Consider the following 230,686-nt stretch of genomic DNA (forward strand, 5'->3'; position numbering starts at 1 on the left):
GATAATGCACCTTACTCATATTCATCTCAGGATGTTATTGAATTACTTCTCATTCGTGAACATGTGAATAGCGAACTAAAACTGATTAGACCTTGAAGAAGGTCTTTTTTTATATTTTTTAAACTTACGACTATGTACAGTGTTAATATATTTATTAGTTGAATTTCAACAAAAAAAGAGCCTAAGCTCCTTAAAGAAAAAATTACAAAAGTACATTTTAATATGAACGAACAGGTGAAATAAGATGAAGATAAGATAAATTGTCAATAGGTTCAATTAGGATTGGTCTCATAGAACCGCCAAAACTTATTCTTATCTCTTCTTCCTTTATTGCTTTTAATGCGTCCATTAAAAAACTCCCATCAATTGAAATATTTAAGTTAGTTTCACCTGTAATAGCCTTAATGATCAAAGTTTCTTCTATTCTCCCTATTTCCGACGAGTTTGAGGAAATTTGTATTTTTAAATCATTCATGATTTCTAGATGTACATTATTATTTTTCCATTCACTCGCAAAGAGACAAGCTCTATCTATACTTTTTAATAGTTGATTTGTATTGAGAGTAATTGTTGTTTTCGAACTTTCAGGAAGCAATCCTGAAACATTAGGGTAAATACCATCAATTAATCTAGAAAAAAATGAAAGTGTATTTGATTTACAAATCATATACCGGTCTGTAAAAAAAATATTTAATACACTATGTTCATTATTAATTATTTTAATTAGTTCATTTAAACTTGTACTCGGTACAATGAAAGTTCCATCTACATTTGAGTTTATTGCAACCTCTCTTAAAGCTAAACGTTGAGAATTTGTTGCCACACACTTAAGCCTGCTATCTTTAACTGACATGTTAACTCCTGTTAAGACAGGTCTAGCCTCGCTTTTTGAAACTGCAAAAACAGTTTGTCTAATGGCCTCTATTAGATCCTCACTAGAAATTGTAACATGTTTATTTTCATCTATTTGAGGAAGAGTGGGATATTCTTCTGCATCAAATCCGTATAAGTTGGTTACTATTTCATTGGATTGTATGGTAACTAAATGTTTTTCGTTTACTTTTATATGTATTTTCTCGGGCAATTTCTTAACAATTTCGCTTAAAAACTTTGCTGAAATTACAACACTGCCAGGATTATAAACTTCCAATACTTTCCTTCCATCAATCATTAAAGGAATAACCTTTTCAATAATAAAATCTGAATTGCTACCGACAAGGGTTAAACCATTATTATTTGCAATTATCTTAATACCTGTCAGTATAGGAAAGGTTGTTTTTAAAGATACTGCTCTATTAACATCTGATATTGCCTTATTAAAACATTCATTATCTATTATAAATTCCATAGTTGACCCACCTCTTTTTAATGTAAGTGAAACTAATTCGACAAATTAAACTATAACTCCTGCTTTTGTGATAAACATTTATATATTGAGAAAGAGATGCAGCTTTGCAAGTATTTAATGCGATTAAAGGATGTATAGAGGAAATCGGTCAACTATCTTTGCCTAATCATTCAACAAGACATACACATGCAGTTATGTTACTGGACGCTTGTGCTGATATGAATTTTGGACAGGAACGACTGGGCTATGGATTTATGAAAATTACATCGGATGTTTATGCACATGTTTCTAATAAGATTGCTGCACGTTCAATTGAGAAGTTTGATGAGTAAATGAAAGAAATTGAATAATTTTGAGGTAGAAATGTGTTTGCATTTTAAATTCATACCACGAACCTCTTTTTACAATAAACAAAAAAGCGTTGGAAGCATAGAGCCCCAACGCTTTACTATTAATACATCTTCAAGTATTGCTCACGTTCCCATGAGTGTACAGTTGTACGGATGACATACTGCCTTAATGTATAGAACTATATAGTATTAAAAATGTAGTTAAAACAAGGTTTTCAAGAAATCATTTAACATGTGATTCTACAGCCTAAAAATAAAAATGGGGTATTTATGGGGTGGATTATGGGGTGCGATTCATTATTGAAAAACGTTGATACCACTACATTTTGGTGGTCTTTTCTTATAGGTTTTCTTAGAGATATTGGTTAATTTAAAACCCACATAAAAAATGAGCTGGAAGATGTATCTCCAAGCTCATTTTAATTTGATTTCCTTTTTACTAAAGCGTCCGTTAGTTAAATAAGCTAATACATTTTCCTAAATTCTCATTTCACCAATTTTTTCACACAGAGCTTTAGCTCTTCCAGACAATAGTATCTTCTGATGCAAATATTTAGCTAATTTAGACCTAAGAAACTCATCTGAAAAGTAGAAAAGAAATGAAGATAGCAGAGAAGTAATGAAGAAAAAGTTATCAAATAAACTACTAGTGTCAGAAATTATTAATTCCCTTTCCCATTCTGAAAATAATATTGGAATCATAACAAACAATGCGGCTAGAAATAAGTGAATGAATAACGCAATACTACCTCTAAATAATCCTCTTAGTTTTTTTGTAACAAAATCGGAGAGAATAGATACTGGTACTCCATAAATCAAAAGAATAGGAAATAGATACATACCTATTATGAATACAAAACCAGTCTGTTCTTCTATGAAATAGATTAACATAACCAATACACAAACCATTACTGCTGAAACAAGTTTTCTGATAAATATTTGACTCACCCCATTCAAAATAATCTCCTCCTGAATATACATATTGGTTATTTCACCAATCGTTTTCAGAACTCCTTCTTAAACTAGACTGATGCTTTAATACAACAAGAAACAGGCTTTAATCCTCTGAAAGTAAAGCACCTGTTAGTTCAACAATAAAATATGGTTTAGTCACCAGCAATATGTACCTTATCTATATCAGAGCTGGACAATTGTTTTATAAATTCTTCAAATTCGTTTAGTTTATTTACCGAAATAAATACTTTGTAATTATTAAGGTCTGTTATTAGAGTAGAAAGTCTCTCTCCCGAAAAAGTTTCATTAGTAAGATAAAAATCGCTTAATCTTCTAAGTTCCAAATAGCTACGCCACAGTTTCTTAGAATTAAATATTTCATTATGTAGGCTTTCTCTCATTTCGTAAAATCCAATCTCACTACCTTCTTGATTATATAAGACAAAATCAAATCCCAAATGCGGTTCCCTCCTTAAACAACTATTGCTTAACTTTATAAATATTGATTTCTTATTAAACTAAATTGTACCTTTAGTTTCAGTGTAAAATTTCACAATGCATATTCTGAGATCAACTTAATATATTGCACATAAAAATAGACCATCGAAATGATGGCCATATTTAGCCAAAGCACCTAGTTAGCACAAATATAATAATCAATCATTTGTACTTATATGTCACTGTTCTCTATATCGAGAGAGTAGGATGCTGATATAAAGTATGAAACTTTTCTGGGTGAGTTGAACTTATTATTCCTGCTAAATATAGTAGTTCCAACCTCGCTTACATCAATAAATGTTTCGACCTTTTGAAAATCAAGGTTTTTAAATTCAATAGGTTTATTCCATTGAGTCAATGGAACTAAATCTTCCTCATAAAGCCCTTGTCCGAAGAAAATAAACACGCTTATACCATTCAAAGCTAAATCAACTGATATGTCACAGAATGCTTCCAATGTATCAACAGACTCGATTTTGATAATAAAACCGTTAGAAGAGAATTTATATGAAGGGATATTCCTTTCCGAAATGATACTCTTCCCTTGTTCAAAAATATCATTTTCCAAAACAAAGAAAATAGGAAAGCTAAACATATTTTGAACCAATGGAAAAATAAAATCGGTTCCTACATTTCTAATTCCAATACTAATAGATGTAAACGTTTCTTTTGGGATGACAAAACGATTAATTATACTATCATTGGAGTATTGAACAAAATATTGTGTTTTCAATTCCATCCCCCTATTCAGATTATTTTTCGACATTCAGTAAAACTGCCTCTAAGTAGGCTTTATACCTTATAGAAGTAAAGCACTCGTTAGTTGAACAAGCACCTTTTCATCTAATTCAAGTAATGGGCGAAATGTTCACTAAGACTTTTTTTATATTATTCAATTCACATCAATTTTTATCCAAATTTACTTGTTAGTGGAATTCAGCTTGATACTAAACAGTGTACGAGTTTTCTCGATATATTTTACAGTGCAAGGATAGGTCCCTTGTCTAACATCACTAAAATCATCAAACTCTCCAAAAACAACAAGACCATTAATTTCTACGTGAAGTTGATGGTTAGTTGTTCTACCCGTTGATTCAAATTCTGTTACGACACATTGACCACTCACTGTTTGAAAGTTCTTATTTTTAATGGCAATATAATCCTCTGTATTCCAAATTATAAGAAACAAACATAGGATTCCAAAAAAGGTTACTGTAATAACACTAAAATAAAAATCTTTATGCCCCCGTTTTTTTTTCACAAAAAAGATTACTATAGAGGTGCAAATGATTAGCCCAATTAATGCATAGATTATGTCAAACATATGATTTTTCTCCTTTTCTAATGACAATCGACATAAATCCTTATTCAAATAAACTGCTTCGTTAGTTCAATAAGAAAAAGCTACCATTACAGGCAGCCGCTTGTTTATTTCAAAAATATATATAATATTGCAAAAATAAATTACTTTTGGGGTGATTTGGATGATTGCAAACTATTTGCTAACCAAAAAATAATTGTGAAAACTAGAATTGTAAATATTTTTTTTACATCTATCTCTATACCAATCCACAAGGTGTAAAGCAAAACAATTCCATAAAAAATAATTACGCTACTAATGTTATATTCTTCGAAAAACCTAGTATTTTTTTTCATTTCCAACCTCCTCATTTGATATGCTTTAGAACTCTTCTAAAGCACCCGTTAGTGAAGTAATTAAAGAGTGATAATTTCACCAGAACATTCTCTTAAATGTTCAATAGCTAATCTCACTGCACCTTCCTCCGTCTCAATTAAAGACAATCCATTTTTCATAGAACTCCAATACTCATATCCGCAGTCTTCCTGCCACCTATATACTTCTGTGGTAAAAAGACCGTCCTTACGTTTAATAATTTGAACTTTATATTGATTACTCGGAGACAACATTTCTTTTAGCACTTGTTCCATTGGTTCACCGACTTTACTCGTAATGATGTTTGTAGTATAGCATCTCTTCTTCAACTAAACTGCCCCGTTAGTTTAAGTGTAACATTTCAATGGCGAAGAAGATAAAAATGTTGTTGTTAGAGAAGGAAATGAACCTGTCACAACTAGCAGAATTGAATTGATTGGGACTACTCAACCTAATTTATCCAATAAAATTAAACGAGATAACTTTAGTGAGAAAGAGTTGGTTGAAATTGCTGGAGTATTAAACGTGAAGTTCGAAGCTAATTTTATATTGGAAGACGGAAGAACAATTTAATTACTTACTTATTATATACAGCAGATAATTAACCCTAGTTGTCTGTTTTTCTTTTTCCTATTGTTTGGTACAATTACCCATACCGAAATACTATAGGAGGTAACCAATTGAAAAAACTAATACTTACTATTGCACTTTCATCATTATTAGTTGCATGTGGTGACGATGAAGAAAAAGTTGTAAAAAAAGAAGAACCAGTTGAGGAAGTAGTAACTGAAGAGGTAGCTGAAGAAGCATCTAAATCAATAGCACCGTCTGTGGAAGAATATGAAACGAGATATAAAAATGGATTAAGTATGGCTTTTTCACCTTCCACAGTTGAAGAAGTGGAAAATAATCGTTATAGTATTTCTTTAGATTCAGATATTGTTCTATTAATGGACGTCAATAAGAACAAAGAAGTAATCGAAGTGAACGTTGTGGCATCAACTGACTCGTTTAATGATAAAAAAAGAAAAAATTAAATATGCATTTGTGACATCAGCGAAAACTACCGATAGCGAATTAAGTGATACACAAATTGATAAGTTGTTCGATGATCTAAAAATCACGTGGGACAATGACATGCTAGACCAAACCGAAGTGAAAACGTTGAATGATATTAAATATACCTATAAAGGCGATAATGAAGGCGGCTTCGTTATTTTGCAAACAGAAATGAAATAAAATAAACCACCTTCCTTCACTGGTTGGTGGTTTCATTTTGTTCATGCGCCTCTTCGCTCTCTATTAATTCGCATAATTTGACTGTTGCATCAAATTCTTCAGCTGTCATTTCGCTAATACGTTCTAGAAATGAATTAACCATGCTTTTGGGGTATTTTTCATATAGTTCATTAATTGATTGTTCTAGTTTTAGTAGCTCATCCGTCTTTCTCATACAACTACTCCTTAGTCCATGATAGTTACATCAACTATATCATCCATTTTTATTGCTAATAAATAAAAAGGATCCTGCAGCTGAATCACCCTACGTTTTAAATCCACTTCCTCAATGGTACCTCTGTTATAAATAAACTGGCCATCTTTCCAACGCTTAATTTTAGTATCTGCATATGAGGAAAACGCGAGCTCGATTGACTCTGATAAAAGAACATAGTCATACTCAGTTAACTCTGGTTTAGGTTCTTTTTTTACTTCCTCATGATAATCACGCAGCATTGCCACATGTTCTGTTAACATCATCGATGTACCCCATTTAATATTTCTGCGTGGATCTAGTGGGTACTTGGACTTCTTTATTTCCTCGAAAAAAATATCATGAGAACTCTTATAACATCACGTTCCTTTAGGATAACTGGAACAAATGCTAAAACGTTTTCAATTTTAAAAATCCTCTTAGTACCTCTCAAAAAGCAATAAGCTTGAAAAGAATCGTTTTTTACACTTAATACCTTCACTCTTCTTTTACTGATTTCAACGTATCCCTCCGATTTTAATCAAATAAAAAACCCTCTCGAGAAGGAGAGGGCTACGCTATGCAATTATTTAATTTAAGGTCATGTTGTGAGATATGTAGTGTTCAAAGCATAATAAAAAGCCACACCCAAATGGATATGACTTTAACATATATTTTTGAAGTTTATCTCAACCACTCATGCAGTATTTTTCCACGTTCATCATAATCTGGGTAAATTATATGAAACGTTGGAATTGCAAACTCTCTATCTTTGTTATCCTTGTTTCCTTTCCAAAATATTCCCAACCAATCTTCAAAATTCCGAACAACTTTCACGATAGATTTATTGTCTTGACCAATATAACCTATCCTATATTCGTTATTAGGGATACCCTCTTCACAAATGAATGCCCAATGATCATTTGAACTCTCTCCGCCATCGAACATCGTTAATGTTATAAGACGAGCGGAATCTACCAATTCATTGGTCTCTTCAGTCAAAACTTCTGATGGAAGGTCATAAATTATTCGCTCCGATTTTCGAATAGCTCCACAAGGAGATTTTTCATCTACCCCTCCTATGGGCTCCCATCCTAACAGCAAAATCCCGTTAGAAAAAGTCCTAAGAAACTCTTTAAAGGTTGAAGGAAGTAGAATCCCAATTGATTCTTCAAACGAGGCAATTTCTGCTTCTGTAGCAACTTTGTAAAGCTCCTGTCCAGGATATGTTTTTTTAAATTCACGGACGAAATCGCTTATTTTCATATAACATAACCCCTCCACTATGATTTAATCAAGGTGCATATTGATTAAGTTTAATAAAATCTGATTGGAATTTAAAAATGTAATCACCAGCTTCTCTGTATAGTTGATCATAGATTTCTATACTAACTCTCCTTACTTCAGCTGTAGTATATGTTTCAGCTGATTTACTAAGTCTCGAATTAAATCTACCAGTTATCATATTATGGTTTGTACTGTCAAGAGTAAGACAAAACATATCATTCTCTCTACCTTTTAAATTAAAATTGACAGAAAACTTTTTCGGCATAATATGATGTGCATGTAGACCAGGTCCCGCGATTTCATTTCTCAGCAAAGTATAAGGTCTAATACCATAATCAATTGCTCTTTGCATTTTAGGACTTGATTTAATTGCATTTACAGTTAGACTTCCAACTGCCGGTACAAAAGGTAAGATTTCGGCTCCATCATTAATTATAACAGCAACGCCATTCCATAAGTCTGGTTCCTCATAGAACTCAAATAGTGAGATAACAAAGGCACCTACGTCAAATAGGGTTTCTCCTATTTGAGGTTTAATTATTACTTCAACATTTGGATTAACAACTTCCTTAAACTCAACAAGTACAATATGTTCAGGTTACACTTTTTCAAAATCCTCTTGAGACAATGTACCGTTATTAACTGTAGGAATATCATAATTAAGTTCTTCTCCAGTTAACCTGTCTAATGATTTTTATGTAAATTACAGTTTTCCAACAAAAATCTTGCAATATATAATAAAAAGCCAAGAGCTAATAGATCATGACTCGCTTTTTAAATCTGATTATCAATTTCAATTTCGAAGTGTTTTAATAAATCCTCTAAATTATAATATCTATCATCGGTTTTGCTTCTCTCAACCATAATTTTTGCTTGTTCATTCAATGGAATTCTTCCGATAGTTTTTCTGAATTATTAAACAGTTATTCCTCAATGTATTTATACACATGAATTAACCTCAAGATATCGTTATCTCTATTCATTTTAATAAAATAGTAGTTACCATACTTATCTTTAGCAACATCTAATTTCCTTATTTTCACCATTAATTACACACCAATTTAAACTAATCATAGATTAGAAGGAAACGTATGTCATTAATAGAAAATTGATTTAATAAAAGAGCATCCATACATGAACGCTCTTTTTCAAAAGGAGAAAAGTTTAAATAACTTAATCACGGTTCTTTATACTCCATCTAAAAATCAGTTTTACAAAAGAAAAAAGCCACGTCCTTTTGGATGTGACCTTTTTACATTATTCTTTGAGTGAGTTCAAAGCTTTTCGATAATTTTATTCGTTATATTTTATTTGGATTTACGGTCTTATAGGACAAGGATACTTAGTGCATGTTGGTGGTTTTACCGTACCGCCGCCACCATGACCAGGATCATTCAACGCACTAGCTCCTGAACCAAAAGATAAAGTTAAAAGCATAAGAACTCCAGCAGCAACTGACAATATTGTCTTTTTCTTTTTCATAATCTCCATCCTCCATATCTTTCATATTTTGTGTAACATCTATTATATTCTACTTTATTCGGCAAAATCCTTCTAAATTTTTTGAATTTTTTAAAACTTATAAAAGCACCTAGACAATTAAGTCCAGATGCTTTTCAAAGGGAGAAACTATTAAAGAACTTTTTCGTCGGTTCTTTATACTCTTATATCAAATGGAAAATCAATGGAATCTATTTCTAATTAGTAAGTTACTTTTTTCGATGTAACTTTTTCTACGTAGCGCATCATTCGCATGATATTTGCGTGTTTTATCCGAATGTAATTTGTGTTGTAGTTTAGTTTGTTTGCAATTTCCTCTAGCGGCATGCCTTCCACATGCTTCTTGTAGAGTATTTTGTATTCTAACCCATCAAATGTACTAATGAGTTTTTTTAATTCATGAAGATCATTTAATTTATGAGCTAATTCAAATTCAATAGATTCTAATTTTTCTTCAACATTCGCCCCATGGCTTTCTGGTGTTAGTTTATATTTTGCTAAGTCTCCACCTGTCCATCGTCCTAACTCCTTTTTAGTGCGAGTTAGATTGAAATCAAGATAGGCTATTTCTTCTTCTAGTTTTTTATAGTCTCTCAACCATTCATACATGTGTGCCACCTACCTTTTATGTTTGCTGCTGAGTTGAGACGCTTTATCTACGAACTATGACACATTCTTTACATATTATAAACACACGATTAAGATTAGTAAGTGTTCTTATAAGGAGTGGAAATATGTTTAGAAAAATATGGATTAATTTACATTGGATTGCTTTGTCCATTTTATTATTGCTTGTAATCCCAATTGCCATAATGAATAATTTACATACAATTGACGGTGGGCAACTTGGTCATGACATCATCATAGTTTCATTAAATATTTTTTTTACTTGGCTTCTATTTAGAGATAAAGATGCTAGATATGAAGATGCAAGAAAATAGAGTTGTTGCTCATTATGTTTCTAGTACGTCTTACCGAGGATTAGTAAACTCCAACACCACTTGATAGTTTCCGTAATCCTCTTTGATATCACTTATTTGTTTCCAGCCACGTTCTTTATTTTCAGCTATTGTTTTTTCTAAATCTACGCGAGTATGTGCCTTTTCGATTTTCCGACTTCTGAAAATTTGTTGCATCACTTCTGATGTGTACGCTCATTTATCTAAAAAAATGAATAAGAAAAACACCGAACAAGTCAATGAAAGACTGAACGATGTTTTTAAAGGAATAAGTAAATGATATTTTTTTATAAAAATAATGGGGTGAATATGGGGTGCAATGTATTTCGCTGAACCATTTTATAAAAACACCCCATATCAAAAGCCTCTAAACCCCTATACTACAAGCTTAATACATCTTCAAGTATTGCTCACGTTCCCATGGGTGTACAGTTGTACGGAACATATCCCATTCGATTTCTTTTGCTTCTACGAAGTTAGCGTAGATGTGTTCGCCTAGAGCTCCGCGGATAATCTCATTTTTACCAAGTTCTTGGATAGCTGCGTGTAATGATGGTGGTAAGTTATGAATACCGTTTTCAATACGCTCTTCTTCTGTCATAACATAAATGTTACGGTCTACAGCTGGCGGTGGTGTTAATTTGTTTTTGATACCATCTAATCCAGCTTGAAGAATTACAGCCATAGCTAAGTATGGGTTTGCAGCTGGGTCTACTGAGCGAACCTCGATACGAGTACTTAATCCTCTAGAAGAAGGAATTCGAATCAGTGGACTACGGTTTTGACCAGACCATGCAACGTAGCAAGGCGCTTCGTAACCAGGGACTAAACGTTTATATGAGTTTACAGTCGGGTTTGTAATTGCAGTGAAGCTTTGGACGTGTTTTAATACACCGGCCATGAATTGCATAGATGTTTCGCTCATTTTCATGTCTGCTGACTCATCGAAGAATGCATTTTCTTTACCTTTAAATAATGATACGTTAAAGTGCATTCCTGAACCGTTAACACCGAATAATGGTTTTGGCATGAATGTTGCATGCAATCCGTGTTTACGTGCAATCGTTTTAACTACTAGCTTAAATGTTTGAATGTTGTCACAAGCAGTGATAGCATCCGCATATTTGAAGTCAATTTCATGTTGCCCTGGAGCTACTTCATGGTGAGATGCTTCAATTTCAAAGCCCATTTCCTCTAACTCAAGTACGATATCACGACGGCAGTTTTCTCCAAGATCTACTGGAGCTAAATCGAAATAACCACCATGGTCATTTAAGTCTAGCGTCGGCTCACCTTGAGCATCTAATTTGAATAGGAAAAATTCCGGCTCTGGCCCTAAGTTAAAGCTAGTGAACCCTAATTCTTCCATTTCTTTTAAAATTCTTTTTAAGTTACTACGAGGATCCCCAGCAAATGGAGTTCCGTCTGCTTTATTTACATCACAGATTAAACGAGCCACTTTCCCTTTTCCTGTAATCCAAGGGAATACTACCCACGAATTTAAATCTGGAACTAAGTACATATCAGATTCTTCAATACGAACAAATCCTTCGATAGAAGATCCGTCAAACATCATTTTATTATCAAGAGCTTTGTCGAGCTGACTCACTGGAATTTCCACGTTTTTAATCGTACCTAGTATGTCTGTAAACTGAAGACGAATAAAATTCACCTCATTCTCTTGAACGAACTTTTTGATGTCTTCTTTTGTATACTTACTCATTTTTCCACTCTCCTAAATATTTGATATTTTTTTAAACTCACTTAACGAAAAAAGCGAGATAAGTCCCCCTGCCTCAAAGAAGCTCGCTGCTGTCTTTGTGCCAATCGCATTTCTTCCTTAACAATTTCGCGTAACTCCTGATCAGAGATTACTTGTCGGACGTCCTTGGAGGTTGCAGGATTTTTCTTCATCTCAAAAATTTGTTTAATACCGGCTATGTTCACACCAGATTTCAATAAGTCTTTAATCTCTAGCAGGACATCGATATCGTCTAATGAGAACATGCGTTGCTTACCTTCCGTTCGTGCAGGCTGAACTAATTCTTGCTCTTCATAATATCGAATTTGTCTTGCTGTTAATCCTGTTAGCTGCATGACAATATTCATCGATAGCAGTGGCATGGAACGTCTCCATTCCTTTTCCATCGCTGCACCTCCTATGTAGGTTATAAACATAGTATATGTGATGTTAGCTAACATGTCAACACCATGTCAACAATTCTTACATAAAATTTTCAAAAAAATTAAACCACTCTCTATTTTTAGAAAGTGGTATTTTTTTGTTATTTATATAAAGACTGAACTGCCCCCAAAATCGCATATTTCACATGTTCATATGTCAATCCACCTTGGATAAAAGCAGTATAAGGAGGACGAATCGGTCCATCTGCAGTTAGTTCCATGCTTGAGCCTTGTATAAAGGTTCCAGCAGCCATTATTACATCATCCTCATAGCCTGGCATGTAAGCTGGTTCTGGCGCAAACTGTGCATTAATAGGTGAATGTGCTTGGATTGCCTTGCAGAACTGAATCATTTGATCTGGCGTCTGAAAGGAGACGGATTGTATTAAATCCGTACGCTTCTGTGAATAATGAGGCTCGGTTGTCATGCCTACTTCCTCCAAAACTGCTGAGGTAAAGATAGCTCCTTTTACCGCTTGCGAAACGACATGTGGAGCTAGGAAAAATCCCTGATACATATCTAATAATGTATTCAGTGAAGCACCCGCCTCTGAACCTATACCCGGTGAAGTCATTCTATAAGCGCATTTTGTAACAAATTCTTTTTTTCCTGCAATATAACCACCAGTTTTAGCGATACCGCCACCTGGGTTTTTAATAAGAGAACCAGCCATCAAATCAACTCCGACGTTAGTTGGCTCAAGGGTTTCAACGAACTCTCCATAGCAGTTGTCAACAAAGATAATGACATCCTTTTTGATGCCTCTAATTTTTTCGACCATATCCTTAATTTGATTCACTGTGAAGGAAGGACGGACTGCATAACCTTTAGACCGTTGAATCGCCACTACCTTGGTTTTGTCGTGTATTGCATTTTTTACTGCTTCCCAGTCCACAGCACCATCTTCTAACAGGTCAATGTGCTGATAGTTAATGCCAAAGTCTTTTAGAGATCCAGTGTCCTCTTCTCCACCACTGACAATCGATTGCAATGTATCATAGGGTTTCCCAGTTATATATAATAATTCATCGTCTGGGCGTAAAACTCCAAATAGGCTAATAGAAATCGCATGCGTACCACTGATGATTTGCGGTCGAACAAGCGCCGCCTCTGCTCCAAAAGTCGTTGCATACACTTTTTCTAATGTATCACGTCCTTCATCATCGTAGCCATATCCAGTTGAAGGGTTAAAATGATGGTCACTTACGTGATGCTCCTTAAATGCATGAAGCACTTTCTGTTGATTGTGAAAAGCAATTCCTTCCACTTCTCTATGTTGTTCGACAATCTTAGATTCAGCTGATTCTGCCAATTCTGTTATATTCTTTGATAAAGTAGTTATAAATTCCATGATGCATCTCCTAATTCTATTCGTTGTACTTTGTGTTTTGTTGGATAAAAATATACTTTCATTTATGAAAGCATTACTTCCTTTTGATAAAAGAGAAAAGACTAATTTCAAAAAATGAAATTAGCCCCTTTGTATAGTAGATATTAGAATTGTACTTCGCCGTCCCAGGCCATCATTCCGCCTGTCACATTAGTTACGTCGTAACCATTCTCTTCTAGAATTTCGCAAGCCATTGCACTGCGTCCACCAGCCTTGCAAATTATGTAATGAGGAACGGACGGGTCGATTTGATCCAAGCTTGTTTCCACTTGCCCTAATGCGATATGCTTTGCTCCAGGAATAATACCTGCATCCACTTCCTCTTGTTCACGTACATCAATAATATTTACTTGTTCGCCTGCATCTATTTTTTTTAGAAGCTCATCTGTCGTAATAGTCTTCATATTTAACCTCTCCACTTCATTTAAAGATTCTATCAAATAATAATAGGAGCAAGTGGAACTGTCAATGGATTCGATTTTACTCTTCTGATAATTTAACAGGTTTAGATGGAGCAAACGTAGAAATCGCATGCTTATAAATTAACTGTTGCTTCCCATCTGATTCAAACAATACTGTGAAATTGTCATATGATTTAACTGTTCCTTTTAATTGGAAACCATTTAAAAGAAATACTGTTACAAAAATCTCGTTCTTTCTTAACTGATTTAAATAATTGTCTTGAATATTCATCGGTTTCATCTTAATACCCCCGTTTGCATTTTACGCTAAAATACCCTAACACTTTAACTATTCGCCTTAATTATTTATTCTCCTGCAAAAAGCTATTAATTTCTTCTAAAATTCTTTTATTGTCTTCAAACGGATTAAACCAATGAATATCCATTTTGTTACGGAAATAGGTTAGCTGACGCTTGGCATATCTTCTAGAGTTTTGCTTCAATCTCTCAAGTGCTTCTTCAAGGGTTATCTTCCCATCCAAATATTCATAAATTTCTTTGTATCCAATCGCTTGGATGGATTGCGAGTTCCTAATACCATTGTCATAAAGTCCCTTTACTTCCTGCAACAGCCCCTGCTCCACCATGATATCTACTCGTTTGTTAATGCGCTCATAGAGTACTTCGCGGTCGATATTAAGACCAATAATATAATGGGGATAAACCTTTTCATGTCCTTGTTTTTGTTCAATTTCATCTCGCTGCATTCCAGTAAGCTCTAGCCTCTCAATTGCACGGATTACTCTTTGGACGTTGTTCGGATGGATATCCTTAGCAGCCTCTGGATCTTTTTTTAGAAGTCTTGCATATAATTCTTCCGCTTTAAGGCATTCAAGCTCCTGTATCCTTGTGCTAGCTAGTTTTGGCTGTTCCGTAAAGCGGAAGTCATATAATACCGATTGCACATAAAGACCAGTTCCCCCAACAATAATGGGCACTTTACCTCTAGAAGCTATTTCTTCTATTTTGTCTCGTACAAGTTTTTGGTACTCTGCTACAGAGAAGCCATCTGTCGGATCCTTGATGTCCAACAGATGGTGTGGAACTCCTGCCATTTCATCTTCTGTAATTTTCGCGGTACCGATGTTTAACTCTCGATAAACCTGCATGGAGTCACCATTGATGATTTCCCCATTGTAAGCCTTTGCTAGCTCAATGCTTAACGCCGTTTTACCTACTGCGGTTGGCCCAACAATTGCAATAACAGCTGGTTTTTTATTCATCCTTCATCATCCATTTGTAAATGTAGTCCATTGTTTTATCTTTTCCCTTTTCCTTTAAGAGTTCATGTCTTGCACCTTCCACCACTTGCACGGTTATATCCCTCATGCCTGCTTTTTTCATACCTTCCGCTACTTTAAAAATGTCCTTGCCGTCTTTTCCGACAGGATCCTTCCCACCGCTAATGAGCAGCACTGGCAAATCTTTGCGAATTTTCATGATTTCCGATTCCTTATGAATGGATCTCATCCCACCGAACATATCCACGTACAGCTGGTTAGATGGGATAAATCCACAAAGTGGATCTTCAATATATTTATTTACCTCTACCTTGTCAGTGCTCAACCAGTCAAACTGAGTCTCTGGTTGATCGATTTGCTTGTTGAATCCACCGAAGGCAAGCGAGTTAAGCAATGGGCTTTCCGCTTGCGGTGATTTTATCTTAGAAGCTACTTTACCAATTAACCTTCCCATGTCTCCCATTACGCCAGGGTCAAATGCTGTACCACTTAGAATAACTTTAGACAGGGAGTTACTATATTTTTGCATATATCGACGGGCTACAAACGAGCCCATGCTATGACCAAATAAAATAACAGGAATTTCGCCTATTCCTTCTCGGACGGTTATCAATACCTCTCGTACATCCTCTGTTATTCTCTCGAAGCCTGAATGGTCTGCAAAATAACCTAGCTTACCATTTTTTCCAGCAGTCTTACCATGTCCCCGATGATCATGTCCACTGACGATAAAACCCTTATCGACTAGGAAATGCACAAATGCATCATAACGATCGATATGTTCGGCCAAGCCATGTAAAAGGTGTACATGGCCGATTGGTGTATCATTTGGTACATTTTTCATTACATAAATGAGATGACCATCTGACATCTTCGCTTCTAAAATTTCCTTCACTCGACAACACTACCTTCCGAAAACATAGCATCTAGTAATGCTTCTTCCAATTGTTGCGAATAACTTTCGGTCTCTTCCTTAGAATATTGGAGCAATTGCTTCATAACATTTAATACTTCATCCTTATACATTTTATACTGATCGATATGGAAATAGAGCATACCAGTTCTTCTAACTAAGAAATCCACTGGAGAATATGCCATTTCCTCATGAACTGCATAATACACCTGCGCAAGCAGACCAAGCGGTAAATTTGAAGGGACTGTAGATAGAATATGAGCGTATTGAAATACTTTATCTACATTAGAGCCATAGAGTTTAGCTAATCTTCTACCTTCCTCACGTGACAAACCATAAGAAGGAGCAATTTGTTCTTTTACTGTAACAAAACCTTCAAATTGCTCAGAGCCCCCAGTTTCTCCACCGGATAAATTTAAATGTTTCGTTACACAAGGACCATACTTTTCGTCCCCAAGCTGCTTGGAAATTTTATCTACAATCGTCTCTGCCATTTTGCGATAGCCTGTCAGCTTACCACCCGCTATTGTTAGAAGGCCAGCCTCCGATTGCCAAATCTCATCCTTCCGGGAAATTTCAGAAGGGTCTTTACCATCTTCGTATATTAAAGGTCGTACACCAGCCCATGTGGATTCTACATGCTCTACTCCAACTCTTACATCAGGGAACATATAGTGAATCGCATCTATTAAGTATTCCACATCCTCTAGCGTAGCTACTGGATTTTGAATTTTGCCTTCAAAGAAGGTGTCTGTCGTTCCAACATATGTTTTTCCATCTCTAGGTATAGCAAATACCATTCGCTTATCAGGTGTATCAAAATAAATTGCCTGACGGAGAGGGAAAATAGATTGGTCAATTACTACATGAATACCTTTAGTTAGTCGCAGCTTTTTTTTGTTTTCGATTGCATCAAGTGCTCTCACACCATCAACCCATGGTCCAGTCGCATTAACTACTTTTTTAGCATGGATTGCTATTCTTTTGTTCGTTACCATGTCTACAATTTCAGCACCGACCACTTTGTTTTCGTCGTTATAAAGGAATGATCTAGCTTTAGCATAGTTTAAGCAAACAGCACCCTTTTCAATCGCTTTCTTTACAACTTCAATCGTTAGCCTTGCGTCGTCTGTCACGTACTCTACATAATAGCCTCCACCAAGAAGGTCTTTACTTTTTACTAAAGGTTCTCTTTCTAATGTTTCCTTTGCAGAAAGCATCAAACGACGCTCTTCCTTTTTGACTCCTGCTAGATAATCATAAAGCTTAAGGCCAGCAGAAGTGCTTAAAGGTCCGAATGTCCCTTGCTTATGGAACGGTAGAAGCATACCGGTAGGCTTAGAAACATGAACCGCATTTTCATATACGATTTCTCGTTCTTTTCCGACCTCCGCAACCATTTTTATTTCCATTTGCTTAAGGTAACGCAAACCACCATGGATCAGTTTTGTAGATCTACTAGATGTCCCTGCTGCAAAGTCTTGCATTTCTATCAAGGCTACAGACATACCTCTTGTTACTGCATCTAGGGCAATACCTGCACCAGTAATCCCGCCTCCGATTACTAATACGTCAAATTCGTAAAAGTTTAGTGTGTTAAGTATTTGCTCACGTTCTACTGAAGATTTCACTTAGTCCACTCCTTGTTCTGATATTTTGAATAGTCTTGTTGCTTCTACGGCAAGTTTCCAGCCCTTATATAATCTCTTACGTTTTTCCTCATCCATTTCCGGCTCATACAAGCGCTGGCTTTCTCTCATGTTCGAAAGCTCTTGCTCATCCTTCCAAAATCCCGTTGCCAATCCCGCTAGGAATGCAGCACCAAGTGCTGTTGTCTCATTGAGCTTCGCTAGCTCTACCGGTAAATTTAACAAATCACTTTGGAACTGCATGAGAAATTCGTTACTTACTGCCCCACCGTCTACTCGGAGAACTTCTACCTCCACACCAGAATCCTTCATCATCGTATCTAAAACATCCTTTGATTGATAGGCAAGTGACTCCAGTGTCGCACGTATAAAGTGCTCCTTGGTTGTGCCTCGTGTGAGCCCAAAAATTGAACCTCTTGCATCAGAATCCCAATATGGGGTTCCTAAGCCAACAAAGGCAGGTACGACATAGACACCTTCTGTAGAGTCGACTCGTTTTGCGTAGTTCTCAGATTCACTTGCATGTTTTAGCATACGGAGTCCATCTCGTAGCCATTGTATGGCTGAACCAGCCACAAATACACTTCCCTCTAATGCGTATGTGACTTTACCATCCAAGCCCCAAGCAATTGTCGTTAGTAGACCAGAGTCAGATGTTACGGCTTCCTCCCCGGTATTTAATAGCATGAAGCAACCTGTACCGTAGGTATTTTTCGCCATGCCCTTTTCAAAGCAGCATTGACCGAACAAGGCAGCCTGTTGATCTCCTGCGGCACCAGCTATGTCTACCTCCTTGCCAAAGAAAACAGATGGATCTGTCTTTGCATAAACTTCTGAGGAGGAAGCAACTGTAGGTAGCATGTTCATCGGTATATTTAACTTCTCGCAAATCTCTTGATCCCACTCTTGCTCGAAAATATTATACATCATCGTTCGAGAGGCATTTGAATAATCTGTGACATGTGCTTTTCCATCTGAAAGCTTCCAGATTAACCATGTATCAATGGTCCCAAACAGCAGTTCTCCAGCCTCTGCCTGCTCTCTTGCCCCCTCGACATTATCTAAAATCCACTTGACCTTCGTTGCCGAAAAGTAAGGATCCAGTCTTAAGCCTGTTTTTTCTTGAAAGAAAGATTCTAGATCATCCTTCTTAAGATCATCGATAATAGACTGAGTCTGTCTTGATTGCCAGACAATCGCATTATATACAGGTTTGCCTGTATGCTTGTTCCAGACAACTGTCGTTTCCCGCTGATTGGTTATCCCTATTGCATGGACATCTCCCGGCTGACTTCCACTCTCCGTTAATACGGCCGCCAATACCGAGAGCACAGTTCCCCAAATTTCTTTTGCGTCATGCTCTACCCAGCCTGATTTCGGAAAATGCTGCTTGAATTCCTTTTGAGAAGAATGAACGATGTTACCTTCCTTATCAAACAGAATAGCCCTTGAACTAGTGGTTCCTTGATCAATTGATAAAATATACTTCCCCATATAACCCCTCCTACATTACTCTTTTGAACATCTTTTCAATTTCATACGTAGAAAAATGGACAATGACTGGTCTACCGTGCGGACAAGTCAGTGGATGCTTTGCATTTTTAAGGCTGACTAGCAACTGCTCCATGTCATGTAAAGTTAAATAATGGTTTGCTTTAATCGAGAGCTTACAGCTCATCATGATCGCAGCTTCTTCCCGAAGCTTTTTAATATCTGTTTTTCGGTTCGTCAATACTTGCTCGATCAGTCCTTCGATAATTTTCGTTTCATGCCCCTTAGGAAACCAAGCTGGATGGTCTCTGACAACAAAGCTGGAAGAACCAAATTCCTCTAAGAATATCCCTACTTTGTGTAGCTCCTCCAAAGATTCCTTAATACGATAGTATTCATCTAAAGAGTAGTGGAATGTGAGTGGCAATAAAAGCGCTTGGCGCTCAGTTGCATCGACCTCTCCTACCTTTTCTTTATAATACTCGTATTTGACGCGTTCTTGAGCCGCATGCTGGTCAATCAAGTAAAACCCATCCTCACTTTGCGCCACAATATATGTACCATGGATTTGACCAACCACATGAAGATCTGGAAACGGCTCTTTTTGTTCTGTGATTTCTTCTGGGTATACTTCTTCCGTAAGAGGAGACGATTCCTCATAGACCTTAGGGGTTCCTCCCCAATTGGTGTCTTCAGGGCCTAATGGAGTAGAAGTAGCTATAGGAGTCGTAGTATCTTGCTCCTCATTCTGAGGAGGCTTTACCGACTCGTAGGTTTGTTTAAAAAAGTCAAACTGGTAGCTAGGCTGTGGCTTTGACCTTACGGGTTTTTCTTTAATCTCCGGTGGCTGCTGAGAGCGATGCATAACAGAACGGATGGTCTTCTTCACAAGCTCCATCAGTTCCTTTTCCTTACTCAGCCGGACTTGATGCTTCGCTGGATGAACATTCACATCCGTTAGCATTGGATCTGTTTCTATGTTCAATACGACAATCGGATAACGACCTATTGGGAGTAAGGTATGATACGCCTCTACAATTGCATTGTTCAGCCCGTAATGCTTTACCCAACGGCCATTGACAAGAATCGTCATATAGTTTTTAGATGCTCTCGTAACCTCAGGAAGCGTACCATATCCGGAAATTTTAAAATCAGAGGACTCTGCCTCAAATTTAATCATTTTTCTAGCATTGGACACTCCGTAGATCGAGGCAAGAACCTGTCTCAAATCTCCGCGGCCACTAGTTTGTAGGATCGTTTGGTCGTTGTGTGAAAGCTTAAAAGCTATTTTAGGAAAGCTAAGTGCTAGCCTATTAATAAGATCGATAGTATGACCTAGCTCCGTTTGAATAGTTTTCAAATATTTAAGTCGTGCTGGTGTGTTAAAGAACAACTGCTTCACAACGATATCAGTCCCTCGGCGAATGGGAGCCGGGGTACAAGATTGAATCTTCCCGCCTTCTAATTCCACCTTTGTACCGATGTTTTCCCCATTCGATGTCCATAGAAGGATTTTAGATACAGAGGCAATACTAGCAAGTGCCTCCCCACGAAAACCTAGGGTGCGAATACGAAACAAATCATGCTCAGTCATTATTTTAGAAGTGGCATGTCTGGAAAAGGAACGAAGAGCATCCTCTTCATCCATACCTTTTCCGTTGTCGGTTACTTGTATTTCTGCTAGTCCTGCTTCTTGTAGCATGATTTCAATGGAGGTGCTTTCTGCATCAATGGCATTCTCCACTAATTCCTTCACGACGGAGGCAGGACGCTCCACTACTTCCCCCGCCGCTATTTTATTGGATAAAAGCTCTTCCATTACGACGATCTTCCCCATTGTTGCTCACCACCTATTATGTTTTAATCTAGCTCATTTTGCAGTTCATATAATAATTGAAGAGCCTCTAAAGGTGTAGTACCCGAAATGTTAACCTTCTTAAGCCTTTTTACTATTTTTTCTGTTGTTTCGTTGTCTGATGTTTTCGCTTCCACTATTTTAGTAGCTGTTGATGGAGTAGGCAACTCATCAAAAAATGATAGCTGAGTATTTGCCTCATTCTCCTTTTTTGATTCCTTTTTGTCCTGCTGCTCGAAGGTATCAAGAATTTCCCGAGCTCTGGAGATAATTCCTTCCGGAAGCATCGCAAGCTCTGCCACATGAATACCATAGCTTTTATCTGCTGGCCCATCCTGTAGCTTATGAAGAAATACGACCTTACCATCCTTCTCCGTAGCAGCTACATGAACATTTCGAAGATGGGACAATGTTTGCTCAAGTTCCGTCAGCTCATGATAATGTGTAGAAAATAACGTATTTGCCCCAATATGATTATGAATGTACTCCATCATCGCCTGTGCAAGGCTCATGCCGTCATATGTGGACGTTCCTCGACCAATTTCATCAAATAGAAGAAGACTATTGCTTGTTGCATTGACAATGGCATGTTGCGATTCCATCATTTCAATCATAAAAGTACTTTGACCACCAGCAAGGTCATCTGCAGCTCCGATTCGTGTAAATATTTTATCTACTATCGGCAATTCTGCTGATTTAGCTGGTACATAGCAACCGATTTGTGCCATAATGACAGTTATTGCCACCTGTCTCATAAAGGTACTCTTACCAGACATATTAGGTCCAGTAATTAGCATCATATTTTCTTCTTCAGTGAGCACACAGTCATTAGGGACATATAATTGGTTATTCATCATTTTCTCTACAACTGGATGTCTGCCCTCTTTGATAATCATAGCTTTCGAATTATGAAAGACAGGTCTCGTCAGACGATGTTTTTCAGCAACTTCTGCAAAGGAAATATACACATCTAGCTCACTAATTTGTTTGGCCAGCTTTTGAACAAGCGGAATATAATGTTTAATTTCCTCTCGGAGCTCGGTGAAAAGTTCGTATTCAAGCACTAAGCTTTCGTCCTCCGCAGATAGAATAAGAGATTCCTTTTCTTTCAGCTCGTCCGTTATGTACCGTTCCGCATTTGCCAGTGTCTGTTTCCGGACATATCTAGATTCATCTGCATAATGGATATTCGACTTGGTCAGCTCGATATAATATCCAAACACTCTGTTATAGCCTATTTTTAAATTTTTTGCTCCCGTGATTTCACGCTCTCTTTGCTCGAGCTCTGCTATCCACTTTTTCCCGTTAACAGAAGCATCTCGAAGCTGGTCTAAACGTTCGTTATAGCCGTTTTTAATAACCCCTCCGTCTTTCACGGAAATCGGTGGTTGATCACTAATTGCATCTGCAAGTTTTCTCCATATATCCTGACAATCCTCAATTGCTTCTCCCAAATGCTGTAACGTTTCGTCCTGCGTTTCCAATAACAGCTGTTTAATCTGCGGGATTTTAGAAAGAGACTGTCTTAACTGGGCAAGATCTCTACCCCCTGCACTTCCAAATCCTATTCTTCCGACCAAACGCTCTAAGTCGTATACCTCTTTAAACAGTTCTTTAATTTCCTCTCTAAGCATGAAATCATCTAAGAAGCTTGTGACGATATCAAGTCGAGATTCAATCGCCTGCTTAGTGGCAAGTGGCTGATGAATCCATTGTTTTAATTTTCTTCCACCCATTGCTGTAACTGTCTCATCGAGCAACCATAATAATGTTCCCTTTTGATCTCCATTCCGGATAGAAGATACAAGTTCTAGATTGCGTTTGGAATGGTAATCCATTGCTAGGAATGCTTCTCTTTCTTGGAAAGTTAAGGGCTGAATGTGTAAAAGCGATCTCTTTTGTGTTTTTTGTATGTATTTTAGTAATCTTTTGACGGTACGATGTGTAGTAACCGGATGATCCTTGACATACTTTTCTGCTTCTTCATCTGTCAGCTCCTCCTGCTCGATAGACAGTACAAAATTGTGAATCGAGGATAATTCATTGATTACTAAATACATTTGCTCGCTTACAATCAGTTCCTTTGCTTGCAATGCTAATAGCTGCTGAACTACTTCCTTTTCGTCGCCTTTTATAATAGTAGTAAACCCATCACCAGTAGATACGTCTAGATAAGAGAAGACGATTTCATCTGTAGACAGTAAATCAGCAGATGCAATAAAATAATTCGTTTTATTTTGTAGCGACTTTCCTTCCATTAGAGTGCCTGGAGTCACGAGTTGTACAACCTCTCGTTTTACCACCCCTTTTGCTACTTTCGGATCCTCCACCTGCTCACAGATTGCCACCTTATACCCTTTTGTGATCAAGGTTTCAATATAACTCTGAGCTGCATGGTGTGGCACCCCACACATCGGAATGCCGTCCTTCCTGCTTGTTAAAGTAATTTCCAAAATAGATGCTGCTTTAATCGCATCATCATGAAAGAGTTCATAAAAATCGCCGAGACGAAAAAACAAAAAAGCATCTATGTAGTCTTCTTTAATCTTTAAGTATTGTTGCATCATTGGAGTTATTGTAGTCATTGTTAACCTCTTCTCATTGTTACTAAACCTATTATAACAAATTAAATAAATGAAGCAGACATAATGCGAGCTCTTTTATTTGTTTTATGTTGGAAAAAACACATTACTAAAGAGGCGCATCTGTTTTCCTCTTTCATTGACCTTCCTCAAGTTCGGACTCAACTTCCCGCTATTACGCTCCTAAAAAGTATTAACCTTTGCTATTACAGTTGGATTCCCCTCATTCAAAATGACCTTGAGTATAAAGCCAGAGCTAGACAACAGCTTACACTTTCATATCTCCGTATGTGTCTCTACAACCAATTAGGAAAAAACATATACTATTTTACCCCATAAAAAAAAGCCGGACTGCGCCGGCTTATTAAAGAGAGGACGAATCGTGGAAGTCTTCAGATGAGCTGGAAGAAGAGCTAGAAGAACTAGATGAGCTTTCATCTTCATAGGACCATTCTTCCTCGAAGTCTTCATCATACACTTGTATACAAACAGTTGTTTCTCCAACGACCTCAGCAAGCAATTCTCTCTCTACAGTTACTTGGAATTGACCATTGACAATGATAGCCTCTGTGCAGTTTGGTTGCTGGATAACACGCACATGCACTTCTTCACCAGTAGAGTCTTTATCTCTGAAGCTTAGTTTGATGCGGTCTTTATAGTTCACTGTCTCAGTAAATACCGATGTTTTGGAGTGATCGTGGTGGGCATACCACACATTGATATCAAATTTTCCTGTTACTTCTACAAATTTCCCATGTTTTTTGGATTGATAAGTATGATTGATAACCCAGCATCCTAAAATGCTAGAAGGTGTGTTTGGTGGTCGAAGCGTTTCACAAGATTCCGTTCTCTTCTTACCTTTAGCAACAACTGCCTTCGTCACGATATGTCGCAAATATTTCATGTTCTTCCTCCTTGTATTCAAGTCATAACATCATATGCACCGTTTGCCCAATCGGTTCATCAGTTTTAAGATGTTGTGTAGACAAAAAGGGAAAGAACTACAAATTTTTTCATTTCTCATGAGTATTCGACATTAGTTATACATCGACCTTTGGCCATATAGCTTTCCAGTTTTTATTCATCATACGTCTTTCATAAATCGCTTTAAGGTCGCTGCTTGCATTAAATCTAGGAATTGGTCTTACATGCATCTGGAGGACGTCATACACTCCATGGGGAGCAGTTATAATTAACATATCCCCCTCTAGTTTTACGCCCAGAGCCGTGACCGTTTCTGGAAAATTGGCTATTCCATCTGTCGCAGACTTATAAGGAGGGAGGTTATTAACTTCATGCATTCTCGCCTGATTTTTCACTGACCAAGGGATGTCTGGCATGATAGCGAATAACTTCTGCTCTATCCTTTTCTCCATTTCCTCATCTAGACAACTAGGGTCAAAGTAAATAACATCAATATCTGCTAGTGGAGTTCTTGCGTCATAATTATGCAATGTATCCCATATTTTGGAGCGTACAAATCCAGCACATATCCACCAATCCGGAAGCTTCAAATTCTGTACAACTCTCAATAAATCCATCATCCAAGCATCAGCCTCGATTAAAGCTGTAATTTGTTGCTCTGTTTGAATATCCATTCTATGCATCTACTTTCTGTTTTCTACTATAAAAAGTCAGCTTCCATCCTATGGAAATACTAATTATAAGCACTAAAATGTATAACCACTCGAGGCTAACTATAGTAACTATCATATGAACAAATGCCATAACACCAACTAAAAACATTGACCCAAACACTTTAATCATCGAATTATCCTGAGCTTGCTTCGGTGTATTGGAAAATGGAAAAGGATCTTTGATGAATATCCAGTAGGAAACTATTGTTAGTCCTACTGCAACTAGCAAAGCTATGATTATGTCCAACCATATTCGAAAGGAAAAAATCCAAAGGAAAACTATACTTAAAGGAATTAATATAGGCATAAAATAGTTAATAATAGTAGCCTTCAAGGTTGCACTATATACAGTAGCTCTAGTAGGAATCGGTGCTACGTAAAAAATCCAATGGGCCTTATAGTAGTTAGAAAACTCAAGCATTGGAATTACCGAAGGAACAAAGATTAGCGCAAAATAGATCACCATAAACGAATTTCCACTCGCTACTTCCTCATAACTGCTAAACCTCAAGTTATTGAAAAGCATAATAAATGGGAAAACAACTGCAAAACCTAGCATTGGATAAATTTTTAGCTTCAATTCCCTTTCTTCCTTTAACATAATGGAGGAAAATCTATAAAAAACCTTCTCTTCACTCGTTCTGCACAAAACCTTAGACCAAAAGGTAGTCAATCTTCGAGCCTTTTTCTTTCTTCTATTTGAATCGCTCTGTAATTTGGCTAGGTAGTTTTCAAAGGCAGGCATGAGTCGCACGTAAAGTAAAACAGCAAAAATAGGTATGATAATTGCAAGCACGCTGAAAACAATCGTATAAAAAGCATCATTGCCATTAAAAAACAGCTCCAAAGGTGCAGCATACCAAAAAGGTGGGAGGAACAAATGCCACCATGCAAAGCTATAGCCAATATCTAAATTTACGATGTCAAATATGCGTGCTATTAACTGATAGCTGACAGTCATACCAATCGCTAGGAAAATTTGAACGTAATTAATAACATCCTTTAGGAATTCTCCACTAAAGAAGCGTAGGATAAATAGATAAACAAAAGCTGTAAAAATGACCGTCAAACAACTTATTAAAATAATTTCAAGCAAAAATAAAAGTGCAAACAGTATACCAAACTTAAATATACTAACTACCAATGGAATAGCAACAAAAGAGCCGGTCAATAAAACAATATAAATCAAAATATGCATGGTCTTAGCAGCATTGATCGTTCTATTGCTAATTGGCTTCGGCTGTAAGATATTCTTATCTCGGATATCTAAAAGTACTGCAGAAAAGTCGGAAATCATAGAAGTCATTAAGATAAGAAACAGCGTGCTGAACATAATAGTAAAAGAAAAAAGAAAGCTATTTCCTAAAAAAAGAAATGGGGTCAACAGGATAAGTCCAAAAAGTCCATAAATCCATAAAGATTTTAGAAATTGATTTCCATCTTTTTTTACTTTAGAGCCATTGAAAATAGGAGGCATTCTACGACTATCCATCGTCAGCTTAAGCTGCAAGACCCTTCTCATCATGTCATAATCAATATCCAGCTTGAGAAAAACTGTCCTAAAGCGATCTAGCACTCTTAGCGATGCAAAATCCTTCATAGCCTTTTCCCCTCGCTTACTGTTTGTACAAAACGTTCTGCTATCTCTTCATGCTCAGTAAACCCAGTCAATTGATTAAAAATCCCCTCCAGTGAGCCCTCCTGACTTTGCTGTTTTAGCTCTTCAAAGCTTCCATCTGCTACTACCTCCCCGTTCACCAATAGCACGATTCGATTACTGATTTTTTCTACGACGTCCATAATATGAGAGGAATAGAAAATTGTTTTGCCTTGCTCAGCAAGTTTTGCAAGAATCTCTTTAATAACCATGACACTGTTGGCATCTAAGCCACTAAGTGGCTCATCGTAAAACAAAAGATCAGGGTCATGCAACAGGCTAGAAATGATTAATACCTTCTGCTTCATCCCTTTTGAAAAAGAGGAAAGCCTTTGATGAAAAGCACCTTCTAGACCAAATTCTTTCATGAGAGAAAAGGCTTTTTCCTCGGCTTTCTCGCTCGTTAGTCCATACATTTCACCAGTAAAAATTAGAAACTCAAAGGCTGTCAGGTTTTCATAAAGCTCCGCAGTTTCTGGGACATAGCCAATCCGTTTTTTATATGTATAATCACTTTTGTGTATATTTTCCCCAAAAATCTCAATCATCCCTGAATAACCTTCAATTAAACCAAGTATTAGCTTCACTGTAGTACTTTTACCTGCTCCATTCGGTCCAATATATCCGATGATCTGTCCCTCGTAGACATCTAAGTTTATCCCGCTTAGAACCTGCTTGTTCCCAAAGCTTTTGGAAACATTTACTAATGATAAAATTTTTTGTGGTTCCATCTAACTCCCCCTTTATTTATATATCTATAGTAGTTACGTGATGAAAAGAACTATCTTCTGTATCTATCTATTTCAGTGTTTCCTAGTATAATAGGATGTAATTATTCAAAATATTTACATTTATAGTGTAACATATAGATAATAGTGTTTGACATCCAATTTTCTTACTAATATTTAATTTGTATTACTGTTGAATTTTTCAGTTAAAGAGTGTAGGATTTGCTAGAATGAAAGTACAGAAGGTGTAAGGAGAGAATTCGAATTGTTGACTACTCCAGAATCTAATAAAAAAACAATCGCCCTATTAATCATAGGGATAATTTTTATTTCCTCAACACTGCGGGCACCACTTACTGCAGTTGGTCCAATTATTTCTTATATTAGGGATGGCTTGGACATTTCTAATGTATTAGCAGGGTTTATCACTACTATCCCATTGCTTGCCTTTGCTATCATCTCCCCATTTGCTCCAAGAATAGCACGTCGGTTGGGAATGGAGATGACATTATTTCTTGCCATATTGCTACTGGCCGTAGGAATTGCAATCCGCTCCATCGGCACTCCATTTTTCTTATTATTCGGAACTGCCTTGGTAGGAGTAGCAATTGCATTTGCAAATGTATTGATCCCTAGCTTCATCAAGCTAAAATTTCCATTACAGATTGGGTTACTCACAGGTATTTTCACGGTTTCTATGAATCTATCAGCTGGCATCGGTGCCGGCATTAGCTATCCTATCGCAGAAGGAACTTCGTTTGGATGGCAGGGAGCCCTTGGTTTTTGGTCTATTTTAGCTATCGTTGCCTGTTTAGTTTGGATACCACAAATTAAGAAAAAGCAGCAGCTTGTCACAGAAGGACCGGACACCAATCCAGTGAAGGCTAAATCTATCTTAAAATCTCCACTAACATGGTCAATTACCTTATGTATGGGTTTCCAATCGCTTATTTTTTACACAACTGCTGCATGGATTCCTGAAATATTGCAGACACAAGGAATGGAAGCAGAGAAGTCAGGCTGGATGCTATCTATCATGCAATTCTCACAGCTTCCAATGACCTTTCTCATTCCGATACTCGCAGGTAGAATGAAGGATCAGCGAATTCTAGTAGCAGTGTATACAGTTTGCTATTTAATTGGTTTCACAGGGTTATTATACGGAAGTCTATCACTTGCAATACTCTGGATGGTATTCCTAGGATTAGGTGGCGGGGCATCCTTCGGGCTAGTTATGATGTTCTTCTCTCTTCGATCTAGAACACCAATGGAGGCTGCTGACTTATCCGGTGTTGCCCAGTCAATTGGATATTTACTCGCTGCTATTGGTCCTGTCTTCTTTGGCTTTGTTCACGATACGACAGGAAGCTGGAATACTCCTATGATTTTATTCATCGTGACTGCTATTCTCCTATTTTCTGCCGGAATGCATGCTGGTAGAAATCGATTTGTATCAGAGGCTTAACAAACGAGTATATTGAAGGGCATCATTTCTTAATGGAATGATGCCCTTCAAATTTTTTAATGAAGAAAGTTAAAAATACTTGGGTAACTTATAAAGAAAACCTCGATATATCGCTATATTTATTCGTTAAACCAAGACGTTACATAGAAAATTATTCATTGTTTTTTTCATTATAATTTATTATTTTATAATAAAAATACATAATTGTGACAAGGCCAATACCCAAAAGTATACTCCCAGTAGCTAAAAAATTATTTGTATAGCCCGAGATTCTCATTAAGTATATCTCTGTATCTGCCCCTCCCTCTTTTGAAAGCCAATGATCCGCGAAGGAAGTACCAAAATGCACACTGGAAAATATCATTATTAACCCGAAAATACTTAATAAGGCCCCTAGACTAACAAAGCCCTTCATTTTATCTTTAGTCATATTACTACTCCTATCTATCTTTTAGAATTGTCGTAGCTAATTTTGAAGACTTTGTTATTCACGATCTGCCTTACAATATTAGCTTTCAAATACTTTTCTACAAATTCAACATTGCTCTGAAAATCTGTTTCACATTCCTTCATGAATAATTTTAATGAACCCATCATAAAGTAAAATTTTGTTTATGGTACTTTTCATAATTCCTATTGATTTGAAATCGAACAATCTATAAATAAATTTATTCTTTTCTAATAATATAATTTTCCGCTATAGGCTGAAGCATTCCGTGAGGTGAGCGGAAAACGATCACCGTCGTTTTCGCGAGCATTCTGATGCATTATTACAACCCTCCGCTATAAGGAACAAGTAAGAAACGTTCGTTTTTAATTGGCAAAGTGCTATTTATGAAATTAACTTACCTATAACTACTTATTCAACAGTTGTATCTCATAACCCTCTTCTTTATTTGTTGACACAACAAAATGCCCCCTAATTTCTCCAATAACAAAAGACCATCAATCTTATCATTGATGGTCTTTCCATTCCTGAATAATCCATGATTAATACGGATTTGGCTGATAGGAATAATTCGGTGTTAACTTTTCATTGTTATAGGGCTTATGGAAAATATGTGTAGTAGCAGGTGACATAGGTGGGATAAGCCAAGTCCAGTTTCCGCTGACATCTCTACCTGCATCTCTTTCTATTTCCTCGAACTTTTTAAACTGATGTGCCGCAGTATGATGATCAACAATACTGACCCCATCCTCCTTAAAGGAATATAAAACGGCAGCATTCAACTCAACTAATGCGCGATCCTTCCAAAGTGAAGCGTTTGACTTAGTGTTCAGTCCCATTTTCTCAGCTATCTTAGGTAACATGTTATAACGATAATCATCCGCAAGATTCCGTGCTCCTATTTCTGTACCCATATACCAGCCGTTAAATGGAGCAGCTAAGTAGTTAATTCCACCAATCTCTAGCTTCATGTTGGAAATCATCGGAACGGCATACCATTTTAGCAGTAGGTCTTGAAACCACTCCATTTCTGGATGGCGAATGGAAACCTCTAATATATACGATTCAGGAATGTCAAAAAATCTAGCAGGCTGATCCTTCACTTGAATCACTAGTGGAAGTACATCAAATTTCGTGCCCTTCCCTTTCCACCCAAGCTCCTCACATACTTTCGTAAAAGATAGAGAGTCAGGGTCTCCAATGACCCCTACCTCCGTTTCATATCCTGCATAACGTATCAGCTGATGATTCCAAATACGGACATCACTAGGAGAAAAAATCGAAATTGTCGGCCTGATTCTTCCCTCGTTTGTAGCGTATTGAATATGGTCAAGTAGGCTCTTTAAAATATCTTCTTCTTTATGTAACTCTCGCTTATCTATGACCGTTAGACTTTGCCAAAACAAACGACCTATACATTTATTACTATTGCGCCAAGCTACTTTAGCACCGAAATTCAACTCTTCCGCTGTATGTACGTAAGTACCATCACGATTAATCTCTTCTTCTATTTCTTTCAGGCGAGCAACCAACTCTTGTTCCTCTTTACCTGTTTCTGAATAATAAAGTCTCATAAAATCCTGCGCTTCATTTAACATGATCTTATTCCCTCCCACTATCTCTTACATCTTAGTGGAAGTCAGCAGCCACAAACAAGTACCCCATTTGGTTTATATGTGAGGATTTTATGACACCCATTCAAAAGAACCAGAAAAAAAACTATATACCGCCAACTCTCGAATATGGTAAAATCAATTTAACTTTATAAATTCCGGTCTTGTAGCTCAGTTGGGAGAGCACCACCTCGACAAGGTGGGGGTCGCTGGTTCGAGACCAGTCGGGACCATCCTATTCAAAAGCCTAATTAACGTTGATTTATCAATGTTTATAGGCTTTTTCTTTGTTCAGATTTCCTATACATATGCCTCAAATTTTAAAGTTTGTCCGCAATTTGTCCGCAGGATTTTACTGTATTAGTTTGTTTGACTTTGAATAGTCTGATGAAACGTATCAGCAATGTCATTGTCAGTATTTGGTAATAAATGTGCATAGAATTCTAATGTTATCTTCGGATTTGCATGACCCAATCGCTTAGAAATTTTAACGATATCTATACCGGTAGAAATAAGAATGGATGCATGTGTGTGTCGAATATCGTGGAAACGAATGTTTGGTACCTTGGCGGTCTTGACAATACGTTTCATTACTCGAACAACATTGCGCGGATCTTGTGGGCTCCCTGTACTTGTGCAAATGACTAGGTCTTTATCTGCAAATAAAGTTCCCACCTTTTCCTTCCATTCTTCTATTCGTTTTTTTTGCAAAAATAATTCATTGACAATAAACTCTGGAATAGGGATTTGTCTCTTGGAATTTTTCGTTTTCAATGAGGTGAAAACATAACCCTTTTTAGGGACATGTGCTAATGATCTTTTCACATGAATTACTTTTTGTTCCAAGTCTATATCACTCCAATACAGCCCTAATATCTCTCCTCTCCGCATGCCAGTATAGATGGCAAGTAAAAAAGTTAAATAGTGTCGCTCTTCTTTACACTGACCAAGAAACTCCTGTATATCTTTAAGTGACCATATAGACATTTCTTCGTATTTCACTGATGGCGGATCTGCATCCCCCACTGGATTGAATATTATTTTCTTCCATTTAACTGCTTGGCTGAACGCTTGATATAATAGTTGATGCATTTTCCGAATGTAACTCGTACTATAGTTTTCTTGTAACTTTTGATTATAAAACAAATCAAAATCCGATGTAGTAACTTTAGCTATTTCTTTATTTGCAAACAAATTCTTTTTTAAGAGGTGTTTCTCTAAAATGTACCTACTGTTCATCGCGGATGTTTGTTTAATTCTATTACTGTAATGGTCGTTGAACCATTTTAAAATATAATCTGAAAAGATTTCTTTACTAAGCTCTATATATCGATTTTCATCTAACGATAATTCAATTTTCCTTGCAGCTGCCTCAGCATCTTTCTTTTTAATAAATCCGCCTTTACTTATCTGTTTACGCTTCCCTGTTAAGGGGTCACTACCTATATCAATAGCATAAGAATAGGTTTTGCCTCTTTTTCTAATGTGCGCCAATTATTACTTACCTCCAAATCAATTTTGCACAATAAAAAGTAAACAAGTGGTCTAATACCAACTTGTTCACTTTCTTCTATTTTTATAAGGATTCTTCACCACAAATATTTAATTTTTTTGTTTAGTTTTTAACCAATCAAAAAACGATGTAAATGCTTATGTTTCATCTGGTTTTGTTAGTTTCTTAAACATTTATAACAATATGATTCACAGTTACTAACGCATTCATTTAATACATCAAATGTTTTCTCGATAATTTCATCAATGCGGTTGCCCGCTTCGTATGAATACCCAGCACCAGTACGATATTGCTCGTAATCCTCGTCTGTAGCGGTTACTTTGCTTTCTAATACCTCAAATGCTTCCCTTTGTTTTGCCGTTTTTCCTCGTCTGTACCAGTAGCGAAGTTTGCCGCTGTTCTATAGCGTTGAATGTCTCCGTAAATTTATTCCTCGAATGTTTGTAAGTTTGTCATTTCATAATCCCCTCTATAGTTAGTTTTGGAAATAAAAAAGAACGTCCGTCATGGGCGTTCTTAAATACGTTATTTTGGGTGTGCTCTCTTTTATTTATTAGGCAAGTTTTATTTATTCAACAAATCTTATGTTTTCCTATTTTCTTTTTCAGCCCATTTTATCAATTTCATGATAATCATAATAACAAACAAGAACATCACTAATGAAACTATCAGAGTAATAAAAAATCCGTTTCCCACGGTTGAAAAAAATATAAAGATAATAGCAAAGAGAATAATAAAACCCCACATTTTTTGCTCATCTTTTGACACATTTCTAGTACTTCTCCATCCTGCCATAAGTGTAAGCACGCCCTCAACATTATTTTTAAATATAATTATAGCAGTAGTTATACTAAATATCAGAAAAAATAGTCCAACATTAATGATATTTGATATTCACGTTATTTAGCCGTACCTCTCAGATATTCTTCTACTTCTTCTTCAGTAAGCCAACGTGCAGGCACTCGGTAGCCGATCTCCTACTGCTTTGTAAATGCGTAACCACTTTCATAAAGCACTACATTTATCTTCTTTGTATTAAAATGTCTTTGTTCACTTATAGCTCTAAACTTGCCGATATTGTAGCGAATCAGTAGCCTACGTAGTGTAATTCGATAAGGGAGTCGATTCACTCTTTCTCTTCCGTTTTCTTATTCGGCACCTCCTAGTCAGCGTTAAAGATTCGCTTTTTGTTTTGCGAATTAGGCACTCTCCCGCAAAGTCATAAGGGTTAGTAAGTCATTTGACCTTAAAGTTAAATATAAACATATAAAAAGGACAGCAGGTTTAAATCTACTGTCCTCCACTATTAATCGTAATAGCCCTCTCTAAAAACAATTACACTTTCAACAAGACTATCTTCAGAATCCTCAAGTTCAGGAACAAAAAGTCCAATACCTAGTGTGAAAGATAATAAGCCTGTTTCATCCAATTCAATATCACTATCTTGTGAAACAATAGTTGACTTCAGTTCTCTAAAAGGTCTTCCAATCATGTGTTTATGTGTAAATTTAGGGTCTGCTGGTAGTGCCATTTCAATTGCTTCACACGTATCGTTACTATCGTAATATATGTGTATTCCATGGTCATTAAATGCATCTGTAAAAGTATCAGACATAGGCGTTTTTTTAAATTCTACTACATTTCCTCCTATAACATTTCTAACCTCATCTCTTGTCATGCCAAAACTAATTGGACCTACTCCCTTATTAGGAGTTATTATAAGTTCATTCATTTTTTACCCCACCCCTAGATTTGTTTAATCTTTTAGTATATTCTAACATTTGTCTAATACCTTCATCATATTTATTTCCAAACTTATTTCTTAAATCATTAATGTCCATATTTTGAGCCTCATTTAATTTCCCTTGTTCTATTAAAGATTTTTGCTGTGCTCTATATGCTCTTGCTTCTCTTGAGTTACCCCAACTCGCTGTTTGTCTATGGTCTATGGTTTCCATTCTTACACCAGGACCATTACCTCTACTTATCGGACTAACAGAATTAGCTGGCATATGATGGACTTCTCCACCATTACTAGGAACATCCTTACAATCTAATCATTTTCAATTTGATTCTCACTAATATCAGCTGACTTAATATAAATTAAAGTAAAAAAAACTTGAAAGGCAATTTAGCCCATCAAGGTATATGTTTAAAGTAACGTTTTTATTTTTTTACTATCCCTTTTCCATACACTTTCTCCTTCAGTTAAAAAAACTGCACTTGGCGGATCATCATAAAGTGAAATTTCAACTAATGAACCTTTCTTTTGTATTAACCAATTATATAAACGACTTTCCTCACTAGTAGGATGCGCTAAAATATCATTTACTTGAAATACAGCTGCATCATATTCGGTATAATTTACATCGTCGTCATCTAACCCATTATCTGTTTCAAAAACTGTATCAAGTTCACCAACAATTCTTAATCCATTTTCCCATTCTAGTATCATGTCACTATGTTCATATTTTATTAATGTTCCTATTAAAGAGTCATACCCCATATACATCCTCTTTTCTTTTGTTTTTATGGCAAAGATGGTACTATATGAGCTCCATCTTTGCCATAATGTATCAATCCATTAGTAGTCTCAAGATATTCACCGGTATTTCGATCATAGTAATTCCCAATAGTTTTACCAAAGTCTACTCTTTCTTTTTTACCGTTTGGCAGTAGTTGACCTTTCCCTACAAACTTGTCTTTTTACCTTCGAGTGCTCGAAACGTTCCTGGGGGATTTCCATACCAATCAGCTGTTCCTGTTGTTTTAACCATAAGTCATCTGGATTTAAGTATAATTTTGGGAACAAAGCTGTTCTTATCTCTCTTCTAAACGTAAGGACATCCCATTGGCTCGGCAAGAAGTTTATATCCTTGACCCCTGCTTGAAATAGTCCATAGATTTTCCGTCAACCACGTGTCCATCATCTGCAAACCTTGTTCAATTGGATTCAGTGCGTATGTCTGAGTAGCATCGAATCCATAAAGTTGGTTTAAAGTATCATCACGTTTTCTCTTAGAACTAATGAATCCCTCCTGCATTCCGCTATCATCTAAATGCATTAACAAACTCAGCTGAACTACTTGTATTAGATCCGTGGTGACCTGCCTTTAATACGTCTGCTGAAATATCATCAAACTTGTCCAATAAATACTCTTCTATATTTGAGCCAGCATCAGCCATTAATAGAAAATCTACACCTTTGTATCCTGTTTTAATGACAATAGAAGCATCGTTATTATCCTTTGCTTCTGAATCAACATATAGTGTTTGAAGATAAAAATCAGAAGTTCAGTCACCAATCAAAATGCTTCCGATTTTTGAATTGATGTATTGTATATTTTTGCTATTAACTAATGTTAATAATTTTATTTTGGAAAAGTGGGAGCTTTATTTTACATCTACACTGTAAACCACAAATTCTTACAGTATATATATGGGTTGTCCTCCTAAAATCGTATTGTTTTAACCATAACAAAAAACCTTGAAAGGTTGTTAGACTATCAAGGTAATAGTTAATATTCAAAAAATAATTTTATTCCTAATCTAAATTTAACATTTAGCTTAACTCAAATAATACTTCTTCTCACATATATACTAGTACTTTTAATTAATCTAAAATTTGGTAAATGTGTCTTGAAATATCTATTTCTTCTCCATCTTAAATTATGATAAATTTAAAATTTCTTTTAGTTCTTTTAAGGAAACTTCAACTCTTGTTCGATCTTGAGGTCGTCTTGTTAAATAGTCTTCCCCAGCCTCTGTTAAATATTGAAAAAATACATTTTCATCTACAATAGCATTTTCCTCAACTTCAGCCATAGGGGGTTGTATACTAAAGTTAACACCAGTTTCACCAAAATATCCCTCTTCTCCTGGCTGATATTCATTTGCAAAAATACAACATACTGGATCAATCCCAAAACCTTGTTTGTTTTTGAAATTTTCAATCGCTTGCATAAACTTCCCATCACCTATTATTTTGTAATATAGACGCATCAACTCAACTTTTTCTGAAAATTCTTCAATAATAAAAACTTCCTCATTCATAACAAACACTCCTTTAACATTTAATCTAGAACTGGGAAAAAATTCGAAATCTCACCTGTATTTTTGTCTTTAAAGCCCATAAATTTCAACTGTTTCCCATTTACATTGACATACCCTTCTACCATATCACTTGGTGACCTATCTCCACCTTGAATTATCCTATTATTACTAATACCTTCTTCCATTGCTTCCCTACCCAACTTTAATATCTGTTCATCAGAAAAAACCTTTGGGTCATATACTGTCTTAGGATTCTTATACTCTTTCCACTGTCCAGTAAACTTACCTTTTCCACCATTTTCTTTACTCAATCCATCATAAACAGGAAGCTGATATTTTACCTCATAAATTCCTGAAATATCAGGATGAGACGTTTTAGTAACAGCTTGATTAATATCCTTAACTTGATTACCAAAGTTATCTAAAATAAATTGTTCAAAGTTCTCAAGATTGTGACCACCCTTTATTCCAATATTCGGTTTTGCTTTAAAACCCTCCACTTCGGTTAAATGTGTATCATAACCCTTTTTAAAAGTAACATCTTTTACCGTAGCCTTAGATATTCCTTCACTAGTATTACTTGTACCTTCATTCACATTCTTCCCATCATGTGTTGCTTTACCGTCCACTGCAGCATTCCCAGGTTTCTTAACCGGTGACGGAGTTGCCGCCAATCTAAGTCCAATTAAGCTTCCAACAAACCCAAAACTATTTTGCCAGTGTTCTTTGGAAAATGGATCTTCTGGAAGAATCGCTTCTTTAACCATTCCACTAAAACCAAATGTAGCATAATTTAAAAAATCCAGTTTCGAGTCGAACATCTTAGCACTTCTTTCATTGGCTCCTGACACAATTCCACCAGAAATCCCGAAAGTCCAATAGTTCACAAAATCATAGGGAGAATCTAGTGCCTTTTCACGTCGTATACGTGCCCCATCCCAAAAGTCTTCCGCAATGCCCTTTAAACTATGGAAGGATTTCACAAATATGTTTTGATCAATATCTTCTTGTTCTGTCCCATTACTCTCTGGTCTTGCACATGATAAGGCAAGCATATCTGAACCCACAAAAGGATTGTATATCCCAATCAAACCCCCATAGCCAAATCGTATAGGACCGTTACCAGCTATGAATGCTTCCAGCATAGTCGTCAACTGATTTTCTCTATTCACTATGGAGGAAAGTACAGCAACAGGAGATGTACGAGATGCCAATTCAGTCTTTAAATTATTTTTAGCAGTAAATGCTCCCCAGTTATCTGCTTGGAAATGAACATCCGTTAGCCCACTTTTAAACATTCCTTCTATATCAGAGAGCCATATTCCCATTGTCCGAATATCCTGTTCCATATTGTTTAAAGCAGTCGTCTGTGTTGCATCAAATTCATGCAGTTGCGAAAGGGTATCATCACGCTTTCTCTTAGAACTAATAACCCCCTCCTGCACTGCGCTATCATCTAGGTGGGGCAGTGCTACAATGTCACTCACCTGATCCATGATATTATTTGCTTCGTCAGTTAGACTAGCGGTAAGTTGGCCAATAAGCGTGAGGCCCTGTTCCAGTTCACCTTCTAAGAATTCTTCTAATATGTAACCTGATAGGTCTGGCTCAAGAGAGTTAAGAGCTTTGCCAATTTGATAAAGTACTTGTTGAGAATCGTAGGAAAACAATTGAAAAAACTGAAGAAATGGCAAATGACATTCCTCATAAAAGGAGCGAATGGCACCTCCTCCTTCTCCTTTTAATTGTTCCTCCATCTGAACTAGTCCTTCGACTCCAAGTTGGATTGTTTTTATTTCAGTATTTAATCTTTCTAACATTGTAATGTTGCGCTGTAGCCCATCTTGTAATAAATCTACATCCAATACCTTCATAGCCTTATCCTCATCACATGTTTAGAAAAACTCATTTCACTATATCCTTTAGTATACAATAATGCCCCATAGGTGAACATTCTTCTCCCCCTCTAGCAAACTATCAATAGTTATAATATTCCATTTTCATGCGAAGAGGTAAAGGGATTAACAACAATAACCTTTAAAATAAACCTTACGTATTAATATGCACAAAACCTCCTGATACTCTTTCACTACTGACGAAGAAAAATAATAGTTAAATAGCTAGTGGTGAATATAACATTTCATTACTATTATCTTTACTAAACCTACTTTGATTGAGGGTACTTTCTACTTATAAAATGTTGGAGCCTTAAGAATATATTTATACATAAAAACAAAAATTGTATTTACTAGTATATTTGTATATATAAAGTATAATTATATAAAATTAACTAAGTATAATAAAATATTAGGAGAATACAAAATCCTCTTGTTACGTTTCAATACTATAAACAGAAAAATTATATACAAAAAGAGGAATGACTAAATGAAGAATATAATAAAAGAATTAATTGAAAATGGGTTTGAATCAGACAGTCTAGACTTTAAGGAAAGAATGTATCCTAAAAACGGAACTCCCGATTTATTAAAAGACATTCTATCTATGGCTAATTCAAATTATATTGGTCCGAGATATATTGTCATGGGAGTTAAAGATAGAATTGGAGAAATTCGTTCGATTTCTGGAATATCTTCTGAAGATATAGTGGATTCTTCTAGTTATCAACAGTTTATATTAAATAATATAGAACCTGATGTGAATATCAATCTACATTACATTGATTACCAAGATAATAAAGTTGCCGTAATTGAAATTGATGGCTCCGATGACAAACCTTATTTATTAAAGAAACAATATAAAAACTTAAATCAGGGCCTATGCTTAATAAGAAAAGGTAGCACCAATTCTATAGCCAATAGGACTGATTTCGATAGAATATATGAAAAAAAGACAGGGAAATTTGAAATTAAAATAATTGATGAACATCTGAGAGCCATAAAGCCTGTAGACGGTACCGCACTTTTAGATATTTCCTTAAGAAACCTAAGTACCAATCCTGTAACAATTGTTTCCGGTATATTGTTTGTAAAAGACTACCAAAATAAAGTGAGAACTAAGCATGTCGTTTACGGTTTCGAATCTGAGATGGGAGCAGATTTTAGTTTAGAAATTCCTCCTAAAAGAGAATTAATAGGTGAACTTCATGTTGGTTTTGGTTCTACGGATTGTTTAAAACTTAACCTTGATAAATATGGTTACACTGATGAACGATTTATCTTTGAATTGCATTTCCGAGATTCTTACGATAATGAATATCAAACCTCAGTTAACGAGGGATTTGTATTTGCTAAAGGCGAATTTCTTTGGAAGGTAGCTCAAAAAATGAAAAACGAATGATATGAAGATGTTTTAAAAATGAAGGGAAAATATTTTCAATTTCATTACTAAACTTACTTGAATATAAAAATTGAAGAAACAACTGTTACACACTGTTTTTATAAAAATAGTAATACAGACCACCTGTTTACTCTTTTGTCCGCAATTTGTCCGCATAATTAATTTTCTGTACCGTTTTTATTTTACTGAAATGATTTACACCGTCTCAAACACCTTATTAAACCAGACTTATTTAATCTAATCGAACTCAGCTTATCTAGATTATATAAGTAAGATAAATTCGACAAGGTGGGGGTCGCTGGTTCGAGACCAGTCGGGACCATCAATTAATAGTAGCCACAACCCTTGTTCTTAAAGGGTTTGTGGTTTTTTTATTTTCATTAAGATTATGTCATTTTTTATTGTTGGGGTTAAAACGGGGTTAAAATCTAAGTGAAATAATCATAAATCTTATTAATACATAGGAAATTATTATATATTCCTTTTAAATCTTTGCTTTGGTAATTTCTAATTTAAAGTGCACATAAAAAATGAGCTGGAAGATGTATCTCCAAGCTCATTTTATATTGGTATCTTTTTTACTTGCCTGCTGCCGCTAATATTGCAATGCTCCACATAATCAGAGTAAACGATATTGTAAGCCAAAAAGTATTGACTGTAGTTTTTTCTTCGTGTTTTACCTTTTTCAATATAGAAACCAAATTTAAACAAAATATAACACACAAGATAGGCATTAAAAACCCTCCTATGAGTAGAGAGGCAGTAATCATATATTTTCACTCCTTTGTAGTTGTTTATCATTGTTCAACTAAGCTGCCCATTTAGATCAATAAGAAAAAAGGCGTTACTCCTTCTTGAAGTAAAGCACCTCGTTACTTTAAGTATATTTTCACAAATCTCTTTATTGTAAAGTTAAATCATCAGCAAATACCTCAAGTTCATAACTTTTCATATCACGAGAATCTAAAATGTCTCTAAAGTATTCCTCTGCTTGTTCTTTGTATTGTGTTCTTTCAATTCTAACTGTAAAGACTTTTTCTTCTGGACTTAACCCCATAGCATGCACAGTAAATTTCTCTTGTGCATCATCAAAAATTTGACCAGAAAACATTTCATCAATACTATTTGCATTCTCGTTCCCTATAAATTCATCTTGTACGATAAAGAGGATAAGTCCAGTAGTTATAACTATACATAATCCTATAATTACCTTCTTCAAAAAATTGCCTCCAAATTTATTTATTCGCCATTTATCTATAATTACCTTCTTCAACAAACCTGCCCCTTTAGTTTAAGTGTAACATTTCACAATGCATATTCTGAGATCAACTTATGATTTGGACAAAAAAGTAGACCATCGAAGTGATGGCCATATTTAGCCAAAGCACCTAGTTAGCACAAATATAATAATCAATCATTTATACTTATATGCCACTGTTCTCTATATCGAGAAAGTAGGATGCTGATATAAAGTATGAAACTTTTCTGGGTGAGTTGAACTTATTATTCCTGCTAAATATAGTAGTTCCAACCTCGCTTACATCAATAAATGTTTCGACCTTTTGAAAATCATGGTTTTTAAATTCAATAGGTTTATTCCATTGAGTCAATGGAACTAAATCTTCCTCATAAAGCCCTTGTCCGAAGAAAATAAACACGCTTATACCATTCAAAGCTAAATCAACTGATATGTCACAGATTGCTTCCAATGTATCAACAGACTCGATTTTGATAATAAAACCGTTAGAAGAGAATTTATATGAAGGGATATTCCTTTCCGAAATGATACTCTTCCCTTGTTCAAAAATATCATTTTCCAAACCAAAGAAAATAGGAAAGCTAAACATATTTTGAACCTATGGAAAAATAAAATCGGTTCCTACATTTCTAATTCCAATACTAATAGATGTAAACGTTTCTTTTGGGATGACAAAACGATTAATTATACTATCATTGGAGTATTGAACAAAATATTGTGTTTTCAATTCCATCCCCCTATTCAGATTATTTTTCGACATTCAGTAAAACTGCCTCTAAGTAGGCTTTATACCTTATTGAAGTAAAGCACTCGTTAGTTTAAGTACATTATTTCACAAACTTGTCCTTTTCCCCTTCTTAATCACGGTTAACATAATTTAAATATAATTCCGAAAGATGAAATATAATACTAATAACGATTGCTGAGAAAAGGAGGTATGAGTTTGGGTCTTGTCGTTATGGCGTTTTTCGCCTTGATATTCTTTGTTTTCTGTTTTATCATGGGTTCTATCTACTGGTTTGGCGACAAAGGAAGAAAATTTTAAAGATAAAAAGTGCTGCTTGCAACACTTTTTTTCCTTCGTTTGTGGATAAAGGCTGTCTTACCTGATAGCCCTGTTTTCTAAAGCACCCGCTAGCCATCCATGTAGCGCAAAATCAGCGCTACACCACAGAGATGAAAATGTTTATAGAACGGGTATAGGATACTACGGCTGGGAGAGGAAGGTCGATCAACTATAGTGCCATAGAGCCCATCCGTTAGTCTGACTCCAACGACCACGGTGCATCACAGACTGTCGCTCCCTTACGGGAAGCACTCATGGGAGATTAATCCTACTCTGGTTATTGCACCAGCCTCCAATACTATTTGCCGTAGAAAGGATGATTACAATGGAAGTAATCATTGATCGTGCATGTGGAATGGATGTCCATAAAGACTCCATTACTGCTTGTATTATTACGCCAAAAGGAAAGGAGATTCAAACGTTTTCCACTAAAACTGTATTTCTACTACAGTTAATAGACTGGATTAAGGAGCATGAGTGTACCCATGTAGCAATCGAGAGCACAGGAGTATTTTGGAAGCCCATCGTCAACTTACTGGAAGCCGAAAGTATAGAATTTTTGGTCGTGAATGCCCAACATATGAAGGCAGTGCCTGGTCGCAAGACCGATGTGAAGGATGCAGAATGGATTGCCAAACTCCTTCGTCATGGTCTACTAAAAGCAAGTTACATTCCGGACCGGAATCAACGAGAACTGCGTGAGTTAGTTCGGTACCGCCGTAGTATTATCGAAGAACGTGCAAGACAACATAATCGGATTCAAAAGGTATTGGAAGGTGCAAATATCAAACTAGGTTCTGTTGTTTCCGACATTATGGGTGTGCCTCATCCCTTGATATGCTTCGTGCGATTGCCGATGGCGAAAACGACCCAGAAAAACTGGCAAGCTTTGCCCGTCGAACAATGAAGAAAAAGGATGAACTCGAACTAGCGCTTCGAGGATATATCAATCCACACCAACGACTAATGTTAAAAACCATTCTGACTCATATAGAATTTCTTACTGAACAGATTGACCTGCTAAATCAAGAGGTGGCTACTAGATTATCCTCCCACCAAGAAGATATTGAGAGGTTGGATTCCATTCCCGGTATTGCCACTCGAATGGCTGAACAAATCTTAGCCGAAGTCGGTACGGATGTCGAGAAGCAATTCCCCAGTTCGGCGCACTTATGTTCATGGGCAGGATTAGTACCTGGACATAATGAGAGTGCGGGCAAAAGGAAATCAACCAACATGAGAAAAGGAAACAAGTACTTAAAATCAGCATTAATTGAAGCAGCTCATTCTGTCAGAGGATCTAAAACCTATTTGGGAGCCCTGTATAGGCGTACTGCATCAAGAAAAGGTAAAAAGCGTGCAGGAATATCAGTCGCTCATGCCATTTTAAGAATCAGCTACTATCTCCTAACACGCAAAGAAATGTATATAGACTTAGGTGAAGATTATTTTGATAAGCAAAAAGAACAATCGATTGTACGATATTCTGTTCGAAGACTTGAAAGCTTAGGTTATAACGTTACAATCACTGAACCAAATGCCTCCTAATCCAACCCATAATTTGATTCTTATTTAGGCGCTGCACTTTTTTAAAAAATAATTGAGTTGCGTCAGATTTCGTATTGCCTTTTTCTCTAAATCGAAGATTTTAATTTTCATGGGAGTTGAATAACTATTTTCTACCTTAAAGTTCAAGTTCTTTTCCAGTAATTATTTTATATAAAATTTCTGAGTCCTTTATTGGCAGTTTTATATATTTTGCCTGACCCTCAGCAATTATCTCTAATCTATCTTTATTTGGAGTCACCCATATAGCATAGTTAATTGAACCCAAGCTAAAACGATATTCAGGAGGAAGTTCCATCTCCACCTCAATGTTTTCTTCCCATTTAGCGTTTTCAATTATTTTGACAACAGTCTCTATTTCATCAGATTTAACAACTTCTTTTATACTTTTATACCCTTCACTTTGGCGTTCTTCAACTGTAAAAGGTTTTTTTTCAATATGTTCAGTTTGTGGTTTCTCTGCTTGTATTTCTTTTGGTGTTTTTATTGTTTCTTCTTGATTACAGCCAACTAATGCAAAACACCATACGATAAATAATGTAAAAGTAACTATCCTTTTCATACATAACACCCCTTTTAATTAGACGTTAATTTAAAAATAAAGTCTCAATTCCTTCTTCAACTAAACTGCTGCGTTAGTTAAAGTGTAACATTTCACAATGCATATCTGAGATCAACTTAATGTTTTGGACATAAGAATAGACCATCGAAATGATGGCCATATTTTACTAAAATACACTCGTTAGTTGAAGAGGTGCAAATTCTCATGGGGACAAATGTTTATAATCTAATATATCAATTTTGAATCCATGATTACATATCTGTTTATTAATGCTTTTACTTTCACAGGATGGGGATATTCTTACCTTAACAATATCTTCTTTAGAGTATTCTGCCCATACTCCTTTAATACTCTTTTATCAATAATTGGAAAAATAATATCTAATATAATGTCCTCTGTTGTGACATAGAATCCTTCTACTTCTGAACTGGTTTCTGATTCAACAACAATTGGCGTAAGAGTTATAACAATCAATAAAAACCCTAATAAGACTAAGTATCGCCTAACCATCAAGATTCACCTCAGATTTATGTTTACTCCTTATTCTTCCCATGTTGTTATTTATTATTAATCTAAACTGCTGCGATAGTTCAAAAAAAATGCTTTACCCCTTATCGTAGTAAAGCACCCGTTAGCCATCCATGTAGCGCAAAACCAGCGCTACACCACAGAGAATGAAAATGTGAAAAACAGGTATAGGATACTATGGCTGGCGAAGAAGGTCGATCAACTATGGTGCCATTGAGCCCATCCGTTAGTCTGACTCCAACGACCACGGTGCATCACAGACTGTCGCACTCTACACGAGTAGCACTCATGGGAGATTAATCCTATTCTGGTTACTGCACCAGCCATGCCTTTATTATAAGAAGAATGGAGTTGATTCCTGATTTAACTTTCAACTTAATATAACCACTCTAAAGGCTCAGCCTTTTTTAAAAAAGCTTATTCTGAGTCTCTTTTGTTATACATTTTTTATATTTTGAGAATTTTTTAATTTTCATGGGAGTTTAATATGAACAGCGACGCTTATTAAACAATCGCGTGCGATTTTATTACTATTTATTTTGGATATACCTTTTCAAACCGCTCACGTACAACTAACATTTCTGGCGAGAATTCTTTATCATATTCTTTTAGTGCTTCGGTAAAGAATTTTTCATGTGCTTCCCACCAAAACTGATAATCCCCTTCTCCTTCTGCTAAGGCGAAATCTTCTGTTACCTCATTTATCGGAACAACTTCGACAGATTGAACTTGAATGACTGCGACAGGCTCATCTTGACCATTTAGAACAATATAATATTCGCCTGCTTGGGGTATTGCTTCTTTTTCTAACTCATAAAACACCAAACCCGAAGTTGTCGCTGTCTTCTTTCCCTCGACAACTAAATTAGCTAACCAATCAGCCGAAGCTCCAAATTGAAATGCACCTCTATATTCCGTCCCTTCCTTACTATTTGCTACACAAAAGTCATTCCCAAATTGTTGTACCTTATCCATTAATAATCTCCCTTAAATATAAATTTATTTCTTGTTCTCCAATTTTGGACATAAAAATAGACCATCGAAAGGATGACCATACTTTGCTAAAGTACTCGTTTGTTTAAGTACCTTATTTCACAATCTTATCTATATTAGGAAAGCGTTTCTGCATTATGCAGAAACGCTTCACTTCAGTTTTATTATGTACTAAATAGTGTGCCATTTAGAGCATCAATATAACGAGTTGCAGATTTTTGTACCCTTTGTTTGGCTTCTTCTTTAATGACACGATGAAATGCGTCATATAAACAAGTAAACTTCAACTCTTTTACCCTAATTGAAATCCTTTCTACAGTAGCTTCTGGAAGTGGAATAAAATTTGGATAACTGTACATAAAGCTTACCCATGAACGGTCATCTACGACGCGAATAATATCTCCACTTAGTAGAATCCCACTTTGGTTGCCGCCATTCTTCCATTCTAAAATTGAACCACCTTTATAATGACCGCCAACTCTCTGTATGATGATTCCTTCTTCTAATTCAAGGGACTCACCATCCCAAAAAACTATCCGATCACTTGGTCTTGTGATCCATTCTTTATCGTCTTCATGAATGTAAATGGGAGCATTAAAAGCTTCAGCCCATTCTACTTGACAAGAATAATAATGGGGATGAGACAAAGCTATCGCATCAATCCCACCTAAGGCTTCAATTTCTCTAATGGTATTTTCGTCGATATAAGAAATACAATCCCATAACAAATTAAAGTTCTTATCTTTTATAAAATAGGCAGTTTGTCCAATTCCAAAACTTGGACTAGTGATTATGCTATAAAGTCCTTCTTCTTCGAAATTGATAGTATTTTTAAATGTACCTTCTCTAATCATAGCTTCTAATGTTGTCCATATTTGCCCATTCGAACTTATAAATTGTCTTTCCTCACCGCAAATTTTACATTCCTTTGGTTTCTCAATAGACTTTTCATACTGTACCCCGCACGTCTTACAAATATAGTTATTCAAAATAATCCCTCTCCCCAAAAATTCATCTTAAATTATATTATCTGAAATCTTACGCGATTAATTTTATCATTATAAATGATGGACTACTCTAAGACTTTTGAATGAAATCCCGCAGATTCCCATTCTTCATTTTCACTAAACTACTGAATTAAGTTCAATAAAAAAAGCTTTACTCTTTCTTGAATTAAAGCACCCATTAGTTTAAGTACATTGATTTAGGTCGCCAATGGTATGGTACCGTCGTATTATGAGTAATAGTCCATTCTAAAAAATCATTTACGTTATTAACACCAAACTCTAATACTGCTTGATAAATGAAAACAGAAGAGAAATCTTGTTCTTTTTTCATTAACGCTTCTTTGATTTCCAAAATAATTTCCCTTGTTTCCGTTGTTAAGGTCTCTTTCATAAAAGGAACTATATCTCTTGAAAGTGCACCTTCTCTGTTGTTTGAAAATAGCCACATATCAATAGTCCAATGTACTTCCTGTACCTGATAAACTAACTTAAAATAATGACCGTTAAAATCGGATTTTGAATAATCATGATAATTTAATTCAAGCACATTTGGATTCGCTAGGAGAACAGCTAATTCTTTCATAATTCTTGCAGGGTTTATTTCTTCACAAAATGTTTCTAAATCAATATCAGGTGTAACAATCAAGTCATATGCCGTAGCTCCGACGACAAAACAGTCACCAATTTCATTCCACTTTTCTATTAGTTGTAATTCTCTTAATATGTTCTCTGCTTGTTGTTTTTTATGAAAAGCCCTCTTTAAACTATTCATATATTTCCTTCTTTCTATAATTTGGTGACATTACAGAATACTAAAAATCAAGAAATAATGCAAATTCGTATTACTAAGATAAACAGAAAAGGTAATTATATAAAATAAAAAAGACTTAAAGTTTTGGACATAAAAATAGACCAACAAAAAGATGGCCATATTTTGCTAAAGCTACCTGTTAATTTAAGTACCAACTTTCACAATATCTATAAAGTAATAATACACCTGTTAAGTTTGTTACTTTTTTTCCTTATTTGACAGTATATATAGCCCCACAAATATTACTGCAATGATTGAAGTGATAATAGAATATCTAAAAATATGAAAGATAAACTCTGGATAAGGCGTTACAACAAATGAAGTCATCCCCTCAAAATCAGTTGTGCTATCTTCTCTTTTCATAAAGACAACTAATAAGAAGAAAGATAAAACCAGTGAATATATCCCTGTTTTTACTAAGATTTTTTCCATTTAAAATCCCCCTAAAAGGTAACGTTCTAAGCTCAATAGAGGAAGCTGAACAAAAACATTTGAGTTATTATTTATTTTACCATATTAATCCTAATTTACCTTATTAAACAAAACTACATCGTTAGTTCAATAAGAAAAAAGAGTTGCCTAAGCAACCCCATGATCTTAAACTAAAGCACTCGTTATTTGAATAAGAATCCTTCCCATTCTCTTTTAAAAGTATGTAAGGTAACTCCCAATCAGACACCCAAGCCCAATCAATAAATAAATTGTTTTTGTAAACCAATATGGTAATTTATTTGTCCAACTCGTTATAAATTCAAGAATGACAGAATCACTTGAACCAAAACCTTCTTCGTTGTGAATATTTTTATTGTGTCTAATCCCAAAAGCAATAAATCCTATACCGAAAATTAATAATAAAATACTTTCCATTTAAAATTCCTTTCTAAATTTAAACCCAGCAGTTTTTAAAAATCATGAGTCGGTTCTTCAACTAAACAGCTGCTTAGTTACATAAAAATAGACCATCGAAAGGATGGCCATATTGTGCTAAAGCACCCGTTAGCTTAATAAGGATCCCTTAATTTAAATCCCTGTTTTTTGGCATGCTCATTGATTAGTTTGATTAAATTATCTTTATAAATTGAAATTGTTTGATGAATTTCCCTATGTCCATCCTTTGGGTTAACGTATTCGTCAAAAATAAAAAAATTTATATGGTCCATCTTTTTAATAATAAAGCGATTGCCTTCGTATTCTCCGCACCTAATGTTAAAAGAAACGATAAATTCATAAATCCCATCATAGTATTCTTGGTCAGAAATCTCATCGTCTAAAAATGAATCTAAAAGATTATTCATTTTATTTCTCCCCCTAAAACTTGCACTTCTTTTCTAATATTTCAATTTACATTTGCAAAAATCCTTCTTCAACTAAACTGCCGCGTTAGTTCAATAAGAAAAAGCTCCCCTTACAGGTAGCCACTTGTAAGCTAAAGCACCCGTCCCGTTAGTTTAAGTACAACCATTCACAATCAATTGAATTTAATCTCATTACTAGGATAAACATCTGCAAACCAATTTAAGGCACTATTATGATGATTTATAATTTGTTGTGCTGTTAATTCATGAGAATCCCAGGTACTATGTGTATCTTCAACTAAAGTCACCTTATATCCCAGACTAAATGCCCTTCTACATGTTGTATCTACACAAAGTTCCGTTTGAATCCCAGTAATGTATATATGTTCAATCCCCTTTTTCTTCAATTCTTCATCTAAAGATGTATTAAAAAATGAATCTGGAGTTGCTTTTTGTATTACTATATCTTTATTTTCGGGGGCAATAACAGAATGAATTTCCCACCCCTCTGTTCCCGATTCTAATGGTTTTCCAGCAGGTGCATTATGCTGGATATAAAAAACTGGTGTCTTCGTTAATCGAGCTTCTTTTAATAAATCATTTACTTTTTTTAATAATCTATCACCATTAAAGACAACATTTCCTTCTTGAAACATTCCATTTTGAACATCAATAATAAGTAACGCTTTTTTTGTCATATTCATCCCCCTAATACAGAATATACGTTCTGTTTATATTATAAATATTCGAATATTTTTATTCAACTAACCTGCCCCTTTAGTTTAAGTGAAAACCTTCACAATATTATTCAAATATTAACATAACTATCCAATTTGTTCCTATCTATTTTTAAATAAATTAATAATTGAAAGCTCGGATCTCCTGATATCCTTTTCTCCAACTCGGTTGAAAACTACCCTTTTTCCTTTAATTCATCCTATTTGCTCGATATTTTAGGCGTTAATCCTTCTTGTAGCAACCCCACCGTAGATTAAAAACCTCACTATTCTACATAAATTAAATTGCACTGAACTAAATGGGGTAGACCAACAATATCACTCACTTAATCCATGATTCAAACGAAAACAAACAGCCAATCTCAGGTTTAATACCGTCAATTGCCTGCATGAATAGGGTGTTTTATTCCTGTCTCAAAAAGTATAGTCAGCGCCCTCCACCCAACAAGATTTTTTTATGTCTATTATGATTCAAAAGCTGTTTTATCTGGAAATATACCTTTTTCCCTTACCAGGCAAACTGCCAATCTTTGAGCAGCTCGATCAAAATAAAAATTAGAGGGAATATTTTGATCATATAAACTTTCTAACTCTGAAAACTTCCTGGTAATTTTATTTAACTCAATTTGACCCATAATCTCTGCATTAGGTCCAAAGTTGTAAACTACAGTTTCATCATCTTCATATTCCTTTAATAATAAAACATACGAAGCCATTTTTACTCCTCCTCTTCTGGGTACCACGGACATAACAGAAGTTATAGCTAGTTCAATATATAAGAAATTGATTGAAAATGACGGTTTGTTCGCTTCGATGATATCGAGAAATGGATTAATGCCCAACGAAGCTAAAATTAATATAAAAGCTAAATCAATACCTGTATCTCTTACCCTTTTTTAAACGCTTTTAGTAATTGAGTTTCTCTTTCTTTATAAATAAATTTAAATTCTAAATTGTATAATCCTTTTTAGTTAATCAAATGATTTACCATTATAGAAAAAAAATAGTTTGCTATCTTTAACGTAAATACCAACTAACTGTCCATCATCACTAAATCCTCCGACACCTTGTCTAACCTTCTGTACTTTATTTTTTTCGACTACTGAATATCCACTAGGTTCTAATATAATATACGTCCCTGTCTGAGAATAATTGTTCATTATAATCATAAATTTTCCCTCCTAATGCTCTAGTCCCAAGAGTGTGTTTATTACATCATCTTTTTTCATTGATTTTTGAATTATAATATCCCATACTTGAGCATCTGATTCATAAATTCCTTTATCAATGTACGACTCTTTTATCTTATTAAACATACTCTCAGCTGTTGGCCCTATTGGATTACCATACATTTTAATATTTCTTACCTCTAAACCAGCTCGCTCCTCAGCAGTCATATTTTCCCTTACTGCGTTTTTTTGCTGATTAAGTGTTTCTACTACACGTTCAGCTATATATTCTTTAGAAAATCCTTCAGATGTCATTTTTTCAATATCACTTTCTAATTGTTTAGATGCTTCAAGATAATCTTTTCTTACACTTTGCATTTCTTTTGCCCATTCAACATTTGTAAAGTCATATTCTGTTTTATAATATGCAGTACCCTCATTTGGTAAATATCCATATACTCCATTATCATCAGCATGTAATTGTTTAAGTACATTGGGCTTTACTTTTTCTAGAGGTATTACCTCTCCAGTTTTACCAATACTCTTAGATGTTCCTTCTACTTCTCCATTTTTATTTGTACTTTTACTCGCATTTTTTCCTTCATTTGTTACTTTACCTTCCCCGCAACATTACCAGGTTTCTTGACCGGTGTCGTAGTTGCTGCCCATCTAAGTCCAATTAAGCTTCCAAAAAATCCAAAGCTATTTTGCCAATGTTCTTTTGACAAAGGATCATCTGGAAAGATCGCTTCTTTAACCATTCCACTAAAACCAAATGAAGCATAATTTAAAAAATCCAGTTTTGAGTCGAACATTTTGGCACTTCTTTCATTGGCTCCTGATACAATTCCATCTGAAATTCTGAAAATCCAATAGTTTACAAAATCATAGGGAGAATCTAGTGCCTTTTCACGTCTTATACGTACCTCTCCTTATTGAAGTAAAGCACTCGCCTAATTATTATTCCACTCCACCAAACCAGGCATTAACATGATATTCCGTAATGTGGTACTACCATCTTGAGCTCTCGATTCTTAAACAATTCATTTTTTTATTGTCTCAATCAATTATCAGACGTCTTTAAAAAAAATAAAGTAAAAACCTTGAAAGGCACAAAGCCAATCAAGGTTCTTTCAATTTGGATTTGAAAAGGATACTTCACTTATTCTCTATTAGCCATGTGAGATTCAACAGCCTCATCTAAACTCATTGCTTTTTCAAAATCGTCATCTACAAGTATAAGTAAAGGACCCTCTAAAATATCGCCTTCTGACGTTCTAACTTCAAAAGTGGCGGCCCAATATTTTGGGGAAATTTTAGAAACTTCTACATCAATTAGTTCTAACTTGAAATTGTCATTCTTATCTTTATTTACATATTCAAGTGCAAGTTGTTCTGCTCTTTCTCTAGATAACTTCATTATCGAATACCTCCATATTGTGTTATATACCAGTTTGCATGTAGTTGCTCAGCTTCGTTTAAATAATTCCACCTTTTGGGGTTATTTGATAACATATCATAAACAAATTGCTCAGGAGCATTGAATCTTGTTAAATCAGTTATTGGAACTGATCCGCTTGTACGAGGCAACTTTGAATAAGCCTCTTTCCCAATTTGTTTATATTGGATATAGTGTGACAATTCATGCCAAACTTCATATTGTGTGGGGTTACTTTTCAATACCAATTCCCCAGTATTATAGTTAAAGCCTCCTCCTTTTCCTGGTGGCAAAAACTCATCTCCTACCTTGAGTGTTACTCCTCTTTTTCCAAGATAATTTCCTAAAAGTTTAAGGTCTTTTTCACTATAGTATTTACCACCAAGGCGGCCTGTGTCTTCCACATAATCAATCTTACCCGTACCCTTTGGTAACCCTTCACCAGTTTTCGATGGTGGATTAACAGCTTCTATAATTGACTTCTCATTTACCATCTTCTTTACAGACTTAGCAATAGGTACTGCCATTGATAATAAGGGATCCAATGTAGCACCTGCTCCAATATTAAGACCTAAATCTAAAGCATTTTGCTTCCAGTTAGTGTCTTCTGGATTTAGTAACTCCCGACCTCCAATTTCTCCGATGGACACAATACCACCAATCGATGCACCCTCTTTGGCAAATTGCCCTAAATTGCGTGCAGAGATACCGGTTGTTAGTCCTTTTGCTCCTAAAGATGTACCTCTAATAGCTTTAGCAGCCCCAAGCCCAGGTACTACATAGCCCAGCATATCGGCTACAAGGTCAGTACCACCGCCTTCACCAAACTCACGTGTAGTATAAAATAAATGCTCCTCTCATGTTCCAGCCTTGTGCAATTCTGAAGGTAAACCTAAAAGAGATGTATTAGCTGTCCGATGGGAAAATCGCTGTACCTCGACAAAATCGTCCGTCTGTCTTTGACCAACATCATTCGCTCTTTCTAGCATAGATCGTGATGGCGATGGATGGGCGTGTGAAAAGTGATGGAAAATAAAACATATACTCTTGATCGAATAGAGGATTTTTTTGGTGTATTTTTATTAAAAGGGAATGAATTAGAACGATTGCTCAGTGTCATTTTGATCTGACGCGCACCATTCTTACGTCTTTTGAACTGATAAGCTTTTAGGATAATATCCCGTGAAGCTTCGTCCTTCTTATCCTTCTGTTTTCTTTGTTCTACCACTTCCTCAGAATAATGAGTATAGTAGCCAGAGCGTGATACGCCGGCTATTCCACAGAGATAACTGACCATTCTTTTCAAGTTGTATTTAACGATGACAGACTGGATCAGATTAAATTTGTTTTCAACTGCTAAATTTATTTCTTCTGTTGTCCCCTTTCGGCGAATCGTATCTTTTTTAGAAGTTCATTATCTGCTTTCAACAGAATAATTTGTGCTTCCAGCCTAGAACACTTCTCTTCTGGAGTAAGTTCTCTTTCACGAGGTCGCCCTGATATTAAGCCTAGTATCTTCAAAGCCAAAAATTCCGTCTTTCTTGAATGCTTTTCTCCATCGTCTAGCTGAATTGCGGATACGTGACATCCCTATTACCTCTATATCAAATCCAGATGCTTCAAATATCTCCCTAGGAAACATGCCATTTTCAGATTGATTCATAAAAGATTTCTTAAACTCATTGGAATATGTAATTCCTTTTTCACTAACCGACCTAACATAAGGATTTTTAGATAATAGGCTAATCTCTTTCTCAGTGAATGTCCTTTTACTCCTCCCCAACTCTCCTGTCTCGTTCCTCTTTAACTAATTTTACACAAAAAGACCCTATAGAGTGGACTCTTTTTAAAGTGTCTACTGGGGACTTATTGGAAACTCAAGTCATTGCCATGACCAATGAAGATGTAACAAAGGTTAATGTTGCGATACAAAAGCATTTGGATATTTTCTCAGAAAGGTTTGTCAAAGGTAAATTTAAAGGAATCGAGTTCAAAATGTATGAAGGCTCTAAAGTATTACTCAATGAAAATCAGTATAAAACTTTATTGCCCGATATAGAAGAAGGGGGAGCACCAGTTTACAATGGCAACATTGGAATGGTGAAAAAGATAGCGAAAGACTACATGATTATTGATTTCGCTGGCATTGGTGAAGTTGGGATTGAAAGCGAAAAAGCATTTGGCAGTTCGATCGGCTCGAAAGGCTTTCTAATTTCGTCTAATCGCTGCAAACCTTCTTCAGTGTTATGCCAATAATGTTGTTTAGCGAGATATTGGTCATTTTGATACTTCTGCATTTGTTTGGCTAATTTATTGAATCCATAATTGTTATCAAAACAATCTGCTTCTGGTTCATGTTGTTTCAATTTAGGGTAAGCGACTACGTTTAGCAGTCGCATTACTTTTCTCCTTTGCTATTATTTGAATAATTGTGCCATCTGAGTAGATTTCTACTCCGTTGTCTTTAATCTCAATTGCTTCTACAACTTTTCCGTCTAACATTGCTACTCGTGATACCCCTACATATTTCGTCATTAGATTTTACCTCCGTAGAATAGTGGCAACCATGTTTGACGTTCGGCTGCACTTTTAATTTTCAATTAAATTATTTTCTTTTTTATCTCCCCAAAAGATGCTCACTTTCCTTTTATTCACAAGCTTTATGTATGTATCGTTACTACCTATAGCATTACGAGCTTTGTCATTTTCATTAGTTTGTGTGTTTGGCAGTATCATAAGTCCTCTCGGCATGTAAAATTTCATCTCACCTATTTATCATTATTATTTTCACAAACCAAGCATTAAAACTGAATGCCTAGATGGTACAACCTTTACGAGCTATGATTTAATTTAGACATTTTTATTTTATCCAAAGCATAAATATCACATAAAAAGCACCTAATGTCCTAAAAGGAAATCAAGTGCTTTTAATTAATTTCATCATCACAACTTCGCAAATTACTACTGGGAGTAAGGGTTATAATCTATCTCAACCTTAGTAAGACCATCTAGTACTTTCTCTATCCTATTAGTCAAGTCAGCTATTTCTTCATGTGTGAGTTCACTTGTAGCATCTAAATCTTCAAACATACTTAATCTCTTTGTTATCCCTTCAACATATCCAATAAAGACCTTATTTTTGGATAACAATATTTCACCTATAGCAGTATCAACAATAAAGTCTTCTATCTTTCCAAGATTTATATAATCATTAACAGTTCTTGCTATTGCATATTCATGTCCTCTATTTAATTTTAAATAATCATTGTAGTCTTCATTAATAGCCTCAAATATTTCATTATATTCCCAGTCTTCCAAGATATCACTCCTCTTTTGTTGTTTTAAGTCTTTCACCGTTATTGTGAATAACTTCCAATTCAATATTCTTATATTTATTAGCAAATTCAGCTATTACTTTGCTACAACTGTCACACGTATCTAGTTCTGTGAATAACTTAATTTTACCAGTAGCATGTACATCATCACCCAGTTTTAAAGCAATTTCATTTAAAATCTTATACTCAGTATCAGAATCTCGCATAAATGGTTTTCCATCTTTACCAGGTGCTAGAGATGCCTCAAAAATTGGCTCATTTGGCTTTAATGAAATTTCAGGAACTTTTTCTTCCAAATCCCCTTTAAATTCATCTATTTTACTTGAAGCATAAAACTCCTTTTTATTTAAACTATTAACATCCACCTCTGCAAGAGCAAAATTACCAGACTTCTTATATTTACTAGATAATTTCCCTCTTAGTTCCTTCACTCTATCAATTATATGTGCTTCGGTTATAGAATCGATCGATCTTGTAGGATACACTTTACCCATACCCTTAGGTATCCCTTCACCAGTTTTCGATGGTGGATTAACCGCTTCTACAATTGATTTCTCATTTACCATCTTTTGTACAGACTTAGCAATAGGTACTGCCATTGAAAGTAAGGGGTCAAGTGTAGCACCTGCACCAATATTTAGACCTAACTCTAAAGCATTCTGTTTCCAGTTAGTGTCTTCTGGATTTAGTAACTCCCGACCACCAATTTCTCCCACGGACATTATACTACCAACCGCTGCACCCTCTTTAGCAAATTGCCCTAAATTTCGTGCTGACATCCCAGTTGTCAGTCCTCTCGCACCTAAAGATGTACCTCTAATAGCTTTAACAGCACCAACACCTGGGATTAAATAGCCTAGGGAATCAGCTATAAGATCAGTTCCTCCTCCTTCACCGAACTCACGTTTGGTATCAGAAAAATGCTCCTCTCCTATTCCAGCCTTGTACACTTCTGAAGGTAATCCTAAAAGGGCGGTGTTTGCTGAACGGTGTGTGAATCGCTGTACCTCGACAAAATCATCCGTCTGTCTTTGACTTACATCATTCGCTTTTTCTAGCATAGCTTCACCGAATGACTTATCGTCGAATGGATTTATTGCTGCTACAGATTTTAAAGCACCTATCCCTAACTCATAGAAGTCTTGAAAAATATTGCTGTTCTTTTGGACATTTATTTTTTCTTGTTCCGTCCCATTGCTCTCTGGTCTTGCACAAGATAAGGCAATCATATCTGTACCCACAAAAGGATTGTTTATGTGAATTAAACCACCATAGCCAAATCGTATATGACCATTACCAGCTATAAGTGCCTGGAGCATAGTCGTCAACTGATTTTCTCTATTCACTATGGAGGAAAGTACTGCAACAGGAGATGTACGAGATGCCAATTCTGTCTTCAAATTATTTTTAGCAGTCAATGCTTCCCAGTTATCTGCTTGGAAATGAACATCCGTTAGCCCACTTTTAAACATTCCTTCTATATCAGAGAGCCATGTTTCCATTGTCCGAATATCCTGTTCCATATTGTTTAAAGCAGTCGTCTGTGTTGCATCAAATTCATACAGTTGCGAGAGGGTATCATCACGTTTTCTCTTAGAACTAATAACCCCCTCCTGCACTGCGCTATCATCTAGATGGGGAAGGGCTACAATGTCACTCACCTGATCCATGATGCTATTTGTTTCGTCTGTTAGACGAGCGGTAAGTTGGACAATAAGTGTCAATTCCTGCTCCGCACATATTGCTTTCCTTAAATTTTACTCATTGTTCATACTTTTATTTCGCAACCATATCCTAGCTTTTTCATCCGTTAGAATTATTGGATGTTCTGGGCTTCCTATATTGATACTTTTTATAAAAGCCTCTTCTATTCCACGAATTCCAGTTAATATAGCTCCGTTTAGCAATACGCTTTCAAACGTTGCTAATCGTATATCCGCATTTAATAAAACTGCATTACGAAAATCCGTTTCGTCAAAAAGCCCTGCTACTAAATTAGCGTCTGACAGATTTGCTTTAATAAACACTGTTTTAATACATTCACTATCAGCAAGTCTAGCAGCTTTAATATTGGCATTTGTGAAGTCTGCATACGAGACATTAGATTTACCAAAATCTGCTCCCTCTAAATTTGTAGATATAAAAGTTGATGAACATAGTGAAGATGATGAGAGATCCTTGTTATTTAAATCTATGCCATCAAAGATACAATCTGTTATATTTGCTTGGTCTAGCGGGTAATGGGACAAATTCATACTCCGTAAATCAACCTCATCTATACCCAGTTTCTCTCCTAGTTCCCCAAGAGTTTCAATCCAAATTTGGTGCCATTCTAATTGAATGGTAATTTCTTTTATATCAGGTTTCATGCTTTAGCCTCTCCAGATGATTTCCGACCCACATTCTAAATCCCTATTAATTTGGTTCAAAAGATTTTAAGAAAAAAACTTGAAAATATATAACCACTCAATGTCAATAGTAACTCTACTTGATCCAATATGTAGGTGTTTAGTCGACACTCCTATTATAAAAACCATGAGAAATTTCCCCATGTTTTAAACTTAGTTAAATTTTCTTAAGTTTAGAGCTCCATAAATGATTATAAGTTATGATTTCATTTTAATAAAACCCTCTGCATCTAAGCATTTTTGACATTGAAAGATGGCCATGCTTTGCTAGAGTACCCATTACTTTATAATTTTTTTTTCACAAAGTCGAATGTTAATTGCTAATTTAGAGTGAACAATGGAACAGTATCTAATCTTTATTGAATATATAAAGCACTTCATTCGCTTAATAATTTCTATGCGAAGTTTCTATCCAAAAACAGAAGTAGAAAAATACCTGCACTTTTGCTTAAATCTTCTGTGTTCAATAAAGAAAGCCATTTCTATAAAATTTAACACTTAGGGCACTTATAAAAATATAGTGCTCTTTTATATTTTTACATTAAAACACATGAGTCACTATTTTAGCTCTAAGAACTTACTCACCTACCATACCGTCCCTATCATTATCATGCATATATGGGTATAACCAATGATCACTGGTGATTGGCATACTAAACCCTGCTGCTTTTGCTTCTTTAATGGTTACCTGTCCATTACCGTTTGTATCCACACTGGAAATATCTTCGTTTGTGTTGGAACTGGTTGAACTGGAAGGTTCACTCTCTGTTAAACCAAGGGATGCATTTACTTCATCAGGGTTCACATTGTCAAATGTATCAACGATCTCGTTACCCATTATCGTATAGGTATACTGATAGCTTGAGGGAATCTGCGTTTCTGTATTAGGATATGTGATAATTGCTACAAAATTAGTAGCTCCACCCGCTTTACGAATGGCATCTTCCATATACGCTTGATCACCATGTCGGTTAAGTGTACTTTCTTGTGGGGTAATATTATAAGCATTGGAGACCCCTCCGAGAGAATCAGCAATGATATGTCCTTCATCTAAAAAGTCACTTTCGACACCCGGCACCTTAGCCTCATCAGAGTAGTATCTGCCAGACGATAATACAGGCTCGGCACTATCATCTTGTAGAGTGATTTCTTCAGCAATGACACGTACTAGCTGCCCGTGTTCATTCGTAAATGCCCAATATTCACGTTCCCCGTAACCAATGTCAACGACCACGTTAGATTCACGATGTCCGGACAAATCCCCCCATCAACTTCGATAAGTTTGTATCCTGAAAAAAGATTCTCTTTTGGTTGTGTTGATATTTCTTCAATTACTGGTTCCACAACAGTAGGGGTAGTTTCTTCTTTTTCACTATTTATATTTGATTCTGTGGGTATGTCTTGAGGAATTGTTACATCTGAAATGGCTGCGTCTTCTACGTTTGTACAACCAACCATTAAGATGGCCGTTAAAAGTATAATTAAATATTTCATTTTCTTTTTCACTTTAGGACTCTCCTATTATAGTTTCATATTGTTCATTCTAAAAATTTCGGAACTAGTATAGACTAACATTATTGTTAGCCTATTGATAATAGTAAATTTTAAGATTTACTGTATATCAGCAGGTAGTTTGTCTGAAATGTGCAGAAGCCCATAAGTGAAATAAGGTTTTACTAAGTTCGTAGTCGATATTCGGAGCTTAAACCATAGTACGACGCAAAAACATTAAAGAGTTTCTTACTCAATAAGGTAAGAAACTCTTTAATGTAAGCATATTTTTCTTGGTTTTGGTTTATTCCATTTGATTGTGGCATACTTTCACGTTATTTATTATCATAACGTACTGAGCCGTAGTTTATAAAAATACTGCACAATTGGATGTTTTAACTTCATCTTCTCCGACATGTTTAAAATTCGTTTTTTGCCAAGCCGTCTGTCTACCAAAGCAAGAACATTCAATAATATATCATTACTCTCTATGCTTTCCTCTATAGGAGTGGATAAAAACTTATTAGCTACAATTACAAAATTTGATTTGCTTAATGATGACTGCGCTGACAAAAGCTCCTTTGCATATTCTGATAATTTTCTACCCCTTGCAATTACTTGTAAACGATCTTCTGGAATTATACCATTGCTTTCTTTTTTTACCGCTTCAATTTCCTCAATGTTGATAGGTATTTGGATAGTTGAATCATTTTTAATTTCCTGCTCAGTCAGATACCATTTGATTATGTTAGTTTTATCACTCATATTCAGTACATTCTTTCTATCTACCGTAATATAACAAAGTCCGGATTTATCAGGTAAATAACGGTAGCTGCTTGCACTGTATTCAACCCTTCCATATAATGCAGGACAGAGATAACTCTCCAAGTTTTTCTTCAATTTGCTCCAGCTCATGAGATTCTCCTTAATCTTTAAAATATAAATTTTTATCGAGGCATTAGTTTTAGTATTTATAATACAATAACACCTATTCTACTAATTACAAGGTTTAAGTGTGACTAGAGTTCGTGATGTATCGAAAGTAGTCTATGAGCAAAATATGGATGCTATGTTCATATAATAAAAAAGACATAAATTAGCTGAACTAATCTATGTCTCTTTTAATTTAATTACCCAGAAACTGTATTCTCACAGTCCTCTAATTCTCTGCCTATACGATAAAAGCAAAGTATAAAATGAATAATAAACAAAGTATATACATAATTGGATGAACTTCTTTATAACGCTTTTGTGCTACTAAACAAATTGGATAAAGAACAAAACCCAATCCGATTCCAATTGCCACACTAGAAGTAAGAGGCATCATAATAATTGTTAAAAATGATGGAATGACAACTTCTAATTTAGTCCAGTTTATTTTACTGATCTCCATTGCCATTAATGCGCCTACAATAATTAATGCAGCTGCTGTAACCTCGACTGAAATAACTGCAACTAGTGGTGAAAAGAATAAAGCAATTACAAAACAAGCTGCAATCACGACAGACGTAAAGCCTGTTCTTCCTCCGACAGCAATACCAGCGGAAGATTCAACACTCGTAGCAGGTGTCGATGTACCTAAAATAGCGCCAATTGCACCAGCAGAAGAATCAGCAAGTAGACCTTTTCCGATATTTGGAATCGTGTTACCTTTCATCATTCCTGCTTGACTAGTAAGTGCAATTAATGCGCCAGCTGTATCAAAAAAGGCAACGATTAAAAAAGTGAAAATAACTGTCAGTATTTCTGGTTTAAAAATCTCATCTAAATGATAAAATACAACCCCAAATGTCGGTTTAATGCTCGGTATACTTCCAACGATGGATGAAGGAACATCAATTAATCCAAAAATCATACCAATAATCGTTGTAATGACCATCCCGTAGAAAATTCCGCCCCTTATTCCACGAACTAACATAACAATAGTAAGGATAAGACTAATAATTGCTAGTAGGGTCATAGGTGAAGTTAAATCTCCGATGGAAACAAATGTATCTGGATTGCCAGTAATAATTCCTCCATTTTTTAGCCCAATAAATGTGATGAAGAAACCAATTCCAGAAGCTATTGCATATTTTAAATCCAGTGGAATGATATTGATGATTTTCTCACGGATTTTCATTAAACTCAATAGCATAAAAATGATTCCCGCAACAAAAACACCAGTCAAAGCGACTTGCCATTCTATTCCCATCCCAATACAGACAGAAAAAGTGAAAAATGAATTCAATCCCATACTAGGTGCAATTGCGATTGGATAGTTAGCAAGTAAACCCATAAGTAGTGTTCCGATGATTGCAGTAAGAGCAGTTGCCGTGAATACAGCTCCACTATCCATCCCAGATTGGCTTAGAATAATAGGATTTACGACTAATATATAAGCGATAGATAGGAAGGTCGTTATCCCTGCGAGTGATTCCTGCTTATAGGAAGTGTTCCGTTCTGTAAATTTAAAAAAGTTTCTCATGTTGTAATCTCCTATTTCCTATAATTAAGAATTGAAAGGGAATGACTCTGAATTTAGTTTTCCAACCAAATCATTTTATTATCCTCTTAATATAAAAAAAGCTTTGACCACTAATTGGCCAAAGCTTTTCTACAAAAAATGGAATAAAAAACATCATTAATTTCCCATTCCTTGTAGACAAGCTATTTATTGGTAGCTGGTAGAAACTTTCAAGCCGTATTCTTGAAATTATACAAGGTATATCTATTCTTTTAAAAACATTAGGAGAATGATAACAAGTTTAATTTAAACCGTCAATAGTATAAATTGGAATTATTTTTTAGCAACAGATGTAAAAAAATTCTAAAAAGAGCAAAAGTTTTAGAAGACACTAGATCTACATATATATTTCTCTTTAGCCTGCATCTGACTTTAGCCTACTAAATTCAAAATTATTTAGTCGTTCTTTTTCAATGAATATCATTAATTTATCGCCGTCATGCCAACACCACTCAAGACTTTCATCTGAATCAACTGTTAATAGTGGGATCCATTCTGACCCAGGTGTTGAATCATATGCTAGTGTATAATTTTATTATTAAGCTAATGGCAAGATTATGGAGCATCCTCTAAAGGGAATCAGCGGATATTGAATGGTACATTAAGTAACTTAAAAATATGAGGTGGGATTGGATGGAGAATAATTTTTTTATCTATGTAAATTTTTCAGAAGAAAATGACACGCAAGATTATAAATATTGGTTTTCTTTCATTAAATATTTTATAAAATCTGCAGACTCTATAGAATTTCATTTATGGAACGAAGAAGTCGAAACTATTAAAGAGTTAAGTTTGAAAACGGATCTAAAAAAAATTTGTTTAGACCGTTTAAAAATGGTTAGTTTTGTTGGGGACATAAATCAAAACCTAATTAACTATATTTTAGAAGAAAGTTTAAATAATCACGGAGAAGTAAAATGGTTTTCGATCTTTCTAAAATTTAAGGGCAATTTATTCTTTGAATCTTCACATTGGGGTTCTGAAATTAATATAGAGAATCCTAATGAAAATGAAATTAATATGATTAAAAGTGTGTTGCCAAAGAATGCAACATTTCATCATTTTAATAATAATGAGAGTGGATAGAAATTATTCTGTTTATATCACCAGACCCTATGTCTATTAAAACAATAGATCACCTCTATTTACTCTTGAAGTACAATCATTAACTACTCTAGTGATTTACTTGATGGTTACTTATACTTTTTATTCAACTAACCCATTACTTGAATACTTTTCTTATAATAACTACTTGGATGTCCTTTCAAATTCACCTACCTTCTTGTTGAACTAAACTGTTCCTTCCGTTCAGTAAGAAAATGGGTACTAAGAAATATTCCAATCCAAATAACTTTGTTAAAATTTGCAATAAAATACTTTACATCTATTAAAAAGAGAGATATTATTAACAACAGACGATTGATTAATCATTCATTAAGGAGGAGTATAATGCCTTTATCAGAAAAACAAATACTGAATATGCAGACTAGAAGACAAATAATATTAGATTCCGCTACTTACCTTTTTGCAACGGAAGGATATGAAGGAACAACTATAAAAAAAGTTGCTGAGGCTGCAAAGGTTAGCTTTGGCAGTGTGTTTACTTATTTTAAAGATAAGGAAGAGCTCTTTTATACTGTTGTTGTAGAACCTCTCGAGGAATTATCAAACCAAGTATTAGCATTTAATCCAGATGCAAAAGACCTTTTAAATGAATTAGAAAATATGATAAAAACTCATATTAGACTCTATGCAGGTATCAATAACTATCTTGGATTGGTTGTTCAGGTTGTTGGTCAGTATCAGCGATTCCCTAGAGTATTTGAGAAACTAGATGTCTTTCATGATGAATTTAAAGCAAAAGTCATTCTATTAATCAAAAACGGGCAAAAGAATAATCTATTTATACAACAAGATCCTTATATAGTCGCTACTCTTTACACTAGTCTTTTGATCGGTATTCGTCTAAATACAACAGACAATGAATCTAGCATTATGTGGGATCGCTTTATACCCTCAACAATTCATCTATTTGGAGTTAATTCCAAATAGATTCTTTTTAATAAAATAACGATTGATTAATCAATCAATAATAAAGGAGATAAAAAAATGAGCTTCAATAAATTTCATCCGACAATTCGCATTCGTTTACTTCTATTATTTATTACATCTTTAGCTACCATGGCTGTTATACCTTATTTGATAATTTATCTTTCTCATCAGGTAGGTACCTTGATTACTGGTATATTATTTTTATTTGTTATGCTTGCTAATGTAATTGGTTCACTGTTGGGTGGATTCATTTCCGACAGAATTGGTCGAAAAAAAGTTATTCTTTCTGCTGAACTTATAATTTTTTTAGGATTTATAGGTGTTGCATTTGCCAATTCACCTTGGTATTTATCACCCTACGTCACCTTTGTGTTTTTTCTATTTATTCAATTTAGCTCTGGATCGTCTTTGCCAGTATATCAAGCCTTAATCATCGATATAACCTCTCCTGAAGATCGAAGAACTGTTTATACATATTCATATTGGATTCGTAATACTGCTATTGCTATTGGGAGTTTATTAGGTGCATTTTTATTTTTTGATTATCCATTTTATTTATTTTTGGGAGTAGCACTATGTACTTTAATTTCTGTATTCATCACCTTTTTCTTTATACAGGAAACTTATACCCCAAACATAGAAGCGAACCATGAGAAAACTAATTCTAGTGTTAAAAGAATTATCCATTCTTATAGAATTATATTTTCTCATCGGGCCTTCACGATTTTTTCCATCGCTAGCCTTTTTATAATCTCCGTGGAAGAGCAATTGACAAATTATATAGGCGTTCGACTTACCAAAGAAATTAACGATCCAGTCCCTTTTTTTATTAACCTTTCATGGGAAATTGATGGAGCGAATCTTCTAGGGTTATTAAAAGCAGAAAACACCCTTCTTGTTGTATTTTTGACAGTTATTATCGGTAGAGTCATGCAAAAGTTCAAGGATCGAAGTATTCTCCTCATAGGTCTTCTTTTCTTTTTTGTAGGATATGTTGTGATAAGCTTTAACACAACTCCCTATATACTAATATTAGCAATGCTACTTGCTTCCATTGGTGAAATAATGTATATGCCGATTAAACAAACTCTATTAGCTAATCTTGTACCAAACGAATCACGTAGTACTTATCTGGCATTTTATGAAATATCCTCCATTATCGGGATTAGTACAGCTGGAATCTTTATGATTATTAGTAGTTGGTTACCTGCCATAGTTTTAACTTTAATGATGGGTATCATGGGAATAATAAGTATTACAATATTTTATAAATTGACGAAAGATCAGTAAAAAGTAGAGGATTTAAATGAATGCATGTCTTTTCTTGATGTTCTAGACAATAGATATTTAGCTAAAGCACCAGTTAGTTTAATAAGTTCAACAAACAGGGCAGTATTCTTTTAAAATCAAGGGCAGTGTTAGTACAACAAGATTATTTTTATCTCTTCAACTTTGACTCCAAATTTATCAGGGGCTTCGTTCTTGATATCATTTAATAAGTTCAATACAATCTTCTGATTTTGAGCATCAATCTCTTTTAATGCTTGTCCATATAGTTTCCTATATTCATCATGGTTTAAAATCCTAAAATGCAATATTTCTAACCACCCTCTACATTTTTCAATGTTATCTGGAATGGCATTTATTAGTGATTTTAAACCTTCTTTTGGAGAAAATTCACTTAAATATTCTATTGTGTGTACAAGCCCCCACATTACTTCTTCATGTTCTGTGTCATCCTCTAATACTTCAATCAACTTTGCAATTATATGATAATCATCTGTTTTTCCTATTTCTTCTAATGCTTCTTCAAATAACAGAATTTCATTTTCAGTTTTCATAAAACGATTTAACTTCAAAGTATTAATTTGATTATTTAATTTCATGCTTGACTCCACCTCTTTAGCTCCAAATTTCGATATCTTTTATGTTGTTACAAACTTTCGAATCTATCGAAAAGTCTCTGCCTACTATAATATCATGCATCATGTCTTTATTGTCGGTTATCATATTAGCTTTGAAAGAAAAGTCTTTAACATTAAAAATATTTGCAATTATGCCAACCGTATCTAAGGCTGCTTCGTTGAAAGATACAACCACATCAAACTACAATTCTTCAGCATAGTATACTCAGACTGGTATGTTTGTAGTATTCCCCCTTCCCAAAACGATATCTTGTCATATTGATTGTTGTCCTGTATGACTTCTCTTCACTATAAAGTTTTATGATGAAGTCGCATTCCTCTTTTGTTAATATTGCTGGAAGTTTTGCAAATCCTCGCTTCTCTAATTCATTTTGAATTTAAACACTCTAACCTCATAAATAGAAAAAAATAAGATGTTTAGAATGTAATAGCAAGATAACAAAATTAATAAAAATAGTATGTATAAAGTAAAATTTTTAAATCAAATTCAAAGTTATATAAATAATATTAGTAAAAATGGATCCCGTAATGATTTAGCTATTTGATTCTCCATGTTTTAGCAACGTGCAAAAAAAGGGATACCTTCTTTAAATAAACTACTTCTGTAGTTCAATTAGAAAAAGCATACCCCTTTAAAGTAAAACAATATAATATGCAAGTAAATCTATTTAATAAAAATTTATTAATGTAAGTGATTTACTATTCTAAAATAAATAGACCATGAAATTACAAATTATAATTCATAAAAGATAATCACTAACATTTTTTACTTCGTACAAACTACTCTCTTTTAAAAATTGAGATATCAAATGAACATGAGCAGAACCAATGACTAACAGAGTTTTATCCGAAGGTAACTTTGTAATTTTCGTTAAATTATAATAAATAATTAAATTCCTTTGATACCACCATCTGATCCAATCTATGCCTATATATTCCTCACCCTTACCAATCCTAGCAACTGCCATATACATTTCTTACTGTTTCTCTACATTATGGTTTTGGTTTAATTCTTTAATGACTTCATAAATACTTTTATCTCCAATATTGGTAAGATTATTGGAACAATATTTTTCATCTATAGATTTAAAAAGACTCGGCTGTTCTTTTTTTGCCCATTCAAATACTTGTCCTATCCCTCTGTTTCCAACCGATTCCATCCAATCTACAGCATAGACTTTTTTATGATTGAGTTCTGCTGCAATTCGAAAGCCAAATTGATGTATTTCATCAATCTTTAATTTCATTTCGCCATCTAAAAATTTCTCATATTCATCATTCAATAAATTTTCTTCACTCTTAACAACTTCAAAAGCAAGCTTGGTTGGTTTAAACCTTTTAATTGCATCTACAACCATCATTATTTCATTTTGCCTTTTAATCGAAAATAAGTCATCAAACTCCATACGATATAAATCTGGTGTATATCTCATATGAAACGTTCCTAATATCATAATCGTAGGCTTATCTTGGTTAGAAATGATAAAAACCCCCTTTGTATAACTCTTTTTAGCTTTACAAACTATTTATTTTTTCAATGACTCTCGCAAAAACTCTTCCAAATAACTAACATCCGTAATATTTTTATTACATTCGGTACTATTCACACAAATTAAATTACCAATAGACTTATAATAATCTGGATTGTTGACCTTTTTCGCTTTTGTGATCGTAGAAAAATGTGTGACTTCTCCATGACAATGACAAATCGAGCAAATGTTTTTCTTTGTAGATGGTGAAAATGAACACTCGATTCCAACCAATTGGCTATCTAGCTTATACAATATATATTTTTTATTTGACCGACTATCGTTCCAGCTTAAATACGTTAAGCGATGTAAATCTATATTCGAAAGATCCGGGAGCTTTAATTTTTTACTTTTCGGAAATAGCTTTTTCAATTGTTGCTCGCTAATTGTTGGGAATGCCAATAAATAATTAGGTAATTGCTCCACTGCCTGCTCATATGCTTCTACTGTTTTCAAACCTGAAAAATCCATTAGCTCTTTTTGCTCTGGGGTCAAATCTGTCACACAGTTAGAGATTTTTTCATTGGATAACTCGTAAACTGAGGCTAGTACCCCCGGCGGTAAATGTTGCTTCGTACTATCCTTAATCCAGGCTACTTGCTTTCGAATAAAATTGAACTGCTCATTTTTTATAAATTTTTCTGTCATATTAAATCGCTCCTACAAAGTTGATTATATCTATTTTAAAAGTAAAAAGACTACACTAATAGACCAAGAATCCGTTAGAAACGTTTTATACATACAAACACCCCATGTAATAGCTACATGGGGTATACTTTATTTTTTATGTGAGTAAACAATTTTTTTTATCGTTTCATCGGAAAGATGATATTCCTGAGCTAATTGCTCGATTCGAATACCACTAGCAAAGGCATTTCGAATTGCTGTATTTCGGCTATCCAAACGCTGCCTACTGCCGCTAAGTGTTCCCCATTTTTGATAATCATTTTCCATCTTGGGGATATACAATGTCTCCCCCTGCACATATTTTTGAATTTCTACAATGAGCTTTTCCGGTAAGACCTGTTGTGCATTTACATACTTCAATTTCGCTCGCTCCTTATTATAAATTGGAATAAGGGAGCAAAGCCAATTGATTAGAAAAGCTTAGCGATAAGATGAAATTTCTCGCCCCACGCAAAGTATCGCCTTTCCAACTACTGGCTTTGCATGAGTATATGAAGCATCAGACAATCGTTTTAGATTCTCCAACTATAAGCACCACCTTTTAATTCTAACTAACTGTATTATAACCAAAATTAATTTCAACGCCAAAACAACATTACAGAATAGATGGTAGGAATGAATTTGTACCTAAGACCTTAGCTATCAAATCAAAGAAAAACACTCTCTACAATTTGTAACTTGTTACTCCCCAAGAGCCCACTGTTACAGAAGCAATAATTACCTTGCATTAAAAGATGACTATACAACCCTTCTTCCGTGTATTACCATTATGGTTAATATATACAAGGAGGTTTTTGTTTGAAAAAGTTATTAGTATTATTAACAACATTATTATTAGCTGCTTGTGGTAAAGGAAGTGATGAACCTACTGCTATTGAATCTACTATTGTATCAATTACCAAAGAGGAATATAAAATATATGAAGATGAGGGTATTTACTTAATTAAAATATACGACAAAGATGCTGATGAAGGTTCGAAAAACGCTTTGTTAAAGGATACTGGGGAAATGTTAGCAGGATTATCCAAATTAGATGAAGTGAATACTGTAGAAATTAAATGGTATGCCCGACCCTTTAATGACCAATCCGGCAGTAAACCTTTTGAACAAATATTAGCAATAAGATTTGAAGCTGATACTTTCGCAGAGGTGAATTGGGAAAATTATAAAACCTTAGATTTAGAAACAATTGCAAGCAGGTATGAACAGAATGAAACATTGAAGGATTAATAAAAATAATATAACCACTTTCCATCACTGGTTGGTGTTTTTCAAAAGATTTTGAAAAGGTTGCGGTAAAAAAATTAAAGGAGTTGGAGATATTTGAAGCGAATATTATTACTAATTTTAATGGTTTGCTGCATTTTAACCGGATGCGGGGAGAATAAAGTAACTATTTCAGAAATTAATTTAGAAAACACTAATGACAATGTGAAAAACTTTATTGAGATTGTAGATTATGATGAAAAAGGTACAGGAACTGGTATTTATATATTCAACGATTCTAAAAATAAACGCTTTTTGTATCTTAATCAAGATTTCTTGGATGATGGAAAAGGTTTTGGAGATATAGATATCAAAACGGACGAAAATTCGATAAACATTTACCTGAAAGACAGTTCTATTTCTGAAGAGGAAGCAGGCACATATAAGTTTTACAAATTGAATTTCAAAGGGGACTATGAGTACCTGAAAGTTTTTAAAAATGGTGAGGAAACCCATTTTGAAGGAATGGGTGTTTAGTGGATATTCTGTACTTGGGCATGATTGTTTAATATGAGCAGTTATAATTTAAAAATTCCACACTTCGCGAAGTGGTTATACATCTAGATAAGAGCTATCATGTCCAGTCTATCTTAATTTTTCAATTGAAGTTAAGGAGATTATTTCAGTTAATCCCAATTTATCTGTTTCATTTACTAACTCTGTGAGATTATTTAGGCTTCTCCTACAAATATATATTTAAATTTCATGTCTTTCTCAAATGACATATGAATTAATTCGTATCTATCACTGTATGGACTAGAAATAAAAATAGCTTATATCCATTCCATCTGTACCTATAATAAAATTCGCAATATACATGTAATTTGAAGCCAATTCAATTGGAAATGGTTGATTGTTTTGTGGAACACCAAAATCTATTGCATCATCTTTAATTTCAAATTCAACACTATATTCCCTCTTCAATTCTTCAAATTTGCCTTCTGAGATAAGTCGTATTATATTCCTAGCCTCACGATCAGTTTCCTGTATGGTCGTTCTATAGTCAGTGGGTGGAACTAGTTTATATGTCTAAATCTCGTCTTTCAAATCCTTAATTGCTTTTTGTTGCTCTTGTATTACCTTTTGATTCTCATCAAGCTGTTCTCATATTTATTAGTTAATTGACCTATTTCCTTTTTATCTGAGTATCCTCCAACTACTAATAATTTAATAAATAGTAAGCACAATTTTTTCATTTAAATATCCCTCCTATAATGTTGACACATCAAATGAATTTACTTAATGATTTCATAAATTTTACGAAATACAACTTATTTTAAACAAAACTATAAGACTTCCTACTAGTACACAACTCACTAAATGAATAAAGTACGCCAACTTTTAAAATTAAAAATAGCACTGCTTGGACTTTGTAATTCATTGTCGAAAATAAAGATAAAAGCTTTTTGAAACATAATATCTTATAAAGGATTTAGCATTGTGGATATACAAATTCATCCCAAACGATTGGGCAAGGTTCTGCCGAATCTCTGCAACTTTGGAATCATTTTGTGCAAGGTTTGAACTAATCTCCGCAAGGTTTACGCTCGTCTCCGCAAGGTCTGCAAGTTTCTACGGCTTCTCTGCAACATTGGATTCCTTTTGCGCAAGGTTAGAACCATCTTTGCAAGGTTTATCCTCGTCTCCGCAAGGTTTGAACTCATCTCTGAAAGGTTTACGCAATTCTTCGTTAGTTCACCAATACCTTAGAAGCTAGCAAGTATTGTAATAGTAAAGACGATGTAGGCTAACGATAAACTTACAATTATAGTATTAGTAGAAATACTAACTAAATTTACACATATTATTATCGCGAGTATTGGATTAAAAAAATTCCTAATTCTGCAAAGTGAATCACAACGTTCATTCCCTTCCATTTTCTTAAGGCACTAAAGCATTTTAATATTAATGCTGGTCATACTTAACAAAAGCACATCGATTTTAAGAAACTTCACAACTTTTTATTTAACATCGATATCAAAAACTAAAGTAGTTTCACCATTTTTCCATTTTCCTACTACTTCATATATATAGTAGCCTTCCTCTGTTGGAACCATCAATATATTCTCGTTTAATTTGACTTCCTCAATAAGCCCATTTTCATTCCACTGATGAACGGTGATATGAGATGCTTTATCTTCAAGTAAGATCTCTATTTTACTCTCCTTAGCGACAGCTAAAGTATCAAATTGATCTGCTGCCTCCATTGGAGAAAAAGGGTCCAATTTATTTATTTCTACCTCTTCATCCTTGTAATTATAGTATCCATGTATCAAATTATAGTGTTTATCATCAAATATTATTATTCCTTCTAAATACCTTGAACTTGCTTCATCTACCGCATTTTGAGTACATCCCATAAGAACTACCGACGCTAACAATAACAGAAAAAATCTTCTCATTTGAATTCTCCTAATTATTTATTTTCATTGTAGAAAAACATTTTACCTTCTTCAGCAAACACGACACATTATTTTAAATAGAAAATTATACCATTTATATTATTGTACATGAAAAAGTATATAAAAAAAGCCCCACCCACGTTTCAAGTGAGCAGGACTATTTGTTACTATCATTCTACTTCATTATTTCCGGGCCGAATTTGGACCAATCGTTATAACCTTTCCACTCATACTCTAACAATCCATTTTTGTCTATGCCAATAACATTTATAATAACAACAACTTTGTAAGGTTTTTTATAATACATATATGCTAAACTATCTACTTTTTTTTCACCATTATTAATACAATAATTCAAATATAAACTTACATCACTAAATTTTATCTCCTTACTACTCCCACTCAATTTTATAGTTTCCCCTGGTTTTAAGTCCTTTATTGTTCCTACTTCAATATCGTCAGTATATAAAAAATTAAGTTTAGGCAAAGTCTGATTACTCATATTATTTACCTCTATAGTAACTCCTCTATCATATTTTTTATACTCGTCTGGTGAATCATCATAAAAGAATAATAAATATATAAACATTAAAAATATAGATATTAAAAATATAGATATTACAGACATTATTAGTATTATTAATTTGTGGGATTTCAAAAAAACACCTCTTCTATTAAACACATTATATTATTAGTTTATATAAGTAAGTAAATATTTTACATACTAACTCCATGCACAAATAAACTAATTTATTTACTTTATTTAATAAGATTGGTGGATCGCGACTCTCTTTAAATATTCGTAGTCTGTCTTTGAATTACTTCATTCGCATTTTCTAGCTTTGTTATAGCAGCTAAAGATTTTAATTCTCCTATAAATAAATCAACTAAACCAAACATTTAAGTGACTAATTCATAACAACTAAAAAAGCTTATCAATTAATTAGTCTTACTTCTTTTTCCATTATGGTATAATTTATTTTGTTTATTTCTTACAGAAAGGAAGATTAGATGTCAAAACCTTTAAATGTATATATACGTCCATTTATACTCTCAGATGCTGAAGAATTACTAAATTTAGAAAAGAGAAATCGAGCTTTTCAACAAAACTATTCTGTATCACTTCCAGAAAATTACTGGACTATAGAAACTCAAAAAGAATTAATTGAAAAATGGGAAGAAAATATAAAAAAGGATATCGGATATCAATTTGGTATATTTAAAATCGACGGTGATGTTCTTATTGGATCTATCTCATTATTTCAAGTTTTCCGTGGGCCACGTCAGAGCGCACTTTTGGGCTATTCCTTAGACCAAGAATATAATGGTAGAGGTTACACTACAGAAGCTACTAATCTGGTTATAGAATACGCTTTTGAAAAACTAAACTTACATCGAATAGAAGCTGGTGTAATGCCGGACAACATTGGTTCTATTCGTGTTTTAGAAAAAGCTGGTTTCCACAATGAAGGATTAGCAAAAAAAAGTGTTGAAATAAACGGAAGCTGGGAAGACCATCAAATGTATGCAATATTAAATCCTAAACACTAGCATTTGTTATCTGAGTAAATAAGAGAAGCTCGCCTACGAATTTTTATTTATAATAATATTGAATATTATAAAGTCTCATTGTTTTACTGGACGTGGGGCAGTCTTTTCAGTTATTTCTATTACTTTAGTTTTTGAAGATAGTATTTTATCCTTAATCTAAGTTATTGCTCCAAAGTTTTCTACTGTTCTCTCTTTAGCATTGTCCTAAATTGTACTCCTCATCACCCAGGTGTAAGTCGTTTAGGACTTAATGCGTATTTGCAGTGCCCACCCTGAGATACTGTTACCGCATATTTATTAATGATAGTATAACGAAATTTGCCTTCTAAACAACATAAAAACCCCGAATAGGTTCAGTTTAGAGATTAGTGTATGTGCTAAATATTATTTATAATTCATTCACTAATGAGGTCAAATTTTGTTTCTAATTTTTTACGCATAGATAATGCTAACGAAATAGCAGTTACAACTAAAATAATAATTACTGTCGTATCAAGAATTGCACTGGATCCTCCGCTACCTAGAAATTGAATTAGATTATGAAGGCTATGAAACAGAATTAACGGATAAATATTTCCTGTTCTAATAAATAATTGCGCTAGCACAATACCTATTAATAAAGAATATACCAATTGAAGTCCAGTTTGCCCCATACTCTGTCCAGATAACAAGTTAAGCATGTGTGTGACAGAAAATAAGATACTCGAAGTCAGAATAGCTGGAAGGATACCAAGTGGTAGTAATATTTTAATCATTATTCCTCTGTAAATACTTTCTTCCACAAAGCCAACTAAAATAGCAAAGCCAACATAGAAAATAATTGTTTTAAGAGGTTGAGAACTAAAGCCTTGTAAACATAATACGATCAAAATAACAAGTAGTGGTAAATAGGGTATCCAATTTGTTCTTGTCAGTTCTCGTTTGAAACCAAAATAAGTCCACTTTCTCTTCCATGTAAAATAAATAATTAACACTAGTGCTGTTGGTATAAACGATATTAATATCGGAGAATTGTAACTTAATTGCTTTATTGTTGCGATTGCACCCGCTATAAAAACCACTAGTAAAAAACTGAGCTCAATCAGAATGATACTTTTTATAGGGTGTTTTTTAGAAAAACTTAACTTATTATCCATTGCACATCTTTCCTCCTAATAATATCTTCTTGCCAACCAAATGCAGAACTAAAAATAAATATTATACTTTAAAATTCAATATGATAAACTCTTCAACCTTTTCAAATCAATCCCCTTTTTTTTTTCATTAGATATGAAAATCATATTCGTTAAACTGTCGCAAGTAGTCCAATTACTTAATAATATTTATGATTTCTAAAGTAGTTTTAGTATTTTATGAGCTAACCGCCTAGAAATTTTGACAACTTCTATACTATCAATGACTTCATGTATAATTTTCTGAAGCTCAGCGATTTCCACTAACATTCTACTTCTATACTTTTCCATATTTATCATTGTATTCCCTCCTTGTCTCTAAAAAGAGTAGTAATATGATCAAATTATTAATACTACCTTTCATGGAAATAAAAAAAGCATCATTTCTGATGCCTCGGTTAACTTACTCTTAATGCAAAAAAACCCCAAGTTAGATTTAGATGTCACATAACCAAATTATGGGCTCACTACATCCGCAAAGGTTTTAATTTTTTTAATTAAAATATCGTTTGAATCTTAATTTCTTCTCTTTTATTTTTAAGTAAATCAGCTATACTTTCACCTTTTATTTTTATATCCTCCAACTTACTTACATCTTTCATAGCAAAATACTCACTTAATCTTGTTTTACCACACCATAACGCTCGACCTTCTTTAGCAGAATGAGAAATAAAATACTCTTTATCTTTGTAAATAAATTCGATTTCTCTACCCTCTTCTAAAAAAGCTAAGAGTTTTTCATAACTTATTATATTATTAACCGGATTATCATAATTATCCATTAGCTTCAACCCCATTCATTGCACTTCTAACCCCATTAGTCCAAGTTTATCTATACTCCCGACTTCCGATATCAACCATCAAATACTACCAAATACCCAAATCTCGTTCCTATAGCCTGGAGATAGATAACCTACCCCACTAAACTTCAATTCACATTGAGAAAGTGGGCTTTTATCTAATTTAAATAACATCTTGGTTTGATAGTAGATAAATACTTAGTTAAAAGTTAAAGAAAATTACCACATAAGTATAAATAATACCTCTATAACCTATTCTAAATATGAAGTCTAGAATAGGAGGAGGACAATACACGATATGAAATTTAAACTGTCTTTCTTTAAAAATCTTCCTTCAGTCAAAAAAGGGAAAGAAACAGAATCCACGCAAAAAACTATTTCTGCCTCAAACAGTTTATTTATAAAAGAAATAAGGGAGTTAACAAACAATCCATCAGATTTGATTGTAAGAGACATTACTCCTAATCTCGTTATTATTTATATTGATAATCTTGTGGATGGACAGACCTTAAATGAGCATATCCTGCGAGAGTTGCAACAAAAAAGTTATGATTCTCCAGAGTGCATTAAAGCTAATCTATCCATACCTGAAATAGACTTGTCAGATCTCCTAGATGAAGCAATTCAATCAATGGTAAATGGAACAGTATTGATTCATGTGGAAGGGAACTCTCAAGTTGTTCTAGCAAGCATCTCTAAAAATGAGTCGCGTAGTTTGTCGGCACCGGAAAACGAATCTCAAGTAATTGGCTCTCAGGTTGGGTTCAATGAGAGCATTTCAACAAATATTTCTCTTGTACGTAGATACATAATAAGTCCCGATCTAAGTTTAGAAAAATTCAAAGTTGGCAAACTAACAAACACATCAGTTACTTTATTGTACATGAACGGAATCGCCTCAGAAGAAATAGTCAGCTCGTTAAGACAGAGAATTACGAGCCTCAAACTTGATGCATTGATAGATAGTGCCGCTCTTACACAAATGATTGATGATAACTCTATGTCAATCTTTCCTCAGTTTCTTCTTACTGAGAGACCTGATAGGTTTTGCGATTCCCTATTAAACGGAAAAGTGGGAGTAATTGTTGATGGTAGTTCCATGGCAATCATTTGTCCCCAATCGTTTATAGAATTTTTTCAAAGTAGAGAGGATCAAAATCTTAGATGGCAAATAGCAACCTTTCTTCGATTATTAAGGTTTAGTGCTGTTGTATTATCTATTTTTTTGACACCCATATACGTTGCTGCATTGACTTTTCATTATGAAGTTATACCGCAAGCATTTTTAGTACCACTTAGTGAATCAAGGGCTTTGGTGCCCTTCCCCCAGTATTTGAAGCATTATTGTTAGAAATCATTATTGAATTATTACGAGAGGCCGGCGGTCGATTGCCGACAAAGATCGGCCAAACTATTGGTATCGTTGGAGGTATTGTAATTGGAACTGCAGCTGTGCAAGCGGGAATTACCAGCAATATATTAATAATTATTATTGCTTTAAGTGCATTAGCCTCTTTTACAACTCCTAGTTACATGATGGGAAATGTAATTAGGGTCCTTAGATTTCCAATAATAATTTTAGCAGGATTCTGGGGATTTTTTGGCGTTATGCTTGCTTTTTGTTTTATCCTTATTCATCTTTTAAGACAATCCAGTATGGGGACTCCTTATACCGCTCCATTTTATCCTCCTCGTCTAAAAGACTGGAGTAATAGTATTATCAGAATGCCTTTACCATTAACAAGCAAAAGACCTACCAGTACTAAAGCAAAAAATAAGAAAAAATATGATACAGAGCCTATAAAACCTGAAAAAAGGTGAAATAATGAAAAGTTCCATAAAAATTAGCCAAAATGAAATGCTTAATGCTTTTTTACTTTTCTTTGTGATTCATAGTGCTCAAATAGGTGTTGGGGTACAAGGATTTCAGCGTGTTGTGTATCAAGATGCTAAACATGACGCTTGGATCTCAATAATTATTGCAGGACTTGCCACACATATTGTTGTTTTTTTTATGATAAAAACTTTAGAGTTATACGGTTCCGATGACCTATATGGTATCCATCAAGATGTGTATGGAAAATTGATAGGAAGTTTATTGAATGCTACCTATCTTATATATTGTAGCTTTGCCTTCTTTTCTATATTACGCAACTACATTGAAGTAATCCAAACATGGATATTCCCCGGTTTAAGTACATGGTTTATTTCTTCTTCATTGTTGTTAATCGTGATTTATGCTTTTACAGGTGGGCTCCGTGTAATTGTGGGGGTTTCTTTTTTTAGCGTTATATTGTCTTTGTGGCTACTTCCAATTTTAACAATTCCTCTTGAATATTCAACAGCTGCTAACCTCTTGCCTATTTTAGAAACAAAAATAAGCTCTATTTTAAAAGGAGCTCATTCAATGACTTTCACTATTATTGGCTTCGAAATTCTTTATAGTATTTACCCTTACATAAAGGAAAAAGAAAAGGTGAAGAAGCATGCTCACCTGGCTTTATTAGCTACTACATTGGTTTATCTTTCTATTATGTTGATTTCGATTACTTATTATAGTGAAGGAAAGTTACTTAAAACAGTTTGGGCGACTTTAACCTTATTTAGCTTCATAAGTTTTCCGTTTGTTGAAAGATTTGAATATGTTGCTGTTTGTTACTGGATGCTGATTATTATACCGAACCTATGTTTTTACGTATGGGCAGCTTATAGAGCGACAACACGAATAGTAAAAATTAGCGGGAGTAAATTCGTATGGCTATTCTCCTTTGTTGCTTTAATAGGTACTTTAGTTGTTCAAAGCAGAATTCAAATCAATACCTTTAACAACGAATTTTCCAAATACGCATTTTATATTGTCTTTGTCTACCCTATTTTCTTATACTTAGTCGCTGTGGCGAAAAAGAAATTCACAACTAAAAAGGAGCAGGAAGAATGAAAAAGTTGAGCTTCTATTTAATAACACTTTTTCTATGCATTATTTTGGTCGGGTGTGCAGAGACAAATATTCTTGATAGAATCGGATTAACCACTTTAGTTGGCTATGATATCGGTAGTGAAGAAGAAAATATTAAAACTACAGCAGTTATTCGTGAAGTGAGTCCAGAATTTCAAAGTAATGTGGAGGTTGTCACGGCAGAGGAAGCAACAAGTAAAGGTGCTCGTGTAAAAACAAATCGAAAGCTCTCTAAAAAAATTATGGTGGGACAGATGAGAGTTATTCTTTTCAGCGAAGAGATAGCTAAGGATGATATTCATTACTTTATTGATGCCCATTTAGAAAACGCTAGTGTTAGCAATGGGGTCTACATGGCAGTAGTTGAAGGACCAATGTCATCCTTACTTGAATATAAATATGAAAACATTGAAGATATTGGACAACATATATACAGATTATTAGAACAAAACATTGAATCTGAATACATGATTTCATCAACTCTCCATGTAGTAGCACGTGATTATTACTCAGCTGGCAGAAACATTGTTATGCCAATTATTAAAAGAGAGGAAGAATTTGTTGAAATATCTGGCATTGCCCTTTTCAAAGATGGTAATATGTCAGGCAGGCTTTCCGCAGAAGATAGCTTTTTTGTAAAAATAATCAGAGATAATTATAAACATGGAAACTTTCAAACCAAGCTAAAAGAAGAAGATATCTCCCCTTCATTAATGAAAAATCCTTTTGATGAGATTCCTTTAGCATTTGATACCGTAAAGACCGACAGAAAATTGAAATTAGTCAATTCGACAACTCCTGAATTCGACTTAAACATTACCATTAAGGGAAGGTTATTGGAGCTTCGATCAGACATCGATGTAGGCAACCCCAAAATAGTAGAAGAGCTTGAAAAAGGTATTAGTAAGAACCTAAAAAGAGAAATATCAAGAGTAATTTCTATCGGACAAAAATATGAATCCGATGTTTTTGGATTTGGTGAATCGTATAGAAGCTCAGTAAGAAATTCCAAGCTTACCCCTGAAAAGTGGCATGAGTTGTTTAAAACTATGAAAGTAAATGTAAAAGTTGACTTTAAACTAGTGAGAAATGGCGTATTCGAATAAATGAACAATTTAAATCAAATTGTATTATACTTTTCTTGTTTACCTGACATGATTAAGAGAAAGTGATTAAAAAAGTTTTGATAGTTTAAATCTAGTGCTACGCGATGTTTTCTTTTGTCACTAAAGCTTGTATCCAATATACTTTGTCCTCTTGAAGCAATTTCTAAACGTTTTTCAATTTGTATTGAATACGAGTAAAATGAAAAAAATTCTGGGTGTGTGAATGCCATAAGAGTCAAAACGTCATGTACGGGGCTTCCTTTAAGATGAGGATCTCGCGTCATATAAACCCTGTTATAGAACTTCAAAAGGGGTTTGAGAACTCTGCTTTTATCAAAGTAGTCTATATAATTAATCATTTGTGGCGTTATGATAGCTTTACTAGTCGCGTTTAATGGGAGCAGTGTAGTGTTTTCAGCATTAGAAAGAACGATTTCTACAGCTAAAGGATCAGCATGAAAATTAGCCTCTGCGAAAGATGTTACATTACCCGGAACATAAAATGCGCCCCCCATTATATAGTATTCCTTCACTTTTTTCATTAGGCAATTGTTAAGAATAAACAACGTAGCAAGTGAAGTAAGGCGTCCCATATTAACGATTATTAACTCATTTTCATATTTTTCTATCAAATGCTCTATTTCTAAAAATTGACCTACAGAAATTCCTTCAAATTGATTTGGCGTTATGGGACCAAGACCATGCGGACCGTGTATTTCAGGATAATAAGATGGCTGTTCCCCCGTCAAAGGGAATTCCGCTCCACGAATGATAGGGATATCCTTGGAAAGATTAAAAACTTGAAATAAATACTGACCGTTTATTAACGCTTTTTGTCTGGATACATTACCATAATCTACAACTACACCAATAATTTCAATATCCTTATTTAAATGAGCGTAATATAATGCAATAGAATCATCGATTCCCATATCAGTAAATATTAGTACCTTCTTCATCATTAAAACCCTCCGTATTATTTTTCATTTACTTATATTACGAAGAAAAGAGGGATATGTCACAAACACGATCCAAAAATGCTCAACAGTCATAACTGTGACTGGTGAGCATTTTCTAAAGTAATTCTTCTTAGAGAAGTGAATCGAGGAATTACCATTGCATATTTTTCAAATTCAATACCATTACTTTTTCTCCTTGTACATCAAGTTCTCCATTAAATTTAAAACCAAACTTTTCATACATTTTAATTGCTACAAGATTATTTTCATAAACACTTAAATAAATTCGCTCACATGAATATTTATCGGCTAGAAATGAAATGAGTAACTTGAAGTAATAGCGGCCATAGCCCTTTCCTTGATAATGTTCATCGATAAAAAAGCGGTCAAGCCATACTCTCATACCATCTGGGTATTGAAATGGACCATACATCGCAAATCCTATTGGTACATTTTCTTTATATAAACCGACTGGAATAAACCTCGGATCCTCGTTTGCTTCATTTAAGCATTGAAGTACCGTTACAATAAATCCTTCCTGTTCATCTGCTATGTGTAAACCTAAAATTTCTTGCTTATTTGAATCTGTAATGTCACGAATTTCGGTGAACATAATGTCAAAACCCTTCTTTTATATTACCTTCCCCTTAAACTTAAACTATTCGGTAACCGTATAGTCAAGGAAACTCTTCTATTTTCCACTTAAACAAAAGGTGTCCTGTTGAATTCACAACAAGACACCTGCTAATTTTGTTTTTGTTTTTCTATTAATTGTAAACATATTTTAGTCACCTGCACTTTTTTCTCACCGAAAAATATGCCATCAAATACGTATTCCTCATATGCATTAGACCCTATATCATAGCCATTTTGCTCAGCAGCTTCTTTTAAGCCTGCATAAGTTTCTTCAGCTGTATCACCAATCTGATATCCAATCACATAATAGCCATCTGGTCGTTTATGAATATTGTCCTCTTTTGTATATTCACTCACTTTCATATAGACATGACTATAATGATAAAAATCTTTCTCTAAAATCTGTTGCTTTTGCAAGATTGCGCCTAGAGGGTAGCCCAAATCTAAATGCTTGGATTGTATGTGATGGATAAATTCCGATAATTTTGCAATGAATTTACGTTCACTTAAATTCAGTATATTTTCACTTAACATATAGCGCTCTTCATCAAGGTATTGAATAGTTATACTGACTGAATCTTTTTCAAGCGCTTGCTCTGCAAGATTGATTTTCACTTCCAGCATCTTTTGTAAGTATGTTAGTTGTTTTATTTTGTTCTCAATCTCTATTGATTTATTTTTTAAGACATTAACAGTTTCTTTAGGATTTTTTTGATGTACAAGCTTTTTAATTTCACTAAGTGGAATATCTAATTCCTTAAATAAATTAATTATATGAAATAACTCAAATTGATCATATGAATAATAACGATAACCGTTATTCAATTTCACCTCAGGCGAAAGTAACCCAATGTCATCATAATGAAATAATGTTTGTTTCTTCACATGACAAAGCTTTGCGAATTCTCCTGTTGTAAATAATCGTTTTATTTCTGAATCGGTGTACATATTGATCCCCTATCTCTATACTTATCTTACTCGTATTAACATGTTTGAAGCTGATTTAAGATATACGAAATACTCTTCTTTGATACCCCTTGTTTATATTATAAAATTCTCCATTCCTCATTAAAGGTTATATTTCACGAACTATATAAAAAATAAGTACCAAAACTAACAAACTTATTATCCAACTGATTAGGTGGATAAACAGATTCATACGACATATTAATGTTTGTAGAAATAAAAGAGATGCATATAAACATGAAATAAACCTAAGTATACCTAAGTCCCGGTATTCCTCTATTATTGCATGATTAAAAAAACCATCTAAACAAAAGAAATGTTATTCAAAAAATAATATATAACACTTTCTATTAACTTTCATTTTATGGAACTTTCATTCTTTGTAGAATTCATTTATATTCTCCATCATACCCTAAAAACATATTTGGAATACTAGCATTTAAATAAAAAACACTATTTAAAAATAACTTAAACCTCTGCTACATAGCTATTTTCCAAACTCTACGAATAGATTTTATTAAATTAATCCCTGGATTAAAAGTGTATATTCTTTCTCTAAAAGCTAAGGTTTTTCTAAATACACTTATAAATTTAGGTATTATATCCTGGTTATATCACCAGGATACTTTATACTTAAAAAATTATATTTATTGTAAATATAGTAAATATTATTTTTATATAATATACTTTATAAAGCTTATACATATAATATAAGACTATTTATCAAAATTGGAGAATATTATGAAAAAATTATTATCTATTGTAGTAGCAATTATTATTTTCGCTAGTACACAAGTACCTTTTGCCAATGCGGAAGCTACTTCAGTATCTAAAATTGAATCTTTGTTGAAGACTGCAGAGAAACATGCAGGTGAATTAAAGTGGCAAACTTCATATGAATTTACGAAGGAAATTAAAAATCCAGATATGAAAGTTTTTAACTTAACAAAAAATGCTTACTGGAAAGCTTATTTTGAAATTGAGAAGTATAATGGGAAAGACAAAGAGAAATTTGAAAATCGCTTACACAATAATACTGGTATTCACTTTTCCCGAGCTACTTCATATATTGATGCCATTACTTCTGGAAAGAAAATAGAGCGGTTAACAGATCAATACAACAACCTATATTCTTCAGACCCGACATCTAACGTAACTGTACAAAAATACCATGATTTATCAACGGAAATTCGTAAACAAGCTCAGATTCTGTATCATGTTTACGGAAAATCAACACGAGAGGCGATACTTACAAAATATAAACAGCCAGGTGTAAAAGCTCTTCAAACATCGAAATATGTAATTTCTACAAAGATTCATTTAAATAATTTAGAGAGCTTGATTGCTAATAAAGCTCCTCAATATAAAATAGAGTCAAATGTTGCTACATTTTTCAGCCTGCAGGATATGATAAAAAATGAAGAAATTGCTGGGGACCTTTATACAATTTATTATGAAATAATTAGAAAGGACTCAAACTTCTTATCACAAGAAAAAGAAATAACAGAGTTTTTTAAAACATCTACAGAATATACAAATACAGAAAATGTTGAGCTGCTATTTGGTCTATATAGCAAAGATTATCCTGATTACTTGAATCTCAAAAAAGAAATAGAAAGTACATTCATTGACTTTGACTTACGGTATGAGACGCTATGTATTGAAACTCATTTTATAATTGATGGTATAGCACTTGTCACTCATGATGAAGTTGAAACATACCAAGAGGAAAGCATTGCATATAGTTTTACTTATTTGTTGGAAAAAGATTCAGATGGTAATTGGAAATATCTTGATTTAATAGCAATTGACTAATTTTGGGGGAAAAATAAAAACTACAGCAAACCCTTAAAGCTTGGGGTAGCTGTAGTTTTTTTATTCAACTAACTTGTCTAGTTGAAATTATGAAATTATATGAATTAAAAATATTTTACATATAGTATTCTTTAACTTTTGGGTTGACATGGTTAATAAAAGTTATATTTTTTATTTTTTGTATACAAACCATTGAACTGTTTATGTGTAAATAACCTTCAATTCTTACTTATAAAGTAGGGACCTCATTCGGGTTCATGTGTCATGATAAAAGTCCATTCACCATTCCCACTACATAAATGCCAAAGAAAATTATCCAGCCAGATGTCTTTTTGTTCTTCTATTGAAAGGTGGTTTGCAAAACATTCAACCCATTTCCCCCGTAAATATTTCCCCCACTTAGGTATCTCAGCTTTTTTAATTGTTTATCTCTCATATAACGAAAATCCTCTCTACCTTTCCTTGTCTTTAAAAATGTTGTTCCAACCACAAAGATTCTCATGACAAAATACAAAAGGATATTTATCTCTCTTCAAAATAAAAAGTTTATAAGGCCATGATAAGACCTTTCAACCAATGCATCTTCCTTTAATAGCCCTTATTCCCATGTAATTATAGTACATACTTCAAATTCAAACTGAAAATAATATATAACATTTCTATTTATATCGTGTAACTTGATTCTTTCCCCACTTGTTTTAGGTAAAACAAAACTTATTTTATTCATCTCTTTCAGTAAAAAAAATATAACTGAAAATTCGTTCTCAATGAGGAATTGTTTAATTTCAATATTAAAATTTTGTTTTGTAACTTTTACTAGTTTAAAAGAATTGTTTTCTTCAATAATTTCCAAGTTTTTCAATATCTTTAAAACCGGTATACATGGAATAGATATTATTAATTTGTAATTATTGCTGTATATTAATTCTTCGAATCTATTAAAATCCTTTAAACACATTTCTTCTACTTGTTTAGGAAGTGTATCAATTTCAAAAGTTAAAGAAAATTCATTTTCAAACCTATCATCAAGTTTTCGTAGATCTAAATTAGAATATGTTCTTTTCATACTTCCTCCAAATTCCGTTTTCCCGTCTACTCCAGGAAAGAAATGTACGTACTTTATTATTTGATAATACATCTTGTAGCATTACAAAAATAAAATCTAATTTAGCATTTGTGAGCAGGATATACAGCACTGGGGAGCCTCTCACAAAAAGTAACCTTGACGTACTTTTTGCTAAACAGGGTTCTAATTATTTTGTATAGTAATTATTGTTTACTCAACGTTCTCACAAGCATCATCTAGATAAACGAAATCATTTCTTAGCTAATACCAATATTTACCTTGATTACTAATTAATCGTTCAAGTAAATCTGTAAAGGAAGTTGCAATTATTTGCGACTCCCCCACAAGACCATGACGATCCAAGAAGCTATCGTAGCATCTCCCTAATCTACCTTTTTTTAAGTTTCGTTTGATGTCCTTCAGACCGTACAAAGAGTATTTGACTTCAACTGACGGAACAACTGAATGAAAATTAATTTATGAGATTAGAATACTTTATAGTCATACGTTTTAAAGTTTTACGTACTAAACAATTTGATAATACAATATATAGGGATTATAAGAGTTTTATTCGCCTCGTATAGATAAGCAATTTATTAGGTACCTGGAGTAGATCATAAACCACCTTAAAAGGTTTTTAGCCAATTGAACTGACCTAAAAAAATGAGAAAAATAAAAATACCTTTCGTTTTTGATTCAAAACTCATTTTACTTTTAATCCCAAATATCTAAAAGTAAAAACCTTAAAAGGCAAAAGCCAATCAAGTTTCTTTCTCTGTGCTATATTTCTTGCTAAAATTTCTAAAATCATAAGCAAGTATCAAGATTCAATAGTTGTTCGATCAACAAAATTTTGATTCTCTTTAATAATCATTCTTGAAAGACGTCTTCCTGCTCTCTTAAAGAAGAATTCATCAACGAACTCTTGTGAATCAATTTGCGATAGTTGGTTGATTACTTCATTTTTTTTATCATATTCAATTCGACCCATTAAATCTTCATTCGGTCCATATTGATATACTACCCTCTCTTCATCCTCAAACTCCTTCAACATTAAAATAAAAACTGCCATGAATCTTCACTCCTCATTGTTTTTCTCCCAATTCTATGGCCTTCCAGATTTTATTGTTTGTCCTGAGCTGTTCTATCATTATCTGGAATATACTCTCAAATTTTGATTCGAAAATTTCGTCATGTAATAATTGTATATCAGAATCTACTTGTTTCCCATATATCAATCTTTGCCATACTTGAGCTAGTTCGAAGTCCGGATTAGATCTTCCAACTCCGCCATCCTTTATATGTGAGTTATTAAAAACATGATTTTTAGCACTATCATCACAATGTGGCAAGTCAACGATATCACTGATATTGTCCATCATATTGTTAACCTCACTCGTGAGAGCTTCTGTCAGGTTGCCGATCAGTGTTAGGTCCTGCTCCAGCATCCTTCTAGAAACTCTTACTTTTTGTATCCAGCTAGATCTGGCTCAAGTGAAACAAGCACCCAGTCAAAGTTTAGAATTTTATTTGGAGAACTTTTCTAATAAAAGTGTACAGAAATTTTCATATTCATTTGTCCCATCCTCATCATCTTGCTACCAGTTAATAACGGGACATTCATTTTTGGCTAATCCTGAAGTATCAAGACAATATCGACCAAAATTATAAACATATTATAAAAAAGCCTTACTAGGACAATAAACCCTGCAAGGCATGAAATTACCTGGTTCAATTTTATCATAAGGAAGTTGTAATTAGTTGGATTGTATTAATGTATCCCAAGGGAGTCATTTCTATGGCATATTTTTCAAGCCAAACATTTTTAGTTTTTACTCCTGAATTTTCAAGAACTTTAGGAAATAATTTTGTTTGCAAAATGTTAGCAGTAAAATGCCTGGATAAGTTAGATATACTTCTAACCTGTCCCTGACCATTAATCTTTAGCGTACTTGCCGCTTGAATAAATTCACCTAATCGAACTCAATCAACTGTTGTACTGTGTCATCCGCTTTTGTTGGGATATTCACTAGCATCTAGACCAATTAAGTTAAATTCTGATTTACCTGAGCGAATATATGTTTGAAATTAATTGAATTGTTACTTCAATTTCAACATCATTGGCAGGTAATTTACGTACAATCTCATTCCTCAATATTTATATGCGTCCCCTTATTAGGGTCATAATCTAATCTCCACCTTACTTTTCCGTCAGCAGACTGCCTACCAACAACTTGACCATATGCATCACTTGATTTTATCGTACTTGTATATGGCTGTGAGTTTGGCCCTAAATCTCCAACTAATTCTAGTGCCTTGTTTCTAGCTTGTTCTCCTTTCCTATACTCTTACCATCATTCTTTTCTATCTTTTTCCTATCTTTGAAGCCATCATTAATCTTATCTATTATTTTAATTGGTCTGACAACTGTAAATAACGCTGCCTCCGCAATGGGTCCAGGTGAAGGGTTCTCTACCATGGTGATGATGTCTCCTACTAAAAATTCATCCATCACTGTTATTGCGGGGAATATATCTTCTAACGTTTTGGAATCGCCGAGCTGATCTTCTGGAATGCTGTTTTCTTTGGTAATAAGCATAGAAAACTGAATTCCTTGGAAGTTTGCTTCCTTTGGCTACTTGTACTTGTTGTACTGCCAAGTTATAAAATAAAACGTGCAGCACCCGATTTCCCTGCTTGCTTTTATTATGTTCCTTACCTTTCCGCCAGACCCAAAGTAAACAGCCGCAATCCCCGCAAATCGTGCTAATTTATTTGTATTTAGAAAACGTCTAACCCCCAATCTCTGCAATTAAAGTAGAAGCTGTTACGTGGTTAATGCCATGCATGGAATTTTGTTGAATGTCTAGCAAGGGGCATTAACTCTTTTAATTCCCCTTCCACATAGATCATTTCCTGTTTTTTAAAAGAAATACCATAAATTGAGAAGATTATAGTTATTTAATTAGTTTACTATATGTTAAATTTTATACATGGACTAATATACAAAGGGAAGAATAGACGATGGAAATAGAGGACTTTTTAGTGAGAAGTATTGTACGGGATATGAAAATACGAAAAAGCACTTGTCGCCTGTTATAAGCTATCAAGTGCTTTGAGTTTATATATTTTCTATGTTTATTAATATTTGCAAGCTTTTAAAATTATTTTTATATTGACGGTATGACGTCTTTTTTACCATTTGGCAAGTGTAACGTTTAAACCCGTTAGCTTGTTTAATCTCGTTTGTTTGTTTGTATCTTATGACAACATAAAGTAGTCCTTGTAAGCAAAATGTCATCTCGCCTATTCTCGCTCTAATTGCCGTAATATTAAAATAATGGTATAACCTTCATGAATTTTAATTCAAAATCAATGATATCTTTTTCTGTATAAAAGATAATCTTGAGGTTTCATATCATAACCAAATGTTTATTTCCACGAGCAGGTACAATCTCGTTACTTTACAGTCAATTCCCTGTTATAAGTCCCGCTGCTATATAAAATGTCATCTCGCCTAAGCTCGTACTTCTTTTTCAAGTTTATTATTTCCCGGGATACTCCGGGTTGATACAACCATCGTGAAGTACGTATTTCCAATCACCCTATCATTTTCCTATTCACTTCACATATACTTTATTTTTACATGTTATACTTAAAGCTTATATCCATAAAAATATTTTTGTCCTTTTTCCCAGTTTTCACTTGAAAGTCTGTCTATATAGCCAATAAATTCTTTATAATTGCTCGCATTAATGACAGTATTGTAGTCTCCAGGTACTTTTTCACCAGACCAAATTGATAATAAAGAAGGTATTAACTCCATTTTTAATGGCTCCTCATTATTCGCAGCAATCATAACCCGCTCTATCAACTTTTTAGCTAAGTCGCCAGGAAAAGCTAATTTTTGTTGGAAATAATAACTCTCTGTATCCATTTCCTCACAATAATTAAAATAAAAATTTCCAACTTCATCTATAGTTGCATCTTCACCAATTTCTTCCTCAAAATTAATAAAAAAATCAATAGAATCCCTTATAATAATAGCTGTATCACTGATTTCAGCCCATTCTTCAAGTAAAGCCAATAAATATGGAATTATATCAAGAGAAAGTGATGTTGTGGCTGCTGATGCAAAAGTGTTTACTGTTTCTTCGGTTACCTCACTAAGAAAACGTAGATTATTTGAATCCCTTAAATCATCATGTGACCCAACAGCTAAGAACATCCTAATACATAAATTCAAAACCGATTCATCTCTAGTCTGATTCATTAATTGGAACAATAATGGTTTTTGAGTAAAATCACCTGTTTTAAATAATTCAATTAAATTAAATAAAACTTCCTTTTCTGTTATAGAATTTAAAATTTTTTCTTTAATTTCTGATTTGACTAAAGTTGTTTTTTCTCCAAACCATATACTATTCATAAGATTTCCCGTTACTCCCATAGATGCACCTCCTTTCATTGAATTATCTCTTGCCATTTTCTTTTTGCCATTTCAAAACTTTATTTTGAAAAACAGTAACTTCAGTATGTTGAGGATTATTACCAAATACAATAATCCCCTTCTCATTCTCATGCATTTTCAGTATTTTAGCATTTTCTTTACCATAACCCATTTCATAATAAAAATCCAAATTTAAATCATCAATTTGTTCTCGACGAATAGTCAATTCTCCTGTCTTTTTAATATTTAAACTTACATTCTCTCCACCAAAAGATAAACCTTACTTTTACCTTGATTGGTTAAATGCCTTTCAAGGTTGTTTCTTTAATTTACATTAATATAGCTGATATTTGTGAGAAGCAAATTGAAAATGATTATTATATGAAATACCTAATGACTGGCACAGACAGGATCTGAAATTAGTAAGATTAGAAATGGATAACGATCAAGATTACTATATGTATGTTCCAGTAACAGTTCAATTGAAACATCTCTGTGAAGTAAAAATTACACGAAACTAAGCCAGATTGGTATCCTAACCCTGATGAATCTACGATAGTAAAGGGAAAAGAACTAAAGGAAGCAAGATTAGACTATCAAGCGTTGGTTAGAAGAGGAGAACTCGAAAAAGGTCACCATGTGCCAATGAACTTTTTTCTTGTTTCAATCAATTATATACACTGCCTTCGTTAGTAGAAGGATGGGATAAAATATGATTTACTTGAAATGCAGTTGCATAATATTCTGCGTACTCGGAATCATCCTCATCTAATCCATTGTCTGTCTCAAAAAATGTGTCTGTTTTGCCTTCAATTCTTAATCCACTGTTCCACTCTATTATGATCTCTACACCTTCATACTCTATTAATGTTTTAAATAAAGAATCTGCTTCCATAGACATCCTCTTTCTTATTTTATTCTGATGGTTTTGCTGGTACTATATGAGCACCATCCTTTCTATGGTGTATCATTCTCTATTAGTCTCTATATATTGTCCAGTCACAGTGTCATAGTATTTACCTATTGGCTTACCAAAGTCCACTCTCTCTTTATTTTTGGTGACAGTGGTTCCTTTCCCTGCAAACTTATCAAGTAATTCTTGTGCAGTCTTATTATCGCCAAATTCTGTAATGTAAAACTTCCATCCATTCTCTTGCCCTATCAATAACACTAGGGACAGCTAAAGCGATTAAATATAATCCTTCTTCAATATTTTCTTTATAGAGATGCTCTATGCCATGTACTAATCCGAACATTATTTCATATTGTTCGGTATCATCATCAAATCCCATACATAATCCTGTAATAACTGATATATCTCCTAAACCAATGAGATTACCTAATGCTTCTTCAAATGAGGATACTTCTTTTGGAGATTGTAAAAGTCTATTTGTGTAGACTATCTTTAATTGACGAGATGATATTTTACATGACAGGGTTAGTTATGACATGGAATGGCTAAAAAACTAGAGAATGACAAAGCTCGTGGCGATAAACTTTAAACCTAAGTTACCGTGATACCCTTACTCATGATACATTAGACGCAAGAAGGATATACATGAAGGATGGTGTCTACACTCCTGAAATAAGAGCGGGCTTTTAAATACGATTAGAAAGAATAGAGAATTATATCCTGAATTATTTAATAATTGGGGGTGGAGTGTATGGATGTGAAATCTAATTATCTTACTTGTCACACTATCCTAGTATTAAAACCAAACTTCATGATGTTACAACATTCGTGAGCTCTGATTCTCAATCATATCATTCTCTTATTTACTCACTCAAATATCAGCTGAGTTAATAAATTAAAATAAAAAACCTTGAAAAGCTTTGAGCCAATCAAAGTTGTGAATTCATTTAAGTTATTTAAATTTTTCTCTTCAAGCAATCTTTTGTTATATAAATTTCATTTAGTTGTTACTATCTCTTTCTTAATTCTAAAAATAAATCTTGCAATTCTCCCTCTGTATCAATAGAGTCAAGCAATAATTTAGGTTCTAACGAACAATTGTTTAAAGTTGAGCTTCCATCAATTACTCCTAGCATGTTTGAAATAGTATCAATCATAGTTTGCTCAATTATATTCATTAATATATCTTTATTTTCGTCAGTTAAACTATCGTAAAAACCAATAGCTCTTTTCCAATAATCATCTGTTTTAGAAGTAACAATCGTTGTTTCATACAAGTCTTTGTATAGTTGAAGGTTCTCATTAACGATAGACTCATAAAGTGATTTAACAAAAATATCATTCATTTTATTTCCTCATTTCCGGATACATTTTTTTGTTTAATTCAATAAGTTCTTTTAAAGCAGAATTCGGTATGTCATCATATACTCTTCTAAGTTCGCTAATATCTTTACCAATAACTGTCTGGGATTATCTATTCCTTTTGTACTTCTTGAAACTATTCCATTAGGCCCTTTAATGGTGTGCCCCACCTTTGGAACATTAATTGCAGGTCCAGCATTTAAATCATAATTATCTACTAATTTCTTCATTGCTGCCTTCTGTCCTGCATGATGGGCATCAAGTCCTTCTACTCCTTTAATATCTTTATATGCTCCAACTTGATATTTATCCGTACCCTTACCATCAATCTTTTCTATCTTTTTCCCATCTTTGAAGCCATTATTACTCTTATAATCCATAATACATACGAAACTAAACAGCCAATCGCCGGTTCAATACCGTCAATTGGCTGCATAATAGAGTGTTTTATGTTTTAATACGGCCCCGAAAAGGATAGTCAGTGTCGAATAGGTTCTATACTCAGCACCGTACTAGTTGACCCTAATTTTTCCATTAGTTTTTTCGCCTTACCATATGGAAATCTTTCTACTAATATAAATGGAGGATTTTTTGAGCCCTTAAGCAAATCTCCTGTTGAAATCTCAATTCCTAATACGTTCTTTATTTTTATTAAATCTTTTAAGCCTTCATTTGGAGGTTTTACTAACAAAATATTACAAGTATTAGGAATCTCAATACTTGTTTTCTGTACTATTTCATTTAAATACCCACTATTCACCCATTTGTTAAAATCCGAGGTAACTAAATTAGCATGGCTTGGGTTCATATCCCCAGAATCAATAACTAATACCTCTTTTTCATCCGCATCTTGAAGCATTAGAAAAACATTTCCTCCACCATCGTCACCGATTGCAATAAACCCACTTGCATACTCATCTACTTCCCAAGTTTCATTTCTTTCCACTATATCTTCCGTACCATAAATAACCAACCCACCTCCTATTGAAAACCCATTTGTATATCTTAATAAATCCTTGTATACATTCGGTAATTCTAATTTTAATAGATTTTCTACTTCTTGTATTTCAATATCACTTGCTGCTGTATTTTTTGCCAAGTCTGAAACCTTGGATAAATTAATCATTTGACAAATCCTCCTAAAATATCAAAATATTTGTATGCATCTCCCATTGCTTTACGGGCAGTTTTTGGATCAACTCCTGCCTCAATCATTTCCCTATAGCTCTCATTAAATTCATAACGTAAATCTGTATTAAAGCCCTCAGTTTTTCTCCGTTTCCTCTGCATAGAAGAAATTATTGCATGGGATTGGCCCGAGCTTGAAGGGAGAAGTATTGCGGAAGCTTTCTTTTCGTTATAATCAAATCCTCCCTCTCTAGCCCATCTATTCGCCCATTCATTTTGTATTGGATGGTGAGACTGTATTCGATTATCTGAAGCAATATTTTTATTTCCTGTTGCGCGATTAACCCCAGGACTTAAATAGCCATGTTCATCAACATCTCCATTTAAATATCCCCCTGGCCTTTTAGCATTATCCGTACCCTTATCATCAATCTTTTCTAACTTTTTCCCATCTTTGAAGCCATCATTAATCTTATCTATTATTTTAAGTGGTTTGACAACTGTAAATAACGCTGCCTCCGCAATGGGCCCTGGTGAAGGGTCCTCTACCATGGTGATGATGTCTCCTACTAAAAATTCATCCATCACTTTTATTGCGGGGAATATATCTTCTTCAGATTGAAGGGAACTTGGAAAAGTGCATTTAAGAAAGAAGGAGTGTTAGAAAACGCTTAAGAAAAATCGTTTTCAACACTCCCATGTTAAGATTACTATATTTCATTAATTATTTTTACTTCAAAGAGATGTTTCAATTGAACTGTTACTGGAACATACATATAGTAATCTTGATCCTTATCCATTTCTAATCTTACTAATTTCACATCCTGTCTGTGCCAGTCATTAGGTATTTCATCTAAATAATCTTCTACTTCTTCTTTATAATCAAGCTGTAAAATGTATCCTTGATTCACGAGGGCAAAAACGATTAATGTACCAAGTAAATCTTTTTTGTTATTATCCCGAACAAATTCTTCTTCCTCAAACCAAATATCTTTCAGATTATATTTAATCCAAAATTCTGCAGAGGAAATATTGTTATAGTCATTGATTATTTGTTTGACAATTTGATGATAGTTTTTAGGTATAATTTGTTCTAAATTACGATTAGCTTCAATCCCGAAAGGATAATCTTCTTCTATTAGTGACTCTTCATCTTTTCCTACCTGTTTTAACGGTCCAATATTAAATACAATGTCCTTTTTGTAATGGGCTAAGTCGTACGGATAATGGTTATTTGCTTTTAGTGGACTGTCATCTAACTCCAGAATTTTCGCTAGGGCTGCAGTTTCAAAACTCCAAAAGCCAAGATAACCTGGCTCTTTATGCGAGTTCTTCCAACCATAACTATAGTGTCCTTGAAACCATTCTTTTTCGATATATTTTTCTAGTCTCGTAGATGCTACTACTTTATTTCTGAAACCTAGCTCAATAATTTCTAATGACTTAGCATAAGGGTTTTTCAATTCAAATTGTGTAGATTTTATCTTTCGCTCAATTTTATATGAATATAACAAGAAGTCCAATAGAACATCGTCTACCTGTTCACCATCTGCAATCTTTGCTAACCTATCTATGTTTTCTTTGTCAGTTTCCAGGAGTATTCCTAAAGCAACCATCCAAATAAAATTAATATAACGCACTTTTTTATATCCAATATACTCTAGCAGTATGAGTGATTCTAGATACTCTTCTTCTAAATCAGCACATGCTCTTCCTAATGAGTACTTGGCCCGTATCAATTCAGTATATATCTGAAACAATGAAGATCTTGTATTAAATATAATTTGTTCGTTATCCAATGGGTATTTTTGAATATTTTTTTGTATATCTTGTTTTAATTCTTCTATTTTGATATTTTTTTCTTTAATTACTTTCTCTTTAAAGTCAATTGTTTCCTTTAAATATTCTAAATTACATAGCAAATCCCTCATTAAATTCCACCTCGTATTGTGTTTTCAATTATGGCCAAGTTCCTACAATTTTTCCTTCTGAATCCAAACGAAATGTAATTGTCTCTCCTTTTGAATTAACTTTGGATAAAACTCTTTCAATTTGACCATTTTCTAATGCATTCGAAATTTCTGTAGCTAATTTATCATCTCCATTAACCGCTTTTGATATTCTGCTTTTTCCCGAACCAATACCTAACAACCAATCATTCGACATCTGGTGACCCTCTAGTTTGGTTGTTCCTAATTGTGAAGTACCAAATTTTGCTTCGTCAATAACATACTTTACAACACTTTTAGTATTATTATTTTTATATAATCCATCAATTCGTTTAATAATTCTATCATTCGGTGAAGTTGGTGCTACATTTCCTATACGCTCCAAATCGTAACCGGCTTTTTTCAAGCTCTCATTATTTATAAGATTATCATATGCTTTGTATTCCCCATAATTGCCCTTTTGTTTATTTGAAGCATGATTCACATCTAAATCATCAAATTTTGAGTTTGTATCACTCATTGATTGTATAACTAGAATCAACTCTTATACTGTTCCAAGGACTCTTTTATTTTATTAAAGCAAATTTCTAGACCAAGATTTACTACAATAGAAAGAATAATATCTACATCATCATAGGAATCTGTATTCCATAATCTAGAGAGTGTTCTATCAATATCATTTCGTATATCACTTCTTAATAACTCGTATGTCATAACTTGCATGTCTGTTAGTTGACTAAGGATTAATAAAAAACTATCCTTTTCAATTTCATTATTTCTAAATTGATATAATGCGTTTTGAAACATTGATATTAGTATTCCAGTTGGAATTCTATCAGGTAGATTCATAAATTCATTTATATCCATATTTTATTTACCTTTCACTGGAATATGAACCTCATTTAAAGACTGATTTTTTGTCCATGTTTCGTCTGATTTTAACTGTTTATTTCCGATTTTTATCTGTGCAGTCCATCTTGAACCTGATGCTGAACCTGAATAATTTTGTAAATAGGTATAATACATTAAATAGGTTATACGGTTTATAAGTGTAGTACGTACTTTATAAATTGTTAAAACATTATAAATGGCTTACAAGTATTATCACTTTTCCTCTGAATAAATCGGAGTTATTCGGCACTGGGTAGCTAGCCCCATAAAAAAAAGAAACATTGAAAGCATAATGCCATTCAAGGTTTTAACCATTTACTCAACAGTGCTATTTATCTTTTCTGTCCACAATTCTATTATCTTCTCTAGCTCTAGCTTGCCCTTGAGTTGAGACTCTTATATACCCGACAACCTTCAATTTTTCACCCTCCCGTTACAAAAATCACAATTTATGTAACGCTTTTTAACGAATAGCGAGTATTATAAGACCGTCTCTAGTAAAAATACAACCCAAAATTAATGAGCCAAAGTCAGTAAAAGAACGCTCTTTCACGTTACTTATTGTTTATCGCCACGAGCTTTGTCAATCTCGTTAGTTTATCAGCTCATTCCATATCAAAACTACCCCTCCTATATAAAATGTCATCTCGCCCATTTCTCTTACTTATTTAGTTCCGCCAAGTATCATAACGATACTCCTTGAAGGTACAACCATCATGAGCTTTCGATTTTCAATTAAATCATTTTCTTTTCCTCTATTTAAGAGTAGTTGATTCAAATAAAGTAAAAAACCTTGAAAGGCATTTCATAGCCAATCAAGGTCAATTAGTTTTTACTTCTTCTTCCAATTAAGCCTAATCCTCAATTAAATCTATATAATATTCATTATTATTGAGAAACTTTTTAAAAAAAACCTCTAACGATTCAGCTATTTGAATATCGAAATAATATATTGGATTATTAACTAATTGTAAATCTATTGAAATATAAACACTCTCGTTTACTTCAAAGAAAATAAGTTTATCTTCATCATTAAAAATTTCATCTAAATCTGGGTCAAATTCAAAAAAACCTTCTCTTAATCTAATATCTGCTACAGCCCCTGGTCCCAATATCCTATTTATTGCATTAGCACTTTGACCTTTAATAAAACCATAACCAACTTCTAAATATAACTGTTTTAAATCATTTGGAAAACTGATATCCATTCTTTGTTCAGCTTTTAAAATATCATCTTCAGGTACCTTATAAATTTTATTTTCTAGCTCATTAATAAATTCAAAATCAGCCATTTGCTATTTTACCTCCTTGGAAATAGTTTACCTGATGGAGCTCCCTTTCCATGTATCCCTGCTTGGTGTTCGTTAGGATATTTTGCTGGATGAATATTCCATCACTCATGAGGGCCACCAAAGTTGTTCTCTATGATATGATGGGCATCATACGGTTGACCGATACTCCGAGCAACCTCTCCATTCTTATCAAGCACTTCTTCTGTATATCTTGGCCATTTTTGTTTGGTTTTTTCTTCCCATTCTGCAATCAATTTATCTTTCAAGCTCGAAGTAAATTTGCTTCTATGCTTAGCTGTCTCTTTTGGTGTCAATTTTTCATAGTTTTTGGTTCTCAAGGCTTCTTTTATAAGATGAATCTGCTCTTTATTAACCTTTCGTCCAGTTTTACCCTCTATATCCTTAAGATAAGCTTTTGCTAAATCCTTATTAAGTTCACCCGTACCCTATGTTGTAATCTTAAAATCCGCTAATAAAAAAACAATCTCTCTTAAACCTTATTAAACTACTTCTTCCTCTTTTATTATCGGCAATTCATAGGCTGTTTTGTGCTTCATCATGCCGTATATAATGTTTACAAGCCTTCTCATGATACAAACCAATGCTTGTCCCTTTGTTTTGCCTTCTTTTAGCTTCCGTTGATAGTATGCATGGAATACTGGATTCCTTGGTAGCTTACTTCCTTTTGCCACTTGTACTTGCTGTACGGCTAAGTTGTAAAATAAAGCGTGTAACGCCCGATTTCCCTGCTTGCTTTTTTGTTCCCTTCCTTTCCCACCAGAACCAAAGTAAACCGGCGCAATGCCGTAAATCTTGCTAATTTGTTGGCCTTCGGAAAACGGCGTACATCACCTATTTCTGCAATTAATGCAGAAGCCGTTACGAGTTCAATTCCTGGCATAGAGTCGAGTTGAAAGTCTAGTAAATTCATTAACCCTTTTAATTCTCGTTCTGCATAGCGTATTTCCTGCTTTTTAAAAAAATGTCTCGAACAATGCTTCTCACTAGAAAATCTCGTATTTCTTGGTGTTCTTTTATTGTGTTTCCATCCTCTTTAAACAGCTTTAAAATTTCACTCGCTTTTTTCACCGAACATGTATTGTGACTGGCTTCTAATAAAAAAGTGGTCAATTGCTTAACACTTGCACCCTCTAAACAAGGTGGAGACGGATATCGTTCCCAAAATACCAATGCTGTTTTTCCAACAACCTCTGAGAAAAACTTCTTATAGCTTGGATAGTGGTGGCTTAATTGAATATGTAGTTGGTTTTTTAAAGCACCTTGTGCCTTTACTAATGCATTTCTTCTAGTGACCAGTTGTTGTATCGACCAAAACAAATCCTGCGGTTTAGCGTCTGGTAACTGGTCTAGTTTGTTCACCAAAATTCTGGCTACACATTCTGCATCCCAACTGTCACTTTTTTGTGTCGTCATATGACTTTTTCGTTCAGCATATGAAAGTGCTGGATTTACTTCTTTTACAACCTATCCATGGTCGGTTAAAAACTGTGACAATGCCCTTCCATAGCCCCCAACATCTTCTAAACCAAAAATTGGTGTCAACCCATTTTTAATATGTTTATAAATATCTAGTAAAATCGTTGAAAAAGCAGAAGGTTTATTTTCAAACTTTATTTCATCTAATTAAGACATTTTTTTAAGCATTGGTCACTGTCTCAATTGGCGGAACAGCTCAACTTGGAAGGTCATCGAACAGAGAAAGTCAAAAAGCCTCCGTACAACTATTGCTTTCTCTGTATTCACTTCTAATACTTTTTGCTTTTCTGTACTGTATAACCCAACATGACACCGCCACCTGCATATCCACCTTGTTCAGCTTTTTTCTTTCTACCTCTACTCAACTTTAATGCAATTTCGAGCCTTTGATACTGATCTAACAGCTCTAACATGCCATTCACTAAAAAATCATTTGGTTCATGTGTGTATATGCTGTAATTTGGCTGCTCAATCGCTTTAACATCTACGTTATATTTTTTCAACTCTCGTTGTATCAATACTTTTGCCATATCTGAGCGCCACAAGCGCGACGTATTCAGTACAATTACTTGGCTCACTTGATGGTATTCTATATCTGCTAATAGCTTTTGCAAGCCTTCTCGCTCAATTGTTAATCTATCCTCATCAACTGTCGCTCCGCTGAACCCTCTATCTTCATATATGTGAAGTATTTGGAGCTTATTTTCGTCACAATACCTTTCAATTTCTTCTACTTGATACGCTAAACTATATCCTTTTTCTTCCCCTTGTATGCTAGTACTTATATAAAATTTAACACTTAGAACACTAATTAAATAATTGTAATCTTTTCAATTTACGTATTTAAACATGCCAAAAAGCACTTGTCGCCTGTTATAGACAATCAAGTGCTTTAAGATTATACATTTTCTAAGTTTATTAATATGTGCAAGTTTTATAAGTTATTTTTATATTGACAGTATGACATCTTTATTAACACTTAGCAAGTGTAACGTTTAGACCCGTTAGCTTGTTTAATCTCGTGTGTTTGTTGCTTATGCCATCCAAAAGTGGTCCTTGTAAATAAATTTGTCATCTCGCCTATTCTCGCTTTTATTGCTTTATTGCTTTATTTCTTTATTGTTAAAATAGCACTCCTTGATGGTCTATCCTTCAAGAGTTATTATTTCAAATTCAAGGATATCTTTAACTGTATACAATTTAAAAACTATTATATCCTTGTTTATATCCACGAACTTTGTCATTCTCGTAGTTTATTAGTTATTCCATGTTATACAACCCTTACTACTTAAAATGTCATCTCGCCCAATTTTCGTACTTTTCTCGTTATCCCCGTATTAAAGTAACTAATGGTACAGCCTTCAGGAGCTCTCGATTCTGAAACCTACTATTTCCGTTTAGTCCCAATCAATAATCATTATTCCACTCACTTATGTACCCTCCTTTATCAAATCGAGCTTTGTCATCACATGCGAAAATATAGAGCGAGTATTATGTTTGGTAGTTTTATCTAAATGTCAATTTAACTATTCTTACTATGTTTGTTTACAAAAAACCTTGAAAGCGTATTACCAATCAAGGTTTTTTGTATATATGAATTATGTTTTATTGAACGATGATTAACAATTAAAATAAGCCTTCAAGAACTCAAAAAACGATGACCAAGTTTCCTTTAACTCCCCTTTTAAAAGCATTTCATCTCCACCCTCAAAATTAACTATATAAACTTTATCAGTTACAGTCTCCAGAACTAATACAGCATTAGCTGACATTTCACTTAAAACCAGATACTGCTTCGGAAAACCATGTTCTTTTCTAGAAATAAGTGTGTATGATTCAATATTATTTTCTTCATCTGATATATCTAGTAATTCAAAGGGTACATGCTCTTCCCAAAAAGGTCCTGCATACTGATTATAAAATTCTTGGAAAGTATCTGATACGTCTACACCTAGCCTTATTAAAGCATCCTTCACTAGATTTCTATCATCACGTTTATATATTTCTTCTCCAAGAACTTCATCTAGTCTACCAGGCAAAATACTCATATTATTTTCCTCCTAAAGCTTCTTCTCCTCGTGTTTTCCAATAATTAATAGAATCTACTTTTTGAAACGCTCCTCTATTTGTTTCATCCATTGGATAAAACGGATTTAACTTTCCTATATAAGGATGTAGTGGAGCTCTTTTAGCATTACTGATATTATGGTACCTAGTTGAAGCTTCATATAAAGGTCCAACACCTTTTTGTTGTGAATGATGCAATGTTGCAACACTACCTGCATCATTAAGAATAGGAGCAAGACCGTGTTTCGCAGATGCTTCAGCATTTGTTAACCCGCGACCTTTTTTAGCCCCTTTTGTTCGGACCATATCCCAATCAATATCTCCTCTTTGATATACTTTATAAGTAAATCCTGTGCCATCCTTACCTGCATTATACTCTACACTTCGAGTAAAATATTTATTATTCTTATAGTCCTTTAGATGTTGATAAGTTTCTTTACCCGTACCCTTACCATCAATCTTTTCTATCTTTTTCCCATCTTTGAAGCCATCATTAATCTTATCTATTATTTTAAGTGGTTTGACAATTGTAAATAACGCTGCCTCCGCAATGGGCCCTGGTGAAGGGTTCTCTACCATGGTGATGATGTCTCCTACTAAAAATTCATCCATCACTGTTATTGCGGGGAATATATCTTCTAACGTTTTGGAATCGCCGAGCTGATCTTCCGGAATGCTGTTGACATATTTATACTCGTAGGCTCCTGTCTTCCCATAGTATTGACGCAAGATTCTCCCATCCGGTAATGTATAGTATTTCCCTTGGATGGTGCTCACTTCTGGGAAGCTAACGTAATCGTCAAAGACTTGTTTTTCATCGACTGCTTTACTGATGAGTGTTTCGGCCTCTGTAGCACTAACCAACTGTTCCACGGAAGGAATTAAGATATTCTTCAAATGACTTAAATTAAATTGATTCCCGGTACTCATCCTATTCAGGGCAGGACCTATAAAGACATTTGGACTGGAAATCTGCCCACCAAGTCCAAACGATATGGGAGAAACCCCTTCGAGATAAGTTTGAAGCATACTGGAAAGTTCCTCGGTTAAAGCGTATTTTTTTAGCTTTGGAAGAACAGATTCTCGAGTTGCTAGTTCCCATACCAGTCTTTTCCTTGATGGGTTCACCCTCCACTGAGGCGACTGAAAATGGACATCGGTTAGACCGCTTTGAAACATTCCTTCTATATCCGTTAGCCATGTGTCCATCGTCTGGATATCTTGTTCCACAGGATTTAATGATACTGTCTGAGAGTAATCGAACTCATTCAACTGTTGAACGGTGTCATCCCGCTTCTTTTTGGAAGTAATGACACCCTCTTGGACAGCACTGTCATCGAGATGCGGCAAGGACACGATATCACTGACACTATCCATTATACTGTTAGCCTCATTCGTGAGGGCTTCCGTCAGGTTACCGATAAGTGTTAGACCCTGCTCCAGCTCTCCCTCTAGAAATTCTTGCATTATGTATCCAGCCGAATCTGGCTCCAGTGATTGTAGTGCAGACTCTATTTGTTGTAGCTTCTGTCTGTAGGTTTCTGAAAACAGCTGAAAGAATTGTAGAAAGGGCAGGTGACATTCTGCATAGAAATCGCGGATAGCATAGCCTCCCTCTCCCTTTAACAGTTCGTCCATTTCAACTAAGCCGCTTACTGTTCTTTCTATATTCTCTGTCTCGGTTTTCAGGCGCTCCAGCATAGCCATATTTCGTTTTAGCCCATCTTGAAGTAAGTCTACGTCTAATATTTTCATAGGCAAGCACTCCACATACTGGGCACAAGGAAGGATTGCCTGTTCTCTTTATTATACAATATTTCCCTACCACTAGACATATTTTCTCCTCCTCTAGTAACCTTTCGTTAGTTATAATATTCCATTTATTCCAAAGAAACGTAAAGAGTTAAATTGCCTTTTCTCTTAAAATAATTCAGAAGGAGCATTAGTTTTCTGTACATTTAAATCTTTTGTATTAATCTCACACAAGTCTTTATACTTATTTTTTTGTATAAAAACCTATTCCGATAGCTTAAATAAATACATATGCGCTTAGTTCTTTACAAAGAAAAAAAGAGCAAACAGATCATCTGTTTACTCACTTGCACTCAATTTTAAAAAGTTATATTCATTAAATTTGCAGCAAAAGTTCATCTGCACTGTAAAACTCTACACAGTTTCTACCTTTATGCTTGGCAGCATATAACGCTTGATCGGCTTCTCTTATTAATTGTTGAATGGAGTAACTTTCCTCTCCTACTTCCAAAAGTGCATGGGATACCCCAAAACTTGATGTCACTTGAATTTCCACTTTATTAAAAGTCGTTAAACTTTCTGCAACTGCTTTTCGAATTATATTCGCTCTATTAGTGGCCTCCATTAATGTAGTTTCAGGCATACAAATAATGAACTCCTCTCCACCATAACGACCCATATAGTCTACAGAACGTAATTTTTCCTTTACTATACTTGTGACTCTAGTCAAGACTATATCTCCAGCCTCGTGTCCATATGTGTCATTTACCCTTTTAAAATAATCAATGTCAAACATTACAATAGATATATTCCCTCCATCCAACATTAAATCATCAAATAGCATTTCAGATTTTTTCATAAAAAATGTTCGATTCAACACGTTTGTTAGGCCATCTAGGCTTGCTAATTGTTTTAGTTTCGCTTCCATTTGCACTTTTTCCGTAACATTCATAAAGGTAATAATCTTACCAACCTGTACTCCATTTTTATTCTTCACTTCTGTAAAATTAATCCGAAAGTGAATAGCTCGATCCTCTAGTAAGCTAGTATAATCGAACTCTAATTCCTCATCTAATTTTCCTTTCAGTATAGGGTCATCGATGACATCTGCTATCGATTTACCGATATGATGGTTACTCAACTGAGGGATTAAAAATAATGCAGCCTTATTGTAGTCAACTATCACCTTATTTTGATTTAAAACAATTACTCCTTCCTTTAAACTTTCAAATACACTCTCCCTAGCAATCGGAGCGACATTGAACATTTGTAAGGATATAAGAGCCACGCCTTGAAAAATAAAAGCGATACTCAAAGAAATAGGACCAAGATCAATACCTTTGCTCCAGTCGTTTAAATAAAAATAATTCGCTATTATTGGGGTAATAAAACCTGCAACCATCAATAATATTTGCATACGAAACAAAAATAAAGATTTACGGTATTCTCGTAGCAATACGAAGACAGATAGAGTTAAGCATACAAATAGGAAAACGGCGTGAATATAAAACCAAGGCCCCCATTCTAGCTTTAACAATGGGAATGGTCCTTCATTATTAATGTTCATAGATTTATAATAAAGATGATGAAGGTCATTCGTTTGCATCATAAATATAGTAGTGATGGGAATGATGAAAAGAGCATAGTTCCATGTTTTTATTTTGCGTCCTACATACTCTAAACACATAAAAAGAACATATACAGGTATGAAAGGCATGGCAAGATATTCTACACCAAGCCAAAACTTCATTTCCTTTAAAGAGGTACTTGCTAATTCAAAGGCATAAGCAAAAGTGAAAATCGATGACAGTAATGTAACTAAAATATACGGCTTTACTCCTGGAGCATCCTTAGCTTTGACTCGTATATATAAGCTAAGAAACAAACTTATTGCCCCTGCCATTATTACTACCAGAATGTGTGTCAAGAAATTTTCTCTGTTCCAATTTATCTTTTGTACATATATTATATAGTAGATTAACGTCCAATGACTAGAGACTGTTTTGCTATTTTTTGCCACCAATGTAAAGGGGAAACCACTTTTTTATTCATTGAGATGAGCTCTTTACTCATTAATAAATCCCTATCTGTCTTAACGCTTAAAAACGATAAGAAGGATAGGGATTATTTTCTGCTATAAAACTTACAAAAAAATATGTTATGAAAAAGAATATTTTTGAATGATTTGATTGAATAATTGTTGTAACTCTTCTTTATCTAATCCTATTACATATGCTTCTGCTAAAAGGGATTCAAGATTAGAAGTGATATGATACAGTTTATTTTCTTTTGGAGGACTTGATTTTCCAGTGAAAACAAAAGCTTTAGATTTAGGCTTCACTACTATCAAACCTTTATTCTGAAGTTCTTTGTAGCTTTTATGAACGGTATGTAGGTTAATATTTGCTTGGATTGCCAAGTCTCTAATAGATGGTAATCGATCGCCATTTTTCAAATTTCCTTTAGCCATTTCTAATATGAGTCGCTGAGCAAGCTGTTGATAAAGAGGAATCTTGCTGCTCGGGTCTAAAGTTACATTCATTTCTCTCCTTCCTTTCATATTTAAATAGAGCGCATTACCTTTATAAATGTGAACATTGTAATTGCTACTGTTAAGAGTGCAATGATAATCGCCATTATCCATTGAGAAACATTGAACGCGAGTAAACAGAAATGACAGATGGCAATAAATATTAATATTGGAGAACCGTATACTAAGCTGATTAAAACGTTAGGATTCGATTTTACAGCTTCTGATGGTGTTTTCCAGTTTACTAACGGATGTCGCATATCATGAATAGGAGACAGTAAGTTATAACAAATGATTAAGACTAATGTAATAAATAATAGCAACAAGCTGAGAATATCGACTTTTCCAAACAACAGGTAAATAATATAGCTGATTACAACGGAAACGATACTAATAAACGAGGAAGTTGCAACTTTTGAAAGAAAAACCTTTCGGCGATCTAAAGGAAGTACAATACTAAAAGCATAATTCTTTCCCTCTCTCGAATATGGCGTACCACTAATATTGTCCACACAGCTTACAAACAAAATCATATATCCAAATATATAAAGTTCTTTGTCGATTAGCCACTCCGTCTTCAATAAATCCATCTGAGCTACAATGAGAAAGATAAAGGTGAATAGTGGAGGTAAAATCAAACTTAAAATCACTTGCAATTTAAAATATGGCTCTGATTGAATAATCCACCACTCTCTTTGTAAGTAATATGACCAAATATTTTCCGTTTTGTATATCTTAACCTTAGGCATATTTTCTACACTATTTTCTAGCAACCCATTTTTGTAATAGTTAACTGCTGTATTCTTTACTGTAGAGATGAAAAAGAGCACGCAGATTACCATTAGACTACTGACTATAACGAGAAAATCTATCATGCTAACTTTGGATAAGAGTGGAGTTACTATAACTTTTATAAGTGGCTCTTGAATTGAAAAACTATAGTACATTTTAAGCGAACTTGATAAAGTAGTGATTATGTCGGACATAGATGAGAATTGAAGACTCACTATATCAGTATTTATTATTTCAAAGAAATACATAATTGGGCTTACTCCAATTAGTACGACTAATAATGTATTTGTCACGAAGTACAATAAGGAACTTGAGTATAGTCTTCTAAAGCGGTTCGAAATAGACAATATAAATAAAATAAATAATGCTGTCATTACATTTATAAGAGTTAGAATAATCACCGCTCGGACAATTTCCCATATCTCATATTTATAAAACAATAAAAAATAAATTGGTATTTGTAACGTTCCAACTATAATTATAGGAAAAGCAAGCCCACTTATAATTTTTGCTTTAACTATTTGTTTTGGTGAAATAGGAAGACTAGTTAAGATATTAAAATCACGCTGATTAAATACAACTGAAACGGCAAAATAAGCTGTCAATAGATAAGTTAATGCCATGGAAATAAATAGATTGAAAAACAAATATTCTTTAGAAGTTCCTAAAAAGTAAATCATTATATTAACCCCTAGGTACTGTGAAGCTAAATAAAATATAGCTATGATTAACATAATATATATAGGTAGCTGCTGGGGCTTTGAATAGCTCGAAGCAATAAAAAATCTCACTAGTTGAAAATTAAACTTCATTTGCTTGTATCTCCATAAAAGTAGTTTCTAAATTTCCTTCTAGTAGCAAACTCTCTACAGACTCATGCAATACGATCCTACCCTCTTTTAAAAATGCTATGGATTCGCAGATTTTCTCTGCAACATCCAGTAAATGAGTAGAAAATATCACGGTTCCTCCATTCTCCACATAATCCTTCAAGCAATTTTTAAAGACAAGCACAGCAAAAGGGTCTAAACCATTTAACGGTTCATCCATAATGATAATAGGTGGACTAATCGTGAAAGCTGCTATCAATGCCATTTTGTGAAGCATTCCATAGGAATAAGTTCCCATTGGTTTATAAATACTCTTTTGCATTTCAAATGACTTTATATAGTAATCTAACTTTTCTTCATCTAATTTTTCATAGAGCTTTAAAACAAAATGTATCCAATCGTATGCAGAAATATTTTTAAAGACATGAATTGTATCCGGAATAAAATAAAACTGCTTTTTAAATATTGTTTCATGAGTTTTCGGTATATTATTTATCACTATATTTCCACCGTCTTGCACTTCCAACCCCGTGATACAATGTAATGTAGTTGTCTTCCCAGCACCATTAGCACCAACAAATCCTAAAATTTCTCCTTTTTTCACTTGTAAATCTACGCCTTTTAAAACTTCCTGTTTACCAAACTTTTTGGTTAAATTTAGAATAGTTAGCACTTACGCCTACCTTCCTTCACTGTTGTACTCTCCTGAATTTATTAAAACTTCTTTTTGGCAATCCAGTTGTGCATTATAGTCATCATTACAAAAATGATGAGGAGTGTTGCTATAATATCAATTGTCCAACTAGCATCCAGATTACCTGTTATAAGAATGCTTGTAGCTCGAAGACTCATACTTGCCGGATTAAAAGTATCTATTATTGGGTGTAAACCTGCACATAAACGGCTTATTAAAAGAAAAACAATACTTATCAATGCGATAAACGCAGGGCTAGTAAAAAATGTACTCATCATGACTACAAATGTAATGACAAATAACACCCAAATACTATATAGAACTAACGCTAAAATCATTTGCGAAATAGGAATCGGCGTAAATAAGTAAGCAGTATAACCGTAGGACACGGTGTAACCAATTGCAATACAAAGAACTGCCAACAAATAATGGGTGAATATTTTACTTCCTATATAAGAGGAAATAGAAACTGGTCTCGTCAAAATAAATGCCAGCATTCCATTTGCTTTCTCAGATTGAATCACACTCATTACAGCAACTACCAGAACAATGATCCCTAACTGATCAAACTGTGAGTTAAGTGTCGAAGCAAGTACTTCACTACCCATAGGTTTTGTCATTGTAGGGTCAATAATAATGCCCTCCACTCCACCAAGGGTTTCTAAAATAAGTGGCAAATAATACATCATAATCGGCTGAGTAAGCCCTAACAGGACAAAAACTATTGGTAGCCATATAATTTTATATTCGCTAATCATTTGATTGATTTCCTTTTTACTTAATGCTATAAACGTATTCATACATCCACCACCAATGATAAAAAGATTTCTTCAAGACTCTCTTTCATCCCTATCTCAAATTTTGTAAAACAAACTTTTTCATCCAAACCAAATTGTAATAATTGAGAAGCATTTACTTCTGGTTCATTTACGAATATTTTAAACCCGTCTTCATAGCTGACTATCTTCTTAACATAAGGCAACTGGTCAACTTTTTGTAACCATTTAAAATTTTCTTTTGGAATAGCTATGTATATAGCGCTTTCCTGATTTCGATTTAGTAAATCTGATTTTGTTGCATCTTCAATTTTCTGACCGTTTTTTATGACAACAAATCGTTCACAGATTTCTTCTGCATCTCCCAGGATATGTGTGGATAATAATATTGTCGTATCCTTTTTTATTTCTTTCATCAAATTCAAAACTTCTCTTCTCCCTATTGGGTCGAGTGCAGATACAGGTTCGTCCATGATTATTATTGTTGGCTTATGTAGGAGGGCTTGTGCAATACCTAACCGCTGCTTCATTCCACCTGAAAATATCCCCACCTTAGTTTGAGACTCATTTGCTAGTCCTACCTTTTCTAAAATAAGAGGAATATCTTGTTGCAATATGTTTTTAGCAATACCTGATAATGTCCCCATAAATAGTAAGGTTTCATAAGCAGTCATCCATGAGAAAAAATTAGGATACTGCGGTAAATAACCGATCTGATTTTTTTTCGTAGAGATTTTTTTTCCATCTAGCAAAATATTACCTTCATCAGCATTTAGAATATCTGCAATGATTTGTATTAGGGTAGATTTACCAGCACCGTTTGGACCGATTAGACCTACACATTCGTTTGAATCCATCTCCATTGAAAAATGATGAACAGCTGTTTTATGTTTAAACCTTTTAGTAATATTATTTATTTCTAATCGCATGTTCATTTACGTCCCTTCTGCCAATCACAAAATATAAAATAGGTCCAATAGTATTAAAGAAGATTATTAACAATGTCCAAAGAAACACATTTTGTCTCGTGGATCTATGACGATATAAATCAATTAAGGCAATCATTATTAATAAAAATGTTACAAGAAAAAAAGGAATTATAATTGGCAAAAAGAATCCCCAATCAATTTCTGAAATTTCATTTACTCCAAAGTGTAATTGCATGATTTTTTCACTCCATTCTGTTATCATTATCGATAACGATAACAGAAGAATTAACCAAACTCAATAACTTTTTTCACTGTACATTTCTAAATTTTTGTTTTACATTTTTTGATAATGTTCTCTGTTATAGGAATGAAACTCTCTAAATATTGATAACATCACATCTATCTTGTAGGAGGAACTAATTATGCGTAACAAAGTAGAGGTAATAATGCACCCCGTGAGAATGAAAATATTACAAGCTCTAATGAAAAATAAAGAAGAAGGCGTAAGCACATTAGAAATGATTGCCATTATTAAAGATGTGCCACAAGCAACCTTATATCGCCATATTCAAATTTTATTGGATGAAAGTATCATAAAAATCGTCAAGGAAAGGAAGGTAAGATCCGTCATTGAAAAATTTTATGCTCTTAATGAAGAAGAGGCAGCAGGTATAAATGACGAGGATTGGAAGAGCCTTACAAAGGAACAAAAATTAAATTATATTTCCAACTATCAATTGGTTTTACTATCCCAATATCAAAATTATTTAACTTTACTAGAGGATAAGGAAAACGTTGAAGATACAGCAACATTCTCATTAATAGAATTGGCCTTATCTGATGAGCAATTTACGCTTTTCCAAAATGAACTAAACAATCTAATGATAAAATATTATAAAATGAGTAACTCAAACGAGAAAACAAACAATAAAACCGTTGCAGTTAACATAATTCCTAAGCTTTAGATTTAAGCGATACCTGCATGAGGGATTGCACATGCTTCAAGGGAAGCTCAGGAAAATGCAGACGACAGTGGGATAGCAGAGCATCGACTGTCCCTTCGCCCATTTGAGCATTATTGAAAGTAAGTGCTAAGGTTCCTGGTGACTTATTTTGTAAAAATATAACACAAAACCATCATTTTAACTTTTTTAGATTTTTCACCCTCTTCCCGTGGTATCCTTTATAGAGAAGGATGGAGAAACGTTGCTACTCTTCTACAGACAAAAAAAGGGGGAAAAGATATTACAAAAGCAGATGTGTTACGTACCTACGAGGAGGCGCTTATCCTGTCTTCTACGGAGCGCTGGTTAATCATCGGGGGAGCATTTATCGTACTAGCATTAATATTGATGTGGTTCTTGTTTCGGAACATCAGTCTGTTTGCCTTCATCGGGGTGTTCTTTATAACCCTTCTTGCTACCGTTTTTGGCGGATTCTACCTATGGGTCATCGTGGACTCCTATGAGGAGGAACATATCACAGAGTGGGAGGAACAGGTAGAAGAGTACTATATACTTACATTGCCACTGGTGACCCTAAAGATTGATGAGTACAAGGAAATTAACTCCATGCGTGCTGAGATGGTATCCTTCACCGACCCTCCTCGCAAGCTGTATTCCTATCAGCTGAGCGGTGGGGACATTCCAGATGGGGAAAAGCTTCGTCTTAATGTGGAGCGTGTGCGTGTCGAAGGATTGACCGAACCGTATATAACTTATCAGTACCTGGAGGAAGCCATTGCGCCTGAAGGGACGCTTCACTTCCTAGAAGGCTATTACAACGTGAAGCTGTATATACCGAAAGAGGATTAACAAACACCCCCTATGTGGGGTGTTTTGTCTTCCGAGAAAGCAAATCTTTAGGATGACTATGCCAACAAGTTAATCATATCGGGGATGATTTGGTTTGATAGCGGTCCCCGAGATGTTGGAAGTTACTTTAGTTTATTATTCATTTATTACCTTAATTTTTTTTGCGATTTTCTTTTCATCGATTTCTTCTACCCACAATTCCACTTCTTGTCCAGGTTTTAAATCGGTGATACTATTAGTTTCCCCTATCACATAAGTATCCTTAGAAAAAAATATTACAGGAGTATAATGTTCGTATTCAGGGTTAACTTTAAGAGGGTATAAGGTAAATTGATTACCTTCTAAACCTCTTATTACTCCGTGATAATCTGCTCTGTAAAAAAAGAAAACTATTAACATAATTACAATCATCAGGCTGGATAAAATGATCCAATATATTCTTTTCATGTTAATTTCACTTCCAGAATTAGATTTATAGTTTCGATTATCGAATTAAAACAAAAAAATCAAATTATTTAACTCTAGAAAATACTATTTCTTGATTTCTTGCTTTTTCATATAAACATATAAATACCCTTATTCTTTGGGATTTCGCAGACTATCGAAAACCAAATAATGATCCTTTACTTCTTCTGCTTTACGATTACTATATAACGCCATATCTCTAAACTCATCCCATTCTCCTGCATGTTCATGACTACTGCTAAACATATTTTTATCAAAGGGTTTTAGCCTTATTGATAATATACAAGCGTTTAAATTAAACCTTTTCTTTTTAGAGGAAACAAATTCACTAATTAATTTTCTTTCGTTTTCCGTTTTGATTTGGATATCATTTTGTCTAACCTGTGCCTGAATCATTTCAACTAAATACGACTCCATTTTCTCTTCATCTAAATCGGTGACTAACTCTTTGTCACTTGCTACTTTCCACAAATCATCTGCCTTTTTGACTGCATCTACTATTTGGTGTTGATTTTCAATAATAATATCGGGAACATCCTTAACGACATCGTAAGCCTTTTGTATATGCTCTGGTAAAGGACCTAATTTCCTTTCAATTTGACCAAGAATATTTTTGTAATTTTCATAGTTTCCTAACCTATTTGCAGTAGCCCATTTAGCACCAATATGCACAAATTTCTCTATACAAACATTAAAATTGTTTGCTAATAATGCTTCTTCCTTTATTTCCCCGAAGAAAGGAGTGCTGCCATCATTACGTAAAATCAACTGTTCTGCTGCTGGAGCAAATGTAAAATAGTAATAAAGCTCTCCCTTAAATAAAAATTTAGCCGGAAAAACGTCTGGTTTTTCATTTTCATTATAGTAAGGCTTCAATGCATCCTTAATATTCTCCGGTAAATTGTGCATTCTTATCATGAGGTCATATCTCCCAGTTCTGAAAATCCATTATAAGGTTTAAATGTTATTTTTTTATTTTACCATAAACAATTACTTTGAAAGAAATCTGTAAACTACTATTACCTTTATTTTCAATGAAGATTCTGTACCATTCTTAACATGCTACCAATAGCTTCTATCACTGCTTGAGTTTGGTCGATATGAATTGCATGTCCTGCTTCTTTAACGATAAGATGTTTACTTACAGACGAAAGGTTAGCTAGTTCTTTTTGAAACTTCATCCAAACCTCCATGGATTCTTAAGTATGTTGTGGCTGATTACTACCAGTCATAACAATGAGGGGAATATTGTTAAGGTTCGTTCCTCTTACTTGTTCCAGACTTTCTTCAAATTCATCAAGGGAAGCTTCTACCACAAATTGCCCTAAGTATTCTTCTTGGACCTCCTTTGTGAATAAGGGTACCATTCTCTTGTTTTGATCCTCGTGTACAGAATCTAAAAGTATTATTCCAACTACTTCTTGGGGGTATTTACTTGCATATAATCTTACATTAATTCCTCCGAATGAATGACCAACCATTATATATGGTGGTTTAATATCTAATTTACGAAGAAGACATCTTAAATTTTCTATCATTTGAAAACTATGTTTGGGTTTATTACTTTTCTCACTTTTATATATGCCATCTCTGTCATATATAAAAACGTTAGCAAACTTAGAGACTTTATGCTTTATCGGTAGCCAATTATTACTATCCCATCCATACCCAGACTCGAATACAACCGTGAGATTATCATTAGAACCTTTGATAGATTCACAATAAAACTCCACTTCATTTACATTAATTTTTTGGCAAAGCTGATAGGTAGTCATTAAACCTCTCCAATCTTTAATTACTTTCTATTCAACTATAAAGCTTTATTTCTTATTGCTTAAACTTAAAAAGACGCCTGTTACAATAATACAGGCGTCTTCGATCTATTCTCTTTGATAAAGTAAATTATCTATAATGTACTGGTAACAATTATCTGGAAGAAGATATCTTGGCTCCCCACCCATAGCAAACTCATCTCTTATATAGGAAGAGCTGATTTCCATTGCTAGGCCTTTGTCTATGAGATGAAAGCCTTCATCGTTGTTTCTTAAGATAGGTGATTTGCTGATTACCTTTAGCATATCGATTCCATCTCTTGCCATTACGATAAATTTGTTTTCCTTCACTAGATCTTCTCCTCTTTGCCATTTACCAGCGCCTATGTCTACCAGTAAATCAGCTCCCATTATAAAGAACACTTCATCATTTGGATACTTTTCTTTGAAATGCTTCATCGTTTCATAAGTATTTGCATTCCAAGCTTCCTGGTTCATCTCATAGTCATCCGCTTCAAAATTTTCGTTGTTTTCGATAGCAAGTAATATCATATTCCAACGATGACTATCTGCAACATTCATCTCTTTGTCCCTTCTCTTATGCGAGCAAGGTAAAAAGACTACTTTATCCAAACGACACCTACGTCCCACTGTACTCGCCGTCCATAAATGAACATTCGTGATGGGATCAAAGGATGAACCATAGATTCCAATCCTAGCCATATTGTTTCCTCCTGTAAATCTATTTTTTTTGTTTCATCATTTTATGAGTCTTCTCTTTAATCTCCGCAATTCGAGTCATTTTGTTATCCCAACATTTTTGACTCAAATCAACTGGATATTCTTCCGGGTTAAGTGGGCGCTTATATTCATCCCAAAGCAGCTCCAAGTTTTCGATAACATTTTCTCGAATTTCTTGAATGGAAGGAAGATCGTAAACAAGAATTCCATTTTGAAAGACCGTATGATGCAATTCCCTTGCTTCGAAATTGGTAACAAATTTGCTGATAAATGTATGGACCGGATGGAACATCTTTAATCTTTCCTCATTTTGAGGTTCCTCTGTTTCCAATGCGATATAGTCACCTTCTGATTTTCCATTGTTTCGATTAATGATTCGGTAAACCTTTTTGAGGCCAGGGGTCGAAACCTTTTCTGGGTTCGCACTAATTTTGATAGTGTCCACCATCTCCCCATCTTTTCCTTCTATAGAAACAAGCTTATAAACAGCCCCTAATGCAGGCTGGTCGAAAGCAGTGATTAGCTTTGTTCCAATTCCCCATGTATCTATTTTTGCACCTTGTGCTTTGAGGTTCATAATGGTTTCCTCGTCTAAATCATTAGAGGCAGATATCTTTGTGTTTTTGAACCCAGCTTCGTCCAGCATCTTCCTTGCTTCTTTTGATAAATAGGCCAAGTCGCCACTGTCTAACCGAATACCCTTAAAATTAATCTTGTCCCCCTGCTCTTTTGCTACTCGGATAGCATTCGGCACACCCGACTTCAATGTATCGTACGTATCGACTAAAAATACACAGTCCTTATGACTCTCGGCATACTTGGTGAACGCTAAATATTCATCAATATAAGCCTGAACCAATGAATGAGCGTGGGTACCGGCAATAGGGATCCCAAACAGTTTTCCAGCTCTGACATTAGATGTCCCATTGAAACCTGCAATATAAGCAGCTCTTGTGCCCCAGATAGCCGCATCCATCTCTTGAGCACGACGTGTACCAAATTCTAAAGTTGTATCATCTCCAACTACTTGTTTGATTCGTGCTGCCTTAGTTGCAATAAGCGTTTGAAAATTGATGATGTTTAAAATAGGAGTTTCAATCAGCTGAGCTTCTGCCAATGGAGCCTCTATGCGCAAAATTGGTTCATTCGGAAAAACCAGCTCTCCTTCTTTTAGACTTCTCAAAGTACCAGTGAATCGAAGACCTTTTAAGTAATTCAGGTATTCCTCTTCATAGCCCTGTTCTCTTAAATAATCGATATCTGTATCAGAAAAATGGAAGTTGTTTATAAATTGGATTACTCGCTCTAGACCGGCAAAAATAGCATAGCCGTTACCAAAGGGCAGCTTTCGAAAATAAACTTCGAACACAGATTTTTGATTGTGAAATCCATCTTTCCAATACGTTTGTGCCATATTTATTTGATAAAGGTCCGTATGAAGTGCCAATCTATCGTCATTATATAACCTTTCCATTTAATAAAACCTCCTAGTTTTGAATTCGATTAAATAATTTCTGCTCCTAAAGAGCCTTGGAAATGCCCTAATGCCCAGTCATGTCCCACTTGGTTGAAGCTAGCAACTGCCTCCTTGTGGATGACAATCTTAAAGCCTTTGTTGTAAGCGTCCATAGCAGTATGAAGCACACAAATATCGGTACATACTCCTACTAAATGAACTTCAGTAATCCCTCTTTCACGTAGTTTTATTTCTAAATCTGTCCCAGCGAAAGCAGAGTATCTTGTTTTGTCCATCCAATACACTTGGTTACTACTTTTATGCTTTTCATATACCTCTTGCAGTCCACCGTATAATTTACGACCTTCTGTTCCTTCTAAATTGTGGGCAGGAAATAATTTGGTTTCGGGGTGATAGGGATCTCCCTGCTTGTGTAGATCAATCGCAAACACTACGTAATGATTTTCCTGTAAAAAAGATTCTGTTATACGTATAATTTCTTGCTCAATTTCTTGCCCTGGTTTACCACATGTCAAAGCTCCATCTGTTGCAACAAAATCATTTGTGTAATCAATGTTAATAAGTGCTTTCATTTTAACTTCCTCCTAATAAATATTATTGATAAACAAAATGTTAATCATAATTATTAAAAAAATTAATACCTAGCCGTATAAATTGATTTAATAATATCCATCTCCAAAAATTCGTATAGGGCCGCTGGTGACTTAGAAGTCCTTTGTGTCTTTTTGCCTGGCACTTTTTGAATGAAAGGAAGGGTCTTAATCTTGCGAGCAAATGATTGTTCGCTCAGTATACTTGGTTCATCAGTTACCGTTGCTAGTACCGCTTGCAGCTCTGAATAAGTGAAATTTTTCGGCAAGAAGTTTTTAGCCACCGTCGTTTGCAGCAAATCATTAGTGATTATTCGAATAGCATCCGTAATAATATTCTGGTGATCGAAAGCTAACTTAAGGTTTAATACTTCATCAATGGAATATAACTCAACTTCTGCTGCGTCATCTGCCGCTTTTCTTTTAGAAAGGTAATCCATGGGAACAATCGCATAGTGTGCGTTCGTAATAATCCATCCGCGTGGGTCTCTTCCAGGTTTGTCGTACACACCGAAATGTTTAATCAATACATCAGCTACACCGGTTTCTTCCTCTAACTCTCTTTTAGCAGCTTCCAAAGCTGTTTCATCCTCTTGGACAAACCCTCCAGGAAGCGCCCATTTTCCCGCTTCTATATTTGGATCTCCCTCTGCATTGAGTAACGCTCTCTGAATTAGCATAAGTTTTAGTGACATTTTGGGTGGCTTGTGCTCTTCCTTGTTTTCTGGAATGATGGTGAAAACCGCAATGTCTGATGTATAGCCATCAGGGGTTTTATATTTACTAATATTATATTGCTTTAACGCTTCTTCGTTAGACATATCTACCACTCCTTTCGAAGACGATTTAATTCATTTTTTGATTAACGATTTGTTAATCTTTATTGTATTGTAATATCTGGAATTAAAAAAGTCAACTGAAAAGTCAAACAAAAGAAACAGCTTGGAAAATTTTTAGTGACCAATTCTTGTATACGAATTGCCCACTAAGGATTGTGGGAGACAAACAGAACATGCAGAGACCGAGGAGAACCTTGCGGAGATGGCTTGGAACCTTGCAGAGATGAAACCAAACCTTGCGGGAAAAAGCATAAACCTTGCAGAAAGTCCAAATCCGTCCAAAAAGCTTAGCTCATTAAAATGAACCAAGCCATTAATCTTATATTTCCTATCTATTTACCTAGGTTTATCCTTGAATTTCTTTAATGCTTTTCCCACTTAAAAACGCGTGACCTGATATGTATTTTTCGACTGTTTCAAATCCATATTTTTGGTAGACCTTTTCAATAGCTTCATTTATCGGCAAAACCCAAAGCATTTCTATCCCTTTTTTCTTTATCTCTTGCTGGATATAATCAATGATTTGACCGATTAATCCTTTACCTCTAAAGGCTTCTAATGTAGCAACACTTTCCATTCTAGCTTGATTGCCATCTTCAAAAATACAAGCAGTGGAGCAGGCCATACCATCGTAACGGAGAAGATAATGAGTGAAAGCTGGATGATTAAACTGCTCCTCAAAAACTTTTTCCATTACTTCAATGCCACCGAACTCTTTAATGCTACCTTCTATCTCTAGTGCTTCTTGATAGTTTTCATCTGTAACTATTTCAATCGTCACCATAGGATTAGGTGGAATATTAATATCTCTGTTATTCCATAATTGAACTGGGCTAATCATTTCTTCATATTTAAAATTTCTCAATTTTAATTCGGAAAGTAGATTTTGCTGATTTACTAAATCATAAATATAAAATCTAGGAACAATATTTTTTGATTGATAGAATATTGTTGTCTCTTCAACTACTTTTTGAGGGTCCTCACAAGCAATCATTATCCTTGCATGATTGGCGTCATAGTAATTAGGCTGATTTTCATTATAAAATAGTATTCCCCAAGGCTTATCTATTTTTCTCGAAAATGTTTCACAATATGAAATGTCTAGTGCATGTATATTCTGCATGGTCATTAAATTACTCCTATCTCTTTTAATACAATAAATCTTTTTTCAAGTAATAATGGTTAAAATCCCTACCTACGTTAGGAAGAGTTCCATATACTTCATACCCATGTTTTTTATAAAAGTCTAACGCCTGAAAGCTTAAAGTATCCAATTTGATAAAGTCACATTTTTGTTCCTTAGCAATTTCCTCTGCTTCCATTAACAACTTTGTACCAAATCCTTTATTGCGTAGCGAATCATCCATTATCAAAACATGAATTTCTAGCCAATTCCAGCAGATTTCTCCCAAAATCCCTCCAAGTACATTATCATTTTCATCCTTTAAAAAAATGTTAACCTCTTCATACCTACCTCTTAAATCCTCCGGAAAGTGTGCAAGATTAAAATAATACAATCGTTCATTAATATTTTTTTTAGATTCATTATTATCTTCTCTTATCATTCGTAATTCCATATGTTCTCACCTCTTCTTTAATAAAGTCGATAAATCCTAAAATTGGTAAATTGATTCTTATCTAATTTTAACATGACTACAGAATGATAAATACTTTATTCTTTAAATTTTCCAATTAATTAGAGGATATATTTTAGATAAGCAAAATTGAGTAAGTTGAGTGTATGAATTTGGGATGTATATTACGTAGAATTTAGAAAATAACTATTAGTTATTAGACTGTATGAAGGAGAGAATAAATTGAATATTAAACAAGTTATGGTTGCTGGAAGTGGAGTTTTAGGAAGTCAAATAGCATTTCAAACTGCTTTTAACGGATTTAACGTTTCCGTTTATGATATTAATGATGAGGCTTTAGAGAGAGCCAAGGAAAGACTTACTGGATTGAAAGCAGATTATAAAGAAGACTTAGGGACTACCCAAGAAGCAGTTGATGCTGCTTATGAACGTTTAACTTTGTTTACTGATTTGGCTGAAGCAGTTAAGGATGCTGATTTAGTAATTGAAGCAGTCCCTGAGGTTTTAGACATCAAAAAAGCATTATATGAAAAATTGGCAAAGGTTGCACCTGAAAAAACAATTTTCGCATCTAACTCTTCCACAATGATTCCTAGTCAGCTTGTTGAATTTACAGGTCGGCCTGAAAAATTCCTTCACTTGCACTTCGCTAATAGAATTTGGGTAAACAACACAGCTGAGATTATGAAGCATGATAGAACAGGTGCTAGCGTATTTGAAGAAATTATTGAATTTGCTAAAGCTATAAATATGATTGCTCTTCCTATTTACAAAGAACAACCAGGATATATTTTAAATTCCTTATTAGTACCATTTTTAGACGCTGCTCAAAATTTAGTAGCCAATGGTATTGCAGACCCTGAAACAGTTGATAAGACATGGATGGTTGGCATGGGAGTATCGAGAGGACCCTTCGGCGTTCTAGATATTATTGGGCTTAACACACCTTATAATATAGCAGTTGAAAAAGCCAAATCAGATAATGAGCAAAAGGCTAAAATAGCAGAATACTTTAAAACAGAGCTAATCGATAAAGGCAGACTTGGCATACAAACAGGTAAAGGATTCTATGATTATCCACACCCAAAATATGAAGACCCAAATTTCCTAAAATAAATTCCAAAAGAAGACTGTTCTTCAGTCTTCTTTTTCTTTGATGCTTTGCCATTTCCTCTGATAGGGAAATTAAAGCTTATCTATATGAATTTTCACCTATTCCTCACTATCTAATACATGGGAGTATTACTGGAATCCAAATCCTAAAGACTATTAAGACAATCTAACGCTTGTTTACTACAATGGGGCGCTACTTTACGTCAATTTCTCAATATTTTACTACAATCCATTTCTCGCTCTTGTTTGTGAGGCTGGTTTACGACAATCTAACGCTCGTTTACTACAATCGAGCTCTACTTTACGACAATCCCTCATTATTTTACTACAATCCATTTACACCTCTTGATTGTGAGGCTGATTTACGACAATCTAGTGCTCGTTTACTACAATGAGGCTCTACTTTACGACAATCCACCGATATTTTACTACAATCCATTTCCATCTCTTGATTGTGAGGCAGATTTACGACAATCTAACGCTCGTTTACTACAATGAGGCTCTACTTTACGACAATCCCCCGATATTTTAATACAATCCATTCACCCCTCTTGTTTATGAGGCTGGTTTAGTTATTCGTTGCAATTAAATAATTTCCCCATTAATAATACTCGATTCATATGCCCTCTTCGCCATTTCATAATGGTCACCGTGCCAATTTTTCACCTCATTTAAGTGAAAAAACTTCAGCTCTAAGCTCTCAAATGATTTTTGCATTTTCCCCTCCATAATTTCACAAGCAAAAAGCGGGTGATAGGAAGTATGTGGCTGTCCAAGGTCTCCAGGCTTTCTTGTAAATATATCAATAAGTTCATTAACCTTTACAGTTAAACCCGTTTCCTCTAAAAATTCTCTTTTTAAAGATTCTTGAGGACTTTCGCCAGCTTCGCACCAACCACCAATAATGCCCCATGTTCCATCATCTGCTCGACGCTCTAAAAGAATTTTTCTTTCTTCTGAAAAAATCACACCATTTACTCCGACCTTGGGCGTTACATGTCCAAGCTCTTTTAAAAATTTATCTTTAATAATGCTTTCTTTAATTTCAACAATTTCCGAATATTCTTTGCTTGCTAGGTTGAGTAGCATTTCATATCTATCTCTATCATACGGATCATTAGCATAATGAAGACCATGCTGAGCTATTGATCGAATTTGATCTAATAAAGATAATCGATTTTCCATTTATTATTTCCCTCCTTTATTAGTAAATATTATCGAGATAATCTATTTTTCTCTAAGTCTCTCAATGAAAAAGTTTAAATTATCGTGATACAAGGAGTTCCAAAATTGTCTATTATAATTATCCTCATTTATCTGTACTCTTTCATCTAATTTCATTAATTTATCCTTTAGTTCATTAAAGATGCATTTTAACTTTTCTTCGTTTTCTGTTTCTATTATTAAAAGCCAGTACTTTTTAAAACATTTCAAACAAGAAAACCAGCTATCTAATGAGGAATTTACAAAATATTTTTCTACTCTTTCCGTGATTTCGTGCTCAAGCTCATATATTTCACTTGTAGTCTGGGAGATCGTAATTAAATTTCCGGTATTGCTATTTTCAGCAATAACTAAGTATGGTTGGAACTTTTCTAAGCTAGCTAGAAAGTTTTCTTTGAAATCATTATCTAATGTTGATAAAGACCAATCATTTTTTATAGTCCATTCTTTTACATCTAATAGAAAACCGTTTGAATTAGTAAATAGCTCCACATTTAAACATTCATATTCATTTTCATCAAATCTATAATTATGTATATTTTCGTTTAGTTCCAATTTTGTCTACTCCTTTATGCATTTTTGTTAGCCACCTAGTATAATTCTACAAATTGTTCCTATTTCCTTGTTCTTTATAATGGATAGAATAAAGAGTGGAGTAAACCTTGCAGAAACGAAAGAGAACCTTGCGGAGCTTCCATTCACTTGTTAATAAACAAAAAAAGCCAGAGCGACGTAATTATCACACTGACTTTCTTTATTTATTTAGTGAAGCATTATAGATCCGCCATCAACCATAATTGTTTGGCCAGTGATATATTGAGAATCCTCACTTGCTAAAAATACTGCTACACGACCGATATCTTCTTCAACATCACCAAAGCGACCAAGGGGAATTTTGCTGCGAACGGCTTCATAATATTCTGGTTGTGCTTTCGCCCATGCTTGTACGCCTTCTGAGTTTGCAATAGGGGAAATAAGGTTTACATTAATACCGAAGCGACCCCATTCATTGGCAGCTACTCTGGAAATTCCACGAATCGCTTCTTTGGCAGCAGCGTAAGCACCTTGTGTTTCGTGTCCATTTAAACCTGCTCCAGAAGCAAAGTTAATAACATTTCCCTTAGATTCCTTTAAGTAAGGGAGTGCTGCCTGCATTAGATAGAAGGTTGGGTAAAATCCTGTTCCAAATGACAGGTCAAGATCGGCTTGCGTCGTTTCTTCAATTGTCACCTGTTTAGATGCATGTGCATTATTTACTAAAACATCAATTCTTCCGTATTTTTCTGCTACAGCTGTAACTATAGATGGAAGATTTTCTCTATCCATTAAGTTCGCTTTTAAAAACATAGATTTAGGCGAGATTTCTTGAAGTATTTTTAAACCTGCTTGTCCAGCCTCTTCGTTAACATCCACGATTGCTAATATTGCTCCTTCTCTAGCCATCGCCTTGGACATACCAAGTCCAATACCTCCAGCGCCACCAGTAACAATAATTACCTTATCTTTAAGTTTGTCCATTATATTGCCTCCTTAACTTATCTATTAAATCCTACTACTTTAACAATAAAATCTCCATTAAATCGCTTTTAGAAGTATAAAAGTTATCCGCTAAATTTTGAAAGGAGAATTTATTTGCGTTACTTATTCTCTTTTCCATATATACTTCATCTTCTGGGCTTTTGGCAATGATTGCAGAAGCATATTTAAGTCTCCATTTATAAACTTTCTGACTATATGGTAGTGTCTCCGGAGGCCGCAAACCTAGTTGGTTCACCCTCTTTGGCACCTTCCTATTTTTTGCCTAATTAGTTTAAGTAAATAGTCCATATTATTATATTCTCCCCCCAATTTGCAAATATGCAGACTATGTAGAAAACTAAGGTTTTAATCCTCTAAATAAAAAAGAGTGAATATCCTAGGGACGGATAGACACTCTTAGTTTCTTATTCTTTTCCTGAAATATAAGCCCATTTATAGCTATAGTCACCTGTAAACGGATGAGATATGATTCCGTGCACATATGGTTTTTGTAGCGACATAAGCCCTGATTGATACATGGATGCAATTGGAGCATCTTCTTCCATTATAATTTTCTCTGCTTTAGCTAGTGCTTCCCAACGTGCCTCTGGCTCCAATGCAAGTTCATTTTTTGCTTGGTCAATGAGCTTATCCAGCTCGGGGTTTGAATAGGACATATTGTTTTGTGGTGAGCCCGTGACAAACAATTCTAGGAAGGTAATTGGATCCTGGAAGTCAGGTGCCCAGCCTGTACTTTGAATGTCGTAATCCTGTGCTGCGTCTTTATCTAATTTTACATTGAAAGTGACTGGTATAAGCTTGACAGTCAATCCTTTAAGATTACCTTCCATCTGAGCTTTTAAATATTCATCCATATTTTGAGCTAGCTCACCATCATTACCGACCAATTCTAATTCTAATTCCGTCAATCCTTCCTCGGCCATTCCCTCTGCAAATAGTTTAGTAGCTTCTTCTGGATTGTACTTAGCCATATCCCCGTTAATTTCACGGAAATCCTGTTGATTTTCATCAAAAGTTAATCCTTTGGGAACTAGGAAATCTCCTGGAATAGAGCCGTTAGCTAATATCACAGATGCCAAATCCTCTTTATTGAAGGACATTGCGATTGCTTTACGGATTTTCACATTTGAAAGAGCAGTCTTTTGTCCATCACGCTCTTGGTTCAGCTTCAAATAGAATATTGTCGGTTTTAGCTCTTGTAGCACCTCTTCATGATCGGCATATTGAAGAGCAAACTCACCGGATAAACCAACACGATCTTTTTCACCATTCTCGTATAGGTTAACAGATGTAGCAGTTTCTTTAATTACGTCCACGTTAATTTTGTCTAACTGAACAACTTCCGCATCCCAATAATTTGGATTTTTCTCTAGTGACCAAGATAAGCCTGTCCCATCCCATTCAGTCAATACGAATGGTCCGTTGTATATAAGACTATCAGAATTAGAAGAATATGAACTTCCCATCTCTGTTACATACTCTTCATTTTGAGGATAAAAAGTTCCAAATGCCATTAACGAACTAAAATAAGGCACTGGTCTTTCTAGAGTTACCTTCAATGTTTTCTCATCTATTGCTTCCACACCTAATTCTTCCTTGCTCATCTCACCCATTGAAATTTGCGTTGCATTTTTTATTAATCCCTGCATCATATAAGGTCCATATGAGCTGCCTGTGTCTGGGTCAATCGCTCTTCTCCAAGCAAACACAAAATCATTTGCAGTAACTGAAGTACCATTTGACCATTTTGCATCTCGTAATTTAAACGTATAGGTCAATCCATCCTCTGAAACTTCTGGTTCTCCCTCAGCCATAGCAGGCACTGCAATGTTCTCTTGATTTAATCGGTAAAGACCTTCCATAACATTGTTTAAGTAATTGAATGAAACTGCATCGTCCGCTAAAACAGAATCCATCGATGGAATTTCAGCACCTGCAACTAAATTTAACTCTTGTGCCTCATCAAGCTCACCAGAATCCTTTCCCTCAGTAGTTTCAGGCTCTTTTGGTGTACTACTTTCTGTTTTTTCTTCTTGATTGCATGCAACTAACAAAATACTTAAGACAAGTAAAAACACACATAATAACTTTCTATTAATCTTCCTCACATAATTTTCCCCCTTTTGTACTGTAACTATATTAATATATTTTAAAAATTCTAAAAAATCAATACTTTTTCAGATTTCACTCATTCTTTCAGCTTAATTCCTTAGTAAAGAAGAAGCTAGCAAACATTCGTTTACTAGCTTCTCTATTTCACCGTTATAATTTATAATTCCCTAGCCATTTCCTTTACAATTTCATCTATTGCAGTCACTGCACCGGATTTGTTTTGTACTAATACGCTGAATATATATTGTTGACCGCTACTGCCTTCTAAATAACCACTAAGTGTACTAACTCCAGTTAAAGATCCAGTTTTGGCAAAAACCTTACCTGAAGTGAGCGAATCCTTCAATCGATTTCTTAATGTACCTCCTACCATTCTTTCAGGATGTGCAGCTATAGGAAGACTATTAAAATAAGTATTGAACCAATCTTCCCCTTGCACTTTATATAGCAAGTCACTAATAGCAAAGCTAGAGACCGAGTTTGCATGAGACATTCCGGACCCGTCCTCAAACTTCCAGTCATTCATATTTAATTGGATGGACTTGCCGTATTGCTCAATTACCTTTAAACCTGCCTTCGTGCTTCCATGATGTCCCTCTACTTTACCCATCGTTTTTACTAAAATGTCAGCAATTCCATTATTACTTAGCTTCATAAAAGGAATAAGTAATTCCTTCAATGGCATAGATTCTTTCACCGAGATGAGAGTAGCACTTTTAGGAGTTGCTGCTCTAAAAAGTTTTTCTTTTTTGTACTCTATACCTTCTTCTTCTAGTATTTCTTGAAACATTGTGAGCGTATGAGTAGTAGGGTGAAGCATCGTTACCCATTCTCTTTTGGTTTTATCAATCGGTAGGTTACCATTTATGATGATTTGATTTGTTCTATAAGATCTCTCAATGGTAATGGTGTTGCTTTGACCCGCCGCAACGGTTTGAGCTTGATTGACTATTTCTAAATCTCCAAGATAAGGAGTTGCTTTTACTAAAGGAGCATTTCCGATAGCCGAACCACTTACATCTATGATAATTGTTCCAGAATCATAGTCAGCATTTGGTGATGTAGTCAATGCAGAAATTGGAGCTGCATAGTAATACGATTCATCACCTTCCCATATACCTGGAGTTAACAAATCATCATCGAACCATTTGTCATCACCAACAATTCTTCCATCAATAGATTGAATACCTTTTGCTTTTAAAGCTTGCGCAAATTGTCTTAAGTCTTCCTCCATAAGAGTAGGATCTCCTTGCCCCTGAAGATATACATCCCCTTTGAGAACTCCGTTAGACAGCTTACCACTAGTATATAAGCTTGTTTTAAAACGATAATCTTCTCCAAGAATGTCTAGTGCTGCTGCAGTGGTGATTAGTTTCATATTCGAAGCTGGTTTGACAGGAGTTTGACCATTATAGTCATACACAGCCTCACCAGTCATCCGATCGATAACCGCGATACTCACCTCTCCACCTGTCAGTTTTTCATCAATAATTTTTGAAATAGACTCATCCAAAGTCAAAACGAGCTGTTCTTCTGCTTGAGCAACCTGTCCCATTCCAAGTAAACTTACAAATAATACCCAAGCCATCATTAGGCTTGTCCACTTTTTCCTCATAACCTTCCCCCTATTCTAATTTTCATTGGTAGATAAGGGTCATATTCCTCATAAAGAAAAAATTTCCTTCAATGGAATAAAAAACAGGCTTTTCGATTGAGTTTAATGTAGCCTCACTCATTCGATAAGCCTATATACACTTTCTAAATAACGCGCCTTTTGTATTAGTGGTGATTTTTTCACTTTTAATAGAAGTAGTTACGTTTGCTGCACGATAAAAATGTAGATTTTTAGTAATTCGTTTTGTTATGACCGTATAAAATTTTTTTTGACCGTTCAAGCAAGTTTTATGACCGGATAGAAAATTTTATGACCGTTCAAGTAAGTTTTATGACCGCATAAATTTATTTATGACCGTTCACCTTAATGTAATTAAATGATTCGAAAAGTAGTTGAAAGCAGTTGATGAATCTTTTCGGTGTTTAATGATGTATCAAAGGAAAGATAAGGAGATTCATCCTGTGAGACCGTCAGCGGAAGAAAGAGTGGGCTATCCAAGCCCAGCTGCTCTAAACGTTTTTTGTAAAAGGAATAATAGCTATCCTTCTTTAACGGCCCAGCATGTAATATTCCCGTCACATCATTTTTAGCTAGTTCTAAAATAGCATAAGATAAGTCATCCACATTCACAAAGGATCTAAAAACATTTGCCCACGCATGGAATGGTTTATCTTCTTTAATGTTCTTTATTATTTGGTCTGTTCGATTGTCTAATTTATTGAAATCGCCATACAAAGGACCTGTTCGAATTATTACATGATTTGGATGAGAATTCATAACATAGCTTTCTCCCGCATGTTTTGCATTTACATATACAGCTAGCCTGGCTTCTTTAGGCAACAAACCGGTAGGATCCAATTCCTTATAGCTGCCTTTCCCTTCCACAAATACTGCATCGGTAGATACGAAGATTAGCTTGGTGGTACTTTCTAATTCTTCTAGGACATTTTTCAATCCCACGTGAATTAGTTGATCCTCTGCCTCCAGACTCATAAGACACCATATTACTACATCCGGCATACTCTTCTTAATAGCTTCTACAATGGAAGGCTTGTCTGTTACATCTACTTGCATTAAATTTATTTCATTTTTCAGCAATCGAGAGGTTCCTACAACGGTTAGCAAGTCATCTTCTAAAGCCCTTCGATATAGGGTGGAACCTAAAAATCCTGTAGCACCTAATATAAGTATTTTCATCATATCTTTCCTTTGTTTTTAGATTTGGTTATTATAAGGTTTTCTATAGATTCTTGTATTGAATTTCTTCCATTCTTCTTTAAGTTTAGTCCATTCTACTATTTTCCAAGGGTTAAAGAAGGTTTGACCATTTTTATTGAAGAAGAGCTTATCACCTATACAGTAAGAGGCATGTTGAATAACTCCTTCTGTATTAATCCAAGTAATAATGTCAGTATCTTCAACATCTCCTTCATGAATTAAGTACCCTGCCTTTTTAATCCCTTCTAAAAATGTTTGTGGATGCACCCATTCATGTATCATCCATTCATGCTGCGTGGCAGCGAATAATGTTGCGGATAAACAATTACTTCCCGCCTTATAAGGAAAAGTATTTGCAAACTGTTTTAAATGTATTGGAGCTTTTTCTGGCAACTCCGAACAAGACCAACTATCCCATTTCTTTGCATATTCCAGAAGCATCTCTACTTTTAACTGATAAGAGAGAGAGTTCCACATTTTACTTTGAATTACTATGTATGTTTTACTATTTTTGAATACCAAATGTTCATCTGAAATATTACTGCTTGTATTATTTAAAGGTAAAACTAATCCTCTATTTATTTCTACTTGCCTTTTATTTAACATATTTTTTTGATCTTTCGGTAGTTTGTTAAACCATTCAGATTTCGCTACTATAATATATTGAACATCATTTGCTATACTCCAAAACTCGTAGCTATTCACAATTTGAATATCATTATAAGAAGTGTGCTTGAAAAATTCATTCTTCGGTATAATTAGCACTTCAAAAAGATACTTATCCAGTTCTAGTAAGTCCGATTCTTTAATAAAAAAGAAATCTAGTTCTGGTACATATTGTTGTATCCAACTATTTATGTGTTCATTTGATGGTGCGATATTCATTTCAATAAACCTCTCAGCCATTCTTCTTTTGTTATCGTATAATGCTCATGTTGTTCAGAATCTATTTGGATAGTCCCTTTAAAGCCAAAACCACATTTATGAATAACTTTGAGCGATCCAAGATTGCGAGGAAGGACTACCGTATTTAATAGTTGAACATTTGTATATGTAAATAAATAACGGACTAATCCCTTTACAGCCTCTGAAGCATAACCACGCTTTCGATAATGCCTGGATATTGCATAAGCTATTTCTCGATTTTGTTCGGGAAGCTCCTCCTTCAAACCTGTATTACAAAAACCGATAAGTTTTCCGCTTTTCTTTAAAATAATCCCTAACTTTAAATAGTTTTGATCATCAATATTTGGCACTGCTGACAAAAAAGATTGGTTTGATGGAATTTCATAGTTTGTAACCCAGCTTGCTCGTTGTTCTTTTGTAGAACGCCAATCAGGTAAAAATTCATAAACCTCTGGTTGTGATGTTATTTCATAAATAGCACCGACATCTTCAATTGAAAACTCTCTTAATAATATTTCACCACAATCTATTGTAAATAAATGATCCATATTAAAATCCTCAGCTTCCATAAAAAAATTTATCTCAACAAATACTCTGTTACAATTTCGCAATATTGCTCTGGTGTTTCAAAATGTGGGGAATGTCCGCAGTTTTCTATTAAAACCACTTCACCCTGTCGTAAATCTTTGTTAAAAACTTCTATTTGAATAGGACAAGTCACTACATCATGCTCTCCCAAAATTAATAAACAAGGTATATTTATTTCTTTAAGCAAGTGTAAGGCTGATTTAAAAATACTTCCTTCTTCTCTCAAACGATTAAAATGAACTTCTGATTTATCATAAAATATTTCCCATTGGTTCTCTGTATAGACAGTCGAATCGGTAGAATTATCAAAGTTAGATGTATATATTTCCATTCTTTTATCATTTAAAAAAGAGCTAAGCTCCGCATATCCTTCAACAAGCAATCTGGGCGAATAAGAGCTATTAGCCAATTCCATGCACTGTTCTTGAAGATGTGGCTGTCCATATTTTTCAAATAAATCCGCCGTCTTACGGAGGAGTGCCTTTCCTGTCAGTTCAAAGTCAAAAGTTGGAGCTTCAAAAATAACTTTTTCAATTGAATTGGGGTAGCGGTGAGCATAAAGTGCAGCTAGATAACCTCCAAAAGAATGACCAATAATAGACCACTCCTGTATTTCCAAATGTTTTCGAAGCTCCTCACAATCTTCTATTAAATCATCTAGACAAAAAGATTCTTCTATTTTAATAGCCTCCGACCTACAAACACCACGTTGATCTAAAGTAATTAATCTAAAGCGACTGCCTAACCTACTTGTCTGGTGATAAGAAAAATCAAAGCAGCTCTCTCCTGGTCCGCCATGAAGAAATAAGACTGCTTTGTCACAGGTCTTACTTTCTTCTATGTAAAGTTCTTTTCCATTGATTTGTATCAACTGTCCATCGTTCATAAATTGCCCCCTTTTATCAAATTTTACAGTCCTGAACAATGTTACTATTACAATATGTTTCGTAAATTAATTTCAAAGCTTCTGCTATTTTCTCATCCGCCAATTGATTAATATTTCGATTTGGCAAATTTTTGGCTCCTAAAACGAATAAAATTGGAGTTTTCGTAAATTCACCGATTATCCCAATATCTATTACTACATTATCTAATCCACCTGTCATATGATTTACTAAGTGGCTTGGAATTCCTTTGATTTCTCCTCTTTGCCTAACTAGTCCATTGACAAGAGGAGCCCATACTTCTGGCTCTGAATCATAGCCTTGAATACTACATTTTAAAAGTTCTAAGATTTGAGCTAACTCGCCCTCGCTACTTAAATCCTTTGGATTTTGCTTTATATTAATTTTCTTAAAATAGGTTCGAATCTTTTGATTAAAATAGTCCCAGGTTCCACAAAATTGAACTATGCTATTTGCTACATGACTATCATGGCAGGCAATCATCACCTCTACCGCTTCACAAAGCATCAGGCTGGACCTATTTTGATAATGAGGATAAAGGACATCGCTATCCTCATCAGGGTTAAATTTTATATTTTGTATTTTATCCGTCCACTTATATTTCTGCTCTTCCACCAATTTTACAACGCAAAAAGCAATTGCTATCTTTGCTGCAGAAGCTAATGGCACTATTAAATCCTTATTTAAAGTAAGTAAAATCTTATCTTCTGTCGTTGAGTAAAGCGTGATTCCAATTTCCCCCTGCTTAATTTCCTTTAATTTTTCTGATATGTTTTCCATTAAATCCCACCTAGCAAAAAAGAATATTATATAATGTTATACCTAGACTACAAGAATAGGCTTTATCTTTATCATAACACACTAATAAATGGCAAATATGTTAAAAGTGAATTTTCTGATACTTATATGTAATAAAGACTGTGCTTCACTCTAGTTGTCTAATTGAACGCATATAAAATTATCCATCCCTCCAAATTATAAATCTCTGTTCGTATAAGAAAAACGTCTTCAATGAATACTTTGAAGACGTTTAATGTTTTTTATATTAAATTAATATTTTTCTAAAGGAATAGCACCATTTGTCATATTCTAATTTTTCTTCATAAAACCGATGTGCATCTATTCGTTGAATACCTGATTCTAGTGCTACATATTCTGCACCGTTTTCTTTAGCATAATCCTGTATGTATTTTAATAACTTCTTGCCGTAGCCACCTGAACGCTGGGACGCATCGGTTACTAAATCGTAGACAAATATATGACGCTTACTGTAAAAATTTGTTCTCCAGCTAAAACCGACTAATGAAGCTATTTTCCCTTGAAAGTATAAGGCGTAAAGCTTGTAACCATCCTTCTGCATTTCTTGTAATAAATCTATGTACGCTTCCAAGGTCAAATCAGTTCTCAGCTGCTTCATTATAGGATAAGCTTCTATCCACTGATCCTTTGTAGTTAACTCACTTATTATTTCTAACGTGGAATTTACAGACATATTGTTTCCTCATATTCTATAATTTTATAAATGAAACTCAGATTTAATTATTTTTGCTACCTCGTCTGGACTTAAAAAAGTATTATCTATTCTTAAATAGTTTCCCCGTTTAATTTCCTCAGGAAACGAATTCAACCTATTGCTTTGCAATGTACTTAGTAAATGCTGTTCTGATTGCTCCACGTTTCTTTTTGTTGGTTTACATTCCAAACGGTGTGGATCCTTATTTCGCTTTAATCTTTCCTCTACTTGTGCTTCTAACTCAACAAAGTAAATAGAGACCCCATTAGAAGACATCAACTGACATATACTTTCAACATCATCCCAATCCTCTTTTTTATCAAAATACCAAACCTTTGTAAAAATCATTCCGCAATGATTACTTTGAGTAAATGATTGAAATATTTCCTCTCGAAATTGATGAGTGAGCCGCCACATTTCATCACTAAAGCCAAAGAGCGGCTCTAGTAGATCAATTGTCATATGATTATGAAATAGCTTTAGACCCGTCAATTTTGCGAGCTCCTGTCCAACTGACATCTTACCAACTGCTTGAGGACCAAATATAAACACAAACTTCTCCATTTTCATTTTCCTCCGTTATCTTAAAAACAAGCTTTATTGATCCTCTATCACTAACATATTGTTTTCATCAAACTCCCAGTCTTCAGCATAAGCTATTTCCCAATAGTAGCCATCTAGGTCAGTAAAGTAGCCTCCATAGCCTCCCCAATCAGTTGCTTTCGGTGCTTTCTGAATAGTTGCCCCTGCTAAATTAGCCTTTTCCATTAACTCATCCACTTCTTCTTTGGTTTTTGCGTTGTAAGCTAATGTAATTCCTGGGAATCCACTTGATAAGACTGGGGGATTCTCTTTATTTGTATCCTTTGCAAGCTCCATAATTGGATACAATGCTATTTTCGTTCCTTCATTTTTAAAGAAAATAATATGCGGATTTGATTCTGTTCCTCTAATAGATGTGGCAAATCCAAGCTGTTTATAAAAATGGTGAGCACTGACTATATCCCTTGTACCTAGTGTAATAATATTAATTCGATTCATTGACTTTCCTCCTCCATTTTATTCCTTAGGCATCTTATAACGTGGGAAAAATTGATACACCATAAATACGCCGAACGATAGACACACCAAATAAATTTTTCATTTTAAAACCCATTATTTAGCTTGTAATACCTATTAATTTATATATTTGTATAAGTTTAAATGCTCTTGTAAAACCTTTTAAAAAGGAGTGATACAAATTGAAATAGCAAGAGAACTATCTAAAAAATTCTCATAAAAAACAGAAGTTAACACTTGCCTTTCCCAATGGCAAAAATGTGCCTGGGAACTCTGTTGATGAACATAAGGCGCTTGAGGAAGCAAACATAATTCTGACTGGCGATGAAATAAAACAACAAAATGAAAACTTATAAATTCAGCCTCTCAAATACTAGAAATGTATATCCCTCTAGTATTTGAGTATGTATCATGCATAAATACTAAGAATTACCTCTTTTCAAAACCTCGGAACTCATTAGACTATCGCATCCAGACCCTCTCGAACCCCAACCCCATATGTAATAAAAACTTAATGCAAAAAAATCTCAATTTATATAAATACGCCAAAAGTTCTTCATTTCCTTCTTTAGTGATCGCCACTTTTGGATTTATTAATGGTCTCAGTTTGTTAAATTTACAAATACCTTTAGGCATAGCTCATTCAAACTATTATTTAGTTACCATCTATTAATTTACTAAGCAGTTATTTGGTAAAAGAGTTAAAAGTATACTATAATCAAAATATAAGACTTAAGACTTAGTTCATAAGACTCTTATTACATTATTTTATTAGAAGATGGGAGAGAATAAAGATGAGTATCTATGATTTTGATTTTAAAGTGCCAGACATCAGCGGTAACTTAGTTTCGTTAGAGAAATTTAAAGGGAATGTAGTATTAATTGTCAATACTGCTAGTAAGTGTGGCTTTACATATCAATATGAGGATCTTCAGAAATTATACGATCGATATAAGAATAAAGGATTTGTTGTATTAGGATTCCCCACTAATCACTTTGATAACCAGGAGCCTGGGACGAATGAAGATATAAACCAATTTTGTAAGTTAAATTATGGTGTTCAATTCCCTATGTTTTCTAAGGTAAAAGTAAGAGACGAGGGAGCTGAACCTCTTTTCAACTATCTAACTGCGGTTAAGCCCTTTAAAGGATTCAACAATTTTCATCCATCATCGCGAATCTTAAGTTCGCTCATTAATGAAAAGGTTCCACATTATATGCACGGTAACTCTATTAAATGGAACTTTACCAAGTTTTTATTAGACCGTAATGGCAATGTTCTTCATCGCTTTGAACCTACTACTGATACAGTAGATATGGAAAAGGATATTGAAGCAATATTATAGTTCCGGTTGAATTCTCAAAATACGATTCTTGTGAATTTGCAAAAATCGTGTTTTGTGACGTTTTTTTTGATGTAAAGACTCTGTTGCCTTTTTTGTACTTTTTAGAGTAGCTACATTATTTTAAGAATCTCTTTTTAGTATTATCTGAAAATACATCTTAGTTAATATTCATAACTTCTTATTTTTAAACGGAGGCTGATGAGGATGCAGCTTCGTCAGCCTTCACACAATCAATTGCGATAACAAGCGAAATAATAATAGTTTCCATTTCTTCTTTTAGAATTTGAACCTTGTAGCTATCTCCTCAAGTGAACCACTCCTTGTTCACATTACCTACCACTTCCCCATGCTCTAACACCTGAAAGTTCATATCCCACCAGTTGCCATGTACCTCAATGCCTGCCGCGTCAATAGAATAGCGCGCTTTCAAGAAGGACCATTCTTTCTTAATCGTTAACACCTCTCTACCATTCACCTCTACAAAAAACTTTGGTAAGAAGCTGAACATTTTCTTTGTAATGAGCGCGACTTCATCTCTTGATGTATTCATAATGGAGAAAGTTTTTGGAATCTGCATAAAGCTGCCCTCCACGAAGTAAACATCGTTCTCCTGCTGATTCTTTACAGTAAACTTGCCACTTAGACTCAATACCTTTTGCTTTATATAAAGTTCCTTCATTTACTTTTCCTCCATTGTATATAGTAAATTTTGTTTTAATTTACTTTCATTTATTTTCGCTTAAAATATCGATCCTTCTTCCAATGAAGTGAGCTTGAATAGGCGCTAAATTTAGTTCTCTTGCCCAAACTGAAAGTTGTCCTATATGATGTATTTCGTGTGCGACAATATGGTGTAAAATTTCATCAATTGTATACTTTGCTTTATCCCAAGGTACACTCACCATCTTATTCATATCAAAGTTTGAGTATAAAAATTTTGCATTTTCATCTCTCAGTTCATCTGAGATTAGTTGTACTTTTTCCAAGGTTTCGTAATTACAAAATTCAAATTGGATATCTTCTTTTCCCTGAATCCCTCGCAACCAGCTGTATTCTACTTCTGTAATATGAAAAAGGGTATGTAAAATACTTTCTACTCCACCGCATCGTTTCTTATTTAACTCCTCTTTTGATAATTGCTTACACCATTCAAACCAATCATCTCTTACGTGCCAATTGTACTCAAAGAACTTTCTCATTTTCAAGACTCCCTTCCAAGTATTTAGAAACCTTTATAAAAGTCCCTGACTTAAAAGCCAATGTTGTTTGAAAGTCATTAATGAAGTTTTACTTTGTATCGGTCAATAGATTTAGGAATTCCTTTTATATATAAAGAGCCATTATAAATTAACTGTCTTATTCTATATTCTAAAAAGAACAAATTGATTTTAGCTTCTGAAGAAATTAACATCTCTCTAATCACTTCTCCAACAGGGATGAAATCTTTTTCCGTTTGCTTGGCATGTAGTCCTTCTAGTGTTTCCAGGATGAGAGAATCAAAAAAGCTCTCTGGGACGCCTAATATTTCCCCATCATTCCAAATGCGCAATACTTCCATTCTTTCGATTAATTTTAACCATTCCTCCGAGTAATAAGAACGTTCTTCTAGGGATAGTTGGCGGCTTTCTTTATTTCGCTCAAATAAGGATTTTATTTGTTTTGAATCCATTTGACTCGTAAAAGAAATATCAGCTTTTTTCTCTTCTATCTGATCTCCTAATAGATAGATAGTATTTTTCTTTTTTCTCAATAAATACAACATAAATCGAAGTCCTATTTGTTCAGCTGCATTGTTCCCACACCATAAATAAATAGGTACTGACTCTGAAATATCCTCGATTTGGCGTAATGAATTACTGAATTTACATGTATAAATTCCTTCTTCAAGCTCGTCATTTATATTTTCATATAGCCATTCTTCACGTATTTTTCTGTCTTCTTTTTTATCTAATTTCCCTAAAGGACCATACGATAAGTTATCCGGAATTGCGATTACCGTCTTTGGCCTTGGAAGTCCCACATTAAGCGAACCGGCAGTAGATTCAAAGCAAACTATATGATAAGGGCCCTCAGGTTTTTGGAAATTCTTGCGAAGATAATCTTGTATTACTAGGTTGATCTCTTCTACTATTTCAACCATTAGATCCACATTGATGAAGTAGCTATAAGAAATAGCTGGTTCATAATTTTCATGATGGAAATATTCAAAGTCAATTGCTGCATTAATTTTATAAATATCGCAATCATGCTTTCTTAAATCATAAACAGTTAAATATATTTGAGTTTCTATTTTATAAACAATGACTGTATTCGGCTCGAAGAAAAAATAAATGAATGGGTGATGAATCTTTTTTTTAATGATAACTCCTCTTTTCATTAGCATTTTGTTCTAGCATTTGGCGTAAGTAATCATCTGATTTACCTTTTGGTATACTTAAGTTTTTCCATTCCTTATTTTTAATAAGCTTACCAATATAGACTATTTGACCGACATGATAGGATTGGTGTGCTAACTGTCTTTCAATCGCCTCGATAACGGAGTGATCTTCACCACGAATATAAACTATTTTCAATAAATCCTCCTCTTTTAGTTCATTTAGTGCCTTCATTAATACATGCCATCCATTCTCCCACATAGACTGGAGATTCCTTTTGGTTATGTTATTATCTTCAAATTCACTATCTCGATTTCGATTCAGCTTTTCACCGTCAGAGGTTAAAAAGTCAGTCCATCTTGATATCATATTACCGCTCATATGCTTCCCTATAATTGCAATACTGTTTGACTCTTCATTTAAAGTCCAATGTATATCCTCTTCTGATAATTGATTAAAGGTTTTGTCCCCTAGTGCTTTCATACTTTCAAATCTTTTTTTAACTGCCAATAAATATTCTGATTCAATACTCAAAACTCCACCTCGCTTACGAATTTTTTCATTATTACATATATTGTACTTTATAGAACAAAATAAAACAGCTGTTTTCAAATTCAAAATCAGCTGCTTCTTTATTATATTCCTTGTACAAATTTTACCTCATCGTAACCGCAGTTATTACACATAATAAGATGTGGACAGGTGTCATCTTTGTATGTGTCTGGATAACCGTCTCCCATCTTTATAGTATTTAAATCGTTATAATGAGCATAGGGATCAAAAAAATCACTTTCCTTACCAGCATCTTCTAAAGGATTGGTACACTTTGGACAGTATTGCTCTAAATGATTAAATGCGTTACATAGAGGACACTCGGACATTTAGGAATCTCCTTTTTGCTTTAGTATCCTTCATTTGTTGAGAAATATGTAAAAAGCACCCCTTCACAAAGTTTCTCTTTATGAAGGGGTGCTATTTTATTAGGAGTGAATAATTACTTCTTTTCCTTCTTTACGATCTTTCGCATATTCTGCCGTTGCTGTGAACAATACATCAGAAGAAGAGTTTAGCGCTGTTTCACATGAATCTTGAATAACTCCAATGATGAATCCGACACCAACAACCTGCATTGCTATTTCGTTAGGAATCCCAAATAGACTACAAGCTAATGGAATAAGTAAAAGAGATCCGCCAGCTACTCCTGAAGCACCTGCAGCTGAAACGGCAGCTAGTACACTTAGGATTATTGCAGTAGCTATATCTACTTCTATATCTAAAGTGTGAACGGCAGCAAGTGTCAATACAGAAATAGTTACTGCTGCTCCAGCCATATTAATAGTAGCACCTAATGGAATTGAAACAGAGTAAGTATCCTTGTCCAATTCTAGCTTTTCACAAAGCCCCATATTTACTGGGATATTAGCAGCCGAGCTACGTGTGAAGAAAGCAGTTATACCACTTTCTCTTAACGTTCGGAATACTAATGGATAAGGATTTTTGCGTACATATATGTATACAATGAGCGGATTAATAACCAACGCCACAAATAACATACATCCTAATAATATGATAATTAATTGGCCATATTCCTTTAGAGCAGAAAGACCATTTGTAGCTATTGCCTCAAAAACAAGTCCTAAAATACCGAGTGGAGCTAATTTAATAACCCATTTAACTAATTGAGAGATAGCATCAGAAAAGTTTGCAATGGCATTCTTTGTTGTTTCTGCAGCATTCTTTAAAGTTAGACCTAGTAAGATAGCCCAAGTCAAAATTCCGATATAATTGGCATTTAAAATTGCATTTACTGGATTATCAACAACGTTGAACAAAAGAGTTTTCAATACCTCTACAATATCACTAGGAGGAGTTACATCCTCAGCTCCTGTGGTGAGGGTAAGAGTAACCGGAAATATAAAGCTAGCAACTACACCAACTAGTGCTGCAAGGAAAGTTCCAATTCCATAAAGTATAAGAATTGACTTCATATTAGTCTGCTGGCCACTTTTGTGAGAAGAGATAGCATGCATAACTAAGAATAAAACTAATATTGGTGCAACAGCCTTCAAAGCACCTACAAATAAAGTTCCGAAAATAGTTACCCAGTTTGCAGCGTCAGGTATAGTTACAGCTAGAACCACACCTATTACAATCCCTAGTAAAATTTGTTTAACTAGGCTTACTTGGTTCCACTTATGTATAAGATTTTTCATGTTTTTCCCCCCGATATTTAACATAATAGCATAATCTAAGATGTAATGACTCTTCATTACATCAAATTTTTGTGTTATCTAAGTATAAATGATAGTTTAACACGAAGATTAAGAATTGGTAAACAATTATTGCAAGATAATATTTGCTAATTGTTACAGGTGCCAGGCACCTGTAACAATTCTTGGAAGCTGTAATAATCTTTCTTTTAGGAAACTGTTAAAGAAATGTGGGCGTCTTATTAAGAAAAGAAAGTTACAATAGATTATAGTTATAGTAGGAATTCATTAAAAGGAGAAGTGATAGATGGAAACGAAAGAATATTTATATTCTCGAAAACAGGAAATTGAAGATTGGGAGAAAGACCAAAAGGGTTTATGGTTTTGGGAGAAGATAGGGCGCCTTCCTTTTAAGGTTCTTGACAAGTTAACTCCCGCTTTCATCCAAGAGAAAATTGGCGTACTTGTTTCTGAAATAGGTAGTTATATTCAAACGGGTGGAAAATACTTAATTAATGAACAAGCAATGATTAAAAAAATACAATCTTCCACTAAATATGAACCTATAGAATCTATTGAGGATATTAGGAACATCCCTTTAGAAGATATGATTATATTGAGTGAAAATCTCCAAAAGGAACGAGTGAAATTTGCCACACTGCAAGGTGCAACAACTGGGATCGGGGGTATTTTTACTTTAGCGATTGATATTCCTTTGATCCTAGGTACAGCACTTAAAACTTTGCAAGAAATTGCGATTATTCATGGTTATGATCCAAATGATAAGCAAGAGCGTGTTTTTATCGTTAAGTGCCTACAGTTTGCTTCGGCTGATATTGTGGGAAAGGAATCCATTTTAAATGAATTATCTGCTCTACATCAAAACAAGCAATCATCTGAAAATATGTTGTCTCAGTTAAAAGGATGGCAGGAGGTATTTTTCACTTATCGTGATCAATTCGGATGGAAAAAGCTCTTACAAATGGTGCCAATCGCTGGAATCATCTTCGGAGCATTTGCAAACAAAGGAATGATCCAAGACATCGCAGAGACTGGAACTATGCTTTACAGAAAAAGAAGAATTTATGAAAAGCTACAGGATATAAAAAGTGATTCAGTTTAAAAGAAAAATGCCTCACAAAGTGAATTTCCCCGTAACAGTTAGACATATTTAAACTGTTATGGGGAATTATTTGTTCAAAAAATTAATCGGTCGATTCTATCATTATTACTCTATTCTCTAGAAGTTCAAGTTTGCCGTTTCTATTGTTCTATATTCCTGTCTTTTTCATAAAATATAGAGATTCTACTATTGGAATTAATTTATTGGAAAAAGGGGAAAAGCACATGTTCGCGGTACATTTTCATGAAAATAATACAATCGTATTAACTCAAGCCTTAAGAACTATTCCTGCAGTGGACGAAGATCTAAAAATCAAAGGACGAAAGTGTAAGGTTCTAGATGTCACTTATAATGACAATAATCATGTGCATGTTCAAGTAGAGTTCGAAAAAATAGTCGAGAAAAATAAAGCTACTTTAGAGCTCGGAAGAAAGAAAAAGAGATAAATAGTGAAAGGAGGAAAGTGAACATTCACTTCCTCCTTTTTAAAAACCTTCATTTATCGTTAGAATTACAATTTTCAGTATATTAATTTATTGATTGGATAGATATGTCTTAAAAATGTCGCTATTTTAGTTGATATATAATACCTATCAGAAACGCATGATACTAAATACCTTTAACTTACCAATAAAATCCTTTTACAAAATTGAAGATATGATTAAGCATATAAACGAAGTAATTACTGCATATCAAACCAAAAAACCTACAAACAAAATACTTGTTTGTAGGCTTCAATAAGAAATTAATTTAGAATTACTAGGTGACTAATGCTGCTTTCTCATCTTTAGCATTTGCTTAAAGGAAGGAAATACAGTCTTTTATTATCATGTACCACAGTAGGTTTGGTATCCGCCGCTAGTTTTCGGAGGTAGTTCTGTATATTCCAGGTTATCAGCTGAATAATCGTAAGGATTTTTAAGCGCTGCTAGTAGCTTTTCCATCACATGATAGTCTTCTTTTTCAACTGCTGCATTTAGGGCCTCCTCTACGCGATGATTTCTTGGAATTATTGTTGGATTATGTTGTTTCATCAGTTCTATAGATTCATGCTTCGATTCTTGTTGATTTTCTAATCTTTCTGACCACTTCGTTTGCCACTGAGCAAATTTATCGGATTTGAAAAGTTCATTTTCCTCTAGTTTCTCCATAGTAAGAGCACGGAAGGTGTTCGTAAAGTCTGCATTATATTTCTCCATTAGTTCTAGAAGCTCATGAATAAGAGATAAATCCTCTTCTTTTTTATTAAATAATCCTAATTTTACTCTCATACCATTTAAATAATTTGTTTGGAAATATTCTGGATATGCGGATAGTACTTCCTGTGCTTGCCTAATAGCTTCCTCCTGCTCCTCGTGTATAAGGGACAGTAAGCTTTCAGCAAGTCTAGCCAAGTTCCAACCACCAATACCTGGTTGGTTTCCGTATGCGTAGCGACCTTGAGTATCAATCGAGCTAAAAACTGTTTTCATATCATACGTATCCATGAAAGCACATGGTCCGTAGTCTATTGTTTCCCCGCTGATGCTCATATTATCTGTATTCATCACGCCGTGTATAAAACCAACTAGCTGCCATTGAGAAATAAGGGTTGCTTGACGTTTTACTACCTCCTCAAGTAGCAATAAATATTTATTTTCTTTATCCTTCAATTCAGGATAATGCCTGTTAATCGTGTAGTCAGCTAATGCCTGCAAATCCTCATACTCTCCCATATTTGCAGCAAATTGGAAAGTACCAACTCGAATATGACTGCTGGCAATTCTCGCCATAACTGCCCCTGGCTGTTTAGTCTCTCTAACAATAGCTTCACCAGTAGTTACAACAGATAGGCTGCGCGTTGTCGGTATACCAAGACCATGCATTGCTTCACTAATAATATATTCTCTTAGCATTGGGCCTAGTCCCGCTCTTCCATCTCCTCCACGGGAATAAGGTGTTCTCCCTGAACCTTTTAGCTGAATATCTAAACGCACTCCGTTTGGAGTTATCTGTTCCCCATACAATAATGCACGTCCATCACCTAGCATAGTAAAATTGCCGAATTGGTGTCCTGCGTATGCCTGAGCAAGAGGCTCGCTACCTTTAGGTGCTTTGTTACCTGCAAGGATTTGTAAACTTTGTTCACTTTTCATAAGATTTGCATCTAATCCTAACTCAGCTACAAGCGATTCATTCAAGATAGCTAGCTTTGGTGACCTAACAGGATTAGGTTCTATTATTGTATAAAATATTGGTGGAAGACTTGCATAACTGTTGTCTAAATTCCATCCAGCTCGTTTTCTCTGTTCTGACATCCTATCTTCCTTTCCTCTCTAGCATTTAATAGTTATCTTCTACTTATTGTTCTCATTATACCCTTCATTGTAGGGTAATACGCTAGTTAATGACTTACCTTTATTTGATCGGTGTTTTACATATGTATAATTTATATGAAGAACAGAAAAGAGTATGAAGCAAAATTCAATTCAGTTATAGATAGACATTTTTTAGCAATGTGAGCAATAAGGAAGGCCAAATCGCTGGAGCTCCGAGTGACAAATGATCCCTAATTAGTTATAAAGACCAAACTATTTTAATGGATAGTTCAGATTTCGGATTGTCGTAAAATTTGAAATTCTTGTCGTCAACGACGCGTTGATTGTAGTAAAAATAAAGGAGGGTGTAGTAAATCGTATGGAATAGGGGAGTTGAGCATGAATTATAAAAAGGAGCTGGCACACGCCGCTCCTTCTTGTTATTTTTCATTTATTCTCTATTAAACAAATACCGATTCCTGTTGGGTCAACAAGATAAGCAAGATAGAAATCATCAAATTCCATTTTTTCTCTCAGTACCATAGCTCCATTTGCAACAGCTTTGGATAAAGAGTGATCTATCGAATTTACTTCAATTTGAACTCTAGTGCCATGTGGATAATCATGAGGTCCTTTACTGATACCACCTTGCAGATGATTACTTTCAGTGTTTTCATCTGTAGTGACCGGCCAATAATCCCAGCTTGGTTCATGTACCTTCCATCCAAATACTTCTGCGTAAAATTTCGAAGCCTTTTCTGGTTCCTGACTGTTCATCTCAAAGCCTACAACTTTACCCATCTTTTACCCACTTTCTATTGTTTTATCGATTTTTCAATCCAATTGCTCTTCAGATTTAAGTACTATAAAATCCCATGGATATTGCTCTAGACAAACTCATATCAATATTTTCATTAGCTTCTTCATCGCATTCTCATTGCATTTGTTTTCAAAATGAGCAATCAAAAACTCTATAGCTTCCCTTTTACTAAGTTCTAGATTCTTTATACTGTTTCTTTCTGTCCATGCTTCATAGGTTTCAAATGCAGTACTATTCCACCCATTTTTCTCTCCATGCTCATCTTTTTTTTCTTGAATTCCTGCTATAACTATATCCATCGTTCCTTGGAGTTCTAATAAAGCATTCTCAAATATTTTCTTCTGATCCTTATGTGAAAGTCCCGCCCTTTTCCTTAAAACTCTAGTATCTATACCCTGTTCGTCTTCAATTAACTGAAAGATTGCTAATGCCTCTCTTGATAATTTTCCATCTGCAAAACGTTTTTCAATTGATGCTACCTCTCCTAGTACCTTTTTAAAATATGGGAGAAGCTCACGAGAAATTAGCACAGATTTTTTCTTAATAAACTTTCCGTATCCTGCTACTCCATCCGTTGAAAATTTTGTTCGCCATATCCATGGATCGAATGCCGTATCAGAATGCCAGCTATCTTTAGGTGTTACACTACTAAGTGAAGGATAATCGGGTATTAAGGGGGCAAGGGGTAATAACCCTATTTCTTCTATTATCAGAACAGCTTCTTCATATGATTTAATCTGTTTTTCCATACATTTAACCCTCCTATAAAATCCTCTTACTTATATGTTTTGTTTAAACATCTATAAAATTGTATGCAGCAGATGTTCAACAGGAAGCTGTATTAGATTCTTATTGATCATAATCACCGTATACATTGAAGTTCAGTTACTTTTCCTTAATAGGTACATAAAGATCTACCTTAGCATATCTTTTTGAGTCTTCTGCAGGGTTATTTCGGCTAAATTCCAAATTGGATCGGTTAAAATCTGGTTCGAAATCACTTGCTGGAAGCCACTGACCGTATACTTGATCATAAGCAATATGTAGATTTTGAGGTTCTCCGTAATAGGAACATAAGGCAAATAATCCACCTTCTAACGTTTGGTACTTTATTTCCTTATGTTCTCCTTTTTTAAAATTGCTAGGTAAAGTTACGCAAGCATCATGTCTGCAATTGTCTGGGGTTACTAGGCTGGGGTTGTCTAATGAGATTCCTATGAAATCTTGCGCAGGCGGAAAAAGACCTTCGGAGAACGACCATTCCATTAGTCTTCCCCAGTGTGTATTAGGTTCAAGATAACTGCCAAAACGTCTTATATATGCTACTTCATAATTAGGCAATTCCACTATAGTTATATTCATTTTTCAACCTACTCTCCTTGTTTAAGTGCTAGAATGACTGATAGATGTATATTTTCCTTAAAAGTATTAGTTGGTTCTATTGCCAATAACTCCTTCTTTAAATGTTCTTCAAATAAATGAACATTGTCACCTAAAAAGTGTTTTGCTCCATAGGATGTAGAATATATATTGCCAATAATAGAATCTATGCTCCACCTTTGTTCATAGGGTGGAAGCTCCACTTTGTCCAATTTAAATTTAGAACGTTCAATTAGCTGCTCATAATTCTCACTAGGAGATTGGTAAATTGTATTTCCTGCCCTTCGCTCTGAACCATACCAATGCTTGATAACCTCATCCACTTTGTTTTGCCATAAAGAACGTTCATTTTTTTTAGAACATGGGTCGATAATTGCAATCCCTCCCCCTAGTGAAGACATGTCAAATAACATTTCAAGCGTTTTTTCTCGTTCCATCCAGTGAAAAGCTTTTGCAATAGTTATCATCTTAAACGTTTTTTTTTGCTGAGCGTTAAATTTTTCAAGATTACCTGTAAACCATTCAATATTGTCATGTCTAGATTCTTTCTGTAGATATCTAGCTTCTTCAATCATCTCTGGTTCTTGATCTACCCCTACTATCGTTTCAAACCAATCGACAAATCTTAATGCCAATCTTCCATCACCGCAACCTAAATCCAACATCTGTCCTGTACCATCTAAAGCAAGTTTATGTATTAAAAATCTGATAAGAGTATCAGGGTAAAGTGGTCGATAAAGTGAATAATATCTAGCTGTTCCTGAAAACAAATCATTTCCATAGCTTCTCATATACTCATGCCCTTCCTTCATTGAAAATAAATCATTTAACGATTGATACTAAACTAAATTTCTTTCGTTTATAAAACTTCATAAATAGTTTGAATAAATAACTCTTTTTCTTCTAAATATGGATAGTGATTACTCTGTTCAAATATATGGAGGGATGCGTGCGGCAATAGCTCTTTCATCTCTATAGAAAGTTCTACAGGACATTGAACATCATGTCGTCCACAAAGAATATGTACAGGAGTTTCAACTTTATCAAGCTGGCGAGTCACATCATAGATTAAAACCTCTCTTCCAAAGAAGTTTAATCTGTTTGCAGATATTTTCTTATGTATATTACATGAAAACAATTCATCATAGCTTTCGGGGTGGTACAAAGAAAATTGTGTCCTCTCTTTTGAGAGTTGAAGTCTTACTTCTTTAGTAAGATCAGGTTTTTTTAACAGCTCCATTAAGGCTTGCATTCTTTTATAATTTGGGTGTTCCTCATTATAGATACATTTAGGAGAGGTGGAGCTATACTCCCTTGCAGAGGATCCAACTACTACAAGAGATTTCAAATAGTAGGAAAAATGAATGCCATATATTAAACCCAGCATCCCTCCTGTTGAATGTCCTGCAAAGGTCCACTTGTCATATCCAAATGCCTGACGGATTGCTTCTAAATCAAGAACTGCATCTATCATGCTTAATTCGTGTGGAAATTTAGGCTTGTCCGAGCTACCCACATCTCTCAGGTTCACAAGAAATACTTTGTTTGTATTTGTGAAAACATCTGCAAAATAGTCACCACTATCATTGAACTCTGAGTAAAGATGAGTAACGCAAACTGGTTCCCCTTCTCCTTTAATAAACACTTCAAAAACCCCTCGACTAGTTGTTACCATTTGTCTTAACCATTTAGACATTGAAACTTCTCCTTACTCTATATCACTTTAATGCTCAAAAATTTACTTACCAACTATCTCTTTTGAAAAATTGCCGTCATAAAACCAGCCAGGCCTAGTACTGACTGATCACTTTCTTTCATTTGTCTTATCTCTATTTCCTCAAAGTCTTTAAAGATAGCTCTTAATTTCTCTTCATCATAGCCAAGCCCTCCCTTTAAACTTTGAGTTCGATAAACTTCTATGTCTGAAATTGTAGACCCGCCATACTCACCATTTGGTGCAAAGCATGTGATAGCAAAATAACCACCTGTTTTTAAAGCTTTCTTTATTAATTGGATATAACTTATTCGTCGATGGGGTGCAATATGGTGAAAACAGCCAGAATCATACACGATATCATAGCTTCCTTCCTGAAAATTCAGTTCAAAAATATTTTGACAATTAAAATTGATATCTACTTGTTCTATTTTAGCTCGCTCGATAGCCCAGTTTATAGTTTCCCTCGAAAGATCAACGGCATCTACTACATATCCTTTTTTGGCAAGATAAATAGCATTTCGCCCCGGGCCACAGCCTAGCTCTAATACTCTCCCCGGCTTAAATATACCGCAATCTATATAATCGACTAAATTTTCATCGGGTACGTTACTAAAGAAAGGAATATCTTTTTTTCGATCACTATAAAACCCATTCCAAAATAATTTTGGCTCTCTTAATAGACTATCTAACAATAGATATAAATCTTCTGGTTCAGTAACTAACCTCCGCATTATTAGACCCCGTCTCGTTTAATCAATAAAGTAAGGATAATAAGTAAATGCTGTGACACAAAAGCTCACTACAATAAAAAGTAATAGACCAATAATTACTGGAGAACTCTTAAACTGAAACGGAGTAATCGCTCCCCCGTTCTGCCCATTCCAGCCTTTCAGATGTGCATTTTCAGCATTGCTTTGTCTATTTGAATTAAGTTGAAAAAACCAAATCAGTCCAAATAAAGCTAATCCTCCAAGGAAGATTATATCAACCATCTTCCAATTTAATAAGATAGAAACACCCCAGATTAATGCAGTTTCCACAAGTAAAGTAGCAACTATTACGTATAAATTTTTCAACCTTAGACCCCCTTTTATGAGAACTGTAAATAGGCTTTCTACTAAATTATACACCAAAATTTGTAAATATAATAATAGATTTTTAATTATTCTGTATTTTATTTTAAGAGGTATTTTACAATTATTATCGAATACTTTTAAAAACGAAAGAGGAAATTTCATGCTAAATTTTATCGATACTCTACCAACCGATAAACAAATTGCTGGGGTTCATTGTATCCCCATAAATGAGCAAGGTATGATTATGCTTGCTTGGGACAAAGATGAACAGCTAATCACCACTATTGGTGGTCGAGTTGAAAATAGCGAGACCTTAGAGGAAGCTTTGGTTCGAGAAGTAATGGAGGAAGTAGGTATTACATTAATGGAGGAAAAGATACCATTTGCCTCCTGGTACTGGTCTTCTACAGATACATATACAGTTTGGTACCTTTCTAAAGTAAAAACACTTGGAAAATATGACTTTCAAAACGAAAAAACCGGTTATCTTATAAGTAATTTCTTAACTTTCGAGCTGCTTATCACACAACTTGAAAACAAATATGCCCCTAGACTTCAAATTTTACAACTAGCAAAGAAAAAAGCGGTGGACATGCAATGGATCACTAGGTGAAATTGTAAATTATTAATTCATTTTATTATCAAACAGAATTTGACACTTCAAATTTGTATTAGTAATACATGGATTCCAATAGCTCTAAAGAAAGTCAGCCTTTTTTTGTCTTTATATAGACCTCCTTTTAACTGATTTACTGATAATCCATTGAGGAATACAGTTTAAGAGGAAGCTTATAAAAAATACAGTATAGGGACGGAATGGTTTAAAATAATATCCCCAGTCTACAGTCGTATTCATCATATGAATAAAATATAAAGAACTGATAATTGACAATATATTTCCTATTAACAGGACTGAAATAAAGAGAAACGACTTACATATGTAGGCAAGAACTATTGTCCCTATAATCATAATTAGGTATCCAATCATCGTTCCTTTCGTAAAGTCTAAATACATTGCATAATATCCAAATGGGAAACAATAAAACATAAGAACTAAAATAATAAAAGCTACGTTTTGTTTTTTCCACTTATATTGGGCATAGTTACTTGCCAGAATGACTAAATATATTAGAGAAACGATCAACGAAAAACTCCCATAGCTCAAATTCAATAATTTGTTTAGTCCAAACAACGGAATAACGAAAAACATATACAGTGGATATTGTATATTCGCAATTACGTCTAAAAAGGAAAAATGCAAAAATTGATTTTCCAAACTATTTATACCGAATACAGTCAATGATGCTCCAAAAGCTATTAATATCCAAATCCTCAACATCTTTTTGCCAGTGTAAATTAATAACCCTACCAAAAGACATATAGAAATAACTAAATGATAAAAGTTTAAATTGCCATCTGGAAATTTAATAGCAGGCATGAAATTAAACACCAACGCAACTAAATACAAAAGTATCAGGATATATTTTTTTATTTCCCTCATAACTAAACCTCCCTTTTAGTGTAATATTACACTAAAAGGGAGGTTTGAACAACATTATATTTTTTGACTAATAATACTCCATTTTTCTCTAGCTACCAATTCATCAAAGGTGCTAAGTATACGGTAATTTTCTTCATCCACTATTCGAAAGTGCTTGCTGAGCACATTTTGTTGAAGACGAAAACCATTTTTCTCCTCTACATTTTTCCACCATATATAGCCGCCAAGCGTTTTATCCTTTGGTCTTATAATTACATCATGGGCAGTGAGCTCAATGACCTCCATTGGATCTCCCCCAATTTGATTTTGTAGCGTAGGACTATCACGGAACAAAGCGCATATTGCGATAGTAGTCGTCCAATTTGCAAAAGTCCTTTCCTTTTCTATCTGAACCAAAGTTTTCTTTGAGATGCCTAAGAGTTCGGCCATTTTATCTTGTGTATAGTCATTTTCTACTCTAATAAGCTTAAGACTTTGAGAAGTTATATGTATTAAGAAATCACGATCCATGGGCTCACCTCGTGTAATTTTACACTAATTATAACTGAAATATACTAAATAAAATACCAAAAGCTCAGTCGGATAACTGAGCTTCTTAAACGAAAAATTAATGCTCTTTTTACTCGTTCTTAAATAAACAATCGTTTGTGCCGCAAAACTATTAAGCTTACTAGTAGTATTAGTGCACCTGAAATAATAAACACGACTCTTACACCGACCAAATCAACAGCAACACCTACTGCTAAGGAAGATATACCAAACAATCCAGTACCCACCGTCCCAAGAGATGTATAAACAGTTACTAATTTTTCTAAGGGCACACTTCTTTGAATAACAGTTTGCTGTGGTATGTTTTTTAATTGACCAAACAGACCGATTCCTATTGATAGGACAAGAGCAAGTAAAGGATAGCTTGTAGAGCCGAACAAAATAGTAAGCACACCGCTCAACAAAGCACCAAAACCGATAAAATAGTGCTTATAGGTATCTGCTAAGTGAGAATATTTTATACAAATAATGCTACCTAAAAGTAATCCTACAAAAAACGCTCCATTGATAAACCCCCACCAATGCTCTCCTTCTTTCAGTGCCTGCTCCACATATATATAGAGAATAGCTGCTATCCACACAGTCCCAGCGATTGTCTCCAAAATATCAATTAGTATAATTTTTCTAAGAACTGGTGTATCCATTATACTTATCCAGCCTACTGATAGCTGTGTGAAAAGAGACTCTTCCTTTTTTTCTACGTGATTCACATGGTCTAAAAGGTAAGTCAAAATACTTGAAACTAAAAACAAGCCACTTACTATTATGATCAACCAAAAAGGATTAAATAAAAGAAGTAACAATCCTCCAAACAACCAAGCACCAATTTGTATTATCTGGTTAACCGTTTCCACAGTGCTATTAGCTTTTACAAGCTTATCATCTGCAACATAATGAGGTAGAAAAGCCCGCATTATAGGATTAGCACATCCATCAAGAAGTGCTATCCCTGCGATGAGCATAAAAATAATCCAATAATTGGTTGATTGCATAAACATAAACAGAAAAATCCCTAGTATTATTAATAGTACAGTTTTTCCCATTTGTGACCAAACGAGCAATGTCTTCAATTTGTATTTCCCAAGAAATAAAGGTGTAAATAAACTCGATACAAACATTGCTGAAGTAATAGTAAAAGGCACAATTGATGAGATTGTTGCAGAGCCAGTTAAATTATATAAGACACTAATTACACTAACTATATAAAATACGTCCCCTAGATTCGCGAACGATTGACCAGTCAGTAACAATAGAAAATTTTTATTTTTTTTCATTTCAATCCCCCATATTAAATTTCGTTCTATTTAATAAGGTTATGGATTAAATTGGACAAGACATAAATTGTAGCCTCCTTTTGATGTGCTGATCGGAGAAGTTCTGGGGATTACAAACTTTTCCTTTCATTGAGCACTATTTTAAATTGATTGAGTTAATTTCATATTAACACTTTACCTTTAAAATAAAAACATCTATTATTCTGTAAATTTAAGCAGGACGCGTAAAAGCTAGATTGAAGTTAGATAAGCCATCACAATCAGATGAATTCGACTGTGATGGCTTTATCGATCATAGGCTATAAAGCAACCGAGTAGAGCGAAAATGAATCATCGTCAATCTACCATTTGTTTTTTATAAACGACAGCTGTAATAATATAGATTACTACTGACCATAAAGCGATTATACCTAAATGACTCCATATTTCTCCAAATCCAGCTCCAGCATCTACTTTCGTTGCCATTTCAAGCAGCTGAAGGTTGGGTATATATTCGATTACACTAAAAATCGGATACTTTTCGCTAAAGCTAAGGATTCCTGATCCCGTGGAGAACAAAAAGATAACTGGTAATACAATTACTGATGATTCCATTACGGATTTAGCTATTAACCCTAATAACGTTCCTAAGCCTATAAAGAATATTGCACATAGGGCTAATCCTAATCCCAAAACGGGTATGTTGGCTGGAGTATACCCAGCAAGCATAACACTAGCCACAGCTACAACCATTGTTAAAACGAATGATAATGCACTTTTTCCACCAAGAATTTCATAGGTATTTGCAGGAGATAGCATTAATCCACGCAGTGTATTTTTTTCTTTTTCTTCTGCGATTAAACAACATTGAACGTACGAGCCTACCATAGTAAAAGCAAAGCCTATTGTGAAATTACTATTGACTATTGGATCCATTCCCATTCTGCTAAAAATAGCGGCCATTAAAACAGGTAAGTATATAACCATTGAGACTGCTATGTTTCTAGTAAATTCTTTAAAATCCTTTTGAAAGATTGCGTTTACGCGTTTCCATGAAAATGTCATATTAATTCTCCTCCAGTCACTTTAACAAAAATATCACCTAATGATGGTTCATTGGAATGTACAGTTGAAATACGATTCTCCTTCATCAATTGGAACATCTTATCTGCTCCAGCTTCATCTCTTTTGAGTATTACCGTTTCATTATTAGTTAGCTCTATTGTCATCGTTCCATCCGAAAACTGTTTCTTCAGCTCACTAGGTTTATCCAGTAATTGAATTTTCCCTTCATTTAAAAAAGCAACTCGGTCACAAAGCGTATCTGCTTCTTGCATATCATGGGTTGTTAAGAAGATGGTTGTTCCTTTTTTATTCAAAGCACGTAATCCGTTATAAATATGCAATGTGTTTACTGGGTCTAGAGCAGAGGTTGGTTCATCTAAGAACAATAGCTCCGGTTCATGAAGAATGGCTCTCGCAAGTACTACTCGCTGAATCATCCCTTTAGATAGTTCAGATATTTTTTTCTTGCGTGCCTCCGTTAGGTTTACAAAATTTAGTGCCTCATCTACCTTGGAAATTGGCAAATCATATAGCTCGCAATATAGCTTTAAATTTTCGAAAATAGACAATCTACTATATAGTCCACTATTATCAGTAAGGACACCGAACCGCTTTCTTTCATTAGGGTTCTTGAAGTTGGATACTTTTTCACCAAAAACAAGCGCTTCCCCCTCTGTTGGGTCTAACTGACCCGTTAGTATTTTAATAGTAGTTGTTTTCCCTGAACCACTTGGGCCAAGAAATCCAAAAATCTCACCTTTTCTTACTTGAAAGTTAACATCCTCTACTGCCTTAAAATTTGAAAAATATTTGGCTAGACCTTTTACTTCAATTACATTTTCCATTTGAAAACCTCCTAATTGTTTGGTTGAACATTTCGTATCTACAACCTAAGATTATGAGATATTTAAATGGAAAACATTATATTTCCGGTGAAAGGAGTCAAATTTAGGGTGAGTGGACTCTTATTTTAGTTGAATGGAGCTTATTTAAGTCCTAACATTCCCTTTAAATCCGCCATTTTAGTCTTAGAAAGTGGAACAGATGATTTTTCTGTATCATCTAGTACCAAGCTGTAGCTATTTCGTGTCCAAGTAATAACTTCCCTCACTTTTTGTAAATTCACGATATATGAACGATGGCATCGGAAGAAACCAAAGGCTAATAATCTTTCTTCTAGATCATTTAATGTAAAGGAACAAGCAAACCTTTCTCCTTTTATATGTAAATAAGTTTGTCCTTCTGTGCTTTCAATGTAATCTATCTCTGGAGGATCAAACAATACAATTTTTTCATTTACTTTAGTTGGTATTTTTTCAAAGCGAATAGGCTGAATTAATTTCTCTTCCACTGATTCATCGGTTGTTGTAATCTTAGCGGTAGGTGACTCTATTTCTTTCACTTCCTCACTGTCTTCTTCCTTTGTGTGAATTGGATGAAGTCCTTTTTCATTTAATCGGTAAACGTTATCCGAGCAAGCAACCCCACTCTCCACTTGACCTGTTAATACTAATATAATTTTTTGCGCTAGACGAAGCTCTCTTAAAATGGATAAAAGAATACGTTTCGATTCAATATCTAAATTTTGATCAGGCTCTTCCATTATGTAAATGTCTGGACTGTGAATAAGTAACCATGCTAGCTGAACGCGCTTTCTTTCAGAATACGTTAAATTCATTAATTTTTTATTTTTTTGGGCACCAAGTTGTACGGCGTGCATGATTTTGTCTATTTGTTCAGGAGAGTTATATAGTTTTTTATAAAATTTTAAGTTTTCCAAGACCGTCAGTCGTTCATATCCTCCCTCATGCAAAAAGAAAAACCCAATTTTGTTTTCAGGAATATAATCAATTTTTCCATTAGATAATCTTGTTTTTCCTAACAAAGTATTTAACAGCTGCTCCTTCACATTAACAGTAGAAACAATGGCGGTAACCTCTCCTTGTATTATGTCTAAATTGAATTCAGGAAAGAGCACCATATCATTTGTATGTTTTTCTGCTTGTATAAATTTCAAAGTCATTAATAAATCCTCTATTCTATGTATTCTAATAACTATATTATACCAATATATTCATGTTTTTCTATATACAAACAAAAACCATGAGCCGTTTTAGGCCCATGGTTTTCCTTATAGTGTAACTACCTTTTTATTGTCTTTTTCTCGAGTAGCAAGTTGAATTGCTAACAGAATACCGAATAAAGCTAAGCCAGCCATATCTGAATAGCCTTCTGGGTAAATAAGCAATAGTCCTGCGAGAATTGCAAACAACCTTTCAACAGGATTCACTTTACGGTACCAATAACCAATCATACCAGCACTAATCGCTAGCATTCCAATGATGGCAGTAAAGGTCACCCATAACACTTGCCATAATGTTGTATCTATCATCAACAGGGTTGGCGAGAATACAATCATATACGGAATGATAAATGCGGCAATTGCCAGCTTGGAGGATTGAATCCCCGTTTTAATTGGGTCACCACCCGATATTCCTGATGCAGCAAAGGCGGCTAAGGCAACCGGCGGTGTTATATCTGCGACTATCCCAAAATAAAATACGAAGAAATGTGCAGATAGTAAAACAACAATCGGAATTGCATTTTGCGCTGTATCTGGTGCTAGTAACGCAATGATTGCAGGCGCTGCAATAGTCGATGTGATAACATAGTTGGCAGTTGTTGGAGCTCCCATCCCTAGAATCAGGGAGGCAATCATTACAAAGAATAATGTAAGAATAATACTACCACCTGCAAGTTTAACAAGACTAGTTGCCAGACTTAGACCAAGACCTGTCTTTACAACAACTCCTACAATAATACCTGCACAAGCCGTAGCCGCAACTACACTAAGTGCTGTACGAGCTCCATCCACTAATGCATCCATTATTTCTTTAGGACCAAGGCGCGTGTCCTTATTAATCCAGCCGACTACGATACATGCCAGAATACCATATAATGCTGAATGAATTACAGGAACACCAACCATCATTAAAATTATGATTAAGAAAATAGGCAAGATTAAATAAATCTTCTTAAAAATCTCTTTACGATCCGGCATCTGTTCATCTGTCAACCCGCGCAAACCTAAACGCTTTGCTTCAAAGTGAGTCATAATCCAAATCCCAGTAAAGTATAGAAGTGCTGGTATAGCTGCTGCTTTGGCAATATCCCAGTATGTCACTCCACGTCCGATGAATTCAACCATCAAGAAAGCAGCAGCCCCCATGATTGGTGGCATTAATTGTCCACCAGTTGAAGAGGAGGCCTCAACTGCTCCAGCAAATTCTTTCTTGTATCCTAGAGATTTCATCATCGGAATCGTATACGCCCCTGATGTAACTACGTTTGCAACGGAGCTTCCTGAAATAGTCCCTTGTAGTGCAGATGAGAAAATCGCTACTTTTGCTGGACCACCAATGAGTTTTCCGGCTACTGCAACTGACAGATCATTAAAATATTGTCCAACCCCAGTTTTAACTAAAAAGGCTCCAAATAACAGGAACGCAAAAATATAAGTAGAGGAAACCGCTAAAGGTGTTCCTAAAATACCATCTGTAGAGAAAAACATTAAATTAACGATATTATCCAAACTTTGACCTCGATGAGCCATGAAGGCTGGGAAGTACTCCCCCAGATATGCATAAAGTAAAAATAATGCTGCTATAATAGTTATTGGTAAACCTACTGCTCGACGTGCAGCCTCTAAAACTAATATGATAGCAATTAAACCTACTATAAAATCTAACGTACCCAAACTTCCTAGGCTTTGGACAAGTCTTTCATAGTTTATAACCCAATAGCTCCCAACAAAAATCGCTCCCGCCCCTAATATGAAGTCATAAAAGGGAATTTTCGTTTTAGATAGTTTCTTTCGTGCAGGAAATAAAAGAAATACAAATAATAAACCAAATCCTAAATGGACAGTACGCTGAATTTGTGCAGGAAATTGCCCAAATATAGCAGTGTAAAGCTGAAATAATGAAAATGCCAACAAGCCTATATAAATAAGGTATTTCAAGTTGCCACCTATACTACGCGTATTGGATTCTGGATCATATTTTTCTAAAAGAGCTTTTTGCTCCTCTATTGATAGCTCCTGAAAATTACTGGACTCAGTGTTTTGCTTCGTTTTGTCATCATGGTTTTCTTTCATTCAGGTTAACTCCTTTCATTACTTCTACTAAGGAAAGCTTTTTCACTTCGACTTTATAAGATTTCCCTTTTTTTAATTTTTCTTTTAAATCATATTTTTTTAATCCATATTTAAAATACAATTTATCCTTCACATCTCCGATAAACAAAGTAAAATGAGGCAAAACAACTGGTTCATCATTTGACAAAGTATATGTACCTTCTTTATAAATCAGAGTTTGCCCTTTTTCTGCATAACTTGGCATCCCAATTGCTACATCACTATACTCCATTGACTGTATTAGAATCTCACTGTCCATTATTTGATAGTTTTCAATCACATCTGTTTTATGTATGGTGTGAGTAAATACAATCTGAAAGTTATTTTCTTCGTTTATCAATAGATAATATGAAACTGGCGAATCTGTACGAGTTTCTGTAAACGAAAATGCAGGTATGAACGGTATAAAAATAAATATGACCGCTATCAGTATAAAGACAAATATTACTTTATTTTTCACAAAGTTTGAAACCTCACTTAACTAGAAAAGAGACTCGAAGCTGTACGCATCAGAGCCTCTTTTCACTAAACGTTACTTGTTCACTTCATCAAAGTATTTTTGTGCACCTGGATGAACATCTATACCAATACCATCAAGAGCTGTTTCTGCTTTGATAAACTCACCTTTTGCGTGACTGATCTTATCTGTGTTTCCATAAATGCCTTTAGTTATTTTGTAGACTAAATCTTCCGAAAGGTCTTTTTTAACTGCTAGCATCGCTAATACGGATACTGCTGGTACCTCATCTGCAAGACCATAAGTTCCTTTAGGCACTGCATCTACTGCATAATATGGATATTTTTCAATAAGTTCTTTTGCTTTGTCTTCACTTACTGGGATAATGTTAACTTTGTTTGTAGCATTTAAAGCCTCAACTGCTGATGTTGGATAACCAGCTGTAATAAAAGCTGCTTGAATTTGACCAGTCGATAAACCATCGGTAGATTCTCCAAAGTCCAAGTTTTGAGCTTGAATGTCATCTTCTATAGATAGACCATGAATTTCTAAAAGCTGCTCAGCGTTTGCGTAAGTCCCTGAACCAGGAGCCCCTACAGAAACCTTCTTACCTTTTAAATCCTCAAAAGAATTAATGCCTGAGTCTGCTAAGGTAACTAATTGTACAGTTTCTGGGTATAGAGCGCCAAGAGCCACTACTGTATCTAACTTGTTTCCTTCGAACATTTCTGTGCCTTCAGTTCCATAATAAGCTATGTCAGTTTGTACGAAGGCAATATCTCCTTCTTCTTCCTGTAAAGCTGTCATATTCGCAGCAGATGCCTGAGATACTTCTGCAGTAGTTTTTATACCTGTCTCTTCAGAAACTAATTCAGCAAAAGTACCACCTAGTGGATAATACGTTCCTTGGGTCCCACCAGTTAGAATACTTAAAAATTTTGGATCTTTTGATTTTCCTGAGTCGTCACCTGATCCACTTCCTGACTCATCTGTTCCGCATGCTGCTAAAAAAAGTATTAGAAAAATACTTAAGACAGCTAACCATTTCATTTGTCTCTTTTTCATATTTTACAATTCCTCCCTTTTTATATAAAAATACCCCAATGTTCTCTATAATTCTATCACAATTTCTCATCACTTTGTCAATCAATTGCATAAATTCCGTCAATTCAACACAAGATAATACGAAATAACCTTAACGTAAGCTAAATTTTTCTCATATGATTGTAAAATGATACCAAACAAAAAACATACATTGTATCTTGTCGATACAATGTATGTTTTGTCGTTAATAATTATGAACAGCTATCGTAAGTAGTATTTTTTACTTTAGAGCCAGTTTCACCTCTAAGTAAATCGCCTTCGGTCGATTCAATAATTTGGTTAGTAACATTGTTAGAGATTGAATTAGCAACTAACTGTAACAAACTATTCACATCGCCTTGGGATTGCTTAAACTCTTGTACAATAGGAATATTGTCGATTTCTTCTTCTATTGCAGCAATTTTACCTTCAATCATCTTTAGTGCTTTTTCTTTACCAAGATGCTGGAAGTTAACCGCTTGTTTTTGTAGGCTCTTTAAGCTAGCAATTTTTTCACGAACGGATTGATTTTCATTAATTTGTGCTTCTGCACGTTTAAAGAAGTCAACCTCTTCCGTGTTTGCAATCATTGTAGCAATTTCTCTAGCCTTTTCAATAATATCGTCTCTAGTGTATTTAGTAGCCATTATATACCCACCTTTTCTTCAATTGTCGCTTCTACTAGTTCACCTGTCAGTGACCATGTTTTAGCATCTGTAATTCTGACTTTAACAAGCTGACCAATAATATCCTTCGGTCCAACGAAATTTACTAGCTTGCTTTTTCGAGTATATCCAGCAAGTACATCAGGGTTGTTTTTACTTTCCCCCTCTACTAATACCTCTACAATATCCCCTTCATGCTTTTTCATAGCAGTGGCAGACATTTCGTTTACTAAAGCATTTAAGCGTTGAAGTCGTTCTTTTTTAACTTCCATAGGCACATTATCAATCATTTTAGCTGCAGGTGTGCCTTCCCGTGGAGAATAAATATAAGTGTAAGCAATTTCAAATCCTACTTCTTTATAAAGAGAAAGCGTTTCCTCAAACTGCTCATCAGTTTCGTTAGGGAAACCAACAATAATATCAGTAGACAATGAAGCATTTGGAATAGCTGCCTTGATTTTTCTTACAAGCTCTAGGTAGTGTTCTCTTGTATATTTGCGAGCCATGATTTTAAGAATATCTGTTGAACCTGATTGAACTGGTAAATGAATATGCTCTACCAAATTTCCACCCTTTGCTAACACTTCGATTAAATGATCATCAAAGTCTCTGGGATGACTAGTCATGAAGCGAATTCTTGCTACATCTATTTTTCTTAAATCATCCATCAAATCTCCAAAACGATAGTCTAAGTCAGTAAAATCTTTACCATAGGCGTTTACATTTTGACCTAGAAGGGTAATTTCTTTATATCCTTGAGCTGCCAAATGACGGATTTCTTGAATGATATCCTCTGGTCGACGGCTACGCTCCTTACCTCGTGTATACGGTACGATGCAATATGTACAAAACTTATCACAACCATACATGATGTTTACCCATGCTTTAATAGATCCCTTACGCACACGTGGAAGGTTCTCGATTACATCTCCTTCTTTAGACCAAACTTCAATTACCATTTCTTTTGATAGGTATGCTTCGTTTAGAATATTAGGTAGACGATGAATATTATGTGTACCGAAAATCATATCTACTTGATCGTAGGTTTTTAATATTTTCTTCACAACTGATTCTTCCTGTGACATACAGCCACAAACACCAATAAGTAAATCAGGATTGCTTCTTCTTAAATGCTTTAAATGCCCAAGTTCACCAAATACTTTGTTTTCCGCATTTTCACGAATTGCACATGTATTTAGTAGAATGACGTTGGCATCTTCCACTGTGTTAGTCGGCTCATATCCCAATTGCATGAAAATACCAGCCATTACTTCTGTATCGTGCTCATTCATTTGACATCCGTAGGTACGTATATAAAATTTACGATTTTGTCCCATCCCTTTGAATTCATCTGCAATTGAAAAGTCGTTGTGGTAAGCCACTTCTTCTTTCCCACGTTTTTTTGCATCTTTTAAGGACGGGGGAGTGTAAACTGCTTGAAAATATTTACTATAATCTTTCTCCATTTTTTTTTCTGGAGAAGTAGTTTCTTTAATTTGAGTACTTTGTAAACGTGATTCCTCGTTCATAAGAACTCCCCTTTCTTTCATTCGCCAAAATCCGTATATCCATCCTATTATACTGAATAGTGCTCCATTGCTACAAGGTATTAAGCTTAAAAGTTCTTATTTAGACAAAATATATAAGGATTTTGAGGTTTATGTGATATTTTACATAGAATTAGATAGGCTTAAGAGCACTTTGCTTCTATTTACGAGACACTTTCACCTATCTTAGGAGTGGGTTTCAGCTATTTAGGAGCGCTTTTCTTCTTTTTAGGGGCGTTCCACTGATTTAGGAGCACTTTACTTCCATTTACGAGACACTTTCGCCTATTTAGGGGCGGGTTTCTGCCATTTAGGGGCGCTTTTCTACTTTTTAGGGGCGTTCCCCTGATTTAGGAGCACTTTGCTTCCATTTACGAGACACTTTCGCCTATTTTAGGGGCTGTTTCCAGCTATTTAGGAGCGCTTTTCTACTCTTTAGGGACGTTCCCCTGATTTAGGAGCACTTTACTTCTATTTACGAGACACTTTCGCCTATTTTAGGGGCGGGTTCCAGCCATTTAGGAGCGCTTTTCTACTTTTTAGGTGCGTTCCCCTGGTTTAGGAGCACTTTGCTTCCATTTACGAGACACTTTCGCCTATTTAGGGGCGGGTTTCTGCCATTTAGGGACGCTTTTCTACTTTTTAGGGGCGTTCCCCTGATTTAGAAGCACTTTGCTTCCATTTATGAGACACTTTCGCCTACTTCAGGGGTCCAACACAACTTTAACGGTGAATTTCTAGACAGAAACTATTCAAGCATGATTGATAAACCACAAATAAAAGGCTCATAGACATTAAAAGTCCATGAGCCCTCTGTTGTTACATAAAGTCTTTTAACAATGTGCTAAATTCTTTTTCACTCATCTTCAAGTTTTGATCAACAAGTGGGGTTGGTGCATAGCCAGGTACCTGTTCTTGGTAGGACGGTGCGTTTTCGTCCTGATAGATAATGCCAGTTACTAATCCTTCGTTTTCCATAACTACTCGTAGTGCTTCTTCACGGTTAGTTGAATCGTATCCTTCCACGTTGGATAGCTTCGTTAAATGTTCTTTGAACCAGTCGTATGTGTTTACTTTGTTATAAGTAACACATGGGCTGAAAACGTTGATAAAGGAGAAGCCTTTATGCTGAATACCAGCTTCGATGATAGCCGTCAGCTCTTTTATATCTGATGAGAAGCCCTGTGCAACAAATGTAGCTCCAGATGTAAGTGCCAGCTCAAGCGGCTTAACGGAAGGTTCTATTGCTCCGCCCGGTGTTGACTTGGTTTTAAACCCTTCTGCCGAACGGGGAGACGTTTGTCCCTTTGTTAACCCATAAATTTGATTGTCCATTACTACGTATGTTAAATCAATATTACGTCGAATCGAGTGAATTGTGTGCCCCATACCGATGGCAAATCCATCTCCGTCACCACCAGATGCGATAACGTGTAAATCCTTATTGGCCATTTTTAACCCTTGGGCGATTGGTAAAGCTCTTCCGTGAATACCATGGAAGCCGTATGAATGGATATATCCTGAGATACGTCCTGAACATCCAATTCCAGAGATTACTGCTAAATCATGCGGTTGGATGCCGACATTTGCTGCTGCGCGTTGTATAGCCGCTTGTACAGAAAAGTCACCACATCCTGGGCACCAGTTTGGTTTTACATTGTTACGAAAATCTTTAAATGTTACCATCTGTTAGCATCTCCTTTACTTGTTTTGCAAGGCTTAATGGCAAGAATGGGGTGCCGTCGTATTTTAAGACACTCACTATTTTGTCATGACCGCCAACATTCATTTTAATAATGTTTGCCAATTGTCCTGTTGCGTTATTTTCCACAACCACTACTTTTTTAGCCTTTGATACTAAAGGCTGCATTTCTGCTGTTGGGAAAGGGTGTATCAAGCGAATATGTGCATGGTTCACTTTAACTCCGTTTTCATTTAACGTTTGTTGTAATTCCTCTAATACCCCACGAGTAGAATTAAAGCCTACAAATAAAATATCTGCTTCTTCATGAGGCGCGTTGACATACACCGGTTGGTCGAAGTTAACGTAGTTCAGCTTTTTCATACGCTTATCCATTTGGACCTTACGATTTAAGGCTGCCTCTGAAGGCTTACCAGTTTCGTCATGCTCTACCCCTGTTACGTGGTGGATAGCATGTTTCATGCCAGGTAATACACGAGGAGAAATACCATCCTCTGTTACTTCATAGCGCTTAAAGTAAGCCTTATCTTCAGTTTCTGGAAGCTCTTCATCAATCATTAAGCGACCGCGACGAATTTCAATTTTAGAATAATCAAAAGGCTCTACTGTTTGCTTACCAAGCGATAATTGTAAGTCCGAAAGAATAATTACAGGTAGTTGTAGCTCTTCTGCAATGTTAAACGCTTGTATCGTATCGTAGAACGCTTCCTCACCAGTACTTGGTGCAATAACAACCTTTGGAATTTCACCATGTGTGCCGTAGATCATTTGCATCAAATCGGACTGTTCTTGTTTTGTTGGTAATCCAGTAGATGGGCCACCACGTTGAGTATCCACCACCACTAATGGTTGTTCGGTCATACCTGATAATCCGATTGCCTCCATCATTAGAGACAAACCAGGACCTGCAGATGCCGTGAATGCACGTACACCACCATAGTTAGAACCAATTGCCATTGTTGCTGCAGCAATTTCATCCTCTGTTTGAATAACTGCTCCACCGAAAAGTGGTAGCTTTTTAATCATGTATTCCATTATTTCAGAGGCTGGTGTGATTGGATATGCTGCCATAAAGCGTACTCCAGCAGCTAGTGCTCCCATGGCGATTGCATCGTTTCCAATCATGAATAGACGACGGTTGCCATCAGCAGGAGCTACCTCCCATTCTCCTAAACGGTCGCCAAGCTGCTGTGCCATAGTGTCATAGCCTTGTTGAATAGCTTGCATATTTTTTTCTACAACTTCTTGCCCTTTTTTACCAAAGATTTCATCGACAACGCTCTGGAATACTGCTTTGTCTAAGTTTAATAAAGCAGACGTTGCTCCAATTGCCACCATATTCTTCATAAGAGAAGTTCCAAGCTCAGAAGCAATCTCTGTAAAAGGTACGATATACATTGGTGCTAGACAGTCCTCTGGTGCCTCAGGTGAAAATTTAGCATCTGCTAGTATTACACTCTGTTCTGTAAGCTCTTTATAATTTACATCAATGGTTTCCTGATCGAACGCCACTAAAATATCTAAGTTATCTGGAATGGTACGTACTTGAGTAGGACGTACACAAATTTTATTGTTAGTATGTCCACCTTTAATTCGAGAAGAGAAATGACGGTATCCATATAAGTAGTATCCTAGGCGATTCATAGCCATAGAGAAAATCTCGCCCGTACTCTCAATACCTTCTCCTTGCTGCCCTCCTACTTTCCAAGAAAGCTGTTGCAACATATAAACATCTCCTTACTATTCTCTTTAAATGCTTTTTTCCTTCATTAGTTTATCACGAAGTAGGGATATTCACTATGTATTCCCTGTATTTTTATAGAATTTCAGACCTTTGACGGAAATGCTTCGTCACCAATTATTCAAAAAATTAGTACTGTATGTACTTTACCCAAAATTTAAGCCGCTACTTATAATAAGTAGCGACTTTTTGCATAACTTTATATAGAGTGCAAAGTCTCCTTATGGAGAACGATTTGCAACAATATATTATTTTGTTTTCTTTTCCACCAGTAATTTCAAAGCAGTTCGGTCTTCACCAGAGATAACAATATCTGTGAAAGCCGGGGAGCAAGTTAGGTCGGTGCCACTTGGAGCAACAAATCCTCTTGCTATAGCAATAGCTTTTATCGCTTGGTTTAATGCTCCTGCGCCTACTGCTTGCATTTCTGCATAACCTTGTTCTCTTATAACTGCAACTAATGCACCAGCCACTGAATTTGGGTTTGAACGAGAAGATACTTTTAAAGAATCCACTATCATTTCTCCTTTTATCGCTATATTTATGAACTTGCTTTCGTTCATAAACTAACTTATGCTCGGAAGAAATTATTTAGACTTTTTTAAGCCTCAAATGGATAATCTTCGTTAATATAAATTCTCTCCTGATGTATCGCTTTACCTGTTTTGTTATCTACCTCTACGAAAAATCCACTCAGTACCGAACGCCCACTCTTTGGCACTTCAAAGCGAGTTGGCATATTTGTTTGAAAACGGTACAGGACATCTTCTTTTTTCATACCTAATACTTCGTCATAAGGTCCTGTCATCCCAACATCTGTAATATAAGCAGTACCACCAGGCAGAATACGAGAATCTGCTGTTTGTACATGTGTATGAGTACCAACAACGACAGATGCCTTTCCGTCTAAATGCCAGCCAAAAGCAATCTTTTCACTTGTCGCTTCTGCATGAAAGTCTACAAATACGATTGGCGATAGCTTTTTTGCTTCCTCTACCATTTCAGTTGCCATCTTAAATGGATCTTCATGTGGCGGCAAGAAGGTTCTGCCGTGCATATTGATAACTGAAATAGTATGACCGTTTTTCGTAACGGAGGTCATTCCTTTTCCAGGTGCCTCTTCTGAAAAATTAGCTGGGCGAATTAAATAATCAGTATCATCAATGAAATCCATAATTTCTTTTTGGTCCCATGTATGATTTCCCATAGTTACTACATCAACCCCCATATGTAAAAGGGAGTTAAAAATATTTTTTGTAATGCCTCTACCCGCTGCTGCATTCTCTCCATTTGCAATTACTACATCTGGATTATATTTTCTTTTCAATCTTGGCAAGTAGCTTTCTAACGTATCTCTACCAATAGATCCAACAATGTCACCAATAAATAAAATTTTCATTATTTTAATAACTTCCCTTCACGAAAAAAAGGCTTCATTTCGAAGCCTTTTGATTTCAATTTCATTTTTTCTTTACTTATTTTGCATACTCGACAGCTCTTGTTTCTCTGATTACTGTTACTTTAATGTGACCAGGATAATCGAGCTCTTCTTCGATTCGCTTACGGATATCTCTAGCCAAGCGATGTGCTGTAATGTCATCGATTTGGTCTGGACGTACCATTATGCGAATCTCTCTACCCGCTTGAATTGCAAAAGATTTTTCAACACCATCATATGATTCTGAAATCTCTTCTAACTTTTCTAGACGGCGAATATAGTTTTCCAATGTTTCACTTCTTGCACCTGGCCTTGCTGCGGATAATGCATCTGCAGCAGCTACTAATACCGCAATAACAGATGTAGCCTCTGTATCACCATGGTGGGAAGCGATACTGTTAATCACTACTGGATGTTCTTTATACTTTCTAGCAAGTTCTACACCAATTTCTACGTGACTACCTTCTACTTCATGGTCAATAGCTTTACCAATGTCATGTAGTAAGCCAGCACGTCTAGCTAATGTAACGTCTTCCCCTAGTTCAGCAGCTAATAGCCCAGCTAAATATGCAACCTCTGTGGAATGTTTTAGTACGTTTTGTCCGTAACTTGTACGGTATCTTAAACGACCTAAAATTTTCATCAAATCTGGGTGTAAATTATGAACACCTACGTCAAATGTAGTCTGTTCACCAATTTCACGAATTTGTTCATCTACTTCTCTTCTAGATTTCTCTACCATTTCTTCGATTCGAGCTGGATGGATACGTCCGTCTTGTACTAATTTTTCTAGAGCAAGTCGAGCAGTCTCTCTTCTAATAGGATCGAATCCAGAAAGAATAACAGCTTCTGGCGTATCATCAATAATCAAATCAATACCTGTTAATGTTTCTAACGTACGAATGTTTCGTCCTTCGCGTCCGATAATTCGCCCTTTCATCTCATCGTTTGGTAAATTTACAACTGACACAGTTGTTTCAGCAACATGATCTGCCGCAAATCTTTGCAAAGCAAGTGAAAGTATTTCTCTAGATTTTTTGTCAGCCTCTTCTTTGGCTCTTGTTTCTGACTCTTTAGTCATCACAGCAATATCGGTTGCTAGTTCGTTTTCTACCTCTTGAAGAATAATTGTTTTTGCTTCTTCTCGTGTTAACGTAGAAATACGTTGAAGCTCGCTTTGTTGCTTATCAACTAATTCATCCACTTCACTTTCCTTCTGTTCGATATGCTGTTGTCTTTGTGTTAGAGCATCTTCTTTACGCTCAAGACTTACTTCTCTCTTGTTTAGAGCATCATCTTTACGATCTAGGTTCTCTTCTCTTTGTAATAACCGATTTTCCTGTTTTTGCAGTTCCATGCGGCGTTCTCGGATGTCAGATTCAGCTTCATTTCGTAATTGGTGAGTTTCATCTTTGGCTTCTAATAGTGCTTCTTTCTTTAATGCTTCTGCTTCTCGCTTTGCTTCCTCTAAAATGAGCGCAGAAGATTGTTTTGCACCAGTCACTTTTGAATCATTCACTTTTTTCAGATAAGTGTAACCAACAGCGCCACCAACAAGTAGACCAAGCAAAGCGGAGATGATAATTTCCATCATTTCGAACACCCCCTATTGCTATACTTTTAAGTTTCAGTTGGCACAAATATGCAATAATTAGTGCATATTTGTACAGCCTTTTTATCATTTAATAAAGAAATTATACAATTTTAATTGTATAGATGTAGAAATACTCTGTCAAGGAAACGGGAGAATATTATTAGTTTTAGGGGAGGGGGGTCATCAAATTATGAAGAGCAAAAGAAAAGTATAGGATGATTTTAGGTAAATACTTATTTATTGATATTTTGATATGTGATAGATATGGTTAATTTTCACTTTAGATGGACGCTTTTCACAAGGAAGCATAACTCTTCTCCTTCGATTATTGCCGTTGTATGATGGCTTATCTTTCTCACCAACAACAACCAAGAGTCTTCGCCTAAAAAGTCGTTTGGATCAAACTTACTCATTATATAAAGCTATCAAATAATATTTTCCTTGAAAAAAGGAATAATAGATGAATGTACACTTTCCACCATGGGAATGATTTGCCATCCCGGGGTTCTCAGCTATAAACTTTATTTTTAAAAAAGGTATCAAGAGATAGACTCTTAATACCTTTTATAATTCTCCACTAAAAGAAGAAGCTTAACTTTTTATTTTTCATCATCTAAAAGTAGCTCGAATTCGCCGTCTTCTTCCTCTTGTTCATGTGCCGCAATAACAAATGAGTTTGAAGTCATTCCTAAAGATTGACGAATTTTTGATGCGATTTCGTCTTTAATAGCTGGATTTTCCTTCAAGAATTGTTTAGCGTTTTCTCGCCCTTGACCTATGCGTTCTTCATTGTATGCATACCAAGAACCGCTTTTTTGGATAATATCGTATTCAGAACCTATGTCGACGATTTCTCCTTCTTGAGAAATCCCTTCTCCATACATAATATCTACTTCTGCTGTTTTAAATGGTGGAGCTACTTTATTTTTTACTACTTTAATTTTTGTTTTGTTACCCATAATGTCAGTACCTTGTTTAATAGCTTCTGCACGTCTTACTTCCAAGCGAACGGAACTATAGAATTTAAGCGCACGACCACCTGGTGTTACCTCTGGGTTACCAAACATTACGCCTACTTTTTCACGAATTTGGTTGATGAAAATAGCTATCGTGTTAGATTTGTTAATAACACCAGAAAGCTTACGTAAAGCTTGAGACATTAAGCGAGCTTGAAGACCGATATGAGAATCTCCCATTTCTCCTTCTATCTCTGCTTTTGGTACTAAAGCTGCTACGGAATCAATAACTATGATTTCAACCGCACCACTGCGAACTAGAGCTTCTGCGATTTCAAGGGCTTGCTCTCCAGTGTCAGGTTGAGATAATAATAATTCATCGATATTAACGCCTAGTTTTTGTGCATAGACAGGGTCCAATGCATGCTCAGCATCAATAAATGCTGCTTGGCCACCAGTTTTTTGAATTTCTGCAATTGCGTGAAGAGCTACTGTTGTTTTACCTGAGCTTTCAGGTCCATAGATTTCAATTATACGGCCACGTGGATATCCGCCTATTCCAAGAGCTGCATCCAAAGCTAGGGAACCACTTGAAGAAGTGGAGATTTCACGGTCTGTTTTCTCTCCTAGCTTCATAACAGAACCTTTCCCAAATTGCTTCTCTATTTGTTTTAAAGCCATTTCTAACGCTGCTTTACGATCATTAGCCAAATGTATTTCCTCCTAGAAACTATCATTTTTTTTACTATCTTTAGTATACTCGGTCTTTGAGAAATTTACAAGAAAAAAGCGAACATCTATTCGTTTATTTGTTAAGACTATCATAATTTGATAGGAAAAAACAGCTCAAAATAGTATTTTGGGCCGTTTTTTATAGTCAAAATTAAATTTTTGAAAGTCCCTCTTCTCTGAGTAAACGAATAAGATAATGGATTGCAAATTTCACAGTTCTTAATCTGTTCGTGTTTCTCATGCCTGAAAGATTCAATTTGTAGGATATTGGTGCAACGTCCCCATATGCAATTCCGATCCAAACCGTACCGGCCGGTTGGTCGCCATGTCCGTCTGGACCAGCAGCTCCAGTGATACCTACACCAATTGTAGTATTAAATTTTTCTTTAACACGGATTGCCATCTCCTCAGCAACCTGACTAGAGACCACACTGTGTTCATCAATGGTTTCCTTCTTAACACCTAGTTGATTGATTTTTACCTCTTCAGTGTAAGTGATAACACCACCTACAAGCGCAACCCCCATTCCCGGGACAGCTGCCAACTCTGATTGGAAAAGACCTGCTGTCATACTTTCTGCAGCAGATATTGTTAGTTCATTGTCAATTAGAATATCTCTTAACTTCGAGGCAAGGGATTCGTTATTATAACCATACACATATTTACCGACACGATTTAAAATTTCAGCCTGTAGTATTTCAATGCTTTTCCATGCTTCTTCCTCAGTGTCTGCTTTCGCAGTAAGTCTTAACGTTACCTCTCCATCAGAAGCCAAAGGAGCTAAAGTTGGATTTGTTTGATTGTCTAACAAGTCTTGGACCTGAGTCTCTAACTCTGCTTCTCCTATTCCATAAAAGCGTATTACATGAGACATAATAACGTTTTCTTTATACAATAACTTAGGTAGTAGTGGCTTAGCCTCAAATTGGAACATTGGCTCCAATTCCTTAGGAGGCCCAGGTAATAACATATATGCATGGTTCTCTGTTGAAAGTAGCATTCCTGGAGCCATCCCATGTTTGTTTTCTAAGACTGTACAGCCTTCTAAAACCAGCGCTTGTTTTTTGTTATTCTCAGTCATCATTCTTCCTGATCTTTTAAAGAAATCTTCTATATACATAATCGCGTGATCATCAAGTACAAGATTTTTGTTAAGGTGTTTAGCAATTGTTTCTTTTGTTAGGTCGTCCTTAGTAGGCCCTAAACCTCCTGAAAAAATAATTAGGTCTGCTCGTTCTTCTGCGATTTTGATGGAGTCTAATAACCGATTGGGATTATCTCCAACTACCGTATGATAATATACGTCTATCCCTAACTCCGCAAGCTGGGAAGATATGAATCGGGCATTTGTATTAGAAATTTGACCTAATAATAGCTCTGAACCTACCGCAATAATCTCTGCTTTCATTCCTAAACTTCCTTCCTACTTTGAGTCAAGTAACACTTTGCGATTCAAATAGAAATAATCAAATCCCGACCATACTGTGAAGAATAGACAAACATACAGCATAATCATATCGAATGGGAAGTTGAACATTTCAAAGAATACATTTCCTAATAGTAAGGATGAAATCGCAATTATTTGTGTCCACATTTTTATCTTGCCAAGCTGGTTTGCCGCCACTACCTCTCCAGTATTAGCTAAAATTAATCGTAGTCCAGTCACGGCAAATTCGCGGCTGATAATTAATATAACTACCCAAGCTGGCGCAACTCCAAACTGCACGAGAATTATTAATGCCGCTGACACAAGCAATTTATCTGCTAATGGGTCCAAAAATTTACCCATATTCGTTACTAAATTATATTTTCGAGCGTAATAGCCATCGATAAAGTCAGTAATAGAGGCGATAATAAAAATAATTGCACCTATTAGATGGTTTGTTGGGATTGTTGCACCTAAAAAGCTAACTTCTCCCCAGTTAAAGTCTACTAGCATAAAAATCATAAAAATTGGGATTAAAAAAATTCGAAACATAGAAATTCTATTTGGTATATTCATTTTGAAAAACTCCTTTCATCTTTCAAACAAAATAGCCATCTCATCGATGACTATTTGTTGAACTGTATAACTAAATTTTGTGGGCTTTTATCCGTTGGAAATTCTACTAACTGGTCATTAATATATACCTCGCTGATTGGAACATCCCCAACACGAACACGGATTTGGGACTTATCTGTTACATCCAATTCGTATGGAGTCCCTGAATTGACCCAGCTATCATATAATTTATTACTATCCTGATCTTTTAAGTTTAACCAAGTTTTAGCACTATTAGCCACAACTTTAAGCTTAAAAGTCTCTGAACCGCTGACAGTATAAGTAGTAGTTTCTCCCTCGGTTCCCACTAAGGTAACCACTTGCTCAGGTGTAGGTTTCTCTGCCTCTTCCTCTTCCTCCACTACTGCCTCTTTTTCCTTTTCTTCCTCTTCGTTATCTACTGCTGTTTGATCAGTTGAAGGACGGTTTGTTTCTAGTGTTACATTTTCTTCAGTTTTCAATTCACTTGAATCGTCTGCTTCAGGCGAATTCTGTCTTAATACCCATACAATCACAATAATCGCTACAATAAACAATGCAACTATAATCATCGGCACTATCTCCATAAACTTATTCGAAGATCGCCCACCTAAGGTTCTTCTTGATGGTGTAGTTGGTATGCTTTTAGCAACTTCCTCATTTGCAGGGCTTGGAATTTCTGCTTTGTAAGTTTCTAAAAGTTCATCGCCATTTAAGCCGACAGCTTCTGCATATTGCTTAATAAAAGCTCTTACATAAAAGGCTCCTGGCATTGTTGAATAGTTTCCTTCTTCAATATTCGCCAAATATCTTTTTTGTATTTTAGTTATTTCTTGTAAATCCTCAATACTATAGCCTTTTGCTATTCTCGCTTCTTTTAAGCGAGTTCCAAGTTCAGTCATATAAAACACCTACCCGTTAAAAATTAAATCCGCCAAATCCGCCAAAGCCACCCATTCCCTTGTCGGACATACCGTGATTCTTCTCCATCATTTCATACGTTATTTCCTCATCAGGACTATGGCGAAGCTCAATTATATAATCAAAATCTTCAATGGAATATTCTGAATGCTGGATGAACATATCTGGATGCTCAACTACTTTAATAGTAGGCATCCTCATCATTTCCCTTACTAGCTGGAGATGTTTTTCATCGTTTGATTTTCGGGTAACAATACCATCCAGTATAAAAATATTACGATCACTGAATTCATCTCCTGCGAGCTGATTTCTAATAGTTTGCTTAATCATGGTAGACGATAAGAAAATCCACTTTTTGTTCGCACATACACTAGCCGCCACTACAGACTCTGTTTTTCCAACTCGTGGCATCCCTCTTATACCTATCAGCTTGTGTCCTTCCTGTTTAAAAATTTCAGCCATAAAATCAACAAGAAGTCCAAGCTCATCTCTTACAAAACGAAAAGTCTTTCTATCATCCGCATCTCTTTGTATGTACCTTCCATGACGAACAGCTAAACGGTCTCTTAACTTAGGCTCACGGAATTTAGTCAAATGAATCGTTTCCATTGTGGAAATGATGTGCTCAAAGCGTTCAATATTTTCTTTTTTCTCTGCCTTAATGAGCATACCACGTCTACCCTCGTCCACTCCATTAATTGTAACTATATTTACGCGTAACATACCTAATAGAGAAGAAATGTCTCCTAAAAGTCCGGGACGATTTACTTGAATTTCATATTCAAAAAACCACTCACTTGCCAACATGTATTCCTCCCTGTTTAGAATGACGTTTTCACTTCATTAATAGTTCTATCATATATGATTTTATACCTGAATAAAAGGAAAAAAGAAAAGAGAGGCAATTCTCTCTTTTCTTTTACTTAAATATACCATCCACCATTTACTCGGATAATTTGGCCGGTAATATAATATGCTTTTTCACTAGCCAAAAAGGCGATGACATTCGCTACGTCCTGAGGGTTACCGAATATACCTGAAGGAATTTCTTCTAATATAAGATTTCGTGATTCTTCGTCTAGATGAGCATTCATTTTCGTATCAATGAAACCTGGAGCGACCACATTCACCGTTGTTTTCTGCATGGCAACCTCTTTCGCATAAGCCTTAACGAAAGCATGCTGAGCACCCTTGGCAGCAGAATAGGCAACTTCATAGGAAGCACCTGTCTCACCCCAAATAGAGCCGACAAAGATGATTGAGCTATGTTCATGTTTACGTAGCTTCGGAGATAACTTCCCAACTAAAAACATTGGATGCTCAATATGAACTTGGAAAAGCTTCTGAATCTCATTTAAAGCAGTTTCCTCCAGTCCTTTATACAAGCTATGCCCTTGGGCAAATACTACAGATTGCAATGAGAATATAGAATTTGCCATTATTTCTATTGCATTAGAGTCTGAGAGGTCAGCTTGAATAGATATAAATTCCTGTTCAGGATAAGCAAGATTCAAAGTAGTTAATAGTTCATCCATTTTTTCTTTGTTGCTAGCAAAATGAAGGTATAAGGACCATCCCGACTCTGCCAGGCTATGGCTGACTGCAATCCCTATCTCTCCAGATGCTCCTACTACTAACGCAAATCTTTTATCCATTATTTGTTTCTTTCGAAGGAATAATCTTAAATACGGTATGTGTATTTTCGTCCTTAAACGCTTCAAAAGCTGTTTTAACCTGCTCCATTTTCAGATTTTCTAAAGCAGGCACTACGTCGAATAAATTCATATCATTAAATTTATAGCGCGTAAATTGGTTTGCAATATATTCAATAGAATTGAGCGCTCTCAAGAAATGCCCGATTTTTTTTCTTGTAATTTGTTTTAAGTCTTTCTCTTCAAATGTCCAATTTGTTGCGAACTTGTTAATAGTTTCTTTTATACTCTGACTAAGTTCATCCACGTTAGCAGTATCTGAACCAATCATCGCAAAACCATACCCTTCTTCCATCGAGAAGTCTGCGCTGTAGGATTCATCGATTAGTCCTTTTTCATAAACATCTTGGAAAAAGGCGGAGGTTCTACCGAATATAAGTTCAACAGCAACTTGCATTGCCAACTCATAGTTTAGCATCTCTTCCCCAGTAATATTAACATTACTCGATTTGACACCGTATAGAAGCTTGGATTTTTGGACATCCATTTTTAATGTACGCTCTTTTTTATCCACCTGCGTTTGCTCCTCTGGATAAAAACGAACAATTTCCTCCGGAGCTTTAAAATCCTTCTTCGCTTGATTATCTTTTACAAATTCCATCATCTCTTTAGGATCTACTGCTCCCACTACGAACAGCACCATATTAGATGGGTGATAGAAAGTATTGTAGCACTCGTATAAATGTTCCGCTGTAATATGGCTAATTGACTCGATTGTTCCTGCTATGTCAATTTTCACCGGATGCTCCTTATACATATTTTCAATCGTTCCAAAGTATAAACGCCAGTCCGGCTGATCATCGTACATTGTAATCTCTTGGCCGATTATACCCTTTTCCTTTTCCACCGTTTGCTCAGTAAAATATGGCTCCTGTACAAAATCAAGAAGAGTTTTTGTGTTTTCTAAAATATTGTCAGTAGAAGAAAACAGATAGGAGGTTCTAGTAAAGGAAGTAAATGCATTAGCAGAAGCCCCGTTTTCACTAAATTTTTGAAAAACATCCCCTTCTTCTTTTTCAAACATTTTATGTTCTAAAAAGTGGGCTATTCCGTCAGGCACTATGACAGGATCTTTTTTTCCAAGTGGGATAAATTCTCGGTCAATTGAACCGTATTTTGTTGTAAAGGTTACATAAGTTTTAGAGAAGCCTTTCTTTGGCAAAATATAAACATTTAATCCATTGGAAAGTTCTTCATGGTAGAGCGTTTCTTCTAATTGTTCAAAGTGAGTTTTATTCATTGTCTGCACCGTCCTTACTAGATAAGAAATAGACAAATTCTTTTTGGATGTTTGTTGCCATCTCTTGAATTTGCTCCTTCGTTACTTTTTCCCACTTAGCTGTCCAGTTCTCCACTGTGAAGGATTCATCAAGTTCTTTATATTGATCATAGATTTCTATTTGTGCCCTAGCAGAGTCAAGGGATTCTTTTAGTTGGTTTTTAAGCATTGATTTTGTTTGATTGATTTCTAAATCTGTTATTTCTCCATTTTGCATCTCTTTTAACTGTTCGTCTATCAATGCTACAGCTTTTTCCTCTACTGTAGGATCAATCCCTGCAAGAACAAAAATACGGCCATAAAGAGAAGAAAAGCTACTAGAAGCATAATATGCCATACTTTCCTTTTCACGCACATTCATAAATATTTTTGAATGTGCAAAGCCTCCCAAAATACCATTAGTAATTTGCATGATTGGAAACTCTTTAGAGTAAAACGTGACTGGAGTACGGTAAGAAATATGTAATTTCCCCTGCTTCATGTCTTGTTTTTCATGGACAAAATCTGTGTTGATAGTTGAAACAGCACTTTCGGTTTCTTTAGGGATGTCTGCAGAACGGCCTTCAAATGGGAAATACTCTCCAATTTTAGCTTTCATTTCTTCTACATTTACATCTCCTACAATATAAATTGACAGTGGTTCTTTTGTCAGCAAAGTTTGATGCATTTCTACCAGCTGCTCATTAGTCACTTGTTTTACTGTTTCCACATTACCATTTGCACTAATAGAGGCAGGATGGTTGGGTAAAATATTCTCAAGTAATCTTTGTTGTGCAAAGCGGGTTTTGTCATCATACATTGACTGGATACGCTCTATAACTTGCTCTTTCTCTCTTTTTACTACTGACTCTACAAATTTCCCGTTGTCCAAGTTCGGTTTAAAAAGAACTGTCTGCAGTAATGAAAGTACCTCATCAACTACAGTTTCATTGGACAAATATGCGTCGTTTACCGTTTCAGCATTTAAAGAAAAAATATGGTTTAAACCCTTTTTAGATGTATCAAAATATAAAATAGCTCCAAATAATTCATCTAATCGCTTTCTAAAAGAAGCGTAGGTAGGATATTCTGCATTACTATACTGCAGCACATTTGCTAAGACAGCACGAATAGCTGCTGTTTCTACAGTTAATGGTTTTTTCCATTTAAAAGAAATATTAATGGTCTTAAATTGCTCAGTAGGTCTTATATAAAGCTGAACACCTTTGGCTAATTCAAAATGTTGAAACATGAAAATAATTCCCCCTTTTTCTTTCTAGTGTTGCTCATATACCTTTTCACTATACATCTTCTAATTATATCAATACAAACAAAAGGGACCAAATGATTGGTCCCTTTTACATAAATAAGATTATTTTATTAGTTGTCCCATTTATTGCCCAAAAACTTACTAGTTGAATCAATTTCAAAAGTCATTATTATATGAAAATAACTCAATTAATATATTTTTATCTATTCCCTTTAATGTATGGAATTCCACTTGCTTTAGGTGCATTAGCTTTTCCTATGAATCCAGCTACAGCAAGAATAGTTAATACATACGGTAAAATGTGTAAATAAAAGCTTGGAATTTGATCAATGTAAGGAATTTGACCTCCTACAATACTTAATGCTTGTGCAAACCCGAAGAATAATGCTGCTCCTAGTGCACCAAGCGGATGCCATTTACCAAAAATCATAGCTGCTAGTGCCATGAATCCTTGACCGTTAATTGTTGTATGACTGAATTCCCCAGAAATTGATTGAGAATAAACAGCTCCACCAATACCTGCTAACATACCAGATAGTACTACGGCAATATAACGCATTTTCTTAACATTAACTCCCATTGTATCTGCAGCCATCGGATGTTCACCTACAGCACGAAGACGAAGTCCAAATGGAGTTTTATAAATAACAAACCAAGCAAGAATTGCTACTGCAACAGCTAATATAGAAGTAGAGTAAACATCCTTAAATAACATTGGACCGATTATAGGTATTTCACTTAAACCAGGGATATCAAAACGGATAAAGCGTTCTTCAATATAATCTGTTTGTCCTTTGTCATAAATCATTTTTACAGAAAACAAGGCAATCGCAATACCTAGCATGTTAATTGCTACCCCTGAAATCGTTTGGTCAGCTCTAAATGAAATAGAAGCCACCGCATGAAGTAATGCAAATAGACCAGAAACAAGCATTGCTGCAATTACAGCAACCCACGGAGTCATAGAACCAAAAGTATCTACAAACGTTAAGTTAAAAATAATCCCGATAAAGGCACCCATAACCATCATACCTTCAAGTCCGATGTTAATCACACCTGATCTTTCAGAGAAAACTCCTCCAATAGCTGTGAAAACCAAAGGGGCTGCATAGAAAATTGCTGATGGAATAATGAAATATAATACGTCTAAAAAGCTCATTTAGTTCGCCTCCTTTTTCTTACTAATCTTTTCAAGGAAATAGCGAATGACATATCCACATGCAACGAAGAAAATAATAATCGCAATAACGATTGATACGATTTCTATTGGTACTCCCGCTGCGTTCGGCATATTGGTTGCTCCATATTTAAGCGAGCCAAATAATGTAGCACCAAAAATTACTCCTAGAGGTGTATTCGCCCCAAGTAAAGCTACGGCGATTCCATCAAATCCGATACCAGTAAAGGCACCCTTTGAGCTTGCGTAACCAAATGTACCCAATGCCTCCATAGCCCCAGCTAGACCAGCAAAAGCACCTGAGATAACCATTGATAGAATAATATTCTTAGAAACATTCATCCCAGCATACTCTGAAGCATGTTTGTTGAAACCTACTGATTTCAGTTCATAACCAGTAGTTGTTTTTTCTAAAATAAACCACATAACTAAAACCATTGCTAGCGCAATGAAAATTCCGTAGTGTAAACGAGAGTAATCAGTAATGCTTTGGAAGAAAGCGGATGTAAGTGAAGCTGTTGGTTTAATCGCTTCGGTACTGTCTCCGCCATCCGCAACAATTTTAATAAGTGCATTAGTTGTATGGAGTGCAATATAGTTCATCATAATCGTTACAATTACTTCATGAACTTGTAGCTTTGCTTTTAATAACCCCGGAAGGAAAGCCCATAACCCACCTGCAACTGCTGCTGCAAGAACGGCTAAAGGAAGATGAATATACATCGGTAGGTCAAATGCAATTCCAACATAAGTAGCTGCAAACCACCCTACTAGTAATTGACCTTCTACACCGATATTAAACAAACCTGTTCGGAATGCAAATGCTACCGCAAGCCCTGATAATAGGTAAGGTGTAATTTGGCGTACTGTTTCACCCATTCTATAAGCGTCACCAAATATACCTTCCCATAACGCTGAATATCCTAGTATAGGATCATATCCACTTACTAGCATGACAATCGCGCCGACGATTAACCCTAGTATTACAGAAATAACAGGGACAAGTATATTTACTACTCTATTCGACATGCTCTACATCCCCCTGTTTGTTGTCTTTGTTTCTAGTTTGTCCAGCCATTAATAGACCAAGCTCTTGCTCAGTAGTTTCTTTAGGAGAAAGTGTATCTACAATTTGCCCATCATAAATAACGGCAATACGGTCAGATACATTCATTACCTCATCTAATTCAAACGAAAGAAGTAAAACTGCTTTTCCTTTATCTCTTTGCTCTATTAAACGCTGATGAATAAATTCAATAGCTCCTACGTCAAGACCACGAGTAGGAAGTGCTGCAATTAAAAGCTCAGGATCACGGACAACCTCACGACCAATAATAGCCTTCTGTTGATTACCTCCAGATAAGGATCGAGCTAATGTGTGCTCTCCTTGTGTACGAACATCATATTCTTTAATAATTTTTTGAGCTAAATTAGAAACTTTTTTATAATTAATGATTCCTCTTTTAGAAATAGGCTCTAAATAATAGGTTTGTAGTGCAATATTATGACCGATTGGAAAATCTAAAACTAAACCATGCTTATGTCTATCCTGTGGTATGTGTCCTACTCCCGCCTCAGTTACTTTACGAGGCTTTTTGTTTGTGACATCTTGTCCATTTACAAAGATAGATCCGCTTTTAGATTTACGAAGACCAGTAATGGCTTCAATTAACTCACTTTGACCGTTCCCATCAATTCCTGCAAGTCCTAGAATTTCACCCTTACGAACAGTTAAGTTTAATCCTTTTACCTTTTCAATCCCACGGTAATCAGTTACCACTAACTCCTTAATAATTAACGCTTCTTCCTTAGGAGTAGCTTCTCCCTTAACTGTTTTAAATTCGACCTGACGACCGACCATTAGAGATGCCAATTCATTTGGATTTGTTTCTGCTGTTATTACAGTCCCAATCCCTTTACCTTTACGAATAACTGTCACTCTATCAGAAACATCCATAATTTCCTTTAGTTTGTGAGTTATTAGAATAATAGATTTACCTTCTTTAATAAGGCGCTTCATAATTTGTATAAGCTCATTAATCTCTTGTGGAGTTAGTGAAGCAGTTGGCTCGTCAAAAATAAGGATCTCCGCTCCACGATAAAGCGTTTTCAAAATTTCCACCCTTTGCTGCATTCCAACTGAAATATCTTCAATCTTTGCATATGGATCTACGTTTAATCCATAAGTTTCTGATAGCTGTTCAATTTTACGTGCAGCATCTTTAATATTAACTACTCCGCCACTTGTCGGCTCGTTACCTAAAATAATATTTTCAGTAACTGTAAAATTTTCTACTAACATGAAATGCTGATGAACCATGCCAATTCCAAGATCATTAGCAACATTTGGATCGGTAATTTTTACAGAATTACCTCTAACTTTTATCTCTCCGCCTTCAGGCTGATATAGACCAAATAAAACATTCATTAGAGTGGATTTTCCTGCTCCATTTTCACCTAAAAGAGCATGTATTTCTCCCTTCTTCAATTGAAGGGTTATATTATCATTTGCTACAAACGATCCAAACTCTTTCCGAATGCCTAGCATCTCTATTACATAATCCAATGAATTCACTCCCTACTTGAATACTAGTACTAAATTAATACAGGAAAGACTTTAAATATTTAAAATCTTTCTTCTACTAATTTAAAATATCATAAAGACCGAGCAAGTCGGTCTTTATGATGTTAAGTCAAATTATTCTACAGTTTCAGGAACTACGATTTCACCAGCAGCAATCTTTTTAGAATACTCATCAATTTTTGCTAAAACATCATCCGGAATAGCTCCGCGAGAATCAGCAAGTTGAACGCCTTCTTCAGCTAAACCGTAAGTAACTGTTTTTCCACCAGGGAATTTACCATCCATTGCTTCTTTTGCAATGTTTTGTACTGCAACATCTACACGTTTTTGCATAGAAGTAAGTGTTACGTTAGTATCTCCAACTGCACCCTCTTCGTATTGGTCAGAGTCAACTCCGATTACCCATACGTTAGCATTAGCATCTTTAGTTTTACGTTCTTTTGCTTCAGCAAATACACCATTACCAGTACCACCAGCTGCGTGGAAAATAATATCTACGCCTGAAGAGTACATACGATTAGCTGTTGTTTTACCAAGAGCTGCATCATCAAACTTACCAGTATATTGAACGTCTACTTTAATAGATGGATCAACTGCTTTAACACCTTCAAGGAATCCTGCTTCGAAGCGTTCAATAACAGGAATCTCCATTCCACCAACAAAACCAATTTGTTTTGATTCAGACATTAATGCTGCAGCAACTCCTGCAAGGAACGATCCTTCTTGTTCTTTAAACATTACAGAAGCTACGTTTGGAGCATCAACTATAGAGTCAATAATCGCTAATTGAGCATCTGGTTGTTGACTAGCAATAGTTCCAATTGGCTTTTCCATCAAGAAACCGATACCATAAACTACGTCAAAATCACGACGAACTAGGTTAGTAATGTTATTGATGTAATCTGCATCAGATTGAGATTGAAGATAATCATAACCGCCATCACCTTTTTTAAGGCCATGCTCTTTACCAAATGCTTCAATACCTTCCCAAGCTAGTTGGTTAAATGATTTGTCATCTACTCCACCAACGTCAGTAACCATTGCTAAAGAGAAATCTACTTTTTCTTCTGTTCCGTTACCAGCATTTGAACCTTCGTCAGTTTTTGATCCTTCGTCTTTAGAACCACAAGCTCCAAGAATCGTACCAGCAGCTAATACAAGTGATAAGCCTAAACCAAATTTACGTTTTGTCAACTTGAAAACCCCCATTATTTTTCTTCTTAGCAGGAACTATTTCTACACCCTTTTCCGAACTACATGAAAGCTAAATTTATCAGCTCGAAAATAATTTTTCGAATATAAAACTACACGATCATTCTCATCATAATGAAGTTGTTTTAAAACTAGCAATGAAGTCTCTGGTTCACAATTTAAAGTCGGCGTAGCTACTTCATGATATCCCACTGGATCAATGTAAGCGACTGCGTGCGAAATACGAATGTCCCCTGTTTCCTCCAAAGCAGTAAAAATGGATCCTTCTTTTCTAATTAGAAAATCCGTCGGCAAATAATCTTGTGGAACTTTATCGACACAATACACTACTGGCTCATCGTCTGCAGTTCGGACACGTTCCATCGTGACGATAGTTGCATCCTCCACACATTGGAAACGTTTGCTATCATCCTCCGAAGCAGCTGATTCCATAGAACTAAGGTAAATAGTACCAGGCTCCATGCCTGCGTTTCGAATCATCGTCGAAACACTGGAGAGCTGTTCAATCCCCGATGTAAAAACTGGCTTTGAGTTAACAAAGGTTCCTACGCCATGTCTTCTTACGATAATATTTTCTTCCTCCAGCACACGTAGAGCTTCACGTAAAGTCGCTCGACTAACCCCAAGGAGCTTGGCTAATTCAAATTCAGAAGGTAATTTCTCCTTTTCTTTGAATATCCCCTTTTCAATGTCTTGTTTAAGACGATCGATCACTTGTAGGTACAAATGCCTTTGATCCATTTTTATTGTCATTTAAAACACCACCATTATGAAGAGATCAGACCTCTGATGTAAAACTTTCCTACTAATCAGTACATACTATAACATTTTTAATCCTTTAAATAAATACTTTATTTTCGAATATTAGAAAAGAATTTATACTAATATTATATAAATGTAATCATTTTGTCATAATATATGGATTAATGTGTGATACTAATTGCCAAAAAGCTTATAAACACTGAATTCTTCGATATTTGTATTCTTTACTTTATTTTAGTCTAAAAAAGTTTTTTTGGATAGAGAATTATAATTCAATTGGATGTTAGTAATATCACAGGTATACTTTTATCGAAATATAGATTTAGTAATTTCACATTTTTTTCTAAAGTGCTTATATATAAAACACAAATAAAAAAGATAACCGAGAAAATGCCTCTCGATTATCTTTCTTTAGTTTTCTAATAAAATTTGCTTCGTATTATAAAAATCGAGCATTAAAATAAGTCTTCTATACGCTTTAATTTCTCACAGAGTATCTTGGTCATACTCTTGTTTCGATATTAACACTTGTCTTGGCTTACTTCCTTCATAAGGTCCTACGATTCCACCCAGCTCAAGCTGATCAATTATTCGAGCTGCTCTAGAATAACCTACACGGAAACGTCTTTGTATTAAGGAAACAGATGCCGTTTGCATTTCCATAACCAACTGCGCAGCATCATCGTATAAATCATCACGATCCAGCTGCTCTTGTGATTCTTCCACTTCATCTGGAATCATTTCTTCTTGGTAATTGGCCTTTTGTTGTTCAATTACAAAGTCGACAATTCTTTCCACCTCGGCATCTGATAAGTAAGCTCCCTGTACTCGAACCGGCTTAGAGCTTCCTGCTGGCAGAAATAACATATCCCCTCTACCAAGCAGTTTTTCTGCGCCACCCATATCTAGAATAGTTCGAGAATCTACGGATGAAGATACTGCAAATGCAATTCTTGAAGGTATATTAGCTTTGATAATACCTGTAATAACGTCAACACTTGGTCTTTGTGTTGCTATTATTAAATGGATTCCTGCCGCACGAGCCATTTGTGCAATTCGTGTAATAGAATCTTCTACATCACTTGAAGCTACCATCATCAAGTCAGCCAGCTCATCTACAATTACTACAATAAACGGGAGCTTTGGATGCTTCTCTTCATTTTCCTCATTCCATTTTTCAATATGATCATTATAGCCTTGGATATTACGAGTTCCTGTATGAGAGAACAGGTCATATCTTCTTTCCATCTCAGAAACGATTTTCTTTAGTGCCTGTGATGCTTTTCGCGAATCGGTTACTACAGGTGCCAATAAATGTGGAATGCCATTATAGACATTTAGCTCAACCATTTTAGGGTCAATCATCATCATTTTCACTTCATGCGGTTTTGCTCGCATCATGATACTTGTAATAATCCCATTAATACATACACTCTTCCCGCTTCCAGTAGAACCTGCCACAAGTAGATGGGGCATTTTGTTTAACTCGGCTAATACCGCCTGTCCTGTTACATCTCGGCCAAAACCTATCAATAGCTTTTGGCTCGGCTTATTGTTCTCTTTTGCTTCCAATACCTCTCTCAGGCTGACTATTGCCACCTCTTTGTTAGGTACTTCTATCCCTACAGCAGATTTTCCGGGAATTGGTGCTTCAATTCGAATATCTCTAGCTGCTAACGCCAGTGCTAAATCATCATGAAGGCTCACAATTCTACTAACTTTGACACCTACGTCAGGTAGAACTTCATATTTAGTAACCGCTGGACCTAGGTGGACCTGCATAACCTTAGCTTTTACACCAAAGCTTAAGAAAGTTTGCTCCAATTTTTTAGCATTAGCTTGTATAGCATTTAACTCTCCACTTTGGTCATTATGCTCTGGAGAATCCAACAGATTAATGCTAGGCAGCTGATAATCTTCATTTTCAAGTTCATCAGCATCCATGTTAATCTCTATAGGTTCAGTTGGTTCTGTTTGTTCAGCAGGATCTTCTCTTCTCGTAATTCTTTCAGTGAATGCAGAGATAATAGGAGCGGATGCTACTTCTGGCTCTTCCTGTTGCCCAGGATTCATGTCATGTATAGTAACAGCTTGCTCAGCCTCTTCCTCTACTGCATCCTTACGAGATCTGCGAGAAACTCTTTTGGTCTCTGTTGCTGGTTTTTGCTTTTCCTTTTTCGCTCTTTTCTTAAAGCTTTCTGCCATCTTAGGTGATATCTCTACTAAGTAGGGAACTAATGCTTTTCCAGTTAATAAAACGATACCAATTAAAAGTAAGAGCCAGCTAATAACTTTAGCACCTGCAGAGTCAAACAACACATGAAATGATGCAAACAATATAGCACCAATCATACCTCCGCCAAGTGAGCTACTTCTGTTTGAAATTCCTCCACTTTCAACTAATACTCTATAACTTTCCCTTAATACAGAGTTTGACATTAATGCCTTTCCTTCAAACAATTGCTCAAAGAGTGCTAAATGGCTAAATATTAATAAACTGCTCAAAATAAATGCACCGCTTAACAGCAAACGATGATTCCATGGTGGAAACGTTTGTTTTATCATAATTATAAAAGCATAAATAACGAACATAAACGGTATTGCAATATGCCAGTTACCAAATAAGAAATAGCCTATATACGCGAAAACTTCGCCAACTAGGCCATATTCAAAGAAAGAAATTACAGCGATTCCCAATATGAGAAGTCCTATAATTTCAAACATTAATGGATGAAGTGATTTTTTCTTATTTTTTTTGACTTTCTTTTTAGTTTTCTTCTTTGCCACGAATGTCACCTACTTTGTTTAAAAATAATCTTTTCCAATAGCATGCACTTAACAGGTAAAATATAACAGCTTCAGAAGATAAAAAAGATTTCCTTCCACAATGGGAAAGGAAATCCTGATTTAAGATATCAATATTCCATTATAATTGGAATAATCATCGGACGTCTCTTCGTTTGTTGGAATAAATATGAATTTAGCGTATCACGGATTTCTTGTTTAATGTTTGTCCATTCAAACGTTTCTTTATTCACATATTTTTCAACAATTGTTCTTACTAATTTAGCGGATTCATCCATTAACTCTTCTGATTCTCTTACGTATACAAAACCTCTTGATAGAATCTCAGGTCCTGAAGCTATTTTCTTTTGAGCACGGTTAAGAGTAATTACTACGATAAAGATTCCGTCCTGAGATAATAGTTTACGGTCTCTTAAGACAATGTTACCTACATCTCCAACGCCAATCCCATCTATTAGAACGTTGCCAGCTTGTACTCTTCCACTCATTCTAATTTTTCCATTTTTGTATTCTACAATATCGCCTTTATCAGCTATAAATATTTCTGACTTTGCCATCCCCAAGTCCTGAGCCAATTTAGAATGAGCTATCAGCATACGATACTCCCCTTGAATTGGAATAAAGTATTTAGGCTTTGTGAGGTTTAACATCATTTTTAAATCCTCTTGACTACCATGTCCTGATACGTGGACATTTTTACTAGAGGTCAAAACTTTTGCTCCAGCTTTTGCGATAAGATTCATCGTATTAAATACTCCAACTTCCATTCCTGGAGATGGTGTAAATGTTATAAGTACAGTATCCGTATCTTTAATCTTAATATCCTTATGATGCTTGCGAACCATTTTCTCTAAAGCCTCTAAAGGTTCTCCTTGATTACCAGAAACGATAATTACAATATCTTCATCGTTATATTTAGAGATTTCTTTTATCGGAATCATAGTTTCTTCTTGGACAGTAAAATAACCTAAGTCTAAACCTATAGCAAAGATATTCTCTAAGCTTTTTCCTGCAATAGCAACTTTTTTGCCAGTCTCAGCAGCTTTGTCAAATACCTGTTGAATTCTTATAAAATTGGATGCATAAAGAGATACAAGAATACGACCTTTAGCAGCGTGGAATGTTTCTGATAATTGGTTTTCAATAACTGCTTCTGATGTTGTATATCCGGGTCTTTCTGCTTCTGTTGAATCAGACATGAGGATAAACACGCCTTCTTCTCCTAGTCCTGCCATTTTTGCTATATCTGGGCGGTATTTCCCTCTAGCAGATTGATCAAACTTAAATTCTCCTGTATGCACAATAGCACCTTCAGAAGTATGGAATACGATACCTAAAGAATCCGGGATACTATGTGTTGTGTGAAAAAATGTTACGTGTGTGTTTTGGAAGTTCATTCGACTTTTATTTGTTACTTCAAAATACTTTACTTGTTGCTTTGCTGGCATTGTCTTTACATGAGTTTTTGCTAAAGCAATAGTTAGCTTGGAGCCATATACAGGCGCTTGAATCTTTTGCAGTAAATAAGCAATAGAGCCAATTGCGTCTTCATGTCCATGCGTTAAAAAGATTCCTTTAACCCGATCTTTGTTTTCCTCTAAATACGTAATATCAGGAATGACGATATCAATACCCAACATTTCGTTTTCCGGGAACATAAGACCGCTATCTACTACAAAGATTTCATCGTCTATTTCTACTACGTACATCGCTTTACCGATTTCGCCAACTCCACCGAGCGGTATAATACGAATAAGTTCATTTTTAACTTTTACCAATTCTTTTCCTCCTAATTGTTAACCCGACCAACATCCACTATTTTTTATTATATCGGACGTCACCGTTTCACACAAATAAAAAAAGCTGAAGGTTGAATTCTTCAGCTTTTCACGTAATTACTTGGCTTCTAAATATTTCTCCCAAACATTATCAAATTCCAGCTTTTCTTCCTTTGTCATTTCTACTAATGGAAGTCTTAAAGATCCAGTTTCAACTCCAATTTTAGTAAGTGCATATTTCACTACTACTGGATTCGGATGTTGGAACAACGCTTTAATCACAGGTAGTGTTTGTTGATGTATTTTAGCAGCCTTCAAATGCTCGCCTTGACGGAACAGTTGTATCATTTCTTGCATTTCTTTCCCTATTACATGGGAAGCAACCGATATAATTCCAGATCCCCCTATTGCGAGCAATGGTAAAGTCAATCCGTCATCACCACTATATACAAGGAAATCATCATCCGTATCCGCTAAAATTTTTGTCATTTGATCTAAGCTGCCACTAGCTTCTTTTACAATTTGGATCGATGGAATTTTACTTAGAGCCACAATCGACTCAGGCTCCAGATTAACAACTGAACGCCCTGGAATATTATATACTACAATGGGAATTGAAGTCGCAGATGCAATTGCTTCAAAATGTGCAATCATTCCACGCTGATTCGGCTTGTTGTAGTAAGGAGTAACAATCATTAAAGCATCTACTCCAAGAGCTTCTGCCTTTTGAGAAAGTTCTATAGATGCAGCTGTATTATTGCTACCTGTTCCAGCGATAACTGGTACTCGATTGTTTACTTTTTCTACTACAAATTGTATAAGCTTTAGTTTTTCATCTGTCGATAGTGTTGGAGATTCACCTGTTGTACCACTTACTACTAGGGAATCTGTTCCGTTTGAAAGCAAGTGCTCTAAAAGTTCTTCGGTTGCACGAAAGTCAATAGTACCGTCTGCGTGAAACGGAGTCACCATTGCTGTAGAAATATTTCCGATATTCATTGAATTACACCTCTTATCAAATTCGCCTTTTAATAAAAGCACAAGCACTTATGTCTGCCCTGACTAGCAAATGGTAAAGCTAGGAGGCAGTTCTTAAGCCACCGCAACCCTCTTACTTGAGACGAGCTTTGCGCTGGAGCTTGACAATTAAAAAAGCACAGACTTTCTTCTTCGTTAGAAAAGGAGAAAGTTAATCTTTCTCCTTATATTACTATTCTTATATGTCGGTAGGTTTATCTAACCTATCCAACTTATATATAATATTAATTATAAGATTTTTTCATCGATGAGAGCTTCAGCAATTTGAATTGAATTAAGAGCCGCACCTTTTAAGAGATTGTCAGCAACGATCCACATATGGAAGCCATACTCACTAGAAGGATCCTTCCTAATACGTCCGATGAAAACAGCATCTTCATCCTCGGAAAAGTAAGGCATAGGATACAGTTGCTCACTAGGATCATCCTGCAGAGTAACACCTTCTGCACTTGCTAAGAGCTGCTTAATATCTGCTACTGTTACATTTTCTTTTTCTACCTCGATGTACACCGATTCAGAATGACCAGTTACTACTGGCACTCTCACACAAGTAGCAGCAATAGAGAGATCAGGAAGAGACATAATTTTTTTCGTTTCATTCATCATCTTATGTTCTTCGAATGTAAATCCATCCTCATTGAACACATCAATCTGTGGGATAACGTTTCCTGCAATCGGAAAGTGCTTCTCTTCACTTTTAACAGGTAAAATTTCAGAAGTCGGTTGCTTTTCTGCTAATCTCTCACTCTGAGATGTCAATTCATGAATAGCTGCCGCGCCTGCTCCTGATACTGCCTGATAAGTTGAGACAATAACTTTTGATAACCCATATTGCTTTCGGATTGGCTCTAAAGCTACGACCATCTGAATAGTAGAGCAATTAGGGTTAGCAATGATACCTTGTTGTTCGTGCAAGGCTTGCTTATTTACCTCTGGTACTACTAATGGCACATCTGGATCCATTCGAAATGCACTTGTATTATCCACGACTATGGCGCCTCTCTTACTAGCCTCCTTAGCCAATGCTTTCGAAATCGAACCTCCTGCAGAAAAAAATGCTATGTCAACACCTTCAAAAGCCTCTGGTGTGGCTTCTTCGATTGTATAGTTTTTCCCGTCTACTTCAATTTGTTTACCTGCTGATTTCTTTGAAGCTAACAATTTTAAGTCCGCAAATGGAAAGCTTCTCTCAACTAATTTTTCAATAATTTTTTGGCCGACAGCACCTGTAGCCCCTACAATTGCTGTTGTATATTTTTGTGACATGTAAAGCTCTCCTTTCAAAAATCAAAACATATTGGCGATATTGTATCATACATACTATAAAAATACACTATTATTAATATTTATAATTCATAATTTATGAGTAAAGGCTGTATTTGTTTGGAGGCAATTGCATGTTCAACCGTGGGCACAATCTGTTTAAAATCAGCTATTAAGGAATTAGGTTTTTTGTGAGGACTGTCTTGACCAAAGGGGATAAAGTAAATATTTTTAGTAGAGAGTAGCTTCATAATATTCATGCCATTAAGACCAAGAGCATCATTAGTTGATATTCCTAGAACGACAGGTTTACCGTTACGCAGCGTAGCCTTAGCAGCCATTAATACTGGAGAGTCCGTTTGCGCATTAGCTAGCTTACTTATTGAATTACCCGTCATTGGTGCTATCACCATACAGTCTAGGGGATTAGTAGGTCCAAAAGGCTCTGCCTCCACTATTTTTGAAACTACTTTATTGCCACTTGCAGCTTCTATTTTTTCTACCCACTCTTCTCCAGTACCGAATCGAGTGGCTGCTGTTAAAACAGAATACGTGATGATGGGTACTACAGTGGCACCAACATCCGTAAATTGCTTGATCATTGGAATTACTTCCTCATAAGTACAGTGAGAAGCGGTAATTCCAAGACCAATTCGAAGACCTTCTAACACTATTTTTCCTCCTCTAAGAAAGCCAGATGCTTTAAAACAGCTCTGGCAAGTAATTGCCCTGCATCTTGTGGAAAATACATGCCTGGTAAGCTTGTAGAGAGACTATAATTAAGAGGGGTGTTTTCTACATCTATGAGACACCCTGGGTTTGATGCAAGGTCAAAAACTCTTTTAAAATAAACAGCATTTTCATTTTTTAGCCATTTGGACGGAATGGTATTTATCATGTAAACTGAAGGTCTCTTCTGTTCTTCAAATAAGTTATCTAATGTAGATATTTTATAACCATAGCTTTTCGCTTCATAGAGCTGATGTTCGGATCGAACTGAGATAATAACCTTCGCTCCAAGATGGTGTAGTGCTAAAGCTAGCCTTTTACCTACCCGGCCATAACCTGTAATTATGAATTCTTTGTTATAGATTACTTGTTTCTCTTGCGAGTAGAAGTAATTAATGAATCCCTCAGCAGTCAAATTTGCATTGTCCCATATCCATTCTTCATCTTCTAGATAATAAAAGCTCTGTATATTATCCTTTTTTACTGCCTTCTCTATGCTTTCAGTAGATTTCCCTATAAAAACAGTTTGACAGCTTGTAGGCAATTCAAAAGCGCCTTCAGTATGAATCGGTTGGATTGGCAAAAAAACTATATCTGGTTCATATGAAAAGACGGTTTCCCTTAGTTCTTTATCCCATGTCATCGTTGGGTAGAGCTGGGTGTCTAAATAATCTGATACAGATTGCTGCAAGTAGTTCAAGCGTGGGTCAGTTCCAATTATCGCAATTTTTTTATTCATGGGTATACACTGGTTTCGATAGATGAGTCTGTTTCGTTAAACAGGATACGATCTTTTCCAATGAGAATAATTTCTTCCCACGATATAAACTCTTTTTTTCTAGGTGTTTTATTGGATTGAAAGAAAGACGAAGATTTTTGAAATAATTCAAAACCTTGTATCTTACCGGTTTGTGGATTAAAAAGTAATTCAGTATCTGCAAGCCTCCCATATCTGGTACCATCTTTCACTTGAATAAGCTCTTTTTCTGCAAGTTCTGAAAGTAACAATCTGTCCCCTCCTTGTTCATCTCTACTTATGTATATGCCATTTTCAAAACAAAGTGAATTAAAATCCCATTAAAATAAAACGCTGTTGCATATAACCTTCCCATAGGATTCATTTAAATTATGTAGTCCTATATATACATCCTATAAACATAGGTGAAAAGCATGAATTATAATTTGCTAATTTTTACTTTAGGTGGTCGCTTTCCGTGTGTGAAAAAGTGGTATAGGTAAATATTACAAAGAATATAAAGGTTACGGGAGCATCTCAAACTATTCTAAGCAAGCTTTGTAACTTTCAGAAGATATTTGATGACGTAATCGAAAAAATGTATGTATTTGACCTAGCTTTCTTTTAGTCTTTTGAGTCAACAAAGCTCCTATATCATTCCCTTAATCACTTGAAAAAAGTATATGCTTTTTTAAGAACGAAAAAAAGACGCCGATTAGCACTCGACGTCTTTAGGCATGATTACCGATACCGCTGGTTCATGAGAGAATATTTCTTTTGTTAGTTCCATTACCGATTCAAGAGTAACTTCATCGATTGTGTCACTTACTTCATCTAGGGAACGATGCTTGCCATATAACAATTCGTTTTTACCGTTACGGTTCATTCTAGAATTAGAGCTTTCCAACCCTAATAGCAGGTTTCCTTTAAGTTGCTCTTTAGCATTCGAAATTTCTGTTTCGGTAAAACCTTGCTCCATGACAGTTTGAATTGTTTCATTGATTGAACTCTTTAATTCTTCTAATTGATTGCAAGATGTTCCACCATATATAGCTACTACTCCTGTGTCCTCGTAAGACGAATGATAGGAATAAATGGAATAGGCAAGCCCTTTTTCTTCTCGAATTTCTTGGAATAGTCTTGAGGACATACTACCTCCAAGTATGTTATTCAACACAACCAGACTGTATATGTTATCAGCCTTCACACTAAGTCCTGGATATGCTAGACATAAGTGAGCTTGTTCTGTGTCCTTATGACTTTCTGTATATACAGGTTTTATAGTAGGTGTACTGAACTGTGTCACTTCTGTTAACGGTTGTTTAAAGTCGCCAAATAACGCTTCAATATGATTCAATAAATCCTCTGAAATATTACCAGCTACAGAAATCACTACATTTTTTGGCGTGTAGTGTTTTTCCATATAAGAAATAATGGATTCTCTAGTAAATGTATTTAATGTTTCTTCCGTTCCTAGTATAGGTGCACCTAATGGATCATTAGGAAGCATAGCCTGCCATAAATATTCATGGACAATATCATCCGGCGTATCCTCTACCATTTTGATTTCCTCAAGTACTACTTGGCGTTCTTTATCTATTTCAATTGGGTCAAATGTGGAGTTAAAGAACATATCTGCAAGAATTTCTACAGCATATTTTGCATGGTGATCTAGTACTTTCGCGTAATAACAAGTATTTTCTTTGGAAGTAAAGGCATTAATATTTCCACCAATACGATCAAATTCTTCAGCAATCTGTCTTGCGGAACGAGTAGCAGTTCCTTTAAATAACATATGCTCGATGAAATGAGTCAACCCGTTTTCCTCTGGCAGCTCATAGCGAGATCCTGCCTGCACCCAAATCCCTACTGCAACTGAGCGCACATGTGGGATATGTTCATACACAATACGTAATCCGTTTTTACAAGTTGTTTTCTTAATCAATATAACACCTCTATCTAATCTATTCTTCGACTTATGCATATACTTTTTTGTTTCTTGTCAATGTCTAGCTCCAGCACCTTGCCCCTCGAGGTCAAATGGAAAAAGCTCCGGTGGCTGGGGAACTGCCTCCTCACTTTCCCCATTTGCTTGTCGGGGCAAACATAGGTGCCTGCGCTTTTCTTACTATTTAAAAAAAGTTGCCGTAGATTGGATCTACGGTCAACCTTGTACGTAATTATATTTTATTAATTAATTTTCTTTTTGTTCAGCACGTTCTTTTTCTTCTTTTAATACTACTTTACGAGATAAGTTAACACGGCCTTGATTGTCAATTTCGATCACTTTCACTAATAACTCGTCCCCAATTTTAAGAACGTCTTCCACGTTTTTCGTACGTTCTTCTTGGATTTCTGATATATGAAGCAAACCATCTTTTCCATTAAAGATTTCTACGAAAGCACCGAATTTTTCAATACGTTTTACTTTTCCTAGGTAATATTCGCCAACCTTAGCTACGCGAACAATGTCTTCTATGATTTGTTTTGCACGAGCAATCATCTCTTCATCTGGTGAAGCGATATAAATTGTACCATCTTGCTCAGTATCAATTTTTACGCCAGTTTCATCAATGATTTTGTTGATTTGCTTACCACCAGGTCCGATAACATCACGAATTTTATCAGGATTGATTTTGATAACAGTAATTTTTGGTGCGTATTTAGATAATTTTCCACGTGGCTCACTAATAGTAGCAAGCATACTTTCAAGAATCTGCATACGTCCAATTTTAGCTTGCTCAAGAGCTTCCTCTAAAATCGTTTTAGACAATCCATCGATTTTAATGTCCATTTGAAGTGCTGTTATACCTTTAGAAGTACCAGCTACTTTAAAGTCCATATCTCCAAGATGGTCTTCCATTCCTTGAATGTCTGTTAGGATTGTATAATGTTCACCTTTTTTTACAAGTCCCATAGCAATACCAGCAACTGGAGCTTTAAGTGGAACGCCTGCATCCATCATAGCAAGTGTAGAAGCACAAATACTTGCTTGCGAAGTAGAACCATTAGATTCCAGTACTTCAGCAACTAAACGTAGAGTATACGGGAAATCATTCTCATCTGGAATAACTGCTTCTAATGCACGTTCACCTAAAGCACCGTGACCGATTTCACGACGACCAGGAGCACGAATTGGGCCCGTTTCCCCTACACTAAATTGAGGGAAGTTATAATGATGCATAAAACGTTTAGATTCCTCTAAGCCGATACCATCAATAATTTGAACATCACCTAGTGGCCCTAATGTACAAATACTCAAAGCTTGAGTTTGTCCACGCGTAAATAGACCAGAACCATGTGTACGAGGTAAAACACCAACTTCAGAAGACAATGGACGAATTTCAGCTACGCCACGACCATCTGGACGTACTTTTTCTTCTGTGATCAAACGACGAACTTCTTCTTTGACCATAGCATCTAAAATTTCACGCACTTGCTTCAAAGTTTCATCGGTTGCTTCTTTTTCAGTATATTGTTCTAATACTTCAGTTTTCACTTCAGATATAGCATCTTCACGGGCATGTTTCTCTTGTACTTGAATAGCTTGAACTAGCTTAGCTTCGCAAAGCCCTTTTACTTCCGTAAAAAGCTCCTTATCTAATTCAAATAAAGGAATTTCTTTTTTCTCTTTCCCGATTTCTGCAACCACTTTTTCTTGGAATTCAATTAGCTTAACGATTTCACTGTGTCCGAACATAATTGCTTCTAGAACGACTTCCTCAGAAACTTCTTTAGCTCCTGCCTCTACCATGTTAATCGCATCTTTTGTCCCAGCTACAGTTAGATCTAACATGCTTTTTTCCATTTGCTCAACTGTTGGGTTAATGATAAACTCGTCCCCAATTAAGCCAACTTGTACACCTGCGATCGGTCCATCAAATGGAATATCCGATACACTTAGTGCTAAGGAAGAGCCAAGCATCGCTGCCATTTCAGAGGAACAGTTTTGGTCTACTGACATAACAATAGAAATTACTTGAACTTCATTACGGAAACCATCTGGGAACAATGGACGAATTGGACGGTCGATTAAGCGACTTGTTAAAATAGCTCGTTCTGAAGGGCGTCCTTCACGTTTAATAAATCCACCAGGAATTTTACCAACCGCATATAACTTCTCTTCATAATTCACTGTTAATGGAAAGAAATCAAGATTTTTTGGTTGTTTAGAAGCAGTAGCTACAGATAATACACTAGTATCTCCGTATCTTACTAATACTGCTCCATTAGCTTGTTTTGCAAGTTGTCCAATTTCTACTTGCAATGGACGGCCTGCCCATTCGTGTGTAAATACTTTCTTTTCACTCATTGCTCTGGACTCCTCTCGACTTCAAAAAACTCCTTAAATAAGGCGATGATTATTTTCTACTATGATTTTCGCAAAATCTTTCATATCCAAAGGTATATGTAAGCTCTTTTGCTCACTATCTGCTATTTCTGTACAAATTGAAATATAACACGGCCTTTAAAAAAGGACGTTCTAATGGTTATATGTATCATAAGTAGTGTATCAAAAATATCGAAACTATGCGAAATATTTTACTAAAAAAAACAAAAATTACTCGCTAATACTAATATATAACAATTTCCCTTAGAAATAAATTTTATACCAATAGAAAAAGCGGGATAAATCCCGCTTTCCTAGGTGTATCTTATCGACGTAAACCAAGTTTTGCGATTAGTTCACGGTAGCGTTGTACTTCGTTTTCACGTAAGTATTTTAATAAGTTACGACGACGTCCAACCATTTTGAATAGACCACGACGTGAGTGATGATCTTTCTTATGTGTACGTAAATGTTCGTTTAAAGAGTTAATCTCTTCAGTAAGGATTGCGATTTGGATATCTGCAGATCCTGTATCGCTTTCATGAGTTCTGAACTCAGCGATTAGTTCGTTTTTGCGTTCTTGTGTAATTGCCATTATAGGTTTCCTCCTAAAAATCTTAATATCCCCTGTTCCTGAGCAGCCGTTGGAGAATCGAGAAAGCCAAGGAAAGGTTAAGTACATTTTTGTACTTATAAAGAATAGCATAATCTCTTATACGAAGCAACTTTTATGAAAGGTATTCCATTTGTTACTTTAAAATAATAACGAGAGGGTTAATAACCATAAAAATTTATCTTCTGGATATTAGAAATTATAAAAAGCTTACATTTTAAAGTATTCCATAGCGTAATTTTTGTCTTTCCCGATTTGTTTTTTAAGCTCGTCAATCCCATTGAACTTTTGTTCGGCACGTATACGCTTGTACCAATGCACGGATACTTCTTCTCCATAAATAGATTGGTCGAAATTTATAATATGTACTTCAATCGATAATTTCTTTTCTTCCGGGTTATTAAATGTTGGCTTATACCCAACGTTACATACTCCCTCATACCAAATTTCCTGGACCTGTATCTTCACTGCATAGACACCAATAGCCGGAGTAAATTGTCCTTCCTTTGGTTGGATATTAGCAGTAGGAAAATCTATTGTTCTACCTCGTTTATCACCATGGACAACTACACCAGATAGCATAAAAGGACGACCTAAAAGCTCTTTTGCCACTTCCACTTTGCCCTCTTTTAGTGCCTCACGTATTCTAGTAGAACTTATTTTATCGCCAGCAAGCTCTTGCTTGCCAACTATAGAAACGGAATATTCTCCGTTAGAAAGCTCCTCCATATCCTGCATCGTACCTTTACCAAAAGATCCAAACGTAAAATCGAACCCTGCAGTCACATGTTTAACATTTGCATGCTTAATAAATGAGTCAATAAATTGAGCAGGCGAGAGCTTCGCAAAGTCTGAAGTAAACCTTACGACAAATAAAGCATCTACATTCATTTGTTCCAGTATCTCGATTTTCTGTTCCAAAGGTGTAATATAGAATACTTGCTCTTTTCTCCCACCTAGAACAAGAGAAGGATGAGGATCAAACGTCATAACAGCTGTCTTGATACTCTTTTCTTTACCTTTATTTAAAGCCTCTTGGATAACTGCACGGTGTCCGGTGTGGACACCATCAAAAAATCCTATTGCTAGGGAATAAGCTTCATTGTTAGTAACATTATATAAATGATTGGGATAAGATAAGTGATATACGTTCATATTATTCTCCTTTATCTGATGAAAACATTTTCTCTGGTTTCATCATACCACTTTTTGTTGGATGTTTAATATATACCGCAATTGGCTCCCCATTGTCTGTGAAGACCATTTTGTCATTTGTATTCAGCAGTGGATGTATTTCCAATACAGAGCCATTTGTAATCCATTTTTTCAATGAATTATCTAGTTCCTCGAATGGCCATTTGGATAATGCGTGTTTAAACGGTAAAATACTTTGTTCCAGAGCATCATTTTCCAAAGATTGTTGTACTTCTGAAAGAGTTAGACACTGCAATTTTGTAAAATTTCCAGAAGCAGTGCGCACTAGCGATGACATATGGGCCGGATATCCAAGTAGCTCGCCTATTTGAACGGCAAGTGTACGGATGTAGGTGCCTTTACTACAGTTAATCTCAATAGAGAATAACACTTGTTGGCCAGAAAATACGGAATCATCATCAAGTAATTTTAAATCATTAATAGTTACTTGTCTGCTGGGACGATCTACTTCTTTCCCTTCCCTTGCATACTCGTATAATTTTTTCCCATTTACTTTAACTGCAGAATACATCGGAGGTGTTTGTGTAATGACTCCCGTAAGTTGCTGCAGTACATTTAATATTTGCTCACGAGAAAATTTCTTTTCCGAGTTATCCTCTAAAACTATATCTCCATCAGCATCCTCTGTTGTAGTTGAAATTCCAATAGCAACAGTAGCCACGTAAGTTTTTCCCTCATTCATTACATATTCAGATACCTTAGTTGCCTGACCAAGACAAATTGGTAACACACCTTCAACACTTGGATCTAGTGTTCCAGTATGACCTATTCGTTTCATCTTCAAGATTTTCCGTAATTTAAAGACACAATCATGTGAGGTCATCCCTTTTTCCTTCCATAGAGGAAGTATGCCTTCGTACATATTATTCACCCCATATTCAAAATACAAGAAAGAAGTCTGCTCATTGGATAAGCAGACTTCTTTTTTGTGTTTTATTCCTCAGAAGATTTGTTAATCTGTCTTAGTAAATCGTCAATATGATTGCCATAAGCAGCAGATTCATCATATTCAAACAATAACTCAGGAGTAACTCGTAAACGGATACGCTGCCCAATTTCTGAACGGATAAAGCCTTTTGCTTTTTCTAAAGCCTTTAATGTATCGTTACGGTTACCATTTAACACTGTAATATAAATCGTAGCTTGTTGTAAGTCGCCTGTAACTGCTACATCGGTTACTGTGACAAAACCGATACGAGGATCTTTTAATTTTCGTCCTATGATTTCGCCTAACTCTTTTTTCATTTGCTCGGCAACTCGGTTAGCACGCATTGACATAATTGCTACACCTCATCTTCTATCATAAATATTCTTTGTTGATATCAATACATTCCCATTCTGGGTTAGATTCCAAAAAACGAATGGCAAGTGTTAACTCGCGTTCCACTGCTCGCTTGTCAGAGGCAATGGCAACTATTCCGATTTTAGTACGCTGCCAAACGTCTTGGTGATCTAACTCAGATATTGAAACATTGAATTTTTGTTTTGTTCTAGTGAGCATACGCTGTAATACTGCTCTTTTTTCTTTCAATGAATGTGCAGTAGGGATGAGAAATTCACACTCTGCATACACAATCATTATCGTTTAATTTCTTCCATAATGTAAGCTTCGATTATATCGCTTTCTTTGACATCATTGAAGTTTTTAATCGTTATACCACATTCATAACCTTTAGCAACTTCTTTAGCATCATCTTTGAAGCGTTTAAGGGTATCTAGCTCACCTTCGAAAATAACAATTCCATCACGGATTACGCGAACACCACTATCACGAGTGATTTTGCCATCGATTACATACGAACCAGCAATAGTTCCCACTTTAGATACTTTGAATGTTTCACGAACCTCAGCTTGACCAATGATTTTCTCTTGGAATTCTGGATCAAGTAGTCCAGTCATAGCTGCTTCGATTTCCTCAATTACTTTATAAATAATACGGTGAAGTCGAATATCTACGCCCTCTTGTTCAGCGGCACGTTTCGCATTTGTATCAGGACGTACGTTAAATCCAATTACAATTGCATTGGAAGCAGCTGCAAGGCTAATATCTGACTCAGTGATTGCTCCAGCTCCAGTATGGATAATTCGAACATTTACACCTTCAACTTCAATTTTCATCAATGAAGCAGCCATTGCTTCTACAGTACCTTGAACGTCTGCTTTCACAATTAGGTTTAGTTCTTTCATTTCCCCTTGTTTCATTTGATCAAACAAGTTGTCTAAAGTAACACGTGCTTTTTCAGAACGTTGGCTCACTTGTGCTTGAGATGCACGTGTTTCACCAACTTGACGAGCAGTTTTCTCGTCTTCAAATACAACGAAACGATCTCCTGCTTGTGGAACTTCGTTTAATCCAGTAATTTCAACCGGAGTTGAAGGACCAGCTTCTTTCACACGTCGGCCAAGGTCATTAACCATTGCACGGACACGGCCGAATGCATGACCTACTACGATTGGATCTCCAACTTTTAAAGTTCCATCTTGAACTAATAACGTAGCAACAGAACCTCTACCTTTGTCTAACTGTGCTTCAATTACTGTTCCTAAAGCAAGACGTTTAGGGTTAGCTTTTAGCTCAGCAACCTCTGAAACAAGTAGAACCATTTCAAGCAGGTTATCAATACCATCGCCTTTTAATGCAGAGATTGGTACGAAAATTGTTTCTCCACCCCAAGCTTCTGGCACTAAACCATGCTCTGTAAGTTCTTGCATTACACGATCAGGATTTGCTCCTGGTTTATCCATTTTGTTAACTGCTACGATGATTGGAACTTCTGCAGCTTTCGCATGGTTAATAGCTTCAACCGTTTGAGGCATTACTCCATCATCTGCTGCAACTACTAAAATGGTCAAATCAGTTACTTTTGCTCCGCGCGCTCGCATCGTTGTAAACGCAGCATGCCCTGGAGTATCTAAGAAAGTAATCTTTTTACCGTTATCCACTACTTGGTATGCACCAATATGCTGAGTGATACCACCCGCTTCTCCAGCTGTCACCTTAGTGTGTCTGATAGAGTCTAACAGAGTAGTTTTACCATGGTCAACGTGTCCCATGATTGTTACTACTGGTGGACGCTCTACTGTGTGTGTAGAATCTTCTTCCACAGGAGCTTCGAAATGAACTTCTAAATCAGTAATATCGATTTTGATTTCTTCTTCCACTTCTACACCGTAGTCTGCACAAATAAGTTCAATTGCATCCTTATCAAGCTCTTGGTTAATTGTTGCCATTACACCAAGTAAGAACAATTTTTTAATAATTTCTGCAGGTTCACGACCTAATTTTTTCGCAAGTTCTGTTACAGTAAGAGATTCCGTAAAAGTAATTCTTTCTGGAAGTTCTCTTTCTTTTCTTGGCACTGGTGGTTGAACAGGAGTTGTCGGTCCTTTTCTACGCTTGTTTGGACGTTGGCCTGGACGATTTTGTCCCCCTGGTCTATTTTGACCACCCGGACGATTTTGTCCTCCAGGTCGGTTATTATTATTAAAGACTTTTTTCTCTTTTGGTTGATTATTTGAACCTTGAGAATTAGATCCTTGATTATTCGACGTATTTGCAGGTCTTTGTTGTGATTGACCATTGGTTGAAGGACGTGATTGTCCCCCTGAAGATGGCCTAGATTGATTTTGGTTATTTGGTCTTTGTTGCCCTTGTGAAGACGGTCTAGATTGGTTCTGGTTGTTTGGTCTCTGTTGTCCTTGTGAAGACGGTCTAGATTGGTTCTGGTTACTTGGTCTTTGTTGCCCTTGATTAGAAGGTTTAGTCTGTTGTGAAGCTGAATTATTTCCAGCGCCACCTTTTTTATAAACGCCGTCTAATTTACTTACAGCATCCCCTTCAAGCGTAGACATATGATTCGTAACTGTAATATTCATTTTTCCTAGTTGCTCAATAACTTCTTTACTTGATTTATTAATTTGTTTCGCGTATTCATGAACTCTGATTTTAGTCATTAGCTCACCCCCGGTTATATTCGTTGAGAAGGCCGGACAGTTTTTTAGCGAAACCGTCATCCATAATGGCTATTGCCACCCTGGCCTCTTTTCCCGTCGCATGTCCGAGATCGTGCCGGTCTCCAAAGACATGCAGCTCAACGTTAAAAGATGCACATTTATCATTCAATTTTTTTGCCGTATTTTGTGAAGCATCATTAGCTAATATAACTAACTTTGCTTTTTTACTTCTAATTTCTTTTACGACTAACTCTTCACCAGATATAGTTTTTCTAGCTCTAGTTGCAAGTCCTAATAATTGAGTAATTTGTTGTTCTAAATTCATTTCAATTTTTCTCTTTCGATCATGACTATTAACTCGTCATAGATTTCATTTGGTATGCTTGCTTCTAAATGATTTCCTAAAGAATTCTTCTTCTTTGCTTGGTTAACTGCTTCTACAGTTTTAGAGACATACGCGCCGCGACCAGATTTCTTTCCAGTCGGATCCACGCTAACCTCGCCTTCTTTCGAACGAACTACTCGAATCATTTCTTTTTTAGGAAACATGTCTCCAGTAGCAACACATTTTCGTAATGGGATTTTTTTTTGAGTGGCCATACTAAATCAGCCTCCTATTCTTACTCTTCGTCTTTGTAAAAATCAAAATCATCCATATCGTTTTCTAATTCTTCTACAATTAGTTGCGGAGAATTCTCGTTAGGATAAATTCCTAGTTCTCTAGCATCCGTCTCACTTTTAATGTCAATTTTCCAACCTGTTAGCTTAGCTGCAAGTCTTGCATTTTGACCTCTTTTACCAATAGCGAGAGATAGCTGATAATCCGGGACTACTACTGTAGTGGATTTTTCCTCTTCATTTACTTGAACGTCTAAAACTTTCGAAGGACTAAGTGCATTTGCCACGAAAACTACCGGATCTTCTGACCATTCCACAATGTCAATTTTTTCTCCGCTTAGTTCGTTGACAATCGTTTGAACACGAGCACCTTTCGCACCTACACATGAACCAACTGGATCAATTTCATCGTTATGAGCGAATACAGATATTTTCGAACGATCTCCAGCTTCACGAGCGATAGATTTAATCTCTACAATACCTTCGAAAATTTCAGGCACTTCCATCTCAAATAAGCGACGAAGTAATCCTGGATGTGTTCTAGAAACAAACACTTGTGGTCCACGAGTTGTACGTTCAACCTTTGTAATATAAACTTTGATACGGTCATGAGGACGATAAGTTTCAGTCGGAATTTGTTCGTTTACTGGTAAAACAGCTTCCACTTTCCCTAAACCTACATAAATATTGCGAGCATCAAGTCGTTCAACAATACCGTTTACTATATCATCTTCACGATCAACATACTCTTCATATATTAACCCACGCTCTGCCTCACGTACTCGCTGAGTCACCACTTGTTTTGCTGTTTGTGCTGCAATACGTCCAAAGTTACGTGGAGTAACTTCTTCCTCTACTACATCTCCAAGAGCATAATGTGGGTTAATAGCTTGTGCATCCTCAAGAGAAATCTCCAGTCTGCTATCACTAACTTCCTCTACTACATCTTTTCTAGAATAAACTAACATAGAACCGTTAGCTAAATTGATATCCACTCGAACATTTTGAGCTTGATTGAAGTTTCTTTTGTATGCCGTAACTAATGCAGCCTCAATCGCCTCCATTAAGACATCTCTTGAAATTCCTTTTTGCTTCTCTAGCGCAGTTAACGCATCTAATAACTCACTACTCACAGCTGTCACTCCTCAATATACATTATGCAGAGAAATCGATTGCTAAACGAGCAAGCGCAATTTTCTCTTTTTCAATTTGAATTTTAACTCTTCTTGTTTTGATGCGAACTTCTATTAAAGCGCCTTCTTCAGCAGAATAAGAAAGTAATGTTCCTTCAAACTCTTTAGCCCCGTTAATTTGCTCATAAGTTTTAATGAAAACATATTTCCCTATAGCTGAGATAAAATCAGCTTCTTTCTTTAAAGGACGCTCTGCCCCAGGCGAGGAAACTTCTAAAAAATAATTTTCCTTAATAGGATCTTCTTCATCCAATTTTTCACTTAGCTTATTACTTACTTGGGCACATTGCTCAATATCAATGCCACCAGAAGGTGTATCAATATATACACGTAAAAACCAATCGCGACCTTCTTTAACATATTCAACATCAACGAGCTCCAAGGTCATCTCTTGCAAAATAGGTAAAACAAGCTCTTCAATTTTACTAGTTATATTACTCATAAAGGCCTCCCTACACAACCATGATTTTCTATATAACAACAGAAAAGAGCGGGAAATCCCACTCTTTCGTCACAGAACTATGAAACATTGGTAGTTTTATCTTACCATACCATAGGTTTGTTTGCAAATTAGTGACTAAAACAGAGATAGCTGATTCGCGTCAGGTAGCCCTTCTAGGCAACCCATCGAGTCCAGATACTCAATAATCGTTTTGGAAACTTTACCTCTTTGCTGCAAATCCTCTTTAGATAAGAACTCTCCATTTTGTCTAGCATTTACTATTTGAACAGCAACGTTCGTACCTAAGCCTGGAACGGCATCAAATGGAGGTATTAAAGTATTCCCTTCAATAGTAAATTCATGTGCCTTAGATTTATAAAGATCAATCTTTTGCATTCTAATTCCTCGCTCAGACATTTCCAGAGAAAGCTCTAATACAGTCGCCAAGCTTTTTTCTTTGTTAGATGCTTCTAATCCCTTTGCATTAATTTCATCTAACTTAGCTCGAATTGTATGTGAGCCATTTACAATAGAGATTAAATCAAAATCGGATGCTCGTACTGTAAAATATGCTGCATAGTATAGTATTGGGAAGTGAACTTTAAAATATGCAATACGAACGGCCATTAAAACGTAGGCAGCAGCATGAGCTTTAGGGAACATATATTTTATCTTTTTACATGATTCAATATACCAGTTAGCTACACCTTTTGATTTCATTTCTGCTTCAAATTCTGGTGTTAGTCCTTTCCCTTTCCGCACAGACTCCATTATTTTAAATGCAAGTGAAGGATCTAAGCCTTGATAGATTAGATAAACCATAATATCATCACGACAGCCAATTACATCTGAAAGCTGACATGTTCCTGCTTGTATAAGTTCTTGTGCATTGCCCAACCAAACATCCGTCCCATGAGAAAGACCTGATATTTGAACAAGTTCTGAGAAGGTTGATGGTTTTGTTTCCTCGAGCATTTGTCTTACGAATCGAGTACCGAACTCCGGAATACCCAGCGTTCCCGTTTTACAATCAATTTGTTCTTCTGTTACTCCAAGAGTTTCTGGTCCACTAAAGATCTTCATAACTTCCGGATCATCCGTCGGTATCGTTTTCGGATCAATTCCAGAAAGGTCTTGCAGCATCCGTATAACGGTCGGATCATCGTGTCCAAGAATATCTAATTTCAGTAGATTATCATGGATGGAATGGAAGTCAAAATGCGTCGTTTTCCACTCTGAATCCTGTGCATCTGCCGGAAACTGAATTGGTGAAAAATCAAATATATCCATATAGTCAGGTACAACAATAATACCTCCTGGATGCTGTCCAGTTGTACGTTTTACACCTGTACATCCTTGTACTAAGCGATCTATTTCTGCTCCACGTAATGATATATTATTATCATTCATATAACCTCGAACATATCCATACGCTGTCTTTTCCGCTACTGTTCCTATAGTACCTGCTCGGAATACATACTCTTCCCCAAACAGCTCTTTTGTATAGTTATGTGCTGTTGGTTGATATTCTCCACTAAAGTTTAAGTCAATATCAGGAACCTTATCTCCTTTAAACCCTAAGAATGTTTCGAAAGGAATATCTTGTCCTTCCTTAACGTAAGGAGTATCACATTTTTCACAGTTGGCATTGGGAAGGTCAAATCCAGATCCTACAGAACCATCTTGGAAAAATACAGAATGTTTACAGCTAGGACAAATATAATGAGGAGGCATAGGATTTACTTCAGTTATCTCCATCAAGGTTGCGACAAGTGATGAGCCTACAGATCCACGGGATCCAACCAAATAACCATCATCTAAAGATTTCTTCACTAGTTTGTGAGAGATTAAATAAATAACAGCAAATCCATGTCCAATAATAGACGTAAGCTCTTTTTCAATACGTGCCTCAACTATCTCTGGCAATTCCTCACCATAAATTTCCCTAGCTTTCGTATAGGTTAACTCTCTAACTTCGTCATCTGCTCCTTCAATTTTTGGAGTATAAAGATCGTCTTTGATTGGCTTAATGTCTTCGATCGAATCTGCAATATTGTTAGGATTCGTAATGACTATTTCTTTTGCCAGCTCTTCTCCTAAAAACGAGAAGGAATCTAGCATTTCATTGGTAGTTCTAAAGTGAACCTTTGGTAGCTCATGACGATTTAAAGGATTTGCTCCCCCTTGAGAATTCACCAAAATTTTGCGGAACATTGCATCCGTCTCATGTAAATAATGTACATTTCCAGTAGCAACAACTGGTTTCCCTAACTTTTTCCCTACTTTAATCAGCTTGCGAATAATGTCTTCTAAGTTCCATTCATCTCTTACTAGTTCCATTTCAATTAAATGAGCGTACACTTCTTTAGGATGTACCTCTAAATAATCATAGAACTTGGCAATTTCTTCAACTTGCTCCAAAGGCTTTTGCATAAGCCCTTCGAAAACCTCTCCACGATCACAACCAGAGCCAATTATTAACCCTGCTCTATGCTTTTGAAGCACCGAACGTTTAATACGTGGCACGCGATAGAAGGTAGTTGTATGGGAAAGGGAAACTAATTTAAATAGATTCTTTAGACCCTCATCGTTAACCGCTAAAATAGTACAGTGTGATGGTCTTGCTCGTTTGTAGGAATCACCTTGCCCAATATGCTTATTGAAGTCATCAAGATAATGAATGTCTTGTGCTTCAGCTTCTTTTAATAAATGCAATAAAAGATAACCTGTTGCCTCACAGTCAAAGATCGCTCTATGGGCTTGGGTTAATTCGATATTAAATTTTTTCGTTAGTGTACCTAGTTTATGTGTTTTCATTTCCGGATGTAAAAAACGAGCTAGTTCTAATGTATCGATAACTGGATGGTCAAAATGGTTAATATCGCATTTTCGATAACCCTCATACAAGAAGCCCATATCAAACGACGCATTATGCGCAACAATAATCCCGTCACCGATAAATTCATGAAAATCTCTAATAACATCCTCTATCTCTGGAGCATTACGAACCATATCATCCGTGATACCAGTTAGCTCAATTGTTGTTGCGGACAAAGCATGATGCGGATTAACAAATCTTTCAAATTTGTCAATAATAGTACCGTTGTGCATTTTTACTGCTGCAAGCTCAATGATCTTATCATAAGTAGCAGATAACCCTGTCGTTTCTACGTCAAAGACAATATACGTAGCATCTTCCAGTGCAATATGTTGTTCGTCATAAGCTATTGGCACTCCATCGTGAATTAGATTTGCCTCTAAGCCGTATAAAATTTTTATACCATTCTTCTTACCAGCTGCATACGCCTCTGGGAATGATTGTACATTGGCATGATCAGTAATCGCTACTGCTTTGTGCCCCCATTTGGCTGCTTGAGAAACTAGAGCTGAAACAGAAGAAACAGCATCCATTTGACTCATCGGGGTATGCATATGTAACTCCACTCGTTTTTCTTTTGAAGTATCATATCTTAGTACTGGATTAATCTCACACATATCTTGAGCCATTACGATTAAATCGCGCACAAATGTATCATTTTGCACGGAGCCTCTTACTTTTATCCACATTCCCTTTTTAAGACGTGCCATCATTCCGGCGTCTTCTTTGTCTCTTGAGAACATTTTAACTAGAATTGAATCTGTGTAATCCGTCACTTTTGCAGTTAATAGAGATCTTCCACTTCTAAGCTCTTTAACCTCCACGTCAAAAACAAAGCCTTCAATCGTAACTCTACGCTCCTCGTCCTGAATAGAACGTATTTCCACGCTCGCCTCTTCTTTTTTCAAAGGGGTACCTAGCTGGAATGGTCCATCTTCTCCCGCATCTCCACTATCCTGACGTTGAGATTCTCTCTTTTGTAAATCAACTAAAGCTTTTTTCCCTAGCTCTTCTTCTTCCATTCTTCTTTGTTCTAAGAAGGCAACTTGGGCTTCTGCTAGTGCTTCGGTATCCTCAACCAATTTAAAATCTATTGCGAGTTTAGGAAATCCAAAGCTTTCATACACATTTGAAATGTGTTCGATATATTTTTTTTTGAATGTACGGAGCTGTAAATCCTGCCCACAAGTAAGCTGTATCATCTGTCCATTCCACTCTGGCTCCTGACCTAGCAAGCAATCTTTTAACGGAGGAGCCATATCGCTCATTTCTTTTAAGACACTTGTCCAGTACGCTTTTACTAGCGGTTCAGAGACTTCTGGATTTTCGCTTTTTATATTTAAATAAACAGTTGCTATACCCTGAAATTTTTCTTGTAGTCTTGTTTGGAATTTAGTATAAACCTCAATCGGAAGAATGTTTGCTAAATTGATTTGAAAATGCCATTGTCTTTGCTTTTTATGGACCGTAAATCTGGTAATAGAAGCATTCTCAAAATGCTGTACAAAAGCATCTTCAGTCAGCTCTAGTTGTTGCAGCAATAAATGCATTCTCATTTTGCCATCTTGCATCTTAGCTATTCCCCCTTCTTTTAAAAGTTATTTTCTATTTATTTAATTTCTTTTCTGTATGATTGTAGGGTTAGGCGGCGACTTCTGTGGGATGAGTAACAAATAAGACATAAAAACTGCGCACATAAGCGACGGGTAATAGCTTATCGCTCACCCCACGGAAAGCGTCCTCCGAAAGCGAAATTTAATTCTACTTTATTTGAAATGCATATAGATTTCAAAAAATTGATTCCTTTATAATATGAAAGAACAATTTACAGAAAAAGAAAGGAAGTTCAGCTACTCGAACTTCCTCCCTAACGTAATTTTATCAAAACCACAAATAAATAGTTCTTCCATTTTCTCACAAAATTATTTTAAAAGAAGAATCTTTGAATATCATTCCAAGTGACTACAACCATCAATACCATAAGAAGCATGATTCCTACAAAATGAACCATTCCTTCTTTTTGTTTGTCGACTGGTTTTCCTCTAATTGCTTCAAAAAGGAAGAACAACAATCTTCCTCCATCGAGGGCTGGTAATGGTAACAAATTCATAATCCCAAGATTTATGCTTAAAATAGCTGCCCAGTACATTAGGTTATATACGCCTAATTGCGCGACTGTTTCCGTCGCTTTATATATTCCCACTGGACCAGACAAGTCATCAATAGAAAAGGAGCCAGTAACTAATGTACCTAAGATAGTAAATATTCTTTTAGTCCATTCATAGGTTTGTTCAGCCCCAAAGACAATTGCCCCAATTGGATTTTTTTCTAAAGGACTCTTATATTGAACACCAATTTGGGCAACCTTACCCGCTTCGGTAGCTACTTCCTTCGGAGTTACAATTAATTCTTCCTTAGTACCATCTCGATCTATCACGAAGGTCATCGGTTCGTTAGCGCTATCTCTAACGGCTAGCGATAGTTCTTCCCATTCGGTAATTGGCATTCCGTCAATCTCTTTAACTAAATCTCCATCTTTCATTCCTGCTAACGCTGCTGGACTATTATCTGCAACTGTTGTAATAATAGGCTCGTTAGTTGGAATTCCCTGAAGTAATCCTAAAGCTAGGAATATAAAGAATGCTAATATAAAGTTAAACAAAGGTCCTGCGAAAATCGCCATAGAACGTTGTCCAACTGTTTTGGAACCGAATTGTCGATCATAAGGAGCGATAAAGGTTTCTGTATTATTTTCAATAATAACAGCATTTCTTGCAACTTGATAACGAACTAAACGCTCTTCTTCATCGTAGCCTTCGATATACATTTCTTTCATCAAATCAGATCTTTCTACTTCTAGAAAGAGCATATCAGGGAATTGTTTGTTCTGGTTGAGTACAATTTGATCTATTTCATTGTTCTCATTTACGCGAACACCTAGACGGTATCCAGGCTGTAATTCTATGGAATCTAAATCTTCTCCAGCCATCCGTACATAACCACCCAAAGGTAATAAACGGATTGTATACAGTGTTTCCCCTTTTGTCATACCAAAAATTTTAGGTCCAAAACCAATGGCAAATTCTCTAACCATTATTCCAGCTTTTTTTGCAAAAATAAAATGCCCTAGTTCATGAAAAAAAACAATACTACCAAATATGATTATAAACGCAATGGCTGTTTCCATTATACCCCACCTTTTTCTCCTGCTTGTCTTTCCTCAATACATCATTTTACCATGTTTTGTACACTTTTTCTCGTTTGGCTATCAACAAATAATATAGTATCTAAATCTGGTGAAGAAACATTCGAATGCTCGTCCATTGCTCGCTCAATTAATTCATCAATTTCTAAGAATGTAATCTTTTCTTTTAAAAATAGACTAACTGCTGCTTCATTAGCCGCATTTAATACAGTTGTCATTGTTCCGCCTGCTCGTCCTGCGTCAATCGCCAGCTTTAATGCATGATATCTCTTGTAGTCCATCTCTTGAAAATGAAGCTTGCCAATTTCCGCTAAGTTTAATCGGTGTGCATTTGATCGTTCTAGACGATCTGGATAGGACAACGCATATTGAATAGGCACCCTCATATCCGGCGTCCCTAATTGGGCTATAACACTAGTATCTTTAAATTCAATCATGGAGTGGATAATACTTTCACGATGTAATAACACTTCAATGTCATCATAGGAAATATCAAAGAGGACATGAGCTTCAATTACTTCCAACCCTTTGTTCATCATCGTAGCTGAGTCAATCGTAATTTTTGAACCCATTGACCAGTTAGGATGGTTTAACGCTTCTTTGACAGTGACACTTTTTAATTCTTCACGTGTTCGATCTCTGAAGCTACCTCCAGATGCAGTAATAATAAGCTTTGAAACCTCGCTTTTCTTTTCTCCATTCATCGCTTGGAATAGCGCAGAATGTTCACTGTCAACAGGCAGGATTGGCACATTATATTGTTGGGCAGCTTGCATAACTAAATGACCAGCCGTAACCAATGTCTCTTTGTTTGCAATAGCAATGGTAATTCCCTTTTTAATAGCTTCTAATGTTGGTCTTAAACCTACACTCCCTAAAACCGCATTTACTAGAACATCCGCGTTCGTATGAGCTGCAACTTGTATCAAGCCGGCATCTCCAAAAACTACTTCTATTTTTGGATATTCTTGTTGCAGTAAAAGTGCATCTTCTTCTTTTTGTACAGATACAACTTCTACATGAAACTCATTTAGTATCTTTCTTGTTTCTTCTATATTTTTACCTACCGAAAATGCAACTAATTGAAACTTATTTGGGTGCTCTCTTATTATATCCAAAGTTTGGAGCCCAATAGAACCAGTTGCACCTAATAAACTTATTCTTTTACCCATGAAATAATGTCGTCTCCCTTATATAAAATGTAAAAAGTGCAATAATGGCAAGACAAAAAGAAGACTGTCAAAGCGATCTAATATTCCACCGTGTCCAGGTAGTAGTTTACCTGAATCTTTTACATTAAAGTGTCTTTTAATACCCGATTCAACCAAATCCCCCAGTTGTCCAAAAATGGAGGCTATAATAGTAATCCCGATTAGGACAATGTATGAGGAAGTAAGTGGATTAATCCATTGGATAATTAGAGCAGTGATTATTGCCCATAGTATCCCTCCTACAAATCCTTCTACTGTTTTGTTTGGAGAAATCTCTGGCCATAGTTTTCGTTTCCCAATTTTTCTACCTGTAAAATAAGCACCTGAATCAGTAGTCCATACAATCAGTAACGCAAATATGAGATATGCCAATCCACTTTCTCGAGTTTCAATAAAATAATAAAAACCTATCCCTACATATAAAGTACTCACAAGCACGAAGGAGGCATCCTCAAATGTAAAACTGTTTTTCGTTAGCACAGTGAAAATAAGCAAGAGAAAAACAGCTACGAATACCCATTCGAGCTTTGTATGACCTGTAAGGTTAACTATATTTTCTGTATAAGCTGAAGGGAATAATAGTAAAAACAAAAGAAGTAGCGATATGATACCTGAAAAAGAAAAGAGACTTAAACCCTTCATTTTTAGTATTTCATATAATCCTACTGTAGCAATTGCGTATATAAGAACAGTAAATACAGGTCCTCCTAGCAGAACTATTGGAAGAAAGAGTGCTAAAGCGACGGCACCCGTGATAATTCTTGTTTTCAATTTGTTTCTTCCTCCTTAATTCCACCATATCTTCTATTTCGCTTTTGAAAGGTTTCAATAGCTTCTATCAAACATTCCTGATCGAAATCTGGCCACAATGTGTCTGTAAACCAGAATTCTGTATATGCGAGTTGCCAAAGCATGAAGTTACTTAAACGTACTTCCCCACTAGTTCTAATCAGTAAATCTGGTTCACTTAAATCTTTCGTCATTAAATAACTATTAATATTATTTTCTGTAATATCATTTATCTCCATATTACCTTCTTGAATATCTAGAGCAATTTTTTTTACCGCTTGAACAATTTCATCTCTGCTTCCATAGTTTAGAGCAAAGTTTAATATGAGACCGTTATTTTCGGCAGTTTGCTCCATTGCTTTTGTAACAGCCTTCTTAGTATGCTCTGGCAAAAGTTCAATATTACCCATCATTCTTACCTGAATATTTTGTTCCATTAACTCAGGTAGATAGGAGTTTAAAAATTCTTCAGGTAAACGCATTAAAAATTCAACTTCAATTTTAGGCCTTTTCCAGTTCTCTGTTGAGAATGCATATAATGTGAGCGTTTTTATACCCACTTCATTGGCAAATCTAGTTATTTTCCTTACAGTTTGCATTCCTTCATGATGTCCAGCTACTCTTGGCAAGGCTCTCTTTTTAGCCCATCTGCCATTACCATCCATAATAATGGCGATATGGTCTGGCAACTGTTCTTTTTGTGCATTTTCCACTCGTTCATTTAAATAGATACTTATCGCTTTATCATTTTTACGAATAAGTTTTTTTAGCATGCATTAACCTCCACTTTAAACCTTATCGAAGCATATAGTCTTATCATAACAAATAAAAACGAATATAAAAAGACGTCCTTCTAAAAGGACGCCTTCTTCGGATAAAGGTTCAACTGTACTACTTGCTAGAAGAGTATCTTAAACCTCTAGAATTTCTTTTTCTTTATCTTTAGTGATTGCATCGATTTTATCAATATTTGCATCCGTAATTTTTTGGATTTCTTCTGTGTAGCTTCTTAAATCATCTTCTGTGATTTCTCCAGCTTTCTCCATTTTTTTCAGGTCGTCGTTCCCATCACGACGTACATTACGGATATTTACTTTAGCTTCTTCAGCTTCTTTTTTAACTTGTTTTACTAATTCTTTACGGCGCTCTTCTGTCAGTGCAGGAATAGCAATACGAATAAGATTACCATCGTTTGTAGGAGTGATTCCTAAGTCTGATTTCATAATTGCTTTTTCGATATCTCCCAGAATGGATTTATCATAAGGTTGAATTGTTAGTAAGCGCGCTTCTGGTATCGATATACCAGCCATTTGGTTAATCGGTGTTGGCGCACCATAGTAGTCCACAGTAATTTTATCAAGTAAAGATGCGCTTGCACGACCAGCACGAATAGAAGCTAGCTCTCTTGTATACACTTGAATTGTTTTAGCCATTTTGTCTTTTGTTTGCTCTATTACTTGTTTCGGCATTATGAATTCCTCCTAACGACTGTTCCAATAGAGTCACCTAGGACAGCCCGTTTAATATTTCCATTTTCCATAATTGAGAATACAATAAGTGCAATATCATTGTCCATACATAAAGTGGAAGCCGTTGAATCCATCACCTGTAGGCCTTGCTGAATTACTTCCAAGAAAGACAATTCATCATATTTCACTGCTGTTTTATCCATTTTTGGATCAGCTGAATACACACCATCTACATTGTTTTTAGCCATTAAGATAACATCAGCTTCTATTTCAGCTGCTCTTAAAGCTGCTGTAGTATCAGTCGAGAAGTATGGATTACCCGTTCCCGCTGCAAATATTACTACACGTTTTTTTTCTAAATGACGAATCGCTCTTCTTCTTATGTACGGTTCTGCCACTTGACGCATTTCAATGGAAGACTGTACACGCGTCTCAACTCCACATTGTTCTAGAGAATCTTGCAGTGCCAATGAATTCATAACCGTAGCCAACATGCCCATATAATCGGCATTAGCACGGTCCATTCCCATCTCGCTGCCTATTTTACCTCTCCAAATATTGCCTCCTCCAACTACAACAGCAACTTCAACTCCAAGATCAACGACTTCCTTCACTTGTTCCGCTACTGATTTAATAATCTCAGGAGACAATCCAAAACCTTTTTCTCCAGCCAATGCTTCGCCACTTAGTTTTAAAACAATTCTTTTATATTGTGGTGTGCTCATAGATATCCTCCATCTCTTTTCTTGAAAAATAGGGAACACAAATTACGTGCTCCCTAGAGTTTTTCTATAAAATAAGAACAACATACGTTCTTACTATTTATTTTTTATTATTTACCTTTAACTTGGCTCATTACTTCTTCAGCAAAGTTATCTTCACGTTTCTCAATTCCTTCACCAACAGCGTAGCGTGTGAATGAAACTAGTTTACCACCAGTTGATTCCACAAATGTACGAACTTTTTGATCTGGATTTTTAACGAAAGATTGGTCTAATAAGCACACTTCTTCAAAATATTTACCAAGACGGCCTTCTACCATTTTAGCTACAATATTTTCTGGCTTACCTTCGTTTAATGCTTGTTCTGTTAATACTTTACGCTCGTGCTCTACTTCCTCAGCAGATACTTCATCACGAGAAATGTATGATGGGTTTAAAGCAGCAATGTGCATTGCAACGTCTTTTGCCGCTTGCTCATCAGTAGAACCTTCAAGTACTGTAAGAACTCCGATACGACCTCCCATGTGAAGGTATGGACCAAATGCATCCGCATCTGTTTTTGTTTCAATAACAAAGCGACGAAGAGTAATTTTTTCTCCAATTTTAGCTACTGCGTTAGAAATAGCATTTTCAACTGTAACGCCTTCTTCAATGTTAGAAGCTAATGCTTCTTCAACTGAAGCTGGTTCAGTAGTTAATAAATGAGAAGCTACTTGTTTAACTAATTGTTGGAAGCCTTCATTTTTGGCAACGAAGTCAGTTTCTGCGTTCATTTCTAATAATACAGCTTTATTGCCATCGATTTCGATGAAAGTTGTACCTTCAGCTGCGATACGATCAGCTTTTTTAGCTGCAGAAGAAAGACCTTTTTCACGTAAGAAGTCAATTGCTGCTTCTAAGTTGCCATCTGTTTCAACTAGAGCTTTCTTACAATCCATCATACCTGCGCCAGTTTTTTCACGCAATTCTTTTACCATTTGTGCTGTAACTGCCATTATAAATTCCTCCTAGTACAATTAAATGTCATTTTCTCAAAAAAAGGTGATAAGTGGTTTGGCCGCTTATCACCTGTTACTTACATGTGTCTTACTCAGCAGCAACTTCAGCTGAAGCTACTTCTGCATCTTCACCTTGTCTTGCTTCTAGTAATGCATCCGCCATTTTAGCAGTTAATAATTTCACTGCGCGAATTGCATCGTCATTTGCAGGAATTACATAGTCGATTTCATCTGGATCACAGTTTGTATCAACGATTCCTACTAATGGAATGTTCAATTTACGAGCTTCTGCAACTGCAATACGCTCTTTACGTGGGTCAACTACGAACATTACATCCGGGATAGCTTTCATGTCACGGATACCGCCTAAGAATTTAACTAGACGTTCGTGTTCTTTTTTAAGTTGAACTACTTCTTTTTTAGGAAGTACAGAGAAAGTTCCGTCTTCTTCCATTTTTTCAATTGCTTTTAAGCGTGCTACACGTTTTTGAATTGTACCGAAGTTAGTTAAAGTACCACCTAACCAACGTTGGTTAATATAGTAGTTTCCTGAACGTTCTGCTTCTTCTTTAATAGCTTCTTGAGCTTGCTTTTTAGTTCCAACGAAAAGAACTTTCCCGCCATCTTGACCTACTTGGCGCATGAAGTCATAAGCTTCTTCTAATTTTTTCACCGTTTTTTGAAGATCGATGATGTAGATTCCGTTACGCTCAACAAAAATGTATTTTTTCATTTTTGGATTCCAACGGCGAGTTTGGTGACCGAAGTGTACACCAGCCTCAAGTAATTGTTTCATAGAGATTACTGACATTTTATTTCCTCCTGGTTTGGTTTAGTCTTCCGCATTCTTCATTTTTCATCGGCTACTCTTTTGTAAGAGCACCTGCCAATTCCATCAGAAATGCGTGTATATTCATACCGTCTTGTAATATACCATAGATATAATTAACTTTCAACTATTTTAATCCTGAAATTTCAAGAAGAGCTCGACTTCTGTCTTTCCAATTTGGAGCAACTTAGCTATTTCTGTAGGGTTTTTACCTTCTTCCGAATAATACAATACTTTTTCCTTTAAAGTAATAGGAATCTCTTTTTCTGGTAAATTGGAAGATTGAACATAACTACTAGCTGCCTTTTGTTTTGAAACTAGTGGTCTTGATATTATTAATGATTGGCTTTCCTCGTTTGAAGCAGATGAAATCTCTTTTTTAGCAATAGAGATTACTTCCTTCTTTTCAGAAGAGTAATTATTTTGTTCTTTGAGCTCATGTAAAAGGCGATCATTTTCGTCCTTGATTTCTGCAATGTAGGCACTAAAAGAATTTTCTATTTCTTTAATCATCTGCTCTTGCTTGTCTTCCATACCCTTATACTTAGACATTTTCATATTCAACAATGCGATGAAATAAAAACTAATTATTTGGAGTAGAAATAAAACTGTTAAAATTATAGACGTCATTTTTACTCCTATCCGCTAAAGTCTACAAAGTTACCTTTAAAGGGGTGCTTTGTCTCTTTATTTTCTTGTTCTTTTTTTTCTCTTTTTTCATTTTCTTGCTCAGTTTGTTGCTTTGAGCCTTGTTCGGCGTCTGCTTCTATATTATTGGATTTAATAACTGTTTCTCTATTTCTCTCAATTTGCCTTTCAGTTGCAGCTTGAGCATTCGCTTGGTTTATAGCACTTTGTTGCTGCATTTGCTCAGACATTTTACCCGCATCAAATGTTTTCGGTATAGCAATCTGTAGTTCAACAACTTTTAAGCTCATAGAATTTCCCTCCGCATATTATGAATTCATCATTTCACTTGCCAAAAGCTTCCGAAGCTTAAAAAGAGCCTTGGAATGTATTTGAGAAATTCTGGAGGTTGATAGGCCTAACATTTCACCTATAACCGTCAAGGTTAACTCTTCAGTATAAAATAAGCTTAAAACTAATTGTTCGTTCTCATTTAAGTGTTGAATTTGGTTCACTAGGTCATTAAGTAACTCGCCCTTGACAAGCTGCTGCTCAGGCGTAGTCTGCGTATCATCTCTAATGACAAATGCTTTATTATCCATTTCGTCTTGGTCATGTAGCTGTTCATCGATCGATAGAACATTAGAGAAGAAATGCTCCTGCACTGTCTGATAAACTTCTTCAACCGAAACCTCAACAAATTGTGCTATTTCCTCAGGTGTTGCATGACGCATTAGTTTTTGTTCTAGCTCTTCAATCTTCTGGTCTAGCTTTTTTGCCTTTTCACGTGAGGACCTTGGTAGCCAGTCTTCTTTTCTCAAGCCGTCTATTATTGCACCTCTAACACGAAAGGATGCGTACGTATCGAACTTTAAATCTCTGGAATGATCAAATTTATTTAAAGCATCAAAAAGTCCCATCATACCAAGGCTTTTCAGTTCATCTCTTGAAACATTTTGAGGAATGCCAGCTCCAATACGCTGCACATGATAGGTTACAAGAGGAGTATATTTTCTTAGAAGTAAATCTCCTGCTTGAGGATCCTTGCTTTCTGTCCATTTCTTCCAAAGGAGCTGCTCCTCTGTCGAATTTAGTTTTGACACAATAATCCCCCTTTCGACCTTTTCCATTATATATATGGATATTATACCAAAATTTCGTATAAAAAGGGGAGGCGAAAATATATCGCCCCCCATTTATGATTCATTATTTATCATGTTTTTTATAATGTTAGCGTATTCTTTTGATGAATCTATTGGTGAGGAAGTGGTATTTTGAGATAAAAGGACCTCTTCCTCTACTTTTTTAGTTTTATCTTCTAGAACATATGATATAGCCGCTCTTCCAAAAAAGGCTAATATAAAAAATAATAGTGCACATATAAGAGATGGTATTAAAATTACAATCCCTTCTACAAAGGGGTATGAAAAAAGAAAGTAACAACTAAATGCAAGAAGAGCTACCCAGCAATTAAATAAAATTGAACCTGCCATTAAATGTTTCTCACTCCCTGATTTACTGTTCTAACGTTCAATAGCTTTGTGGATGGATCAAACTCAATAGTACGTCCACTATTTCCCCCAGTATCTTCAGATATAATGGGAATAGAGTATTTGTGTAAATACTCTTTTACTGCCTCCACATTTCTAGGACCTATTCGCATAGTATCTCTACTGGAAGAGAATTGGAACATTTGAGCACCGCCAGCTATTTTAGCGCGGAGTCTCGAAGGAGCCAACCCTTCCATTTTTAATAGTTCAATAAGCGCTGGTATACCAGTATCAGCAAATTTGGCTATATTAATCTTTTCAGATCTTCCTAAACTAGAATTCGGAAGCATTACATGCACCATGCCGGCTGTTTGATTTCTATCATCGTAAAGAACAACTCCTACACATGAACCCAATCCAGATGTCCTTATCGTATGTGGTGCCTTTGCTATATTCATATCAGCTATCCCGACTTTTACTACGTGACCAATTTGACTTTGTTCAATCATATTATTCTACTCCTAATGCTCGGAAAATAGCTTGAAATGAATCCGGCTCTGGCAATAAAAAGAAATGACCATGAACAATTTTACCACTCTCATCTTCATCTTCATGAATAGCGGTATCGATCACAATGACATAATCACTTACTTGTGAAAGCTCTACAAGCCCAAAACTTATGATAGCTCCCACCATATCAACGCAAAGTGCTGGAACTGTTGGATAAATACTAAGTTTAGTGAAATCGGACAACGCAGACAAATATGAACCGGACAAGATATTTCCTAGCTCCTGAAGCGCAGACGCTCCCATCTCTGTAACCTGTCCCTTTTCAAAGTCTAAACTTTCATCTTGGATCAATCTTCTGATGAATTGGTTTGCCTGCTCAACGGGTAAAACAAAAAACATACTACCATTGACATCTCCATCGATGCGAAGATAGATACCAGCAACTACGCTTTCTGCTCCACCAGCAAGATCCATCATTTCATCAAAAGTTACCATCTCAACTTTAGGGACATTCATGTCTATTTTCTTATTTAACAAGGTAGATAATGCAGTAGCAGCATGCGCTGCACCAATATTACCTATTTCCCTTAATACATCAAGATGCATAGACGTAATCTTATTTTCAAACATATACTAAGCTCCAGCCTTAATAGGATTTAATACTAAGTCAAGATGTAGTAAAATCAACAAACGTTTATCAATTTTAGTAACTCCTGCAATAAAATCTTGTTCTAATCCTCCTACTACTTCTGGCTGAGGCTCTATGGAGTCCATCGGTATATCTAATACATCATTTGCAGAGTCCACGATTACTCCAACATTCATATCCTCTAAAGAGATAATAATAATTCGAGAAGATTCATCTAACGTGCTCTCTCCTAGATTGAATCTGCTCTTTAAGTCAATAATAGGTGTAACTACACCACGAAGATTAATAACTCCTTTTACAAATGAAGGAGTTTTTGGAACTCTAGTTATATGGATTAGTTTTTCAATTCCTTGGACTTGACTAACAGGAATAACATATTCTTTGTCAGCTAACTGAAAAACAACTACTTTTAAGTTTTGTAAATCTAAAGCTTCTGCCATTGTTTCTCCTCCTTACATAATTAACGCGTTACAATCTACTATAAGAGCCACTTTTCCATTTCCTAAAATAGTTGCACCTGAAATAGCAAATACACTAGACAAATAGGTTCCTAGAGATTTTAGAACAATTTCTTGTTGACCAATGAATGAGTCTACAACAAGACCAGCCATTTTATCCCCTTTGCGAACTAAAACAACTGAATGGAATTCTTCTTCCTTGTGTGCTCTAGGTACTTCAAACACCTCTTCTAAAAAGACAAGTGGAACGACCTTCCCACGGAAATCAATTACTTTTTGATTGTGTGCGTTCAAAATGTCAGAAGATCGGATGATAGCAGTTTCAATGATAGAAGAAAGAGGAACAGCATAAATCTCTTCACCTAGCTCTACTAACATAACTGATATAATAGACAATGTTAAAGGTAATTGAATAGAGAATAAGGAGCCTTTCCCTTCTGTTGACGAAATCTCAATTGAACCGCCTAAAGATTCAATGGTTGTTTTCACTACGTCTAATCCTACACCACGACCAGATACATCGGATATGACTTCCGCAGTTGAAAAACCAGAAGATAAAATTAGCTCTGCTACCTGTTTATCCGACAATAAAGCAGCAGCTTCTGGCGTAACAATATTTTTAGCTATAGCTTTTTTCAATACTTTTTCTCGACTTATACCTGCTCCATCATCCTCGATTTCTATAAACACATGGTTTCCGCTGTGATAAGCTCGAAGAACTACGGTACCTTCCTCAGGCTTTCCATTTGCCTTACGAATCTCAGGACTCTCAATACCATGATCTAACGAGTTTCTAATGAGATGAACAAGGGGATCCCCGATTTCATCAATAACTGTACGATCTAGTTCCGTTTCTGCTCCAATGACTTGGAGATTGATTTTTTTGTTTAAATCTCTAGCTAATTGTCTAACCATTTTAGGGAATCGGTTAAAGACCGTATCTACAGGTACCATACGCATGTTAAGAATGATGTTTTGCAAGTCTCCTGTAATTCTAGCCATTCGTTCTACAGTCTCTTCTAATTCACTATCATGCAGGTTTTCTGAGATAGATTGAAGTCTACCTCTATCGATTACTAGCTCTTCAAACAGGTTCATCAAAATATCTAATCTCTCGATATTTACTCTGATTGTTTTGTTACCATGGGTTTGCCCATTTTTAGGTGATGATTGCTTTTCTTCCGCTTTTTTCACTTCTGAAGAAGGTTTTTCCTCAATCTTTATCTCTTCTTTTTTACTCTCTTGCTTCTCAAACTCTTCGTTTTGACGAGTTTTTAGCTGCTCTATACTAACCGGATTTACTATTACCTCTGTAACTTCCGATACTTTCATCAGTTTCTTTTGAACATCTTCTTGCTCTTCAGTCGTAACAATTGCAATGTAGAACTGTTCATCAAAGTCTTCATCCTCTAATCTTTCAACTGTAGGTGAGGATTTGATAACATCACCCATTTTTTCTAAGAGCTCAAACACCATATAAACACGTGCAGCTTTTAACAAGCAATCCTCACGTAGCTTTACCGAGATTTCATATGTAAAATAGTTTTGCTCCGCCGATTGTTGAAGAACAGTCATTTCATAGTCGTCATAGGATAAAAAATTCTGGTGTTTTTCATTGTTATCTACTTTACTCATAACAGTAGCTGCAACTTCCATTTCACCTTTTTCGATTAAATGAAGTTTTCGAACGGTTTCTTCAACGTCTAGCTTGCCATCTCCACCATCCGCAATATTAAAAACCATTTCTTCCAGTTGATCGACTGCAACAAAAACTACATCAAGTAATTCCGGTGTAACATCTAAACGACTGTTTCTAATTTCATCGAGAACATTCTCCATTTTATGCGTTAAATTGGCAATATCCTCGTATCCCATCGTTGCAGACATACCTTTTAATGTGTGGGCAGAACGAAATACCTCATTTACGATTGAAAGATTTTGAGGATTTTTCTCTAGCTCAAGCAAATGATCATTACAAGCTTGTAAATGCTCCTTACTTTCTTCAATGAACATCTCTAAATATTGATTTGTATCCATGAACTTAACACCCCTTTAAGGCAAGTATTGTATTATTGTGTTTGCAATTTTATCTAAATCAACTACATCATTTACTAATTTTGTTTCCACCGCTGCCTTAGGCATTCCATATACAATGCACGTACTTGCGGATTCAGCTATAGCAACTACATTTCCCATCTTCTTTAATTGCTTGAGGCCATTGGAGCCATCTGACCCCATTCCTGTCATAATGACTGTAATTTTATCAAAATCATTATACATACTATTATCTTCTAAGAGTACGTCTACAGATGGTCTATGCCCTCCTCTAGGTGGTTCAATGTCGTCTAGTTTAATCGTATAAACACTTCCTGTTTTTTGAACTCTCATATGAAAGCCACCTGGAGCAATATAAGCATGGCCATCTCGAATGATATCCCCTTGCTCGGCCTCTTTCACCTCAATTTCGGATAGTTGATTTAGTCTATCCGCTAGTGATTTAGTAAATCCTGCAGGCATATGTTGAACGATGAGAACAGGTGCCTTCATATCTTTTGGTAAGTTAGGTAGAACTTCTTGTAATGCTCTCGGACCTCCCGTGGAAGTACCAATCAAAACCATCTTTTTTTTGTTTTTGTTCCATGAATGCTTAATTGGTTGTATTTCTCTTACCTCTTGCTTGTTTGAAGGTATTAATGCACGTGTTTTTATTTTCGTAATAGGAATGGTTGCTGCATGCTCTACCTTTTCAACCAATTCATCTTTAATCTTATGTAAGTCTAGTGAAATGGTACCGCTTGGTTTAGCTACAAAATCTACTGCTCCATATTCTATAGCAAGCAATGTACTTTCTGTTCCCCGTTGGGTATTGCTAGACAGCATGATAACTGCAACAGGACTTTCAGACATGATTTGCTTTAAAGCCTCTAGTCCATTCATTTCTGGCATCTCAACGTCCATAGTAACTACATCTGGTCGAAGTGATTTAATTTTTCGAATGGCATCGGCACCATTGCGCGCGATACCGACTACCTCGATTAGGGTACTTTCCTTAAAAAAATCTCCTATCAATTTGCGCATGAAGGCTGAATCATCTACTATAAGTAATTTTTTTTTAGAAATCATGCCAAATCTTTAAGGCCTCCCTTTAAAGATACTCTTTAATCTATCGATAAATTTACTAGGTTTTGAGGGTATCTCCTCTATTTGTACTTCTGTAAATTTGTTTACTATCTTGTAAAGCTTTTTACTAATTTCTGCCTGTGGATATAACACAGAAAATGGTTCTTGTTGTTGGACAGCTTTGCGAACATATGGATCTTCTGGCAAGGAACCAAGGACTAATACTTCCTTAGAGAGAAATTTAGACATTGCCAATTTAAGTCTAGCTGTAGTGTCTTTTCCCTCCTCCTCTGAAAACGCTCGATTACACAAAAGAAAAAAGTTCTTTTCAGGATCCTTATAATGTATATATTTCATCATAGAATAAGCATCTGTAATCGAAGTAGGCTCAGCAGTTGAAATAACGATAATATCATCCACTGCAACAATTAAATCTAATGCCTGTGAAGTTGCTCCGGCTCCCATATCAAACACGATAAAATCGAAGGATTTTTGAAGATATTCAAAGGCTTCAATCAGTCGTTGAAACATAGTATCGGTCCATTCTATAACACCATTTAATCCAGATCCTCCTGAGATATATTGAAGTCCGTATGGCCCTTCATACATGACACTCTCCAATAATTTTTCTCCAAGTAAATAATCCTTTAAATTAGTAGGAACAGTTTTACCTAGTAAAATATGGATGTTACCCATACCGATATCCATATCTATTAATACTACTTTTTTTCCTTGAGCACTAAGCATTGTTGTAAAGTTGGTTGAAAAATTACTTTTACCTACTCCCCCTTTACCGCTGACAACAGCTATAGAGCGACCTAATTTACTGTGGCTTCGAAGCATCTTCATTCTTAATTCCTCAGCTTGATCTCTCATAGTGAATCCCCTTTAATAATAAATCAAGTAATTCTTCTAGACTAGCTTCAACGATATCTTCAGGTACTTCTTGACCATCTGTGTAGTACGCAAGGCCCTTGTTATATTTAACCATTAAATTAATAATGGAGCCAATAGAATTTGTTTCATCTATTTTAGTAAAAATTAATTTTTCAATAGGAAAATCTACAAATTGTTCTATAATTACACTCATGTCTGTTTCTTTTGAGGTTGAAGAGAGAACAAGATACGTTTCTGTATTACTCTTAAAATCTATCAGTTTTTGTAAATCCTCAACGAATTTCACTTCCTTGTAATTCCGACCAGCGGTGTCTATAAATACAAGATCCAATGATTCAAACTTCTCAACAGCTTGCTGAAAATCTTTAGGACTGTAAACTATTTCAATGGGTGCCTGAAGAAGACCGGCGTAAGTCTTCAACTGCTCAATAGCAGCAATCCGATAAGTATCAGTCGTGATGAATCCAACCTTTTTCTTTTTCTCTAAAACAGCACGAGCAGCCATTTTTGCTATAGTCGTTGTTTTACCAACCCCAGTTGGGCCTAACACATTGATGAATTTTCTTTCATAGGATATACCTCCGAAAGGGAGATCCTTAAGCAAGTTATAAATATAGTCTTTTGTAAGATCAATCTGTTCCTCTATATTTATAGAATCTCTATTTATTTCATGCACAAAAAGCTCATCACTCATGCTAGTGATAAGCTCCTCTGCCAATTCCTGCTGCTTAAGATGATTTATAAGTATTTGAAATTCTTCCGGGTATTGCTGCTCTAACTGCGGACGTTGGATAGATTTCACCATTTTCTTTAAGTCTTCTAGTTCTTTTTTTATCTCTGACGCATGGTTAACGTCGGGCTCTTGCTTAAAGACGGGATAATCAGGTGTATGAACGGGAGGTTCAACTGTGTCTATGCCAGCTAATACTTCAATAGACTTCTTTTTGAACATTCCAATGAAGCCCTTTGAATATACTACTTTAGAGCTTAAGATTACCGCTTCCTCACCCAATTCATTTCGAATAGCCTTCATCGCTTCTGGCATTGTAGCTGCTACATATTTTTTCATCTTCACTCCACATTCACCACCCCGACGCTTTGTACCTCAATTGATGATTCTAACTCGTTATAGGAAAGAATCGGTATTTGAGGGAAATATCTCTCTGTCATTTGTCTTAAATACATTCTTACTGCTGGAGAGCATAGTATAATTGGTGACTGCTCCATCAGTGAAGCACGTTCAATTTCTCTAGCCATAGATTCTAAAATAGCCTGTGAGTCATTCGGATCGATGGAAAGGTAATTCCCATGCTCCGTTTGTTGAATACTATCCGCGACAATTTTTTCAACTCTGCCAGATACTGTTAAAACTTTTAGCACATTACTATTACCAGCATATTGAGAAGTTATTTGCTTCGCTAATGCTTGTCTCGTATACTCAGTTAATATATCGACATCAGATGTCATTTTTGAATAATCAGCTAGTGTTTCAAAAATAATAGGTAAGTTTCTTATCGATACATGCTCTCTTAGCAGGTTGCCTAAAACCTTTTGAATCTCTCCTATAGTCATCGGAGTTGGAGTTAATTCATCCACTAATATAGGTGAAGTCTCGCGAATATGATCGATTAATTGCTTAGTTTCCTGTCTACCTAATAATTCATGTGCATGATTTCGAATAATTTCCGTCATATGCGTTGAGACTACGCTTGGTGGGTCAACCACTGTATAGCCCATTATCTCTGCTTCCTCTTTGACAGCCTCTGTTATCCATTTAGCTGGAAGACCGAAAGATGGTTCTACTGTGTCTATTCCATCGATTGTATCGTCATCACCAGGGCTCATCGCCAAATAATGATCGAGCAATAGCTCTCCTCTAGCCATCTCGTTCCCTTTAATCTTTATACGGTACTCATTTGGCTGAAGCTGGATATTGTCTCGAATCCGTACAACCGGTATAACTATTCCAAGCTCTAATGCAAGCTGTCTTCTTATCATAACTACTCGATCAAGTAAATCTCCGCCCTGTGCAGTATCCACAAGTGGTATCAATCCATAGCCGAACTCAAATTCTATTGGATCTACGTTTAATAGATTAATAACATTCTCTGGACTTTTCATATTATCTGTGGCTGCTTCCTCTTGAAATTCCTCTAGCTCTTCTGGGTCTTCTTTTTCTGCCTTACCCATCATATAAGCGCCAATGACAAGTATAAGAGAAATAGGTAAAGTTAAAAGAAGTCCAATAGGGGTTACTATCCCTAGAAGTGCAATTGTCCCCGCAGCTACATAAAGAAGCTTAGGCTGATTCAATAGCTGTCCAGTAATATCTCCGCCCAAATTTCCTTTTGACGCAGCTCTTGTAACAACTATACCCGTCGCGGTAGAGATTAAAAGCGCCGGAATTTGTGACACAAGTCCGTCCCCTACAGTCAATGTAGAGAATAATACCGCTGCTTCTCCAAAAGGCAAACCAAACTGAACGACTCCAATGATGACACCAAATAGAAGATTGATAATTACGATAATAATACCCGCAATAGCATCACCTTTTACGAATTTCGTAGCACCGTCCATTGCACCGTAAAAATCTGCTTCTCCGCTGACTTTTTCACGTCGTTCTCTTGCTTCTTTTTCAGAAATCATCCCAGCATTAAGATCCGCATCAATACTCATCTGTTTACCAGGCATAGCATCTAATGTAAAGCGCGCAGCAACCTCTGATACACGCTCAGCACCTTTTGTTATTACAATGAATTGAATAATTACTAAAATAGCAAAAACGACTAGACCAACTAACATATTCCCCCCGGTTACAAAAGTACCAAAGGTTTCAACTACCTTCCCTGCATCTCCCTCGGACAAAATCGCACGTGTCGTTGAGACATTAAGTGCAAGCCTAAACAAAGTTACTAGTAATAACAGTGTAGGAAAGACGGAAAATTGTAGCGCCTCCTGCATATTCATTGCGGTCATTAAAATTAATAAAGCTATAGTAATATTAACGATTATTAAAAAACTCAATAACCAATGAGGAAGAGGTATCACGAGCATAGCCACAATAGAAATTACTGCTGCTAATACGGATATATCGCGAACTTGCATATACTTCCACCTCAATCTTTAAATTTTTTGTTTAATGCGATATACATAAGCTAGAACCTCTGCAACAGCCTTAAAGAATTCATCAGGAATTCTTTGACCAATTTCTACTTGATCATACATTGCTCTAGCAAGTGGCCGGTTTTCAACCATGACTACATTATTTTCTTTAGCAATCAATTTAATCTTCTGAGCAACAAAGTCTGCTCCCTTAGCTATTACTACTGGCGCATCCATAGAGGAATCATCATACTTTAAAGCAATTGCAAAATGGGTAGGGTTCGTAATAACAACATCTGCTGTTGGAATTTCCTGCATCATTCTCCGCATGGCCATTTCTCTTTGACGCTGACGAATTCGGGATTTAATGATAGGATCTCCCTCTGTGTTCTTATGCTCGTCTTTTATATCCTGCTTAGACATCTTCAAATTTTTCTCATAATCAAAGCGTTGATAGAAGAAATCTAAGATCGATATAAACAACAATACAAAGGAAGCTGCTATTCCCATCATTCCTGTAAGCCATCCGATGGTAGATAAGGTATCCCAAGCAGTTTTAAAAGAAAGAGAAAGCACTTGCTCCAGATTCATCCATATAATAAGAGTCGTAACCGATCCAATAAAAGAAATTTTAAGAATGGACTTTAATAGTTCAATTATTGCCTTCATCGAGAAGATTCGTTTTAACCCTTTTATAGGGTCTATTTTTTTTAAGTCAAACTTTAAGGGCTCAGTCGTAAAGAGCAACCCAAACTGAAAAAAATTAGCTGCAATAGCTGCAACCACAGCTACCAGCATGATAGGTAACAAGATAAAAGCCATTTCCATCAGCATATCTTTATAAATTTCTAAGGCTATTTCTATAGTTACTGTATCCATCAGTATATATTTAGTAAAAGTAACATTAAAAAATGTAAATATTTCATTGCGTAAAAACCCCGCAAAGAAAAACATGAAGAGGAATACTGCAAGCAACACAATGGCGCTTGTAACATCCTGGCTCTTTAACACTTGTCCTTTTTTTCTAGAATCCTGCCGTTTTTTAGGAGTAGCTTTTTCTGTTTTTTCTCCTGCGAAATACTGTAGATCCAATCGGAGCATCAACATATTAGCCACCACCTAAAATAATCATTAAATCTCGCATACTTATAATCATGATTTCAAACATTTTCTGCATAACTGCTAGTAAAACTCCCATCATGACTAACAAAACAATAAATGTAACTCCTATTTTAATAGGGAAACCCACTACAAATATATTCAGTTGAGGAACTGTACGAGCAGTTATCCCTAATGCAATATCTACTAAAAACAAAGTTGCTACTATAGGAATAGACATCTGGAAGGCAACTGCAAACACTCCTGCAAATGTCTTCATGATGAACTCCACATAGTTTTCTTGCCCAAATGCTAGCGATGAAGTTTCCATAGGAATAAATTGATAGCTATAAAAAATTCCATCCAATAGCAAATGATGCCCATTTAATGCTAGTAATAGAAGAAGAGCAATAATGTTTAGAAATTGACCGATTAGAGGAATTTGAGCTCCCGTTTGGGGGTCTATAACATTCGCTATCGCAAATCCCATTTGGAAATCGATAAATCCACCAGCAATTTGTATGGCAGAAAGAATTATGTAAGCAAGTAACCCTATAAATAACCCAACCATAACTTCCTTTATAATTAGTAATATGTACTCTCCATTTATTTCAAATGGTGTAACATCCAACGTATAATACATCATCCATGAAAGAACAATTGCAAAGCCTATTCGATGCGTGGCTGGAATAGTACGATGTGAAAATAAAGGTAAAGTAACAAAAAACGCAGAAACTCTTGCAATGATCAATAATAATATAGTTAGGCTTGGTATTATTTCTTCCATTGAACTAACCAATATATCTCACTAAATTTTCAAAAATATCTGCTGCATAGGAGGTTACTTGTGACAGCATCCAAGGCCCAAAAAAGACAATAGCCACTAATACTGCAATAATTTTAGGAACAAATGCAAGAGTTTGTTCCTGAATCTGTGTGGTCGCCTGAAAGATAGACACCGCAAGACCAGTTATTAATGCAACCAACAAAAGAGGACCTGATGCAAGAAGAATGACCCAAATGGCTCTTTCTGCAATTGATATTACCATTTCATTACTCAATACAATCAGCTCCTAAAAACTTTGTAAGATGGATTTCATGACTAAATACCATCCATCTACTAACACAAATAGTAAAATCTTAAATGGTAATGAAATCATTACCGGAGGTAACATCATCATCCCCATAGACATCAATACACTAGCGACGATCATGTCAATCACTAGGAAAGGGATAAAAATCATAAAGCCTATTTGAAAGGCTGTCTTAATCTCACTTAAAGCAAAAGCTGGAACCATCACCGTTAATGGAATATCATCAATCGTTTCTGGTCGTTCTGCCTCGGTATATCGTAAGAATAACTCTAAATCCTTTTGCCTTGTATGCTCACTCATAAACTCTTTAAAAGGTCCACTAGCGTTCTCATATGCCTCTTCCAAAGTTATCTCTTCGTCAAATAGAGGAGTTAAGGCTGTTTCATTCACTTCCTGGAGCGTTGGCGCCATGATAAAAAACGTAAGGAAAAGTGCCAATCCAACTAATACTTGGTTTGGTGGCATTTGCTGTGTTGCTAGAGCAGTACGAACAAATGACAAAATTATAATGATTCTTGCAAAAGATGTCATTAATATTAATATACTCGGCGCCAAAGACAAGACCGTAAGTAATAGCATTAATTTGATAGAAGTGGAGACATTTGACGGATCGCTGTCCGAGAAAAATTGGACGAAATCATTCATTGTTTTTGCGCTCCTTTGTCTTCCAATCCTTTAATACTTCACTACGGTCTCTTTTAATATCTTCTAATTTCTTTTGGAACGTTTCATTGAATGAAGGATTTTCATTATTTTTAGTAGAACTAGTCTTGTTTTTAATCACTTTGTTCATTAATTCCATTACATGAGGTAGTGTTGGCCCACTACCAAGCTTGTCTTCATATATCTTAGTTAACTCTTCTATTTCTTGAGGATCAGTGATTTCTTTTAATAAGTTAATATTTTCTCCAATTCCAACTAAATAGAGTGAGTTGCCCACTTGCAATAATTGAATTGATTTTCCCTGCCCCATTCCAACTCCTCCAAGATTATGGATGAGTTGGTTATGCTGGAAGCTTCTATTTCTTTTATTGAGGAAACGTAATAGTCCATAAAGTAAAGCAATCACAAATAACAAAGCGAATATCATTTTGATGTAATCCCAAGCTGTAATAGATACTCCACTTGACTTCGAATCTTGCGAAGTATTTTCTTCAGGTACTACCGCATTATCTTCCTCAATATTTTGTTCTGACTTTTTAGTTGCATCGGATTCGTTATTTACACGTTCCAGATGTTCCTTGATGCTTTCATTTGAATCTACAGAAGCTTCTGCTCCCATTGGAAAAGGTAAAACTAATAAAAACAATGCGATGCAAATACTGAGGTAAAGCTTCCACATCATTAATTACCCTATCGCTTTTGAGATTGCTTCAATTACTCGATCTGCTTGGAATGGTTTAACGATAAAATCCTTTGCTCCTGCTTGAATGGCATCAATAACCATTGCTTGTTGCCCCATTGCTGAACACATAATAATAGTTGCGCTAGGATCTTTTTCTTTAATCTTCTTCAATGCAGCAATACCGTCCATTTCAGGCATAGTGATATCCATTGTCACTAAATCTGGTTTAAGCTCAGCGTATTTTTCAACTGCTTGTGCCCCGTCAGCCGCCTCACCTACTACTTCAAAACCATTTTTAGATAAAATATCCTTAATCATCATGCGCATAAATGCAGCATCGTCCACTATTAAAATTCTTTTCGACATAATATGTCTCCTCCAGTACTTATCGTAAATTATTAATTCGTTCTGCTTGGCTTAGAATATCTGTAATACGAACACCAAAGTTCTCATCAATTACTACTACCTCGCCTTTTGCAATATGACGATTATTGACAAGAATATCTACAGGCTCTCCTGCCAATTTGTCCAGTTCTATGATTGAACCACTAGTAAGTTCCAGAATTTCCTTTACCGTTCTTCTAGTACGTCCTAATTCTACTGTTACTTGAAGCGGTATATCAAGAAGTAAATTTAAATTTCTTGACTCGTTAGGAGTAAGGTTTGACGCTTCAAAGCTTGCAAATTGCGCTTGTTGCACTTCTACCGGACGTGTATTACTTTGTCTAGATTGTTGAGGTTGCTGTGGAGCAACGGGCTGTTGAATCTGTGGTGCCTCGTAATAATCTGGTTCCGGTGCAGATACGTGATTGTTATTAACTCTTTCTTCGTATACAGTGGCAGCAGCTTCTGGTTCTGCTTCTTCCTCTCCCAATAATGATTTAACAAGATTCAGACCGAATTCCAGAGGGATTAGCTGCATAATATTGGAGTCTATTAAACTTCCTACACGCAATCTAAATGACACTTTAATTAGTAAGTCATCATTAGGAATTGCTTCTTCGCCTTCACCTTCTAATAAATTTAGAATGTCTATGGATGGTGGGGAGATGTCCACTTTTTTATTGAATACAGTTGACATAGAAGTAGCAGCCGAACCCATCATTTGGTTCATTGCTTCCTGAACTGCACTTAATTGAATTTCACTTAGTTGAGGACTAGGATCTATTCCGTCTCCGCCTAACATTAAATCTGCAATTATTGCTGCATCTGATTGCTTAATGACTAATAGGTTCATACCTATTAATCCAGCAGTATATTGAACTTGTACAGCAACATACGGATGTGGAAACTCCTCTACTAATTTACTTCTATTAATCATGCTTATATTTGGAGTTGTAATATCAACTTTCTGACCCAATAGCGAAGATAATGCAGTCGCTGAGCTTCCAAAGGATATATTACCAATTTCTCCTAAAGTATCGATTGCAAAAGAGTCTAAATAATCTTCTACATTTGTTGTATTTGTGTCTGTTTCATTTCCACTTATATTGTCAACCGTTCCTCGTAGGAGGGCTTCAATTTCTTCTTGGGAGAGCATATCATCACTCATCATCATCCTCTCCTCCTTTCAAAGTTTCAATAATTTGTACTGCCATATGTTTCTTTAGTTTTCCTGGTTGTGCTTTAAATTTTGGTATGTCTCCTACTTTTATTGTAAGGGCATCCTCAATTTTAGCGTTTAGTTGTACAACATCCCCAAGCTGTAAATATAATAAATCTTCAATCGATATATCAGTGGAACCAAGCTCAGCTACGACTGGTATTTCAGCAGATTTAACTCGTTTTTTCAGTACAGCCAATTGCTCTGGGGATACCTCTTTCTTATTAGTCTGCATCCAGTAACGAACAGAAAGATTTGGCACAATCGGCTCTAATACTACATGAGGGATACAAATATTTATCATTCCGCTAGTTTCACCAATAACAGTATTAAAGGAGATCACAACCACTGTTTCATTTGGCGAAATCATTTGAAGAAATTGAGGATTTACCTCTAACTCCGTCAATATAGGATCGATATCTGCTATATTAACCCAGGCTTCTCTCAGGTTATCAAAGGAACGTTCGAATAAATTAGTCATTATTTTCGTTTCAATCTCTGTTAAATTATCTACCTTTGTATGCGCCTGCCCTTTCCCACCCATCAACAAATCTAGCATAGAATAGGCGATGTTTGGGTTAATCTCCATTAGTATATTTCCTTCTAATGGTGGTACCTCAAAAACATTTATAAGAGTCATATGTGGTACAGAACGTATAAACTCTTCAAAAGGGATTTGGTCAACCGATACTACAGATATTTGGACATATGTTCTTAACTGGGCAGAAAAAAATGTGGTTAAAAGACGAGCAAAATTTTCATGTATACGAGTAAGACTGCGTATTTGATCTTTCGAGAAACGCAGAGCTCTTTTAAAATCGTAGGAACGAATTTTTTTTGATTCTTGTTCGCTCTTCATTTCATCTGCTGTCATTTCACCGGTTGAAAGGGCACTTAACAATGCATCTATTTCTGATTGAGATAATATATCTCCTGCCAATCTGCCCACCTCCATTCAAAAAAGTACTTTACTGAATAATATAGGAAGTAATATATACTTGCTGTACTTCCCCATCATCCATTAATTCGTTTATTTTAGTTTTTAAAGACGATTCCAATGTTAACTTTCCTTGCTTACCTTCTAAATCCTCTGGCGTCATTTCTGAAAGCTCAGTGATTAGAATATTTTTCACTTGAAAATCACGTTTTGTAAGCTCCTCAGCTGCCTCAGTACTATCCGTTTGTACCTTCATAGAAATTCGGATAAATTTGTCGCCAGCTAAATTGGTTGTGATTTCCTGAATGTCTACAGAGGATTCGACAATTTCATCTATTGTAGGCTCTTTGCTTTCATCCCCGTTATTCAATTGTAAAAATACAATAAGTGCAACTACACCTACTAAAGTAAGTGAAACTAAAATTATTAACATAATAGTCAATACCTTGCTGTTACTCTTCATCCTGTTCACCTCTTAAATAAGGATTCGATAAAATATGTATTTCCTTGTAAAACTGAGCGATTTTATAATACACATCTTCTCGAGATTCTAACGCCACATATTTATGACCATTCGTTAGCGTTATCGTAGTATCCGGAAAAGATTCAACCGTCTCTATGTATAATGCATTTAACGAAAACTCTTTACCGTTTAAACGAGTCAAACTAATCATTTATTAAGGGCCGGACCGTTCAAGGAACGGCCCAACCCTCCCTTACATTGAAACTATCAGATTATCGTTTTAAGTTAACTAATTCTTCTAGAATTTGATCTGAAGTTGTAATAATACGAGTATTTGCTTGGAATCCACGTTGTGCCACGATCATATCTGTGAACTCTTCAGATAAGTCAACATTGGACATTTCTAGGAAGCCAGAGTTTACAGTACCCATACCTGATTGTGTAGCAGTTTGAAGAATTGGCTCTCCTGAATTGGAAGTGTCTTTAAAATAGTTTGCTCCTACTTTCTCTAGGCCTCCCGCATTT

The 230,686-nt window shown here is 35.3% G+C and carries 242 protein-coding genes, 1 tRNA gene, 17 pseudogenes and 1 riboswitch (1 of these 261 running past the window's edge); of the genes and pseudogenes, 28 read left to right on the forward strand and 232 right to left on the reverse strand.

Annotated elements, in window-relative coordinates; genetic code table 11:
- Nucleotides 1–217: 217 nt before the first annotated feature.
- Nucleotides 218–1,348 (reverse strand): DNA polymerase III subunit beta, encoded by a 1,131-nt coding sequence (gene dnaN, locus D0S48_RS04180; RefSeq protein WP_151110254.1) that lies wholly within the window; start codon nucleotides 1,346–1,348, stop codon nucleotides 218–220.
- A gap of 104 nt (nucleotides 1,349–1,452) precedes the next feature.
- Here dnaN and D0S48_RS04185 point away from each other — a divergent pair, with 104 nt between their 5' ends.
- On the forward strand, nucleotides 1,453–1,680 hold the full coding sequence (locus D0S48_RS04185) for a tyrosine-type recombinase/integrase (RefSeq protein WP_144537086.1): 228 nt from the start codon (nucleotides 1,453–1,455) through the stop codon (nucleotides 1,678–1,680).
- A gap of 495 nt (nucleotides 1,681–2,175) precedes the next feature.
- Here D0S48_RS04185 and D0S48_RS04190 read toward each other — a convergent pair whose 3' ends face one another.
- The 6 genes from D0S48_RS04190 to D0S48_RS04215 all read right to left on the reverse strand — a co-directional run bounded on the left by D0S48_RS04190 (nucleotide 2,176) and on the right by D0S48_RS04215 (nucleotide 5,100).
- Nucleotides 2,176–2,655: a hypothetical protein gene (locus D0S48_RS04190; RefSeq protein WP_151110256.1), complete on the reverse strand. Its 480-nt coding sequence runs from the start codon at nucleotides 2,653–2,655 to the stop codon at nucleotides 2,176–2,178.
- Between the two features lie 149 nt (nucleotides 2,656–2,804).
- Nucleotides 2,805–3,110, reverse strand: a complete 306-nt coding sequence (locus tag D0S48_RS04195) for a hypothetical protein (protein WP_144537090.1) — start codon at nucleotides 3,108–3,110, stop codon at nucleotides 2,805–2,807.
- A gap of 212 nt (nucleotides 3,111–3,322) precedes the next feature.
- The gene (locus D0S48_RS04200; protein ID WP_144537092.1) at nucleotides 3,323–3,883 is read right to left on the reverse strand and encodes a hypothetical protein; all 561 of its coding nucleotides are present in this window, start codon (nucleotides 3,881–3,883) and stop codon (nucleotides 3,323–3,325) included.
- Between the two features lie 186 nt (nucleotides 3,884–4,069).
- Nucleotides 4,070–4,474: a hypothetical protein gene (locus D0S48_RS04205; protein WP_144541840.1), complete on the reverse strand. Its 405-nt coding sequence runs from the start codon at nucleotides 4,472–4,474 to the stop codon at nucleotides 4,070–4,072.
- 140 nt (nucleotides 4,475–4,614) lie between these two features.
- Nucleotides 4,615–4,806, reverse strand: a complete 192-nt coding sequence (locus D0S48_RS04210; protein WP_144541839.1) for a hypothetical protein — start codon at nucleotides 4,804–4,806, stop codon at nucleotides 4,615–4,617.
- Nucleotides 4,807–4,866: 60 nt separating this feature from the next.
- Nucleotides 4,867–5,100 (reverse strand): hypothetical protein, encoded by a 234-nt coding sequence (locus D0S48_RS04215; RefSeq protein ID WP_144541844.1) that lies wholly within the window; start codon nucleotides 5,098–5,100, stop codon nucleotides 4,867–4,869.
- Between the two features lie 157 nt (nucleotides 5,101–5,257).
- Between D0S48_RS04215 and D0S48_RS04220 the strand changes: the two genes are divergently transcribed.
- The 3 genes from D0S48_RS04220 (at nucleotide 5,258) to D0S48_RS04230 (ending at nucleotide 6,064) form a co-directional block, all read left to right on the forward strand.
- On the forward strand, nucleotides 5,258–5,398 hold the full coding sequence (locus D0S48_RS04220) for a hypothetical protein (RefSeq protein ID WP_225321684.1): 141 nt from the start codon (nucleotides 5,258–5,260) through the stop codon (nucleotides 5,396–5,398).
- Nucleotides 5,399–5,505: 107 nt separating this feature from the next.
- Nucleotides 5,506–5,862, forward strand: a complete 357-nt coding sequence (locus D0S48_RS04225; protein WP_151110258.1) for a hypothetical protein — start codon at nucleotides 5,506–5,508, stop codon at nucleotides 5,860–5,862.
- Between the two features lie 10 nt (nucleotides 5,863–5,872).
- Entirely contained in the window at nucleotides 5,873–6,064 is a 192-nt protein-coding gene (locus D0S48_RS04230) for a hypothetical protein (RefSeq protein WP_144541835.1), read from the forward strand.
- Nucleotides 6,065–6,080: 16 nt separating this feature from the next.
- On the opposite strand, the gene D0S48_RS04235 is transcribed toward D0S48_RS04230, so the two are convergent.
- The 5 genes from D0S48_RS04235 to D0S48_RS04255 all read right to left on the reverse strand — a co-directional run bounded on the left by D0S48_RS04235 (nucleotide 6,081) and on the right by D0S48_RS04255 (nucleotide 9,692).
- Nucleotides 6,081–6,278, reverse strand: coding sequence for a hypothetical protein (locus D0S48_RS04235; RefSeq protein ID WP_144541833.1), 198 nt, complete (start codon nucleotides 6,276–6,278; stop codon nucleotides 6,081–6,083).
- 11 nt (nucleotides 6,279–6,289) lie between these two features.
- A complete protein-coding gene (locus tag D0S48_RS04240; protein WP_144541831.1) occupies nucleotides 6,290–6,583 on the reverse strand; it encodes a YolD-like family protein in 294 nt (97 codons plus the stop codon).
- 397 nt (nucleotides 6,584–6,980) lie between these two features.
- Nucleotides 6,981–7,562 (reverse strand): SMI1/KNR4 family protein, encoded by a 582-nt coding sequence (locus D0S48_RS04245; RefSeq protein ID WP_144541829.1) that lies wholly within the window; start codon nucleotides 7,560–7,562, stop codon nucleotides 6,981–6,983.
- 1,338 nt (nucleotides 7,563–8,900) lie between these two features.
- The gene (locus D0S48_RS20530) at nucleotides 8,901–9,065 is read right to left on the reverse strand and encodes a hypothetical protein (protein ID WP_191963867.1); all 165 of its coding nucleotides are present in this window, start codon (nucleotides 9,063–9,065) and stop codon (nucleotides 8,901–8,903) included.
- A 219-nt stretch (nucleotides 9,066–9,284) separates the two neighbouring features.
- Nucleotides 9,285–9,692, reverse strand: a complete 408-nt coding sequence (locus D0S48_RS04255) for a hypothetical protein (protein ID WP_144541825.1) — start codon at nucleotides 9,690–9,692, stop codon at nucleotides 9,285–9,287.
- 125 nt (nucleotides 9,693–9,817) lie between these two features.
- Here D0S48_RS04255 and D0S48_RS04260 point away from each other — a divergent pair, with 125 nt between their 5' ends.
- A complete protein-coding gene (locus D0S48_RS04260) occupies nucleotides 9,818–10,024 on the forward strand; it encodes a hypothetical protein (protein WP_144541823.1) in 207 nt (68 codons plus the stop codon).
- A gap of 30 nt (nucleotides 10,025–10,054) precedes the next feature.
- Here D0S48_RS04260 and D0S48_RS20535 read toward each other — a convergent pair whose 3' ends face one another.
- The 16 genes from D0S48_RS20535 to D0S48_RS04335 form a co-directional block, all read right to left on the reverse strand.
- Entirely contained in the window at nucleotides 10,055–10,219 is a 165-nt protein-coding gene (locus D0S48_RS20535) for a hypothetical protein (RefSeq protein WP_186318281.1), read from the reverse strand.
- A gap of 211 nt (nucleotides 10,220–10,430) precedes the next feature.
- Complete coding sequence (glnA, locus tag D0S48_RS04265; protein WP_144541821.1) at nucleotides 10,431–11,765, reverse strand: type I glutamate--ammonia ligase; 1,335 nt, start codon at nucleotides 11,763–11,765, stop codon at nucleotides 10,431–10,433.
- A 41-nt stretch (nucleotides 11,766–11,806) separates the two neighbouring features.
- A complete protein-coding gene (locus tag D0S48_RS04270) occupies nucleotides 11,807–12,190 on the reverse strand; it encodes a MerR family transcriptional regulator (RefSeq protein WP_144541819.1) in 384 nt (127 codons plus the stop codon).
- Nucleotides 12,191–12,327: 137 nt separating this feature from the next.
- Nucleotides 12,328–13,578 (reverse strand): methionine gamma-lyase family protein, encoded by a 1,251-nt coding sequence (locus D0S48_RS04275; protein ID WP_151110262.1) that lies wholly within the window; start codon nucleotides 13,576–13,578, stop codon nucleotides 12,328–12,330.
- 143 nt (nucleotides 13,579–13,721) lie between these two features.
- Nucleotides 13,722–14,021, reverse strand: a complete 300-nt coding sequence (locus tag D0S48_RS04280) for a rhodanese-like domain-containing protein (protein ID WP_144541815.1) — start codon at nucleotides 14,019–14,021, stop codon at nucleotides 13,722–13,724.
- A gap of 76 nt (nucleotides 14,022–14,097) precedes the next feature.
- Nucleotides 14,098–14,319, reverse strand: a complete 222-nt coding sequence (gene hfq, locus D0S48_RS04285) for an RNA chaperone Hfq (RefSeq protein ID WP_144541813.1) — start codon at nucleotides 14,317–14,319, stop codon at nucleotides 14,098–14,100.
- Nucleotides 14,320–14,380: 61 nt separating this feature from the next.
- Nucleotides 14,381–15,301, reverse strand: a complete 921-nt coding sequence (miaA, locus tag D0S48_RS04290; protein WP_151110264.1) for a tRNA (adenosine(37)-N6)-dimethylallyltransferase MiaA — start codon at nucleotides 15,299–15,301, stop codon at nucleotides 14,381–14,383.
- The gene (locus D0S48_RS04295; RefSeq protein WP_225321685.1) at nucleotides 15,294–16,214 is read right to left on the reverse strand and encodes an alpha/beta hydrolase; all 921 of its coding nucleotides are present in this window, start codon (nucleotides 16,212–16,214) and stop codon (nucleotides 15,294–15,296) included. The genes miaA and D0S48_RS04295 overlap by 8 nt, the downstream gene beginning before the upstream one ends.
- Nucleotides 16,211–17,863: a glycerol-3-phosphate dehydrogenase/oxidase gene (locus D0S48_RS04300; protein ID WP_144541809.1), complete on the reverse strand. Its 1,653-nt coding sequence runs from the start codon at nucleotides 17,861–17,863 to the stop codon at nucleotides 16,211–16,213. The genes D0S48_RS04295 and D0S48_RS04300 overlap by 4 nt, the downstream gene beginning before the upstream one ends.
- The gene (glpK, locus tag D0S48_RS04305) at nucleotides 17,864–19,375 is read right to left on the reverse strand and encodes a glycerol kinase GlpK (protein WP_151110267.1); all 1,512 of its coding nucleotides are present in this window, start codon (nucleotides 19,373–19,375) and stop codon (nucleotides 17,864–17,866) included. It abuts the gene before it with no gap.
- Between the two features lie 10 nt (nucleotides 19,376–19,385).
- Nucleotides 19,386–21,209, reverse strand: a complete 1,824-nt coding sequence (gene mutL / locus D0S48_RS04310; protein WP_151110269.1) for a DNA mismatch repair endonuclease MutL — start codon at nucleotides 21,207–21,209, stop codon at nucleotides 19,386–19,388.
- A gap of 23 nt (nucleotides 21,210–21,232) precedes the next feature.
- Entirely contained in the window at nucleotides 21,233–23,812 is a 2,580-nt protein-coding gene (gene mutS / locus D0S48_RS04315) for a DNA mismatch repair protein MutS (protein ID WP_151110271.1), read from the reverse strand.
- Between the two features lie 361 nt (nucleotides 23,813–24,173).
- The gene (cotE, locus tag D0S48_RS04320; protein ID WP_144541801.1) at nucleotides 24,174–24,713 is read right to left on the reverse strand and encodes an outer spore coat protein CotE; all 540 of its coding nucleotides are present in this window, start codon (nucleotides 24,711–24,713) and stop codon (nucleotides 24,174–24,176) included.
- A 136-nt stretch (nucleotides 24,714–24,849) separates the two neighbouring features.
- A complete protein-coding gene (locus tag D0S48_RS04325; RefSeq protein ID WP_151110273.1) occupies nucleotides 24,850–25,407 on the reverse strand; it encodes a nucleotidyltransferase family protein in 558 nt (185 codons plus the stop codon).
- A 1-nt stretch (nucleotide 25,408) separates the two neighbouring features.
- On the reverse strand, nucleotides 25,409–27,046 hold the full coding sequence (locus D0S48_RS04330; RefSeq protein WP_151110275.1) for a hypothetical protein: 1,638 nt from the start codon (nucleotides 27,044–27,046) through the stop codon (nucleotides 25,409–25,411).
- Complete coding sequence (locus tag D0S48_RS04335) at nucleotides 27,043–27,834, reverse strand: ABC transporter ATP-binding protein (protein WP_151110277.1); 792 nt, start codon at nucleotides 27,832–27,834, stop codon at nucleotides 27,043–27,045. The genes D0S48_RS04330 and D0S48_RS04335 overlap by 4 nt, the downstream gene beginning before the upstream one ends.
- Nucleotides 27,835–28,096: 262 nt before the next feature.
- On the opposite strand from D0S48_RS04335, the gene D0S48_RS04340 reads away from it, so the two are divergent.
- Nucleotides 28,097–29,296 (forward strand): CynX/NimT family MFS transporter, encoded by a 1,200-nt coding sequence (locus D0S48_RS04340; RefSeq protein WP_151110279.1) that lies wholly within the window; start codon nucleotides 28,097–28,099, stop codon nucleotides 29,294–29,296.
- A gap of 151 nt (nucleotides 29,297–29,447) precedes the next feature.
- Here D0S48_RS04340 and D0S48_RS04345 read toward each other — a convergent pair whose 3' ends face one another.
- Together D0S48_RS04345 and D0S48_RS04350 are read right to left on the reverse strand one after the other, a co-directional pair.
- Entirely contained in the window at nucleotides 29,448–29,726 is a 279-nt protein-coding gene (locus D0S48_RS04345; protein ID WP_144541791.1) for a hypothetical protein, read from the reverse strand.
- A gap of 560 nt (nucleotides 29,727–30,286) precedes the next feature.
- Complete coding sequence (locus D0S48_RS04350) at nucleotides 30,287–31,342, reverse strand: nitric oxide synthase oxygenase (protein ID WP_151110281.1); 1,056 nt, start codon at nucleotides 31,340–31,342, stop codon at nucleotides 30,287–30,289.
- A gap of 175 nt (nucleotides 31,343–31,517) precedes the next feature.
- Here D0S48_RS04350 and D0S48_RS04355 point away from each other — a divergent pair.
- Nucleotides 31,518–31,590: transfer RNA gene (locus D0S48_RS04355), tRNA-Val, on the forward strand.
- Nucleotides 31,591–31,717: 127 nt separating this feature from the next.
- Here D0S48_RS04355 and D0S48_RS04360 read toward each other — a convergent pair.
- From D0S48_RS04360 to D0S48_RS04405, 10 genes and pseudogenes are all read right to left on the reverse strand, one after another.
- Nucleotides 31,718–32,851, reverse strand: coding sequence for a site-specific integrase (locus tag D0S48_RS04360; RefSeq protein WP_151110283.1), 1,134 nt, complete (start codon nucleotides 32,849–32,851; stop codon nucleotides 31,718–31,720).
- A 176-nt stretch (nucleotides 32,852–33,027) separates the two neighbouring features.
- A pseudogene (locus tag D0S48_RS21280) lies at nucleotides 33,028–33,156 on the reverse strand (DUF1998 domain-containing protein); the annotation flags it as partial.
- A 1,020-nt stretch (nucleotides 33,157–34,176) separates the two neighbouring features.
- Nucleotides 34,177–34,602, reverse strand: coding sequence for an ABC transporter ATP-binding protein (locus D0S48_RS04370; protein ID WP_151110285.1), 426 nt, complete (start codon nucleotides 34,600–34,602; stop codon nucleotides 34,177–34,179).
- Nucleotides 34,595–34,882 (reverse strand): hypothetical protein, encoded by a 288-nt coding sequence (locus tag D0S48_RS04375; protein WP_151110287.1) that lies wholly within the window; start codon nucleotides 34,880–34,882, stop codon nucleotides 34,595–34,597. Before D0S48_RS04375 ends, D0S48_RS04370 begins: the two co-directional genes overlap by 8 nt.
- A gap of 140 nt (nucleotides 34,883–35,022) precedes the next feature.
- Nucleotides 35,023–35,376, reverse strand: a complete 354-nt coding sequence (locus D0S48_RS04380) for a hypothetical protein (protein ID WP_151110289.1) — start codon at nucleotides 35,374–35,376, stop codon at nucleotides 35,023–35,025.
- 23 nt (nucleotides 35,377–35,399) lie between these two features.
- A pseudogene (locus tag D0S48_RS04385) lies at nucleotides 35,400–35,561 on the reverse strand (polymorphic toxin type 50 domain-containing protein); the annotation flags it as partial.
- 140 nt (nucleotides 35,562–35,701) lie between these two features.
- Nucleotides 35,702–35,935, reverse strand: a complete 234-nt coding sequence (locus D0S48_RS04395) for a T7SS effector LXG polymorphic toxin (protein WP_151110292.1) — start codon at nucleotides 35,933–35,935, stop codon at nucleotides 35,702–35,704.
- Nucleotides 35,922–36,056 (reverse strand): hypothetical protein, encoded by a 135-nt coding sequence (locus D0S48_RS21085; RefSeq protein WP_255475382.1) that lies wholly within the window; start codon nucleotides 36,054–36,056, stop codon nucleotides 35,922–35,924. The genes D0S48_RS04395 and D0S48_RS21085 overlap by 14 nt, the downstream gene beginning before the upstream one ends.
- 483 nt (nucleotides 36,057–36,539) lie before the next feature.
- The gene (gene cdiI / locus D0S48_RS04400; RefSeq protein WP_151110294.1) at nucleotides 36,540–36,923 is read right to left on the reverse strand and encodes a ribonuclease toxin immunity protein CdiI; all 384 of its coding nucleotides are present in this window, start codon (nucleotides 36,921–36,923) and stop codon (nucleotides 36,540–36,542) included.
- A gap of 20 nt (nucleotides 36,924–36,943) precedes the next feature.
- Nucleotides 36,944–38,797, reverse strand: coding sequence for a T7SS effector LXG polymorphic toxin (locus tag D0S48_RS04405; RefSeq protein WP_151110296.1), 1,854 nt, complete (start codon nucleotides 38,795–38,797; stop codon nucleotides 36,944–36,946).
- Between the two features lie 511 nt (nucleotides 38,798–39,308).
- Here D0S48_RS04405 and D0S48_RS04410 point away from each other — a divergent pair.
- Nucleotides 39,309–40,220 (forward strand): AlbA family DNA-binding domain-containing protein, encoded by a 912-nt coding sequence (locus D0S48_RS04410; protein ID WP_151110298.1) that lies wholly within the window; start codon nucleotides 39,309–39,311, stop codon nucleotides 40,218–40,220.
- Between the two features lie 578 nt (nucleotides 40,221–40,798).
- On the opposite strand, the gene D0S48_RS20540 is transcribed toward D0S48_RS04410, so the two are convergent.
- From D0S48_RS20540 to D0S48_RS21090, 4 genes are all read right to left on the reverse strand, one after another.
- On the reverse strand, nucleotides 40,799–40,954 hold the full coding sequence (locus D0S48_RS20540) for a hypothetical protein (protein ID WP_191963868.1): 156 nt from the start codon (nucleotides 40,952–40,954) through the stop codon (nucleotides 40,799–40,801).
- Nucleotides 40,955–41,121: 167 nt separating this feature from the next.
- Nucleotides 41,122–41,439, reverse strand: coding sequence for a YolC/YozM family protein (locus tag D0S48_RS04415; protein WP_151110300.1), 318 nt, complete (start codon nucleotides 41,437–41,439; stop codon nucleotides 41,122–41,124).
- A gap of 205 nt (nucleotides 41,440–41,644) precedes the next feature.
- Nucleotides 41,645–42,067 (reverse strand): hypothetical protein, encoded by a 423-nt coding sequence (locus D0S48_RS04420; protein ID WP_225321688.1) that lies wholly within the window; start codon nucleotides 42,065–42,067, stop codon nucleotides 41,645–41,647.
- Nucleotides 42,068–42,076: 9 nt separating this feature from the next.
- Nucleotides 42,077–42,205 carry a hypothetical protein gene (locus D0S48_RS21090; protein WP_255475383.1) on the reverse strand — a complete coding sequence of 43 codons (129 nt, stop codon included), beginning with the start codon at nucleotides 42,203–42,205 and terminating at the stop codon, nucleotides 42,077–42,079.
- 664 nt (nucleotides 42,206–42,869) lie between these two features.
- On the opposite strand from D0S48_RS21090, the pseudogene D0S48_RS04425 reads away from it, so the two are divergent.
- A pseudogene (locus tag D0S48_RS04425) lies at nucleotides 42,870–44,092 on the forward strand (IS110 family transposase).
- Nucleotides 44,093–44,228: 136 nt separating this feature from the next.
- Here D0S48_RS04425 and D0S48_RS04430 read toward each other — a convergent pair.
- The 15 genes and pseudogenes from D0S48_RS04430 to D0S48_RS04500 all read right to left on the reverse strand — a co-directional run bounded on the left by D0S48_RS04430 (nucleotide 44,229) and on the right by D0S48_RS04500 (nucleotide 53,441).
- Nucleotides 44,229–44,672: a hypothetical protein gene (locus tag D0S48_RS04430; protein WP_151110302.1), complete on the reverse strand. Its 444-nt coding sequence runs from the start codon at nucleotides 44,670–44,672 to the stop codon at nucleotides 44,229–44,231.
- A 300-nt stretch (nucleotides 44,673–44,972) separates the two neighbouring features.
- On the reverse strand, nucleotides 44,973–45,182 hold the full coding sequence (locus D0S48_RS04435; RefSeq protein ID WP_225321689.1) for a hypothetical protein: 210 nt from the start codon (nucleotides 45,180–45,182) through the stop codon (nucleotides 44,973–44,975).
- Between the two features lie 552 nt (nucleotides 45,183–45,734).
- Nucleotides 45,735–46,175: an ASCH domain-containing protein gene (locus D0S48_RS04440; protein ID WP_151110304.1), complete on the reverse strand. Its 441-nt coding sequence runs from the start codon at nucleotides 46,173–46,175 to the stop codon at nucleotides 45,735–45,737.
- A gap of 182 nt (nucleotides 46,176–46,357) precedes the next feature.
- Nucleotides 46,358–47,185, reverse strand: a complete 828-nt coding sequence (locus tag D0S48_RS04445) for an MBL fold metallo-hydrolase (protein ID WP_191963910.1) — start codon at nucleotides 47,183–47,185, stop codon at nucleotides 46,358–46,360.
- A 193-nt stretch (nucleotides 47,186–47,378) separates the two neighbouring features.
- Nucleotides 47,379–47,972 (reverse strand): hypothetical protein, encoded by a 594-nt coding sequence (locus D0S48_RS04450; RefSeq protein ID WP_151110308.1) that lies wholly within the window; start codon nucleotides 47,970–47,972, stop codon nucleotides 47,379–47,381.
- 237 nt (nucleotides 47,973–48,209) lie between these two features.
- The gene (locus D0S48_RS04455) at nucleotides 48,210–48,443 is read right to left on the reverse strand and encodes a hypothetical protein (RefSeq protein WP_151110310.1); all 234 of its coding nucleotides are present in this window, start codon (nucleotides 48,441–48,443) and stop codon (nucleotides 48,210–48,212) included.
- A 213-nt stretch (nucleotides 48,444–48,656) separates the two neighbouring features.
- Entirely contained in the window at nucleotides 48,657–48,878 is a 222-nt protein-coding gene (locus D0S48_RS04460) for a hypothetical protein (protein WP_151110312.1), read from the reverse strand.
- Nucleotides 48,879–49,012: 134 nt separating this feature from the next.
- Nucleotides 49,013–49,306, reverse strand: a complete 294-nt coding sequence (locus D0S48_RS04465) for a hypothetical protein (RefSeq protein ID WP_151110314.1) — start codon at nucleotides 49,304–49,306, stop codon at nucleotides 49,013–49,015.
- Between the two features lie 173 nt (nucleotides 49,307–49,479).
- Nucleotides 49,480–50,004, reverse strand: coding sequence for a cysteine hydrolase family protein (locus D0S48_RS04470; RefSeq protein WP_151110316.1), 525 nt, complete (start codon nucleotides 50,002–50,004; stop codon nucleotides 49,480–49,482).
- A 503-nt stretch (nucleotides 50,005–50,507) separates the two neighbouring features.
- Entirely contained in the window at nucleotides 50,508–50,759 is a 252-nt protein-coding gene (locus tag D0S48_RS04475; RefSeq protein ID WP_151110318.1) for a hypothetical protein, read from the reverse strand.
- 258 nt (nucleotides 50,760–51,017) lie between these two features.
- Nucleotides 51,018–51,212 (reverse strand): annotated as a pseudogene (locus D0S48_RS04480) (hypothetical protein); the annotation flags it as partial.
- A gap of 12 nt (nucleotides 51,213–51,224) precedes the next feature.
- Nucleotides 51,225–51,590 (reverse strand): hypothetical protein, encoded by a 366-nt coding sequence (locus D0S48_RS04485; protein ID WP_151110322.1) that lies wholly within the window; start codon nucleotides 51,588–51,590, stop codon nucleotides 51,225–51,227.
- A 230-nt stretch (nucleotides 51,591–51,820) separates the two neighbouring features.
- Complete coding sequence (locus D0S48_RS04490) at nucleotides 51,821–52,027, reverse strand: hypothetical protein (protein WP_151110324.1); 207 nt, start codon at nucleotides 52,025–52,027, stop codon at nucleotides 51,821–51,823.
- Nucleotides 52,028–52,374: 347 nt separating this feature from the next.
- The gene (locus D0S48_RS04495; RefSeq protein ID WP_151110326.1) at nucleotides 52,375–52,632 is read right to left on the reverse strand and encodes a hypothetical protein; all 258 of its coding nucleotides are present in this window, start codon (nucleotides 52,630–52,632) and stop codon (nucleotides 52,375–52,377) included.
- The gene (locus tag D0S48_RS04500) at nucleotides 52,632–53,441 is read right to left on the reverse strand and encodes a zincin-like metallopeptidase toxin domain-containing protein (RefSeq protein WP_151110328.1); all 810 of its coding nucleotides are present in this window, start codon (nucleotides 53,439–53,441) and stop codon (nucleotides 52,632–52,634) included. Before D0S48_RS04500 ends, D0S48_RS04495 begins: the two co-directional genes overlap by 1 nt.
- 190 nt (nucleotides 53,442–53,631) lie before the next feature.
- Here D0S48_RS04500 and D0S48_RS21285 point away from each other — a divergent pair.
- Nucleotides 53,632–53,676, forward strand: a pseudogene (locus D0S48_RS21285) (excalibur calcium-binding domain-containing protein); the annotation flags it as partial.
- A gap of 457 nt (nucleotides 53,677–54,133) precedes the next feature.
- On the opposite strand, the gene D0S48_RS21290 reads toward D0S48_RS21285, so the two are convergent.
- Nucleotides 54,134–54,433 carry an HTH domain-containing protein gene (locus D0S48_RS21290; RefSeq protein ID WP_370455723.1) on the reverse strand — a complete coding sequence of 100 codons (300 nt, stop codon included), beginning with the start codon at nucleotides 54,431–54,433 and terminating at the stop codon, nucleotides 54,134–54,136.
- 86 nt (nucleotides 54,434–54,519) lie between these two features.
- On the opposite strand from D0S48_RS21290, the gene D0S48_RS04515 reads away from it, so the two are divergent.
- The gene (locus tag D0S48_RS04515; RefSeq protein WP_151110332.1) at nucleotides 54,520–54,906 is read left to right on the forward strand and encodes a hypothetical protein; all 387 of its coding nucleotides are present in this window, start codon (nucleotides 54,520–54,522) and stop codon (nucleotides 54,904–54,906) included.
- 111 nt (nucleotides 54,907–55,017) lie between these two features.
- Here the strand turns inward: D0S48_RS04515 and D0S48_RS20545 are convergent, their stop codons facing one another.
- From D0S48_RS20545 to D0S48_RS21295, 9 genes and pseudogenes are all read right to left on the reverse strand, one after another.
- Nucleotides 55,018–55,185 (reverse strand): hypothetical protein, encoded by a 168-nt coding sequence (locus D0S48_RS20545; protein ID WP_191963869.1) that lies wholly within the window; start codon nucleotides 55,183–55,185, stop codon nucleotides 55,018–55,020.
- 54 nt (nucleotides 55,186–55,239) lie between these two features.
- A complete protein-coding gene (locus tag D0S48_RS20550) occupies nucleotides 55,240–55,386 on the reverse strand; it encodes a hypothetical protein (protein WP_191963870.1) in 147 nt (48 codons plus the stop codon).
- A gap of 225 nt (nucleotides 55,387–55,611) precedes the next feature.
- A complete protein-coding gene (locus D0S48_RS04520; protein WP_151110334.1) occupies nucleotides 55,612–55,968 on the reverse strand; it encodes an Imm3 family immunity protein in 357 nt (118 codons plus the stop codon).
- 4 nt (nucleotides 55,969–55,972) lie between these two features.
- Entirely contained in the window at nucleotides 55,973–57,709 is a 1,737-nt protein-coding gene (locus D0S48_RS04525) for a deaminase domain-containing protein (protein WP_151110336.1), read from the reverse strand.
- Between the two features lie 33 nt (nucleotides 57,710–57,742).
- Complete coding sequence (locus D0S48_RS04530) at nucleotides 57,743–58,354, reverse strand: pentapeptide repeat-containing protein (protein ID WP_151110338.1); 612 nt, start codon at nucleotides 58,352–58,354, stop codon at nucleotides 57,743–57,745.
- A 616-nt stretch (nucleotides 58,355–58,970) separates the two neighbouring features.
- Nucleotides 58,971–59,899: pseudogene (locus D0S48_RS04535) on the reverse strand (DNA/RNA non-specific endonuclease).
- Between the two features lie 330 nt (nucleotides 59,900–60,229).
- Nucleotides 60,230–60,799: an SF0329 family protein gene (locus D0S48_RS04540; protein ID WP_151110340.1), complete on the reverse strand. Its 570-nt coding sequence runs from the start codon at nucleotides 60,797–60,799 to the stop codon at nucleotides 60,230–60,232.
- 256 nt (nucleotides 60,800–61,055) lie between these two features.
- Nucleotides 61,056–62,351, reverse strand: a complete 1,296-nt coding sequence (locus D0S48_RS04545) for an NCS2 family permease (protein ID WP_151110342.1) — start codon at nucleotides 62,349–62,351, stop codon at nucleotides 61,056–61,058.
- Between the two features lie 154 nt (nucleotides 62,352–62,505).
- A riboswitch (purine riboswitch) is annotated at nucleotides 62,506–62,607 on the reverse strand.
- A 138-nt stretch (nucleotides 62,608–62,745) separates the two neighbouring features.
- Entirely contained in the window at nucleotides 62,746–62,880 is a 135-nt protein-coding gene (locus D0S48_RS21295; RefSeq protein WP_151113704.1) for a DUF1963 domain-containing protein, read from the reverse strand.
- 143 nt (nucleotides 62,881–63,023) lie between these two features.
- Between D0S48_RS21295 and D0S48_RS04555 the strand changes: the two genes are divergently transcribed.
- From D0S48_RS04555 to D0S48_RS04565, 3 genes are all read left to right on the forward strand, one after another.
- A complete protein-coding gene (locus D0S48_RS04555; protein ID WP_144538209.1) occupies nucleotides 63,024–63,476 on the forward strand; it encodes a hypothetical protein in 453 nt (150 codons plus the stop codon).
- Nucleotides 63,477–63,839: 363 nt separating this feature from the next.
- A complete protein-coding gene (locus D0S48_RS04560; RefSeq protein WP_151110344.1) occupies nucleotides 63,840–64,442 on the forward strand; it encodes a TetR/AcrR family transcriptional regulator in 603 nt (200 codons plus the stop codon).
- 57 nt (nucleotides 64,443–64,499) lie between these two features.
- Nucleotides 64,500–65,732 (forward strand): MDR family MFS transporter, encoded by a 1,233-nt coding sequence (locus D0S48_RS04565; RefSeq protein WP_151110346.1) that lies wholly within the window; start codon nucleotides 64,500–64,502, stop codon nucleotides 65,730–65,732.
- A 128-nt stretch (nucleotides 65,733–65,860) separates the two neighbouring features.
- Here D0S48_RS04565 and D0S48_RS04570 read toward each other — a convergent pair whose 3' ends face one another.
- The 5 genes and pseudogenes from D0S48_RS04570 to D0S48_RS04595 all read right to left on the reverse strand — a co-directional run bounded on the left by D0S48_RS04570 (nucleotide 65,861) and on the right by D0S48_RS04595 (nucleotide 68,943).
- The gene (locus tag D0S48_RS04570) at nucleotides 65,861–66,328 is read right to left on the reverse strand and encodes an Imm30 family immunity protein (protein ID WP_144538206.1); all 468 of its coding nucleotides are present in this window, start codon (nucleotides 66,326–66,328) and stop codon (nucleotides 65,861–65,863) included.
- 31 nt (nucleotides 66,329–66,359) lie between these two features.
- Nucleotides 66,360–66,596 (reverse strand): annotated as a pseudogene (locus D0S48_RS20830) (ATP-binding protein); the annotation flags it as partial.
- Between the two features lie 511 nt (nucleotides 66,597–67,107).
- Nucleotides 67,108–67,821: pseudogene (locus D0S48_RS04585) on the reverse strand (DUF5694 domain-containing protein).
- 72 nt (nucleotides 67,822–67,893) lie between these two features.
- Nucleotides 67,894–68,544, reverse strand: coding sequence for a FusB/FusC family EF-G-binding protein (locus D0S48_RS04590; RefSeq protein WP_151110348.1), 651 nt, complete (start codon nucleotides 68,542–68,544; stop codon nucleotides 67,894–67,896).
- 129 nt (nucleotides 68,545–68,673) lie between these two features.
- Nucleotides 68,674–68,943, reverse strand: a complete 270-nt coding sequence (locus D0S48_RS04595; protein ID WP_144538203.1) for a CD3324 family protein — start codon at nucleotides 68,941–68,943, stop codon at nucleotides 68,674–68,676.
- 438 nt (nucleotides 68,944–69,381) lie between these two features.
- On the opposite strand from D0S48_RS04595, the gene D0S48_RS04600 reads away from it, so the two are divergent.
- Together D0S48_RS04600 and D0S48_RS04605 are read left to right on the forward strand one after the other, a co-directional pair.
- Nucleotides 69,382–69,813: a hypothetical protein gene (locus D0S48_RS04600; RefSeq protein WP_151110350.1), complete on the forward strand. Its 432-nt coding sequence runs from the start codon at nucleotides 69,382–69,384 to the stop codon at nucleotides 69,811–69,813.
- A 93-nt stretch (nucleotides 69,814–69,906) separates the two neighbouring features.
- A complete protein-coding gene (locus tag D0S48_RS04605) occupies nucleotides 69,907–70,326 on the forward strand; it encodes a hypothetical protein (protein WP_151110352.1) in 420 nt (139 codons plus the stop codon).
- Between the two features lie 1,484 nt (nucleotides 70,327–71,810).
- Here the strand turns inward: D0S48_RS04605 and D0S48_RS04610 are convergent.
- Together D0S48_RS04610 and D0S48_RS04615 are read right to left on the reverse strand one after the other, a co-directional pair.
- Nucleotides 71,811–72,251, reverse strand: a complete 441-nt coding sequence (locus tag D0S48_RS04610) for a hypothetical protein (protein WP_144538199.1) — start codon at nucleotides 72,249–72,251, stop codon at nucleotides 71,811–71,813.
- A gap of 175 nt (nucleotides 72,252–72,426) precedes the next feature.
- Nucleotides 72,427–72,909: a hypothetical protein gene (locus D0S48_RS04615; RefSeq protein ID WP_151110354.1), complete on the reverse strand. Its 483-nt coding sequence runs from the start codon at nucleotides 72,907–72,909 to the stop codon at nucleotides 72,427–72,429.
- A 353-nt stretch (nucleotides 72,910–73,262) separates the two neighbouring features.
- On the opposite strand from D0S48_RS04615, the gene D0S48_RS04620 reads away from it, so the two are divergent.
- Nucleotides 73,263–73,802 carry a GNAT family N-acetyltransferase gene (locus D0S48_RS04620; protein WP_151110356.1) on the forward strand — a complete coding sequence of 180 codons (540 nt, stop codon included), beginning with the start codon at nucleotides 73,263–73,265 and terminating at the stop codon, nucleotides 73,800–73,802.
- A 395-nt stretch (nucleotides 73,803–74,197) separates the two neighbouring features.
- Here D0S48_RS04620 and D0S48_RS04625 read toward each other — a convergent pair whose 3' ends face one another.
- The 3 genes from D0S48_RS04625 to D0S48_RS04630 form a co-directional block, all read right to left on the reverse strand.
- Nucleotides 74,198–74,938, reverse strand: coding sequence for a CPBP family intramembrane glutamic endopeptidase (locus D0S48_RS04625; protein ID WP_151110358.1), 741 nt, complete (start codon nucleotides 74,936–74,938; stop codon nucleotides 74,198–74,200).
- 195 nt (nucleotides 74,939–75,133) lie between these two features.
- Nucleotides 75,134–75,274, reverse strand: coding sequence for a hypothetical protein (locus tag D0S48_RS20555; protein ID WP_186318140.1), 141 nt, complete (start codon nucleotides 75,272–75,274; stop codon nucleotides 75,134–75,136).
- 197 nt (nucleotides 75,275–75,471) lie between these two features.
- Nucleotides 75,472–75,756 carry a hypothetical protein gene (locus D0S48_RS04630; protein WP_144538195.1) on the reverse strand — a complete coding sequence of 95 codons (285 nt, stop codon included), beginning with the start codon at nucleotides 75,754–75,756 and terminating at the stop codon, nucleotides 75,472–75,474.
- 316 nt (nucleotides 75,757–76,072) lie between these two features.
- On the opposite strand from D0S48_RS04630, the pseudogene D0S48_RS04635 reads away from it, so the two are divergent.
- The 3 genes and pseudogenes from D0S48_RS04635 (at nucleotide 76,073) to D0S48_RS04645 (ending at nucleotide 79,836) form a co-directional block, all read left to right on the forward strand.
- A pseudogene (locus D0S48_RS04635) lies at nucleotides 76,073–77,595 on the forward strand (spore germination protein).
- A gap of 4 nt (nucleotides 77,596–77,599) precedes the next feature.
- Complete coding sequence (locus D0S48_RS04640; RefSeq protein WP_151110360.1) at nucleotides 77,600–78,712, forward strand: GerAB/ArcD/ProY family transporter; 1,113 nt, start codon at nucleotides 77,600–77,602, stop codon at nucleotides 78,710–78,712.
- On the forward strand, nucleotides 78,709–79,836 hold the full coding sequence (locus D0S48_RS04645; protein ID WP_151110362.1) for a Ger(x)C family spore germination protein: 1,128 nt from the start codon (nucleotides 78,709–78,711) through the stop codon (nucleotides 79,834–79,836). The genes D0S48_RS04640 and D0S48_RS04645 overlap by 4 nt, the downstream gene beginning before the upstream one ends.
- Before the next feature lie 14 nt (nucleotides 79,837–79,850).
- Here D0S48_RS04645 and D0S48_RS04650 read toward each other — a convergent pair whose 3' ends face one another.
- The 3 genes from D0S48_RS04650 to D0S48_RS04660 form a co-directional block, all read right to left on the reverse strand.
- Nucleotides 79,851–80,795 carry a nucleoside hydrolase gene (locus tag D0S48_RS04650; protein ID WP_225321690.1) on the reverse strand — a complete coding sequence of 315 codons (945 nt, stop codon included), beginning with the start codon at nucleotides 80,793–80,795 and terminating at the stop codon, nucleotides 79,851–79,853.
- 151 nt (nucleotides 80,796–80,946) lie between these two features.
- A complete protein-coding gene (locus D0S48_RS04655; RefSeq protein ID WP_151110366.1) occupies nucleotides 80,947–81,408 on the reverse strand; it encodes a GNAT family N-acetyltransferase in 462 nt (153 codons plus the stop codon).
- Nucleotides 81,409–81,539: 131 nt separating this feature from the next.
- Complete coding sequence (locus D0S48_RS04660) at nucleotides 81,540–82,379, reverse strand: MerR family transcriptional regulator (protein ID WP_151110368.1); 840 nt, start codon at nucleotides 82,377–82,379, stop codon at nucleotides 81,540–81,542.
- 759 nt (nucleotides 82,380–83,138) lie between these two features.
- Between D0S48_RS04660 and D0S48_RS04665 the strand changes: the two genes are divergently transcribed.
- A complete protein-coding gene (locus tag D0S48_RS04665; protein ID WP_151110370.1) occupies nucleotides 83,139–84,212 on the forward strand; it encodes a hypothetical protein in 1,074 nt (357 codons plus the stop codon).
- A gap of 245 nt (nucleotides 84,213–84,457) precedes the next feature.
- Here D0S48_RS04665 and D0S48_RS04670 read toward each other — a convergent pair whose 3' ends face one another.
- The 33 genes and pseudogenes from D0S48_RS04670 to D0S48_RS04830 all read right to left on the reverse strand — a co-directional run bounded on the left by D0S48_RS04670 (nucleotide 84,458) and on the right by D0S48_RS04830 (nucleotide 109,365).
- On the reverse strand, nucleotides 84,458–84,634 hold the full coding sequence (locus D0S48_RS04670; RefSeq protein ID WP_151113706.1) for a DUF4275 family protein: 177 nt from the start codon (nucleotides 84,632–84,634) through the stop codon (nucleotides 84,458–84,460).
- A gap of 176 nt (nucleotides 84,635–84,810) precedes the next feature.
- Entirely contained in the window at nucleotides 84,811–85,278 is a 468-nt protein-coding gene (locus D0S48_RS04675) for a hypothetical protein (protein ID WP_151110372.1), read from the reverse strand.
- 261 nt (nucleotides 85,279–85,539) lie between these two features.
- A pseudogene (locus tag D0S48_RS20835) lies at nucleotides 85,540–85,683 on the reverse strand (SMI1/KNR4 family protein); the annotation flags it as partial.
- Between the two features lie 415 nt (nucleotides 85,684–86,098).
- The gene (locus D0S48_RS04685) at nucleotides 86,099–86,350 is read right to left on the reverse strand and encodes a hypothetical protein (RefSeq protein ID WP_151110374.1); all 252 of its coding nucleotides are present in this window, start codon (nucleotides 86,348–86,350) and stop codon (nucleotides 86,099–86,101) included.
- Between the two features lie 13 nt (nucleotides 86,351–86,363).
- On the reverse strand, nucleotides 86,364–86,726 hold the full coding sequence (locus D0S48_RS20840) for an LXG domain-containing protein (protein ID WP_225321691.1): 363 nt from the start codon (nucleotides 86,724–86,726) through the stop codon (nucleotides 86,364–86,366).
- A gap of 571 nt (nucleotides 86,727–87,297) precedes the next feature.
- Nucleotides 87,298–87,427 (reverse strand): annotated as a pseudogene (locus tag D0S48_RS20845) (DNA polymerase III subunit beta); the annotation flags it as partial.
- Nucleotides 87,428–87,586: 159 nt separating this feature from the next.
- Nucleotides 87,587–87,877 carry a hypothetical protein gene (locus tag D0S48_RS04700; protein ID WP_151110376.1) on the reverse strand — a complete coding sequence of 97 codons (291 nt, stop codon included), beginning with the start codon at nucleotides 87,875–87,877 and terminating at the stop codon, nucleotides 87,587–87,589.
- A pseudogene (locus tag D0S48_RS04705) lies at nucleotides 87,858–88,212 on the reverse strand (transposase); the annotation flags it as partial. The gene D0S48_RS04700 and the pseudogene D0S48_RS04705, both read right to left, overlap by 20 nt.
- A gap of 721 nt (nucleotides 88,213–88,933) precedes the next feature.
- Nucleotides 88,934–89,746, reverse strand: coding sequence for an Imm47 family immunity protein (gene imm47 / locus D0S48_RS04710; protein WP_151113708.1), 813 nt, complete (start codon nucleotides 89,744–89,746; stop codon nucleotides 88,934–88,936).
- A 4-nt stretch (nucleotides 89,747–89,750) separates the two neighbouring features.
- Nucleotides 89,751–89,954, reverse strand: coding sequence for a hypothetical protein (locus D0S48_RS04715; protein WP_151110378.1), 204 nt, complete (start codon nucleotides 89,952–89,954; stop codon nucleotides 89,751–89,753).
- A gap of 444 nt (nucleotides 89,955–90,398) precedes the next feature.
- A pseudogene (locus D0S48_RS04720) lies at nucleotides 90,399–90,623 on the reverse strand (hypothetical protein); the annotation flags it as partial.
- A gap of 19 nt (nucleotides 90,624–90,642) precedes the next feature.
- Nucleotides 90,643–90,851, reverse strand: a pseudogene (locus D0S48_RS04725) (polymorphic toxin type 50 domain-containing protein); the annotation flags it as partial.
- Nucleotides 90,841–91,164, reverse strand: coding sequence for an Imm30 family immunity protein (locus tag D0S48_RS04730; RefSeq protein WP_151113710.1), 324 nt, complete (start codon nucleotides 91,162–91,164; stop codon nucleotides 90,841–90,843). The pseudogene D0S48_RS04725 and the gene D0S48_RS04730, both read right to left, overlap by 11 nt.
- 487 nt (nucleotides 91,165–91,651) lie before the next feature.
- Nucleotides 91,652–91,987, reverse strand: a complete 336-nt coding sequence (locus tag D0S48_RS04735) for a transposase (RefSeq protein WP_225215844.1) — start codon at nucleotides 91,985–91,987, stop codon at nucleotides 91,652–91,654.
- A gap of 51 nt (nucleotides 91,988–92,038) precedes the next feature.
- On the reverse strand, nucleotides 92,039–92,383 hold the full coding sequence (locus D0S48_RS04740; protein ID WP_225215845.1) for a hypothetical protein: 345 nt from the start codon (nucleotides 92,381–92,383) through the stop codon (nucleotides 92,039–92,041).
- Nucleotides 92,384–92,481: 98 nt separating this feature from the next.
- On the reverse strand, nucleotides 92,482–93,129 hold the full coding sequence (locus D0S48_RS04745) for an SMI1/KNR4 family protein (protein WP_151110380.1): 648 nt from the start codon (nucleotides 93,127–93,129) through the stop codon (nucleotides 92,482–92,484).
- Nucleotides 93,126–93,683: a hypothetical protein gene (locus D0S48_RS04750; RefSeq protein WP_225321693.1), complete on the reverse strand. Its 558-nt coding sequence runs from the start codon at nucleotides 93,681–93,683 to the stop codon at nucleotides 93,126–93,128. Before D0S48_RS04750 ends, D0S48_RS04745 begins: the two co-directional genes overlap by 4 nt.
- A gap of 158 nt (nucleotides 93,684–93,841) precedes the next feature.
- A complete protein-coding gene (locus D0S48_RS04755; protein WP_151110382.1) occupies nucleotides 93,842–95,062 on the reverse strand; it encodes a PoNe immunity protein domain-containing protein in 1,221 nt (406 codons plus the stop codon).
- 28 nt (nucleotides 95,063–95,090) lie between these two features.
- On the reverse strand, nucleotides 95,091–95,600 hold the full coding sequence (locus tag D0S48_RS04760) for a hypothetical protein (protein WP_151110384.1): 510 nt from the start codon (nucleotides 95,598–95,600) through the stop codon (nucleotides 95,091–95,093).
- Nucleotides 95,601–95,617: 17 nt separating this feature from the next.
- Nucleotides 95,618–95,929, reverse strand: coding sequence for a hypothetical protein (locus tag D0S48_RS04765; protein ID WP_225321694.1), 312 nt, complete (start codon nucleotides 95,927–95,929; stop codon nucleotides 95,618–95,620).
- Nucleotides 95,930–96,825: 896 nt separating this feature from the next.
- Nucleotides 96,826–97,263, reverse strand: a complete 438-nt coding sequence (locus tag D0S48_RS04770) for an SMI1/KNR4 family protein (RefSeq protein WP_151110386.1) — start codon at nucleotides 97,261–97,263, stop codon at nucleotides 96,826–96,828.
- Between the two features lie 101 nt (nucleotides 97,264–97,364).
- Nucleotides 97,365–97,601, reverse strand: coding sequence for an HNH endonuclease (locus tag D0S48_RS21175; RefSeq protein WP_305076192.1), 237 nt, complete (start codon nucleotides 97,599–97,601; stop codon nucleotides 97,365–97,367).
- A gap of 162 nt (nucleotides 97,602–97,763) precedes the next feature.
- Nucleotides 97,764–98,907 (reverse strand): annotated as a pseudogene (locus D0S48_RS04780) (IS110 family transposase); the annotation flags it as partial.
- 78 nt (nucleotides 98,908–98,985) lie between these two features.
- A pseudogene (locus tag D0S48_RS04785) lies at nucleotides 98,986–99,572 on the reverse strand (recombinase family protein); the annotation flags it as partial.
- 807 nt (nucleotides 99,573–100,379) lie between these two features.
- A complete protein-coding gene (locus D0S48_RS04790) occupies nucleotides 100,380–100,808 on the reverse strand; it encodes an SMI1/KNR4 family protein (protein ID WP_151110388.1) in 429 nt (142 codons plus the stop codon).
- 1 nt (nucleotide 100,809) lies between these two features.
- Entirely contained in the window at nucleotides 100,810–102,582 is a 1,773-nt protein-coding gene (locus D0S48_RS04795) for a ribonuclease YeeF family protein (protein ID WP_151110390.1), read from the reverse strand.
- A 373-nt stretch (nucleotides 102,583–102,955) separates the two neighbouring features.
- Nucleotides 102,956–104,482 (reverse strand): histidine kinase N-terminal 7TM domain-containing diguanylate cyclase, encoded by a 1,527-nt coding sequence (locus D0S48_RS04800; RefSeq protein ID WP_151113712.1) that lies wholly within the window; start codon nucleotides 104,480–104,482, stop codon nucleotides 102,956–102,958.
- A gap of 255 nt (nucleotides 104,483–104,737) precedes the next feature.
- The gene (locus tag D0S48_RS04805; protein WP_151110392.1) at nucleotides 104,738–105,121 is read right to left on the reverse strand and encodes a GntR family transcriptional regulator; all 384 of its coding nucleotides are present in this window, start codon (nucleotides 105,119–105,121) and stop codon (nucleotides 104,738–104,740) included.
- Nucleotides 105,122–105,141: 20 nt separating this feature from the next.
- The gene (locus D0S48_RS04810) at nucleotides 105,142–106,581 is read right to left on the reverse strand and encodes a hypothetical protein (protein WP_151110394.1); all 1,440 of its coding nucleotides are present in this window, start codon (nucleotides 106,579–106,581) and stop codon (nucleotides 105,142–105,144) included.
- Between the two features lie 121 nt (nucleotides 106,582–106,702).
- Nucleotides 106,703–107,404, reverse strand: coding sequence for an ABC transporter ATP-binding protein (locus D0S48_RS04815; RefSeq protein WP_144538178.1), 702 nt, complete (start codon nucleotides 107,402–107,404; stop codon nucleotides 106,703–106,705).
- 41 nt (nucleotides 107,405–107,445) lie between these two features.
- Nucleotides 107,446–108,225, reverse strand: a complete 780-nt coding sequence (locus D0S48_RS04820) for an ABC transporter permease (RefSeq protein ID WP_151110396.1) — start codon at nucleotides 108,223–108,225, stop codon at nucleotides 107,446–107,448.
- Nucleotides 108,222–109,130: an ABC transporter ATP-binding protein gene (locus D0S48_RS04825; RefSeq protein WP_151113714.1), complete on the reverse strand. Its 909-nt coding sequence runs from the start codon at nucleotides 109,128–109,130 to the stop codon at nucleotides 108,222–108,224. The genes D0S48_RS04820 and D0S48_RS04825 overlap by 4 nt, the downstream gene beginning before the upstream one ends.
- Nucleotides 109,111–109,365, reverse strand: coding sequence for a PLD nuclease N-terminal domain-containing protein (locus tag D0S48_RS04830; RefSeq protein ID WP_151113717.1), 255 nt, complete (start codon nucleotides 109,363–109,365; stop codon nucleotides 109,111–109,113). Before D0S48_RS04830 ends, D0S48_RS04825 begins: the two co-directional genes overlap by 20 nt.
- 187 nt (nucleotides 109,366–109,552) lie before the next feature.
- Between D0S48_RS04830 and D0S48_RS04835 the strand changes: the two genes are divergently transcribed.
- Entirely contained in the window at nucleotides 109,553–110,095 is a 543-nt protein-coding gene (locus D0S48_RS04835; RefSeq protein ID WP_151110398.1) for a helix-turn-helix domain-containing protein, read from the forward strand.
- A gap of 294 nt (nucleotides 110,096–110,389) precedes the next feature.
- Entirely contained in the window at nucleotides 110,390–110,944 is a 555-nt protein-coding gene (locus D0S48_RS04840) for a hypothetical protein (RefSeq protein WP_151110400.1), read from the forward strand.
- A 135-nt stretch (nucleotides 110,945–111,079) separates the two neighbouring features.
- Here the strand turns inward: D0S48_RS04840 and D0S48_RS04845 are convergent, their stop codons facing one another.
- From D0S48_RS04845 to D0S48_RS04885, 10 genes are all read right to left on the reverse strand, one after another.
- Entirely contained in the window at nucleotides 111,080–111,391 is a 312-nt protein-coding gene (locus tag D0S48_RS04845) for a hypothetical protein (protein WP_151110402.1), read from the reverse strand.
- A gap of 129 nt (nucleotides 111,392–111,520) precedes the next feature.
- A complete protein-coding gene (locus D0S48_RS04850; RefSeq protein ID WP_151110404.1) occupies nucleotides 111,521–112,327 on the reverse strand; it encodes a hypothetical protein in 807 nt (268 codons plus the stop codon).
- Between the two features lie 113 nt (nucleotides 112,328–112,440).
- A complete protein-coding gene (locus D0S48_RS20855) occupies nucleotides 112,441–112,590 on the reverse strand; it encodes a hypothetical protein (protein ID WP_225321695.1) in 150 nt (49 codons plus the stop codon).
- 18 nt (nucleotides 112,591–112,608) lie between these two features.
- A complete protein-coding gene (locus D0S48_RS04855; RefSeq protein ID WP_225321696.1) occupies nucleotides 112,609–113,184 on the reverse strand; it encodes an alpha/beta fold hydrolase in 576 nt (191 codons plus the stop codon).
- 105 nt (nucleotides 113,185–113,289) lie between these two features.
- Entirely contained in the window at nucleotides 113,290–113,904 is a 615-nt protein-coding gene (gene nadD, locus D0S48_RS04860) for a nicotinate (nicotinamide) nucleotide adenylyltransferase (RefSeq protein WP_151110406.1), read from the reverse strand.
- Between the two features lie 19 nt (nucleotides 113,905–113,923).
- Complete coding sequence (locus D0S48_RS04865) at nucleotides 113,924–115,396, reverse strand: nicotinate phosphoribosyltransferase (RefSeq protein WP_151110408.1); 1,473 nt, start codon at nucleotides 115,394–115,396, stop codon at nucleotides 113,924–113,926.
- Between the two features lie 29 nt (nucleotides 115,397–115,425).
- The gene (locus D0S48_RS04870; RefSeq protein WP_151110410.1) at nucleotides 115,426–115,971 is read right to left on the reverse strand and encodes a cysteine hydrolase family protein; all 546 of its coding nucleotides are present in this window, start codon (nucleotides 115,969–115,971) and stop codon (nucleotides 115,426–115,428) included.
- Between the two features lie 62 nt (nucleotides 115,972–116,033).
- Nucleotides 116,034–116,810 (reverse strand): NUDIX domain-containing protein, encoded by a 777-nt coding sequence (locus D0S48_RS04875; RefSeq protein WP_151110412.1) that lies wholly within the window; start codon nucleotides 116,808–116,810, stop codon nucleotides 116,034–116,036.
- A gap of 364 nt (nucleotides 116,811–117,174) precedes the next feature.
- Nucleotides 117,175–117,957, reverse strand: coding sequence for a GNAT family N-acetyltransferase (locus D0S48_RS04880; protein ID WP_151110414.1), 783 nt, complete (start codon nucleotides 117,955–117,957; stop codon nucleotides 117,175–117,177).
- Between the two features lie 19 nt (nucleotides 117,958–117,976).
- Entirely contained in the window at nucleotides 117,977–118,405 is a 429-nt protein-coding gene (locus D0S48_RS04885) for a GNAT family N-acetyltransferase (RefSeq protein WP_151110416.1), read from the reverse strand.
- Nucleotides 118,406–118,645: 240 nt separating this feature from the next.
- Here D0S48_RS04885 and D0S48_RS04890 point away from each other — a divergent pair, with 240 nt between their 5' ends.
- Nucleotides 118,646–119,539: a 3-hydroxyacyl-CoA dehydrogenase gene (locus D0S48_RS04890; protein WP_151110418.1), complete on the forward strand. Its 894-nt coding sequence runs from the start codon at nucleotides 118,646–118,648 to the stop codon at nucleotides 119,537–119,539.
- 582 nt (nucleotides 119,540–120,121) lie between these two features.
- Here D0S48_RS04890 and D0S48_RS04895 read toward each other — a convergent pair.
- From D0S48_RS04895 to D0S48_RS04955, 13 genes are all read right to left on the reverse strand, one after another.
- Nucleotides 120,122–120,721, reverse strand: a complete 600-nt coding sequence (locus tag D0S48_RS04895) for an NUDIX hydrolase N-terminal domain-containing protein (RefSeq protein WP_151110420.1) — start codon at nucleotides 120,719–120,721, stop codon at nucleotides 120,122–120,124.
- A 42-nt stretch (nucleotides 120,722–120,763) separates the two neighbouring features.
- The gene (locus D0S48_RS04900; protein ID WP_151110422.1) at nucleotides 120,764–121,315 is read right to left on the reverse strand and encodes an SUKH-4 family immunity protein; all 552 of its coding nucleotides are present in this window, start codon (nucleotides 121,313–121,315) and stop codon (nucleotides 120,764–120,766) included.
- Nucleotides 121,316–121,522: 207 nt separating this feature from the next.
- Nucleotides 121,523–122,278 (reverse strand): SDR family NAD(P)-dependent oxidoreductase, encoded by a 756-nt coding sequence (locus tag D0S48_RS04905; RefSeq protein WP_144538163.1) that lies wholly within the window; start codon nucleotides 122,276–122,278, stop codon nucleotides 121,523–121,525.
- A gap of 425 nt (nucleotides 122,279–122,703) precedes the next feature.
- Nucleotides 122,704–124,407 carry a peptide ABC transporter substrate-binding protein gene (locus D0S48_RS04910; protein ID WP_151110424.1) on the reverse strand — a complete coding sequence of 568 codons (1,704 nt, stop codon included), beginning with the start codon at nucleotides 124,405–124,407 and terminating at the stop codon, nucleotides 122,704–122,706.
- Between the two features lie 161 nt (nucleotides 124,408–124,568).
- The gene (dacB, locus tag D0S48_RS04915) at nucleotides 124,569–126,026 is read right to left on the reverse strand and encodes a D-alanyl-D-alanine carboxypeptidase/D-alanyl-D-alanine endopeptidase (protein WP_151110426.1); all 1,458 of its coding nucleotides are present in this window, start codon (nucleotides 126,024–126,026) and stop codon (nucleotides 124,569–124,571) included.
- A gap of 372 nt (nucleotides 126,027–126,398) precedes the next feature.
- Nucleotides 126,399–127,223 carry an SDR family oxidoreductase gene (locus D0S48_RS04920; RefSeq protein ID WP_191963871.1) on the reverse strand — a complete coding sequence of 275 codons (825 nt, stop codon included), beginning with the start codon at nucleotides 127,221–127,223 and terminating at the stop codon, nucleotides 126,399–126,401.
- Between the two features lie 18 nt (nucleotides 127,224–127,241).
- On the reverse strand, nucleotides 127,242–128,129 hold the full coding sequence (locus D0S48_RS04925) for a hypothetical protein (RefSeq protein ID WP_151110430.1): 888 nt from the start codon (nucleotides 128,127–128,129) through the stop codon (nucleotides 127,242–127,244).
- Nucleotides 128,126–128,698 (reverse strand): GNAT family N-acetyltransferase, encoded by a 573-nt coding sequence (locus tag D0S48_RS04930; protein ID WP_151113719.1) that lies wholly within the window; start codon nucleotides 128,696–128,698, stop codon nucleotides 128,126–128,128. Before D0S48_RS04930 ends, D0S48_RS04925 begins: the two co-directional genes overlap by 4 nt.
- 29 nt (nucleotides 128,699–128,727) lie before the next feature.
- The gene (locus D0S48_RS04935) at nucleotides 128,728–129,624 is read right to left on the reverse strand and encodes an alpha/beta fold hydrolase (RefSeq protein ID WP_151110432.1); all 897 of its coding nucleotides are present in this window, start codon (nucleotides 129,622–129,624) and stop codon (nucleotides 128,728–128,730) included.
- Nucleotides 129,625–129,640: 16 nt separating this feature from the next.
- Entirely contained in the window at nucleotides 129,641–130,423 is a 783-nt protein-coding gene (locus D0S48_RS04940; protein ID WP_151110434.1) for a serine hydrolase, read from the reverse strand.
- Between the two features lie 265 nt (nucleotides 130,424–130,688).
- Nucleotides 130,689–131,135: a GNAT family N-acetyltransferase gene (locus tag D0S48_RS04945; RefSeq protein WP_151110436.1), complete on the reverse strand. Its 447-nt coding sequence runs from the start codon at nucleotides 131,133–131,135 to the stop codon at nucleotides 130,689–130,691.
- Between the two features lie 24 nt (nucleotides 131,136–131,159).
- Nucleotides 131,160–131,720, reverse strand: a complete 561-nt coding sequence (locus D0S48_RS04950) for an AAA family ATPase (protein WP_151110438.1) — start codon at nucleotides 131,718–131,720, stop codon at nucleotides 131,160–131,162.
- 33 nt (nucleotides 131,721–131,753) lie between these two features.
- Nucleotides 131,754–132,197, reverse strand: coding sequence for a VOC family protein (locus D0S48_RS04955; RefSeq protein ID WP_144538148.1), 444 nt, complete (start codon nucleotides 132,195–132,197; stop codon nucleotides 131,754–131,756).
- A gap of 812 nt (nucleotides 132,198–133,009) precedes the next feature.
- On the opposite strand from D0S48_RS04955, the gene D0S48_RS04960 reads away from it, so the two are divergent.
- A complete protein-coding gene (locus tag D0S48_RS04960; RefSeq protein WP_144538147.1) occupies nucleotides 133,010–133,561 on the forward strand; it encodes a glutathione peroxidase in 552 nt (183 codons plus the stop codon).
- Nucleotides 133,562–133,745: 184 nt separating this feature from the next.
- Here D0S48_RS04960 and D0S48_RS04965 read toward each other — a convergent pair.
- The 6 genes and pseudogenes from D0S48_RS04965 to sstT all read right to left on the reverse strand — a co-directional run bounded on the left by D0S48_RS04965 (nucleotide 133,746) and on the right by sstT (nucleotide 138,149).
- Nucleotides 133,746–134,240 (reverse strand): annotated as a pseudogene (locus tag D0S48_RS04965) (LURP-one-related/scramblase family protein).
- A gap of 46 nt (nucleotides 134,241–134,286) precedes the next feature.
- Nucleotides 134,287–134,760, reverse strand: coding sequence for a DinB family protein (locus D0S48_RS04970; RefSeq protein WP_151110440.1), 474 nt, complete (start codon nucleotides 134,758–134,760; stop codon nucleotides 134,287–134,289).
- A gap of 77 nt (nucleotides 134,761–134,837) precedes the next feature.
- A complete protein-coding gene (locus tag D0S48_RS04975; RefSeq protein ID WP_191963872.1) occupies nucleotides 134,838–135,938 on the reverse strand; it encodes a DUF1835 domain-containing protein in 1,101 nt (366 codons plus the stop codon).
- Nucleotides 135,916–136,470 (reverse strand): DUF1572 family protein, encoded by a 555-nt coding sequence (locus D0S48_RS04980; protein ID WP_151110444.1) that lies wholly within the window; start codon nucleotides 136,468–136,470, stop codon nucleotides 135,916–135,918. Before D0S48_RS04980 ends, D0S48_RS04975 begins: the two co-directional genes overlap by 23 nt.
- Nucleotides 136,471–136,571: 101 nt before the next feature.
- Nucleotides 136,572–136,817 carry a hypothetical protein gene (locus D0S48_RS04985; protein WP_151110446.1) on the reverse strand — a complete coding sequence of 82 codons (246 nt, stop codon included), beginning with the start codon at nucleotides 136,815–136,817 and terminating at the stop codon, nucleotides 136,572–136,574.
- A 99-nt stretch (nucleotides 136,818–136,916) separates the two neighbouring features.
- A complete protein-coding gene (gene sstT / locus D0S48_RS04990) occupies nucleotides 136,917–138,149 on the reverse strand; it encodes a serine/threonine transporter SstT (RefSeq protein ID WP_151110448.1) in 1,233 nt (410 codons plus the stop codon).
- A 304-nt stretch (nucleotides 138,150–138,453) separates the two neighbouring features.
- On the opposite strand from sstT, the gene D0S48_RS04995 reads away from it, so the two are divergent.
- Both D0S48_RS04995 and D0S48_RS05000 read left to right on the forward strand, forming a co-directional pair.
- Nucleotides 138,454–139,269, forward strand: coding sequence for an EcsC family protein (locus D0S48_RS04995; RefSeq protein ID WP_151110450.1), 816 nt, complete (start codon nucleotides 138,454–138,456; stop codon nucleotides 139,267–139,269).
- Between the two features lie 224 nt (nucleotides 139,270–139,493).
- Nucleotides 139,494–139,715: a hypothetical protein gene (locus tag D0S48_RS05000; protein WP_151110452.1), complete on the forward strand. Its 222-nt coding sequence runs from the start codon at nucleotides 139,494–139,496 to the stop codon at nucleotides 139,713–139,715.
- A 381-nt stretch (nucleotides 139,716–140,096) separates the two neighbouring features.
- On the opposite strand, the gene D0S48_RS05005 is transcribed toward D0S48_RS05000, so the two are convergent.
- The 8 genes from D0S48_RS05005 to D0S48_RS05040 form a co-directional block, all read right to left on the reverse strand.
- Nucleotides 140,097–141,566: a protein adenylyltransferase SelO gene (locus D0S48_RS05005; RefSeq protein ID WP_151110454.1), complete on the reverse strand. Its 1,470-nt coding sequence runs from the start codon at nucleotides 141,564–141,566 to the stop codon at nucleotides 140,097–140,099.
- Between the two features lie 447 nt (nucleotides 141,567–142,013).
- The gene (locus D0S48_RS05010) at nucleotides 142,014–142,367 is read right to left on the reverse strand and encodes a VOC family protein (protein ID WP_151110456.1); all 354 of its coding nucleotides are present in this window, start codon (nucleotides 142,365–142,367) and stop codon (nucleotides 142,014–142,016) included.
- A gap of 96 nt (nucleotides 142,368–142,463) precedes the next feature.
- Nucleotides 142,464–143,135, reverse strand: coding sequence for an AlkZ-related protein (locus D0S48_RS05015; RefSeq protein WP_151110458.1), 672 nt, complete (start codon nucleotides 143,133–143,135; stop codon nucleotides 142,464–142,466).
- Between the two features lie 136 nt (nucleotides 143,136–143,271).
- On the reverse strand, nucleotides 143,272–143,748 hold the full coding sequence (locus tag D0S48_RS05020) for an AraC family transcriptional regulator (RefSeq protein WP_151110460.1): 477 nt from the start codon (nucleotides 143,746–143,748) through the stop codon (nucleotides 143,272–143,274).
- Between the two features lie 8 nt (nucleotides 143,749–143,756).
- Complete coding sequence (locus D0S48_RS05025; protein WP_151110462.1) at nucleotides 143,757–144,557, reverse strand: class I SAM-dependent methyltransferase; 801 nt, start codon at nucleotides 144,555–144,557, stop codon at nucleotides 143,757–143,759.
- Nucleotides 144,558–144,625: 68 nt separating this feature from the next.
- Nucleotides 144,626–145,462 (reverse strand): alpha/beta fold hydrolase, encoded by an 837-nt coding sequence (locus tag D0S48_RS05030; protein ID WP_151110464.1) that lies wholly within the window; start codon nucleotides 145,460–145,462, stop codon nucleotides 144,626–144,628.
- A 53-nt stretch (nucleotides 145,463–145,515) separates the two neighbouring features.
- Nucleotides 145,516–146,214 (reverse strand): class I SAM-dependent methyltransferase, encoded by a 699-nt coding sequence (locus tag D0S48_RS05035; RefSeq protein ID WP_151110466.1) that lies wholly within the window; start codon nucleotides 146,212–146,214, stop codon nucleotides 145,516–145,518.
- 18 nt (nucleotides 146,215–146,232) lie between these two features.
- Nucleotides 146,233–146,559 (reverse strand): hypothetical protein, encoded by a 327-nt coding sequence (locus D0S48_RS05040; protein WP_144538132.1) that lies wholly within the window; start codon nucleotides 146,557–146,559, stop codon nucleotides 146,233–146,235.
- 160 nt (nucleotides 146,560–146,719) lie between these two features.
- On the opposite strand from D0S48_RS05040, the gene D0S48_RS05045 reads away from it, so the two are divergent.
- Complete coding sequence (locus tag D0S48_RS05045) at nucleotides 146,720–147,172, forward strand: NUDIX hydrolase (RefSeq protein ID WP_151110468.1); 453 nt, start codon at nucleotides 146,720–146,722, stop codon at nucleotides 147,170–147,172.
- Between the two features lie 111 nt (nucleotides 147,173–147,283).
- Here D0S48_RS05045 and D0S48_RS05050 read toward each other — a convergent pair whose 3' ends face one another.
- From D0S48_RS05050 to D0S48_RS05445, 80 genes are all read right to left on the reverse strand, one after another.
- A complete protein-coding gene (locus tag D0S48_RS05050; RefSeq protein ID WP_151110470.1) occupies nucleotides 147,284–148,060 on the reverse strand; it encodes a hypothetical protein in 777 nt (258 codons plus the stop codon).
- Nucleotides 148,061–148,114: 54 nt separating this feature from the next.
- On the reverse strand, nucleotides 148,115–148,570 hold the full coding sequence (locus D0S48_RS05055; RefSeq protein ID WP_151110472.1) for a helix-turn-helix transcriptional regulator: 456 nt from the start codon (nucleotides 148,568–148,570) through the stop codon (nucleotides 148,115–148,117).
- Nucleotides 148,571–148,689: 119 nt separating this feature from the next.
- A complete protein-coding gene (locus D0S48_RS05060) occupies nucleotides 148,690–149,883 on the reverse strand; it encodes an MFS transporter (RefSeq protein ID WP_151110474.1) in 1,194 nt (397 codons plus the stop codon).
- Nucleotides 149,884–150,219: 336 nt separating this feature from the next.
- Nucleotides 150,220–150,927 (reverse strand): ABC transporter permease, encoded by a 708-nt coding sequence (locus D0S48_RS05065; RefSeq protein ID WP_144538127.1) that lies wholly within the window; start codon nucleotides 150,925–150,927, stop codon nucleotides 150,220–150,222.
- Entirely contained in the window at nucleotides 150,924–151,772 is an 849-nt protein-coding gene (locus tag D0S48_RS05070; protein WP_151110476.1) for an ABC transporter ATP-binding protein, read from the reverse strand. Before D0S48_RS05070 ends, D0S48_RS05065 begins: the two co-directional genes overlap by 4 nt.
- A 140-nt stretch (nucleotides 151,773–151,912) precedes the next feature.
- Nucleotides 151,913–152,950: a LytTR family transcriptional regulator DNA-binding domain-containing protein gene (locus D0S48_RS05075; protein WP_151110478.1), complete on the reverse strand. Its 1,038-nt coding sequence runs from the start codon at nucleotides 152,948–152,950 to the stop codon at nucleotides 151,913–151,915.
- 108 nt (nucleotides 152,951–153,058) lie between these two features.
- Nucleotides 153,059–155,083, reverse strand: a complete 2,025-nt coding sequence (locus tag D0S48_RS05080) for a TRAP transporter permease (RefSeq protein ID WP_151110480.1) — start codon at nucleotides 155,081–155,083, stop codon at nucleotides 153,059–153,061.
- A complete protein-coding gene (locus D0S48_RS05085; RefSeq protein WP_225321697.1) occupies nucleotides 155,067–155,582 on the reverse strand; it encodes a DUF1850 domain-containing protein in 516 nt (171 codons plus the stop codon). The genes D0S48_RS05080 and D0S48_RS05085 overlap by 17 nt, the downstream gene beginning before the upstream one ends.
- Before the next feature lie 72 nt (nucleotides 155,583–155,654).
- The gene (locus D0S48_RS05090; protein WP_151110482.1) at nucleotides 155,655–156,644 is read right to left on the reverse strand and encodes a TAXI family TRAP transporter solute-binding subunit; all 990 of its coding nucleotides are present in this window, start codon (nucleotides 156,642–156,644) and stop codon (nucleotides 155,655–155,657) included.
- A gap of 230 nt (nucleotides 156,645–156,874) precedes the next feature.
- Nucleotides 156,875–157,309, reverse strand: a complete 435-nt coding sequence (locus tag D0S48_RS05095) for a YlbF/YmcA family competence regulator (protein WP_144538122.1) — start codon at nucleotides 157,307–157,309, stop codon at nucleotides 156,875–156,877.
- On the reverse strand, nucleotides 157,309–158,856 hold the full coding sequence (gene miaB / locus D0S48_RS05100) for a tRNA (N6-isopentenyl adenosine(37)-C2)-methylthiotransferase MiaB (RefSeq protein WP_144538121.1): 1,548 nt from the start codon (nucleotides 158,854–158,856) through the stop codon (nucleotides 157,309–157,311). The genes D0S48_RS05095 and miaB overlap by 1 nt, the downstream gene beginning before the upstream one ends.
- A gap of 837 nt (nucleotides 158,857–159,693) precedes the next feature.
- The gene (locus D0S48_RS05105; RefSeq protein WP_144538120.1) at nucleotides 159,694–160,560 is read right to left on the reverse strand and encodes a 2-oxoacid:ferredoxin oxidoreductase subunit beta; all 867 of its coding nucleotides are present in this window, start codon (nucleotides 160,558–160,560) and stop codon (nucleotides 159,694–159,696) included.
- Nucleotides 160,547–162,301 (reverse strand): 2-oxoacid:acceptor oxidoreductase subunit alpha, encoded by a 1,755-nt coding sequence (locus D0S48_RS05110; RefSeq protein WP_151110484.1) that lies wholly within the window; start codon nucleotides 162,299–162,301, stop codon nucleotides 160,547–160,549. Before D0S48_RS05110 ends, D0S48_RS05105 begins: the two co-directional genes overlap by 14 nt.
- 264 nt (nucleotides 162,302–162,565) lie before the next feature.
- Nucleotides 162,566–162,832 carry a stage V sporulation protein S gene (locus D0S48_RS05115; protein WP_144538118.1) on the reverse strand — a complete coding sequence of 89 codons (267 nt, stop codon included), beginning with the start codon at nucleotides 162,830–162,832 and terminating at the stop codon, nucleotides 162,566–162,568.
- Nucleotides 162,833–162,918: 86 nt separating this feature from the next.
- Complete coding sequence (locus tag D0S48_RS05120; protein ID WP_151110486.1) at nucleotides 162,919–163,716, reverse strand: TIGR00282 family metallophosphoesterase; 798 nt, start codon at nucleotides 163,714–163,716, stop codon at nucleotides 162,919–162,921.
- Nucleotides 163,717–163,792: 76 nt separating this feature from the next.
- Nucleotides 163,793–165,346 carry a ribonuclease Y gene (gene rny, locus D0S48_RS05125; protein ID WP_144538257.1) on the reverse strand — a complete coding sequence of 518 codons (1,554 nt, stop codon included), beginning with the start codon at nucleotides 165,344–165,346 and terminating at the stop codon, nucleotides 163,793–163,795.
- 602 nt (nucleotides 165,347–165,948) lie between these two features.
- The gene (gene recA, locus D0S48_RS05130) at nucleotides 165,949–167,016 is read right to left on the reverse strand and encodes a recombinase RecA (protein WP_225215853.1); all 1,068 of its coding nucleotides are present in this window, start codon (nucleotides 167,014–167,016) and stop codon (nucleotides 165,949–165,951) included.
- 172 nt (nucleotides 167,017–167,188) lie between these two features.
- Complete coding sequence (locus D0S48_RS05135; protein WP_151110488.1) at nucleotides 167,189–168,445, reverse strand: competence/damage-inducible protein A; 1,257 nt, start codon at nucleotides 168,443–168,445, stop codon at nucleotides 167,189–167,191.
- A 15-nt stretch (nucleotides 168,446–168,460) separates the two neighbouring features.
- On the reverse strand, nucleotides 168,461–169,039 hold the full coding sequence (gene pgsA / locus D0S48_RS05140; protein WP_144538115.1) for a CDP-diacylglycerol--glycerol-3-phosphate 3-phosphatidyltransferase: 579 nt from the start codon (nucleotides 169,037–169,039) through the stop codon (nucleotides 168,461–168,463).
- Nucleotides 169,040–169,089: 50 nt separating this feature from the next.
- Nucleotides 169,090–169,959 carry a helix-turn-helix domain-containing protein gene (locus D0S48_RS05145; RefSeq protein ID WP_151110490.1) on the reverse strand — a complete coding sequence of 290 codons (870 nt, stop codon included), beginning with the start codon at nucleotides 169,957–169,959 and terminating at the stop codon, nucleotides 169,090–169,092.
- 16 nt (nucleotides 169,960–169,975) lie between these two features.
- Entirely contained in the window at nucleotides 169,976–170,785 is an 810-nt protein-coding gene (locus D0S48_RS05150) for a DUF3388 domain-containing protein (RefSeq protein WP_151110492.1), read from the reverse strand.
- Nucleotides 170,786–170,901: 116 nt separating this feature from the next.
- Nucleotides 170,902–171,633, reverse strand: a complete 732-nt coding sequence (gene ymfI, locus D0S48_RS05155; RefSeq protein ID WP_151110494.1) for an elongation factor P 5-aminopentanone reductase — start codon at nucleotides 171,631–171,633, stop codon at nucleotides 170,902–170,904.
- Nucleotides 171,626–172,930, reverse strand: coding sequence for an EF-P 5-aminopentanol modification-associated protein YfmH (yfmH, locus tag D0S48_RS05160; protein WP_151110496.1), 1,305 nt, complete (start codon nucleotides 172,928–172,930; stop codon nucleotides 171,626–171,628). Before yfmH ends, ymfI begins: the two co-directional genes overlap by 8 nt.
- On the reverse strand, nucleotides 172,923–174,200 hold the full coding sequence (yfmF, locus tag D0S48_RS05165; protein WP_151110498.1) for an EF-P 5-aminopentanol modification-associated protein YfmF: 1,278 nt from the start codon (nucleotides 174,198–174,200) through the stop codon (nucleotides 172,923–172,925). Before yfmF ends, yfmH begins: the two co-directional genes overlap by 8 nt.
- A 217-nt stretch (nucleotides 174,201–174,417) precedes the next feature.
- Nucleotides 174,418–175,377: an ABC transporter permease gene (locus tag D0S48_RS05170; RefSeq protein ID WP_144538109.1), complete on the reverse strand. Its 960-nt coding sequence runs from the start codon at nucleotides 175,375–175,377 to the stop codon at nucleotides 174,418–174,420.
- Nucleotides 175,378–176,424: an ABC transporter permease gene (locus D0S48_RS05175; protein WP_144538108.1), complete on the reverse strand. Its 1,047-nt coding sequence runs from the start codon at nucleotides 176,422–176,424 to the stop codon at nucleotides 175,378–175,380.
- A complete protein-coding gene (locus D0S48_RS05180) occupies nucleotides 176,414–177,961 on the reverse strand; it encodes an ABC transporter ATP-binding protein (protein ID WP_144538107.1) in 1,548 nt (515 codons plus the stop codon). The genes D0S48_RS05175 and D0S48_RS05180 overlap by 11 nt, the downstream gene beginning before the upstream one ends.
- Nucleotides 177,962–178,093: 132 nt before the next feature.
- Nucleotides 178,094–179,173: a BMP family lipoprotein gene (locus tag D0S48_RS05185; protein WP_151110500.1), complete on the reverse strand. Its 1,080-nt coding sequence runs from the start codon at nucleotides 179,171–179,173 to the stop codon at nucleotides 178,094–178,096.
- Between the two features lie 42 nt (nucleotides 179,174–179,215).
- On the reverse strand, nucleotides 179,216–179,944 hold the full coding sequence (locus D0S48_RS05190) for a GntR family transcriptional regulator (RefSeq protein WP_144538105.1): 729 nt from the start codon (nucleotides 179,942–179,944) through the stop codon (nucleotides 179,216–179,218).
- Nucleotides 179,945–180,439: 495 nt separating this feature from the next.
- Nucleotides 180,440–182,749, reverse strand: coding sequence for a DNA translocase FtsK (locus tag D0S48_RS05195; RefSeq protein WP_370455726.1), 2,310 nt, complete (start codon nucleotides 182,747–182,749; stop codon nucleotides 180,440–180,442).
- 119 nt (nucleotides 182,750–182,868) lie between these two features.
- The gene (locus D0S48_RS05200) at nucleotides 182,869–184,536 is read right to left on the reverse strand and encodes a ribonuclease J (protein WP_151110502.1); all 1,668 of its coding nucleotides are present in this window, start codon (nucleotides 184,534–184,536) and stop codon (nucleotides 182,869–182,871) included.
- Between the two features lie 117 nt (nucleotides 184,537–184,653).
- Entirely contained in the window at nucleotides 184,654–185,535 is an 882-nt protein-coding gene (dapA, locus tag D0S48_RS05205) for a 4-hydroxy-tetrahydrodipicolinate synthase (RefSeq protein WP_151110504.1), read from the reverse strand.
- Nucleotides 185,536–185,802: 267 nt separating this feature from the next.
- Nucleotides 185,803–186,840, reverse strand: coding sequence for an aspartate-semialdehyde dehydrogenase (locus tag D0S48_RS05210; protein WP_151110506.1), 1,038 nt, complete (start codon nucleotides 186,838–186,840; stop codon nucleotides 185,803–185,805).
- Between the two features lie 80 nt (nucleotides 186,841–186,920).
- A complete protein-coding gene (locus D0S48_RS05215; RefSeq protein WP_151110509.1) occupies nucleotides 186,921–187,508 on the reverse strand; it encodes a dipicolinate synthase subunit B in 588 nt (195 codons plus the stop codon).
- The gene (locus D0S48_RS05220) at nucleotides 187,508–188,305 is read right to left on the reverse strand and encodes an NAD(P)-dependent oxidoreductase (protein ID WP_151110511.1); all 798 of its coding nucleotides are present in this window, start codon (nucleotides 188,303–188,305) and stop codon (nucleotides 187,508–187,510) included. The genes D0S48_RS05215 and D0S48_RS05220 overlap by 1 nt, the downstream gene beginning before the upstream one ends.
- A complete protein-coding gene (locus D0S48_RS05225) occupies nucleotides 188,302–188,574 on the reverse strand; it encodes a YlmC/YmxH family sporulation protein (RefSeq protein ID WP_144538099.1) in 273 nt (90 codons plus the stop codon). Before D0S48_RS05225 ends, D0S48_RS05220 begins: the two co-directional genes overlap by 4 nt.
- Before the next feature lie 443 nt (nucleotides 188,575–189,017).
- Entirely contained in the window at nucleotides 189,018–190,247 is a 1,230-nt protein-coding gene (locus D0S48_RS05230; protein ID WP_144538098.1) for a M16 family metallopeptidase, read from the reverse strand.
- Nucleotides 190,248–190,496: 249 nt separating this feature from the next.
- The gene (gene pnp, locus D0S48_RS05235) at nucleotides 190,497–192,614 is read right to left on the reverse strand and encodes a polyribonucleotide nucleotidyltransferase (protein ID WP_144538097.1); all 2,118 of its coding nucleotides are present in this window, start codon (nucleotides 192,612–192,614) and stop codon (nucleotides 190,497–190,499) included.
- 343 nt (nucleotides 192,615–192,957) lie between these two features.
- Nucleotides 192,958–193,227, reverse strand: a complete 270-nt coding sequence (gene rpsO / locus D0S48_RS05240) for a 30S ribosomal protein S15 (protein ID WP_053589935.1) — start codon at nucleotides 193,225–193,227, stop codon at nucleotides 192,958–192,960.
- 228 nt (nucleotides 193,228–193,455) lie between these two features.
- The gene (ribF, locus tag D0S48_RS05245) at nucleotides 193,456–194,400 is read right to left on the reverse strand and encodes a riboflavin biosynthesis protein RibF (protein WP_144538096.1); all 945 of its coding nucleotides are present in this window, start codon (nucleotides 194,398–194,400) and stop codon (nucleotides 193,456–193,458) included.
- Between the two features lies 1 nt (nucleotide 194,401).
- Nucleotides 194,402–195,322, reverse strand: coding sequence for a tRNA pseudouridine(55) synthase TruB (gene truB / locus D0S48_RS05250; protein ID WP_144538254.1), 921 nt, complete (start codon nucleotides 195,320–195,322; stop codon nucleotides 194,402–194,404).
- A 71-nt stretch (nucleotides 195,323–195,393) separates the two neighbouring features.
- Nucleotides 195,394–195,738, reverse strand: a complete 345-nt coding sequence (gene rbfA, locus D0S48_RS05255) for a 30S ribosome-binding factor RbfA (RefSeq protein ID WP_144538095.1) — start codon at nucleotides 195,736–195,738, stop codon at nucleotides 195,394–195,396.
- A 22-nt stretch (nucleotides 195,739–195,760) separates the two neighbouring features.
- Nucleotides 195,761–196,039, reverse strand: coding sequence for a DUF503 domain-containing protein (locus D0S48_RS05260; protein ID WP_144538094.1), 279 nt, complete (start codon nucleotides 196,037–196,039; stop codon nucleotides 195,761–195,763).
- A complete protein-coding gene (gene infB / locus D0S48_RS05265; RefSeq protein WP_144538093.1) occupies nucleotides 196,039–198,414 on the reverse strand; it encodes a translation initiation factor IF-2 in 2,376 nt (791 codons plus the stop codon). The genes D0S48_RS05260 and infB overlap by 1 nt, the downstream gene beginning before the upstream one ends.
- Before the next feature lie 4 nt (nucleotides 198,415–198,418).
- Complete coding sequence (locus tag D0S48_RS05270) at nucleotides 198,419–198,739, reverse strand: YlxQ family RNA-binding protein (protein WP_144538092.1); 321 nt, start codon at nucleotides 198,737–198,739, stop codon at nucleotides 198,419–198,421.
- A complete protein-coding gene (rnpM, locus tag D0S48_RS05275) occupies nucleotides 198,736–199,014 on the reverse strand; it encodes an RNase P modulator RnpM (RefSeq protein ID WP_144538091.1) in 279 nt (92 codons plus the stop codon). The genes D0S48_RS05270 and rnpM overlap by 4 nt, the downstream gene beginning before the upstream one ends.
- 20 nt (nucleotides 199,015–199,034) lie before the next feature.
- Nucleotides 199,035–200,165 carry a transcription termination factor NusA gene (gene nusA, locus D0S48_RS05280; protein WP_144538090.1) on the reverse strand — a complete coding sequence of 377 codons (1,131 nt, stop codon included), beginning with the start codon at nucleotides 200,163–200,165 and terminating at the stop codon, nucleotides 199,035–199,037.
- A gap of 22 nt (nucleotides 200,166–200,187) precedes the next feature.
- A complete protein-coding gene (rimP, locus tag D0S48_RS05285; protein ID WP_144538089.1) occupies nucleotides 200,188–200,667 on the reverse strand; it encodes a ribosome maturation factor RimP in 480 nt (159 codons plus the stop codon).
- Between the two features lie 135 nt (nucleotides 200,668–200,802).
- Nucleotides 200,803–205,116, reverse strand: a complete 4,314-nt coding sequence (locus tag D0S48_RS05290; RefSeq protein WP_370455727.1) for a PolC-type DNA polymerase III — start codon at nucleotides 205,114–205,116, stop codon at nucleotides 200,803–200,805.
- 356 nt (nucleotides 205,117–205,472) lie between these two features.
- Nucleotides 205,473–206,732: an RIP metalloprotease RseP gene (gene rseP, locus D0S48_RS05295; RefSeq protein ID WP_144538087.1), complete on the reverse strand. Its 1,260-nt coding sequence runs from the start codon at nucleotides 206,730–206,732 to the stop codon at nucleotides 205,473–205,475.
- A 41-nt stretch (nucleotides 206,733–206,773) separates the two neighbouring features.
- A complete protein-coding gene (dxr, locus tag D0S48_RS05300) occupies nucleotides 206,774–207,922 on the reverse strand; it encodes a 1-deoxy-D-xylulose-5-phosphate reductoisomerase (protein ID WP_144538086.1) in 1,149 nt (382 codons plus the stop codon).
- Nucleotides 207,923–207,940: 18 nt separating this feature from the next.
- Nucleotides 207,941–208,732 carry a phosphatidate cytidylyltransferase gene (locus D0S48_RS05305; RefSeq protein WP_151110513.1) on the reverse strand — a complete coding sequence of 264 codons (792 nt, stop codon included), beginning with the start codon at nucleotides 208,730–208,732 and terminating at the stop codon, nucleotides 207,941–207,943.
- Complete coding sequence (locus tag D0S48_RS05310) at nucleotides 208,729–209,523, reverse strand: undecaprenyl pyrophosphate synthase (RefSeq protein ID WP_151110515.1); 795 nt, start codon at nucleotides 209,521–209,523, stop codon at nucleotides 208,729–208,731. Before D0S48_RS05310 ends, D0S48_RS05305 begins: the two co-directional genes overlap by 4 nt.
- Nucleotides 209,524–209,661: 138 nt before the next feature.
- On the reverse strand, nucleotides 209,662–210,219 hold the full coding sequence (gene frr, locus D0S48_RS05315; protein ID WP_144538083.1) for a ribosome recycling factor: 558 nt from the start codon (nucleotides 210,217–210,219) through the stop codon (nucleotides 209,662–209,664).
- Entirely contained in the window at nucleotides 210,219–210,944 is a 726-nt protein-coding gene (pyrH, locus tag D0S48_RS05320; protein ID WP_144538082.1) for a UMP kinase, read from the reverse strand. Before pyrH ends, frr begins: the two co-directional genes overlap by 1 nt.
- Nucleotides 210,945–211,051: 107 nt before the next feature.
- Nucleotides 211,052–211,936 (reverse strand): translation elongation factor Ts, encoded by an 885-nt coding sequence (gene tsf / locus D0S48_RS05325; protein WP_144538081.1) that lies wholly within the window; start codon nucleotides 211,934–211,936, stop codon nucleotides 211,052–211,054.
- Nucleotides 211,937–212,027: 91 nt separating this feature from the next.
- Nucleotides 212,028–212,750 carry a 30S ribosomal protein S2 gene (gene rpsB, locus D0S48_RS05330; RefSeq protein ID WP_144538080.1) on the reverse strand — a complete coding sequence of 241 codons (723 nt, stop codon included), beginning with the start codon at nucleotides 212,748–212,750 and terminating at the stop codon, nucleotides 212,028–212,030.
- A 150-nt stretch (nucleotides 212,751–212,900) separates the two neighbouring features.
- Entirely contained in the window at nucleotides 212,901–213,398 is a 498-nt protein-coding gene (locus D0S48_RS05335) for a hypothetical protein (RefSeq protein WP_151110517.1), read from the reverse strand.
- 8 nt (nucleotides 213,399–213,406) lie between these two features.
- Nucleotides 213,407–213,706, reverse strand: a complete 300-nt coding sequence (locus D0S48_RS05340) for an RNA polymerase subunit sigma (RefSeq protein WP_144538078.1) — start codon at nucleotides 213,704–213,706, stop codon at nucleotides 213,407–213,409.
- An 18-nt stretch (nucleotides 213,707–213,724) separates the two neighbouring features.
- Nucleotides 213,725–214,525 carry a FliA/WhiG family RNA polymerase sigma factor gene (locus D0S48_RS05345; RefSeq protein ID WP_144538077.1) on the reverse strand — a complete coding sequence of 267 codons (801 nt, stop codon included), beginning with the start codon at nucleotides 214,523–214,525 and terminating at the stop codon, nucleotides 213,725–213,727.
- A 66-nt stretch (nucleotides 214,526–214,591) separates the two neighbouring features.
- Nucleotides 214,592–214,888: a hypothetical protein gene (locus D0S48_RS05350; RefSeq protein WP_144538076.1), complete on the reverse strand. Its 297-nt coding sequence runs from the start codon at nucleotides 214,886–214,888 to the stop codon at nucleotides 214,592–214,594.
- Nucleotides 214,888–215,394: a chemotaxis protein CheD gene (locus D0S48_RS05355; protein ID WP_151110519.1), complete on the reverse strand. Its 507-nt coding sequence runs from the start codon at nucleotides 215,392–215,394 to the stop codon at nucleotides 214,888–214,890. Before D0S48_RS05355 ends, D0S48_RS05350 begins: the two co-directional genes overlap by 1 nt.
- Before the next feature lies 1 nt (nucleotide 215,395).
- Nucleotides 215,396–216,025: a chemotaxis protein CheC gene (locus D0S48_RS05360; protein ID WP_144538074.1), complete on the reverse strand. Its 630-nt coding sequence runs from the start codon at nucleotides 216,023–216,025 to the stop codon at nucleotides 215,396–215,398.
- 3 nt (nucleotides 216,026–216,028) lie between these two features.
- Entirely contained in the window at nucleotides 216,029–216,484 is a 456-nt protein-coding gene (locus D0S48_RS05365; RefSeq protein WP_144538073.1) for a chemotaxis protein CheW, read from the reverse strand.
- Nucleotides 216,485–216,496: 12 nt separating this feature from the next.
- Entirely contained in the window at nucleotides 216,497–218,539 is a 2,043-nt protein-coding gene (locus D0S48_RS05370; protein ID WP_151110521.1) for a chemotaxis protein CheA, read from the reverse strand.
- Between the two features lie 15 nt (nucleotides 218,540–218,554).
- Nucleotides 218,555–219,625 carry a protein-glutamate methylesterase/protein-glutamine glutaminase gene (locus D0S48_RS05375; protein ID WP_151110523.1) on the reverse strand — a complete coding sequence of 357 codons (1,071 nt, stop codon included), beginning with the start codon at nucleotides 219,623–219,625 and terminating at the stop codon, nucleotides 218,555–218,557.
- 9 nt (nucleotides 219,626–219,634) lie between these two features.
- Nucleotides 219,635–220,498, reverse strand: a complete 864-nt coding sequence (locus tag D0S48_RS05380) for a MinD/ParA family protein (protein WP_151110525.1) — start codon at nucleotides 220,496–220,498, stop codon at nucleotides 219,635–219,637.
- On the reverse strand, nucleotides 220,482–221,594 hold the full coding sequence (flhF, locus tag D0S48_RS05385; protein WP_151110527.1) for a flagellar biosynthesis GTPase FlhF: 1,113 nt from the start codon (nucleotides 221,592–221,594) through the stop codon (nucleotides 220,482–220,484). Before flhF ends, D0S48_RS05380 begins: the two co-directional genes overlap by 17 nt.
- The gene (gene flhA / locus D0S48_RS05390; RefSeq protein WP_151110529.1) at nucleotides 221,591–223,624 is read right to left on the reverse strand and encodes a flagellar biosynthesis protein FlhA; all 2,034 of its coding nucleotides are present in this window, start codon (nucleotides 223,622–223,624) and stop codon (nucleotides 221,591–221,593) included. Before flhA ends, flhF begins: the two co-directional genes overlap by 4 nt.
- 18 nt (nucleotides 223,625–223,642) lie before the next feature.
- The gene (gene flhB / locus D0S48_RS05395) at nucleotides 223,643–224,728 is read right to left on the reverse strand and encodes a flagellar biosynthesis protein FlhB (RefSeq protein ID WP_151110531.1); all 1,086 of its coding nucleotides are present in this window, start codon (nucleotides 224,726–224,728) and stop codon (nucleotides 223,643–223,645) included.
- Between the two features lies 1 nt (nucleotide 224,729).
- The gene (fliR, locus tag D0S48_RS05400) at nucleotides 224,730–225,506 is read right to left on the reverse strand and encodes a flagellar biosynthetic protein FliR (protein ID WP_151110533.1); all 777 of its coding nucleotides are present in this window, start codon (nucleotides 225,504–225,506) and stop codon (nucleotides 224,730–224,732) included.
- Nucleotides 225,507–225,510: 4 nt separating this feature from the next.
- Nucleotides 225,511–225,780: a flagellar biosynthesis protein FliQ gene (gene fliQ, locus D0S48_RS05405; RefSeq protein WP_144538065.1), complete on the reverse strand. Its 270-nt coding sequence runs from the start codon at nucleotides 225,778–225,780 to the stop codon at nucleotides 225,511–225,513.
- A gap of 12 nt (nucleotides 225,781–225,792) precedes the next feature.
- Nucleotides 225,793–226,458: a flagellar type III secretion system pore protein FliP gene (fliP, locus tag D0S48_RS05410; protein ID WP_144538064.1), complete on the reverse strand. Its 666-nt coding sequence runs from the start codon at nucleotides 226,456–226,458 to the stop codon at nucleotides 225,793–225,795.
- A complete protein-coding gene (locus tag D0S48_RS05415) occupies nucleotides 226,451–227,155 on the reverse strand; it encodes a flagellar biosynthetic protein FliO (protein ID WP_191963874.1) in 705 nt (234 codons plus the stop codon). Before D0S48_RS05415 ends, fliP begins: the two co-directional genes overlap by 8 nt.
- A gap of 6 nt (nucleotides 227,156–227,161) precedes the next feature.
- On the reverse strand, nucleotides 227,162–227,524 hold the full coding sequence (locus tag D0S48_RS05420) for a response regulator (protein ID WP_144538062.1): 363 nt from the start codon (nucleotides 227,522–227,524) through the stop codon (nucleotides 227,162–227,164).
- A gap of 19 nt (nucleotides 227,525–227,543) precedes the next feature.
- A complete protein-coding gene (fliY, locus tag D0S48_RS05425; RefSeq protein WP_151113725.1) occupies nucleotides 227,544–228,710 on the reverse strand; it encodes a flagellar motor switch phosphatase FliY in 1,167 nt (388 codons plus the stop codon).
- Nucleotides 228,703–229,701, reverse strand: a complete 999-nt coding sequence (fliM, locus tag D0S48_RS05430) for a flagellar motor switch protein FliM (RefSeq protein WP_151110537.1) — start codon at nucleotides 229,699–229,701, stop codon at nucleotides 228,703–228,705. Before fliM ends, fliY begins: the two co-directional genes overlap by 8 nt.
- A gap of 28 nt (nucleotides 229,702–229,729) precedes the next feature.
- Nucleotides 229,730–230,161, reverse strand: coding sequence for a flagellar basal body-associated protein FliL (gene fliL, locus D0S48_RS05435; protein ID WP_151110539.1), 432 nt, complete (start codon nucleotides 230,159–230,161; stop codon nucleotides 229,730–229,732).
- Nucleotides 230,151–230,372, reverse strand: coding sequence for a flagellar FlbD family protein (locus D0S48_RS05440; RefSeq protein ID WP_151110541.1), 222 nt, complete (start codon nucleotides 230,370–230,372; stop codon nucleotides 230,151–230,153). Before D0S48_RS05440 ends, fliL begins: the two co-directional genes overlap by 11 nt.
- 61 nt (nucleotides 230,373–230,433) lie before the next feature.
- On the reverse strand, nucleotides 230,434–230,686 hold the end of the coding sequence (locus D0S48_RS05445) for a flagellar hook-basal body complex protein (RefSeq protein ID WP_151110543.1). The gene runs 1,046 nt beyond the window's last position; only the last 253 of its 1,299 coding nucleotides appear in the window; its start codon lies beyond the right edge, outside the window — the gene reads right to left on this strand; the stop codon is at nucleotides 230,434–230,436.

The organism is Psychrobacillus sp. AK 1817 (assembly GCF_008807035.1).
GTDB classification, from domain to species: domain Bacteria; phylum Bacillota; class Bacilli; order Bacillales_A; family Planococcaceae; genus Psychrobacillus; species Psychrobacillus faecigallinarum.

Coding starts and splice junctions, on each gene's coding strand:
- D0S48_RS20530 (WP_191963867.1), bottom strand. CDS start 9,065: ATGAAAAAGAAAAAGACAATATTGTCAGTTGCTGCTGGAGTTCTTATG.
- D0S48_RS04215 (WP_144541844.1), bottom strand. CDS start 5,100: ATGGAACAAGTGCTAAAAGAAATGTTGTCTCCGAGTAATCAATATAAA.
- D0S48_RS04565 (WP_151110346.1), top strand. CDS start 64,500: ATGAGCTTCAATAAATTTCATCCGACAATTCGCATTCGTTTACTTCTA.
- D0S48_RS05095 (WP_144538122.1), bottom strand. CDS start 157,309: ATGGCTACTAAATACACTAGAGACGATATTATTGAAAAGGCTAGAGAA.
- D0S48_RS04350 (WP_151110281.1), bottom strand. CDS start 31,342: ATGTTAAATGAAGCGCAGGATTTTATGAGACTTTATTATTCAGAAACA.
- D0S48_RS04745 (WP_151110380.1), bottom strand. CDS start 93,129: ATGATTAATTTATCCAAGGTTTCAGACTTGGCAAAAAATACAGCAGCA.
- D0S48_RS04660 (WP_151110368.1), bottom strand. CDS start 82,379: ATGTACACCGATTCAGAAATAAAACGATTATTTACAACAGGAGAATTC.
- miaA (WP_151110264.1), bottom strand. CDS start 15,301: ATGAATAAAAAACCAGCTGTTATTGCAATTGTTGGGCCAACCGCAGTA.
- fliL (WP_151110539.1), bottom strand. CDS start 230,161: ATGAAGAGTAACAGCAAGGTATTGACTATTATGTTAATAATTTTAGTT.
- D0S48_RS04805 (WP_151110392.1), bottom strand. CDS start 105,121: ATGAATGTAACTTTAGACCCGAGCAGCAAGATTCCTCTTTATCAACAG.
- D0S48_RS05135 (WP_151110488.1), bottom strand. CDS start 168,445: ATGAAAGCAGAGATTATTGCGGTAGGTTCAGAGCTATTATTAGGTCAA.
- D0S48_RS04765 (WP_225321694.1), bottom strand. CDS start 95,929: ATGAATCTACCTGATAGAATTCCAACTGGAATACTAATATCAATGTTT.
- D0S48_RS04650 (WP_225321690.1), bottom strand. CDS start 80,795: ATGAAGAAGGTACTAATATTTACTGATATGGGAATCGATGATTCTATT.
- D0S48_RS04270 (WP_144541819.1), bottom strand. CDS start 12,190: ATGGAAAAGGAATGGAGACGTTCCATGCCACTGCTATCGATGAATATT.
- D0S48_RS04345 (WP_144541791.1), bottom strand. CDS start 29,726: ATGACTAAAGATAAAATGAAGGGCTTTGTTAGTCTAGGGGCCTTATTA.
- D0S48_RS05055 (WP_151110472.1), bottom strand. CDS start 148,570: ATGGATCGTGATTTCTTAATACATATAACTTCTCAAAGTCTTAAGCTT.
- D0S48_RS05010 (WP_151110456.1), bottom strand. CDS start 142,367: ATGGGTAAAGTTGTAGGCTTTGAGATGAACAGTCAGGAACCAGAAAAG.
- D0S48_RS04245 (WP_144541829.1), bottom strand. CDS start 7,562: ATGAAAATAAGCGATTTCGTCCGTGAATTTAAAAAAACATATCCTGGA.
- D0S48_RS04920 (WP_191963871.1), bottom strand. CDS start 127,223: ATGAAAATACTTATATTAGGTGCTACAGGATTTTTAGGTTCCACCCTA.
- D0S48_RS04970 (WP_151110440.1), bottom strand. CDS start 134,760: ATGAGAAAGTTCTTTGAGTACAATTGGCACGTAAGAGATGATTGGTTT.
- D0S48_RS04395 (WP_151110292.1), bottom strand. CDS start 35,935: ATGCATTTAGATGATAGCGGAATGCAGGAGGGATTCATTAGTTCTAAG.
- D0S48_RS04275 (WP_151110262.1), bottom strand. CDS start 13,578: ATGGAATTTATAACTACTTTATCAAAGAATATAACAGAATTGGCAGAA.
- D0S48_RS04740 (WP_225215845.1), bottom strand. CDS start 92,383: ATGGATTATAAGAGTAATAATGGCTTCAAAGATGGGAAAAAGATAGAA.
- D0S48_RS05170 (WP_144538109.1), bottom strand. CDS start 175,377: ATGAGCTTTTTAGACGTATTATATTTCATTATTCCATCAGCAATTTTC.
- D0S48_RS05075 (WP_151110478.1), bottom strand. CDS start 152,950: ATGACTTTGAAATTTATACAAGCAGAAAAACATACAAATGATATGGTG.
- D0S48_RS04825 (WP_151113714.1), bottom strand. CDS start 109,130: ATGCGATTAGAAATAAATAATATTACTAAAAGGTTTAAACATAAAACA.
- D0S48_RS05020 (WP_151110460.1), bottom strand. CDS start 143,748: ATGAATATAACTATAGTGGAATTGCCTAATTATGAAGTAGCATATATA.
- D0S48_RS05365 (WP_144538073.1), bottom strand. CDS start 216,484: ATGGCAGAAGCTTTAGATTTACAAAACTTAAAAGTAGTTGTTTTTCAG.
- D0S48_RS04655 (WP_151110366.1), bottom strand. CDS start 81,408: ATGTTCACCGAAATTCGTGACATTACAGATTCAAATAAGCAAGAAATT.
- D0S48_RS04500 (WP_151110328.1), bottom strand. CDS start 53,441: ATGCTGGGCTATGTAGTACCTGGGCTTGGGGCTGCTAAAGCTATTAGA.
- D0S48_RS04795 (WP_151110390.1), bottom strand. CDS start 102,582: ATGAAAATATTAGACGTAGACTTACTTCAAGATGGGCTAAAACGAAAT.
- D0S48_RS05070 (WP_151110476.1), bottom strand. CDS start 151,772: ATGGAAAATGTAATTGAAGTAAAAGGTCTAGCCAAATATTTTTCAAAT.
- D0S48_RS04855 (WP_225321696.1), bottom strand. CDS start 113,184: ATGACTACCTATCAGCTTTGCCAAAAAATTAATGTAAATGAAGTGGAG.
- D0S48_RS05290 (WP_370455727.1), bottom strand. CDS start 205,116: ATGCAAGATGGCAAAATGAGAATGCATTTATTGCTGCAACAACTAGAG.
- D0S48_RS04205 (WP_144541840.1), bottom strand. CDS start 4,474: ATGTTTGACATAATCTATGCATTAATTGGGCTAATCATTTGCACCTCT.
- pnp (WP_144538097.1), bottom strand. CDS start 192,614: ATGAGTGAAAAGAAAGTATTTACACACGAATGGGCAGGCCGTCCATTG.
- D0S48_RS04495 (WP_151110326.1), bottom strand. CDS start 52,632: ATGAAGTTATCTAGAGAAAGAGCAGAACAACTTGCACTTGAATATGTA.
- D0S48_RS04450 (WP_151110308.1), bottom strand. CDS start 47,972: ATGAATAGTTTAAAGAGGGCTTTTCATAAAAAACAACAAGCAGAGAAC.
- tsf (WP_144538081.1), bottom strand. CDS start 211,936: ATGGCAGTTACAGCACAAATGGTAAAAGAATTGCGTGAAAAAACTGGC.
- D0S48_RS04485 (WP_151110322.1), bottom strand. CDS start 51,590: ATGCAAAGTGTAAGAAAAGATTATCTTGAAGCATCTAAACAATTAGAA.
- glpK (WP_151110267.1), bottom strand. CDS start 19,375: ATGGGGAAGTATATTTTATCAATTGATCAAGGAACCACTAGTTCAAGG.
- D0S48_RS04255 (WP_144541825.1), bottom strand. CDS start 9,692: ATGTATGAATGGTTGAGAGACTATAAAAAACTAGAAGAAGAAATAGCC.
- D0S48_RS05270 (WP_144538092.1), bottom strand. CDS start 198,739: ATGAATTTAGAACAACAAATTACTCAATTATTAGGACTTGCAACTAGA.
- ribF (WP_144538096.1), bottom strand. CDS start 194,400: ATGAACGTATATCACTTATCTTATCCCAATCATTTATATAATGTTACT.
- D0S48_RS04280 (WP_144541815.1), bottom strand. CDS start 14,021: ATGAAGACTATTACGACAGATGAGCTTCTAAAAAAAATAGATGCAGGC.
- D0S48_RS05440 (WP_151110541.1), bottom strand. CDS start 230,372: ATGATTAGTTTGACTCGTTTAAACGGTAAAGAGTTTTCGTTAAATGCA.
- D0S48_RS04975 (WP_191963872.1), bottom strand. CDS start 135,938: ATGAAAAGAGGAGTTATCATTAAAAAAAAGATTCATCACCCATTCATT.
- D0S48_RS04685 (WP_151110374.1), bottom strand. CDS start 86,350: ATGGCAGTTTTTATTTTAATGTTGAAGGAGTTTGAGGATGAAGAGAGG.
- D0S48_RS05335 (WP_151110517.1), bottom strand. CDS start 213,398: ATGACGTCTATAATTTTAACAGTTTTATTTCTACTCCAAATAATTAGT.
- pyrH (WP_144538082.1), bottom strand. CDS start 210,944: ATGAGCACACCACAATATAAAAGAATTGTTTTAAAACTAAGTGGCGAA.
- D0S48_RS04925 (WP_151110430.1), bottom strand. CDS start 128,129: ATGAATATCGCACCATCAAATGAACACATAAATAGTTGGATACAACAA.
- D0S48_RS05000 (WP_151110452.1), top strand. CDS start 139,494: ATGTTCGCGGTACATTTTCATGAAAATAATACAATCGTATTAACTCAA.
- D0S48_RS04835 (WP_151110398.1), top strand. CDS start 109,553: ATGCGTAACAAAGTAGAGGTAATAATGCACCCCGTGAGAATGAAAATA.
- sstT (WP_151110448.1), bottom strand. CDS start 138,149: ATGAAAAATCTTATACATAAGTGGAACCAAGTAAGCCTAGTTAAACAA.
- D0S48_RS05355 (WP_151110519.1), bottom strand. CDS start 215,394: ATGATTGAACAAAGTCAAATTGGTCACGTAGTAAAAGTCGGGATAGCT.
- D0S48_RS04475 (WP_151110318.1), bottom strand. CDS start 50,759: ATGGCTTCGTATGTTTTATTATTAAAGGAATATGAAGATGATGAAACT.
- D0S48_RS04560 (WP_151110344.1), top strand. CDS start 63,840: ATGCCTTTATCAGAAAAACAAATACTGAATATGCAGACTAGAAGACAA.
- D0S48_RS04675 (WP_151110372.1), bottom strand. CDS start 85,278: ATGAAAAGAACATATTCTAATTTAGATCTACGAAAACTTGATGATAGG.
- D0S48_RS04235 (WP_144541833.1), bottom strand. CDS start 6,278: ATGAGAAAGACGGATGAGCTACTAAAACTAGAACAATCAATTAATGAA.
- cdiI (WP_151110294.1), bottom strand. CDS start 36,923: ATGAATGAGGAAGTTTTTATTATTGAAGAATTTTCAGAAAAAGTTGAG.
- D0S48_RS05090 (WP_151110482.1), bottom strand. CDS start 156,644: ATGAAAAAGAGACAAATGAAATGGTTAGCTGTCTTAAGTATTTTTCTA.
- D0S48_RS04940 (WP_151110434.1), bottom strand. CDS start 130,423: ATGGAAAACATATCAGAAAAATTAAAGGAAATTAAGCAGGGGGAAATT.
- D0S48_RS20855 (WP_225321695.1), bottom strand. CDS start 112,590: ATGAAGTTTCAAAAAGAACTAGCTAACCTTTCGTCTGTAAGTAAACAT.
- D0S48_RS04870 (WP_151110410.1), bottom strand. CDS start 115,971: ATGAAAGCACTTATTAACATTGATTACACAAATGATTTTGTTGCAACA.
- D0S48_RS05175 (WP_144538108.1), bottom strand. CDS start 176,424: ATGTCGAATAGAGTAGTAAATATACTTGTCCCTGTTATTTCTGTAATA.
- D0S48_RS20535 (WP_186318281.1), bottom strand. CDS start 10,219: ATGCAACAAATTTTCAGAAGTCGGAAAATCGAAAAGGCACATACTCGC.
- flhA (WP_151110529.1), bottom strand. CDS start 223,624: ATGCAAGTTCGCGATATATCCGTATTAGCAGCAGTAATTTCTATTGTG.
- D0S48_RS04885 (WP_151110416.1), bottom strand. CDS start 118,405: ATGGAATTACGAATGATAAGAGAAGATAATAATGAATCTAAAAAAAAT.
- D0S48_RS04665 (WP_151110370.1), top strand. CDS start 83,139: ATGAAAAAATTATTATCTATTGTAGTAGCAATTATTATTTTCGCTAGT.
- pgsA (WP_144538115.1), bottom strand. CDS start 169,039: ATGAATATACCAAATAGAATTTCTATGTTTCGAATTTTTTTAATCCCA.
- D0S48_RS04435 (WP_225321689.1), bottom strand. CDS start 45,182: ATGGTTAGGCGATACTTAGTCTTATTAGGGTTTTTATTGATTGTTATA.
- D0S48_RS05145 (WP_151110490.1), bottom strand. CDS start 169,959: ATGACTGAACTTGGAACTCGCTTAAAAGAAGCGAGAATAGCAAAAGGC.
- D0S48_RS04555 (WP_144538209.1), top strand. CDS start 63,024: ATGGAGAATAATTTTTTTATCTATGTAAATTTTTCAGAAGAAAATGAC.
- D0S48_RS04335 (WP_151110277.1), bottom strand. CDS start 27,834: ATGGAACCACAAAAAATTTTATCATTAGTAAATGTTTCCAAAAGCTTT.
- fliP (WP_144538064.1), bottom strand. CDS start 226,458: ATGAATGATTTCGTCCAATTTTTCTCGGACAGCGATCCGTCAAATGTC.
- rpsB (WP_144538080.1), bottom strand. CDS start 212,750: ATGTCAGTAATCTCTATGAAACAATTACTTGAGGCTGGTGTACACTTC.
- D0S48_RS04895 (WP_151110420.1), bottom strand. CDS start 120,721: ATGGAAAATCGATTATCTTTATTAGATCAAATTCGATCAATAGCTCAG.
- D0S48_RS05210 (WP_151110506.1), bottom strand. CDS start 186,840: ATGTCACAAAAATATACAACAGCAATTGTAGGGGCTACAGGTGCTGTC.
- D0S48_RS04800 (WP_151113712.1), bottom strand. CDS start 104,482: ATGGCAGGGGCAATAAGTTTGTTTCTTAGCTTATATATACGAGTCAAA.
- truB (WP_144538254.1), bottom strand. CDS start 195,322: ATGTACGAAGGCATACTTCCTCTATGGAAGGAAAAAGGGATGACCTCA.
- D0S48_RS05110 (WP_151110484.1), bottom strand. CDS start 162,301: ATGTTGCAACAGCTTTCTTGGAAAGTAGGAGGGCAGCAAGGAGAAGGT.
- D0S48_RS04460 (WP_151110312.1), bottom strand. CDS start 48,878: ATGGAAAGTATTTTATTATTAATTTTCGGTATAGGATTTATTGCTTTT.
- D0S48_RS05015 (WP_151110458.1), bottom strand. CDS start 143,135: ATGGAAAAACAGATTAAATCATATGAAGAAGCTGTTCTGATAATAGAA.
- D0S48_RS04620 (WP_151110356.1), top strand. CDS start 73,263: ATGTCAAAACCTTTAAATGTATATATACGTCCATTTATACTCTCAGAT.
- rimP (WP_144538089.1), bottom strand. CDS start 200,667: ATGAGTAATATAACTAGTAAAATTGAAGAGCTTGTTTTACCTATTTTG.
- D0S48_RS20840 (WP_225321691.1), bottom strand. CDS start 86,726: ATGCTGGAGCAGGACCTAACACTGATCGGCAACCTGACAGAAGCTCTC.
- D0S48_RS05030 (WP_151110464.1), bottom strand. CDS start 145,462: ATGTCTAAATGGTTAAGACAAATGGTAACAACTAGTCGAGGGGTTTTT.
- D0S48_RS04420 (WP_225321688.1), bottom strand. CDS start 42,067: ATGTTTAGCTTTCCTATTTTCTTTGGTTTGGAAAATGATATTTTTGAA.
- D0S48_RS05310 (WP_151110515.1), bottom strand. CDS start 209,523: ATGCTAAAAAAACTTATTCGTAAAAATGATAAAGCGATAAGTATCTAT.
- D0S48_RS05050 (WP_151110470.1), bottom strand. CDS start 148,060: ATGAGGGAAATAAAAAAATATATCCTGATACTTTTGTATTTAGTTGCG.
- D0S48_RS04845 (WP_151110402.1), bottom strand. CDS start 111,391: ATGAAAAGAATATATTGGATCATTTTATCCAGCCTGATGATTGTAATT.
- fliY (WP_151113725.1), bottom strand. CDS start 228,710: ATGAGTGATGATATGCTCTCCCAAGAAGAAATTGAAGCCCTCCTACGA.
- D0S48_RS04540 (WP_151110340.1), bottom strand. CDS start 60,799: ATGAGCTGGAGCAAATTGAAGAAAAACTTGGAGAGTTATCTCTGTCCT.
- D0S48_RS04750 (WP_225321693.1), bottom strand. CDS start 93,683: ATGGTAGAGGACCCTTCACCAGGGCCCATTGCGGAGGCAGCGTTATTT.
- D0S48_RS04610 (WP_144538199.1), bottom strand. CDS start 72,251: ATGAGAAGATTTTTTCTGTTATTGTTAGCGTCGGTAGTTCTTATGGGA.
- D0S48_RS05340 (WP_144538078.1), bottom strand. CDS start 213,706: ATGAGCTTAAAAGTTGTTGAACTACAGATTGCTATACCGAAAACATTT.
- rpsO (WP_053589935.1), bottom strand. CDS start 193,227: ATGGCAATTACACAAGAACGCAAAAACGAACTAATCGCTGAGTTCAGA.
- rnpM (WP_144538091.1), bottom strand. CDS start 199,014: ATGGCCACTCAAAAAAAAATCCCATTACGAAAATGTGTTGCTACTGGA.
- fliR (WP_151110533.1), bottom strand. CDS start 225,506: ATGGAAGAAATAATACCAAGCCTAACTATATTATTATTGATCATTGCA.
- D0S48_RS04735 (WP_225215844.1), bottom strand. CDS start 91,987: ATGAATGATATTTTTGTTAAATCACTTTATGAGTCTATCGTTAATGAG.
- D0S48_RS04590 (WP_151110348.1), bottom strand. CDS start 68,544: ATGACAGAAAAATTTATAAAAAATGAGCAGTTCAATTTTATTCGAAAG.
- D0S48_RS04820 (WP_151110396.1), bottom strand. CDS start 108,225: ATGAATACGTTTATAGCATTAAGTAAAAAGGAAATCAATCAAATGATT.
- dacB (WP_151110426.1), bottom strand. CDS start 126,026: ATGAGGAAAAAGTGGACAAGCCTAATGATGGCTTGGGTATTATTTGTA.
- D0S48_RS04985 (WP_151110446.1), bottom strand. CDS start 136,817: ATGTCCGAGTGTCCTCTATGTAACGCATTTAATCATTTAGAGCAATAC.
- D0S48_RS04960 (WP_144538147.1), top strand. CDS start 133,010: ATGAGTATCTATGATTTTGATTTTAAAGTGCCAGACATCAGCGGTAAC.
- D0S48_RS04810 (WP_151110394.1), bottom strand. CDS start 106,581: ATGATTTACTTTTTAGGAACTTCTAAAGAATATTTGTTTTTCAATCTA.
- D0S48_RS05260 (WP_144538094.1), bottom strand. CDS start 196,039: ATGATTGTGTATGCAGAGTGTGAATTTCTCATCCCTACTGCACATTCA.
- D0S48_RS04760 (WP_151110384.1), bottom strand. CDS start 95,600: ATGAGTGATACAAACTCAAAATTTGATGATTTAGATGTGAATCATGCT.
- D0S48_RS05045 (WP_151110468.1), top strand. CDS start 146,720: ATGCTAAATTTTATCGATACTCTACCAACCGATAAACAAATTGCTGGG.
- D0S48_RS05025 (WP_151110462.1), bottom strand. CDS start 144,557: ATGAGAAGCTATGGAAATGATTTGTTTTCAGGAACAGCTAGATATTAT.
- D0S48_RS05005 (WP_151110454.1), bottom strand. CDS start 141,566: ATGTCAGAACAGAGAAAACGAGCTGGATGGAATTTAGACAACAGTTAT.
- dapA (WP_151110504.1), bottom strand. CDS start 185,535: ATGAATATCGGAAATATTTCTACAGCAATGGTGACTCCGTTTCACGCA.
- glnA (WP_144541821.1), bottom strand. CDS start 11,765: ATGAGTAAGTATACAAAAGAAGACATCAAAAAGTTCGTTCAAGAGAAT.
- dxr (WP_144538086.1), bottom strand. CDS start 207,922: ATGGGTAAAAGAATAAGTTTATTAGGTGCAACTGGTTCTATTGGGCTC.
- frr (WP_144538083.1), bottom strand. CDS start 210,219: ATGCCGAAACAAGTAATAGAGCAAACAAAAGACAAAATGGCTAAAACA.
- D0S48_RS05220 (WP_151110511.1), bottom strand. CDS start 188,305: ATGAATAAAAAAATTGCGATAATTGGAACTGACCCACGCTTGAACTAC.
- D0S48_RS05380 (WP_151110525.1), bottom strand. CDS start 220,498: ATGAGAGATCAAGCTGAGGAATTAAGAATGAAGATGCTTCGAAGCCAC.
- D0S48_RS04905 (WP_144538163.1), bottom strand. CDS start 122,278: ATGGACAAACTTAAAGATAAGGTAATTATTGTTACTGGTGGCGCTGGA.
- D0S48_RS04640 (WP_151110360.1), top strand. CDS start 77,600: ATGAAAAGTTCCATAAAAATTAGCCAAAATGAAATGCTTAATGCTTTT.
- D0S48_RS04625 (WP_151110358.1), bottom strand. CDS start 74,938: ATGGATAATAAGTTAAGTTTTTCTAAAAAACACCCTATAAAAAGTATC.
- D0S48_RS04465 (WP_151110314.1), bottom strand. CDS start 49,306: ATGAATAATCTTTTAGATTCATTTTTAGACGATGAGATTTCTGACCAA.
- D0S48_RS04770 (WP_151110386.1), bottom strand. CDS start 97,263: ATGGCTGATTTTGAATTTATTAATGAGCTAGAAAATAAAATTTATAAG.
- D0S48_RS04260 (WP_144541823.1), top strand. CDS start 9,818: ATGTTTAGAAAAATATGGATTAATTTACATTGGATTGCTTTGTCCATT.
- D0S48_RS04455 (WP_151110310.1), bottom strand. CDS start 48,443: ATGGAAAAAATCTTAGTAAAAACAGGGATATATTCACTGGTTTTATCT.
- D0S48_RS04930 (WP_151113719.1), bottom strand. CDS start 128,698: ATGGATCATTTATTTACAATAGATTGTGGTGAAATATTATTAAGAGAG.
- D0S48_RS04410 (WP_151110298.1), top strand. CDS start 39,309: ATGAAGAATATAATAAAAGAATTAATTGAAAATGGGTTTGAATCAGAC.
- D0S48_RS04850 (WP_151110404.1), bottom strand. CDS start 112,327: ATGATAAGAATGCACAATTTACCGGAGAATATTAAGGATGCATTGAAG.
- mutS (WP_151110271.1), bottom strand. CDS start 23,812: ATGACTACAATAACTCCAATGATGCAACAATACTTAAAGATTAAAGAA.
- D0S48_RS04755 (WP_151110382.1), bottom strand. CDS start 95,062: ATGAGGGATTTGCTATGTAATTTAGAATATTTAAAGGAAACAATTGAC.
- flhB (WP_151110531.1), bottom strand. CDS start 224,728: ATGTTGATGCTCCGATTGGATCTACAGTATTTCGCAGGAGAAAAAACA.
- D0S48_RS04330 (WP_151110275.1), bottom strand. CDS start 27,046: ATGAAGGATTTTGCATCGCTAAGAGTGCTAGATCGCTTTAGGACAGTT.
- D0S48_RS05120 (WP_151110486.1), bottom strand. CDS start 163,716: ATGAAAATTTTATTTATTGGTGACATTGTTGGATCTATTGGTAGAGAT.
- D0S48_RS04865 (WP_151110408.1), bottom strand. CDS start 115,396: ATGGAAAGGTTATATAATGACGATAGATTGGCACTTCATACGGACCTT.
- D0S48_RS05080 (WP_151110480.1), bottom strand. CDS start 155,083: ATGAAAGAAAACCATGATGACAAAACGAAGCAAAACACTGAGTCCAGT.
- mutL (WP_151110269.1), bottom strand. CDS start 21,209: ATGGGGAAGATCGTCGTAATGGAAGAGCTTTTATCCAATAAAATAGCG.
- D0S48_RS20555 (WP_186318140.1), bottom strand. CDS start 75,274: ATGATAAATATGGAAAAGTATAGAAGTAGAATGTTAGTGGAAATCGCT.
- D0S48_RS04645 (WP_151110362.1), top strand. CDS start 78,709: ATGAAAAAGTTGAGCTTCTATTTAATAACACTTTTTCTATGCATTATT.
- miaB (WP_144538121.1), bottom strand. CDS start 158,856: ATGAACGAGGAATCACGTTTACAAAGTACTCAAATTAAAGAAACTACT.
- D0S48_RS04240 (WP_144541831.1), bottom strand. CDS start 6,583: ATGATGTTAACAGAACATGTGGCAATGCTGCGTGATTATCATGAGGAA.
- D0S48_RS21085 (WP_255475382.1), bottom strand. CDS start 36,056: ATGGCTGATGCTGGCTCAAATATAGAAGAGTATTTATTGGACAAGTTT.
- dnaN (WP_151110254.1), bottom strand. CDS start 1,348: ATGGAATTTATAATAGATAATGAATGTTTTAATAAGGCAATATCAGAT.
- D0S48_RS04630 (WP_144538195.1), bottom strand. CDS start 75,756: ATGGATAATTATGATAATCCGGTTAATAATATAATAAGTTATGAAAAA.
- D0S48_RS05105 (WP_144538120.1), bottom strand. CDS start 160,560: ATGGTAACATTTAAAGATTTTCGTAACAATGTAAAACCAAACTGGTGC.
- D0S48_RS04430 (WP_151110302.1), bottom strand. CDS start 44,672: ATGAAAAGGATAGTTACTTTTACATTATTTATCGTATGGTGTTTTGCA.
- D0S48_RS20540 (WP_191963868.1), bottom strand. CDS start 40,954: ATGCCTATCTTGTGTGTTATATTTTGTTTAAATTTGGTTTCTATATTG.
- yfmH (WP_151110496.1), bottom strand. CDS start 172,930: ATGAATAAAACTCACTTTGAACAATTAGAAGAAACGCTCTACCATGAA.
- D0S48_RS04210 (WP_144541839.1), bottom strand. CDS start 4,806: ATGAAAAAAAATACTAGGTTTTTCGAAGAATATAACATTAGTAGCGTA.
- D0S48_RS04405 (WP_151110296.1), bottom strand. CDS start 38,797: ATGAAGGTATTGGATGTAGATTTATTACAAGATGGGCTACAGCGCAAC.
- D0S48_RS05190 (WP_144538105.1), bottom strand. CDS start 179,944: ATGACAATAAAAATGGATCAAAGGCATTTGTACCTACAAGTGATCGAT.
- D0S48_RS04375 (WP_151110287.1), bottom strand. CDS start 34,882: ATGCCAGCTAATTCTGTTAGTCCGATAAGTAGAGGTAATGGTCCTGGT.
- D0S48_RS04380 (WP_151110289.1), bottom strand. CDS start 35,376: ATGGGGTATGACTCTTTAATAGGAACATTAATAAAATATGAACATAGT.
- D0S48_RS04880 (WP_151110414.1), bottom strand. CDS start 117,957: ATGACCATGCAGAATATACATGCACTAGACATTTCATATTGTGAAACA.
- D0S48_RS04790 (WP_151110388.1), bottom strand. CDS start 100,808: ATGAGTATTTTGCCTGGTAGACTAGATGAAGTTCTTGGAGAAGAAATA.
- rbfA (WP_144538095.1), bottom strand. CDS start 195,738: ATGTCAATGCGTGCTAACCGAGTTGCCGAGCAAATGAAAAAAGAGTTA.
- D0S48_RS04950 (WP_151110438.1), bottom strand. CDS start 131,720: ATGGAGAAGTTTGTGTTTATATTTGGTCCTCAAGCAGTTGGTAAGATG.
- infB (WP_144538093.1), bottom strand. CDS start 198,414: ATGACTAAAATCAGAGTTCATGAATACGCGAAACAAATTAATAAATCA.
- D0S48_RS04545 (WP_151110342.1), bottom strand. CDS start 62,351: ATGAGAAACTTTTTTAAATTTACAGAACGGAACACTTCCTATAAGCAG.
- D0S48_RS05420 (WP_144538062.1), bottom strand. CDS start 227,524: ATGTCGAAAAGAATTTTAATAGTGGACGATGCTGCATTTATGCGCATG.
- D0S48_RS05060 (WP_151110474.1), bottom strand. CDS start 149,883: ATGAAAAAAAATAAAAATTTTCTATTGTTACTGACTGGTCAATCGTTC.
- nadD (WP_151110406.1), bottom strand. CDS start 113,904: ATGGCTAGGATTGGAATCTATGGTTCATCCTTTGATCCCATCACGAAT.
- rseP (WP_144538087.1), bottom strand. CDS start 206,732: ATGGAAACAGCCATTGCGTTTATAATCATATTTGGTAGTATTGTTTTT.
- D0S48_RS04700 (WP_151110376.1), bottom strand. CDS start 87,877: ATGCTTATTACCAAAGAAAACAGCATTCCAGAAGATCAGCTCGGCGAT.
- D0S48_RS04995 (WP_151110450.1), top strand. CDS start 138,454: ATGGAAACGAAAGAATATTTATATTCTCGAAAACAGGAAATTGAAGAT.
- hfq (WP_144541813.1), bottom strand. CDS start 14,319: ATGAAACCGATGAATATTCAAGACAATTATTTAAATCAGTTAAGAAAG.
- D0S48_RS20550 (WP_191963870.1), bottom strand. CDS start 55,386: ATGATACTGCCAAACACACAAACTAATGAAAATGACAAAGCTCGTAAT.
- D0S48_RS20545 (WP_191963869.1), bottom strand. CDS start 55,185: ATGACGAAATATGTAGGGGTATCACGAGTAGCAATGTTAGACGGAAAA.
- D0S48_RS05345 (WP_144538077.1), bottom strand. CDS start 214,525: ATGGAAAAGGTCGAAAGGGGGATTATTGTGTCAAAACTAAATTCGACA.
- D0S48_RS04470 (WP_151110316.1), bottom strand. CDS start 50,004: ATGACAAAAAAAGCGTTACTTATTATTGATGTTCAAAATGGAATGTTT.
- D0S48_RS04935 (WP_151110432.1), bottom strand. CDS start 129,624: ATGAACGATGGACAGTTGATACAAATCAATGGAAAAGAACTTTACATA.
- D0S48_RS05375 (WP_151110523.1), bottom strand. CDS start 219,625: ATGATTTCTAAAAAAAAATTACTTATAGTAGATGATTCAGCCTTCATG.
- D0S48_RS04875 (WP_151110412.1), bottom strand. CDS start 116,810: ATGTCTAACGAAGAAGCGTTAAAGCAATATAATATTAGTAAATATAAA.
- D0S48_RS05065 (WP_144538127.1), bottom strand. CDS start 150,927: ATGACATTTTCATGGAAACGCGTAAACGCAATCTTTCAAAAGGATTTT.
- imm47 (WP_151113708.1), bottom strand. CDS start 89,746: ATGAAAGGAGGTGCATCTATGGGAGTAACGGGAAATCTTATGAATAGT.
- D0S48_RS05035 (WP_151110466.1), bottom strand. CDS start 146,214: ATGCGGAGGTTAGTTACTGAACCAGAAGATTTATATCTATTGTTAGAT.
- D0S48_RS05150 (WP_151110492.1), bottom strand. CDS start 170,785: ATGTTGGCAAGTGAGTGGTTTTTTGAATATGAAATTCAAGTAAATCGT.
- D0S48_RS04955 (WP_144538148.1), bottom strand. CDS start 132,197: ATGAATCGAATTAATATTATTACACTAGGTACAAGGGATATAGTCAGT.
- ymfI (WP_151110494.1), bottom strand. CDS start 171,633: ATGGATAAAAGATTTGCGTTAGTAGTAGGAGCATCTGGAGAGATAGGG.
- D0S48_RS04325 (WP_151110273.1), bottom strand. CDS start 25,407: ATGGATATTCAAACAGAGCAACAAATTACAGCTTTAATCGAGGCTGAT.
- D0S48_RS04830 (WP_151113717.1), bottom strand. CDS start 109,365: ATGCAATTACACTTTGGAGTAAATGAAATTTCAGAAATTGATTGGGGA.
- D0S48_RS04945 (WP_151110436.1), bottom strand. CDS start 131,135: ATGTCTGTAAATTCCACGTTAGAAATAATAAGTGAGTTAACTACAAAG.
- D0S48_RS05415 (WP_191963874.1), bottom strand. CDS start 227,155: ATGTGGAAGCTTTACCTCAGTATTTGCATCGCATTGTTTTTATTAGTT.
- yfmF (WP_151110498.1), bottom strand. CDS start 174,200: ATGTTTCAACATTTTGAATTAGCCAAAGGTGTTCAGCTTTATATAAGA.
- D0S48_RS04370 (WP_151110285.1), bottom strand. CDS start 34,602: ATGAATGAACTTATAATAACTCCTAATAAGGGAGTAGGTCCAATTAGT.
- rny (WP_144538257.1), bottom strand. CDS start 165,346: ATGGAAATTATCATCTCCGCTTTGCTTGGTCTACTTGTTGGTGGCGCT.
- D0S48_RS04530 (WP_151110338.1), bottom strand. CDS start 58,354: ATGAAACCTGATATAAAAGAAATTACCATTCAATTAGAATGGCACCAA.
- D0S48_RS05350 (WP_144538076.1), bottom strand. CDS start 214,888: ATGGCAGGTTCAATTTTATTTAATTGCTGGGTAGCTCTTCTTGCATTT.
- cotE (WP_144541801.1), bottom strand. CDS start 24,713: ATGAAATATTTGCGACATATCGTGACGAAGGCAGTTGTTGCTAAAGGT.
- D0S48_RS04490 (WP_151110324.1), bottom strand. CDS start 52,027: ATGTTCGACTCAAAACTGGATTTTTTAAATTATGCTTCATTTGGTTTT.
- D0S48_RS05370 (WP_151110521.1), bottom strand. CDS start 218,539: ATGGATACAAATCAATATTTAGAGATGTTCATTGAAGAAAGTAAGGAG.
- D0S48_RS04440 (WP_151110304.1), bottom strand. CDS start 46,175: ATGGATAAGGTACAACAATTTGGGAATGACTTTTGTGTAGCAAATAGT.
- D0S48_RS05360 (WP_144538074.1), bottom strand. CDS start 216,025: ATGTTTGAAAATAAGATTACGTCTATGCATCTTGATGTATTAAGGGAA.
- D0S48_RS04570 (WP_144538206.1), bottom strand. CDS start 66,328: ATGAAATTAAATAATCAAATTAATACTTTGAAGTTAAATCGTTTTATG.